Below are 230686 nucleotides of genomic sequence, written 5' to 3' on the forward strand. Positions count from 1 at the left end.
ATGACTAAAATAGCCACTACGGTTTGGGAGGAATGTCTGTCTTTTATTGAAGATAATATCAAACCGCAAGCATACAAAACTTGGTTCGAACCGATCAAGCCTATTCGAGTATCTGGAGAAGTTTTAACAGTGCAAGTACCTAGTAAGTTTTTTTATGAATGGTTAGAAGAACATTATATCAAATTACTTCGTGTGGCTCTTGTAAGAGAGTTAGGAAAAGATGCCAAGTTGGTGTATGAAGTAAAAATGGAAAATGCTTATAGCAGTAATAGTCCTCAAATTGTAAAAATCCCAAGTTCAAATAGAGCACCTTTAAAAGCACAAAATGTTGCTGTACCATTAGAGTTAAAAAAACGTGAACTAAGAAATCCATTTGTGATTCCTGGTTTGCAAAAAGTAAAAATAGAATCTCAATTAAATCCTAATTATAATTTTCAAAGTTTTGTAGAGGGAGATTCTAACCGTTTGGCAAGATCTGCGGGAATGGCTGTGGCTAATAAACCGGGAGGTACTTCGTTTAATCCTTTGTTGATTTACGGTGGAGTTGGATTAGGAAAAACACATTTAGCACATGCTATTGGTGTTCAGATAAAAGATAAATATGCAGATAAAACTGTCTTGTATATTTCTTCGGAGAAATTTACGCAACAATACATTGATTCTGTAAAAGGAAATACAAGAAATGATTTTATTCATTTCTACCAAATGATTGATGTTTTAATAATTGACGACGTTCAATTTTTATCAGGTAAAAAAGGAACACAAGATGTTTTTTTCCATATTTTCAATCATTTACATCAAAACGGAAAGCAGGTAATTCTAACTTCTGATAAAGCACCTGTCGATATGCAAGATATCGAACAACGTTTGTTGTCTCGTTTTAAATGGGGATTGTCTGCAGAATTGCAAACTCCAGATTTTGAGACTAGAATTTCGATACTTCAAAACAAACTGTTTAGAGATGGTGTTGAGATGCCAGACGAAATTGTTGAGTATGTAGCTAAAAATATCAAGTCGAATGTTAGAGAACTTGAAGGGGTATTGATTTCAATGATTGCGCAGGCTTCTTTTAATAAAAAGGAATTCACAATGACGTTGGTAAAACAGATTGTGGATAAGTTTGTTAAAAATACCAAACGCGAGGTTTCTATTGATTATATCCAAAAAGTGGTTTCTAAGTATTTTGATATGGATGTTGCAACATTACAATCAAAAACTAGAAAGCGCCATATAGTTCAGGCCAGACAATTAGCAATGTATTTTGCCAAAAGAATGACAAAATCATCTTTGGCAAGTATTGGTTCTCAAATAGGAAAGAGAGATCATGCTACAGTATTACATGCTTGCAAAACAGTTGATAATCTTACTGAGACTGATAAGCAGTTTAAAAAATATGTAGAAGATCTAACAAACAAATTAACTTTCTAAGAAATGCTTAAGGTCTTGATGGTGTGTTTGGGGAATATTTGTAGGTCTCCATTGGCTGAAGGTATTCTTAAGTCTAAAGTGGATGCCAATCATGTTTTTGTTGATTCTGCAGGAACAGGAGCGTATCATGTAGGGAATTTACCAGATCAACGATCTATAGAAGTAGCAAAGAAACATCACTTAGATATCACTGACCAAAGGGCGCGAGCTTTTTCTTCTGAAGATTTTGATCAATTTGATTATATTTATGTGATGGACGTTTCTAATTATAGAAATGTTCTAAAGCTTGCTACAAATGATTCTCAAAAATCAAAGGTACAGCTGATTTTGGATGTTCTGCATCCTAATGAAACAATGGAAGTACCAGATCCTTATTATGGTGGTGATGGTGGTTTTGAACATGTGTATCAATTGTTGGATGAGAGTTGCGTGATAATTGCAGAAAAACTAAAGAATTAATAACGAAATGATGGGAATAGGGAAGTTGTATTTAATACCTACCACGTTAGGTGAGAATGAACCGTTAGAAGTAATGCCAATTTCTGTAAAAAAAGTAGTGGAAGATTTGGACTACTTTATTGTAGAAAATGAAAAATCTGCACGTAGGTTTATCAAGAAATTAACTCCTAAAAAACCACAGCCAGACTTAAAGATTATGCTTGTTGATAAGTATGCTAGTGCTTTAGAAGTACAGCATTATTTAGATGTATGTAAGGAAGGTATCTCTGTTGGTTTGTTGTCGGAAGCTGGCGTTCCTGCTATAGCAGATCCTGGAGCTGATGTCGTAAAACTCGCACATCAACAAGGAGTACAAGTAGTTCCGTTGGTGGGGCCTTCTTCAATTTTGATGGCTATGATGAGTTCTGGTATGAACGGTCAAAATTTTGCTTTTAATGGCTATTTACCTATCGATAAAGGTGATAGAAAGCGTGAATTAAAGTTGTTAGAGAAAATTTCTAAAGAAAGAGGACAATCTCAGATTTTTATCGAAACGCCTTATAGAAATGGAAAAATGTTTGACGATTTAAAGGCTGCCTTACATCCAGAAACGAGAGTTTGTATTGCTGCAGATATTACCTTGAGTTCAGAGTATATCAAAACATACTCTATTAAAGAATGGTCAAGAGTAAAGCCAGATCTTCACAAAAGACCTGCGATTTTTATCATTCAGAGATAATCATTACTTAGCCTAAAGAAGGAAGCCTGTTTTTCTCAATGATAGAAGTGTCATATCCTCTAAAATTGTACATATACTGTTCAATAGTAGTTCCGAAACCGTCTTCAAAATGAAAATTTCCATTAGAGCGTAAAAACTTTTTGACGTTTCCAGCTCCTGCCAAATGTGCTGCTGCTAATATTCCAGATTCGGTAATCACAATTCCATTAATTTTCTTACCTACAGATCTTGAAATGTCCTTTCTAAGGATCCACTTGTTTACCTTGCAGTATGCAATAAACGCTTTTTCTTGTAACTCTGGGTTTTTTAGAAAAGCCTTTGTATCAGTTATTGCGAAACGGGCTAAAGTACCTTTTGCGAATTGATACTTTCCAAGATATCCGAAAGAATTTACGACTTGATATTTTCCACCAGATTCTTTAAAAGCCAAAGCTTCTTTAAAGTGATAAAAGCCATTTTTGTTATAAGGGCCTTTGAAATCATTTTCAAGGTGGGGGTCTTTTAATTTGAAAATTTCATTTTCATTAAAAGTGATTTTAGAATAGCTATCGTTGGTACTAAAGGTGAATACTACAATCGCTAAAACAAAACTTAAAAAAAACTTATTTTTGATAGATTCCATACGAAATATATTTTCTGTCTCAATTTGTTTTTTGAAGCGGCAAAGATACGTCTTTTAATTTGTATGTAAGTGAACTTAAATTTAAGAGAAAATCAGTAATAAATCCAATGACCTTTTATTTTTCCATTGCTAGTAAATTCAATAGCTGGAGCTGGTATTTTAATAAAATTCAAAGTAGTAAAAACCGTATTTAAAAATTTTGATTTGGTTTTTATTTTGGTAAGATCAAGGTCGAAAGATGCGTAAAACTGTCTGTAACGTGTAGAAGTTTCTAGTTCATGTCCTGGGTAACTTGTTAGCATTCCTTCTGCACCATATCCGAAGGCAATATTCAACCATTTCGGAAATTTGCTCTCTTTTGCAAACGACCATACATTTGCAGAAAGCCAATAGGTTTGTCCGTTATAATCTTTTAAAGCTTGTTCAAGAAAACTTTCACCCAAAATATCAGGATTGAGTTGTGCATACTCCGATTGATGAAACGAATATTTAAATGAAATTCGTTGTTCTTTCCAAGCTAATTCTTGTCCAATCAATAGAGCTGTACCTGAGGCATTAGCAATTAAATCACCTGTAGAAGCACCCCACTCACTTGAAAATCCATCTAAAACTTCTATGGCTGTTAGAAATACAAAACCAATGGGCGCACCATACAATAGCTGATCGCGTTTGCTTGCTCCGGCCCAATCCATTGCAGACATACTTAAGCGTCCTAGTTGATAGGCAGAAAAGGCATGCCCTACTTTATCCATTTGAAGCCAAGCTCCATTATCATTGATAAAATGAAATTTAGATCTAGGATAATCAGCATACCAAAGTTGATTTAAACCTATAATTGCTGTTGTTGCTAAAGCTGCTTCTGTGATGTAAACTCCTTTAAGTCTAGGTTTATTTAAAGTATCTGACTTTGTGAAAAAGGAATGCTTTTCTTGCGCTTTTCCTGAATTTAGAAAAACGAATAAGCAGGCAAAGAAAAGTAGATTCTTAGAATTCAAAAAAGCGCTTTTTGTAAAAATAAGAAAAACGAATAAGCAGGCAAAGAAAAGTAGATTCTTAGAATTCAAAAAAGCGCTTTTTGTAAAAATAAGAAATTATCTATCGGTTTACACCTTGTTTAGAAAGCCATTGTTGGTATTTTCTAGCATTTTTGTTGTGATCGCTTAAGGTTTTAGCAAAGGAATGTTTTCCAAAATCTTCAATGCTAGCACACATATAATAATAGTTATGCTTCTTAGGATTTAGGACTGCATCAATAGAAGAGATATCTGGCATTGCTATAGGACCCGGGGGAATTCCTTTGTACTTGTAGGTGTTGTAAGGAGAGTCAATACTTAGGTCTTTGGTGAGCACTCGCTTGACTTCAAAGTCTTGTCCATGTTTTTCTTTTAAAGCAAAGATTACCGTTGGGTCAGACTGCAAAGCCCATTTGTGGTGGTACCTATTTAAGTATAAACCGGCTACAGTTGGACGTTCAGGAATATGTGCCGTTTCTTTTTGAACGATAGCAGCTAGAGAACTAACTTGTATTGGAGTAAGGTTTTGTAATTGTGCTTTATGAAGTCGGTTGTTGTTATTCCAAAAACGTTTGTATTCTTTAAGCATTTTAGTTCTGAAAGCCTCTGCACTAGTATTCCAATAAACTTGATAGCTATTTGGAATATACATTGAAAGCGCAGTATTGGTGTTGAAGTTGTGTTGTTTTAAAAAAGTTTCGTCTTGAAAAGCTCTTAACAATGAAACTGAATCCGCTTCAATTTGTACTGCAATTCGTCCTGCTAGGTTTTCTAAACGATGTTGATTGTTAAAGCTTAGTTTTACCGGTGTTTGCTTTCCACTACGAAGTAGATTAACTAATTCATTATTATCAGTGCCCGCTTTGATTGAATATTGACCCGGTTTTATGTTGGAAGCATATTTTTTTTTCTTTGCAACCCATTCAAAATCCTCTACATCTTCTAGGAAAGGAGTTAGAATAATTTTTAAAGAATCGATTTGAGTGCCTGTTGGTATTTTTACTAAGGCAGTTTCTTTTACATTTTTACCATATATTTTAGAATAGTAATGAAATGAAATAATGATTAAAAAGGTGATCAAAAGGATCGCTCCTAGAAGTGTGGTTTTTTTATTCATGGTCTCCTGTTATGGAATGTATAAGTTGATATGTGGCTTCGTCATAGAATTGATGGTCATAATAAATCCAATCTGTTTTAATACCTACATTTTTAAATTTAAATTTTTCAAACAGACGTAAACTACTGTGGTTATCCGTAGTGATGTTTGCATATAACTGATGTAAGTTAAGGTAATGGAAACCGTAAGAAATAATCATTTGTAAAGCCTCAGAAGCAATTCCTAATTTTTGGAATTTTTCTATCACTAGAATTCCTATTCCAGCGCGTTTATTAAAGGCATCAAAATCAAATAAATCAATCATCCCAACAGGAATTTTTAATGATTTATCTTCAATAACAAAACGAGCTTGTTTGGCTTCATAAATGTCTTGATGCGCATTTGCAATGTAATTTTTTAGAATGTGCTTTGAAAAAGGAACTTGTGTGCCACTAACTTTCCAGTGAGATTCGTCATTTTCTGTGTCATACAAAAACTGAAGGTCCTCAGGTTCTAATGGGCGTAAGTTAATTTTATTACCTTTTAAGGTTTTCATTCTATGGATTTCAATTACAGCTCAAAGTTTCCTTTAAAAACAAATTTTGCAGGTCCTTTAAGAAACACATCATGGAAAGAATTTTCTTTTTTGTTAAAAGAAACTTCTAATTCTCCTCCTTCAACCAAAAGTTTAATTTGATTGCTTTTTGTAATGTTTTGTTCAAACATGGCAATGGCTACAGCAGTTACACCTGTACCACAAGCCAATGTTTCGTCTTCAACACCACGTTCATAGGTTCTTACTCTAAATGTAGTATCATCAATTGCTTCTGCAAAATTGACATTCGTTCCTTCTTGAAAATACGGAGCACCATTTCTGATAGTTTTCCCGTTGGTATAAACATCAAAAGCACCGATATTTTCAACCATTTGCACATGGTGTGGAGATCCGGTGTTTAAAAAAGCGTATTCCTCATTGATTTGAATATCTTCAACATCGATCATTTGCAAGTTTACCAAGCCGTTTTCAATAGAAGCATGGTGTAAGCCATCTACTGCGTCAAAGGTTGTTGTATTTCCAATCACTCCTAAGTCATGTGCAAAGGCAACTAAGCAACGTCCTCCATTACCACACATGGTACTTTCATTTCCATCAGCATTATAATATACCATAGTAAAATCATAAGTATCTGATGGGTTCAAAAGGATAAGTCCATCGGCTCCAACCCCAAAACGACGATCACAAAGTTTATTGATTAATGCTGTGTCATCTTGTTTGAAATGTAAATCTCTGTTATCGATCATTACAAAATCATTTCCGGTTCCTTGGTATTTATAAAATGGTAAATTCATTACTGTGTATTTTGCTAGGCAAAGTTACACAATAATATAAAAGTTCAAGAATTAGCTTGAGAATTTAAACAAGAAAGTAGTTAACTGTTTGATATGCTAATTTTACACTGTTCGGCACATTTTTCTCCATCAATAGCGGCAGAAATAATACCTCCGGCATAACCGGCACCTTCACCACAGGGGTACAAGCCTTTAATTTGTGGATGCTCTAAAGAATCATTATCTCTTGGTATTCTTACAGGAGATGAGGTACGAGATTCTGGGGCATGCACTACAGCTTCATTGGTTAGGTAACCTCTCATAGAGGAGTCAAATTGTTTGAATCCTTGTTGAAGGGTTTTGTGAATAAATGAAGGAAAAACTTCTGCTAACTCCACCGAAGTGGTTCCGGGTTGGTAGCTTGTTTTAGGAATATCATTTGATAATTTTCCTTTTGTAAAATCTGCCAAACGTTGCGCGGGAACTTTTTGAGTTTCTCCTCCTAAGTGCCATGCATGCTGTTCAATTTCCTTTTGAAATTCCATTGCTGCAAGTGGTCCGTATTTTTTAAATTCTTTGAAATCTTCTAATCTCAGTTCTACAGCAATTCCTGAATTGGAGGTAGGTTGATCTCTTTTGGAAGGAGACCACCCATTGGTTACAACTTCACCGGGACTTGTTGCGCAAGGAGCGATAATTCCACCTGGACACATACAAAATGAATAAACTCCTCTACCTTTTACTTGTTTTACGATGCTATATGGAGCAGGCGGTAAGTATTCACTTCTGATATCACATTTGTATTGTATGCTATCAATTAAACTCTGAGGATGTTCTACACGAACACCTAGAGCAAATGGTTTGGCTTCAATTAAGATGTTTTTTTTGTGTAATAATTCAAAAATATCTCTAGCTGAATGTCCGGTAGCCAAGATTAGCTTTTTTGCTTTGATGTTGGTTCCGTCTTGTAGCGAAACTCCATCAATTTCATTTTCTTTGATTAAAATATCAGAAACTCTAGCTTCAAATCGTACTTCTCCGCCGTTCGCAATGATTGCCTCTCTCATGCTAGCGATGATTTTGGGCAATTTGTTGGTACCAATATGTGGGTGCGCGTCGATCAATATATTTTTTGTGGCACCAAAGGCAACTAATAATTTAAGGATCGCATTAACGTCTCCTCTTTTTTTAGACCGTGTGTATAGTTTACCGTCAGAATAGGTACCTGCGCCACCTTCACCAAAACAATAGTTAGAGTCTTCATCAACTATATGTAATTTGTTAATAGCCGCAAGATCTCTTCTTCTAGCTCTTACGTCTTTTCCTCTTTCTAAAACAATTGGTTTTAAGCCTTTTTCTATAAGTTTCAAAGCAGCAAATAAACCTGCAGGGCCTGCTCCAACTACAAGAACTTCTTCTTTGTTACTGCAGTTTTGATAATCAGGTAGGCTAGGAAGTTGCTCAGAGAATTCTTCGTGTATATAAACAGCAACTTTTAAGTTTATTTTTACAGCCTTTTGTCTAGCGTCAATAGATCTTTTTAGAATTTCAACATGTTTGATATCATCTGTAGCTACCTTTAATTTGTAGGAAACCTCCTTTTTTAATAGCCATTCCGTGGCAGCTACTTTTGGTTTTACTTGAAGTTGTAGTTCTTTAGGCATATTGCAGTAAGATTTCAGGAAATTCTAGTATTTCTATTTGAAGAAATACCAAATAAAACCAAATTTGATTTTAAAGTCGGTATACGGTTTGCTTGGAGCAGCGTAGTAATAATTGTTTTTTGTTAATTGCATTAAGTTTTCAAAAGTGAAATACAATTTTGTTCGTCTGATTTGTGCATTTATAAAGGCATCAAAGATCGGTTTACCACCAATCAACTCTGTTGTCTGTAATGTAAATTCACCTAACAATGGGTTGAAATTATTAGCATTGTAAGCGTTGAAATATTTACCAGTAATTCCTGTTTGTAAAAACAATGATTTTTTCTCAAAGAAAACTTTAGAAAAATAGAAAGTACTTCGGATTACAGCATCAGGTAATTTGTAAACATTAGCTCCACTGGTAACTTGCTGATAGATTAGGTCAGTATCTAAACCAAAATATCCAAACTTTAAGTCGTTGTGTGCTCTAATTTTAAAATAATTTACAGTGCTATCATATTGTTTTGGTGCAGATTGAGCTTGTTCGTCAAAATAGGAATAGTTCTCAATTTGCGTGATGGCAGCTGAGGCTTGTACCCATTTGGTAGCAAAATCAAAGTGTAACGTTCGGATTTTTATATTTTTAAACTCGTTATACCAGTTGTAGTTTACAAAATTACTTTGGAAAAGTAAAAAGTTAGCATTTGGAGATTTTGAGTTTAATAAAAGTGAACTTGATAACTTAAAGTTTTTGGTGTTTCTAAAAGCGGCTTCCACAAATAGATTATTACCGTTAATACTTCCTATGATATTGGTAGAAGCACTTGCATTCAAATGGAATGCTTTGAAAGATGCTTTCCAGTCTGCTCCTAGAGATATGGCATCATTTTTAATTTGATTTGGGATAACACCAGTATCTGTGTTCACTACTTTTTTATATCCTTGGTAGTAATAATGGTAGCCGGCTAATACTCTAAACTTTCCTAGTAAATATGGACTCGTAAAATCAATATACGCTTTGTTATCCATAGATTTATAAGACGTAAGATCATTAGTTTCACTTGAGAAATAATCTCCAAAATATTCCGTACTTGTAGGTTTTAGGAAATTAAATTGTTTGGTTTCATAATTGAAAATATGTCCTAGTTTTACATTAGATATTTTTTTAGGAATGGTATCCTTAGTGGTAAACAGTTTAAAGTTATGGTCAATAAAATATCTTTTCCCTGTCAAAACACTTTCAGCATCTTCCATATTAACATCCAATCTACCACGGTCACTGTACTCAGAATTATTAGATTCAAAATCTGCTTTTCGTTCATCAACAATTCCACCATTTTCTTGATTTAAGGTTCTTTGATTGGTGTTGTGAAAACGAAATCTATATCGATCGTTTTTTGTTTTGTAGGAAACGGTTCCTGTAAAGTTTTTAAAACTACTCAAAGAGTTTCTGTAGGCACCCAAAGAACGCAATCCAACATAGCCTAAAGAAACGTTAAGATTTTCAGTAAGGTTGATCGCTATTTTAGAGTCTAGCACTTGCCCTTGTTCAATCCCGTTTCTGTACATAATTTCAGTAGTAGGTGTTGGAACTTGATAGTAAAGAACATCTTCAACTTGTTTGTAACCAATATTTCTTGGTGTTTGTCCCATGCTTGGAACGATATCTTGGTTATTGAAGTCGTTTGTCAATTCCGTAAACACTTGCCCTTGATTTTGAAAAGCATGTGTGCCAAACATATCCTTTCTCATGAAGTTCATTTTGTACTGACTGGCAATACTTAAAGTGGTATCCAAAACAACCGTGTCTTTTGCATGGTTGATAATTTTATACAATAAGTAATCTGCTTTTCCTGATTCTGGATCTACTTTTGCACCTTCATCATCCTCGTTTTTTCTTGCAGCTAACGGTCTAGCTTTTTTTTCGGTAAAGTCGTTTAAATTATAGATTTCAGGTTCTTTGATACTGTCTTTTTCCTGTGCGTAAAAGCATATTGAAAAAAATAAAGAAAATACAGTAAGTAAAAACTTTTTCATAGGTTTTGTAGGTGGTATTACCTGAAAAATAAATCTAAATATATAAAAAATGTCAGAGGCAAAGGTAATTTATTTATTCAGAAAGTATAGCTTTTATAAGTTTGAAAATTCTTCTTTTTTTTGGCTAAAAACATTAGATATATAGAGCGAAGCTAAATACGATGTATTATTTTTACCACGCATTAATTTTTAGAACTATGTCATTAAAATTAAAACATACAAAGTTTAAGTTAGAGGCTGGTACAGACGAGGCAGGTCGTGGGTGTTTAGCGGGGCCGGTGGTTGCAGCTGCGGTTATATTACCTGATGATTTTAGCCATCCTTTATTAAATGATTCTAAAAAGCTAACAGAAAAACAACGTCAGTTATTACGACCAATTATAGAAGAAAAAGCGATTTCTTTTGGCGTTGGAGTAGTGGATGAAAAAGAAATAGACCAAATAAATATTTTGCAAGCTTCTATTTTAGCGATGCATAAATCTATAAGTGCATTAGATTCCATTCCTGAATTTATTTCTGTTGATGGAAATAAATTCAATGCCTATAAAAAAATACCCCATGAAACGATAATCAAAGGGGATGGTAAATATTTAAATATTGCCGCAGCATCTGTTTTAGCGAAAACTTACAGAGATGATTTTATGGAAAAATTAGATGCTGAATTTCCTTGTTATAATTGGAAAAAAAATAAAGGTTATCCTACAAAGGAACATAGAAAAGGGATTTTAGAAAATGGAAATTGTAAATACCACAGAAAAACGTTTCGTTTATTGCCAAAAGAAGAATCCTAGTAAAATGGGTGTTTTTTATCTTTAAAAAGTGCTATTTGACGAATATGTTATGTTATTTGAGACATATGTACTCCTTTTCAAATCACAATCTCTTTACTTTTGTAGTATGTTTAATTTTTTTTGATTACTAATGTTGATTTTAGTATCAATTAGCTGAATACAATTTGGAGAGGTTGTACAAAGCAAAAACAAGATGCCCAATTTATTTGGGCATTTTTTTTTACAGAAAAAAAATTAAGATTCTTGCAGTAATTTATTTAGAGAAATAATTTGTTGTGCTTCCTTTACATCATGCACTCTTAAAATCTGACTCCCGTTTTGCAAAGCAATCGTGTTGGCATAAGTTGTAGCATTCAGCGCTTCTGATGCCGAAATTTCAAGAGGTTTGTATAGCATTGATTTTCTAGAAATTCCTGTTAGTATGGGACAATCTAATGAATGAAATAAATCTATATTTTTTAGTAATTCATAATTATGAGCTACAGTTTTTCCAAATCCAAACCCTAAATCAATGATGATATCGTTTAGTCCCATTTTTTTTAAGGAATTAGTCTTTTTAGAAAAATCCAAAATAATTTCTTCAGTAATATTCCCATATTGAGGGTTGTCTTGCATATTCTGCGGGGTTCCTTGCATATGCATCACGATATAGGGTACTTGCAGTTCTACTGCGGTTGCAAACATATTGGAATCAGCATTACCTCCAGAAATATCATTGATGATCGCTGCACCTGCCAGAATACATTTTTTAGCTACAGTACTCCTAAAGGTATCAATAGAAAGTAGAATGTCAGGAAAGGTTTTTACCAATAGTTTTACAATGGGTAGTATTCTTTGGAGTTCCTCATCTTCAGAAATATGAGTAGCACCAGGACGAGAAGAATACGCTCCTACATCAATAAATGTGGCCCCATCCGTAAGCATTTTTTCAACCTGTTTTAGAATGCTTTCTTCATCGTTATATTTTCCGCCATCAAAAAAAGAGTCAGGTGTTATGTTTAGAATTCCCATAATTTTTGGAGAATCTAAGTTGATCAGTTTTCCTTTGCAATTGATTGTAGTCATAATTTATTTTTGAAAATCAGGTTTGGAAGCTCGCATCAACTGTACTGTGAACTTTAAAAATGATTTATGAGGGATTTCTCTTAAAATTTTATAATTTCGTTTGCGATAAATATCGCTTCTGATGCTTTCAAAATTATGAGCGAAATTTACAATATTATTTTCAATCTTTCTTATGCAAAACACATCTAAACAATACGATGCTATCATAGCAACATGTAGTACTTTATTCGAAAATAAAATGACTGATTACGGAAGCGCTTGGCGTATTTTACGTCTATCCTCTTTAACGGATCAAATTTTTATCAAAGCGCAAAGAATTCGTCAATTGCAAGAAAACGAAGTGAGAAAAGTAGATGAAGGTGAAGTGTCTGAATTTATTGGAATTATAAATTATTCTATCATGGCTTTGATTCAGTTAGAAAAAGGAGTGGCGCAACAACCAGATTTAGATACAGAAGAAGCTGTAGCCCTTTACAAAAAACATATTGATATTACCAAAAGCTTGATGGAGAATAAAAATCATGATTATGGTGAAGCATGGAGAGATATGCGTGTTAGTTCTTTAACAGATTTGATTTTGCAAAAATTATTACGTGTGAAGCAAATAGAAGACAATAAAGGAAAAACCATTGTATCTGAAGGTTTGGATGCAAATTATCAAGATATGATCAATTATGCCATTTTTGCGATGATTCATTTAGGGCAAGCAAAATAATTTCAAATTATAAAAAATGAAAGGAATTCTAATATTTGTTGCAAGGATCTTAGTGTCCTTTACATTTTTATATTCAGGTTTTGTTAAATTGGTAGATCCGCTTGGGTCTTCTTATAAGTTTGAGGAGTACTTTGGTGCCGATGTACTGAACCTTGAATTTTTAATTCCGTTGGCCTTACCATTTTCCATTCTGTTGATTTTGGTTGAAATAATGCTAGGTGTTACCTTATTATTGGGTTACAAGCCTAAAGTTACTGTTTGGAGTCTATTAGGAATCAATACGTTGTTTTTATTTTTAACTTGGTATTCTGCCTATTACAATAAGGTAACAGATTGTGGGTGTTTTGGAGACGCTTTAAAATTGAGTCCATGGGATACCTTTTACAAAAATGTAATTTTGATGGTATTACTGTTGCCATTAGTTTTCAATAAAAATTTCATTCAGTCTATTTTTAGCGATAAAATCATGAGGAATATATCTCTATTTGCTCTAGGGATATTTATCTATATAACTTATTTTGTTTTAGCACATTTGCCTATTATTGATTTTAGGGCCTATGCCATTGGTAAAAACATACAAGCGGGGATGGAGTATATAGATGGTAGTGATGAATTGCCACCTGTGCATGATTTTTTCCTAGAGTCGGAAACGGATGACTTAACAGATCAAATATTACAAGCGGAAAAAGCGATGTTAATTGTAAGTTATGACATAGAATTAGCAAATGACAAAGGCTTTGAGGTAATAAGAGAAGTGGCGACACAGGCAATTGAAAAAGGCTACAAGGTTTATGGGGTGTCATCCTCTTCCTCAGGAGCTACTCGTGAGGTGATGAATCGCCATGAGCTGCCTTTTGAATTTTTATTTTGTGATGGAACTACGCTTAAAACCATTATTCGAGCAAACCCGGGAATTGTAACTTTAGAGAAAGGTACAGTGGTAGGGAAATGGAATTGGCGAGATGCCTCTACTGTTTTTGAATAGCAAACCACAATAGTGTTCATAACAAAAAAGCGATACCCAACGGTATCGCTTTTTTGTTATCAAGAAATATTTAAATTATTTTACAATAACTTTTATTTTCATGGTATTGGAGTGACCAGGAAAAGTACATACCAGCCAATATTGACCGCCATGTCTTGGAACTTCAAAAAATATTTTTTCTGAAGATTCTGGTCCCACAATTCCAGTATGGTTTAATACACTTGGAGAGTTCGGGACATAGTTGTATTTAGGAGCATCTAGTCCTAAGGCTAATGCAGCTTCCCCTAAAGCGTTTGGAACATCTGCACCTGGTTTTGCAAATACCACATTGTGTAACATATCATCACTGTTGATGAAATTCAATTCTATCTTCGCATTTCTTTCTAAAGTAATTTCTTTGATATCAAATTTCATTCCTGGTTTAGTACCAATGGTAATTTTTCTGTCCGGGCCATCCGTCCAAGTAAATGGCATTTCATTGGTTCTTTTCTTTTGTTTGATATTGTTGCTTTTCTTTGGCATCTCAGGCATCGCTGGCGAATTTAAAACACCTCCAGGAACTTCGTTTAGAGTGTAATAGGCAGCATTGTGCAATAGTTTTTCTCCAGAAGTAGCCTGTACGCCATGAGCCTTTAATTGGTGTATGAAACCTAAGCGCATACCATGTACCATTAGTTTAACCGTTTTGCCATCTTCAGAAACAGTGGCTTTATGAATCATTGCATTTTGGTTGTCTTCAATCGGACTTCCGTAGGTTCTGTGATATCTATAAGTAAAACTTTTCATATCGTAGTTAGCTACATCTTCTGCAATTTTTTTATCCACGGGTTTTGTGAATTCTAGTAAAAAACCATCGTTTAAGGCCTTCATCGTTTTGATTTCAAAAGGAGTCTTACCCGTCCACTCTAACCTTTGTAGTCCGTAAGGTTTTCTACCTCTTGAAGCCCATCCTCTGCTGGTCATACCAACAAACATGTTGTTCTCATTACCCCAAATCATTCGTAAAACACCTGAAGAAAAACCTTCTCTAAATGGGAAAGCTGCACCTTGGTAAACACCATTTACCTTTTCCATATAAACACGCATAATTTTAGAATGCCCTTGATCACCAACAAATAATTGGTTTTCAAAAGGTCCAAAGTTGACACCTTTTTTATGGTACAACATATCCGATGTAGAAATTCCTAAAACTGTATGAGGGAACCAAATAGCTGGAGCTTTTAATTCTGGAACTTTTTTGGAGTATTCAAATAAGGTCATTCCTGAAAACTCCTCGATATCTTCGATTTTTAATTTTAGCGGAGATTTTGGATCATCTGTCCATTTCAATCCAGAAACATGGCCTGCAAAATCACCAGATTCTAAGTGTGTTAATCTACCAGAACCAACCCAATCACCTTGGTTTTCTGTGAAAAATAAATCATCATTTGCATTGATTCCAAAACCAGCAGGCGACCTAAGTCCTGTTGCAATAGGGGTCATTTCACCTTCTGGAGTTATTTGTAACATCCAACCTCTCCATTTAGTTAGGGCAACTCCACCAACTCCATTCACCCAAGATAGGTTTAAAGTTACAATAAGGTCTCCATTGGATTTTATTTTGGGTCCATAAGAATATTCATGATAGTTTCCAGACAAAGGCCAAGAAAAGATACTTTTAAAAACATCCGCTTTTCCGTCGTTATTTTTGTCTTCCAAACGAGTCAATTCTCCTCTTTGTGAAAGGTAAAAACCATTATTTGTATAGGCCAATCCTAACGCTTCGTGCAAACCATTTGCATAGAGATTATAGGTTGCACTCTTGGACAATGGGTTGTCAATCAACCAAACTTCACCTTTTCTGGTGGACACCCCAAGTTTATTGTCATCCGTCATGGCCAATCCACCAACTTCTAAAACAACATCCTTAGGTATTGGTACGTCAATAATTTTATAGAATTCTGATTCCTTAATATCCGCGGCTGATTTTTTCTGAGCTATTGCCACCATCTGTAATAGAACCAAAAGGATGCTCGCTATTTTTGTATATGCTTTCATAATTTTATATTTTTTACCAGATGATTGTATATTCTAATGTTTGCTTTCCACTTGGAATTTTTACAAGTAGCTCTTCCTTGCCTTTTGATTTTCTAATAAAAGGTTTCAAATTAGAATCAGAAGGAAATTCAACATAATAACTGGTATTGTTAATGATGTAGCCTCCAGTCTTTAGTTGTTTGATAGAAACTCCTTCATTTATTTTATGGTATAACTCATTCGGCCCTTCAATTTTTATTTTTCTTGTAATTCCTCTCGTGGAATTGCTTGGGTTCATTTCATTAGTTATTTTAGTTGCTCCCATTTGATGTGTATAAACAGGTCTTCCTTTCGCGTTTAGAATATAGCTGTCAAACTTAATGTCTTCAATAGAGGTGTTCCACTCTTCATTTTCTGATTTCAGTTGTGTGAATTCTCTGTATCCAAACATTGGTACTGCAAAAGAACCGGTTCTACCAAATTGCTCTGTCCCTCTTGAACTCCACATTTGTGTGGCATCAAAAAATAAGTCACCACTCCATACGGATAATAGAGAAGCATGATCTAAGTCAAATGAATAATGAATACCTTCTGGAGTTCCGGCAGAAATGCAGTGCATTCTTTTTTCTCCGTGATGGTACATAAAACTACGTTGAGTATTTGGGTGTGCTGAGGCATGAACCGTATGTTTTGGATTTCTTTTTAAAGGTTTTTTACCTGTTGATAGATTTGGATCTAACGATTGAAGTTTTAGGTGCGGACCTTCAACATTCAAAACAACACTTCCCATCCAAGGACTTCCTTTGCTGGCCATTAATTCAAAAGGAACAGCTGTTCCCTTTTCTAAGTATATTTTAGTAGAGGTAATACGCTTTTTGTTTATTAATAACTGAGAAATTCCTCCAAGGGCAGTTTTGAAGTTAAATAAATAAGTTCCGGTTTCTGGCACGTTAATTTCACCAGAATAGTAAATGGTTTTAGCGTAGTTTCTACTTTTAAGCATTCCTAAAGTTACTTTAGTTACTTCCTCTGCTTTTATTTCTTGTACCATGTTTAAATCAGGTACTTTAGTTTTGTAGATTTTGTTATATTCTTTACAAAGTAAATTGTTGAACGTTATATTTTGAGGTGTATAGGTTTTATAAACAATATTTTTAATAGCTACAGGGCCGTGGTCCCCTTGTATCATAAGAGATGCTTTTGCAACTTCATCAGCAAAAGCTGCAGCGCGTGTAGGACCTGTTACCGAAACGTTTTCTTGTATTAATACACCATTCAGCCAAACTTCATGAAAAATAGCATTTTTCGTCTTTTTTCCTGCTTTGTTAAATCTAGGAGCACTGAATTTTATTTTTAGATGCTGCCATAATCCGGGTGCTTTAGCTGCGTTTACTTTAGGATTATGTCCTTCATATCCTTCTTTGCCTTTTTTCTTGCTTTTGTCCCAACGTTGGTAGATACCTCCAATATCTTTGTATTTAGGATGTTCCACGCCCCAACTATCAAAGAGTTGAACTTCATATCTACTTTGTAAATAAATACCTGAGTTAGAACCTTTCGGCATCATAACATCAAGCTCAATATCTATGTCCTCGTGCTCCAGAACCGTAAATAAATTTTGTTTTGCATTGTCTGTAGGATCATTCATTAATATGCCAGTCCCCTTAGTACCTGCAATTTTTCTCCATTGCGTTTTATCTGCAAATGCAGATCCAACAATTTTCCAATTGTCTGTTACTTTTTTAAATGATGATAAGTCGTTTAATTCAATTTCTGTATAAGGTAGAGTTGCTGTATGAACAGCTCCTTTCACAGCTTTTTTTTGAGGATCTGTTTTATTACAGGATAGTAATAATAAAAGAACCGACAAGCCTAAAAAATAATTTTTCATTCTGATGTTGTTTAAGTTTTTTTGAGCTTCTGTTACAGAGGCAGGTAAAAATAATTTTTTTCACTAGTTATTCTGTTTAATATTGTTCAGTGAAAAAAACTGAACAATATTTAAATCAGTAGGATAGGATTTACCTGTGACTTATGAAGTCAAATGATTTATAACAAAGAAAGAGAAATTGAAGTAATCTGAATATACTGATTGTCTAAATCAATAGCATATATGGTTTTGAGCAAAGAAAAAAAGTGTTTTTTTCTATTGTCTCAATGTCTGTATAATAAGGTTGTTTCTAGTAAGTTTAAAGATGAAATAGGGGGCTATTCAGTAAGTAATCCTTTTTTTACCCCTGCTTCGATGGCAATGTTTAGATGGTTTTCAGAAGGGGGAATTGGACAAGAATAATTGTGGTTGTAGGCGCAATACGGGTTGTACGCTTTGTTAAAATCAATAACGATAGTATTATTAATGATATTACTGATAAAAACATCTACATAACGACCACCTTCATAAGTTTCTGTTTCGTTGGTAGTATCTTTAAAAGGCAAGAATAAATAATCTTTATAGTCAAAACTAAATTTAGAATCTTGACTTTGGTATATTTTCAAAACCTGTTTTTGTCCGTTCAAGATAAAGGTAGCAATTGCATATTGCTGGTATAATGGAGTTCTGTTACTGGTGGTTTCCATTTTAAATAACGGAGCATCAGGTGTTCGTTTTACAGAGGCTACTACCACATAATTTTTATCCCAGTTATAAAAAGGTAAGCCTTTGAATGCTTTTATATCTTTTTTACTTAACGGAGAGTTGTCTTTGTTACCATATTGTAAGTTCAATTCTGCCTGAAAAGATTTCTGAGCAGACTCCGTTTGAGCTTGAGCTGTGAATAATGTTAGACAGAAAATAAAAGTAGTAAGATATTTCATTTTTATAGGATTGTAATTTTCGCAAGGTAATCAAAATGTTCGCCTTCTTGTAAAAGTTCACAATGCATTCCGTTATAGTTAGCGCAGCGTTGCAAAGTATTGTAATCTACATACAACCAAGGAAAAGAAGTAGCTTTTTCGTTTTTGTACGACATGTCAAAAGTAACTTCGCCATAGTAGGCTATATCGCTCGGAATCCAATGTTCACCTTCTTCATCTTCATACATATAAATGATATCTGATGAATCAATTAATATTTGACCTTTTGGTGTTAATAAAGATTTTAACTTGAGTAAAAAAGGGGCCAGATTATCTAGTGTTCCACATATTCCAGTGCCGTTCATTAAGGCTAAAATTGTATCAAAAGATCTGTTTTCTAAAGTCCAAATATCTTGAACAATGCTATCCATAATACCTCTTTTTTTACAAACTTCTATCGCTCCTTTAGAAATGTCTAAAGCAGTTGTTTTTTTGTTTTTCTCTTGAAGATAAAGCGAATGACTTCCTGCACCAGCGCCAAGATCTAAAATAGTTCCTTTACAATTTTTAAGAGCTATTTGTTCTAAAGTAGGCATTTCATCAAACGAACGAAATAAATAAGGTAAAGGCATAGTGTCTTCCTCTGCAATTGAAGAATTGGTAACCAGATCTTCGGTATAATCTCCGTTTTGGTAATCTAATAATGCAGTTCCGTAGATGTCTTTGGACATGTAGTTTTTTTGCAAATTTAGTAAAATAGCAGAGCAAAAAATAATTTTAAAAAGGATGCTTTTAAGAATTACACACTTTGCAGTCTTCTATGTTTTTGTGTTCCCCTATAAGATGACCATTTGCATCTAGTTTATAGTCACAGCAATCCATAAAACCTTTTTTTAGTAATTCTCTCCCTCGTTGAATTCTTGATTTTGCAGCAGGCAATCCTATGGATAAGGTATCTGCCGCTTTTTGTTGTTTGTACCCTTTGATATCTGTTAAAACAAGAATGTCTTTATATTTTTTAGGTAAGTTAAGGATCAGCGGTAGCACACAATCTTTGGCATGATGGTCATCTTTTGAACTTTCTTCGTTAGTATCATTGATCTCTGTAGGGAGCACATTGTCTTTTTTTCTAAAATAATCTATGGTAGCATTGTTAGCGATGGTAAAAAGCCAAGATTTTAATTGTTTCTTTTCTTTTAATTCGTGTTTGTGCAGATGAATTTTTATAAATACCTCTTGCAAGATATCTTCAGCAATAGATTCATTTTTGACCTTGCTAAAAATAAATTTTTTCAAGCCAGTTGCGAATTCAGACCAAATTTTTTCTGTATCCATAGTTCCATTATATTTCCTTCTCTTTAAAAATCAATTTTAAAGAGAAGGAAGATTAGTTAACAATTACAATTAGCGCAAGTACAAGATTCGCAAGTACAAGTGGCACATTGTCCATTTTTGCAAGATTCACAATTGCAAGTACAGTTTGTATTTTTCATAATGTTATCATTTAATAGTTAAAGTTACTTATAAGACGCAGGAATGTCAAAAAAGATGCAAAAAATACTGAAAAAATAGAATATTTTTTTTCCAACCAATGATAAGCCCTATTTTTGCTCGACTTTAAAAGAGGAAAATGGATTTACCAAAATTAGTAGAAGGAGATTTTTATTGGAATGAAGATGGTTATCGTGTTTTTACAGAACAATATCATCTAAAAAGAGGGTATTGCTGTAAAAGTGGATGCAAACATTGTCCGTATAATTACGATAAAAAAACAGATTCTTTTAAGTGATAACAGAACACATCAAAAGCTTGGCTTCCGAGAACGTATTTAGCTAGTTTGTGATGTCAGTTCGAGTAATCCATTTTTTAAGGATTGTATTGAGAACAATTGGTGTCTTACTTCTTGATACTAATTTCTTTATTTTATTCCTAAATTCACTTGAAGTGACAGGGTTTATATTCATTTTGTCTTGACACAAAACGAATCAAAAAGTCAAGACTTCAGCTATTTTCTTAAAATTCCTAATCCTCGAATCAAGACCAACTGAACTCGTCCTATGTCCTCAAACAGCAGTTGCTCAAAAAATGATTCTTGCGGTTGAAATTTCTACAGAAAATCACTTGAGGTCCGTTTTGAAAGTTTGTTCTTAGAGCCTTATTACTTTCAACTCTTGTATTTATTTACCAAGTTATGTCAGTTCGAGTAATCCATTTTTCATGGATTGTATCGAGAACAATAGGTGTCTTATTTCTCGATACTAATTTCTTCATTTCATTCCTAAATTCACTTGAAGTGACAATAAAATACTGGCACGCGAGAAATAATTTTATCTGATTCTAGAATTTTAAAAAAGTAGTTTAATAAGTTTGGAATCAGTGTGTTTACTAGAATTGATGTCTACTGCACAAAAGACCAAACCAAAATTCTGCTTACTTTAGCACCTTGTCCCATTGGGATTGTTTTAAATGTTGTAGCACCTAGTTTTTTTAGCAATACTTTTAGCGGACGAATATTTTCTTTTTTAGAAACAAGAGTAGTAAACCAAGTCACATTTTCTGCATGATGTTTACTCTGACGGATCATGTTTTTTAGGAATATAATTTCTCCTCCATCACACCAAAGTTCATTATGCTGTCCACCAAAATTTAGAGTTTCTGCCCCTTTAGATTTTAGATTTTTTAATTTTCTTTTGGTAGCTGCCATTGCTGCCGCTTCAGATTCATGGAAAGGAGGGTTGCAGATACTGATATCAAATTTTTCTCCTTCCTTAATTGCGCCTCTAAAAATATCTTTCTTATTTTCCTGTAAACGCAATGTGACTGCTTTTTGTATTTCAGGGTTTGATTTCAAAATTTGAGATGCTGAAGTAAGGGATTTTTCTTCAATATCCACCCCTACAAAAGACCATCCGTATTCTTGATGTCCTAGAATAGGATAAATACAATTGGCACCAACACCTATGTCTAAACATTTTATTTGGGGGCCTGTGGGAATCTTTCCTGTAGAATTTTCAGCTAATAAATCAGCGATGTAATGGATGTAATCCACACGTCCAGGTACAGGAGCACACAAAAAACCTTTAGGGATTCTCCAATCTTTAAGCTGGTAATAATGGAGCAATAGGGCTTTGTTCAATGCTTTTACCGCATTAGGATTAAAAAAATCTATTGAATAAGTGCCATATTCATTTTTAGAAACAAAAGGTTTTAATGCCGGTAATGTTTCAATGAGTACTTTGAAATTGTATTGACCTTGATGTTTATTTCTAGGATGCAATATGGGAGCAGTTGGTTTTGCCATTGGAAGTGTTTTTTTTCAAGCTAGAAAAACTAGTTGAGTGTAAATTAAATTGAATTAGAAAAACCTTTAAATTCTTTGTTCGCTAAGATTTCTGAAACTGCGGTTTGGTAACTTTTGATATTTTTAGCTTTTTTGATTTTTTTATACACCTTTTGTGGATTGTCAAAAGATTGTGCAAAATACTCCCAAAAGCCTAACATTTTCATTCTAATAGGAGTCGGACCTTGTAAAAAGGCATCATATTGTTCAAAAATAGTATCATGAAAAGCTCTAAAAATCTCCATACTATTTTCAGGATATTCTGTGGTATTCTCTTTGATCATTTTGGGCAAAAAAGGATCTGCTATCAAACCTCGGCCTATCATCCAGTGGTCTATTGCAGGAAAACGTTCTTGCACTGTTTTAAAGGAGGCTACACTAGTAATATCTCCATTATAATATAATTTGTGTTTGGTGTTGTCAATACATTTTTGGAACGAATCCCAATCAACGCCACCTTTGTACAACTGTTTCCCAATCCTAGCATGAATGGCAATATTTTTCAATGGATAATTGTCTAGAATTGGAAATACGTCTTGTATTTCTTCAGGAGTTTCATAGCCCATACGCATTTTCATAGAAACAGTAATATCCGTTTCGTTGTGTACACGTTTTAAAATATGGTCTATTTTTTCTGGTTGACAAATCAAACCAGACCCCATTCCTTTTTTAGTTACCATCGGATAGGGACAACCTAAATTCCAATTCAATTCTTTATAGCCCAATTCTTGAATGTATTTCACCACATATAAAAACTCTTCATCAGAGTTGGTCATAATTTGTGGAATAACCTCCAAGGTGTCATTATGTTCTAGGGCTAGGTCTCTTTTATAAGATGATTTGATTACTAATTTACCATTCATACGAATGTAAGGAGCATAAAAAGTATCAATACCACCAAAAAATTTGTGAAAAGCATTTCTAAAACGGAAATCCGTAAATCCTTGTAAAGGAGAAGAAAGTAAAGTAAGACTCATAAATCAAATATTCGATGCAAAGATACATTAGTTCTTTAGTATCTCATCTTATAGTTACTTGAATTTATTGGAATTATTGTACAACATTTAGAAAGGAAAATTTGAATTCATCACCTTTCAGATTTTACGAATATGAGTTTTATCAAATAATAAAAAAATGGCTACTTTAGAGCAAAATATAAAACAGCTATATGAAATATTACAATTATTATATGACCATGTTTTTAGCGGGAAGTTTAACATTTACCTCCTGTAACGAAAGCAAATCTGAGGAAAAGGAAAAAGTACCCGCGCCGACCATGAAAATGAGTACGGCCATTCCAGAAGGAATTGCAACACCCAATGCCCTTCAAACAGAAACCTTAGGAACTTTGGAGTTTTTTGATGGGGTGCCAACTCCAAAAACAGAGGATGAGGTTTATAATTATATAGATCTACACAATGCAGTTGATGCCTATGTAAAGGGAATTCAAATTGCCTCTATGGAAGCCATGAAGCAAGGATTACTTTCATTGGGACCTGCAAATACAACCGCTTTTTTATTTGAAGATTTAATGGATTCGAAGTCTTTATGGCTAACTCCAAATACCACTTCTGTTTATATGGCCTCTTGGTTAGAGTTAGGAGAAGAGCCTATGGTTATTGAAACACCACCTGATGTTTTAGGGATTATTGACGATCATTATTTTAAATATGTTGCGGACTTTGGTCGATTGGGGCCAGACAAAGCAAAAGGAGGTAAGTTTTTAATTGTTCCTCCTGGATATAAAGGAAAGGTGCCCAGTAAAGGATATCATGTATACCATACGAATACTTATGGTCATTGGGTGATTTGGAGAGGTTTTCAAAAAAATGGAAGTCCAAAACCTGCAGTAGATGCAACAAAAGCAACTTTTAAAATGTATCCATTATCCCAAAAAGACAATCCACCAGCAATGACTTTTGTGAATGTCTCTGGAGATGCTCACAATACCATTCATAGAATGGATGCTGAGATTTATAATGAGATTAATGCGGTTATTCAACACGAACCATTGATTGGTGAAAACCCGGAAATTTTAGGTTCGTTGGCTGCTATTGGAATTAAAAAGGGCCAAGAGTTTAAACCAGATGCTAGAATGCAAGCCATTTTAGAAGAAGCTGCAAAAATAGGAGCAGCGATTGTAAGAACACAAATGGCAAAACCACGTGCAGATTATTTGTATAAATTTCCTGGGACAAAATGGTTGAATCCATTGGCGTATAAAAGTTATTTGTTTGAGCATGAGGGGTCAAGGTTGTTAGACGCCCGAAGCGCTTTTCATTTTTATGCAACAGGGATTACACCCGCAATGTCAATGAAAATTATAGGGAAAGGATCTCAGTACGCTATTGCTTATTCTGATAAAGATGGAAATACTTTTGATGGAGGCAAAACGTATAAATTTCATATACCACCCAACCCACCAATGAAAGAATTTTGGTCGTTTACAATTTACGACAATCAAACTCGATCTATGTTACAAACAGATCAGCAATTTCCTGGAATTGACAATAATAAAAAAGGATTGTTGCAAAACGCAGATGGAAGTTGGGATATATATATCGGACCAAAAGCACCGAAAGGTTTGGAGAACAATTGGATTCAAACCGTGCCAGGAAAAGGATGGAATACAATTTTTAGATTGTATGCTCCTTTAGAACCTTGGTTTGAGGGAGAATGGTATCCTTCTGATGCGGAAGAAATAAATTTATAAACTAGTAAAAAAAGGATTCTTTGGAATCCTTTTTTTTGCTAATACCTAGTTTTATTGATAGCAAACAGCTAGGGTATGGATAGTATCTAAATCAAAATAAGCAAATGCCAGGAGAAACAAAATTATCAGAATTGATCAAAGGAATGACGCCCAAATTGAATGAGGGAGAGTATGTGTTTTCGACCGTAACTGATCTCAATAGTATTGACCGAAAAGATACTATTGCTGAGTTCAAAGAAAAGGAAGGAATAACGATTGTTTTAGATAAAATGAAAGCAGATCAATTGAAGGTAAGCTATGAATATATTGCTTGTTGGATTACACTTACAATTCATTCATCTCTGGATGCTGTTGGATTGACAGCAATATTCGCAACAGAATTGGCAAAAAATAATATCAGTTGTAATGTGATGGCAGGATATTACCACGATCATGTTTTTGTGGCTAAAAATCATGCCGACAAAGCGATGAGAGTTTTGCAAAAATTAGCAGAAAATTCCTAATAATATGTATTGCTTGAATCCTACAAAGGCGATTGAATTAAAAGGGAAAATACTAAACAGACTGCAAAATTTATTTGTATAAATTGCGGGCAACAGCGAAAAAATGTAAGACAAGTATTTTTAATATTTGTGTTTTTTGAACATGGGGAAATAAAACCTGTTTGTAATTTAAAAAAAAATAATATGAAAGGATATGTAGAGGCAAGTGCTGAATCTGGAAAGAAATTCTATCAAGATTTCCATAACAAAGGAAAAATAGTAATGCTAAATTTATTGAAGTTTAGAGAGCAAGCAAACTATGATAATTTAGAAGAAATAAAACCTAATAAAATTATCAGTGGAGAAGAAGCTTACCAACGTTATATGAAAAGCACTCTACCTGAATTAAAAAAAGCAGGAAGCAAAATCATTTATTATGGAAAAAGCAATTCTTTTTTAATTGGACCAGAGTCGGAACAATGGGATGCCATATTAGTTGTAGAGCATACCTCTGTTTTAAAATTTATGGAGTTTGCTAAAAATGAGGAGTACTTGAAAAATGCAGGACATAGAGCGGCGGCACTTATAGATTCTCGTTTGTTGCCATCTTCTGAAATTGAAAACTAAACCAAGGTGTTCTGTAATCATCTACCAACTACTATGAAAAAACTGTCCCTATTAATTTTACTAGTCTTTTCTCTTAAATCGTACTGTCAAAAAAATAGTATTCCAACTTTTTACATGGACTCCTTAGAAGTGGATATGGACTATACTTATATCAACCCGAAAAGTATAGAATCGATAGATATTGGTCGTAAAAGCGAAAATGGGGAAGTATATTTTTCTGCAAAAAAATCACTTGTGCTAAATTCAATTTCTGAGGTATTAAAAAAACAGACTTTAATTCCTGGTCTTAATAAAACAACAATTATTAAAATAAACGGAAAGAAAATAATAAATCCATCTGATCTGAAAATTGATGATTCCTACTTTTTTTATTTTAATTTAGAAACTTTTACTGATGTGGAGTATGTATCGAAAAAATTGAGAAAAATAAAAATTCTTAATATTGAACTTGAGAAGGAGGAAAGAAAACCTCAAATTATACGAGGAAAAGGCTCAAATAATGTTTTGCAAAATCTAGATCAGTAGCGAGCACCATGATGGAATCAAGGGGGAGATTTGTGCCTCAATCTAAATTTTTTATTTATTCATTTTCTTCATGGTGTAAATATCATTGGAGCATAATTTTTACAAAAAAAATCAAAGCGAGTATCTTTGAACAAAGGTTCGTTGATGGGTTGAAAGATTTTGATTTTGAAATAAACAACGACTCTTATAAAACTGGTAAAACATTAAAACAAAATAATGAGAAATACACTAATCATATTACTCTTAATAAGTTTAAAGGTAAATTGTCAAGAGAATGATGCTATTGGTGGTGAGCGTTGGAATATTATAAATGGAATCATTCAACCAAATGGAGGACTAAAGGATTCTAGTGCTTTCAAATATTGGAATTATTTAAATGAAAAATTACCCTCTGACTTGTTAAATAAATATGTTTCGAGTTTGCGTTTATTCACTGATGGTATGCAAGAAGAATTAGGAGGTATGTCGCCTTTAAATGATAGTAATTCAAAATGGGAAATTGATATTGATACTCTTGATTTTAATTTTAACAATAAAAGCGAATTGCATATTAGAGATTATACACATACAATAATTCATGAGTTTGGTCATTTATTAACGCTTAACCCTGAACAGGTTGAAGTTACCGATGATGAATTTCAGAATGACGAAAAAGGGTATCTGACGTTAGAAGGTTATGCGAATCAGAATAGTTATCTCGGGAAATTTGTAAATCGTTTTTGGAATGATAAGTTGTTGAAAAAGTGGGATAAAATAGAAAGAGTAAAAAACGAAAACAGAAAACTAAATTTGATATATGACTTTTATTTAGAATATGAAAATTCCTTTTTAACAGACTATGCAGCGGAAAGTCCGGAGGAGGATATTGCAGAATCTTGGACTTTTTTTATTTTGAGTGATAAACCAAGTGCAAATGAAATTAAGCATCATAAAGTACTGTTCTTTTACGAATTTCCTGAGCTAATCGCATACCGGAAAAGTATAAGAGAAAAGATAGAGGCAATTCCTGCTAATTATATTGAAAATTATAAACAGGTTTTTTAAGTCGGTGCCAAAACCATCATACTTTCAAGGTACAGTTTTGTGTTTCCCTTTAAATTTTTGATTTATTTGTAAAGTCTGCTTCAACTTATTTATCTATTTTTAGGTCGACAAAATAAAAACAATAAATAGGTATATGCTTGTGTTGGAGTTAGCAATTCACGAATTGTAAAACTCAAACTAATCTTGTATAAAACGTTGTATAAAATACAACCAAAAAAATAGCAACCATAAATATGACCGCTATACGCGTTGATCGTAAACATAAAAAAAATGCTTCTATTTGAATATATCATACTTATTTTAACCTATACCAGTTTCACTATTTCTTTGTTTCTGCAGCTACTTTGTTACAAAAGAAATTTAGAGAAAAGGGAAACCATTTGGTTAACAGTTTCATTATTAATGTTATTGATTTCATTTGGTATATCACCGTTGTTTCCAGAAGAAAAAACCACCACCTTGTCTACATTGCTCTGTATGGTTTTGGTATCCGTAACTACTTTTTTAGATACATTAGCGCAACAAAAACATTCCATCCATGTTGTAATCAAGAAAATTCACATCGGAATGTCAGTTGTTTTAGCTGTTTTTCTGATTTTCTCGAAAATCATGTGGAACATGGTTTTTGCACAATGGGCTGTAGTTGGTTTTTTAATAGTTTCTGTGGTTATGTCAATGCTGATCACAAGGCAAACAAAGCCTATTCAACAATTTCAGCACTTAGAAAAATCAAATAAGATTTTCGCTGTTACATTTTTAATCCTAACACCGATCTATCTGATTTTTCATTATGCTTTTGAAAAGCAGTATCAACAATTTCAAATGGGATTTTTACTGTATTTCGCTTTTACGGCCTTGGCGGTACGAAAAATTTATGATGATTTGCAAAGGCTCTCTCTTATTAAAAATGTGATGACACCCAACGAGCAGCAATTTAAAAATTATGCACTTACAGAGAGAGAACAAGAAATTGCCAGACTTCTTTTTGAAGGATTGACCTATCAGAAAATTGCTGATCAGCTATTTATTTCTTTACCAACCGTAAAAACCCATACCAGTAACATCTACAAAAAAATAGGGGTAAAAACCCGAAGTGAATTAGCCAGCTTACTTAGGTAATACTTAAAAGTGTAACTATTTGATTATTAGCGCTCATACTTTTGTATGATATTGATATCTTAGGGGTAATTCCTACTCTTGTCCGATTGTGATCTAGGTTTTTAGTCAATATTTTTGCTTCAAAAAATTATATGAAGTACAAATTATTTCTCATCGTATGTTTTACAATGTATGTCGTTCCTTCGAATGCTCAAAATTCAGAAGTGCCACTTTCAACAGGTAACAATACCGAAAAAGAAACTAACCAAAGTAAAAGGCCAAGATTTTTTATAGCCTATGATTTTGGAGAAGCAATATTTAACCAATTCCAATCTTTGGGAGGAGAGGTGGGCTTACGATTTAAAAACAATCACTTATTCAGACTTGCTTATACCCACCTCTATTTGTCAGAAAAACATTTGTCCTCTGATTTTGCAAAAGCTGTTGAGGGAGAAAATGTAAAAGGGAAACAAGTTGGTTTTGAAGTCTTTTATGACTTTCCTGTGATTGTGAAAGGTCTTTATGTGGCTCCTTCAATAGGATATTATAACAATGAATACACACATACCATTCTCAATGAAACCCTGGAAAAGTCTTCATTTACCATGGGAGCGGCTATTAGTTTTACTGAAACGGATGTATTTAGGTTAAAAGGCTTGTATTACAGAGTTTCTGTTCCTTTTAGAGTGAATTTTGATCCCATTGAGGAAACAAAATTGGGAGATACCACCATCAAAAGCAACCAGTTTGAAAACAATATTTGGCTTTTTATTGGTTATCAATTTTAGCAATGATGAAACAAATAATTTTAATAACAGTATTTGCTTTTGTGTTAAACGTTCAAGCTCAGGAAGGGAGCAATGCAAAACAACGATTAGATTTTGCCAGCATGTATCTAGAGGCTGGAGGAAACTTTTTCCCCTCCTTTGATGGAAAACAATTGGTACATGGGGAAGTAGTGCCGATAGAATTTTCGGCTACCTTGAACCCTTATATTACTTGGGGAGGATTTCATTTTTGGGGACATGCAGAATTCTATGTGACCTTCCCTCTAAATCAAATAAACCTAGAGGAGCATGAAGTACAACATAAGCTTTTGCACTCCGTAGCAACAGGTGCTAGGATTTATCCTTGGACTATGGAAAAAGGAAAATTACGACCTTATATTGGTTTCAATTGGGGAGGGGTAGCATTTCAACAGATTCAGGAACCTCACCAAAATCATCCCATACTCTATAAAGATTTCATGCTGAATTATGATATCGGACTATTGTATAGCTATAAAAAAACGGCCTTTAGACTAGGATTAAATTATTTCCCAAATAATGAATGGCAATACCCACTTAGCAAAACAGAAACAGAGGAAATACTTACTCCAAAATTCTCTTTTCAAATTGGAGTTTTGTATGCCTTTGATGTTACAAAAAATAATACTCAAGAAAATATTGATATTTGGAATAACTATCCAAAAGTCTCAAAACTCTCTTATGATGCTAAATCATTTGGAGATTTTTTTATTGGAGCGGGGCCTTCTCAGTCCTTTTCGCTTTCAAACTCTGATTACAACTCCATAGAACTTCCTTATTTACAACCAAGATTGAGTTCTTCCGCTTATTTTGACCTTTCACTGGGGTATCATTTTAATAAAGCAAATTTCTTTACCGCCTTATCTTTTCGAAACCCTACTTACAAAACAGAAGGGTTTGGAGCGAAGCAGACCATTCATAAAACTTCTTTGGCATTGGAAGTAAATAAATTTCTGACCGATTACTCTGGCTTTGCACCCTATATTGGGCTCAATATAGCTTACGATCATATACAATACACTGAAGACGTGAGTGGAGCTACACGTAACTTGAATTTTGAATTCTTTGAACCAGGGTTAACTTTTGGTTGGGATATCGTACCCGGAAAAACAAATGAAGCTCTTATTCTGAGAACCAATTTGAGATGGTATCCGTTTTCTGAATTTAAAATAGAGGGAGAAAATTTTAATTTTAGTCAACTGGAATATAATTTAATTCAAGTGGTGTTTTATCCTACAAGACTTAGAAACAGGAAATCAAGTCAGTAGCTGTAGGGTTAAAAAAAAGTCCCATTATGGAAGCATAGGTTTCTAGCAACAATCTTTCTTAACTGACCTCCAGAGATTTTCTGTAGAAATTTCAACCGTAAGAATCATTTTTTGAGCAACTGTTGTTTGAGGACGCAGGACGAGTTCAGTGGGTCATGATTCGAGGATTAGGAATTTTGAGAAAATAGCTGAAGTCTTGACTTTTTGATTCGTTTTGTGTCAAGACAAAATGAATATAAACCCTCAATAATTGAAAGTAATAAAGTTCTAGCAACAATCTTTCTTAACTGACCTCCAGAGATTTTCTTTAGAAATTACAACCGCAAGAATCATTTTTTTGAGCAACTGCTGTTTGAGGATGCAGGACGAGTTCAGTGGGTCATGATTCGAGGATTGGAAATTTTAAGAAAATAACTGAAGTCTTGACTTTTTGATTCGTTTTGTGTCAAGACAAAATGAATATAAACCTGTCACTTCGAGTGAATTTGTGAATGGAATGAAAAAATTAGTATCGAGAAGTAGCTTTACAATCGTTCTCGATACCATCCAAGAAAAATGAATGACTAGAACTAACATAGCTTCATAACTATTTACAATAGTTGAAAGTAATTAAGTTCTAGCAACAATCTTTCTTAACTGACCTCCAGAGATTTTCTGTAGAAATTACAACCGCAAGAATCATTTTTTGAGCAACTGCTGTTTGAGGACGCAGGACGAGTTCAGTGGGTCTTGATTCGAGGATTAGGAATTTTAAGAAAATAACTGAAGTCTTGACTTTTTGATTCGTTTTGTGTCAAGACAAAATGAATAAAACCCTGTCATTATAAACGTAATTAGAAATCAAACAAAAACTCTAAAAAAGCATATCCTCAATTGTTAGTAACTTTTCTAAAACTAATGATGCTTTTGTCTTTTATTAATTAGCTATGGCCTACTTTTAAAGAAAATTGAAAAACAACAACTTACTGGTTTGAAGCAAGCCTTTTTAACGAAAAGGTATTGTTATTCGGGAGTTATGCCCAATTAAAAATAAACTATGCTAATAGACGAAATACTATCAAAATTTGATTTTTCAGGACCAAGAGGCTTTTACTCTTTTGAGACGTTCATTTTGAATTTATTAAGTTATCATGTTGAAGAACAGGGCAAAAAATTTGAGACTATAAGTCAAAGAGCTGGTTTTGGCGATGCTCTAGCCCCATCAGGTTTTGATTCGTTTGAAGGAAGAACTTTAATTGAAATCAAAAATGATCTAAATAGGTTTCCATCAAGAATTCTCCATGAAAGAATTCTAAGAGCTCCGTTAGGCTTGAAGAATTCTAAAAAAATTGATAATCTAATTCTTATAACTGCTAGGCAAACGCATCCAAGAACTATTGAAAAAATTAAGGCATTTCAATCTGACCCTGATATAGATTTTAAAATCTTCTTTTTTGGTCCTGATGAGCTGAATAAAATCGTAAGCAAACATCGAAAAAAGGCAAATCAAATATCAAATAATTTATTCTCGCTTAGATTAGAATCAACAATAAGTAAAGAATCTAAAGACTGGAAAAAAGAAAGGGAAACTCAATTGGAAAAATTGAAATTAGAATACTCCCAAGGACAATTTAGTCTATTTTTAGGAGCTGGTGTTTCTAGTAGTGCAGGAATGCCTGATTGGAACAAATTGCTAAATTCTCTTTTTGTAAATTTTCTAGCAAAAGAATTTAATTCTGACACTAATATATCTGAAAATGATATTTCTGAAATTGTAGATAGATTAAATGCCATTGACGAGCCTACTTCACTGATGGCAGCTAGATACATCCGAAAAGGATTTTCAAAAGATGTAACCGAGTCTAAAGAATTCCATAAAGCAATCACAAAAAGCTTGTATAAATTAAGAGATTCTAAATATCCCTTGGAGTCTCCTTTAATAAAAGCTATAGGTTCGCTTTGCACACCTAAAATGACTGGATCTAAAGTGAAATCAGTAATAACTTACAATTTTGATGATTTAATAGAGCGAGAATTAAACAGACGGTCAATAGATTTTCACAGTATTTATAGCGAACAAGGGACTTTTAGTAATGATGAACTTCCTGTTTATCACGTACATGGATTTTTACCTGAAGAATCTAAAAATTATGATGGTTTAGACCAAAGCACATTAGTCTTTTCAGAGGAGGGATATCATCAGATCTATCTAGAATCTTATCACTGGTCAAACCTTGTTCAGCTTAATAACCTTAAGAACAACGTTTGTATTATGATTGGATTATCAATGTCAGACCCAAACCTTAGAAGATTATTGGAGATATCTTCTAGAAACACTGAAAGAACACAACATTTTGCTTTTATAAAAAGGATTTCAGACCATAATTTCTGCTACAAAAAAAGCGCTAAAATAAATCGAGATGTAAAGGCTATAAAGAATACTAAAGGTGCTCAAAAATTTCTTCAAACTCATCATTCACTTAATGAGGAAATAATGAAAGAACTCGGAGTTTCAATCATTTGGTATGAAGAACATGACGAATTACCAGGTCTTCTATCAAAAATTAAAGGATAAAAAAGGGCATAACAACGTGTATAGTGCATACCCTTCGGGATACGCACCATACACAAACCGTTCATATCTAAACCCCCTGAAAAATAAGCATAGCACAAAATGCTATCAATACTTAGATGTGCAGAAAGCGAAATATTTTTCGTGAAAACCTGATAGAAATAACCTTATAATAAGGGTTGCGTTTTTTCCGCTACAGTAGCACCCCATTTGGCAATAGATTGTATCAGCGGAATTAAAGTTTTTCCAAAATCTGTTAAAGAGTATTCTACTTTCAAAGGCGGTTTAGAGGTATACACCTTTCTTAGAATCAAACCGTCTTCTTCCAAAGCTTTCAGCTGCAAACTCAAAGTCCTTTCGGTAACTGTAGGCATGCGTTTTCTCAGTTCGTTATATCGTAAGGTATCCGCTAACAAATGGTATAAAATAACTGTTTTCCATTTTCCACCAATAATGCCCATGGTTAAACTTGCACAACAAGGGTATGTGTTTCCTCTAAAGCTATACTTATTTTCTGTTACTGTTTTCATAAAATTGCTACTATCCTTTTTGACCGTTATTGCAAATATACAATACTATACTTAATTTTGTTACTATAATTTTTATAGTTAATAAAAAATTGAGTAAAATGAAAACCATATTAATTACAGGTAGCACAGATGGAGTAGGTAAGTTAACCGCTTTAAAACTTGCAAGCAGCGGGCATCAACTCATTCTACATGGTAGAAACCCAGAGAAATTAAAAAACACCCTGGCAGCAATCAAAGCAGAAACAAATAATACCAACATCTATAGTATTGTAGCAGAATTATCAGATACAGAAAGCATTGATAACATGATTGCAGAGCTTAACAAAACAGTAACTTGTATTGATGTATTGATAAACAATGCAGGTGTTTTTATAAGTCCAAACCCAAAAAATAAAATGAATATTGACATGAGATTTGCGGTAAATTTTATAGCTCCCTATGTGCTCAGTAATGGATTATTGCCATTGCTTAAAAAGAGCAGTGCGCCAAGAATTATCAATCTAAGTTCTGCCGCGCAAGCAACGGTAGCGATAGAGGCATTAAAAGGAAATACACAAATTTCTAGCAACGAGGCTTATGCACAAAGTAAGTTGGCATTAACCATGTGGAGTTTTGATTTTGCAAACAAACATCCAGAGCTCACAAGCATTGCTGTAAATCCAGGGTCTTTATTAAATACAAACATGGTAAAAGAGGCTTATGGGCAATACTGGTCTTCTGCCACCAAAGGAGCGGATATTTTATATGAACTTGCCATATCAGAAAAGCATCAAACCGCAACAGGAAAATATTTTGACAATGATAAAGGTACTTTTGCCAATGCACATAGAGATGCCTACGACGAAAATAAAATTTCGCAATTGATTTTAGAAACAAACAAAATTTTAAAAAGATGAAACATAATAATAATGCACTCGTACAGGCACGTGAGTTAAGTTTACCTTCTCGCGAAGCCTCTTTAAAACGTGAACCTTCTGTGGCTGTTTTTTGGAACAGCAATAGAGAACTGCTTGAAAATGCATGGGCAGAATGGGAAATCGAAAACAAAGACAATTTATTAATTCCAGACGAAAGCTTATTAGATCCTCGTTTGAGAAAAGCTGTAAAAGAAGCCTGGGAACATCCAGAGAAAGAAAATGCCGTGGCAGATTTATGGGAAGAGATTATTCCAGGGGTTTATACCGCTCAGTTTTTTGATGTAGAGCGCTTGGCAGAATTTCGTGGGTATTTAGAGGCGGTGGCAAATGCACAAATTCCAAAACGTGCTCCTTACGGAATCCAGCTAAACCGTTATGGAATCATGCTAGATCCTCGCTCAGAAGGACATCTTGCAGCTCCTAATTTTCAGGCTTTTTATAACGATCTCATGGATCGTTTTATGAGACCCATTGCTCGTTTGCTAATAGGTACGTATGGCTATGATACCCAAACGTTTGGTTTTTCTATTCAGTACAACCCAGATAAGGATAAAGATTTACATGCGCATACAGATGCTTCTGCTGCCACCTTAAATATCAATATAAATTTACCTGACGAAGGGTTTACCGGTTCTGAAGTAGATTTTCATGACAGAGCTACAGGCAAAGTGGTACAGGCAGTGTTTGAATCCGGTAAAGCCATCATTCACAGTGGGGCAGTGCCACATGCAACACATCCCATTACCAGCGGCCAGCGTAGTAATTTAGTGGTTTGGCTTTATGGAGATCGCATGCAAATTCCAAGAGGAAATGCAAGTAGCTATGGTGCCGCGCCTACCGCCAGTACCAGTCCAGAGGTACGACAGAATGTTTCTGCAAAGGAGCGTTGGCAAATTCCAACGGAACCTAAGGATAGCATCGCACCGTTTTAAATAGTGATACGGACACAGCTACTAGTTAAATACAGTTTTCAAATAGCAGCGCAACATCTAACTTTTTGTGGGTGGTGGCGCTGCTATTTTTTTTGATTTTTTTTGAGGGGATCCCCTAAACTTGACGCTTTGCTAACTTTTAACTGGTTTCTATACCACCTCAAACCTCAATTCTTGCTGTTTTCTAAAGATAAATTTTCTGTTTCACAGGTTTTTAAATTCTCAAACAGAGGAATTAACTTTTTGAATGAGTTTAATAGTTAAATTTTCTGATTATTGGTGTTTTTAAAATTAATAACACTTTTATTCTAAAATTTGTAAGGTAAATAAACTACAAATCACCGCCATATGAAAACGATACAAATAGAAGCATCAAAAAGTAAGGAACAACACAGTATTGAAAATAGAGAAACCCCTCGTAAGAATGACTTTAACTTCACGCTTACGTCTATTGATTTTAATGAAAATTACATTCCTTCCAATAGTACCCGTACCACTACCAACTTTGCTAATTTGGCAAGAGGAGCGAGTCGTCAAGAAAATTTACGCAATACCATTGCTATGATTAACAATCGTTTCAATGCCTTGGCAAATTGGGATAATCCTAATAATGATCGTTATTCGGTTGAGTTAGAAATTATTTCTGTGGATTTAAATATAAAAAACAATGATGCTTCGTTTCCGCTAATTGAAATTTTAAAAACCCATATTGTAGATCATAAAACGGGCATTAAAACAGAAGGGATTGTTGGGAATAATTTTTCTTCTTATGTACGTGATTATGATTTTAGTGTTGCACTTTTAGAGCATAATAAAGAGAATGAACATTTTAGCATCCCAGAAAATTTTGGAGAACTGCACGGTAATTTATTTAAGTATTTTGTGCAGTCAGCAGCCTATAAAAATTATTTTTCAAAATCGCCTGTAATCTGCTTGAGTGTGTCAGATAATAAAATTTACCAGCGCACCGGAAACCAACATCCTATTTTAGGGTTTGAGTACCAAGCAAACACCTCATCTTTAACAGAACAATATTTTAAGAAAATGGGCTTACAGGTACGCTATTTTATGCCTTATAACAGCGTGGCTCCTTTTGCATTTTATTTCTTTGGCGATTTGTTAGCGGATTATACCAATATAGAGTTGATCAGTACCATTAGTACCATGGAAACTTTCCAAAAAATTTACAGACCAGAAATTTACAATGCCAACGCAATAGCAGGTCAGTGTTACAAACCGAGTCTAAAAAATCAAGATCATTCTTTAACAAAAATAGTTTACAACAGAGAAGAGCGTACGCAGTTGGGGATAGATCAAGGGAAATATGCCGAAAAACATTTTATGAAGCCGTTTAAAAATTTATTAGAACAATGGTCGGCTAGCGTTACGCTTTAAGCAACAAACATCAAAAATATTTGAATTATGAAAATAGTATTACCAACATCAACCGTTGGAAGTTTGCCAAAACCAGAATGGCTTGCTCCGCCAGAAAAACTTTGGTCACCTTGGAAATTAGAAGGGAATCAGTTACACGAAGGAAAACAAGATGCGCTGCGCATTGCCTTGCAAGAACAACAATTGGCGGGAGTTGATATCATTAGTGATGGCGAACAAACACGCCAACATTTTGTAACAACGTTTATAGAGAATTTAAGTGGTGTAGATTTTAAAAATCGTAAAACGGTAAAAATCCGTGATCGTTACGAGGCAAGTGTGCCAATGGTAGTAGGGCCGGTAGCTCGTAAAAAAGCAGTTTTTGTAGAGGATGCTAAGTTTTTACGCAAACAAACAAATAAACCTATAAAATGGGCATTGCCTGGTCCAATGACTATGGTAGATACCTTGTATGATAACCATTATAAAAGTCGCGAAAAATTGGCTTGGGAATTTGCCAAAGCGCTCAATGAAGAGGCTAGAGAATTGCAAGAGGCTGGGGTAGATATCATTCAGTTTGATGAGCCTGCTTTTAATGTTTTTTTTGATGAGGTAAACGATTGGGGAATGGCAACCTTAGAAAGAGCTATAGAAGGTCTAAATTGTGAAACGGCATTGCATATTTGTTATGGATATGGAATTAAAGCCAACAACGATTGGAAAAAAACCTTAGGTTCTGAATGGCGTCAATACGAAGAGATTTTCCCGAAAATTCAAAAATCTAAGATTGATGCGGTCTCATTAGAATGCCATAACTCAAGGGTACCTTTTGAGTTGATGGAATTGTTACGTGGTAAAAAGGTAATGGTAGGGGCAATTGATGTTGCGTCTAATGTGATTGAAACTCCAGAAGAGGTGGCAAATACGCTACGCAAAGCCTTAGAATTTGTAGCTCCAGAAAATCTTTATCCATGTACCAACTGCGGCATGGCTCCATTAACAAGAGAGGTGGCAAGAGGCAAGTTAAGTGCCTTGAGTGCCGGAGCAGCAATCATACGCAAAGAACTTTCAAACTAATTATTAGAAACAATCAATTTAGAGTTTTCTTTTCGGGCACTTTGTAAAATTCTTACTTTCGTCAAAGAGAACCTCATATAAAAAACAATAAAAATTTAATTTACTTATGGATATATTTATTCTTTACTATCTCGTTGCGGGTGCTTTTGCAGGGTTACTGGCTGGTTTGTTTGGAATTGGTGGCGGTATGATTATTGTACCCGCTTTAATTTACATTTTCACGGCCCAAGGCATTCCTGATGCAGCATTAACACACATTGGTATTGGTACTTCTTTAGCAACCATAATCGTTACTTCTATCAGTTCACTAAGAGCTCATAACAGCAGAGGTGCTGTAAACTGGAGTGTATGGAAGCGTATGGCACCAGGCTTGGTAATAGGTTCTTTGATGGGGGCTGGGGTTGCCTCCGTAATTCATGGGAATTCGTTGCAAGCAATCATTGGAGTAGGAGCCTTTTTGGTAGGATTGAAAATGATATTTATGAAAAATAAAGGCCTTGAGGAAAATGACTTTAGCAAATTGCCATCACCCATAGGGCAAACAGGTTTAGGGGCATTTATTGGGGTGGTTTCTGCCATTTTCGGAATTGGTGGTGGTACTTTAACCGTGCCAATCTTGAGCAACTTTGGTCTCAAAATTCAAAATGCAGTAGGTACTTCAGCAGCTTGTGGTTTACCGATTGCAAGTGCAGGGGCAATAGGCTTTTTTGTATTCGGACAGTTTTTAGATGACAGCGTAAAAGAATCTTTACCGAATGGAGTATTAGGCTTTGTGCATATGTATGCATTTGTATGTGTCAGTATAGCAAGTTTTTTTACGGCGCGTATCGGAGCAAAACTGGCTCATAAATTACCGGCAGCAACACTCAAAAAATCATTCGCAGTTTTATTGCTGATCGTAGGAGTGAGATTGATATTGGATGCGGAGGTTTTTTCTATATAACAAGCTAGCGAGTGCCATAACCTACCCCTAATAGACAATTCAAAAACAGTTGGTGTTTTTCAAACCGTGCGCTCATGTGGAACCTAGATCCTTTTTTAATAGATGTTATTAACTGCTCTTGCGTTGATAGTGTCCGGATTTCAACAATAGACACAGAAGAATCAGACACCGAATTAAATTCAAATAGGATACCATACAAGTGTCTAGATGTAAAATAGAGTTTTAAATAATTACAGTGACATTCTATCTGTAAATCGTAGGACTTTTTATTTATTCAAATACTGCATGCAGTTTATTTTAGGAGTGCTTTATAAAACAAGGCGTTGCTATAAAATAAATTGTATGCAGTCTTGTTTTTTAGAAATGTTAAACTTAAAATAAGAATCGCAAAAGAGCTTATAATTCATAATTGTTTATCTTTAGTTATATAAAACCGAATCGCTATTTTTCTTTTCATTGGAGTAAAGGCTTGTAATTAAAACAAGGCGTTGCTATAAAATAAATTGTATGCAGTCTTGTTTTTTAGAAATGTTAAACTTAAAATAAGAATCGCAAAAGAGCTTATAATTCATAATTGTTTATCTTTAGTTATATAAAACCGAATCGCTATTTTTCTTTTCATTGGAGTAAAGGCTTGTAATAATCTTATAAGCTATGGAAAGAATTCAAGGTAGAAGTGGTTTGTAAAACCTAACAAAAAATCATTATGAAAAGTAACACCAATGCGGTAATTGTTCTATTACTTTCTTTTTTATGTATCGCATGCAATCAACAAAAGGAAACAGAGATTTTAGAGAGTACCTCAAAGCAAGACGGTAGTGTTTTGCCATTTCCTAGAATAGCTTCAGAAAGTCAGACAGAAAAGACCTTAGCAGAAAGTAAATTAGCTCCTTGGCCAAATGCTAATCATTTACCTAAAGATGCCCCTAATATTTTAATTGTGTTAATTGATGATGTAGGCTTTGGTATTTCTGAAACTTTTGGAGGAGAAGTGCATACTCCAAATTTAACTAAGTTGGCAAAGCAAGGGATCATGTACAATCAGTTTCATACCACTTCTATTTGTTCTCCTACTAGAGCTTCTTTATTAACAGGGAGAAATCATACCAGAGTTAGCTCAGGAACAATAGCCGAGCGTGCCATAAATTTTGATGGTTATACGGGAATTATTCCAAAAACATCTGCTACCATTGCTGAAGTTTTAAAAGATTATGGCTACAATACGGCTGCTTTTGGGAAATGGCATAATTCACCTGCCAACCAAACTACGGCAATGGGACCAAAAGATTTTTGGCCTAATGGTTATGGCTTTGAATATTTTTATGGATTCTTAGCAGGAGAAACTTCACAATACGAACCACGATTATTTGAAAATTACAATGCCGTTGAGCCACCGCATAAATTTGCCAACGGAAAACCATATCACCTTACTGAAGACATGGCAGATAAAGGTTTAAAGTGGATCAAAGAGCACAAAGCATTTGCTCCAGATAAACCGTTTTTTATGTATTGGGCTCCAGGAGCAGTGCACGGGCCGCATCATGTTTTTAAAGAGTGGTCTGAAAAATACAAGGGTAAGTTTGATACCGGATGGGATGCCTATAGAGAACGTGTTTTTAAACGTCAAAAAAAAATGGGGATTATTCCTGAAAATACAATATTAACCCCACGAGATAGTACCATGGTTGCTTGGGAAAATATTCCAGAAAAGGAGAGAGCTTTTCAGCTAAGGTTGATGGAGATTTTTGCAGGTTTTGTAGAGCATACAGATGCACAAGTAGGGAAATTAATTGATGGCATGGATGCTATGGGATATAAAGAAAATACCATAGTGCTTTATATTTTTGGAGATAACGGTTCTAGTGCCGAAGGGCAAGGGGGAAGTATTAGTGAATTATTGGCTCAAAATCAAATTCCGAATACCATCGAGCAGCAAATTAAGGTTTTGGATAAAATTGGTGGATTGAATGCATTGGGGACCAATAAAGTAGAAAATATGTACCATGCCGGATGGGCCTGGGCAGGTAGTACTCCTTTTAAAAGTACCAAATTAATTGCAGCACATTTTGGAGGAACAAGAAATCCAATGGTAATTTCATGGCCTAAAAGTATCAAACATGATGGTGAAATGAGATCACAGTTTTTACATGTCAATGACATTGCACCGACCATTTATGATGTTTTAAATATTCCGCATCCAAAACTTGTCAATGGCTATGCTCAAGACCCTATTGACGGAAAAAGTTTTGCAGCTACGTTTACAAACCCCAAAGCTGAAAATTTAAAACATACCCAATTTTTTGATAATAACGGAAGTCGAGGTGTCTACCATAATGGATGGTTTGCTTCAACATTTGGACCTTTATATCCTTGGATTTCTGCTCAGAAGGGATTGGATCAGTGGGATTCAGAAAAAGATAAATGGCAATTATATGATTTGAGAAATGATTTTTCACAGGCGACAGATGTAGCGGCTAAATACCCTGAGAAATTAGCAGAGATGAAAAAGATATTTTTAGAAGAAGCTAAAGAAAATAAAGATTTCCCTATTGGTGCGGGTATATGGTTGCGTTTGCATCCTAAGGATGTTATTACCTCTCCTTACAAGGAATGGACCTTTGATCAAGATATTACAAGAATGCCAGAATTTGCTGCGCCAGGCCTCGGTAAAAAGAGTAATTCCGTAAAGGTTGATCTTACAATTGATGCCAATGCGAATGGAGTTTTATATGCACTTGGAGGCGCTGGTGGTGGATTGACATGTTATATGAAAAATGGAAAATTAGTGTATGAATACAATATGATGATTATCCATCAGTTTAAAGCAGAAAGTGCTCATAAAATTCCTGCAGGGAAACATACCTTTGAGATCATCACAAAAATTAAAGATAATAAACCAGGAGCACCAGCAGACATTACTTTGATTGTGGACGGTAAAACTGTTGGATCAGTACATACATTGGGTACTGTTCCCGTTGCATTTTCAGCGAGTGAAACGTTAGATGTGGGAATAGATTTGGGCTCACCAGTTTCTTTCGCATACTTTGAGAAAGCACCATTTAAATTCAATGGTAATATACAGGAATTGAAAATAAAATTATTGTAAACCAGAATCCATATAAAATGACAACAAATTTCGGGTTTGTTGTAATAGAGATCATGAAAAAAATAGTATTAATTCTACTTTTATTGATAGGGTTGCATGTGGTTCAAGCTCAGGGAGATGGAGCTCGGATGTTGCTATGGGGGCCAACTGGAGTTACAGGAGTGATTCCAAAATGGATGCATCTAAATCAAAATATAACTCCTGCAAATATTTTAGCAAAAGATGCCGATTTGCAAATTAACGCGTTTCCAATTACGGCAATTCACAATTTTAATTTAAAAGGACATTTTGCACAGGTAATGGTAAATGCGGTACCAGGTAATGTCAATGGATCTTTGGTTATCCCTGATACAGGAACGGCTATTCCTACAAATATTAGCGTAAGTTCAGGTGGTTTTTCAGACGGCTTTATTGGGTTTAAATTCGGTTTGATAAATCAACCAGCGTTAAAGATACAGGAATATGCAACGTATAAACATAAAACCTTTTCAATGACAAGTTATACGCGTATTTGGTATTCTGGTTCTTATGATAAAAATGAGGATTTGAATATGGGAAGTAACCGATGGACTTTTGAATTAGGGCTACCGATGAATATTTATCTAAGTAAAAATAATCCAAAGAGAAGTACTTGGCTAGAAGTGTACCCTGCAATTCATTTGTATACTGCAAATACAGATCCCACAGTGATTACAAGAGCTGATAAAACGGAGCAACTACCTTTGTTTAGCTTAGAAAATCATTTAAGTCATAATTTTACAAATAAACTTTGGGTAAGTATAGATGTACGTTATCAATATGGTGGTGCCTTAAAAGCAGATGGGGTAGAGCAAGATAATCAGATAAATGCCTTGGGCGCAGGTGCAACTGTAGGGTATCAAATCATCCCACCCTTAGCAATGCATTTGTCTTATGGGGAAGTGTTTAATAATGCTTCAAATGTTGAGGCAAATATGTTTAAAGTTACGTTACAGTTTAGTTATGTAAAAATTAAAAAAGGACTAGCAAATAATAAATAGAAAACTATGAAAAAAAATATAGGTACATCTCTTTTAGTGATCCTGCTTTTGATAGGAAATTCCTATGAGGTTTTGGCTCAAAAATTTGACAGATCAGTTAGAACATCAGATAATTTTGAGCCTACAATTCCCAACCCAAAACAAGAGAATTCTGTTTCTAAAAAACTAGCTAAGCTAGAAAAGAAAATGGGTAAAAAACCAAATATTGTTTGGTTAATTGTTGATGATATGGGGTACGGAGATCCTGGTTGTTATGGTGGTGGAGCAGCAATTGGTGCTGCAACTCCAAATATGGATAAATTTGCAGCACAAGGTTTAAAGTTAACCTCGGCTTACTCACAGCAAACCTGTACTTCTACTAGGTCTGCTATCCGTACCGGGCGATTACCTGTACGAACGGGATTGATACGCCCAATTTTGGCAGGGGATGTCTTAACGCAGAACCCATGGGAAACAGAGGTGAGTATTGCAACTTTGCTAAGTGATGCTGGCTATTATACCCTGTTAACAGGTAAATGGCATATCGGGGAGTCTGTAGGAATGCGACCACACGATGTGGGTTATGATGAGTTTTTAGGGTACTATCCAGCTCAAAAAGAAGTTTCTCAAGGGGTGGATCCAAGACGTTATCCAGATTTAGTATTGAATGCAGAAAGAATGACTGATTTTGAAGGGATAAAGCCTGATGATCATTTGCAACATGGCTGGAAAGGTGGTAAAACAGTAAAAGTGAGTCAAGTGAAAACAATTGAAGATATGGGGCGAGCAGATCAAGTTTTGACTGATTTTACAATATCTAAAATAAAAGAATTAGCAAAAGGAGAGCAGCCTTTTTTTATTGATCATAACTTTATGAAAGTGCATGCTGATAATCATGACAATCCAGATTACCCAGGGTTAAGCGCAGCCAAATATCAATATAAAAATGCTGTGGCAGAAGTAGATATGCATATAGGGAATATTGTGAAAGCATTAGAAGAAGCTGGAGTTTTAGAAAATACATTTATTTTTATCACCTCAGACAACGGTCCTCAAATGGATAGTTGGCCTGATGGTGGCTATACGCCTTTTAGAGGTGCTAAAGGAACTACTTTTGAAGGCGGTGTTCGTATTCCAGGCATTGCGTATTGGAAGGGAGTGATAAGTCCAGGTCGTCAAAGTGATCAAATATTTGACTTGATGGATTTGTTTGGTGTTAATTTAAGGTTGGCGGGTGTTTCAACGGATAAATTACCCAACAAAAACTATTATGATTTTATAGATCAATCTACTTTTTTGTTTCTTGATGATGGATTGACAAATAGAGAAGCGGTTTACTTTTGGTGGGGAAAAGAATTGATGGCTATTAGGATGAAAGAATACAAACAACATATTAAAGTTATTATTCCGCAGTCTACTCATATGTGGATAGATTACGCCACGATTCAAGATGTTGGCTTAGCTCCTTGGTTGTTTAATTTATATATTGATCCGAAAGAACAAATGCCTGTAGGGCATAGACGTAGTGCCTGGCTGGCAACGCTAGGTGCAAAATTAAAGGAACACGCGGGAACTTTTAAAAAGTACCCACCAAAAAATATTGGACTGTAAGCGGAAGGATTGGTTGAATATAAAACAAATCTACAGGAGTGAATTTATGAATGGACTGAGAAAATTAGTATCGAGAAGCAGCATCACAATCGTTCTCGATACCACCCAATAAAAATAGATTATTGGAACAGATAAAGCTTGATAAATATATTCAATAGTTGAAAGTACTAAGGTTTTTGAAACACATTTTCCTAACTGACCTCCAGAGATTTTCTGTAGAAATTTCAACCGCAAAAATCATTTTTTGAGCAACTGTTGTTTGAGGACGTAGGACGAGTTCAGTGGGTCATGATTCGAGGATTAGGAGTTTTAAGAAAATGGCTGAAGTCTTGACTTTTTGATTCGTTTTGTGTCAAGATAAAATGAATATAAACCCTGTCACTTCGAGTGAGGTTTTGAATGAAATGAGGAAATTAGTATCGAGAAGCAGCACCACAATCGTTCTCGATACCATTTAATAAAAATATATTATTGGAAATAACATAGCCTAGTAACTACTTACAATAATTAAAAGTAATAAGTTTCTAGCAACAATCTTTCCTAACTGACCTCCAGAGATTTTCTGTAGCAATTGCAACCGCAAAAATCATTTTTTGAGCAACTGTTGTTTGAGGACGTAGGACGAGTTCAGTGGGTCATGATTCGAGGATTAGGAATTTTAAGAAAATGGCTGAAGTCTTGACCTTTTGATTCGTTTTGTGTCAAGACAAAATGAATGACTAGAATTAATATAGCTTCATAAATACTTCCAATAATTGAAAGTAATTAAGTTCTAGCAACAATCTTTCCTAACTGACCTCCAGAGATTTTCTTTAGAAATTTCAACCGCAAGAATCATTTTTTGAGCAACTGTTGTTTGAGGACGTAGGACGAGTTCAGTGGGTCATGATTCGAGGATTAGGAATTTTAAGAAAATAGCTGAAGTCTTGACCTTTTGATTCGTTTTGTGTCAAGACAAAATGAATGACTAGAATTAATATAGCTTCATAAATACTTCCAATAATTGAAAGTAATTAAGTTCTAGCAACAATCTTTCCTAACTGACCTCCAGAGATTTTCTTTAGAAATTTCAACCGCAAGAATCATTTTTTGAGCAACTGTTGTTTGAGGACGTAGGACGAGTTCAGTGGGTCATCATTCGAGGATTAGGAATTTTAAGAAAATAGCTGAAGTCTTGACTTTTTGATTCGTTTTGTGTCAAGACAAAATGAATATAGGAGTTATGCCTTTAGGAATGAAATAATGAAATTAGTAGCGAGAAGTAGTATCAGGATCGTTCTTAATATGATCCAATAAAAATGGATAACTCCTGTTATCGAATTATATTTTTTGAAAAAAAAGTTATTGTCAAATTTGATATTCAAAAAAGATAGATATTTACAAAAAATAACAAATTGTAAAATGAAAATAATAGATCTATCAAAACCCATCCAATACAATAAATCCGATCCTTGGTTTATGAAAGTAAAAATAAAACACAAGGCTCATAAAAAAGCAGGTGCATTATTACGTTTCTTAGGTTTACCTAAAAAACTATTCCCTAAAAATTTTATCGGTTGGGCCGATGATACCATTCAAAAAATGGGTGTACATGCTACAACACATATTGACGCTCCTTGGCATTATGCTCCGATGGTAAATGGAAAGCGAGCTAAAACAATAGATGAAATTCCTTTGGATTGGTGTTATGGAGAAGGATTGGTTATTGATATGAAACACAAAGAAGATTTTGATGCGATTACCGTGGAAGATATCAAAGGGTTTTTAGAAAAAGAAAAACTAATCCTAAAAGAAGGAATGATAGTTTTGATCAAAACAGGAAGAGATATGTACAACGGTACCAAAGATTTTCCAGACAAAGGTACTGGAATGAGTGCTGAGGCAACGGAATGGTTGATAGACCAAGGAATCAAAGTTATGGGAATAGATTCTTGGGGTTGGGATTTACCATTAAAATATTTGATTAAAAAAGCAAAAGAAACAGGGAACTCAGAATTGTTTTGGGAAGCACATTTAGTAGGACAACGCAAAGAGTATTGCCATATGGAACAGTTGGTAAACTTAGATGCACTTCCTTATTCGGGTTTTAAAGTTGCTGTGTTTCCTTTGAAAATTGTAGGAGCCTCCGCCGCACCTGCAAGGGTGGTAGCATTATTCGATGAAACGCTTTGATAAAGCAGTGATTGGAAAAGAATTGTAATTGTTAAAACAGCATATTTTATGACAACTGATACACCAGAAGAAAAGAACAAACCAATGACTGAAGCTGTGTCTAAGGAGGTATTTAAAACTGTTACGAATGAAGAACTGAATGCAGCAGATCCTTCTAGAAAAAACAGAAAACAAGCAACGCCAGAGCAATTAAATAATCCGTTTCATGGTGTAAAATTGAAACAGGTTTTGGAGAGATTGGTAGCTTATTATGGTTGGGAGTATTTAGGGGATAGAGTAAATATTCGTTGTTTTAAATACAATCCAAACATGAAATCAAGTCTTGGTTTTTTAAGGAAAACCAGATGGGCAAGGGAGTTTGTTGAAGATGTTTATATAGAGATGCTAGAAGATATTGAAAAAAAAGAAAACTAAAGAAAGAACCCGGAGACTAGCCATAGTATCCGGGTTTTTATTTAATATAATAGATGATGACCTATTTCACCAAAACAGCAGCTTCACCATATTGAAAATGAATTGGATTCAATGATGGGTCGTTTTGAAAAGTGTACAGTTCATTACCAGATTTTTCAAATAACATAATAATATCAGATCCTCCAAATTTAAACTTTCCAAATTCTTGTCCTTTTACAACGTCTTTTCCTTGTAGGTCTGTGTACATATCTACACCAGAAACCTGACACATTCCAATAGGTAAGATGGCTACTTTTCCGAGGTCTGTTCCTGTATCCATAATTACCAAACCGCGGGCTTGAGTAAATTCATAACCATTTTCTCCACCATCGGGTGCATCAAATTGACCATCTTTTGTGGTGTTTACATTTAAATACACCTTACCTTCAACAGGGATGATTTCAAGAATTGTTCCACTTACGGGAGTGTGAAAACGATGGTAGTCAAAAGGACTTAGAAAATAGTGGATAAAAGTACCACCATAGAAGCTTTCTCCATATTTGCTAAATTCTAATAATTGGTCAATATTACCAATACGATGAGTTCCTTTCAGTGTTATCTCATTTACAGCACCGTTGTCTGCAATGGGATATTGTGCTTTAAAAGTACAATCTGCGGGTGCTACGATTGTATGGTTGTTATATGGGTCAGTTATCGGGCGTAAAGGTGAGATCCCAGTGATTGGATCGGCTTGATTAAATTCTCTGTAGAAAAATTCATTAAAAGTAGTCCAGCTTTTCTCATTGTCTTCATACAAAGGGAAATTATAAATACTATTTCCTGCAGCGTTTTTATCATTTTTGAAAGAAGCTAAAGAGGTTGGTGTTAAAGAGGCCGGGGTATCTAAAAAAGTACCCCATGAAGTTGCAAAACTAACCAGCCATGTTGCAAATTCAGGATAACTTTGCATGGTGTTGCCATCATTGTCTGTTTGGTCGATCAACCAATAGAACTGACAAAGTAAATCGTAGACTTTTTGGTTGTATCCATTTTTTGTTCCATCACTTTTCCAAGCGTTAGGATATTCAGGATCATTACTTTCGTTTGGAATGATACAAACATAGGCATCTAGATAGTCGTAATAAGCTTCAATCGTTTCGGGCCAACCATATCCATTGAGTTCGTTGTCTATGGCTTGGTATAAGCTACGGTTTAAAGGAGCAATCTGTTTTTCAGAGTTTCCGTTCTTTGATAAAGCTACCGCCGTTTTTAGTGAAGTTTCTAAACTTGTTTTCATAGCCTGGTTCTCTTCTAATAGAGTTTTAAGTTGTGCTACTACGGGTTGGTGTTTTTGTAAGGTTAATTGAGTTGTTTCCATGGTTGTTGTTTTTGTTATTGTAAGGTACTGTGTAGAATTTTTTACGCTGTTTTGCAGACGGTAAACCTTCACAGGATGTTAAAGTTCTGAAATAAAAGTCTTCCTATTTTTTCAATACCATAAGCATCGGAAATAGCACTATAAAACTTCAAATTTCAGGTATAAGTGCGAGGTGGGTAGCGTTAGAATCCATCAAAAAAAATGACTCTTGTTGATCTCTTTAAAATTTAATGAAGAAGGCTTTGTATATTTGAATGAAGAATAAAAAAAACGTTATGGGGCCAAAAGATAATCATATAAATTATATAGAATTCAAAGCAAAAGATCTACAACAAACGGAGCAGTTTTACAGCGAAGTTTTTGGTTGGGAATTCACCTCATATGGTCCTAATTATATTGCTTTTTCTTCTAGTGGTATTGAGGGGGGATTTGAAAAAACAGACGAACCGATAGTCAACGGAGCATTGATTGTTTTGGCACATGCTAATTTAGAAGAAGTTATAGCAAAAGTGTCAAATGCAGGGGGAAGTATTTCAAAAGAAATATTTTCTTTTCCCGGAGGAAAGCGTTTTGAGTTTTTAGATCCTTCAGGAAATGAATTAGCTGTTTGGACAGAAATTAAATAAATCAATTTTATAAAAGCATGTCTTTTTTATAAAGTTTCCTTTTTGGTGTTTTCATGAATCTGTTGTAACTTCCTTGGGCAATAATTGCATACAATATTAACATTGTTATCGTACAAACAAACATCAGATCATGAAAGAGGAAAAGAAAAAACTGACTTCGGTATCCGGACGTCCCATTGCAGAAAACCAGAATGTAAAAACCGCAGGGAACCGCGGCCCTTTATTAATGGAAGATTTTTGGTTTTTAGAAAAATTAGCACATTTTGATAGAGAAGTAATTCCTGAGCGTAGAATGCATGCCAAAGGATCAGGAGCTTTTGGAACTTTTACCGTAACTCATGATATTAGTAAATACACCAAAGCAAATATTTTTTCAGAGGTAGGAAAACAAACCGAAACATTTGTACGTTTTTCTACTGTTGCTGGGGAAAGAGGTGCTGCCGATGCAGAACGCGATATCCGTGGTTTTGCAGTCAAGTTTTACACAGAGGAAGGGAATTGGGATTTGGTAGGAAATAATACTCCCGTATTCTTTTTAAAGGACCCTTATAAATTTCCTGATTTAAATAAGGCGGTAAAACGTGATCCTAAAACAAATTTAAGAAGTGCCAACCATAATTGGGATTTTTGGACACTCTTACCCGAGGCATTGCATCAAATTACAATTACCATGAGTGATAGAGGTATTCCAAAAACCTATCGTCATATGAATGGTTATGGAAGTCATACTTTTAGTTTTATCAATGACAACCAAGAACGTTTTTGGGTCAAGTTTCATTTAAAATGCGCACAAGGAATTCAGAATTTAAGTGATGCTGAATCAGAGCAAATTATCGGAAAAGATAGAGAGAGTCATCAAAGAGATTTATTTGACGCAATTGAAAAAGGGGATTTCCCGAAATGGAATTTAAAGGTGCAAATCATGCCTGAAGCAGAAGCTGCTGATTATCGTTTCAATCCTTTTGATTTGACCAAAGTATGGCCTCATACGGATTATCCATTGATAGATGTAGGGGTGTTAGAATTGAATAGGAATCCGGAAAATTATTTTGCAGATGTAGAGCAATCTGCATTTAACCCTGCAAATGTAGTACCTGGAATTGGTTTTTCTCCTGATAAAATGTTACAAGGGCGATTGTTCTCATATGGAGACGCCCAAAGATATCGCTTGGGGGTAAATCATTATCAAATACCGGTAAACAAGCCCAAATGCCCATTTCATAATTCACATCGAGATGGTGCAATGCGTGTGGATGGTAACGAAGGAGGTTCTATACATTATGAACCAAATAGCTATGGACAATGGACAGAAAGTCCTGAACACAAAGAGCCACCCATGGAATTAGGTGGAGCAGCTTTTCATTACGATCATAGAGAAGATGAAGATTATTATACTCAGCCCGGAGAGTTGTTCTCAATAATGAGTGCAGAGCAACAACAAATACTCTTTGATAATACAGCTGCACAGATAGGTGGAGCAGAAAAATTTATTCAAGAAAGACATATTGTGAACTGTTACAAGGCAAATGAAGCCTATGGGCAAGGAGTTGCAAAAGCCTTAGGACTTGATATTAGTAAAATAGATCTTTCCTAAAAAAAATAATAAGTATTGAGAGCCAAATTACCTGAGGTAGTTTGGCTTTTTTTATGGAAATAAAAACTTTTTAAGTCTGATTTTTAGCCGTTTTTGATTTAGTTTAGCGAATAAAAGCAAATGAAAATAGTGAAAACTATATTACCAGAAAGTTCCTTGTTATCGAAGGAAAATTCACGGTATGATTATGTAGATAGTTTCCAAGCAGTTTTTACTGATAATAAGGGTGTTGTTAGCATGGAAAAAGTCGGAAAAGCCTTTTTTACAAGTGCACCAAAATGGGTGGGAAGCTTGATGTCCTTTAGAGATAGAATAGTTGCTTTTTTTGGATTGAAAACTTCGGGAACCCGCAGAGAAAGAGAAAAACAATTGGAGTTTTTTAACTGTGAGCCTGGAGAGCAATTGGGCTTGTTTAAGGTTTTTTCAAGAAGCAATCAAGAGGTGGTTTTGGGTGAGAATGATAGTCATTTGAGTTTCAGGATTTCTTTGTTTCTTGATTCGGATCAACTTAAACCTCATACTAGAAGTATAATTTTATCAACCTCAGTGGTGTTTCATAATAAATATGGACGTCTTTATTTTATTCCTGTGCGCCCTTTTCATAAACTCATTGTTCCCGTGATGTTAAAAGGCATCGTTAAGGAGTTAGAAAAAGAATAAATCCGGTTTTTCCTTCTTTACAAAACCAAAGCTTTTGACTATTTTCGCAGCTCTTAAATAGTTTAAATATGATTTCAGTAGATCAAATCGCAGTAGAGTTTAGTGGAGAGGCATTGTTTAGTGATGTTTCATTTGTAATAAATGAAAATGATAAAATTGCCCTTATGGGTAAGAATGGTGCAGGTAAGTCTACCATGATGAAAATTATTGCTGGGGTGCAAAAAGCAACCAGAGGGAATGTGCGCTGTCCTAAAGAAGCAGTCATTGCCTATTTACCACAGCATCTTTTAACGGAGGATGATTGTACTGTTTTTGAAGAGGCTGAAAAAGCGTTTGCGCATGTTTTTGAAATGCGTGATGAAATGGAACGTTTGAATAAAGAATTAGAAACTCGTACGGATTATGACTCTGATGATTACATGAAAATCATTGAAAAAGTATCTGATTTAGGAGAGAAATATTATGCACTTGAAGATGTAAATTATGATGCTGAGGTAGAAAAGGCCTTAGGAGGTTTAGGGTTTAAACGAGAAGATTTTACACGTCAGACTAATGAGTTTAGTGGAGGTTGGCGTATGCGTATCGAGTTGGCTAAGATACTTTTGCAAAAGCCAGACTTAATTTTATTAGATGAGCCTACCAACCACGTAGATATTGAATCTGTAATATGGTTAGAGGATTTTTTATTGAATAAAGCAAAAGCAGTAGTTGTTATTTCTCATGATAAGGCATTTATCGATACGATAACAAATAGGACTATCGAGGTAACTATGGGAAGAATTTACGATTACAAAGCTAATTACTCTCATTATCTTACCTTAAGAGAAGAGCGTAGAGAGCATCAAATAAAAGCCTATAAAGAACAGCAAAAATTTATAGCAGATACAAAAGCATTTATCGATAAGTTTAAAGGAACGTTCTCTAAAACGAATCAAGTGAGAGATAGAGAACGTATGTTAGAAAAATTGCAAATTATTGAAGTAGATGAGGTAGATAATTCAGCTTTAGCTTTAAAATTTCCACCAGCACCAAGATCGGGTGATTATCCGGTTCAGGCAGAAAGTTTGTCAAAGTCGTACGGAGAACATGTGGTGTTTAAAGATGCCAATATGTCTATTTCTAGAGGAGAAAAAGTTTCTTTTGTAGGAAGGAATGGAGAAGGTAAATCTACCATGATCAAAGCAATCATGGGAGAGATTGAGTTTGAAGGAACATGCGAACTTGGACATAATGCTAAAGTGGGATATTTTGCGCAAAATCAAGCTGCTTTATTGGATGAACAATTGACTGTTTTTCAAACGGTAGATCAAGTGGCGAAGGGAGATGTTAGAACTCAGATAAAAAATATATTAGGCCGCTTTATGTTTTCTGGGGATGCCATAGATAAAAAAGTAGGAATGCTTTCTGGAGGTGAAAAAACAAGATTGGCAATGGTAAAATTATTATTAGAACCTGTAAATGTTTTGATTTTGGATGAGCCTACCAATCACTTGGATATCAAATCAAAAGATGTATTAAAGGAAGCGTTGTTAAATTTTGATGGAACCTTAATTTTAGTATCTCACGACCGTGATTTTTTAACAGGTCTTTCGCAAAAAGTGTTCGAGTTTAAAGAGAAGCGAGTAATAGAGCATTTTGAAACGATTGATGCCTTTTTGGAGCGTAATAAAATTGAAACCTTAAAGCAAATCGATTTGTAATTGACGTTTCAAGAATAAAAGCAACTATCTTAGTTCTTAATTTGTCCTGTTGACGCTATAAAAAGAATAATTACCATAGGGAAGTTTTTCCTTTGCTGTACCAAACGTTGCGATACTGATGGGTCAGTATCACAAAAAAAATACATTTATGAAAACAATAAAATCAATATTGATCTTAGCATTGGTGCTTCTTACGATGAGCTCATGTAAAGAAACAAAACAAGAAAAAGCATCAACATCTCAAGAGACAACGAATTCGGAATCCCGAATTATTGTCACTCAAGATAATTTTCCGCAAGCTTATACCAATTTAAGATTGGCTGCCGTATTAAAGAAAACAGGGGGAGTTAACAAGTTTTTTACCATGCCGGTTCCAAGTAGTATTCCAGAGGAGCAGTTTGTGGTTCGTATGAATAGAGATACACCCTACTCGGTTTCGGTAATTGATATGTCAAGTGATGAGGTATATGTTACCATACCAGAAACAAAGGAATATGTCACACTGCAAATTGTAGATGAAAATCATGAGACACAACCGATGATTTACGGTTCAGGTAGACATAAGATTAGTGCCAAAACAGATCATGCTTTTGTGATTGTAAGAGCTTTAGAAGGAGAGATTCGAGATGGATTGAAAATTGAAGCTGGAAGTAGCAAGCCGTTTAAAGTAAAAAAATGGGATATGAAATCTTTTCAGGCAGTGGACAAAGCTGGTAATATTGATTTTTCTGATGGATATGATCAATCGAAAGCATTTGGTAATAAAGAGAGTGGACAGACTTCTTATATGAATTATGTTGGTGCTGCTGGAGGCTGGGGTGGAGCCATGGTTGAAGATAATATTTATCAGACTAGTGCCTACATGGATGCCAATGGAGGGTATGAAGTTACGTTTAAAGATCCAAAAGATGTTTATTTCTGGTCAGCTACCGTTTATAATGGTGATGGTAGAATGTTTAACGATGTTGCAAATATTTCAAGTGAAATGAATCCAATCATAAATAAAGATGGAACCATTACTTTGAGGTTTGGTTGTGATGGGCAGCCAAATAATATACCGATTAGAGAAGGGAATACAACGGGGAAATTTAACGTATTGTTACGTCACTATGGACCAAGTAAAAACGTAAGTGATGCTGTTGAGGGATATGATCCAACAAAATTTATTAAAAAGATTAAATAATTAATATTTAATAAAAAGAAGCGACACTCTGTGTCGCTTTTTTTGTAAACTTTGAATACTTTTCTTTTTCAACACAGATGGGTGTTTGATCTAAATAAAATGTTATTTTTAGAACGCAATTGGTCTGTTTCATAAAAAATCAAAAAGAATTGCATTCAATTTAGTGCTTTCTTTGATGTACAAATCGAAGTCTATAAATTTCTAAAAATATAAACTGTTTAAAACAACAATTATGAAAAATGGTAAATTAGTATTAATGGCATTGCTCTTGGCAGGTGTTATAAGTTCATGTAAGGATGTTCAAAAATCAGTAAAAAAAGATACAAATCCATCGTCAATTGTTGAATCGAAAATAATTGAAAGCGCCATTGAATATCAAAAAGCAGGAGGTAAAGCGGAGTTTGTGGAAGGGGAGCTGCTCCAAATTACTGATGAAAATTATGCACATGCGGAAACCGCTAAAAATTATCGAAATTGGATGGCAAAAGGGGCGAATGAAGGGATTGTTCATTTGCGTATTATGGCTCCGAGGGGTTCGAAAGCGCCTACGGTACAGATGAATCATGATTGTTTGTATTCTGTGGCAATTACCAAAGTAGTCAACGGTAAAATCTCTTTTGAAATACCGGATGATGTTTTAGTCTATACTTCGGTGCAAGTTGTGGATCAATATGGTCATGGCCAACATTATATTGTTACCAAAGGTAGACATACCCTTGCTGTAGATACAACAGATGGAACTACACATGCCTTTTTGATCTTTAGAAGTGGACTTGAGAAAGGAATTGAGGTAGCGAAAGAAAATCAAAATAAGCTAACCACATGGGGATTGGTTTCAGGAGATTATAAAGTTCCTAATTATGATTTTGCTGCAGTAGATGCTAAAACAAATGAATTGCGTAGCGAAGTCGTAGGAAAGGCATTTTACTATACTTTTCCAAGGAATGAAAAAGATGTTATAGATCGTCATCAATGGAATTTAGAATGTGCACTTGGTTGGGGTGGTGCATCTCCGATAGTGAACGAGTCTAATTTGTATAGCAATTCAAAAATGTACGATGGCAAAAAAAGTTACAGTACAACATTTATGAACCCAGAATCGGTGTATTTTTCTTCCATTACCGTGTATGATGCAAATCGTTATTTGTTTGAAGATAAAGATGTAAAAAATATCAATAGTAATTCATGGGAAGTAAATAGTGACAATACGATTACGATATCTTTTAATTGTGGAGAGGAAGCTAAAAATAATATTGACACTAAAGGACAAGATTTTACTTTTACATTACGTTATTATGGAGTTACGGATCAAGTGCTAAGAGCGAATAATAAAGATGCCGTTCCTAATAGATTAAATCCTATGTTTATGATGAAAGAGTTAACGAAAGAGTAACAAAAATCATTTTTCTACATAAAAAAAAGCGACACCGTGGGTCGCTTTTTTTTATGTAGAATTGTTTTTGAAATCTATTTACATATTATTCAAAATAGCTTCCATTTCAATCTGAAGTTCTGTTGCTTTTTCTTTGGCAATAGCTGCAAAATCTTCTCCTTGACCGGCATAAATAATTCCTCTGGAAGAATTGATCAATAAGCCACAATCTTTATTCAAACCGTATTTACAAACATCTTGTAAATTTCCTCCTTGAGCACCTACACCTGGCACGAGTAAAAAGTGATTCGGTACAATTTCTCTAATACCTTTAAAATACTCTGCTTTTGTTGCTCCAACAACATACATTAACTGCTCGTTATTGTCCCATGTCAAAGATTGCTTCAATACATTTTGGTATAGTTTTTCATCCTCAGCAACTTGCTGTGCCTGAAAATCCAATCCTCCTTTGTTAGAGGTTAAGGCAAGCATAATGGTAAACTTATCTTTAAAAGCTAAAAAAGGTTCTACAGAATCGCTACCCATATAAGGGGCAACAGTAACTGAATCAAAATTTAAATTTTCAAAAAATGCTTTGGCATACATCGTTGAAGTATTTCCAATATCTCCACGCTTAGCATCTGCAATGGTGAATATTTCAGGGTGATTCGTGTTGATATATGCAATTGTTTTTTCTAAAGATTTCCACCCTTCTAAACCATAACATTCGTAAAATGCAGTATTTGGTTTGTAGGCAACAGCTAAATGATGTGTAGCATCAATTATTTGTTTGTTGAATTCAAAAATAGGATCTTCCGTATCCAATAAATGCTTTGGGATTTTGTTGATATCTACATCTAAACCAATACATAAAAAAGATTTTTTAAGTTGGATTTGTTCTATAAGTTGTTGTTTTGTCATTGCCCTATATTTTGAAACGCAAAAATATACTTTTCAATGCTTTTGTGAAAGTTTTTAAGTGCAAAGCTTTTTACGGACTAAATTTAATAGAAAGGTTTGGTTAGATTGAAATTTTACACAGGTTTTGCTATCTTGCGTTAAATTAGAATAAATAGGCTATGAAAGTGATTCATCAGATTCGTCATTATTTTGAGAGACATGGTTTCGATGTTTCAACACGTTTTTCGGAACGTTTAGGGATTGGTGTGAAAAACATTCGGTTATTGTTTATCTATCTTTCCTTTGTGACGTTTGGGATTTCTTTTGCACTTTATTTGATCTTCGCTTTTTTCCTAAAATTAAAGGATATGGTGTATACTAAAAGAACTTCTGTGTTCGATTTATAAACAACTTAAAATATTGCTATTTGTCGTCTAAAATTTACAAAGCCGTAGTCCTTTTTTTAAGTGCTATTTTTATTGGTGTCTTAGGGTATACTTATTTGTTTGACTTTTCTTTTGTGGATGGTTTGTATATGACTATCATTACAATTACCACGGTTGGGTTTAGTGAAGTAAATCCATTAACGGAAGAAGGTAAACTATTTACCATATTTTTGATTCTTACAAGTATTAGTATTTATGGTTATGTGGTGACAGTAGTTTCGGAATTTTTGTCTAACAGTACTTTGATGGAAGAACTTAAAAAGAATAAAATGTTGAAAAAAATAAATGCACTTGAAAATCATACCATCGTATGTGGTTATGGGAGAAATGGTAGACAGGCAGTTTCAAAATTGAATAATTTTAAAAAGTCTTGTGTTGTTATAGAAAAATCTCCTGAGCTTTTAAGAGAAATAGAAGAAGAAGGATTGCTTTTTATTGAAGGAGATGCTACAGATGATGATTCATTGTTAGAAGCTGGGGTTAGAAATGCTGAAAATTTGATTACGGCGTTACCTTCAGATGCAGATAATTTATATGTAGTGCTATCTGCAAGACAGTTGAACAGCAATATGAATATTGTGAGTAGAGCGAATAATGAATCTTCTCAAAAGAAATTAAAAATTGCGGGTGCCGATAATGTAATCATGCCAGATAAACTTGGTGGAGACCATATGGCATCTTTGGTAGTAACTCCCGATTTGGTTGAATTTGTGAATCGAATTTCATTGGATGGAGAGAGTTATGCGAATCTTGAGGAAATTTCTGTGGAAGATCTACCAAATAAATATTTAAACAAGTCTATCAGAGAATTAGATTTAAGAAGAACAACAGGCTGTAGTGTAATTGGTTTTATTACAGGAAATGGTGAATACATCATAAATCCTTCTTCGGATATGATTCTAGAGCCGAAGTCCAATTTAATTTTGTTAGGGAGACCAGACCAAATAGCTAAAATCAAAACTTTATTTTAAAATAACATTTGTACAGACAGTATTTGTTTCTTCAATCAAAATTTGAATTCCATAAGAAGTCCCTATATTGCATCTAAAATTAACAAAGAACCTAAAACATTTATGAAACGTAACCTACTAACCAGCTTAGCTGTATTGATAATTCCTTTTTTCGGATTTGCGAAAGAGCTAACAATTGATGAAAAAATTGAAGAAGAATTTAAGCCTTTTGCCGATTGGATTGGCTCAATTGTTTTTTATCCCGTTTCTATTGTTGGAATTAGTGTTCCTATCGTACTTATTGTGTTGTTACTAGGTGCCTTGTTTTTTACCTTGTATTTTAAGTTTGCAAATGTTCGTTTATTAAAGGTTGCGATCAATGCAGCAAAAGGGAAATATGATGCAGTAGATCATCATGAGGTTGATGTTGTGGCGGGAGATCCAACTCCTGGAGGAGATGTAAAAGAAAGTCCGCAAAGAGAAGGTGTTGTTGGAGAGGTAACGCATTTTCAAGCGTTAACAGCTGCTTTATCGGCAACAGTAGGTCTAGGAAATATTGCGGGTGTTGCTGTGGCAATTGCAATTGGTGGACCGGGTGCAACCTTATGGATGATTTTAGCAGGGTTTTTAGGGATGTCCACTAAGTTGGTAGAAGCTACTTTAGGGGTTAAATATCGTGAAGTTGGAGAGGATGGAAAGATCTATGGAGGACCTATGTATTATTTAAAAAAGGGTCTGAAAGAAAGAAACATGGTTGGCCTAGGAAAAGTGCTAGCTGTTATATATGCGGTTTTTGTTGTTGGTGGTTCTTTCGGAGGAGGGAATATGTTTCAATCCAATCAAGCAGCAAATCAGCTTCAAGTTTTATTTGGAGTAGAAAATGGTTTTTGGTTTGGTTTGGCAATGGCGGTTTTAGTAGGAATTGTGATTATTGGTGGGATCAAAAGAATTGGTCAGGTAACAGAGAAAATAGTTCCTTTTATGGGGATTCTTTATATAGGGGCAGCAATTGTGATTATTGTTATGAATTTTGATGTAGTGCCTCAAGGTATAAGTGATATTTGGACAAGTGCTTTTGGAAATGATGCTGTGATTGGTGGAGTGATAGGAGTGATGATACAAGGATTTAGAAGAGCTGCCTTTTCAAATGAAGCTGGAGTTGGATCTGCATCGATTGCTCATGCTGCTGTAAAAACTAGGTTTCCAGCGAGTGAGGGAATTGTAGCTTCTATTGGACCTTTTGTGGATACCGTGATTATCTGTACTATGACAGCACTTGTGATAGTGGTAACAAATATTAAAAGTAATTTATTTACTTATGGTAATTTAGATGGAAGTAATGTGATCTTAAATAGTAGCGGCGCAAAAGTTGGTGGGGTAGACCTGACATCTGTTGCTTTTGATTCGGCAATTCCGAATTTTTCTATTATCTTAACTATAGCAGTAATACTATTTGCTTTTTCAACAATGTTGTCGTGGTCTTATTATGGTATCCAAGGATGGAAATATTTATTTGGAAAAGGACGTGTTGCTGATTTTACTTACAAGGCATTGTTTTTATTTGTGATTGTAATTGGAGCTTCTTCTAGTTTGAACTCTGTGGTAGAATTTTCGGATTCTATGATTTTTGCAATGGTATTCCCAAATGTTTTAGGACTACTAATTTTAGCACCTAAAGTAAAAGATGAACTGAAAAGGTATTTGAAGGCAATAAAAAGTTAAAACTTCTATGAGAAAACTAAGACCCCATTTCGTTTATAACAAAAGACAAAGAAATGGGGTTTTTTGTTTTATGTTGTTGCTGGTGTGTGTGCAAGTGGTTTATTTTTTAGTTTCTAATAGAACAGAAAATTTTACGGTTGATAGCGATGAATTTATTGCTCTATCTAAAAAGATAGACTCTTTGAAAGCGGTAAAGGGGAAAAACCAAAAGATATATAGATTCAATCCTAATTTTATAACAGATGAGAAAGGTTATGAATTAGGTATGTCCATCCAAGAAATAGATAGGCTACATTCTTTTAGAAATCAAAATAAATGGATATACTCGATAAAGGAATTTCAGGAAGTCACTAAAGTTTCTGATAGTTTGTTAGAAATTTGGTCAACTTACTTTACATTTCCTTTTAAAAACAAACCTAAAATTAAAAAAACTAGTAAGGTTAATGGGAATGTAAATATTGTAAAAAAAGATATTAATAAGGCTACAAAGCAAGAGCTTCAGTTGATTTATGGAATCGGGGATAAGTTATCGACACGTATTATAAAGTATAGAACGCTTTTACATGGGTTTTCTTATATGGATCAATTGCATGAAGTTTATGGATTGGATGCTAAAGTAATATTTCAGTTGAATAAGTATTACAAGGTGTTTTTAATCCCTGTTCAGGAAAAAATAAATATAAACACAGCCTCTTTTAAAGAAATTTTGGGCAATGTATATGTGGATTATGCTACAACAAAACTATTATGTAGGTACAGAGATTCTGTGGGAGAGTTGAATAACTTGGAAGAAATAAAAAAAATACCAGGTTTTCCCATTGAAAAATATCATAGAATAGCATTATATTTGCGAGCTGAATAAATAGGTCGTATTTTTGTTTAATAATTTAAGCAAAAGATTAAACAAAGTATTCTTCATGAATTTCGAATATACAGAAACACAAAAGATGATTGCCGAATCCGTAAGGGATTTCGCCCAACAGCATATCAAACCATTTGTAATGGAATGGGATGAAAGTCAAATTTTTCCAATTGATTTGTTCAAGAAGATCGGGGAAATGGGATTTATGGGGATTTTAGTACCTGAAGAGTATGGAGGATCGGGATTAGGATATCATGAATACATTTCAATTTTGGAAGAAATTTCAAAAGTGGATGGTTCTATTGGTTTGTCTGTAGCTGCACATAACTCTTTGTGTACTGGGCATATTTTACAATTTGGTAACGAAGCGCAAAAAAATAAATGGCTACCAAAGCTAGCTTCTGGCGAAAGTATAGGAGCTTGGGGGTTAACAGAGCATAATACGGGTTCTGATGCAGGAGGTATGAGTACTACTGCTGTAGAAGATGGAGATTATTATGTGTTAAATGGAGCCAAAAACTTTATTACCCATGCTATTAGTGGAGACATCGCCGTAGTAATTGTAAGAACTGGTGAAAAAGGGGATTCTCATGGAATGACGGCTTTTGTTATTGAAAAGGGAACACCAGGTTTTAGTTCTGGGAAAAAGGAAAATAAACTAGGAATGCGTGCCTCTGAAACGGCAGAGCTTATCTTTGACAACTGTCGGGTACCGAAAGAGAATATTTTAGGTGAAATCGGAGAAGGGTTTATTCAGTCTATGAAGATTTTAGATGGAGGAAGAATTTCTATTGGAGCTTTGTCTGTCGGGATTGCTAAAGGCGCCTATGAGGCAGCGTTGAAATATTCTAAAGAACGTGTGCAGTTTGGGAAGCCGATTTCTTCATTTCAAGGAGTTTCATTCAAATTAGCGGATATGGCAACAGAGATTGAAGCTTCGGAGTTATTAATTCATAAAGCTGCATATCTTAAGAATCATAAAAAGCCTATGACCAAGATTGGTGCAATGGCTAAGATGTATGCATCAGAAACTTGTGTGAAGGTTGCGAATGAAGCTGTTCAAGTGCATGGAGGTTATGGGTATACGAAAGATTTTCCGGTGGAGAAATTTTACAGAGACTCTAAATTATGTACTATAGGTGAGGGAACAACCGAAATTCAAAAGGTGGTTATCTCAAGAAATATATTAAAAGAGTAAAAAAAGGTTGTCAATCGGAAATAAATTGTATTTTTGCAATCCGAAAAAGTAAACTACAATTGAAATAAGTTTGTTTCAATTTAAACATATTAAAGAGAGTACGATGAGAGGAGGTGATACCCTATGTTAATTATACCTATAAAAGAAGGAGAAAATATCGATAGAGCGTTAAAACGTTTTAAGAGAAAATTCGATCGCACGAAAACGATGAGACAATTGAGAGAGCGTCAGCAGTTCACGAAGCCATCTGTGGCAAACCGTAAACAAAACATCAAAGCGAAATACATCCAAAGATTAAGAACAAACGAAGAGTTAAGTTAATCTAAGAGTATTAAAATATAAAACCTGTTTCATTTTATGAAGCAGGTTTTTTTATGGTCTTATATTTCGTAGTTTTGTTTGATAGCGTTAAATGTTAGGCATGATAGAAAGGTTTATTGAATATATAAGTTTGGAAAAAAAATATTCTCAGCACACGGTGAATGCTTATAGAAAGGATTTAGAGTCTTTTCAAACTTATAATAAGGCCAGCATTGGGGATGTTGATATTTCTAACGTTAGCTATGGTGAGATCCGTTCATGGATTGTTGCCTTAGTCAATTCAGGCTTGTCAAATAGGACAGTAAACCGTAAGGTAAGTTCTTTGAATAGCTTTTATAAATACTTACAAAGGATTGAAGAAATCCAAATCAATCCCTTAGCGAGTCATAAAGCTCTAAAAGTATCTCAACGATTACAGGTTCCGTTTTCTCAAAATGAAGTTGCCGCTGTGATTGATGGAATGGATTTTGAAAGTTTTCCAGGACTAAGAGATAAGCTCTTGGTAGAGTTGTTGTATTCGACAGGAATGAGAAGAGAGGAGTTGATTGGTTTAAAGGGGAATTCGGTGGATTTTCATAATGATACCTTAAAAGTGCTTGGAAAGCGGAATAAAGAACGTTATGTTCCCTTGCTTCAATCGGTTAAGGAGACTCTTAAGTTATACCTTAAAATAAAGGAAGAGGAATTCGGCCCGACCGAGTATCTTTTAGTCTCAAATAAGGGAAATAAATTATATGGAACGCTTGTTTATAGGATAATAAAATTATACTTTAGTAGGGAATCTACGAAGGTAAAGAAAAGTCCTCATGTGATTCGTCACTCTTTTGCGACGCATATGTTAAACGAGGGGGCAGATTTGAATTCGGTTAAGGAGTTACTAGGGCATTCCAGTTTAGCGTCAACTCAAATCTATACTCACACCAGCTTAGATTATTTAAAGGAAGTGTATAACCAAGCTCACCCTAGGAGTAAAAAATAATATTACATGAAAGTATTTGTACAGTCTGTAAATTTCAACGCAGATAAAAAGTTAGTTGATTTCGTAGAAAAGAAGGTGATGGGACTTGAGAAGTACCACGATAAAATAATTGATGTTGAAGTGTTTCTAAAAGTTCAAAAAACGAGCGAAAAAGAGAATAAAATCACCGAAGTAAAAATTAACATCCCTGGAAGTGAGTTGATTGTGAAAAAAGAGACGAAAACTTTTGAAGAGGGAGCTTCTGCTGCTGCGGATACAATGAAGCGCCAGTTGAAGAAATCGAAAGAAAAGGAAAGGGAATTACAACATTAAAAAAAAATAAAAATTACAGCAAAAAGTTTGTTGTGATGAAAAAAACTTTATACATTTGCAGTCCGTTAGAAATAATGGACTGTTTTTTTTGTGCAGGAATGCCGATGTAGCTCAGCTGGCTAGAGCAGCTGATTTGTAATCAGCAGGTCGTGGGTTCGAGTCCCTCCATCGGCTCTAAAGTAAGTTTAACTTACAGTGAAATACAAAAAAACAAATTGGAGTTTTGAAATGAGAATTTGAAAACTTTGTTCTTTGAATAATGGTGAGATACTCAAGTGGCCAACGAGGGCAGACTGTAAATCTGCTGCGCAAGCTTCGTAGGTTCGAATCCTACTCTCACCACAATGATTTTAACAGAAATGTTAAAAGGGAATTTGATAATTAGAATGCGAAAGTAGCTCAGTTGGTAGAGCGTCAGCCTTCCAAGCTGAATGTCGCCGGTTCGAACCCGGTCTTTCGCTCTAAGTCAAATCTTGGCCGGTGTAGCTCAGAGGTAGAGCGTTTCCTTGGTAAGGAAGAGGTCACGGGTTCAATTCCCGTCATTGGCTCAAAGAAAAAAATAAGAGTATAATAAAATAAGTATATAAACTAAGAATTAAAATTAATAATCATGGCTAAGGAAACTTTTGACCGCTCGAAACCACATTTGAACATTGGTACTATTGGGCACGTAGATCACGGTAAAACTACATTAACTGCTGCTATTACAACTGTATTAGCTGCTGCTGGACTTTCAGAAGTGAAAGATTTCGATCAAATTGATAATGCTCCGGAAGAAAAAGAAAGAGGTATTACAATTAACACATCTCACGTTGAGTATCAAACTGCTAATCGTCACTACGCTCACGTTGACTGTCCTGGTCACGCGGATTACGTAAAGAACATGGTTACTGGTGCTGCTCAAATGGATGGTGCGATTTTAGTTGTAGCTGCAACTGATGGACCAATGCCACAAACTAGAGAGCACATCTTGTTAGGAAAACAAGTAGGGATTCCTAGAATTGTTGTTTTCATGAATAAAGTGGATTTAGTTGATGATGAAGAGTTGTTAGAATTAGTTGAAATGGAAGTAAGAGAATTACTTTCTTTCTATGACTATGATGGTGATAATGGACCAGTAATCGCTGGATCTGCATTAGGTGGATTGAATGGTGATGCTAAATGGTCTGAGAAGATTATGGAATTAATGGCAGCTTGTGACGAGTGGATTCAAGAGCCATTAAGAGAGGTTGATAAAGATTTCTTAATGCCTATCGAGGATGTATTCTCTATTACAGGTCGTGGTACAGTAGCAACTGGACGTATCGAAACTGGTATCGCTAATACTGGAGATGCTGTTGATATCATTGGTATGGGTGCTGAGAAGTTAACTTCTACAATTACGGGTATTGAAATGTTCCGTCAAATCTTAGATAGAGGTGAGGCTGGAGATAACGCAGGGATCTTATTGAGAGGTATTGCTAAAGAAGATATCAAAAGAGGAATGGTAATCTGTAAGCCAGGTTCTGTAACTCCACACGCTAAGTTTAAAGCTGAGGTGTATGTATTGAAAAAAGAAGAAGGTGGACGTCATACTCCATTCCATAACAACTACCGTCCACAGTTCTACGTACGTACAACTGATGTAACAGGAACAATTAACTTGCCTGATGGAGTTGAAATGGTAATGCCAGGAGATAACTTGACAATTACTGTTGATTTACACCAACCAATTGCAATGAATGTTGGTTTACGTTTTGCAATCCGTGAAGGAGGTAGAACAGTAGGTGCAGGTCAGGTAACTGAAATCTTGTAAGAATTACAAAATAAGAATATTCGGAGTGTTTTACTTTGTGTAGGACACTCCGTTTTTACGGGCGTAGCTCAGTTGGTAGAGCACTGGTCTCCAAAACCAGGTGTCGTGAGTTCGAGTCTCTCCGCCCGTGCAATAAAAAAAATAATAGAATGAGTGTTATAAATTATATCAAAGAATCATTTGAAGAATTGAATACCAATATGACTTGGTTGCCAAAAGCTGAAGCTCAAAAATCTACTGTTGTAGTTGCGGTATTTACTATAATATTTGCATTGGCAGTGTTTGCAGTGGATTCAGTATTTCAAAATGGTTTGGATAAATTTTTTAACATGTTTAATTAAGACTAATGGCTGATTCTGTTAAAAAGTGGTACGTAGTTAGAGCTATTGGAGGACAAGAGAATAAAGTAAAGTCTTATATAGAAACAGAGATTTCTAGATTAGGACTTTCTGATTTTGTAGAACAAGTATTAGTTCCAACTGAAAAAGTAATCCAAATCCGTAATGGAAAGAAGATAAATAAAGAAAGAATTTATTTTCCGGGATATATTATGGTGGAGGCTAATTTAAGTGGTGAAGTTCCTCACGTTATAAAATCTGTAACGGGTGTTATTGGTTTCTTAGGAGAAACTAAAGGTGGTGAACCAGTTCCATTAAGAAAAAGTGAAATCAATAGAATGTTAGGTAGAGTTGATGAACTTGCTGTTCAGAACGAAAACGTGGCAATTCCTTATACAGTTGGTGAAACTGTAAAAGTGGTTGATGGACCTTTCAACGGTTTTGATGGTATCATTGAAAACGTTAATGAAGAGAAAAGAAAACTAGAAGTAATGGTGAAGATTTTTGGAAGAAAAACACCGTTAGAGTTAAGTTACATGCAAGTAGATAAAATCTCTTAATTGTAATAAAAAATATTATCTGTTACACATGGCTTCCACTATATGTAAATAAATAATTAGAAAATGGCAAAAGAAGTAAGTAAAGTAGTAAAATTACAAGTACGTGGGGGAGCGGCTAACCCGTCTCCACCAGTAGGTCCTGCTTTAGGTGCTGCCGGAGTAAACATCATGGAGTTCTGTAAGCAATTTAATGCTAGAACTCAAGATAAACAAGGAAAAGTTTTACCTGTTGCAATTACTGTATACCAGGATAAATCTTTTGATTTTGTAATCAAAACTCCTCCAGCAGCTGTTCAAATTTTAGAAGCAGCGAAAATTAAGAAAGGATCAGGTGAGCCGAACCGTAGTAAGGTTGCAAGCATCACTTGGGATCAAGCAAAAGCAATTGCAGAAGACAAAATGGCAGATTTAAATGCATTTACGATTGAGTCTGGAATGAAGATGATTGCTGGTACTGCTCGTTCTATGGGAATTACTATGAAAGGAGATGCTCCACAATAAACTTTAAGAAATGGCAAAATTAACAAAAAAGCAAAAAGAAGCTCAAGCTAAGGTAGACAGTTCTAAAGTATATTCTGTATCGGAAGCAGCTGCATTAGTGAAAGAGATTACAACAGTAAACTTTGACGCATCAGTAGATTTAGCAGTACGTTTAGGAGTTGATCCTAGAAAAGCTAATCAAATGGTTCGTGGAGTTGTTACTTTACCACATGGTACAGGTAAAGATGTTAAAGTACTTGCATTGGTTACTCCAGATAAAGAGGCAGAAGCAAAAGAAGCTGGAGCTGATTATGTAGGATTAGACGAGTACTTACAAAAAATAAAAGGTGGTTGGACAGATGTTGATGTAATTATCACGATGCCAAGCGTTATGGGTAAATTAGGACCATTAGGACGTGTATTAGGACCTAGAGGATTAATGCCAAACCCTAAAACAGGTACGGTAACTATGGATGTAGCAAAAGCTGTTACTGAAGTAAAAGCTGGTAAGATCGACTTTAAAGTTGATAAAACTGGAATCGTACACGCTGCAATTGGAAAAGTATCTTTCGATGCTGAGAAAATTGCTGATAACGCAAATGAATTAATTCAGACGCTTATTAAGATGAAACCTGTTGCTGCAAAAGGAACTTACATTAAAAGTTCTTACATGTCTAGTACAATGAGTACTGGATTAGCATTAGATATTAAATCAAATTAATAGGAAGTTAAATCGTAAATTATGACAAGAGAAGAAAAATCGCAAGTAATCGATGCTTTAACTGCCCAATTAACTGATAACAGTATCATTTATGTAGCTGATATCTCAGGTTTAAATGCAGAAGCTACTTCTAACTTAAGAAGAGCTTGTTTTAAAGCAGACGTAAAATTAGCTGTAGTTAAAAATACATTGCTTGCTAAAGCAATGGAAAATTCTTCAAAAGAGTTTGGAGAATTACCATCAGCATTAAAAGGAAATTCATCTATTTTATTATCAGAAACAGGAAATGCTCCTGCGAAGATTATAAAAGAGTTTAGAAAAAAATCTGACAAACCATTATTAAAAGGAGCTTACATAGAGGAAGCTGTTTACTTAGGAGACGATCAATTAGAGAACCTAGTGAACATCAAGTCTAAAGAAGAGTTACTTGGAGATATTATTGGATTGTTACAGTCACCTGCACAAAATGTTGTTTCAGCATTACAATCGGGAGGACAAACACTTTCAGGTATTGTTAAAACTTTATCAGAAAGATAGAATACGCGCACAAATAAATTATTATAACACACATTAAAATTACACAAAATGGCAGAATTAAAAGATTTCGCAGAGCAGTTAGTTAACTTAACAGTAAAAGAAGTAAACGAATTAGCTACAATATTAAAAGATGAGTATGGTATCGAGCCAGCTGCAGCAGCAGTAGCAGTAGCAGGACCAGCAGCAGGAGGAGCAGACGCAGCAGAAGAAAAATCTGAGTTTGACGTAATCTTGAAATCAGCAGGAGCTTCTAAATTAGCAGTTGTAAAATTAGTTAAAGAATTAACTGGTTTAGGATTGAAAGAAGCTAAAGGAATCGTTGATAGTGCACCAGCACCAATCAAAGAAGGAATCGCTAAAGATGAGGCAGAAGGTCTTGTAAAATCTTTAGAAGAAGCTGGAGCTGAAGTAGAGCTTAAATAAGCTTTTCACCCAACAATTAAATTACGGTTTAGGTCAGAAGGAGTCTCCTTTTGATCTAAACCATTTTTTGCATTTATATTTATTCTTTATTTAACACAGAATTTTAACTAAAATTTTTTCTCCTTTGGCAACGAAAAATAGTACTGAAAGAATAAACTTTGCATCGGCAAAATTAGCTACGGACTATCCTGATTTCTTGGATATCCAGATTAAATCTTTCCAAGATTTTTTCCAGTTAAAAACGAAAGCAGATTCGCGAAGTGATGAAGGTTTGTACAAAACTTTCATGGACAATTTCCCAATTACAGATACAAGAAACAACTTTGTATTAGAATTTTTAGACTACTTTGTAGATCCACCTAGATATTCTATCCAAGAATGTATCGAAAGAGGTTTAACACACAGTGTACCTTTAAAAGCACGTTTAAAATTATATTGTACTGATCCTGAGCATGAGGATTTTGAAACAATTGTACAAGATGTATATTTAGGAACAATTCCTTATATGACAGATTCAGGTACCTTTGTGATCAATGGTGCAGAGCGTGTAGTAGTATCTCAATTACACCGTTCTCCTGGTGTATTCTTTGGGCAATCATTCCATGCAAATGGAACCAAGTTATACTCAGCAAGAGTTATTCCTTTTAAAGGATCTTGGATAGAATTTGCAACTGATATCAATCAAGTAATGTATGCTTATATTGATAGAAAGAAAAAATTACCAGTTACTACTTTATTCCGTGCTATCGGATTTGAAAGAGATAAAGATATTTTAGAAATTTTTGACCTTGCAGAAGAGGTGAAAGTATCTAAAAGTGGTTTAAAGAAAATTTTGGGTCGTAAATTAGCGGCTCGTGTATTGAAATCTTGGCATGAAGATTTCGTTGATGAAGATACTGGAGAAGTGGTATCTATTGAAAGAAACGAAATTGTTTTAGATAGAGATATTATTCTTGAAAAAGAACATATCGAAGAGATTATTGATTCTGGAGCAAAAACAGTGTTGTTGCATAAAGAAGATAATGAGATGGCAGATTATGCTATTATTCACAATACGCTTCAAAAAGATCCAACGAACTCTGAGAAGGAAGCTGTTGAGCATATTTACCGTCAGTTGCGTAATGCTGAACCGCCTGATGAGGAAACTGCACGTGGAATTATTGACAAATTGTTCTTCTCAGAACAACGTTATAATTTAGGTGAAGTTGGTCGTTATAGAATGAACAAAAAGTTACAGCTTGATGAGTCGTTAGACGCAAAAGTTTTAACTAAAAATGATATTATTACGATAGTAAAATATTTGATTGAATTGATCAACTCTAAAGCAGAAGTTGATGATATTGATCACTTATCTAACCGTCGTGTAAGAACTGTTGGTGAGCAATTAGCAAGCCAGTTTGGAGTAGGTTTATCAAGAATGGCGCGTACAATTCGTGAGAGAATGAATGTTCGTGACAATGAAGTATTTACTCCTATTGATTTGATCAACGCGAAAACTTTATCTTCAGTGATAAATTCTTTCTTTGGAACAAATCAGTTATCTCAATTTATGGATCAAACGAATCCATTAGCAGAGATTACACATAAGCGTAGATTATCTGCCTTAGGACCAGGTGGTCTTTCAAGAGAAAGAGCTGGGTTTGAGGTGCGTGATGTACACTATACACATTATGGTCGTTTATGTCCTATTGAAACACCAGAGGGACCAAATATTGGTTTGATTTCATCTTTAGCAGTGTATGCGAAAGTGAATCACCTTGGTTTTATTGAAACTGCATATAGAGAAGTAAATGATGGTGTGGTAAACATCAAAGATGAGCCTATCTATTTAAGTGCTGAGGAAGAAGAAGGTCATAAATTTGCTCAATCTAACCTTCCGTTAGATGGAGAAGGAAACTTTGTTGCAGAGAAAATTATTTCTAGAGAAGAGGCTGATTATCCAGTTGTTTCTCCTACAGAAGTAAGCTATATGGATGTATCTCCAAATCAGATTGCATCTATTTCTGCATCTTTAATTCCTTTCTTGGAACATGATGATGCCAACCGTGCATTGATGGGATCGAATATGATGCGTCAAGCGGTACCATTATTACGTCCTGAAGCTCCTATTGTAGGAACTGGATTGGAAAGAAGAGTTGCTAAGGATTCTAGAATTTTGATCAACTCAGAAGGAGCTGGTGTGATTGAATATGTAGATTCTAATAAAATTACGATCAAGTATGATAGAACTGAAGAAGAGAGACTTGTAAGTTTCGATACTGATGAGAAATCTTATGACTTGATTAAGTTTAGAAAAACCAACCAAGGAACTAACATTAACTTAAAGCCTATTGTAAGAAAAGGTGATAGAGTAGAAGAAGGTCAAGTTCTTTGTGAGGGGTATGCTACACAAAAAGGTGAATTAGCACTTGGTAGAAATATGAAAGTAGCCTTTATGCCTTGGAAAGGGTATAACTTTGAGGATGCGATTGTAATTTCTGAAAGAGTAGTTAGAGAGGATATATTTACATCTATTCATATTGATGAATATTCATTAGACGTTAGAGATACGAAATTAGGAAACGAAGAGTTAACTAATGATATCCCGAATGTGTCTGAAGAGGCTACAAAAGATTTAGATGAAAATGGAATGATCCGTATCGGTGCGGAGGTGAAGCCAGGTGATATTTTAATTGGAAAAATTACGCCTAAAGGTGAATCTGATCCAACACCTGAGGAAAAATTATTACGTGCTATCTTTGGTGATAAAGCAGGTGATGTAAAAGATGCATCATTAAAAGCTTCTCCATCATTAAGAGGTGTTGTAATTGATAAAAAGTTATTCCAGAGAGCTGTTAAAGATAAGTCTAAGAGAACTAGAGATAAGGAAGAAATTGCAAAATTAGAGAATGAATTTGCAGTTCAATTTGAATCTTTAAAAGATTCATTGATTGAAAAACTTTTCAACCTTGTTACTGGAAAAACTTCTCAAGGTGTACAAAATGATTTAGGTGAAGATGTTTTCCCTAAAGGTAAAAAGTATACATTGAAGATGTTGAACTCTGTAAATGATTATACGCACTTAACAAAAGGTTCTTGGACAACGGATGAGGCTTTAAATGATATGATTGGTGAGTTAATTCACAATTATAAAATTAAAGTAAGTGATTTACAAGGTACCTTACGTCGTAGTAAATTTACTATTAGTGTAGGGGATGAGTTACCAGCAGGAATCTTAAAATTGGCTAAAATTTATGTTGCTAAGAAACGTAAGTTGAAAGTTGGTGATAAGATGGCGGGACGTCACGGAAATAAAGGTATTGTAGCTCGTATTGTAAGAGCAGAAGATATGCCATTCTTAGAAGACGGAACACCAGTTGATATCGTATTGAACCCATTAGGGGTACCATCTCGTATGAATATTGGTCAGATTTATGAAACAGTATTAGGATGGGCTGGACAAAAGTTAGGTCAGACTTATGCGACTCCGATTTTCGATGGTGCATCATTAGATGAAATCAACGGATTGACAGATGAGGCAGGAGTGCCAAGATTTGGACATACGTATCTTTATGATGGTGGAACTGGAATGCGTTTCGATCAACCAGCAACAGTTGGGGTTATTTATATGATCAAACTAGGGCATATGATTGAAGACAAAATGCACGCTCGTTCAATCGGACCTTACTCATTGATTACGCAACAACCACTTGGAGGTAAAGCTCAATTTGGAGGTCAACGTTTTGGAGAGATGGAAGTATGGGCATTAGAGGCATATGGTGCTTCTAGTATCTTGAGAGAAATCTTAACAGTTAAATCTGATGATGTAATGGGAAGAGCTAAAACTTACGAAGCAATCGTGAAAGGAGAGCAAATGCCAGAGCCAGGTTTACCTGAATCATTTAACGTATTAATGCATGAACTGAAAGGTTTAGGATTAGACGTTAGATTAGAGGACTAAATATTATAGGGTAGTAAAGAGTAATCTTTGCTACCCATTATATAGAGTCAGATCGGGAAAATAATATTTACATTTTAAATTCGAATCCATTTACCATGGCAAGAAAAGAAGATAAATACACTGTAAAAAAATTCAGTAAAATATCAATTGGTTTATCATCACCAGAATCTATCTTAGATGTCTCTAAGGGAGAGGTGTTAAAGCCAGAAACAATAAATTACCGTACACATAAGCCTGAAAGAGATGGTTTATTTTGTGAGCGTATTTTTGGTCCTATCAAGGATTTTGAATGTGCTTGTGGAAAATACAAAAGAATTCGTTACAAAGGAATCGTTTGTGACCGTTGTGGAGTAGAAGTTACGGAGAAAAAAGTACGTAGAGATAGAGTAGGACATATCAATTTAGTGGTGCCAATTGCTCATATTTGGTACTTTAGATCGTTACCTAACAAAATGGGATACCTTTTAGGATTGCCATCTAAGAAGTTAGATATGATCATTTACTACGAGCGTTATGTAGTAATTCAAGCAGGTGCTGCTTCTAATTTGGATGGAACACCATTGAATAAAATGGATTTCTTAACAGAAGAAGAGTATTTGGATATCTTGGAAACAATTCCAATGGAAAACAGATATCTTGACGATTCAGATCCAGAAAAGTTCATCGCTAAGATGGGAGCTGAATGTTTGATTGATTTATTAGATCGTATCGATTTAGATAGTTTGTCTTATGAGTTACGTCACAAAGCAAATACAGAAACATCTAAACAACGTAAGACAGAGGCATTAAAACGTTTGAATGTTGTTGAAGCGTTTAGAGATTCTGCAAAAAATAGAGAAAATAATCCAGCTTGGATGATTATGAAGGCGATTCCAGTAATACCGCCAGAATTACGTCCGTTGGTTCCTTTAGATGGTGGTCGTTTTGCGACTTCTGATTTAAATGATTTATACCGTAGAGTAATAATACGTAACAACCGTTTGAAGCGTTTGATGGAAATTCAAGCACCAGAGGTTATCTTACGTAATGAAAAACGTATGTTGCAAGAATCAGTTGATTCATTATTTGATAACACACGTAAAGCTTCTGCAGTAAAAACAGAGTCTAATAGACCTTTGAAATCTTTATCAGATTCATTAAAAGGTAAACAAGGTCGTTTCCGTCAAAACTTATTAGGAAAGCGTGTTGATTATTCTGCACGTTCTGTAATTGTTGTTGGACCAGAAATGAAATTGTCTGAATGTGGATTGCCAAAAGATATGGCAGCAGAACTATACAAGCCTTTCGTAATCCGTAAGTTGATTGAAAGAGGTATTGTTAAGACTGTAAAATCTGCAAAGAAAATTATAGATAAAAAAGAACCTGTAGTTTGGGATATTTTGGAGAATGTTTTAAAAGGACATCCAGTATTGCTAAACCGTGCACCTACGTTGCACCGTTTGGGAATCCAAGCATTCCAACCTAAATTGATTGAAGGTAAAGCGATTCAATTGCACCCATTAGCCTGTGCCGCCTTCAATGCGGATTTTGATGGGGATCAAATGGCGGTACACTTGCCATTAGGACCTGAAGCTATTTTAGAGGCTCAGATGTTATTATTGGCATCTCATAATATTTTGAATCCAGCCAATGGTGCTCCAGTAACAGTTCCTTCTCAGGATATGGTACTTGGTTTGTACTATATGACTAAGGAAAGAATTTCAACTCCTGAAGTACCAATTAAAGGGGAAGGTTTGACATTCTATTCTCCAGAAGAAGTTAATATTGCTTACAATGAAGGGCAAGTTAACTTGAATGCTGGAATTAGTGTAAGAACTCAGGATATTGATGAAAACGGAGATCAGGTAACAAAAATTATCAAAACTACTGTTGGTAGAGTATTGATTAATGAAGTTGTTCCTGCAAAGGCTGGTTATATCAATGAAGTATTGACTAAAAAGAATTTAAGAGATATTATTGGTGGTATTTTAAAAGCGACTGATATTCCTACAACGGGGAAATTCTTAGATGATATTAAAACAATGGGATTCACATTCGCATTCCAAGGTGGTTTATCATTTAGTTTAGGAGATATTATTATACCTGCTGAAAAACAAAGTATGATTGACGCTGCCAATGAAGAGGTAGAGGTGATCATGGCGAACTATAACATGGGTATGTTAACGAATAAAGAGCGTTACAACCAAGTTATTGATATTTGGGGATCTACTAACAACCGTTTGACAGAATTGTCAATGAAGCGTTTGAGAGAGGATCAACAAGGATTTAACTCGGTATACATGATGCTTGATTCTGGAGCCCGTGGATCGAAAGAGCAAATTCGTCAATTAACAGGAATGCGTGGATTGATGGCAAAGCCTAAAAAGTCTACAGCTTCTGGTGGAGAAATTATTGAAAATCCAATTCTTTCTAACTTTAAGGAAGGTTTATCAATTTTGGAATACTTTATATCAACACACGGTGCGCGTAAAGGTCTTGCCGATACTGCCTTAAAAACGGCGGATGCTGGTTACTTAACACGTCGTCTAGTTGATGTTTCTCAAGATGTAATTATCAATGAAGATGATTGTGGTACATTAAGAGGATTAGAAGTTGCTCCATTAAAGAAAAACGATGAAATCGTTGAATCATTAAGCGAAAGAATTGTTGGACGTTTTACATTGCATGATGTAGTTCACCCAGTAACTAAAGATGTAATTTTAGGAGCTTCAACATTAATTTCTGATGAAGTAGCTAAAGAAATTGAATTAGCAGGTGTTGATACGGTAGAAGTGAGATCTCCATTAACTTGTGAGGCAACTACTGGTATTTGTGCTAGTTGTTATGGTCAGAGTTTATCAACTCGTACAATGGTTCAAAGAGGAGAGTCTGTTGGTGTAATTGCAGCACAGTCTATTGGTGAACCTGGTACTCAGTTAACATTAAGAACATTCCACGTTGGTGGGGTTGCCGGAAATATTTCTGAGGACAATAAGTTGATTGCTAAGTTTGACGGTAAAGTTGAAATAGAAGATCTTAATACAATCAAAGGTGAAGATGGTCAAGGAAACATGGTTGATATCGTGATTTCTAGAACTTCTGAAATTAAGATTGTTGATGAAGTAACAGGATTGGTATTGAGTTCAAACAATATACCTTATGGTTCTCATGTTTTCGTAAAAGGAAAGAAGAAAATCAAAAAAGGAGAAGTTGTGTGTCAATGGGATGCATTTAACGGAACAATTGTTTCTGAATTCGGTGGAAAGATCGTCTTTGATAATGTTGAAAGAGGAATTAACTACACCGTAGAAGTTGATGAACAAACAGGATTCCAAGAAAAGGTAATTACTGAATCTAAGAATAAGAAAATTATTCCTGCATTGATTATTGAAGGAGAAAACGGTGAGGCATTACGTTCTTATAGTTTACCTTTAGGATCACACTTAATGGTGGATGATGGAGATGTTGTTGAGGCTGGTAAAGTCTTAGTGAAAATTCCTCGTAAATCTGGTAAAGCAGGGGATATTACAGGAGGTTTACCTCGTGTAACTGAATTATTTGAAGCACGTAACCCTTCTAACCCAGCTGTAGTTGCTGAGACTGATGGTGTTGTTTCATTCGGTAAAATTAAACGTGGTAACCGTGAGATTATCGTTGAATCTAAATTAGGAGATATTAAAAAGTATCTAGTGAAACTTTCTAATCAAATCCTAGTTCAAGAGAACGACTTTATCAAAGCAGGTATGCCGTTATCTGATGGGGCTACAACTCCAAATGATATTCTTAAAATTCAGGGACCAGCAAAAGTACAGGAGTACTTGGTAAATGAAATACAAGAAGTTTACCGTTTGCAAGGGGTAAAAATTAATGACAAGCATTTTGAAGTAGTTGTACGTCAAATGATGCGTAAAGTTAGAATTATTGATTCTGGTGATACATTGTTCTTAGAGAATGCTTTGGTTCATAAAAATGACTTTATCGAACAAAATGATGCTATCTACGGAATGCAAGTAGTTGAAGAAGTTGGAGGTTCTGAAGAATTGAAAGCTGGACAAATTATTTCTGCTCGTAAATTGAGAGATGAAAACTCTTTATTACGTCGTGAAGATAAAGATTTAGTAGTAGCTAGAGAGGCTAGACCTGCAACAGCAGAGCAAATCTTACAAGGTATTACAAGAGCGTCATTACAGACTAAATCATTCATCTCTGCAGCTTCTTTCCAGGAAACTACAAAAGTATTGAATGAGGCTGCTGTAAGCGGTAAAGTAGATAACTTAGAAGGATTGAAAGAGAATGTTATTGTTGGTAAACGAATTCCTGCTGGTACAGGTATGCGTTCTTATAATAACTTGATCGTAGGTCCTAAAGAGGAAATCGAAGAAAGTTTTAATTAAGATTAACCTGGTTAATTTATAATACATAAGGATTGGTTCACGAGAAATTGTGGACCAATCTTTTTTTTAAAACAGTTTATACATATCTTTAACCTATGAATGAAGAACAGAAAAAAGACGGACAATTAAATATTGAATTGGATGAGAAAATTGCAGAAGGAACGTACTCGAATCTTGCTATCATAAATCATTCGGTATCAGAATTTATAGTTGATTTTATCAATGTAATGCCAGGGACACCTAAGGCAAAAGTAAAATCTAGAATTATTTTAACACCTGAGCATGCAAAAAGGTTGACCAAGGCCTTAGCTGAGAATATCAAAAGATTTGAAGCTGCGAATGGAAAAATTAATGAACCTGAAGAAACTCCTATTCCAATGAATTTTGGTCCAACAGGGCAGGCATAAAAAATATATTTTATGAATTGAACCTAATGTATTTTGCGTTAGGTTTTTTTTATGTCTTTTTTAAATTGAAATGGAATTATTAATTTTGTGTTTGTAGCAATTATCATTGCATTTTCCGATATTTGTAAACCTTAATTCTTTACTCGGTTTGAAACAGCATGGGTTGATTTAATAGAAAAATAAATAAATAATTAGTAAAAAAACACACTATATGTCAGACGATAAGAAAGTCATTTTTTCCATGTCGGGTTTGAGTAAAACCTATCAAAGTACAGGAAAACAAGTTTTAAAAAATATTCATTTAAGTTTTTTCTATGGTGCCAAAATTGGTATTTTAGGTTTGAATGGATCGGGTAAGTCTTCCTTATTAAAAATTATTGCAGGAGTAGATAAGAATTATCAAGGAGATATTAATTTTCTGCCTGGATATTCTGTTGGGTTTTTAGAGCAAGAACCGATATTAGATGAATCTAAGACTGTATTGGATATTGTTAAAGAAGGAGTTGCGGAAACAGTAGCTGTGCTAGATGAGTATAATAAAATCAATGATCAGTTTGGTTTAGAAGAAGTATATTCTGATGCGGACAAGATGGAGCAATTGATGAACCGTCAGGCAGAATTACAAGATCAAATAGATGCTTCTGATGCTTGGGAATTAGATACGAAATTAGAAATAGCAATGGATGCATTGCGTACTCCAGAACCTGATAAATTAATTTCAGTTTTATCTGGAGGGGAGAGACGTCGAGTTGCTTTGTGTCGTTTGTTGTTGCAGCAACCAGATGTGCTGTTGTTGGATGAGCCTACCAATCACTTGGATGCTGAGTCTGTACATTGGTTAGAGCATCATTTAGCTCAATATAAAGGAACTGTGATAGCTGTAACGCATGATAGATATTTCTTAGACAATATCGCTGGTTGGATTTTAGAATTGGATAGAGGAGAAGGAATACCTTGGAAAGGAAACTATTCTTCTTGGTTAGATCAAAAATCACAGCGTATGGCACAGGAAGACAAAACGGCTTCTAAACGTCAGAAGACATTAGAGCGTGAGTTGGAATGGGTAAGACAAGGTGCTAAAGGACGTCAATCAAAATCTAAGGCTCGTTTGGCGAGTTATGATAAATTGATGAATGAAGACCAAAAAGTAAAAGAGGAAAAATTAGAGATCTACATTCCTAATGGACCTCGTCTAGGATCAAATGTTATTGATGCGAAAGGGGTTTCTAAAGCATTTGGTGATAAATTGCTTTATGACAATTTAGAATTCAGCTTACCACCGAATGGAATTGTTGGTATTATTGGTCCTAATGGTGCTGGTAAGACTACTATTTTTAGAATGATCATGGGTGAAGAAAAAGCAGATGGTGGTGAATTTACAGTTGGAGAAACAGCTAAGATTGCCTATGTAGACCAATCACATTCGGATATTGATCCTGAGCGTTCCATTTGGGCAAACTTTGCAGATGAGCAAGATTTGGTAATGATGGGTGGTAAAATGGTGAATTCACGTGCATACCTAAGCAGATTTAATTTTAGTGGATCAGAGCAGAATAAAAAAGTAAATACTTTATCCGGAGGGGAGCGAAATAGATTGCATTTAGCAATGACGCTGAAGGAAGAAGGAAATGTTTTGCTTTTGGATGAGCCAACAAATGACTTGGATGTAAATACATTGAGAGCTTTAGAAGAGGGATTAGAGAACTTTGCTGGATGTGCTGTAGTAATCTCGCATGATAGATGGTTCTTGGATAGAATATGTACACATATTTTAGCTTTTGAAGGGGATTCTCAGGTTTACTTTTTTGAAGGAAGTTTCTCGGAATATGAAGAGAATAAAAAGAAACGTTTGGGTGGAGATTTGATGCCAAAACGTATCAAGTATAAAAAGTTGATTAGATAATATCAAAAAAAAGCCGTTACATGATGTAACGGCTTTTTTATTATTTGCTATAAAGTTTTTTTCTAATTCTACTCAATTGGATTGGAGTGATACCTAATCTTGAAGCAATGTGATATTGATTGATTAAATTATCGATATTTGGGATTCTTTTTTGAAGAATCAAATAACGTTGTGTTGCATTTAATGTCAATAATTCATCGTTTGTTTTTTGTAAATGAGCATAGTGTAATTCAACTGTTCTTGTGTACCAGGCAGCAATTTCTTGGTTTTCCTTGCACTTTTGAACAAGCATATTATAATTAATTCTTAGAACGGTACAATCTGTTAAACATTGACACGCAATTTTACTAGGTTGTCTCGTTATTAGAGCTTCCGTAGCTGCCAAAATATTATAAGTACTGATAAGAGATCTTATGTATTCAACACCTTTCTCAGTTTCGCTATAGGACCTAGCTACACCTGTTTGTATAAAATATAAATGATCTGGAATAGTTCCAATTTCTGTTAATACGGTACCTGCTTTATATGTTTTCTCCTCACACATATCCATATATATCCGAAAAGAATCTTCAGATAATGGAGATATATTATTCATGAATTGATGTAATTCGTTCATTCGTAGATCTTTAGGGTTGTTTTCGATAACATTTGTTAATTTATAAATATATAGAAAATTTATAATATTTATTAATAAACAGAGCGTAGTTTTACAAAAGCTTAACCTACGGATTCATTTGGTTTATAGATTGTAGGTATTTGTAGGAAGCTGGTCCTTCCATAAATAATAAATCTAGAATACTCAAGTTTTGTTGAAATCCATGTTTGGCATCAAACATTTGGATATAGTTAGGGAAGTCCCAATTTACTTTTTGTTTGGCATGAGCTAAAAACCTATAGTCGTTGTTGTTCTCTAAAGAAAATTCATGGGTCCGTTCATAGGAGGTTTCTTCTTGAAGAGATTCTAAAATGAAATTATGAAAGCTAATATTTAAGTCAATGAGGTATTTGTTTTCTTTTTGAAAGATAGCAATGATATCTGACTCATAGAATTCGTAAAAAGGAGAGGATCTATAAGCGGCTTGAAGGGATTTGATATGATTGTCATACCATTTGGAACTGTCATAATCGATTTGAATCTTCTTTGTTTTTCTTGAAGAAGTACCGTGTTTGACCGGTATGTTTAGAAGCTGTTTTCCATTGGGTCCAGCAATATAACAGCGATTTCTATAAGTTTGCTTCTGATAATTATCTTCGAATTCAAAAGCAATATGCTTCTCCCCATAAATTGCCGCATATTGTGCAATTGGAGAGAAGTATGTTGGTTGAAAGAGTTTCATGCAGGGACTCTAATTTTTATGATTTTCTTTTTTTGTATTGACCATAGCCAATATAAAGGATCACTAAACCTAGGAAATAGTAGAAGTAAGATTTTAAAGGACCTTTACCGTGGACAGTTGTAAACAGTCTATCCCATCTAACTTTATTTAGTCCCTGACCATAGGTGTCCCAACTGAACCATACAAATACAGGTTTCCCTACTACATGGTCAAATGGTACATACCCCCAATATCTAGAATCTTCCGAGTTGTGACGATTGTCCCCCATCATCCAGTAATAATTCTGTTTGAAAGTGTAAGAAGTAACTTCTTGCCCGTTGATGAAAATTGAGTTTCCTTCAACTGTAAGTGTATTATGTTCGTATTCCGTAATTATCTTTTTATAGAATTCTAAAGATTTTAAATCTAAAGAGACTGTCTTACCTTCTTCAGGGATATAGATAGGTCCCATATTGTCTTTATTCCATTTCATGTCAACTGATGGGAATACAGCTTCTGCTTCACCCTTAGGTTGAATATTTCTTGTAACGCTTTTGATTTGTTTATTTTTTTTCAATTTAGCCGCATTTTTTTCGTCTAAATTCAACAAATACTTTCTGTTTTGAAGGTAATCCTTTCCGAACTTATTGTAAAGTTGTTTTTCATAAGCTAATGGAAGAACGTATTCCTTATAAGAGGTTCTAGCTTCGCCCGGGCGAACGTGATAGGTGTTGTAAATCATGTTATCACTCATGTTTTTACCATCGGTATCTACTGTATAATAGAATTGAGGTTTTGCACGTTCTGGTAAAATTGAACGTTCACCGTTGATGAAGATATGCCCATCTCTTATTTCTAAAGAGTCACCTGCGATTCCTACGCAACGTTTTACATAATTAGATTTTTTGTCAATTGGTTTTGCAAATTTTCGATCTTGCGTAAAAAATTGTCTAACAGTATCTGCTGGCCAGTTAAATACAACGATTTCATTTCGTTTTATATTCTGAAAGCCTGGTAATCTAAAGTAGGGTAACTGAAATTTGTTTAAAAATGAGTTTTTCTGATTAGGATCATCATTATAAACATAAGATTTTGATTTTATGAATGGTAATGTATCATGTACCATAGGAGCTGCAATCAATGATGTTGGTGTTTTTGCTCCATAATGAAACTTACTTACAAATAAAAAGTCTCCCACTAATAAAGACTTCTCTAAGGAAGAAGTAGGAATGGTGTAGGGTTGCATTACATAGGTGTGTACCAATGTAGCGGCTACTATGGCGAAAAGGATAGAGCTTGTCCATTCTCCAACTTCGGTTTTAGGAGTAAGACTTCTGTCTTCGATATAACTTACATCGGCTGCATAGTTTAAATAGTACGCATAAAACCCAAGACTGAAAATACTCAGAATCGTATCAATAGTAGTGTTTTTACCAAAACTTCTTGAGGTTTCAACCCAAACTACAGGAAACATAATCAAGTTAATCACAGGAATGAATAATAAAACCACCCACCATTTAGGTCGGTTAATTATTTGCATCAATACCACGCCGTTATATATGGGAACTATAGCTTCCCAAGGTTTGCGTCCCGCTTTTTGGTATAATTTCCATGTTCCTAAAAAGTGAATTCCTTGGATTACAAGGATTACCACTAGCCATGCCGTAAAAGTCATAAGTTGGTTTTTTTCAAAGGTGCTTAAATATTCGGAGTTAGATTGTTATGGGTTTGTTAAATTCCTAAAACATCTTTCATAGAAAAAACTCCTTTTTTACCAATAATCCATTCTGCTGCAACAACGGCTCCTAAAGCAAAACCTTGTCTGTTATGAGCAGTATGTTTGATGTCTATTTTATCTACTATAGAATCATAAGTAATTAAATGTGTTCCTGGAACCTCAGGACTTCTAATCGCTGAAATTGGGATACTGTTTTCTTGAGTTGCTTTATCTAATTCCCATTGCGTGTTTTTAGTGTGTTCTATCACTCCTTCCGCAAGGGTAATAGCAGTACCACTTGGTTCGTCTAATTTTTGTTTGTGATGTATCTCTTCCATAGAAACGTTGTACTGATCTAAGTTAGACATCATTCTTGCTAATTGCTTGTTCAGTTCAAAAAAGATATTAACTCCAAGGCTATAGTTTGAAGCATAGATAAAAGCACCTTCTTTTTCTGAGCATAAGGTTTTCATTTCATCAAAACTATCTAACCATCCAGTCGTTCCTGAGATAATCGGAACCTGATTGTTCAAGCAATTACTAATATTTGATACTGCAGAGTTAGGAATGCTAAAATCGATTGCAACATCAGCAACAGAAATATCATATTCTGGACTGTCTTTGTCAATGGTTAATACTATTTCATGTCCTCGGTCCAAAGCAATTTTCTCAATTGTTTGTCCCATTTTTCCGTATCCTAATAATGCTATTTTCATCTTAAAAATTATAATTAAAAGTAAGTCCAACAAATGGCTTGTTATCGTTGGGGTCACTATATATTTGTGGGTCAAATGATATTTTATCATTGACATTAAATTGTAAAAGATGCGCGCTAACACTCGCATCTACTATTTGTAAAACATAAAAACCAATAAATAATAGTAATGATGTTTCTCTATTTTGTTTTAACGTTTTTTGAGCGCTAATAAGACCTTCTCTCGAAATTCTTGTTGAACCGTCATCATTTGTAAACTCATCTTGATATCCAGCTTCTCTAATTTTAAAAGCCGTTCGATATCTTTTATAAGATTCATTATTGATTGTAAAATAATACATACTTGTCGCCATGGCACCATAAACAAAAGGAACTTTCCAAGCTTGTTTATTGTATACTTGCCCAAGACCAGGTAATATTGCCGAATAAAATGAAGCTCTAGCGGGTGTTAATGGGTTATAACCTTCCGATTTAATGATATCTTCACTTGTAATCTGCGGAGTACTATCCTGAGCTTTAAGAGTTCCAAAACTAGTGACAACTAATAAAACAACAATGTATGTGTATTTTGTAAACACTTATTCCAGTAGTTTTTTTATTCTATTGAAATCTTCTTCAGAATGGAAAGGAATTGAAATTTTACCTTTTCCTTTGGCATTTACAGAAACTGAAATTTTATGTCCGAAAAATTCACTGATGGTTGGTACACCTGATTTTACAAAAGACGGAACTGCTGTTTTGCTTGTCTTTTTAGTTTGCGAAACATTTTTAAGTTCTTTAACCAATTCTTCGGTTTGACGAACAGAAAGCTTGTCTTTTAAAATTTTTTCATAAATAACAAGTTGTTCATCAATAGATTCAACATTGATAAGGGCTCTACCATGTCCCATAGATAAAAAACCATCTCTCATTCCCGTTTGAATTATAGGATCTAGTTTTAATAATCTTAAGTAATTAGTAACAGTAGATCTTTTTTTACCAACGCGTGAACTCAATTCCTCCTGTGTAAGTTTTATTTCTTCAACCAGTCTTTGATAGGACAAAGCAACCTCGATAGGATCAAGGTTTTTTCTTTGGATATTTTCAACCAAAGCCATTTCCAACATTTCTTGATCGTTGGCAGTTCTGATATAAGCTGGTATCGTTTTGTTACCAATCAGTTTAGAAGCTCTAAAACGTCGCTCACCAGATACTAATTGAAAACTATTATTCTCTAGTTTTCTAACGGTGATGGGTTGTATAACTCCAAGTTCTTTGATGGAATTTGATAGTTCTGTTAATGCCTCTTCATTAAAATAGCTTCTAGGTTGAAAAGGATTGACTTCAATATTACTTAGCTCTAGCTCGATGATATTTCCAACAGACTTTTCTGTGGATTCAGTTGTAGTAGAGTTTTCATTTAACAGTGCAGATAGTCCTCGACCTAATGCCTGTTTTTTGGTTGCTTTTGCCATTACGAGTTCTTTTTTAATACTTCATTAGCCAAACTGATATAGTTCTCGGCACCTTTACTAGTGGCATCATATGCAATGATACTTTCACCGTAACTAGGCGCTTCTCCTAAACGAGTATTTCTTTGAATAATTGTATTAAAGACCATTTCATTAAAATGCTTCTTAACCTCTTCTACTACTTGGTTCGATAAACGTAACCTAGAATCAAACATAGTAAGTAATAGACCTTCAATATCTAAATCAGAATTGTGAATTTTTTGAACACTTTTAATTGTGTTTAACAATTTACCTAATCCTTCTAGAGCAAAATATTCACATTGAATAGGAATAATTACCGAGTCAGAAGCGGTTAAAGCATTTAAAGTAATCAATCCTAGAGATGGAGCACAGTCAATTAAAATATAGTCATAGTCGTCTTTTATTTCTTCCAAAGACTGCCTCAGCATGTACTCTCTATTTTGCTTATCAACAAGTTCAATTTCAATTGCAACAAGATCGATATGTGCAGGAATAATATCTACATTAGGAGAACTGGTAGCCTGTATTGCATCTTTGGCTGATACCGTATGTTCCAAAATTTGGTAAGTTCCTGCCGTGATCGTTTCAATATCAATACCCAATCCAGAAGAAGCATTCGCTTGAGGATCAGCATCAATAAGTAAAATTTTCTTTTCTAAAACACCAAGTGACGCCGCTAGATTAACTGTTGTAGTTGTTTTTCCAACACCTCCCTTTTGGTTAGCAATAGCAATGATTTTTCCCATTCAAATATGATATTATAAAAATCAAAAATACGATTAATTATGAGTTAATAAAAGGTAAGATGTTAACAAACTTGTAAAGTATTTTTTAAGAAAAAAAAACCGACCTATAAGGTCGGTTTTTGTAAAGTTATAGCCTGTTATTTTTTCGCTAATTCTTCTTTTTTCTTGTCAAATTCAGATTTCTCAGCTCTAGGCCAAAGGTTGTTTTCAACATTCACGTCTGCAGTTTCTAAATTTGGATCAATTTGTATACTAGTAATTGCCTTTTTAGACGCCACTACTTTATTGACTTCCTTGTCATTTTTACTCCAAATTTGAGCAGGATATGTTTTAGATTCTTTAGTTCCGTCTTCGTATGTGTATTCTACAATGATTGGCATTACTAAGCCTCCTGGTTTTTCAAAAGTAATTTCATAAAAATAACCTGGGATTTCAGCATCTGCTACATTTTCATAGTTTGTATCTATATAATCTTTCAGTATTTTGATATCCAAAGGACTTTTAGGTTCTCCTTCTGTTTCTGGATCTGTAGATAAATAAATTCCAGGTCTAATTTGTTCTACAGGGATACCATATTTTTTAGCCAACTTGATAATATCTTGTGTTGGTTTACTTGTAACTCTGTATTGACTTACAGATTTTACACCAATGTCTGTGAAATCTGTAGTGTAGAACCAACCTCTCCAAAACCAATCTAAATCAACGGCAGAAGCATCTTCCATAGTTCTGAAAAAATCCTCAGGAGTTGGGTGTTTAAACATCCATCTTTGAGCGTATGTTTTAAAGGCATAATCAAATAACTCATGTCCCATAATTGTTTCTCGCAATAAATAAAGCCCTGCTGCCGGTTTTGTATAAGCATTTGGTCCAAATTGGTGCACATTATCTCCTTGTGTCATGATTGGGGATATGTTGCTTTGATCTCCATCCATGTAAGGAATAATATCTTTTGGTAAATTACCCGTATTGAAATTTTCATCGAAGGATAGCTCAGTTAGTGTTTCAACGAACGAATTCAATCCTTCATCCATCCATGTCCATTGGCGTTCATCAGAATTTACAATCATAGGAAAAAAGTTATGACCTACCTCATGTGTAATGACACCAATCATGGCATCTCTCGTTCTGTCGTCATAAGTTCCATCCGGTCTTGGTCTACCATAATTCCAACAAATTTGAGGGTATTCCATTCCTTGGTTTTTAGAATGTACCGAAATAGCCTTGTGATATGGATAATCAAAAGTATATGAAGAGTATTCTTTTAAGGTATGTGCTACAACTTTAGTTGAATATTCTTCCCAAAGTGGATTTCCTTCCTTTGGGTAAAGCGAATAAGCCATAACTGTTTTACCGTTAATGTCAACAGCCATCCCATCCCAAATAAATTTTCTAGAAGATGCAAAAGCAAAATCTCTTACGTTTTTTGCATCAAAACTCCATGTTTTAGTCTCAGTACTATTTTTCTTTTCCGCTTCTATAGCTTCTTCCTGAGAAACAATAATCACTGGTTTGTCAAATGATTTTTTAGCTTGCTCTAGCCTTTCTAATTGGGTTTTTGTTAAAACTTTTTTAGGATTAGTTAAAACACCAGTTGCATTTAAAATATGATCTTTTGGAGTAGTAATGTTCACAAGGAAGTCTCCAAATTCTAAAGCAAATTCACTTCTTCCCCAAAATTGCATGTTTTGCCATCCCTCAACGTTATTGTAAACGGCTAGTCTAGGATAGAATTGTGCAATTACGTATAAATTGTTTCCATCTTTCTCAAAATGTTCGTAACCTGATCTATCTCTTTGTGGAACATGGTTATTGATATTATACCACCATTTTATTTGAAATTGAAATTTTTTACCTGAAGCCAAAGGTTTCGGCAATTCGATTCGCATCATTGTTTGGTTGATCTTGTAGGAAAGAGCATTGCCCTTTGCATCTTGTACATGGATGATATTGAAACCTCCATCAAATGGCTTGTCTATAAAGTCCGCAGCAAATTTTTCAGGACTGTATAGGATTTCCGGACCACCTCCTTTTATATCAGGAGATTTTGAATCAAGGGCTCTTTTGTTTTGATCTAGTTGTACCCATAAGTATCGTAATTCATCTGTCGAGTTGTTATGGTAGACGATAGACTCATGACCACTTAATTTTTGGTTTGCATCATCTAAAACAATATCCATTTTATAATCAACTTTCTGTTGGGTGTAATTAACACCTGGTGCTCCGGAAGCCGTATGTTGGCTATTAGGAGTTGCAAATTCATCTTTTAATTGTTTGAATTTATTTGTATTCGTGTGGCCAGTTTTTGTTTCCGTTTCTTGGGCAATTCCCGAAATACTCATTCCTAGTAGGAATAAGGTTACGATAGAATAGATTTTTTTCATTGGATTATTTTTGTGTAACAACAAATGTATTAATAATTAAGATAGGCTTCGTTAATAATTTATTAAAGCCACAGTTTGTTTTTTTGTTAGAATAAAACTTTTGTTTTTATCGTAAATATTTAATTTAACGATGTTTTCTTGCTGCGGGAGTGTTTTATATAAGATAGTGTTTTCTATTTTTAATTTGTGAATGTTTTTTACATTCAAAATTTCAAGATAAAAAACGGCCATATCATCTGTATATTCTTTCCCTATATAATCTAGATAGCATGGAGTTTCATTAATTTCAACTAAAAAATTGGTATTCAAATATGAGGTGTAGATACTATCTACATTTTTTGGTTCTCTTTTTGTCCCAAGTTCTATATCAGACTTGTTGGTTTCGTTTATTTCTTGTTGTAAATCATCAATGAATACTCTTAGGGTTAATTGAATAGATTCTTGATTTGGAACATATTTTACATGAGAAATACTCATATAATATTTGTGCATTGTAAAAGCGAAAAGTACAAATGTGAGACTGAAAAACAAGTATCGAAATACCCTCATAAAAGTTGAATTTAGCAGTAAAGATGCATTTTTCTTTGAAATATTTAATGACTAAATTTGAAAAATCCTTAAAAAATAAAAAATAATGAAAAATCTAATTTTGGCCAGTTCTTCTAGTATACACGGAAGCGGGTACTTAGAATATTTAGAGCCAGAATTAAAGAACTTATTTCAAGGGGTGACAGAGATAGTGTTTATTCCCTATGCAAGACCTTCTGGTTTGTCTTATAAAGATTATACTACTATTGCAGCAAATGGTTTTTCTAAGTTGGGTATAAAAGTAAAAGGGTTACATGAGTTTGCAAATCCTGTAAATGCTATAGAGAACGCTCAAGGGATTTTTGTAGGAGGAGGAAATACATTTGTTTTGGTTGCAAAATTGCAAGAATTGGATTTAATGTATCCACTAAAAAAATCTATTGATAGGGGAGTGCCTTATTTAGGAACGAGTGCTGGTTCAAATATTTGTGGAATCACCATGCAAACAACTAATGACATGCCAATTATGATGCCACAAAGTTTCGATACTTTAAAAGTGATACCCTTTAATATAAATGCACATTTTATAGAAGCGGATGCGAATTCAACTCATAAAGGCGAGACTAGAGAAACACGAATAAAAGAATATCATATATATAATGATACTCCAGTGATAGGATTGCAAGAGGGGAGTTGGTTAGAGGTAAGTGATTCTAAAATACTGTTACGTGGCCTGTTGAAAGCTTTTTTATTTCAAAAAGAAAGGGAAACTATCTTGATACAGCCACAAATGTCTTTTTAACCCAAATTTTTATTATAGTAGTAATTGGTAAAAAATGACATATCGTCTAAACTATAGAAGATATGTTCTAATCTTGCTAGTTGATTGATTTTCTATGCGTAAGGTTTTTATCTTTGGTTAGGTAATACCCTATGTAATATTTATCATTATGAGAAAATCACTATTTATATTATTTTTCTTGACACAAATTTTGTCATTTGCACAAGAGAGAAATTATTTTAAAAAACTTCAAACCCAAAGAGTAGAAAGTGACCCAACTGTGAAATGGACAGTGATTGGTCCTGGAACTTCAGGCTACAGTGAGGAATTAAATATTCACCCCTTCGATAGCAATACTATGTTTTTAAACTATGATATGGGAAATGGATATGGTACTTGGAATAAAGGGGATTCTTGGCAGACCTTAAATGATTTTGATGGGCTAGGGAGTAAGATTAAACCTTATAAAACAGCATTCTCTTCTTTGAACCATGATTTTGGGATTATGAAAGGTGCTTCAGGAACTATTTTTACCACGAATAATCGAGGTAGATCATGGACAGAAATAAAAGGGTTTCCTAGCAAAAAGAAATTTAATGCTATTGCCATAGATCCATTTGATGATCAGGTGTGGTATGTTGGTGCAGGACAAAGTTGGAGAGTGAAAGGGGTATACAGAAGTTTAAAAAATCCTCATAGTAATTCCTATAGAAATACAGAATATGGTTTTATTTATAAAACTACTGATGCAGGTAAAACTTGGACAAGAATAATGGAGGGCATTTCCGAGGAATTAGATGTAACGAGAATTATAGTTGATCCTAGAAATTCAAATAATTTGTACGTACTTACGAATTATGGGTTTTATACTTCTAATAATGCGGGGAAGAGTTGGAAGGAACGAAAAACGGGGTTACCTTTTAATGATGCGCGCGATATACAGATGTATTTCAATAAGAAAACGAATCAGTTTTATTTGTATTTGTTGCTACAAACTCATTATGAAGGTATCGAAGGTTCAGTAAAAACAACTGGAGGGATTTATAAAAGTACAGACAATGGTGTTACTTGGAATTCTATTACCGGAAATCTTGCGATTGATATGAGTCAGATTTCAGATTATCCGTCAAAGAATTATTATTATAGAACGGTAGCATTTTGGTTAGGGATTTCGATCAAAGAATTGAAACAGAAATACCCAAAGTTACCAAAATCAACTATGCCAGTATACAATAGATTAGTGGTAAATCCCTTAAATCCCAATGAAATTTATATTTCAAATAATATAAAGCATGATTTTAGTTTTTCTCCATCAGAATTAATGAAAACAGAAGACGGAGGTAAAACTTGGTTTGTTTGTGCTAGAGCGGGTAACTATTGGAAACATCAGGTTGATAAAGAGTACTGGGCAAGTAGAAATAATCCTTTAGGAGGGAATATGAATTTCTCTCATTTAGATGCTACAGCAAATTCAGAAGGAAGTTCTAAAGCTTTTAGGGATTTGCAGATTAATTCGAAAGGAGAAGTGTTTACAGTTTATGATCAGCAACTTTTTATCTCTAAAAATAATGGTAAAACTTGGGAACAAAGAGATGATATAGAAACTGAAAAAGGAAATGGGCATTGGGTAGGTCGTGGAAATAGTAATTTGCCAGGATTTGGATTGAATGTGGATACTCAAAGAAAAGGGGAGTATTTGTTTGCATCGGAAGAGCATGGAATATGGCAATCCACAACGGATGGTGATAAGGTTTATAAAGGTGCTGTTGCTATGAAACAAATAGAAGGACAAACTCAGGAAGTTTCTAAAGAAGAGAAAAGAGCAACGAGTGCACCAGAAATATCGATAGACCCAAATGACCCTGCTATATTTTATATATTACCAAATAGACAAAATCATGCAGGAACTCTAAGAAAATCAACAGATGCAGGTAAAACGTGGTTTAATGTTCCCGAGGAACCTATTGTAAAGTTCAATAAAGCTGGTGTTTTGTTTATGTTTAGTCATATTATTGATAAAAAAGATTCCAAAAGAATGTTGTTTACAATACCATCTCATACCCAGCGAGGCTGGCATACGGCCAAATGGATGGTCAATGGATATTTAAGGATGACGGATTTTAAAGATTTTGGAGCGTATTTAAGTGGGGATGGAGGGAAATCATGGAGTTTAAATAATGAAGGCTTACCTGAGCAGCCGAATGTAATGCAAATGACCTATGATGAGAAATATAAAAACATTTATGCAGGACTGGGAACAGGTTTTGGCAAAAAGCCGGGTGGTTTGTTTAAAAGCGTTAACGATGGTGAATCATGGAAACAAGTTAAAATTCCGAATAAAATTAAAACAGTTGGTTTTGTAGAGGTCGATAAGAAAGGTGTAATTTATATAGCTTGTGGTGAGGGTGAAGCCAAGCTGGGAGAAGGAGGTGTTTTTAAAAGTAAAAACAAAGGTAAATCTTGGGAGAAGATATTTGAGATGCCTCATATAAAGATGGTTAAAGTATCTCCTTTGGATTCGAAAATGATTGCAGTAATTGTTGCCCCTGGTAAAAGTGTTAAATTTTTAAATAGTGGAATTTACCTAACAAGAGATGGTGGTAAAAGTTGGTCTAAACATAATTATGGTTTGGGACAAGTAGATAAAATAACGGGGTTTGAATTTGATCCTTTTGATAAAGATGTTTTTTGGACATCATGTCATGGAAGTGGATTTGCAAAAGGTATTTATACGAAATAAAAAAAGCGATTGAATTTTATTCAATCGCTTTTTTTTATTTTTAAAAATAGGCTTAATAAGGTATTCTATCGGTAATTTTTAATCCGTAACCAGTCATTCCAACTCTCTTTTTAATCGTGTCAGAGTTAGATATTAATTTAATGTTATAGATGTCTAAATCATGTAGAATTTGAGCTCCAATACCAAAATCTTTATCATCCATACCTTTAGAACTTGGTTTAGAAGTAGATTGTGTATTCTTGTTTTTTAGATTCTGTAGCCTTTGTAAAAGGTTAAAAGATTGTACTTCTTGGTTGATAAAAACAACAGCACCCTTTCCTTCTTTTTCTATCAGTCCAAAAATACTTTGAAGCTTATCATCAATGTTATTCTGAAGTGTTCCTAAGATGTCATTTCCAAAAGAATTTGGAGTTACTTTAACCAACACTTCATCCGTTTTTTTCCAACTTCCTTTTGTAATGGCAATATGGATTTGATCATTTGTAGTTTGGCTGTAAGCTCTTAGTCTAAAATCTCCAAAACGAGTAGATACATCAAAGTCTTCTACTTTTTTAATTAAAGAATCATGTTGCATTCTATAAGAAACTAAATCTTCAATAGAGATCAGTTTAAGGTCAAATTCTTTTGCTACCTTTTTTAATTCAGGTAAACGGGCCATGGAACCATCTTCATTTAGTATTTCAACTAAAATACCAGAAGGATCTAAGCCTGCTAAACGCGCTAAATCTACCGCAGCCTCAGTATGTCCTGTACGTCTAAGTACTCCACCTTTTTTAGCTTTTAATGGGAAAATATGTCCAGGTCTACCAAGATCTATAGGACGTGTGTTTTTGTCCGTTAAAGCATAAATTGTTTTAGATCTATCATGGGTAGAAATTCCAGTTGTACATCCACTCCCAATTAAATCTACTGAAACTGTAAATTGAGTATTGTGTAAAACGGTATTGTCGTTCACCATCATGTTAAGACCTAATTCTTCACAGCGCTCTTCAATTAGAGGTGCACAAATCAACCCTCTACCATATTTGGCCATAAAGTTGATCATTTCTGGAGTTACTTTTTCTGCAGCTGCAATGAAATCTCCCTCATTCTCTCTGTCTTCATCATCTACTACAATTACTACTTTTCCAGCACGTATATCTGCAATAGCTTCTTGAATTGTATTCAATTTCATGTCATCTGTTTGTTTGTCGTCTTGTGTCATAACCTTTCCGGTTCTTTTTGTTTTTTAAAACGTTTGATAATTGCCTTTATAGCAAGTGATAGTGCATCGAAGTTAAACGATGCAGTTCCTTTACTAGCTCTTCTTGTAAGGTATATTCCAATAGGGAATATTATCATACTAGAAAGCCATCCGCCAATAGTAGATGAAATAGAGCTTTCTTCGGCTATATTTTTAGCCATTGAATTGATAAAGAAATAGATTACAAAAATAAGGATAGCCATAACCATAGGCAAACCAAAACCACCTTTTCTTATTAAAAATCCTAAAGGTGCTCCAATAAAGAATAATAGGATACATGATAATGAGAAGGCAAACCTAAAATGGTATTCGTAATCAAATAGGTTTAATATTTTTCGTTTTCCTTTGTAGCTTTCTTTGAAAACTTGAATGGTTCTCAAAGGTTTTTTTAGGCTGTTGAGAGCGTTTTGAGTAATTGAAACTTTACCTGTGTTTTTAAAATTTTCAAGTAAGTCTTGACTTAAATCAGATCGGATCAGACTGTCTGGTCTTTTGTATAATTTATCACCATAGTTTCTTATATAAAATGAAGAAGCTTTGGCATTGATGTAGGTGTCATAAGACATTTTTAAACTATCAGATTGAGAATACAATTGTTTTACATTTAACATCATGTAATGTTTCTTGTATTTTTCTAAATCTAAATCATTACTACTCAAAGATGAGATGTCTATGTTTACTTTGTAAGTTTCAAATTTTGCTGAAGAGGCAGGCATTTTATCTCTGTCAGTTTTCTTCTTTTTTGACTGAGAATGATCTTCAAAATAATAACCATCCGTTAAGTGCAAGGTCATGTACTTACTTCCTGATTCGGTGGTTATTTCTCCTTTTTTAGCTGTGATACAGACATCATTTTTTTTACCTCCTTTTAAGTCGTAAATCCTAACATTTTTCAATAGGTTTTCTTCTGGGCCGTATTTTTTTTCAAAATAAATACTATATCCAGGAATCTCCGTATTAAAACTTCCTTCTAACAAAGCAAGCGCAGGTTTCTGTTTTCGCATGTTAAAAAGTAAGTTTCTTTGTTTTAAAGAGGCATACGGATATATATTATTTAAAAATAAGAAGTTGATAGAACTAATAAACAGCGTTAGAATAATTAAAGGACGCATGATTCTTAGCAAAGGGATCCCAGCTGATTTGATGGCAGCCATTTCATAATTTTCGGAGAGATTCCCCAAGGCCATGATGGAAGATAATAATACTCCAATAGGTAATGCTGTTGGGGTTACATTAAGGCATGTATACCACAAAAATTTTAAAATATAAGCTATATCAATACCTTTACCCGCAATTTCATCAAAGGCATACCATAAAAATTGCATCACCAATACAAACATTACAATAAAGAATGTCGCAAAAAAAGGTTTTAAAAAACTCTTTATGATGTACTGGTCAAGAATTCTCAAGGAAATAGCTTGTTTTATTTGTTGATTGTAAAGTTCTGTTCAGCGTATTTTGATTCGTCAAAAATAAACAGATTTTTCGAGATATCTTGATTTGCCTTGAATTCTTCTATACGAAATACAGTAACGGTGCCGTTGTTGCCAAATTCCTTTATACTATGAATAATTTTTGTTGTGTTATTAATTCCTAAGATAAAGTATGAAGCTTCGGATTCGCTATCAATAGGAGTTAATTTTATATGTTGAATTTTGGCCCCATCGATAGTTTTTAAATCTTGCCATTCATAGGTGAATCCTTCTTTGTAAAAGAATAATAATTTTGAAGGGTTTAGCATGTCCTCATCAGAGTTACCGTCAATGACATTGATTTCTTCATCTTCCGTTAAAATAACATAAGTATTGTTGTTGTCGTATAGAAAAATATTGTCCATAAATTCTAGGTGGTATTTTTCTCCTTCTGTGTATACGGTCCCAAAAGCTTCTTGAATCATATCAACTTCTTTGTTTTCGAGAACGTAGCTGAATTTTATGTACATGTTTTTAAAGCTCGACATTTTTGAAGATACTTCGTTCAGTAATTGTTCTGATTTGCTTTGCGCATTTACATGGTTAGTAAATAATAAAAGACATAGGGTGCATATGGATATTGTCAGGTTTTTCATGTATTTCTGAGTTTTACGGAACTATTTTTTTTCGTTCGCTAATAATTCGTCTAAAGAAGGTAAATCAGGGACTGTTACTTGTCTGGCTTTACTTCCTTCAAAAGGTCCCACAATTCCAGCTGCTTCTAATTGATCAATTAATCTACCAGCTCTATTGTAACCTAATTTTAATTTTCTTTGTAATAAAGAAGCTGAACCTTGTTGTGCAATTACAATAAGTTTAGCCGCTTCTTCAAATAATTTATCTCGATCGTCAATATCTATGTCAAGATTCGTGCCACCATCTTCTCCAACATATTCTGGAAGGATATGAGCTTCTGGATATGCACGCTGGGATCCAATAAAATCTGTGATTTTTTCAACTTCAGGGGTGTCAACAAAAGCACATTGAATCCTTATGCTTTCATTACCTCCTGTATATAGCATGTCTCCACGTCCAATCAACTGATTGGCCCCAGATGCGTCCAAAATAGTTTTAGAATCTATCGCAGACATTACCCTAAAGGCAATTCTAGCAGGGAAATTGGCTTTAATCATACCTGTAATTACGTTAACAGAAGGACGTTGAGTAGCTACAATTAAGTGAATTCCGATGGCTCTAGCTAACTGTGCCAAACGAGCAATTGGAGTCTCTACCTCTTTACCTGCAGTCATAATTAAATCTGCAAACTCATCGATAACCAAAACGATATACGGTAAATATTTATGACCGTTTTCAGGGTTTAATTTTCTGGACTTAAATTTTTCGTTGTATTCTTTTATGTTTCTTACCATGGCGGTTTTCAACAAGTCATAACGCTCGTCCATTTCAATACAAAGAGAATTCACGGTATTAACAACCTTGGTAGTATCGGTTATAATGGCTTCAGCCTCATCAGGTAATTTGGCTAAATAATGACGCTCTATTTTGTTAAATAAAGTAAGTTCTACTTTTTTAGGATCTACTAAAACAAATTTAACTTCTGCAGGATGCTTTTTATAAAGTAAAGAAGTTAGAATACAATTCAATCCAACGGATTTTCCTTGTCCAGTAGCACCCGCCATCAAAAGGTGAGGGGTTTTGGCTAAATCTATAACAACAGTTTCATTAGAGATATTTTTACCTAATGCGATAGGTAATTCCATTTTAGACTCTTGAAATTTAGTAGAAGCAATCACAGAGCGCATAGAAACAATACTAGGCTTATTGTTCGGTACCTCTATACCAATTGTTCCTTTACCAGGAATCGGTGCAATAATACGAATTCCAAGTGCCGCTAAGGACAGGGCAATATCATCCTCTAAATTTTTAATTTTAGAAATCCTGATACCAGCTTCAGGTACAATTTCATATAGTGTTACAGTCGGCCCAACGGTCGCTTTTATTTGGGCGATACCAATTTTATAATTTTTTAAAGTCTCAACAATTTTATTTTTGTTCAATTCAAGCTCTTCCGCATCTACGGCAATGCTTTCATTGTATTCTTTTAGTAAATTTAGAGTAGGGAAGGTGAAGCTTCCTAATTCTAATGTAGGATCAAATTCACCAAACTTTTCTACCAAATTATTGGCTAGGTTTTCTTCAACTTTTTCCTCCTTTGCCGTTTCTTCAATGGCAATTGACACATCTTCTTTGGCAGTTTCTTCCTCAGGAATAATGACTTCTAAAGTAGAAGCTGGTTCTTCTTTTATTTCTTCTTTGTCTATTGAAGAATGATTTTTTATGGTTGGCTGTAAGTTTTCAACCGATAATTCAAATTCTGATTTTTTTTGTTCTACACTAACGGATTCCTTTTCTTCTATTGGATCGTTAATTTCTAGGTCTTCTTTTTTAGCAACTTCCTTAATTTCTTCTTCTGCTGCTGCCTCTTCGGGAAGTACATTTTCAACAACCACGTCTTCTGATTCTTCAGTTGATGCTTTAGGAGAAGTTTTTGTTGTTTTCTCAGGGAACCAAGATTTAATTTTTTCAGGCGTAATTTTAAAACGAATCACGGCATAACAGCTGTACCCAAAAATTAAAATGATAGCAAGACCTGTGTTTCCTAGATAAGTAGTTAAGTATTCGTTTAATTCAATTCCAATGGTTCCTGCTACAATGCTATATTTTTTACTTAAAAAAGCGAAAGAGGTTGAAACCCAAATCATTCCTAAAATAGCCCAATTAAGCGATTTGAATATTTTTCTAAGATTGATCATTAGAAGCATATAAGCTCCAGCAAACATGGTAAGGATGGGAATGATAAAGGAGGCAATACCGAAACCATCATAAATAAAAAAGTGGCTGATACTTGCTCCAATTTTTCCAAGTAAATTTTTGGATTCTATGGATTTATCTGCAAATTCAGATAATAAACTTTGATCTTCTTGCCAAGTAAAGAGAAATGATAAGAAAGAGATAAATAAAAATAAACCGAAGAGAACGGTAAAAACACCAGCAACAGTTTGTACCTGTCTGTTTTTGAAAAATTCTTTAGTTTTTACAAAACGTTCTTTTTTTTCTTTGACTTCTTTTTCTTTCTTAGGTTTTTTCATTCAAAAAATAGCTGAGGTTAGAAGATTGATCTGAATAATATTTATAGAGCAATAATTTTTGGGATGTAAATAAGTCCACCAATAATTATAGCCGTAAGAGCAGTAAAGCCAACAGCTCCTGCTGCAACATCTTTTATTACCCCGATTTTTTTATGATAATCGGGGTGAATAAAATTTGCTATTTTTTCTACTGCAGTGTTTAACGATTCTGCTGTAAGGACAGCACCTGTACATAGAATTTGAATCGCCCATTCTGTAATAGAAATTTTAAAGACAAAACCACAAACGATCATTATTAGGCTAATAAACAATTGTGCTTTGATACTGTTTTCGGATTTTATTAGAATTGAGATTCCTTTGAATACAAAAGAAAAACTTTTAATCCTATTTACAATAAAATTGTCTTTTTTTGTCATTATTTCAAAGCGTTGATTGCAGCTTCGTAGTTTGGTTCATCTACAGTTTCAGGAACTTGCTCTGTATAGATTACATTAGCATTTTCATCAAGTACAACAATAGAGCGAGAACATAAGCCTTCAAGTGGTCCTTCTGTAATTTTTAAACCGTAATCAGCAGCAAAATCTCCAGAAATATCAGAAGCACTTACTACATTTTCAATTCCTTCTGCACCACAAAAACGAGCAAAAGCAAATGGTAAATCTCTAGAAATACAGATTACTTTGGTGTTTTCTAAGTCACTTGCAGTTTTATTAAAGGTTCTTACAGAGGTAGCACACGTACCTGTGTCAACACTTGGAAAAATGTTTAAGATAACTTTACTTCCAGCAAAGTCTGCTAATGAAATATTGTTTAATTCTACTGTTCTCAATGAAAAATTTGGTGCTTCGGTTCCTGTCTTAGGTAATTCACCAATAGTTTGAAAAGGATTTCCCTTAAGTGTAATAGTTGCCATAGTTTATTTTTATAATTTGAATTCAAAAATACATTAAAAAGAAAAACTCTCGAAGTTATTCGAGAGTTTTATTAATTATTTAAGATAAAGTTTCAGTACGCGATATGCGTATGAAATTATCATTAAATTTTAGTTTTCTGCTAAATAGCTAGCTACACCTTCATGAGTAGTAGTTAATCCTTTTTTGTCAGAGTTCCAGTTTGCTGGACATGCCTCACCATGTTCTTCGTTGAATTGTAATGCATCAACCATTCTAATAGCTTCATCAACGTTTCTACCTAGTGGTAAATCGTTTACTATTTGGTGACGTACGACACCTTCTTTATCAATTAAGAATAATCCTCTGTATGCGATTAATTCTCCTTGCGCTTGTAATTGCTCGTTATCGTCATAGAAATAATCTCCAGCTAAAACATCATAGTTTTTAGAGATAGTTTTATTTGTATCAGCAATAATTGGGTATGTTACACCTTGAATTCCTCCTTGGTCTTTAGGTACTTGCAACCATCCCCAGTGAGATTGTTCTGTATCTGTAGATGCAGCAATTACTTGTACATTTCTTTTTTCGAATTCAGCTAATTTCTCTTGGAATGCATGCAATTCTGTTGGACATACAAAAGTAAAATCTTTTGGGTAGAAAAATAATAATACATATTTCTCTCCTTGAAATTGTTCTAGTGTAAAGTTTTCTGCAAACTCACCACCATTAACTACTGCTTGTACATTAAATTGAGGAGCTTTTTTTCCTACTAATACTGCCATAATATATATGTTTTAAATGATTTAATTTTTCGATTACAAATATACCTTTTATTAGGTTTCTCTGCTGTTTTGTTCAATTTTTATAATTGATTTTTATATAGATTTTTTTTATGACGAGTTTTTATAAAAGAAAATGCCTGAGGCTACATAAATAGCATCAGGCATTTTTTTATTATTAGAAATAAGTTTTACAATTCTAAAACACTATTTTCAGAATTTGCAAAATCATTCCATGCGAAAGAATCTGCTTTTTCTTCATTGATATATTCTCCATCAATGATGTATTTGAATTCATATGAATTACCAGATTTGAATGGAAAAACAGCTTTGAAATTACCGTTTTTTAATTTTTTTAAAGGAGAAGCTTCAGAGTCCCATGCATTAAAATCACCTACAACAGAAACAGATTTAGATTCTTTTGCCGGTACTTCAAATGTTACTTTACAAACTGGTTTACTTTTTAAATATTGTTTTTTGATAGCCATGATTAAATGTTTTATTTTTTATACAAATTTAAAGATAAACCTAATTTAAAAAAAATTATAATAGGACGATGCAAAAGAAATAACATTATGATAATTATTTAGATACATAAATAAATATCTTATTAAATTTAAATAATTTTTCGTTGATTTATTAATCTGTCAAGAGGCTTGTTATCAATGTGATAATTGGAAATTATCTATATAGAATCTATTAAATGGTTTATGTTAGAAAATTGTATGATATTTAGTAGTTTTTGCTTTTAAGAATTCTAGTTTTTACTGATTCTTGACGTTTAGTTTAGCAAAGTTATAAGAGAATCCTATTCCTAAAAGCGTAGAGTTTAAATTGCCATAAGGAGCAATCATTTTACCTATACTAGAGGTAATATAAAATTTGGGGTTTAGAACATAGTTCATTCCTATTTTTGGTTTTACAGCAATTCCAGCGCCTGTATCAATTCTAGCACCGCCAGCTACCCCCACTAGCGCTTCTATATTGAATTCAATTTTTTTGTATAGTACTTTTGGAGTGTAGTACCCAAAACCTACCATACCGTCAGCATAACCGCCAGCTTCACCTTCATAAGTAAATGCTGCTTGGCCTGTTATGTAGAAGTGTTGTGAAAGGTCTCTGTTGATTTGAACAACAATTAGTTGTAAATCATAAGGTTTTACTTCTGTACTTGCAGCTCGGAAGTACGTTTGGTTTTGAAGTATTAAACGAATCCCATTTGTTTTTGCAATGACATTTTCGTTTAACTCCTTATGCTGAATCCCACTTGAAAAAGTGTTGTATTTTATTCCGTAACCAAAGGTATATGCTTCAAAATTTCCGAAAGGAGCCAAGACATAGCCACCATGAAATTCTAAAGAAAGATTTTTATATAGCTTATGTTCTAATGATAAGCTAGGGTAAATGGTGAATCCGCCTTCGCGTTCAACTCTACCACCTGATGCTCCAGCACCAAATTTGGTTGATATTTTAAACGACTTCGTTTGAATGGCTTCATAACCAATACCTAAAAATAAATCCATAAATCCAGATTCTAAACCTTTGTAGATGGCATCAAGTTGAAGATATGCATAGGTTTTATAGTTTAGATAATGATCGTATTCAAAGCCCATTAAATAGAGCGTATTCGTGAGTGGGTCTCCATATTGATCTTTGGTGTCACCTGTAGGTAGAAAATGATCAAATCTTAAGGTTAACCCATTTTTATTCGCTGGCCTATTCCAAAAATATTTTTCTTGAAACGAGTGGGGTTTGTATGTGTTATTCGCGTTTTCGTAATCAGTAAAAATTAAAGAAGTAGGGATGCTGGCAAAAACTGAGAAACTTGAACTTTCAATATATCCGTTATAAAAATTAAAATAACTGTATTGTAAACCGAGTGCAGCTTTATCGGTTTGGTATTTGAACCCAACGTTGTAGTTAATATAGGCACCATCTTTTACAAGGTATCGATATCCGCCACCGCCACCGAAATGTAAATCAGTGTCTAAGAAAAAATTGCCAATAATTTGCTCCTGAAAACCGACTTCAGCTCCTAAAGTGAATAGTCCTCCTTGATCTCCTTCTACTGCTGCAAACATACCAATACCAGCATAGAAATTTTTATTTAGCGTAAAGTCATAATGCAATCCTAATACTCCCATGGGGATTTCATCACGACCTGATTCACCTGCTTGTACATCTACAGGAATATAATTTAATTTAATGCTATTTGTAGTCTTGTATCCTTTGAGCTCAGAAAGATCATATTCTTTTTGCTGCCCAGTTAGAATGTGGACAGAGAGGAGAAATAAAAAGGAAAATAGCTTTTTCAAATTGTTATGACCTATTCAAATTCACTTGTGAAATGAAGTTTTACAGATGGGTATTTGTCTTGAGTCATTTGAATTGTAAAAGCCGAATCAGCTAAAAACACCAATTGGCCTCTTTTGTCTTTTGCTAAATACCTTTGTTTAACTCTTTTGAACTCTTTAAACTCTTCATTGTTTTCGGTAGGATCTACCCAACATACTTTGTGCATCGGTAGGTTTTCGTACGTACATTTTGCTCCATACTCATGCTCCAATCTGTATTGGATAACTTCATATTGTAGTGCACCTACGGTACCAATTACTTTTCTACCATTTAATTCTAATGTAAATAATTGAGCTACTCCCTCGTCCATCAATTGATCTAAACCTTTGTAAAGTTGCTTTGCCTTTAAAGGATCAGCATTGTTCACGTAACGAAAATGCTCAGGTGAAAAACTAGGAATTCCTTTGAAGTTTATTTTTTCTCCTTCAGTTAAAGTGTCTCCAATTTTAAAATTACCCGTATCATGAAGTCCAACAATGTCACCAGGGTAAGAGATGTCAACAATTTCTTTCTTTTCGGCAAAGAAGGTGTTTGGGCTAGAGAATTTTACCTTTTTATTATTTCTTACATGTAAATAAGGTTGGTTTCTTTTGAAAGTACCAGACACGATTTTGATAAAAGCCAGCCTGTCTCTATGTTTAGGATCCATATTGGCATGTATTTTAAATACAAAACCAGTAAGTTTATCTTCTTTTGAGTCAATCAAGCGAGTATCACACATTTTTGGTTGTGGCGTAGGAGCGATGTCAACAAAACAATCTAAAAGCTCTTTTACTCCAAAATTGTTTAATGCAGAACCAAAAAATACAGGTTGCAAATCTCCGCTTAAATATTCCTCTTGGTTAAAAGGAGGATACACTCCTTCAACCATTTCAAGTTCTTCACGTAAAGTATTGGCAGAATTTTCTCCAACAATTTCATCTAGTTCAGGGCTTTCAATATCTGTAAATTCAATACCTTCAGCAACGGTTGTTTTCTGGTCGTTTGAGAAGAGATTGATTTTTTTCTCATATAAATTGTAAATTCCCTTAAAATCGTAACCCATTCCGATAGGAAAACTCATAGGGGTAACTGTCAATCCTAGCTTTTGTTCCACTTCGTCAAGCAGATCAAACGCATCTTTACCTTCCCTATCAAGTTTATTGATAAATACAATAATTGGAATTTTACGCATTCTACAAACTTCAACTAACTTTTCAGTTTGAGCTTCTACTCCCTTTGCAACGTCAATCACAACAATAACACTGTCAACGGCTGTAAGAGTTCTAAAGGTGTCTTCTGCAAAATCCTTGTGTCCAGGTGTGTCAAGAATGTTTATTTTTTTGTCACGGTAGATAAAGGCAAGTACCGATGTAGCAACAGAAATTCCACGCTGACGTTCAATTTCCATAAAATCAGAAGTTGCTCCTTTTTTTATTTTATTATTTTTTACGGCACCGGCTTCTTGGATTGCTCCACCAAATAACAATAGCTTTTCTGTAAGTGTTGTTTTTCCAGCATCTGGATGTGAAATAATTCCAAAAGTACGTCTACGTTGTATTTCTTCTAAAAAGGACATGGTTGATCTTGTGTTTTAAGGAAAACTACTTGTTTGTTTTCGAAACGCAAAGATACATTTTAGAATTTGTTCCTAAAATAATTCGGAGCAAAATAAAACCTTGAAATGACAGCTTTCAGTTTCATTTATTTTTGCCTAAAACGCAATTGACTCCAGGATATGAAAAAGAGTAGGGATTGTCACAACTACTGTGCAAATAAACAAAGCATTTTTGAACATGTTAGGTGCAAAACTTTTGCTTTTTTTGATAAAAAATTCTAACACACAAAAGCTAGAGTAGATAATGTTGTATCCAATAATAAATAAAATCAATTCTCTTTTTGTGAAAAGATCGGCAGTAGCATGCGTTGCTATTTTTTGTATTTCAAAACAAGTATAACACAGTGCTAAAACAATAATATTAAATGGTATTCTCTTTCTTTCCCACCACAGAAAAACATCCATGAGTGTTCTTTTAGATTTTTTGATTGCTAAATATTGGTTGAAAAGATTGTTAACTTTTAACGGCTTTAACGAAGCCTTCGAGGTATTGGTGTTGTATTGTGCCATAGTACTAACAAGGGGGTAATATTAGTTTATAGATTACTTGATAAAGTTCAAATATAAGAAAAGAAGTTTAGGAAATCAAGTTAATTGTACATGGATTGCAAAAAATTAGGATCCAATAAATGCAATCCCCATTCCTAAAAGGATTGCAATAAATTTTGAGTAATTGAATTTATGGTCTTTTGAACTTTCAAAAAGAATAATGGTTGATATGTGTAAAAATATACCAATGGTAATACTCGTAATTTCTTTATGGTAATGAATAAAAAAATAAAATCTTTCAGAAGCGAGTAATCCAAGCGGACTCATCAATGCAAATAGAAGAATAAAAAGATAACTATAGGTTTTTGAAATGCTAGAATTTAATAGAAAAGTTGCTAAAACAATACTAATTGGAATTTTATGAACGATGATAGCCCAAAGTAATTCTGAGTCTTCTTGGTATCCAATTGGAATTCCCTCTGAAAAAGAATGCAAACTTAGGCTAACAAAAAGCAGCCATGGAAACTCAGTTGAATGGGAGTGATGATGTATATGTCCGTGTTCCGCTCCTTTGGAAAATGATTCTAAAATCGATTGAATTAAAATTCCTATCAAAATAAATGAGCCTACTGTTTTTGCACTTACAGCATCGTGCACATGTCCTACATGCGCAGGTCCAAATACTTCAGGTAATAAATGTAGAATTGTAATGGCTAATAAATACGCACCACTAAAAGAAAGTAGTAATCGAACAGCATTTTGTTTAGGTTTGAAAATGCTAACTAAAAGCGCTCCAATTAATACAGATGTTATTAATAATATATAAATCATTCTTCTATAATTAGAATTAATCTGTTGGAGTTTTCTCGATCAAAGTCATGCAAATTGTAATCACCAAATGTGTTTTTTATTTTCAATCCTGCTGAGGTGATAATTTTTTCAAAACGCTCCAAAGTAAGACATTTAACACGTTCAAAGTAACTATGATATTTCCCATCCACAGTAAATTCGATTTTTTTGATGATAAAATCGTTTTTTACTTCCTTGCTGATTTGAAATTCGATATCGTCAAGAAAAATGGTTTCACTAGCGGTCAAATTCTCAATTGTTCTAACAACGTTTAGGTAATCAATAACGGCAACTCCATTCTTGTTTAAGGAGTTTTTTATGTTTTCAATAACACGAATGTCCTCTGTGTCATCAGCAAAATAACCAAAACTTGTGAATAAATTAAACACAGCATCTACCTTTAAAGGAAAGGGTAGTCGCATGTCCTGAACTATAAAATCTAAAGTTTTATTTTTAGATTCACTCGCGTGTTTAATACTGTTTATTGATAGATCGGCTCCCGTAACTTTATAATCTAGAGAGTTTAAAAAGATAGAATGTCTTCCCTTACCGCAAGCTAGGTCTAAAATAGAACTTCCTTTAGGGATTTCAAGATAATTTACAAGATTTGTCATAAAAACTTGTGCTTCATAATCATCTCGATGCTGATATAATATATGGTAGTACTTGGTGTTGAACCAATCGGTAAACCAATCTTTTTTTGAGGACATTTTTGAAATTTGTCACAAAAATAGTAATTAATAGTATATATAGCTTAAAAATGTTTTCACAACGTTTATTCCTTAAGATATCATTGTATATTGTAATGCTGTTTATAAAGAAAAATTGATTTTTAGAGAAATGAAAAAGTACAATTGGGGAATAATAGGTTGCGGCGATGTAACCGAAAAAAAAAGTGGTCCTGCGTATCAACAAGTAGAGAGCTTCAAAGTACTAGCTGTAATGAGAAGAGATCTTGAGAAGGCAGAGGATTATGCAAAAAGACATAATGTTCCTTTATTTTATTCGGATGCCGATGCGTTGATACAGAACCCAGATATTGATGCCGTATATATTGCTACTCCACCAGATACGCATAAGTTTTATGCCTTAAAAGTTGCAGCAGCAGGTAAACCATGTTGTATTGAAAAGCCAATGGCACCTTCTCATAGTGAATGTGTTGAAATAACCAATACTTTTAAAAGACGCTCTTTACCATTGTTTGTAGCTTATTACAGAAGATCTTTACCTAGGTTCTTGAAAATTAAGGAATGGTTAGATACTGGCGAGATAGGGGAGATTCGTCATATAAACTATAGATATACTCGAACAGCCAGTGAGCTTGATAGGTCTGATGTTTATAATTGGAGAACCGACAAAGCAATTGCCTATGGTGGGTACTTTGACGACTTGGCAAGTCATGCTCTTGATTTGTTTATGTATTTATTAGGAGATATTGTTTCTGTGAATGGTTTGTCAACGAATCAACAAGGGATCTATTCAGCGATGGATTCGGTAGTAGGTTGTTGGAAGCATAGTAATGGAATTACAGGTTCAGGTTCTTGGAATTTTGGCGCAAGTGAGCGGATTGACAAGGTTGAAGTCCTGGGGAGTAGAGGTGTGATTCGTTTTTCTGTTTTTAATGAGGAAGAGATTTTTTTACAAACCAAAGACAAAGAGGAATCTTTGTTTATAGAAAATCCGGATCCTATACAATTGCATCATGTAGAGAATATAGAGAAACAATTAAGGTGTGGAATTAATCATCCATCTTCTGGTAGTACCGCAGAAAAAACCACTTGGGTGATGGAGCAAATCTTGAATAAAGAGTTTTAAAAACATTTAATGATGGTGACAGAGTTTAGAAGGGTTCGGTTGGATGAAATTGGTGCTGTGTGGAATATTTTAAAATCAGCAATAGCCAAAAGGAAGGATGAAGGAAGCTCTCAGTGGCAGGATGGCTACCCGAATTTGAAAGTGATTGAAAATGATGTTTTGAACCAAACAGGGTTTGTGTTGCTAGTTGATAATATAATTGTAGGTTATGTTGCTTTGATGGTAAATAATGAACCCGCGTATGAAAAATTGAAAGGCAACTGGAAGTTTAATGGAGATTATATTGTATTTCATCGTTTAGCAATTTCAAAGGAATATGTGGGTAAAGGTTTTTCTAGTCTTATTTTAGAGGAGGTTGAGTTGTTTGCTTCAAATAAAAACATAAAATGTCTACGTGCTGATACGAATTATGATAATGACACGATGTTGTATCTTTTTGAAAAGTTCAATTATAACTATAGAGGGTTGGTGGAAATGAGAAATAGTCCTAGAAAAGCATTTGAAAAAAATCTAGGGTAATTATTGCTTATTCTTTTGAAGAGACGAGACTCTCTTTTTAGTAAATGTTTATGGGGCTTTTTTAATTTTAATAAAAAAAAGATGGAATTAGATTTGAATATTGATTTTGAATTTGAAAATATTGACATTGAAAATCAAGACGATGGAGTACTTTGCGCGACATTTATTAAGTCAAAAAAGAATAAAAACTCAAACAGGGCTGTTTTATATTTACATGGATATATAGATTATTTTTTTCATCCTCATGTAGCGGAAAAATTTTATGATTTTGGTTTTGATTTTTATGCCTTAGACCTAAGGAGGTATGGTAGGTCCTTACGAAAAGGTAATAGATCAAATTATTGTAGTAGTATAAGCGAGTATTATGAAGAGATTGATATTGCGATAGAAAAAATTAAGGAAAACAGTCAAAATGTTTATTTATTAGGACATTCAACGGGAGGGTTGATAGCAACCTGCTATATGAGTCAAGGTAAAAACAAGAGTTTTATTACAGGATTGGTCTTAAATTCACCATTTTTTGATATGAATCAATCGCGATTACTAACAAGTTGTATGTATAGAGTAGTAAAACTTCTAACATATGTTTCTCCAAAGGGGTATAGTAATAAAGGATTGTCACCAATCTATGCAGAAAGTCTTCATGAAAACTTCAAAGGGGAATGGAATTTTAATTTGGCATGGAAGCCTATCAAAGGATTTCCTGTTTACTTTAAGTGGTTTGTTGCTATTATTGAGGCTCAAAGAAGTCTTGCGGATTCTAGTATTGAAATTCCTATTCTTTTAATGCATTCGGAGAAGTCATTAAAACCTAAAAAACATATTAAGGAGGTTTCTGTTAAGGATACAGTCTTGAATGTAGAAGATATGAAAAGGATCGGTCCGTTGTTGGGACCTAATATAAAGTTCGCGTCTATTGAGAATGGTCTTCATGATTTGTTTTTGTCATCAATAGAGGTAAGGGATAGGGCATTTAACGAAATGTTTACATGGTTTGAGCTATATAAGTAACATAATTTCTATAACTACTGCTTGTTTTTTTTGATTTTTATTTTTAACTTACTGATTGTAAGTGTTTTTTTGTTGTGATCACTTATCTAGGAAAAGTTAAATTAAAAATTGTACGCTATGAGACCAAATGAAAATGTATTGCCGAATATTAGTTTGGCAAAATCGAAAGGAGTTAATTTTATTGATTTAGAAAAATCAGGACGACTCAAGTTGTTTAAAAAGCAAATGAAAAAAATGGGAACTAAAGTGTTTCCAGCAACTTCCAATCAAGATGTGATGAGTCAAGTAGAAGAGTTGTTTCCTAAGGCAATCACAAGGTATTCTAATTTAAGAGGGACTCCTTATTTTAATACAGTTTCTGATAAAGATATCAATGCATTGAATAATGTTGATGTTTTAGTTTTGAATTGTGAAAATTCAAAAACTGGTAAAGCAGGTGTTTGGATACAGGATAATCTAGTTTCAATAAAAGAAGTTTTAAGAAAAAGCCAACATTTGGTTTTGGTTGTTAAAAAATCAGATCTAACCCAGGATTTGGAAAGAGTAGTAAGTAGATTAACACGTTTTTTTCAAAATAGTATATTTCAAGATGAAAATAAATTGAATGAAATCTCTTATGCTACGCTGTCTAAAAAATATAAAAATCTTAAAATTACCACCTTTGTCGTTTAGATATAGATAATACTATTCAGAAAAGCCTCTTTTATATAATAATAGAGGCTTTTCTGTTTTTAGGTTTTCTGTAAATATATTTCTTCAAGTTTCATGTTTGCGTTTTTTTGCGTTTACATGCTGATACTATTTGTTGAATCGGTTATAAGTTCGGGTATTGTTTCTGTTTATATAAAAAAGATTTTGTTTTAAAACGCATGTTTTAAGGCGGGTAGGTTTTGGGAATAAAATAATTTCAAAAAAAGCGATTTTTTTCATTGTTGTAACGATAAAAAGATCTAGTTTTGCATCCGCTAAGGAAAACAGCTATTGTTGTTTTGGAAGGCGAAGAGTTCTTTAAAATGCTGGTAAAATTTAGGATTAAGAGTTTTAAAAAATAAATTAAATTTTATTTTTTTATAACGAAAAAAGGTTTTAGATTTGCAGCCGCTAACACGCCAAGCGTTGTTAGTAAAAAAAGAAACAAACCAGATCTGTGATCTGACGTTCATTGAAAATATTGAAATTGACAGCGTAAAATTAAAGATTAAATTACGTGTTTTTAGTAACACGAATTCTGATTAGAGTAAGCTAGTATTGTATAAAAATAAGTCACTTCGGTGACTAAAAAAAATAACGATGAAGAGTTTGATCCTGGCTCAGGATGAACGCTAGCGGCAGGCTTAACACATGCAAGTCGAGGGGTAACAGGGAGAAGCTTGCTTTTCTGCTGACGACCGGCGCACGGGTGCGTAACGCGTATAGAATCTACCTTGTACAGAGGGATAGCCCAGAGAAATTTGGATTAATACCTCATAGTATAATTGAACGGCATCGTTTAGTTATTAAACATTTATGGGTACAAGATGACTATGCGTCCTATTAGTTAGTTGGTAAGGTAACGGCTTACCAAGACATCGATAGGTAGGGGTCCTGAGAGGGAGATCCCCCACACTGGTACTGAGACACGGACCAGACTCCTACGGGAGGCAGCAGTGAGGAATATTGGACAATGGAGGCAACTCTGATCCAGCCATGCCGCGTGAAGGAAGACTGCCCTATGGGTTGTAAACTTCTTTTATATAGGAAGAAACACTCTTACGTGTAAGAGCTTGACGGTACTATATGAATAAGGACCGGCTAACTCCGTGCCAGCAGCCGCGGTAATACGGAGGGTCCGAGCGTTATCCGGAATCATTGGGTTTAAAGGGTCCGTAGGTGGACTAATAAGTCAGAGGTGAAATCCCATAGCTCAACTATGGAACTGCCTTTGATACTGTTAGTCTTGAGTTACTTGGAAGTAGATAGAATGTGTAGTGTAGCGGTGAAATGCATAGATATTACACAGAATACCGATTGCGAAGGCAGTCTACTACGAGTATACTGACACTGATGGACGAAAGCGTGGGGAGCGAACGGGATTAGATACCCCGGTAGTCCACGCCGTAAACGATGGACACTAGTTGTTGGGATTTATCTCAGTGACTAAGCGAAAGTGATAAGTGTCCCACCTGGGGAGTACGGTCGCAAGATTGAAACTCAAAGGAATTGACGGGGGCCCGCACAAGCGGTGGAGCATGTGGTTTAATTCGATGATACGCGAGGAACCTTACCAGGGCTTAAATGTAGGATGCATTAGGTAGAGATACTTATTTCTTCGGACTTCTTACAAGGTGCTGCATGGTTGTCGTCAGCTCGTGCCGTGAGGTGTCAGGTTAAGTCCTATAACGAGCGCAACCCCTATTTTTAGTTGCTAACAGGTTAAGCTGAGGACTCTAAAGAGACTGCCGGTGCAAACCGTGAGGAAGGTGGGGATGACGTCAAATCATCACGGCCCTTACGTCCTGGGCTACACACGTGCTACAATGGTATGGACAGAGAGCAGCCACCTGGCGACAGGGAGCGAATCTACAAACCATATCACAGTTCGGATCGGAGTCTGCAACTCGACTCCGTGAAGCTGGAATCGCTAGTAATCGCATATCAGCCATGATGCGGTGAATACGTTCCCGGGCCTTGTACACACCGCCCGTCAAGCCATGGAAGCTGGGAGTGCCTGAAGTCGGTCACCGCAAGGAGCCGCCTAGGGTAAAACTGGTAACTAGGGCTAAGTCGTAACAAGGTAGCCGTACCGGAAGGTGCGGCTGGAACACCTCCTTTCTAGAGAAAGAGATGTTAGGTTATGAAAATTAAGAATTGTTTAATTCTTTAATTGCTGTTCAATTTTATATTATATACAAGACTAAAAGAAACAGAGTCTCGTAGCTCAGCTGGTTAGAGCGCTACACTGATAATGTAGAGGTCGGCAGTTCGAGTCTGCCCGAGACTACTTTTTTAAAAAAGAGTTAGGTATATAACATATAGGAAATTTTAGAAGTTGAGTATTCGTTAGAAGTCTAACGACTAACTACCCAATACTAGCTACTAGTAATTTTGGGGGATTAGCTCAGCTGGCTAGAGCGCCTGCCTTGCACGCAGGAGGTCATCGGTTCGACTCCGATATTCTCCACAAAAGTCAATTGACAATTATCAGTTGACAATTAGCAATTTTATAATTGTTATTTGTTATTTGAGAATTGTTTATTGCAAAGAGTTCATTGACATATTGAAATACTGATATCGTATGATATTAGAAGTTATATTTTAGAAAAACTAAAATTAATAACGAGCTATAATACAAATAGAGGCATGCATAGCATGCAAACCGTAGAAGGTATTTAGTTTGGGATAAGTATTAATACTTATTTCCTGCTACTAATTACATGATACAAATAATAGAATAAAAGAGCAAAAAGTACAAAAAGCTAAGTAAGGGCGTATGGCGGATGCCTAGGCTCTCAGAGGCGATGAAGGACGCGATAAGCTGCGATAAGCTTCGGGGATTTGCACATAAGAATTGATCCGAAGATTTCCGAATGGGACAACCCAGCATGTTGAAGACATGTTACTCCGCAAGGAGGGCGAACCCGGTGAACTGAAACATCTAAGTAACCGGAGGAAGAGAAAACAATAGTGATTCCGTTAGTAGTGGCGAGCGAACGCGGATTAGCCCAAACCAATCTTGTTTCGGCAAGTTTGGGGTTGTAGGACCACGACATTTGATGTTAATTGAATCAGAACAAACTGGAAAGTTTGGCCATAGAGGGTGATAGCCCCGTACGGGTAAGATTAATTATTGATAGTGGTATCCTGAGTAGTGCGGGACACGAGTAATCCTGTATGAATCCACCGGGACCATCCGGTAAGGCTAAATACTCCTGAGAGACCGATAGTGAACTAGTACCGTGAGGGAAAGGTGAAAAGAACCCTAAGTAAGGGAGTGAAAGAGATCCTGAAACCGTACGCCTACAAGCGGTCGAAGCACATTTACTGTGTGACGGCGTGCCTTTTGCATAATGAGCCTACGAGTTACTGTTTCTAGCAAGGTTAAGTGATTCAGTCACGCAGCCGTAGCGAAAGCGAGTCTGAATAGGGCGTATAGTTAGTAGTAGTAGACGCGAAACCTGGTGATCTACCCATGGGCAGGTTGAAGCTGTAGTAACATACAGTGGAGGACCGAACCCGTTGACGTTGAAAAGTCTTGGGATGACCTGTGGGTAGGGGTGAAAGGCCAATCAAACCAGGAAATAGCTCGTACTCCCCGAAATGCATTTAGGTGCAGCGTTGTGGTTTAGTTTATTAGAGGTAGAGCTACTGATTGGATGCGGGGGCTTCACCGCCTACCAATTCCTGACAAACTCCGAATGCTAATAAATATACACAGCAGTGAGGGCATGGGTGCTAAGGTCCATGTCCGAGAGGGAAAGAACCCAGACCATCAGCTAAGGTCCCCAAATATATACTAAGTTGAACTAACGAGGTTCGATTGCATAGACAGCTAGGATGTTGGCTTGGAAGCAGCCATTCATTTAAAGAGTGCGTAACAGCTCACTAGTCGAGCGATCGAGCATGGATAATAATCGGGCATAAGTATATTACCGAAGCTATGGATTTATGATTTATCATAAGTGGTAGGGGAGCATTCTAGTTGCGTTGAAGGTGTTCTGTAAGGAATGCTGGAGCGTCTAGAAAAGAAAATGTAGGCATAAGTAACGATAAGGCGGGTGAGAAACCCGCCCACCGAAAGACCAAGGTTTCCTCAGCGATGCTAATCAGCTGAGGGTTAGTCGGGACCTAAGGCGAACCCGAAAGGGGTAGTCGATGGACAACTGGTTAATATTCCAGTACCTGCTCACGTTAAAAGTGACGGATTCGTATAGTTGTTGCGTACTGACAGAATAGTACGTTGAAGGGAGTGGTAACACCCCGATAGTACACTGAGACTTCGGTCAAGGTGATAATACAGCGAAGCGAGTTCCAAGAAAAGCGAGTGAAGCAGCCCGTACCCTAAACCGACACAGGTGGTTGGGAAGAGAATTCTAAGGTGCTCGAGTGATTCATGGCTAAGGAACTAGGCAAAATCGCCCCGTAACTTCGGGAGAAGGGGCGCCCATCTATGATGGGCCGCAGTGAATAGGTCCAGGCGACTGTTTATCAAAAACACAGGGCTCTGCTAAAACGAAAGTTGATGTATAGGGCCTGACACCTGCCCGGTGCTGGAAGGTTAAGTGGAGGAGTTAGCTTCGGCGAAGCTCTCAAATGAAGCCCCAGTAAACGGCGGCCGTAACTATAACGGTCCTAAGGTAGCGAAATTCCTTGTCGGGTAAGTTCCGACCTGCACGAATGGTGCAACGATCTGGACACTGTCTCAGCCATGAGCTCGGTGAAATTGTAGTATCGGTGAAGATGCCGATTACCCGCTACGGGACGAAAAGACCCCGTGAACCTTTACTATAGCTTAGTATTGACTTTGGATAAGTAATGTGTAGGATAGGTGGGAGACATCGATCATGCGTCGCCAGGCGTATGTTAGTCGTCCTTGAAATACCACCCTTTGCTTGTCTAGAGCCTAACCCTGCGAAGGGGACAGTGCTTGGTGGGTAGTTTGACTGGGGTGGTCGCCTCCAAAAGAGTAACGGAGGCTTCTAAAGGTACCCTCAGCACGCTTGGTAACCGTGCGTAGAGTGCAATGGCATAAGGGTGCTTGACTGCGAGACTAACAAGTCGATCAGGTTGGAAACAAGAGCATAGTGATCCGGTGGTTCCGCATGGAAGGGCCATCGCTCAAAGGATAAAAGGTACTCCGGGGATAACAGGCTGATCTCCCCCAAGAGCTCACATCGACGGGGGGGTTTGGCACCTCGATGTCGGCTCGTCACATCCTGGGGCTGGAGAAGGTCCCAAGGGTTGGGCTGTTCGCCCATTAAAGTGGCACGCGAGCTGGGTTCAGAACGTCGTGAGACAGTTCGGTCTCTATCTGTAGCGGGCGTTAGAAATTTGCGTGGATCTGACTCTAGTACGAGAGGACCGAGTTGGACTAACCTCTGGTGTATCTGTTGTTCTGCTAAGGGCATTGCAGAGTAGCTACGTTGGGAAGGGATAAGCGCTGAAAGCATATAAGCGCGAAACCCACCACAAGATGAGATTTCTTTAAAGGGTCGTGGAAGATTACCACGTTGATAGGCTATAGGTGTAAAGGCAGTAATGTCATAGCCAAGTAGTACTAATAACCCATAGGCTTTTGTACAAAGAACTTCCGCTAGGCAACTAGCGGGAGGGAAACTCTTTATACATTCTATTACTCCAAATATTATAGCACTTCTAATTTGAATATTATATTTATGGCATCTGTGATGCATTTCAATATGTTAATTATTAAATACTGGTTTAAGAAATTAGACTAGCAAAGACCTTAAGGTGGTTATTGCGATAGGGCTCACCTCTTCCCATTCCGAACAGAGAAGTTAAACCTATCAGCGCAGATGGTACTGCCTAACCGGTGGGAGAGTATGTCACCGCCTTTTTTTGAAACCTCAATCAGTAAAATGATTGAGGTTTTTTTTTGTGATAAACTTAAAATACTTTTTACTGCATCGATACTATTGAACAATGTATACACGAAAGCTGATATTGAAACAATACAATCCTATAAAAAAATCCCTCTTATTATCTAATAAGAGGGATTTAATGAATTATAAATGACTAAAGCTTAATGTTCTTTTAGGATGATAACTGTAATTTAATTTAAGAGTTAAACAGAATATTAGTTATTTTTATGATTGATGATTAGTTTTAGAACATATTGGATTGAATTATTAATGTGATGACACAATAAAATGTAATGTTAACTGTTATTAATGTATGTTAATAGTATTAGATAATACTGTGATTATCATGAAAAAAAATATCATTTTTTAAGTTTCTTTGAAGAATAATTTTATTTTTGTCAAGATGCTTGTATTTGTGTCAATAATAACTAACCTAATAAATAGAATGTCTGACTTGTTGAAGAAAATTGTAATGTTGTTTTTGTTACTTACAACAACCGTTACTTTTAGTCAAGCTGAAAAAAGCAATAAATTTAAAGAAGATTATAATACATGGTCTGTAGGAGCTGGTTTTAGTATATTAGCCTTACATGGTGATTTACGATCTTTTGATACTAAAAGTGGTGATACCTATGCAAACCTAGGAGGTTATATTTATGTCGATAAGATGTTTAACCCTGTATTGGGTGTTGAAGCAAGGTTAAATGTTTCTCAAATTGCAGGAGAGGTTCAGACCCTTGGTACGTCAGGTGGTTTATCTGAATCAGCATATTATAGAATATTATATGCGGAAGATTATGGTGATAGAGTATTGACGGTTGAAGGAAATAATTTTGGTTTTGAGACAAGTCTTATTGTTGACCTAGATAATCTTTGGAAAAGAAATAGTGAAAAATGGAATTGGGCAGGGTACGTTGGTATTGGTTATCAGAAGTATAATCCTCGTTTGGTAATAAAGGATTTTAATAGAGATGATGAGAACTATGATCCTAATGATCCAGAAGATCCATATCATCCAAATCATGTTGGGGATGATGGGACAATAAATGATACTGATTTTGGTACCAATCAAAATAGAGACTTTAAAACGAATGCTGGTTCTTTGTATTTAAACGCTGCTTTATCTGTTAAATATCGCTTGAATAATAAATTCGACATTGAAGCGAGGGGTGTTTTAAATTTAAATAATGAAGATCATTTAGATGCTGCTATTTCTCAAAAACAAACGTATGAATCTTTCTTTACGGGAAATATTGGTGTTGTATATAAGTTTGGTAAAAAGGAAAAGCATGCTATATGGGTACAAGATAAAGTTGTAGACCCATTTGTTTTGAAGGATTCCGATAATGACGGTGTTGTTGATGAATTGGATATAGAAAAATCAACTCCGAAGAATGCTGAAGTGTATGGAAACGGAGTTGCTATTGATTCCGATAAAGATGGATTAAAGGATTATGAAGATAATTGTCCGTTATTACAAGGGCCAAAGGAAAACAATGGGTGCCCTGTACAAGTGCCTATCGCATATAGTGAGCCAATTGTTGAGGAAGTTGTTGCTGAACCAGTAGTTGAGTTTAATGATGATGAGAAGAATGATATTATGGCTAAAATAAATCTTTTATCTAAGAGTATTTATTTTAAATCTGCTAGTGACCAATTAAAACCAGAATCGTTTGAACCATTGGATGAAATAGCATCGGTTATGACGGATTATCCTGATTCTCGATTTAAAATTGAAGGACATACTGATAACCGAGGAAATGATAATTACAACCTTGAGTTATCGAAAAAGAGATCAAAATCTGTGTTGAAGTATTTGACAAATCAGGGAGTTGATAAAGGTAGATTGTCATCAAGGGGTTATGGAGAGACTAGACCTATAGATACGAACGAATCTGAACAAGGTCGACAAAATAATAGACGTGTAGAAATTAATTTTATAGATCCAGAATCTGAAGAAGGTAAACTTGCCTATCCACAAGGAACGATGATTAGAAAAAGTAGTAGCCAAACAGCTTCTACAAATTATTCAAGTGGTTTTGGTAGTGGTGTGGACTCTGATGGAGATGGTGTTCCTGATATTTACGATAAAGAACCTAATACACCTAAAGAATCAAGAGTTTATGGTGATGGAGTTTCTGTTGATTCTGATATGGATGGTATTCCGGATTATAAAGACTATTGTCCTTTTGCTAAAGGAACAAAGGAGAATAAAGGTTGTCCGATTCAAAATGAGGAAGCAAGTTCTTCAAATGGTTTGAGTACAGAAGTTGCTAGAGGACGTGCGTTGAAAGAAGATAAAATCTCTAATGATGTTATAGGTGATCCGGCTATGGTTGGTAGTGTTGAAAGTGAGTTAAAATCTTTAGCGAGTCAGATTCATTTTTCAAGATCAGAGGGGCATGTGTTAAAACAGCATAATATAAGTATCTTGGATAAAATGGCAATTATATTGAATAAATATAACCAAGCATCTGTTAGAATAGAGGTACATACCAACAATAAGCCAAACTTAAAATATAATTTGGATCTTTCTAAAAGAAGAAGTTTTGCAATAAAAAAACACTTAACCAAAATAAGAGGTATCGATAGTTCTCGATTAGATGTAGTTGGATTAGGTGGAACACAGCCGAAATATGATACAGATATAAAAGAAGAAAACTTTAAGAATAACAGAGTTGAAATATTTGTAGAATAATATTTCTCTAGAAACAAAAAGGCCAATCTAAAGGATTGGCCTTTTTTGTTTTTTATCAGAATGATTGATAAACTTAGAACTACCAAGTTCTAATACTCCAAAATATAAAATTTATGTTCATAGTTTTGATTTAAATCAAAGTTTGTAAAAAAATAAATGATAGCTATATTGTTTTTAAAATAAAAATAACTAGTGGATGACATTATTTAGAAGGTTTGTATTTTGATTTAGAAAGTATATGCTGTGCATCTAATTTTAGTAAGTTTTTTAAGGAAATATTATTATTTTGCACATAGGAGGAAACAATTTTATAGCCAATATAGGTTCCTATTTTTCCAGGAGAATCTTTGTCTGATTCTAAATAAAATTTTGAAAAAGGGGCATTGTCTATAAATCTTTTATTTAAACTTCGATCGGTGCTAAATAGCATGTCGTGAGAAATGAAATATTTCCATATTTCAGCTTCATTTTCTTCTGCCCAATTAAATTTTTCTTTTGTAACCCCCTGAATTAAGTAAAATTCTTTATTCGGTAAAAAAAGATTTTTAAGATAAAGTCTTTTACCAAAGTATACCATTGATTCTAAAAAGCTCCTTTTTCTAATAATGTTGAATTGCTGATCAATTATTTTGTCAGAAATATCTATAGTGATTCTCTCTTTAGAAAAATTTTGGGAGATATAATTAGGAAAAGAATTGTATACTTCTGAATCATTACCAAGATACATATCTAAAGATATAAACATTAAAGTATCTGCGTATATAACGGCATTTTTATAATCAATATTATTTATTAATGTGATTGTTTTCGGGGCCTTAAAATTAGGCTCATAATATTTGACATGTTTGTATAAGTTCAAAATTTCAGTGTTGAGTGTTGTTAGGTTAGAGAAAACACTATCAACGAGCTGGAATAATAATTTTTCTTCAGAATTATTGATTTTTTTTAACCATACACTATCGGGTACCGATTTAGGAAACAGATAGGGGAATTGGTTTTTTAAATCCGTTAGTTTGTTAGGTTCACAGTTGAAAAATTTATGATGGAATGGAACAAAGTCAAATGTTATTTTTGAGTTTGAAATGCGTCTTTCTTGTTCGCTTTTATGATGACAACTAAATAACGATAGTATTATGAGAACAGAGAAAAGATAAGTTTTTAACATCGAATTTTATATAAAGAGATAAAAGAGAAGTAAAACTGCCATTTATAAGGGTTTTCTCTCTATATTATTGTTTACTTTTGTGCTATCAAAAATACTAAAAATAGAAATACTATGAATTCTGAAAAAGTTGCAAATCATATTATTAATTGGTTAAAGGATTACGCAGTAAAAGCGGGAGTTAAAGGTTATGTTGTAGGTGTTTCAGGAGGAATTGATTCGGCGGTAACCTCTACTTTATGTGCCAAAACCGGATTGCCATTAGTATGTGTTGAAATGCCAATTCATCAAGACATCAGTCAGGTAACAAGAGCGGAAGAGCATATAAATAATTTAAAACAAAAATTCACAAATGTGACTAGTGTTAAAACTGATTTGACAGAATCATTTGAAACATTTCAATTGGCGATGCCAGCTTCAGATGATGGTCCATTGAAAGATTTGACTTTAGCGAATACGCGAGCACGTTTACGAATGACTTCGTTGTATTATATAGCAGGAATTAATTCTGCGTTAGTTGCTGGTACAGGTAATAAAGTAGAAGATTTCGGAGTTGGTTTTTATACAAAGTATGGAGATGGAGGAGTTGATGTTAGTCCTATTGCGGATTTAGTGAAATCTGAGGTATTTGCCTTAGGAGCATATTTAGAAGTTCCTGGGGCAATTCAAAATGCAGCTCCAACTGATGGTTTGTTTGGTGATAGTAGAACAGATGAAGATCAATTAGGGGCTTCTTATGACGAGTTAGAACACGCAATGGAACAACGGGAAAACGGAATTAGTTTAGACGAATTAAAAGGAAGAGAGAAAGAGGTATTTGCTATTTATTCTAAGTTAAATAGGAATAATCAACATAAAATGAATCCGATTCCTGTGTGTGAAATAGGAGAGGAGTTAAAGAAGTGATGTCATTGATTCTCTTTTTAAAGGGTGTCGTTTTTAATTACTATTTTTACAAAAAAGCAACTGATTGGATTTTATAGACTTTACTTTTCTAGATTTTTTAGATATTACATTGGTAGGAGTCCTATTGTATTACGTATACAAACTTTTAAAAGGGACTGTAGCGATAAATATATTTATAGGAATCACAATAGTGTTTCTGATTTATAAGGTAACACAGGCCTTAAAAATGGAAATGTTAAGTAGTATTTTGGAAGTTTTAGTTGGTGGTGGTGCTATTGCAATGCTTATAATATTTCATCCAGAATTAAGAAAGTTTTTACTGATGTTGGGCTCTGCGAACATTGGGTCAAAAAGAAGTTTTATAAATCAATTAAAATTTTTAAAAACTGAAATCAGTTCAGAGGTAGATGTGGAGGCAATAGTGGCGGCATGTCGTAAGATGTCGAAATCAAAAACGGGGGCACTCATTGTGATAGAGAGAAATAACAGTTTGGATTTTGTTAAGGAACGAGGTGATTATATGAACGCTGAAATAAATGTTCCTTTGTTAGAGAGTATTTTCTATAAAAATAGTCCACTTCATGATGGTGCAACAATTATCAATGAGAATTTTGTAGTGGCAACAAGAGTTGTTTTGCCTTTATCGGATAAAAGTATTCCAAGTAGGTTTGGATTGCGTCATAGAGCTGCAATCGGGATCACGGAACGAACCGATTGTATCTGTATCGCAGTGTCAGAGGAAACAGGAAAAATATCCTTGATAAAGGATGGTGAATTTGAGCTTTTTGAATCTAAAGAAGAGTTGATTGATAAAATTAAACAACACTTAGATTAGACTAATTGCTCGTGACTTCTTGATTAGAATCACTAAATTGTTTTTCGAATAAATTTCGATAATATCCTTCGCTATTTTTTAGTAATTCCTTGTGGCTCCCGATTTCTACAATGTTACCTTTGTCCATTACAATTATTTTATCAGCTTTCTGAATCGTTGCTAATCTATGGGCAATTATAATAGAAGTTCTGTCCTTTGTAATTTTATCAGTGGCAAATTGAATCATTTTTTCTGAGTGAGAATCAACAGAAGATGTTGCTTCATCAAGAATTAGGACGGATGGATTACTGACATAAGCACGTAAAAAAGAAATCAATTGACGTTGACCAGAGGATAACATATTTCCCCTTTCTTTTACATTAAATTCATAGCCATTTGGTAAACTCTCAATAAAATCATTGATTCCTATTTGTTTGGCAGCCTCAGTTACTTGTGACATAGAAATTTCTTTGTTTTCTAACGTAATATTATTTAGGATTGTATCAGAAAATAAAAAGACATCTTGTAAAACTATGGCAACATGGTCTCTAAGACTTTTAAGTTTGAAATCTTTAATGTTTATAGAATCTATGCAAATAGTACCGGAATCAATTTCGTAAAATCTGTTTAATAAGTTGATAATGGTTGATTTTCCGGCACCGGTAGCCCCTACAATGGCAATGGTTTCTCCTGCCTCTACAGTCATAGAAATTCCTTTAAGAACTTCTTCACCTTTTACATAACTAAATCGAACTTCTTTGAATTCAATTTTACCATCTAGTTTTTCAATTTCAATTTTTCCTTCTTTAGAAACAGACTCTTGCGTATCCATGATTTCAAAAACACGATTACCAGCAACCATTCCCATCTGTAGTGTCGTAAATTTATCAGCAATTTGTCTTAAAGGTCTGTATAGCATTTCTACCATCATGATGAAACCCATGATTTCACCAAGGGTAACACTACCATCTAACGCTAAATTCAAACCACCATACCAAACGAGCAAACCTACCGCAACTGAAGAAAGAATTTCTGCAATTGGGAAAAAGATAGAAAAGTACCAAACTGTTTTTACATGCGCTTTTTTATGGGCTTCATTTATTTCTTTGAATTTGTCGTATTCAATTTTTTCTCGACTGAAAAGTTGAACGATTTGCATTCCTGTGACTCTTTCTTGAACGAATCCGTTAAGATTTGCGACTTGGGTTCTTACTTGTTGAAATGCTACTTTTATAGCAGCCTGAAAAACTTTTGTAGCGTATATAATAATGGGAAGAACCGCAAAAGAAATCAAAGCCAACTGATAGTTTTTATAAAGCATAAAACCGGCGATGACTATCATTTTTAACAAATCACTAATAATCATGAACAAACCTTGACCAAAAAATTGAGCAATCGTTTCTACATCAGAAACCACTCTAGTAACCATTTGTCCAACAGAAGATTTATCAAAATAGGACATTTTAAATTTCAGGACATGTTCAAAAAGTTTTACACGAATGTCCTTGATAATATGTTGTCCAAGCCAGTTTGCAATATAAATAAATGTAAGATGAAGTAATACCTCAGTGATTAAAACCGAAAGTATAATCAAAGCGTAATTTAGCAAGCCTTGTGGATCTTTACCTTTAATATAAGTATCTACAGTTTCAATGATTAAATAAGGCCTAAGCGCTGCAATCAGGGCAAGGGAAATAGCGGTGATACATGAGATCACAAAATGAACCCTATATTTTTTAGCAAAGCCCATAAGACGGTAAAAAATATTGAAATCAAAAACGTTATTTTTTTTGTTTTTATCCATGTTTGATGTCGTGTGGGTAAGTTATTTGAGTAAGTGATAATCCTTGAGCAGGAGCGCTAGTTCCAGCTTTAGATCGATCTTCACTTTCAATAATTTCTTTTATGGCTGCTACTTTAATTTTACCCTGTCCGATAGCAACTAATGTTCCTACGATGGCACGAACCATATTTCTTAAAAATCGATCTGCTGATATATAAAAAACAAGGGATTTTCCATCTTGAATCCATTTCGCATGAGAGATACTACAATTATACGTTTGCACATCTGTTTTTGATTTAGAAAAACACTTGAAATTAGTATAATTCTTTAATATCTCTGCCGCTTCGTTCATTTTTGAAACATCAAGCTCAGATCTGAAAAACTGCCATGTGGTATCTAATAAAAAAGGATCTCTACCCAAATGAATTTTATATTCATAACTGCGTTGTGTAGCGTGGAATCGGGTATGTGCCTCTTCTTTTACTTGGAAAATGTTATGAATAACTATATCATCTGGTAATATAGCGTTTAATTTATAGAGATGTTTGGTGTTTGAGAGTTGTGTTTCACAATCTAAATGCACGAACATTTGCGAGGCATGCACACCTGTATCTGTTCTACCAGCACCCATTACTTGAATTGGGGTTCCAAGTATCGTAGAAAAAGCAAAATTCACTTTTTCTTGCACTGTAATTACATTGGGTTGAATTTGCCAACCATGGTAATTTTTTCCTAAATAAGAAAGCTCAACGAAATACCTCAAGTTTAAATAATTTTGAAAGGCAAATATAAGGATTCCATTCATGAATATAGGGAATTTAGAAGCCTAAGAAATGACGGATTAAAATATTTTATTGTTAAATAACTTTAAATCTGATAGTTGTAAAAAAGCTTGGTTTTTTCTTGAAAAAACGTTGCAGAAAATGAAAATTGAACGTATTTTTGCAGCGGCAAGTCCTACACAACTAGCTCCTTTGGAATCCCCCAGGGTGGGAACACAGCAAGGGTACAAGGTTGTAGCAGTGTGATGTAGGTAGCTTGCCATTTTTTGTGCTCTAAACTTTCTTTTTCTGGAGCTACAGCTATTGAAATATTATGGCCAAATTATCATTAAATTTATCTTTTTATTGCAAATTCTATTTGGATTTATACTAAATTTGATCACAGTATTAATTAATACAGAGTAAATATGAAATTTTTTATAGATACAGCTAATTTAGAACAAATTAAAGAAGCTGAAGCCTTAGGGGTTTTAGATGGAGTTACTACAAATCCATCCTTAATGGCGAAAGAAGGGATTACTGGACAAGAGAATCAATTGCAACATTATTTAGATATTTGTGAAGCAGTTGAAGGAGATGTCTCTGCAGAAGTTATTTCTACGGATTTTGACGGAATGGTAAAAGAAGGTGAAGCATTAGCCGCATTACATCCTCAAATTGTAGTGAAACTACCTATGATTAAGGATGGAGTTAAGGCATGTAAATATTTTTCTTCAAAAGGTATTAGAACGAATGTCACCTTAGTTTTTTCTGCGGGGCAAGCTTTGTTGGCAGCAAAAGCTGGAGCTACTTATGTGTCTCCTTTTATTGGGCGTTTGGATGATATATCAACTGATGGTATGGGGTTGATTGAAGAAATTCGTCATATCTACGACAACTATGGTTTTAAAACGGAAATACTTGCAGCTTCTGTAAGGCATACGATGCACATTATGAATTGTGCAAAAATAGGAGCTGATGTAATGACAGGACCATTAAGTGCCATTGAAGGATTGTTAAAACACCCTTTAACGGATAGTGGATTGGCAAAATTTTTAGAAGATTACGCGAAAGGTAATTAAGCTTGCAAGAGTAAAATAAAGTAAAGGCGTACCAAGTTGCTATTAGTTTGCCTTTATTTGTAAAACTAAAAAACCTCAAACGTTAGTTTGAGGTTTTTCTATATAAGTAAGAGATTAAATAATTTATTTTACTTTATCAACGATAGCCTTAAAAGCTTCTGGGTTGTTCATCGCTAAATCAGCTAAAACCTTACGGTTTAAGTCGATGTTGTTAGCTTTAACTTTTCCCATAAACTGAGAGTAAGACATTCCGTGTTGACGAGCTCCAGCGTTGATACGTTGAATCCACAATGAACGGAAATTTCTTTTGTTATTTTTACGGTCACGGTAAGCATAGCTCATCGCTTTTTCTACCGCATTCTTTGCTACTGTATAAACGTTTTTACGACGTCCGAAGTAACCTTTTGCTGCCTTCAAGATTTTTTTTCTTCTTTTTCTTGAGGCTACTGAATTTACTGATCTTGGCATAATTTCAATGTTTTTTTGTAGTAAGGCGGCAACGAGTTGCTCTTAAATTAGCCCACTCCAAGGTTAATAATAATTACCTATTGACTTAAAAAATTATTTTAAGTTCAATTGTTGTTTAATGTTAGCTTCATCAGATTTGTGTACCAAACCATCATGAGTTAACTTTAATTTACGCTTTTTAGATTTTTTTGTCAAAATGTGACTCTTAAAAGCATGCTTTCTTTTTAATTTTCCAGTTCCAGTTACTTTGAATCTCTTCTTAGCACTAGATTTAGTTTTCATCTTAGGCATATCTCCTTAGTTTTATATATTCTTACTTATATATATTGTTTGATTTGTTTATTTCTTTTTTGGAGCAATAAACATAATCATTCTCTTTCCTTCTAATCTTGGCATTTGTTCTACTTTTCCGTACTCTTCTAATTCTTGAGCAAGTCTTAAAAGTAAAATCTGACCTTGGTCTTTAAAGATGATTGAACGTCCTTTAAAGAATACAAACGTTTTTAATTTAGCTCCCTCTTTAAGGAATTTAATCGCATGTTTCTTTTTGAACTCATAATCATGTTCATCCGTTTGAGGACCAAACCTTATTTCTTTCACAACTACTTTTGTTGCTTTAGATTTAAGTGCTTTTTCTCTCTTTTTTTGTTCGTACAAGAATTTCTTATAATCAATAATTTTACAAACAGGAGGAACTGCTTTTGGTGAAATCTCCACCAAATCTAATTCTTGCTCACGAGCAAGATCTAATGCCTTTCTAATTGGGTAAACACCAACTTCGATGTTTTCACCTACCAAACGTACTTCTTCAACATCTCTAATACGGCTGTTGATTCTGTGTTGGTCTTCGTTTTGAACTCTCCATGGTTTTCTAGGAGATCTGTTTCTACGTATTGCTATAACTTTATAATTTTAGCCTGATTGCTCAGGGGTTAATTAAAATTGTACTAATGTACTATTTACTTCTTTTTGTATTAATTCTATAAAATCATCGATAGCAAAGGTTCCTAAATCCCCTTCACCATGTTTTCTTACAGAAACCGTTCCTTCATTTTCTTCTTTTTCACCTACGATAATCATGTAAGGTACCTTACTGATTTCTGCATCTCTAATTTTTCTTCCCGTTTTTTCACTTCGAGAATCAATTAGGGCGCGAATTTCGGAATTTTCTAGCAGTTCTGAAACCTTTTTCGCATATTTTTGATATTTATCACTGATTGGCAGAATCATAACTTGCTCTGGCATTAACCAAAGTGGGAAGTTTCCTCCTGTGTGTTCTAGTAAAACAGCGATAAAACGCTCCATAGATCCGAATGGTGCTCTATGAATCATTACAGGTCTATGTGATTCGTTATCAGATCCTTTATATGATAATTCAAAACGCTCTGGTAAGTTGTAATCTACTTGAATGGTACCAAGTTGCCAACTTCTACCTAAAGCATCTTTCACCATAAAGTCTAATTTTGGACCATAAAAGGCAGCTTCACCATATTCTACTACAGTGCTTAATCCTTTTTCATTCGCAGCATTGATGATCGCCTGTTCTGCTTTTTCCCAGTTTTCGTCAGATCCAATATATTTTTCAGTGTTTTCTTTATCTCTTAAAGAAACTTGAGCAGTAAAATCCTCAAAACCAAGAGCTTTAAACACATATAAAACTAAGTCAATTACATCTTTAAACTCTTGATCTAATTGATCTGGAGTACAAAAAATATGTGCATCATCTTGCGTAAAACAACGAACACGGGTCATACCATGCAATTCACCACTTTGTTCATATCTATAAACAGTTCCAAATTCGGCAAATCTTTTTGGTAAATCTTTGTAAGAATAAGGTTTGTAGTTATACACTTCACAGTGATGTGGACAGTTCATTGGTTTTAATAAAAACTCTTCGTCCATTTTTGGTGTTTTGATAGGTTGAAAGCTATCTTCACCGTATTTTTCATAGTGACCAGAAGTCACGTATAATTCTTTTTGTCCGATATGTGGTGTCATCACCATTTCATATCCTGCTTTTTGTTGTGCTTTTTTTAAGAAGTCTTCTAAGCGAGTTCTTAATGCTGCTCCTTTAGGTAACCATAAGGGTAAACCTTGTCCAACTTTCTGAGAAAAAGTAAATAATTCTAATTCTTTACCTAATTTCCTGTGATCACGTTGCTTCGCTAGTTCTAAAACCTCCAAATATTCTGTAAGTAATTTGGCTTTAGGAAAAGAGATTCCATAGATACGTGTTAACTGAGGGTTTTTTTCATCACCTCTCCAATAGGCACCAGCAGCACTCATTACTTTTACAGCTTTGATAATTCCTGTGTTAGGAATATGTCCACCACGGCAAAGATCTGTAAAGTCGTCATGGTCGCAGAAGGTAATATCTCCATCTGTCAAATTCTCAATAAGTTCTATTTTAAAAGGATTTCCTTCTTCTTTATATTTTGCTAAGGCGTCTGATTTAGAAACTTCACGCAATGTAAATTCATGTTTTCCTCTAGCAAGTTCAATAAATTTTTTCTCGATTTTAGGGAAATCATTTTCAGATACTTTATGATCACCAAAGTCAATATCATAATAGAATCCATTGTCAATAGCAGGACCAATGGTCAGTTTTACACCTGGATATAATTTTTGAATTGCCTGTGCCAATACATGGGCAGAGGAATGCCAAAATGCTTTTTTCCCTTCAGGCTGATCAAAAGTGAATAATGTTAAATTACCGTCGGTGGTTAATGGGGTTTTGGTTTCAACGGTGGTTCCATTAAAACTTGCAGAAATTACATTTCTAGCCAAACCATGGCTTATGCTCATAGCAACATCCATTGCTGTGCTATTTTTTGCGTATTCTCTTACGCTCCCATCAGGTAAAGTAATATTAATCATGAATTGTATTTTAAGTGTGCAAAGATATTAGAAAACTATGTCATGACAAATTAAATTTCATTATTAATATATGGGAGGAAGTGCATTGTTTTTTTAGTAAAATCGGAGTGAAATCTTAGAGCAATTATCCATAATAAATTATCTTTACGGCTTATAAAAATAAATAATGGGGTTAGTATTAAAAAAACCGATTGTCTTTTTTGATTTGGAGACAACTGGAATCAATATAGCAAAGGATAGAATTGTAGAAATTTCTATTTTAAAAGTATTTCCTAATGGAACTAAAGAGAGTAAAACATGGTTAGTGAATCCAGAAATGGAAATACCAAAAGAGACTTCTGAAATTCATGGGATTACTAATGAGAAAGTTGCTAATGAGCCTACATTTAAACAATTAGCTAAGGATGTTGAGAAGATGATTAAGGGCTGTGATCTTGCAGGTTTTAATTCTAATAGATTTGATATTCCATTGTTAGCAGAAGAAATGTTAAGAGTTGGAATAGATTTTGATATGAACAACAGGGTGGCAATTGATGTACAAGTTATCTTTCATAAAAAAGAACAAAGAACTTTGAGTGCAGGCTATCAATTTTACTGTGATAAAGAGTTAGAAAATGCGCATTCTGCAGAGGCAGATACTTTAGCAACGTATGAAATATTATTGGCTCAAATAGAGAAATATGAAGATATTGGAAATGACGTAAAAAGTTTAAGCGAATATTCTTCTCATAATAAAAGAGCGGATTTTGCTGGTTTTTTAATGTTTGACAAAGAAGGATTAGAGACATTTTCATTCGGAAAATACAAGGGGAGGAGAGTGTTAGAGGTGTTTGAAGAGAACCCAGGATATTATGCATGGATTCAGAATGCAGATTTTCCGCTTTACACTAAGAAAGTGTTGACACAGATTAAATTAAGAAGTTTGAATACAAAAAGATAAAAAATATGTTTGTAGCGTATAATACATTACCCGATTCTGCAAGAGTATGGGTCTATCAGTCAGATAGAAAATTTAAACAGAATGAATTAGAAATTATAGAAAATGAAGCTGTTGCTTTTATTGAGAATTGGACGCGTCACGGGGATCAATTGAAAGGAAGTTTTACAGTGCTCTATGATCAGTTTTTAGTATTGGCAATAGATGAATCATATGCAAATGCTTCAGGTTGTTCTATTGATTCTTCAGTTCGTTTTGTAAAGGATATTGAAAGTCAATTGTCTGTAGATTTGATGAATAAATTGAATATTTCTTTTAAAGATGGTGAAAATATCAATATCGTAAGCTTATCAGATTTTCAGGATTATGCTAAAGAAAATAAGATAACCGAAGAAACAATAGTTTTTAATAATATGGTGCAAACAAAAGCTGAGATCTCAAATAAATGGGAGGTTTTTGCAAAAGATAGTTGGCATCAAAGATTTTTAAATTAAACATATTCAATACAGGACTGTTTTATATGAAGCTAAGATTTATTTTTTTTTACTGTTGTGGACTTTTTTTAAGTTACGCACAACAGCTTGATCCGTTATTGACAAAAGATTCTGAAGCACAGCGTATATGGGTGGAGAAAAAGATGAACTCTATGTCTTTAGATGAAAAAATTGGCCAATTATTCATGATTCAAGCCTATTCTAATAAAGATCTAAAACATAGAAAATTTATTGAGTCGGAGATAAAAAAATATCATATTGGTGGTTTAATTTTTATGCAAGGAACACCTGAAAAACAGGCAGAACTAAATAATTATTATCAAGGGAAATCTAAAATACCTTTATTAATTGGGTTTGATGGGGAATGGGGATTGGATATGCGTTTGAAAAAGACATTTCGTTATCCTTGGAACATGACTTTGGGTGCTATTCAAAATGATCAATTGATTGAGCAGTTTGGTGAACGATTAGGAGTTCATTGTAAACGATTAGGAATTCATATTAATTTTGCTCCTGTTGTTGATATCAATACAAATCCAGAAAATCCTATTATTGGAAATCGTTCTTTTGGAGAAGATAAATACAATGTAACAAGAAAAGCTTCCGCTTTTATAAAAGGGATGCAAGGCGAACGTGTATTGGCAAATGCGAAACATTTTCCTGGACATGGAGATACGGCTTCAGATTCTCATAAAACGTTGCCTCAATTACTTTTTGATATAAATAGATTAGAATCCGTAGAGTTATATCCGTATACTAAAATTTTTGACACAGGATTATCTAGTGTCATGGTAGCACATTTAAGCGTACCTGCATTAGAACCGAATCCTGAGATTCCAACTTCTATTTCATATAAGGTTATTACAAATTTATTGAAAGAAAAGATGGGGTTTAATGGGTTGATTTTTACAGATGCTTTGAATATGAAAGGTGCCGCTAATTATGCCAAACCTGGAGATATTGATTTGGCTGCATTTATGGCTGGAAATGACATGTTATTGATTCCAGAAAATGTTGGAGCAGCAGTAAAGAAAATTAAAAGAGCCCTAAATACAGGGCAGATTACTATTCAAAGGCTGGATTTTTCTGTAAAAAAGATATTGAAAGCAAAATATTGGGCAGGTTTAAATGAATACAAACCGGTAGCTTTAGAAAATTTAAATGAAGATTTAAATACTGTTCAAGATTCTTTGTTGCATGCTAAGTTGGTTGAAAATTCTATAACTTTACTGAAAAACGAAAAAGGAATTTTTCCGATAAAGGATTTAGAAAGCGCTGAGATAGCTTATGTCAAGTTGGGAGATGGACCCAATGAGCATTTTATTAAAATGCTTAAAAAGTACACCCATATTACAGAAGTGAAGTATGATGAACCAGGAACTTATTTAGAAGAATTAAAAAAATATTCAAGGGTAATTGTTGGGTATCATAAATCAAATAGCAATCCTTGGAAAAGCTTTAAATTTTCGAATAAAGAATTAGTTGAACTAGATAAGATAGCAGCGCAAAATGAGATCTTGTTGAGTGTGTTCTCAAGTCCTTACGCACTGCTGGATGTTTATTCTTTTGAAAATATAGAATCTGTTCTTGTAGGATATCAAAATAGTATTTATGCTCAAGAAATAGCAGCTCAAATGATATTTGGTGCCTTGGAAACTCGTGGAAAGTTACCTGTGTCTATTGGGAGTGTTTTTAAAGTAGGTTCAGGGAGAAAATCTACTGACCTGATGAGATTGACTTATGGAAAACCTGAGTCTGTGGGTATGCATGGTCCTTCGTTTTCTAAAGTTGATAGTTTGATTCAGTATGCAATTGATGAAAAAATGACTCCAGGTGCACAAATTTTAGTTGCAAGATATGGAAAAGTGATTTACCAGAAGAGTTACGGTTATCATACCTATGAGAAACGTAATCCCGTATTGAATACTGATATCTATGATTTAGCCTCTTTGACTAAAATTCTAGGAGGAGTACCACTCATCATGAAAGGAGAAGAAGACGGAATGTTTGGTTTAGAGGATCAATTGGGTGATATATTACCTGAATACGCAGAAAGTAATAAGGATACTTTGACAGTAAAGGAAATGTTTTCACATACAGCAAGGTTGAAAGCATGGATTCCATTTTACCTAGAAACGTTAGATAGTGTAACGAATACACCTTTGCCGAAATATTATAGTAGTAGTCCAAATGGGGATTATTCTATTAAAGTTGCGGAAAACCTTTATTTAAGAACAGATTTCAAGGATAGCATATATGCGAATATTGTATCTGTAGAGCAACGTGAAAAACCAGGGTATAAATACAGTGGATTGCCATTTTATATTTTTAAAAAATATATGGAGGAAGAACTTGGTTTAGGGATGGATGAACTTTTGACAAAGGAGTTTTATGCACCCTTAGGGGCAGAGACTCTTAGGTTTAACGTACTTAATGAATTTGATAAAAATAGAATTATTCCTTCTGAGATAGATACTTATTTTAGGCATCAGGTATTGCAAGGAACGGTACATGATATGGGAGCAGCCATGATGGGAGGCGTGTCAGGAAATGCTGGTTTATTTGCAAATGCGAATGATGTGGCAAAAATGATGCAATTATTTTTGCAAAAAGGATATTATGGTGGACATCGATATTTCAAGTCGAAAACGATGGAGAAATTTAATACGAGGTATTATGAGCAAGATTCAGTTAGACGCGGATTAGGTTTTGATAAACCTCAATTGAATCCAGAAGTAAAAAACACCTGCGGTTGCGTGTCTGCTAATAGTTTTGGACATAGTGGCTTTACGGGAACCTATGCTTGGGCAGATCCTGATACAGGGTTGCTATATATTTTTCTTTCCAATAGAACTTTTCCAACTATGGAAAACAATAAGCTTGGTGAAGAGGATATTAGAACGAAAATTCAGCAATTTGTTGTAGATGCTATAATTGATTAGTGAGCTCTTATTCATTTACAAACGCAACCGAGTGACATGCTACTAATGCGGCAGTTTCAGTTCTGAGACGGCTGTTTCCTAAAGTAACAGGAGTATAATTGTTGTTTAGTGCAGTTTCTATTTCGGAAGGATCGAAGTCCCCTTCAGGTCCAATTAAAATAGTAATATCTGTGTTTGGAGTGATTTCAGTTTTAAAAGATTTTTTCTCCTGTTCTTCGCAATGCGCTATAAATAAATCTCCTGTTGGCTTAGTTGCAATAAATTGTTTGAAAGTGACTGCTTCATTTATTTTGGGTAAATGAAATTTTAAAGATTGTTTCATCCCAGATAAAACTATTTTTTCAAGTCTTTCTTTTTTTACAACTTTTCTTTCAGAGTGTTTGCAAATGATAGGTGTAATTTCATCAATTCCAATTTCCGTTGCCTTTTCTAAAAACCATTCTATGCGATCATTCAATTTGGTAGGAGCAATTGCTATATGTAAATTATAATTCCATGCTTTCTCTTTTAGATCATAATTCAAAATGTTGACAACACATTTTTTATCGCTGGCAACAGAGATCTCACCGGTAAAAAGAATTCCTTTTCCATTTGTAATTTGAACTTTATCTCCTTCTGTTTTTCGAAGTACACGGATGATATGTCTACTTTCTGCTTTGTCAAAAGTGAATTGTTCTGAGGTGTCGTTCAAGTTTTCGTTGTAAAATAATTGCATAATTAAAAGCCTGATTGCGCGTCAATTCTACGCATTAATTCTTGTTGTTTTTCCTGTTTTTCTTTTAATAAGCGGGCTGCTTCTTTTTCTTTTTTCTCGAGTTTCTTTCTCTCTTTTTCAGCCTTTTTTAATGCTTTTTGTTTTTCTTTTTCGGCTTTTTCCAAAGCTTTTCTTTCTTTCTCAGCCTTCTTCTCCGCGGCAATTCTTTCTTTCTCTGCTTTCTCTTCTTCCAAACGTTTTTCTTCCGCGATTCTTTCTTCTTCAGCCTTCTTCTCCGCAGCAATTCTTTCTTTCTCTGCTTTCTCTTCTGCCAAACGTTTTTCTTCTGCGATTCTTTCTTCTTCAGCTTTGTTCTCCGCAGCAACTCTTTCTTCCTCAGTCTTCTTCTCTGCAGCAATTCTTTCTTTCTCTGCTTTCTCTTTTGCCAAACGTTTTTCTTCTGCGATTCTTTCTTCCTCAGCTTTTTTCTCCGCAGCAATTCTTTCTTTCTCTGCTTTTTCCTCAGCTAAACGTTTTTCTTCCGCGATTCTTTCTTCTTCAGCCTTCTTCTCCGCTGCAATTTTTTCTTTCTCTGCTTTCTCTTCTGCCAAACGTTTCTCTTCCGCGATTCTTTCTTCTTCAGCCTTCTTCTCCGCAGCAATTCTTTCTTTCTCTGCTTTCTCTTCTGCCAAACGTTTTTCTTCTGCAATTCTTTCTTTCTCTGCTTTTTCCTCAGCTAAACGTTTCTCTTCCGCGATTCTTTCTTCTTCAGCCTTCTTCTCCGCAGCAATTCTTTCTTTCTCTGCTTTTTCCTCAGCTAAACGCTTTTCTTCCGCGATTCTTTTTTCTTCAGCTTTGTTCTGCGCAGCAACTCTTTCTTTCTCTGCTTTTTCCTCAGCTAAACGTTTCTCTTCCGCGATTCTTTCTTCTTCAGCTTTGTTCTCCGCAGCAATTCTTTCTTTCTCTGCTTTTTCCTCAGCTAAACGTTTTTCTTCCGCGATTCTTTCTTCTTCAGCTTTGTTCTCCGCAGCAATTCTTTCTTTCTCTGCTTTCTCTTCTGCCAAACGTTTTTCTTCCGCGATTCTTTCTTCTTCAGCTTTGTTCTGCGCAGCAACTCTTTCTTTCTCTGCTTTTTCCTCAGCTAAACGTTTCTCTTCTGCGATTCTTTCTTCTTCAGCTTTGTTCTCCGCAGCAACTCTTTCTTTTTCTGCTTTCTCTTCTTCTAAACGTTTTTCTTCCGCGATTCTTTCTTCTTCAGCTTTGTTCTCCGCAGCAACTCTTTCTTTCTCTGCTTTCTCTTCTGCCAAACGTTTTTCTTCCGCGATTCTTTCTTCTTCAGCCTTTTTCTCCGCAGCAATTCTTTCTTTCTCCGCTTTTTCTTCAGCTAAACGTTTTTCTTCTGCAATCTTCGCGTCTTCAGTTTTTTCGTTATCTAGAGCAATTGCTGCCGCTGCTGCCTTTTCTTTTGCAAGTCTTTTTTCTTCTTCTTTTAGAGCCTGCGCCTCTGCCTTAAGATAAGCTTTTTCTTCTTTTTCCATTTCTTTAAGGTCTCGCTGTTCGGCCTTAAGTCTTTCCTTTTCAGCTTTTTCTTTTGCTTTTCGAACTTTCTCCTCCGCTGCTAGACGGTCTTTTTCAGCTTTTTCTCTGGCTTTATTTTCTTTTGCCAATAATTTCTCTTGTTTTTTTCTCTCTTCTTCAAAAGTTTTCCCTGATTTAAAGTCTTCTATTTCCCGATTTAGTAACCTTCCTCGTTTAGGTTTTTTAGGTTCGGGTACTGGTTCTTCTTCTTTAGGTTGGATTGCTTTCTCTTTTTTGGCTGTTCTTTCTCTTTTTTCTAGATGATTTTCTTTGGAAAGGAAAAGGTTTTGCGTGAAAATGCTAATGTCTGTTCCAACATTACTAAAGAAAGTGCCAATTGAGATTCCTGCAACAATAAAAAACTCCTTAGTGCTTTGCCCTGCACGTTTTATAAAACTTGGACCTTGTATGGTGTCTTTTGTAGCCTTTTTTATTTTTCTTGGTTTATCAATATGTTCATCTAATCTCCAAGAAAATCCAACCGAAGCCCCAGAACTGTTAAAATTGTTCCCAATATTACCATTTATAGAGGCATCAATTTGTAGATTTTTATTGACTAAGTAAACTACTCCCGATCTTAGGTCGAAGTTGTTTTGATAAATATTAAAAACATTTTTGCTTTCAGCAAAGAACGACCAATCTTTATTAGGGCTATAAGTCCCTGCAACAATTATATTATAGATGTTAGTATCGTTAAAATCATTAAAAAATCTTCTTTCATAGGAGAAATTACTGGCGATAACCCAAGAGTTTTTTATATGATTCTGTAAGAGCAGGCCAACTTTAAAGTTACCACTAGGGTTTAAGGATGCTTTAATTGTATTGATATCTAAAAGAGATAGAGGATCGTCTAAAGTGATATTCGCATTTTCTGTAAAACGCGGATTCATACCCGCGTTAGCAGAAGCATTGATTGCAATGGAAGGTACAACCATCGACCAATGAAATCCGGTTCTTTTTTTCCAACTGCGTATTTCATGGTCACGGTTTTTTACTTTGGCATCTAAAATTAAATATTTGACACCACCGCCAAAAGTGGCACCTAAGTTGCTGCCATAACCGTTGGTGCTTTTTGAAATAAGTTTATCTATCTCTTGTGTAAATTGAATATTGAATTCTAATCTTTCAGATAGAACACCAAAACGTAATGTTTGATTAAAAATGTTTGATTTAAGAATAGTGTTTTGAGAAAAAACATCAGAGGATCCGTATTGATACCCTGCTTCTAACTGAGTAACACCTGTACCTATAGCGTAAGGAGTTTCGGCAAAACCTGGACGACTAGAGTTTATGACATCAGTATATTGGGAAAATGCCGTATAAGAGCATAAAAGCAATAAAAAGAGCCAGGCATTCTTAGTCATTATTAGGTTGAAAATTTTTGTCAAATATAAGATTTTATGAATAGCAACGGTTCAGTTCCTCTTAAATTGTTATTTTTGAAAGAAATTATAGTTTTAATGATACAAGAAGCAGGTTTTATTACCTTTTTAAGAACCATAGCAATCATATTGTTAGTGATTTATGCTATGAAGTTTATAGCCAAATATGTGTTGCCTATCGTATTGAAAAAAGCGGTTGATAAGGCTCAAGAAAGAGCGCAACAGAGAAGTTCAGGTTTTACGAACGCACAGTCAGATGTGAAAGTAGGTGAAACTATTATTGATAAGAAGCCTCAAGCTAACCGTACCAATCAATCTAAAGATGTAGGAGATTATGTTGATTATGAAGAAGTTGAGTAGTTGTTTTTTGTTTTTTTAAATGAGAAAAACTTTATTTGTCAATCTTTAGTATATTTGCCACACAAAAAAAATTAAAAAACATTCAATTTTATATTTATGTATAATTTATTAAAAGGAAAAAGAGGTATTATTTTTGGAGCATTAGATTCAAATTCAATTGCTTGGAAGGTTGCTGAGAGAGCTCATGAAGAAGGAGCGACATTTGTTTTGACCAATGCACCGATTGCAATGAGAATGGGAACAATTAATGAGTTGGCTGAGAAAACAGGTTCTCAAGTGATTCCTGCTGATGCAACTTCAATGGAAGACCTTGAAAATTTGGTAGAGAAATCTGTTGAAATACTTGGAGGTAAAATTGATTTTGTTTTGCATTCTATTGGAATGTCTTTGAACGTAAGAAAAGGAAAGCACTATACGGAATCAAATTATGATTTTACGCATAAAGGTTTTGATATTTCTGCACTTTCTTTCCATAGAGTTATGAATGTTCTTTACAAAAAAGAAGCAATGAGTGAGTGGGGGTCTATAGTTGCCTTGACTTATATGGCTGCACAAAGAGTTTTTCCTGATTACAATGATATGGCTGATAATAAAGCATATTTAGAGTCTATTGCTCGTAGTTTTGGTTATTTCTTTGGAAGAGATCATAAAGTGAGAGTTAATACAGTTTCTCAGTCTCCTACGATGACTACTGCAGGTAGCGGTGTGAAAGGATTTGACGGATTTATCAATTATGCTGAAAAAATGTCTCCTTTAGGAAATGCAACTGCATTGGAATGTGCTGACTATACGATTTCATTATTTTCTGATTTGACTAAAAAAGTAACTTTACAAAACTTATTCCATGATGGAGGATTCTCTAACATGGGGGTGAGTACAGCTGTAATGTCTGAGTTTACAGAAGAAAACTAAGATTTTCAAGATTCAAATATTAAAATGCAAGCGCTTTCGCTTGCATTTTTTTTGTTCCAAAAGTAATTTCTAAAGAGATGATTTTCTTTAGTATATTTGGCTTCCATATTTTATAAAATGAATTTACAATACTCTATTATTATTCCTGTTTACAATCGTCCTGATGAGGTACAAGAGTTGTTGGAAAGTTTGACCAAGATGAAAGGAGATTTTTCTTTTGAAGTGGTGATCGTAGAAGATGGTTCTCCAAATACCTGTGAGAGTATTGTATCGCATGTTAAACAATATTTGAACATTCAGTATTTTTTAACGGAGAATCAGGGTGCTGGAAAAAGTAGAAATTATGGGATGCAAAAAGCCAAGGGGAATTATTTTATAATTTTTGATTCCGATTGTTTGATTCCCGATGGGTATTTAAACGCAGTCGATACTCAATTACGTTTAAAGTTTACAGATGCTTTTGGCGGACCTGATGCGGCACATGAGAGTTTTTCTGATATTCAGAAAGCAATAAATTACTCAATGACCTCGTTAATGACTACGGGAGGAATTCGTGGAAAGAAAAAAGGAGTAGGGAAGTTTCAACCGAGAAGTTTTAATTTAGGAATCTCCAAAGCTGCTTTTGAAAAAACTCAAGGTTTTTCGGATTTAAAGATTGGAGAGGATATAGATCTTACTTTTAGATTATGGAAAGAGGGTTTTGAAACACAGTTGATCGATACTGCTTTTGTTTATCATAAACGAAGGGTTGATTTTTCTCAATTTTACAAGCAAACAAATGCCTTTGGGAAAGCAAGGCCTTTTTTAAACAAGCGTTTTCCTGGAACGGCAAAAATCACGTATTGGTTCCCAAGTCTTTTTTTTATCGGGTTTATGATTTCTATGCTTGGAGCAGCCTTTAATTTAAGTTTGGGTTTGCTACTTTATATAGGGTATTTTATAATCTTAGCAATTCATGCAATGATAGTTGAAGGGAGCTTGAAAGTAGGTTTGTTAGCGGTTGTGGCTACAAGTGTTCAGTTTTATGGTTACGGGACTGGTTTTTTAAAATCATACTTTCAAAAAAAATAAAACCCTGACAATCTTCCGAATATCAAGGTTTGTGAAATATACATTCTAAAAGAATTAGATTAATTTATAATCTATCAAGAGTTCACCTTCTAATGAACCTTGTAAATGATCACCTTTTACATTTTTACCAGCTCCAGTGGCAGGAGTTCCTGTGAAAATTAGATCTCCAGGCTCTAAAGTCATAAATTTAGAGACATAGGCAATAATTTCTTTGAAATTGTAAATCATTTTGGATGTGTTTCCAATTTGTTTTTGCTCTCCGTTGATTTTTAGATCAAAATTGATGTTTGACAAATCCTCAAATTTTTCAATAGGATAGAATTTTGAAATAGGAGCAGCTCCATCAAAACCTTTAGCTAAATCCCATGGGCCTTTAACATCTCTATAAGTCGTTAAAATGTCTTTTGCGGTATAATCAATTCCTAAACCTATTTCAGAAATGTATGATTCTGCATCCGCTTCAGCAATGTTTTTTCCTTCTTTTCCAATTTTTACAACTAATTCTAGTTCATAAATTAATTGATCTGTAAAGGAAGGATATTCAACATCGTTGTTGTCTAATACTAAACTAGATTCTGGTTTAGAGAAAATAATTTGAGTTCCGTTTTTAAGAGCATCTATCTCTTCAAGATTGTTTACGTAGTTTTTACCAATACCAAGTATTTTCATTTTTTCTTTATTTAATTGTGTCAAACTCTATAAGGTATAAAGTTTCATCTTCTTTTTTTATTCTGTAAATTTCTCTGGCATACTTTTCTAATTGTTCTGGGTCGTTCAAGGCCTCAATCATTTTTTTGTTATGCTCAATTTCTTTTTTATAAAACTCTATTGAGTTTTTTAATTCTTCTATTTCTTGATTGTATTCTCTGTGATTTAAATATGAGTTTTCGTCAAAAAAAAGCATCCATGTACAGAAAACTATTAAAATCAAAACATAGCTATTCGTTAAGATTTTTAAAGTTTTATTTTGCTGTATCTTTTTTATTAGTTTCATGAAATTACGCTAGTCTTTTTTTTATTATCTCAGTCAGTTCCTCTAAATTATTCGTGCTTATTTCTGTATTATTAAAAATTAAATCAGCATGTTTTTTATTCGGTTCAATGTACAGATTATGCATTGGTTTTAAAGTCGATCGATATCTATGAATAACTTCTTGGGTATCTCTTCCTCTTTCTTTATTATCTCTAAGGATTCTTCGCATCAGTCTTTCATCCGCATCTGCATCAATAAAAATTTTTAAATCAAACAAATCTAATAATCTTTTATCGTTAAATATCAAAATACCTTCAACTATTACAATTTTTTTTGGCAGAAAACTTTTGCATTCTTTCATTCTGTTGTGAGTGTGGAAAGAATAAACTGGTTGTTGAATAGGAATGTTGTTTTTTAAGGAAATGAGTTGCTCAACCAATAAATCAAAATCAATGGCATCTGGATGGTCAAAGTTAATTGCGATTCTTTGTTCGTGTGTCAGTGCATCAGTTGATTTGTAATAAGAATCCTGAGAAATAACTCCAATATCATTTTTATTAAAATGGGAGACTGCTTTTTCAACTAGAGTAGATTTTCCACTTGCAGTACCTCCGGTGATTCCGATAATAAACATCTTTGTTTTTTTACAAATTTAGAAAAATCTTAGAAATAAAAAGCGCCTCTAAAACTGAATTTAGAGGCGCTTGATGTTCTATGTAATTTCGGTTTTTATAATCCGAAAGCTTCTTTTACTTTTTCAGTGTAATCAAGTTTTTCCCAAGTGAAAGTTTCAATTTCTTTCTCAATAACTTCACCATTTGGAGATTCATATCTTACGGTTTTAACTTCAGGAGTTCTTCCCATATGTCCATAAGCTGCAGTTTCCAAATAAATAGGATTTCTTAGTTTTAATCTTTTTTCAATAGCAATCGGTCTCATGTCAAAAATCGTACTCAATTTTGCTGCTATTTCTCCATCAGATAAAGAAACTTTAGAGGTTCCATATGTTTCAACAAAAATCCCCATCGGCTCTACCACCCCAATTGCATAAGAAACTTGTACTAAAATTTCATCAGCAACTCCAGCTGCAACTAGATTTTTAGCAATATGTCTTGTAGCATATGCCGCAGATCTATCCACTTTACTCGGATCTTTTCCAGAGAAAGCTCCTCCACCGTGGGCTCCTTTTCCTCCGTAGGTATCTACAATAATTTTTCTACCAGTTAAACCAGTATCTCCATGTGGTCCACCGATAACAAATTTTCCGGTTGGATTGATATGATATTTGATATCATCTCCGAATAAGGCTTGAATCTCTGGTTTTAGTTTAGAAAGAACTCTAGGAACCAAAATATTGATGATGTCAGATTTAATTTTTGCCAACATCTTTGCGTCATCAGCATCAAAATCATCATGTTGAGTTGATACTACAATAGCCTCAATTCTTTCTGGTTTGTTTTCATCAGAATATTGAATTGTAACCTGGCTTTTTGCATCTGGACGTAAGTAAGGAATCTCATTTCCTTCTCTTCTCAAAGCAGCTAGTTCTATCAACAACCTATGAGATAATTCCAAAGCCAAAGGCATGTAATTATCGGTTTCATTGGTTGCATAACCAAACATCATTCCTTGATCTCCTGCTCCTTGTTCTTCTTTAACCTCTCTGTCAATACCACGATTGATATCATCAGATTGCTCATGAATCGCAGATAAAACACCACAAGAATTACCGTCAAATTGATATTCTCCTTTTGTGTATCCTATTTTATTGATAGTTTGTCTAGCAATTTTTTGAACATCTAAATAAGTTTTAGATTTTACTTCACCAGCCAAAAATACTTGTCCAGTAGTAACCATAGTCTCACATGCTACTTTAGATTCTGGATCAAAAGCCATAAAGTTATCAATTAAAGCATCTGAAATTTGATCAGCAACTTTGTCAGGGTGTCCTTCCGAAACAGATTCGGACGTAAATAAATATGCCATTATTTTTTAATTTTTCTATGAGTCGAGAAAAACAGAAATAATTACCAGCACCGCTAAAGAAATAGATTGAGAATCCTGCTTTAGCTCTTTTTTAACGAGGTGGCAATCAGTCAAATCTTTCCTCTTTACTTTTAATACTGCAAAATTACATAAAAAGAAATGAATATTTGCTTTTTAAATAAAAGTTTCTACATTTGTTGTAACAAAAATAGAAGAAATGAATTTTACATTAAATATGTGTTCTAAAATGATGTGCGGATCTCGGTCTGTAGGGGATGCTATTGTGTAAAATTAAAATAATGCATAAATTCAAGACCTCTATAGATTTTCTATAGAGGTTTTTTTTGTTCTAGAAATTAATACAAACTATTAAAAATTATCAACATGAGTACACACAAATTTGAAACAAATGCGTTGCATGCAGGACATGACACAACATTAACTCAAGGAACAAGAGCAGTTCCAATTTATCAATCCTCATCTTATGTGTTTAACGACACTGAACATGCGGCAAATTTATTTTCATTAGGAGAATTAGGTTTTATTTACACACGTCTAAACAATCCTACGAATCAAATTTTACAAGATCGTTTGGCGGCTATTGAAGGAGGAATAGGAGCTGTTGTGTTTGCTTCTGGGACTTCTGCAATAGCAACTGGCTTAATGACTTTGTTAAGAGCAGGAGATCATATTGTAGCTTCAAGTAGTTTGTATGGTGGTACATTTACTTTGTTAAATGTTACGTTGCCACGATTGGGGATTACAACAACTTTTGTAGATGCTTCCAATCCGGATAGTTTCAAAGAAGCAGTACAAGACAATACTAGAGCGTTTTTTGTGGAGTCTTTAGGAAACCCAAAGTTAGACGTGCTTGATTTAGAAGGGATATCTAAACATTCAAAAGAAGCAGGAGTTCCTTTTATTGTTGATAATACAGTAGCAACACCTGGATTGTTAAATCCCATTAAGCATGGAGCTAACTTGGTGATTCATTCATTGACAAAATATATTGGAGGGCAAGGAAATTCTCTTGGAGGAGCTATTATTGATGCTGGTACTTTTGATTGGACAAATGGAAAATTCCCTGAATTCACTGAGCCTTCAGCAGGTTACCATGGGTTGGTTTATAGTGAGGCTTTGGGAGCTGCTGCTTTTACATTTAAATTGATCTTAGAAGGTTTACGTGATTTTGGAGGAGCTTTGAGTCCTTTCAATGCGTTTCAAATCATTCAAGGTTTAGAAACGTTACCGGTAAGAATAAAGCAACATAGTGAAAATGCTTTAGAACTTGCAACCTGGTTAGAGTCTAGAGAAGAAGTTGCATGGGTAAACTATCCAGGACTTGCCTCAAGTAAATACAATGATTTAGCAAAAAAATACTTACCAAAAGGACAAAGTGGTTTGGTAACTTTTGGAGTAAAAGGTGGTTTTGAATCAGCTAAAAAAGTAACGGATGCCACCAAGGTATTTTCATTGTTGGCAAATATTGGAGATACGAAATCTTTAATTATTCATCCGGCAAGTACTACACATCAACAATTAAGTGAAGAGCAACAGCTTGGAGCTGGTGTTTCTCAAGATTTGATTCGTTTATCTGTTGGATTAGAGTCTGTTGAAGATTTGAAAGCGGACTTGGAAAATGCATTTAAGTCTTTGTAAATTAATTGAATTCCTTAAATTTACCAAGGGCAAAATTATTTGTCTTTGGTAAATTATATAAAAATGAAGATTGTGAAAACTGAAAATGAAAAATACTGCCATGAGTGTGGAGAGCCTATTAATAGAAAAGCAGAGATATGCCCAAAATGTGGTGTAAGACAAGAAGTAATTTATGGTAGGTCTTCTGCTAGTCAAGAACAAGAAAAAAGATGGATCGTTTCTTTAGTATTATGTTGGTTTTTAGGAGTTTTTGGAGCACATAGGTTTTATACTGGGCACACGGCGATTGGTGTTGTTCAACTGTTAACTTTAGGAGGTTGTGGTATTTGGGTTTTGATTGATTTTATTATTTTATTGACGGGTAGTTTTAAGGATGCAGACGGTGTTCCGGTTAAATATTAAAAAAAGGTTTTTCAATTATGTGAAAAATCGTAAAGTTGTGATGCTGTGTTTTGGGTATTATGCTGTTTCAATTTTATTGTATCTTTTTACAAAAATTGATGTTTTGCCAGCTTGTTTGATTAAAAGTGTCTTTGGTGTTTCTTGTTTAGGATGTGGCATGACTAGGGCTGTTATACAATTATTTTACCTAAATTTTTTGGGAGCCTATCAAACAAATCCTATGGTGTTTGTTGTAATCCCTTTATTATTTTATATAGTTTATCAAGATTTTAAAAAGGTAGATGCGATGCAGTTGACAGATTGAACTTTGTTCGCATAAGAGAACTATAGATTTACTAAAGAAACGTTGCAGTTTGGTAAATAATTCATATTTTTGCAACGTAGTTCATATATTTTTTGAAATGTTATCAAGAAAGGCAGAGGGATTAGACCCGGTGAAGCCTTAGCAACCCTTTATTCTTTTAAAGAAGGTGCTAAATTCTACCTTGGCAATATGCTTGGATAGATAACCAAAGACTAAGTAAAGTCCTTTAATTTTTTTATAACATTTCCGAAACGCTTTTGAAATTTCATTAGTAAGTGAATTTGTTATTAATAAAAAGGAAATACTTTGAATAGTAGTTTAAAATATCATTCTATTGTCGATTTTACTACCGAGACAGGTGTAGTCTATGATGAACTAGAACTTTCTTATGAAATTTTTGGTCAAGAATTACATAGTGCTCCCATTGTGTTAGTAAATCATGCTCTTACGGGAAATTCTGATGTGGCAAGTCCTCATTCGGGTTGGTGGAAAGGAATTATTTCTGAAGGGAATCTAATAGATACAAATAAGTATACTATCATATCATTTAATATTCCAGGAAATGGTTTCGATAAGAAACCTGATAATTTGATTGAAAATTATAAGGATTTCACTGCTAGAGATGTTGCTCAATTATTTGGGTTGGCTTTGCAACAGTTAGAGGTGAAAAAGTTACATGCTCTGATAGGAGGTTCATTAGGAGGAGGAATTTCTTGGGAAATGGCAGTGTTATTTCCCTTGTTGGCGGATAACTTAATTGTGGTGGCGTCGGATTGGAAAGCTTCTGATTGGATTTTAGCTCATAATAAAGTTCAAGAACAAATTCTATTAAACTCCAAGAAACCGGTTCATGATGCTAGAATGATGGCAATGATGTTTTATAGAACGGCAGGTTCGTTTAAAGAAAAATTCAATAGAACAGTAAATGAAAATTTAGGGATTCCTAATGTAGAAAGTTGGTTGTTACACCATGGTTTTCAGTTAGAAAACAGATTTCACTTACAATCTTATAAAATGGTGAATCACTTATTATCTACTTTGGATATTGTTAGAGATAGAGGTAGTTTTAAAGAAGTAGCGCCATTGATCAAAGCAAAAATAATTCAGATTGGGATAGATTCTGATTTCTTTTTTGTTCCTCAAGAGAATATTGAAACTAAAAATATTTTGGACGAATTAGGGATTGATAGTGTTTATAAAGAAATAACATCATTACACGGACATGATGGTTTTTTGGTTGAGGATGCTCAGCTGAAAAAACTATTGAAAGATGTTTTTTAAATTAATAAAGTAAGAATTCACTTTGATAAGTGACATACATATAAGCCATGAAAGTAATTAAATTCGGAGGTAAATCTTTAGCAAACGGGCAAGGTCTTCAGAGTGTTTTGGATATCATTAGCTCAAAGATAAAAAAGAAAGAAAAAAGTATCGTGGTACTTTCAGCAAGAGGTACTTCTACGAACGATTTAGAAAAGCTTTTAGAAAAATCTAAAAAAAGTACTTCTTATAAAGAGGCTTTTGAAAATTTCAAAAAGTATCAGATAGAGCCAAACCCTAAGGCAGATTTTTCTGAAGAATTTTCTTTTCTTGAGAAGATTTTTGAAGGAGTAAATCTTTTGGGTGATTATAGTCCTAAAATAAAAGATTTAGTGTTGGCTTATGGAGAGTTATTGTCTGCTAAAATGGTAGTTTCTCTTTTAAATAAAAACGGGATCAAGGCAAATTTTGTGGATTCTAGAGAGTTGTTAAAAACAGATGCCACTTTTGGAGAAGCTGAGTTGCTTGAGGATGTTTCGAAGTATAATGTGGTTGATTTTTTTAAGAATTGTAATGCTTCTGAAATTCAGATCGTAACAGGGTTTATTGCATCTAATACAGAAAATGAAACAACAACCTTAGGACGGAATGGTAGTAATTACTCTGCAGCTTTATTGGCAAACTATTTAGGTGCGGATGAATTAGAAAATTATACCCATGTAGATGGTATTTATACGGCAAATCCTGATTTGGTACCAAATGCAAGAAAAATTGAAAATTTATCTTTCAAGGAAGCAAATGAATTGGCAAACTTTGGTGCTTATATTTTAAATGCAAAGGCAATGATTCCTTTAACAGAAAGGGGAATTCCATTAAGAATTTTAAATACGTTTGATGCCTCTAGTAAAGGAACATTAATCACTAACGATCATGCCTCAAAAGATGGGATTAAAGCCATTTCGGTATTAGAAAACATGGCCTTGATTAATCTTGAAGGTAAGGGGCTTTTGGGTAAAGTAGGGGTTGATGCTAGGGTGTTTACTGCGTTGCAAAAAGATAATATCAGTGTAAGTATTATTTCACAAGGATCTTCTGAAAGAGGGATTAGTTTTGTTGTAGATGCAACTCAAGCTCGTAAGGCAAGAGAGGCTTTGGCGAATGAATTCAATCTTGATTTTTTAAGTAAAGATGTTACTAAAATTGGCGTTGAAAAGGATGTTGCAATAATTTCAACATTGGGAAAAACACTAGCTTCTTTCAATAGTTCTTACAGTGCTTTGATACGAAATAGTATAGAGCCAATTTTGATGAATAATACAGTTGCAGGTAGGAATGTTTGTTTGGTTGTGAAAAACAAGAATTTGCATAAGGCGGTGAATGTAATTCATGGGGAGATTTTTGGAGTTGCTAAAAAAATTAATATCGCTATTTTTGGAGTTGGTTTAGTAGGGGGGACGCTGGTCGATCAAATACTAGAAAGTAAAGCAAAAATCTTGAAACGCCGTGGTGTTGATTTAAACGTTTTTGCTGTAGCGAATTCTAAAAAAGTGGTTTTAAATGAAACTGGGATCACTAACGATTGGAGAAAAGAATTAGAAAATAATGGAATTGCGAGATCTGTAGATGAGGTTGCTGCATTTGCAAATGAATATCATTTAGAAAATTTGATAGCTGTTGATAATACAGCCAATGCTCAATTTGTTGAAAATTATATTCCATTGGTTCAAAAAGGCTTTAATTTAGTTTCTTCAAATAAGATAGGAAATACAATTTCTTACGAGTTTTACGAAGGATTAAGAGAGGAGTTAAAGCGTAATAAAAAAACATACTTGTACGAAACAAATGTTGGTGCTGGTTTGCCTTTGATTGATACCATTCGAATGTTGCACCATTCGGGTGAAAATATTACGAGAATTAAAGGGGTGTTTTCTGGCACGTTGAGCTATTTGTTTAATAATTTCTCTGCGAATGACGAGAAATTTAGTACAGTGTTACAAGGAGCAAAGGACCAGGGGTTTACAGAGCCAGACCCAAGAGAGGATTTGAATGGAAATGATGTTGGGAGAAAATTATTGATTTTGGCACGTGAATTGGATTTGAAAAATGAATTTTCTGATGTTCAGATTCATAATTTAATTCCAGAAACTTTAAGAGAAGGAGATACAGAAACTTTTTTAAGTAATTTAGATCAGTTTGATGCTGTTTATCAAGAGGTGAAGGAAAAACAAGAACCTGGAAATGTGTTGAGGTATATTGGTGATTTACACGGTGATTTGTCACAAGATAAGGGGAGTTTAGAGGTGAAACTGATTTCTGTATCGGCAGATTCTGCTTTAGGGCAAGTAAAAGGAGCTGATTCTATTTTTGAGATTTATACAGAATCTTATGGGGAAAGGCCAATTGTAATTCAAGGAGCAGGAGCAGGAGCGCATGTTACGGCAAGAGGTGTTTTTGGTGATATCTTAAGGCTTTCTGAAGGAGGGTTGTAAATAAAAATAAAATATTGATCTGTTGGGTTGTTTTTAATATGACCCAGTAATTAAAAAGAATACAATGAGTAAAAGACATTTTGAAACGGAAGCGGTGAGAACCCAATCTGAAAGAACTCAGTTTAAAGAACATTCAACACCTTTGTATTTAACATCGGGGTTTGTATTTGATGATGCCGAGGAAATGCGTGCTTCTTTTGCGGAAGAAAAAGAGCGTGATTTATATAGTAGATATAGCAATCCTAATACTTCTGAATTTATAGAAAAAATATGTAAAATGGAAGGAGCTGAAGATGGTTTTGCTTTTGCTTCAGGGATGGCAGCTATCTATTCAACTTTTGCTGCTTTGTTGAGTTCTGGTGATCATATTGTATCAGCAAGGTCTGTATTTGGAGCAACACATGGTTTGTTTACAAAATACTTTCCAAAATGGGGGATTGAAACCTCATATTTTGGGGTGACAGAGGTAGAGAAAGTAGAAAGTTTGATTCAGCCAAATACTAAATTTATTTATGCAGAAACTCCAACGAACCCAGGAGTTGATGTGCTAGATTTAGAAGAGTTGAGTCGTATTGCGAAAAAACATAGTGTTTTACTGATTATTGATAATTGTTTTGCAACTCCTTATTTGCAACAGCCAATTAAATTTGGGGCGGACTTGGTAATTCATTCTGCAACAAAATTAATCGATGGACAGGGAAGAGTTTTAGGCGGGATTACCGTTGGTTCTAAAGAGTTGATTCGTGAAATTTATTTGTTTTCACGTTTAACAGGACCTTCTTTATCGCCTTTCAATGCATGGGTATTGTCTAAAAGCTTAGAAACACTATCAGTGAGATGTGAGAAGCAATGTGATAATGCATTGAAATTAGCAGAGTTTTTAGAGGCGCATCCAAAAGTAAAATGGGTGAAATATCCTTTTTTAAAGTCTCATCCTCAATATGAAGTTGCCATCAAGCAAATGAAACTAGGAGGTACGATTGTTGCTTTTGAAGTGGAAAATGGTGTTCAAGGAGGGAAAACTTTCTTTGATAGTATAGAAATGTGTTCGTTGTCTGCTAACTTAGGCGATACTAGAACGATTGTAACGCATCCAGCTTCTACAACACATGCCAAATTAGCGAAAGAAGATAAAGAAGCTGTCGGTATTTTAGATGGTACCGTTCGTTGTTCTTTAGGTCTAGAGCATATTGATGATATTATTGCCGATATACAACAAGCATTAGAGAAAATATAAGCATTGTAAATGCCTTTTGGTATGTATGAGCTGAGGTTTTAGAGGTGTACTCTTATGTCTCATGTCTGATAAGTTTTTTGTAGGTGATATCTTGAGATTCTCCAAAGGGGCTGTTTGAAATTTTAAAAAACCCAACACATTTGTGTTGGGTTTTTCATTTCTTTTTTATGAATAAAAAATGCAGTTACATTTTTTATTTACTTCCTTTCAATATCACTGATATGTTTTTTATTAGTGAAACGCTAAGGTTTTTGGGAAGATTGACGAGTTTAGTATTTCCTTGTTTTCTGGGGTTTTATGGCGTTTGTAAATTAATTTACTTTGCAGTTAAAATGAAAAAAAATGTGTTTTATGAAAAAAAATAAATTAAGTTTTATCACTCTTTTAGTAATGTTAATTTTTATGGCATGTGAGGATAAAATGGAATTGAACGATGATTCCAAAAATATGATTGAAGGAGGCCGAGTTTCAAAAGGAGTACAATCTCACAAATTATATTATGACCGAATAGGTGATATTATTGGTGATGGTTTTGTTGGACATGGCTATAAAACTGAAACTGGATCAATAAGACCAACGGCTCTACAAAGTATTGAAACGGATATTCGACCTTCGAATGTTATTGATGAAACAAATTTCAGGTTAATTGAGAGAAGTTCTGATTTGGAGCGGTTTTATTCGAATAATTTAGAATTACAATTAAGTGCTAGTTCTCTGTTTAGTAGTTTTTCATTAGATGCTCAGTTTAAATCTCGTATTGAAGGTTTTGTAACAGAACAAGATAGCTCTGTTTATGCTTGTGGAGAGGTGATTTTTACCACTGGATCTGTTTTTCTTAAAGATGTACCTAAGTTATCTGATTCAGCTACAGAAGCATTGGATGAAAATTTTGGGTTATTTGAAACGAATTATTCAGATATGTTTATTGATGAATCCACTTTTGGGGTAAAAGCGTGTTATCTTTACCGATATAGTTATAGCGGTTCAACAACTTATACTAAAGAACAAATTCGCGCAGCGGTTAAATTAAAAATTAGTGCAGTTGGAGATGCCAGTGCGGAAGCTGAAATAGATGATACATCGAAAAGTATCATTAACTCTCTTAGTGTTCAAAACACTTTAGTTGCAAATATTGGTACTGATGATTTTGAAGTTAGAGAAGTGAATGATTACGACAGTTTTCTCCTTGATTTGGAAAGATTAAAGCAATATGTAAGAGAAAACGCTCATAAAATAAAAGCAATAGAACGTAAGTTGCGACCATATAATGAAGCTCTTCAGAATAATGATTTGATAACGAAATATAGTATTTATGAGGATTGTTCTGTTGATTATAATCTTTGGTCTGAGCTCAAAGAAAATATTGATGAATTCAAGGGTAAAGAATTGAGTGTTGATTTGAAGCTAGAGTTAGAAGAAGCAACTGAATTTATTAGAGTTAACATGACTAAATCTTTATATTGTGACGAGTCTATTAGTCCAGACATGACAATGTTTAATGATTTAATTGAAAGAGCGAATAATTATATATTAAGTAGTAATGTTATTACAACTTGGATAAGTTCATTTACTCAAGGTTGGAATAATACTAGTCATGTTAGAACATTGGCAGATGTAAATGGAGATGGAAAAGAAGATATTGTTGGATTTCATGATAGCAATGTTTATGTTTCATTTTCAAATGGTTCAGGATTTGATCCTTCTAAACCTAAGACAAGTTCATTCACACAAAGCTGGTACAATTCAAAACATGTTAGAACAATGGCTGATGTAAATGGAGATGGAAAAGATGATATTATAGGTTTTCATGATAATGAGGTTTATGTAGCTATGTCAGCAGGGAGTAGTTTTAGTAGTGGTGTTTCTTGGTTGTCCCAAGGTTTTGCTTATAACGATGGCTGGAGAACTAATAAACATGAGCGTTTGTTAGGTGATGTAAATGGAGATGGAAAGGCTGATATAGTTGGTTTTCATGATAATGAGATTTATGTAGCTACATCAACAGGAGGTAGTTTTAATAGTGGTGTTTCTTGGCTGTCCCAAGGTTTTGCTTATAATGATGGATGGAATAATTTAAATCATGTAAGAGTCCTTGCAGATGTAAATGGAGACGGAAAGGCTGATATAGTTGGTTTTCATGACAATGAGGTTTATGTAGCTATATCAACAGGGAAAAGTTTTAATAGTGGTGTTTCTTGGCTGTCTCAAGGTTTTGCTAACAATGATAGTTGGAGAAAAGATCGACATTTACGCACAGTATCCGATGTGAATGGAGATGGAAAGGCTGATATAGTTGGTTTTCATGACAATGAGGTTTATGTAGCTATTTCTGATGGAAATAGTTTTATTAATAATTCAATAGTAATTAGTGATGGATTTGGGTATTATGACGGTTGGAATATTGAAAATCATATAAGAATTTTGGGGGATGTAGATGGAAATGGAAAAGCAGATATTGTTGGGTTTGGCGATGATAGTGTTAAGGTTTTGAAAAGTAGTTTGAGGTAAGAGTATTCCCATATATGAATTATGAAAACTCATCCAAATTATTTTGTTTGGATGAGTTTTTAGTTTGCGGTGTTTTTAAATTATTTGTTCATCTTAATAAGATTAACAATTTTAAAATTAATTTCACCTCCTTCTTCCCCCCGAATAGGTCATTGCTTCCCCTTTACCAAATCCATAGCTTATTCCAAGAGTAAAAAAGCGACCACGACTTCTTTCACTGTATCTTTCAAAGGTTGGTTGAATCACAGATTGTGAATAAATTCTTGAATTGAATAGATCTCTGATTCCAATATTGACGATTGCTTTTCCTTTTAAGATTTTTTTGCGAAGTCCAGCATCCATAAACGCATATGCATCATTCGTTCCTTGCAGGGTTTGGTAATCTGATCTATAATTACCAGTTAATTCGAGATCGATATCTTTTGGGAATCGAATTTTTGTTCCGAGCCTAGCAGACCATTGTCGTCCTACGAAGTCAAAAGATTGATCTTCATATGACCCGTTTCTTTCGAAATAGTTATAATTAAAATCACCATTAAAACTTAGCCAATTGTTAGCATTGAATTTCCCATTCGTTTCAAAACCTATGGAGTTTTTTGTTCCAATATTTTGAGGAGTAGCGATGGTAATATTGTCAACAAAAGTATATACGGTTTCAATAACATCTGTTGTGTAGCGATAATATAAACTAGAGTTTAGTGATGCTTTTCCTAAACTAAAAATACTGGTTAATTCGTAAGAGTTTGTGAATTCTGGTTGTAATTCAGGGTTACCAGTTCTTACATTAAAGTTATCTCGAATGCTCACAAATGGATTCAGGTTTCTTAAGCGAGGTCTGAAAATTCTTTTGGAATAGCCTGCTTGAATTGAAAAATCACTTGCTATTTTATACGAAGTATGTAGGGTAGGAAATAGATTCGTATAATTTTGCTTGTTTGATTCATTTGTATCTGTAAGGTAGGTTCTTAAATCTGTGTTTTCAACTCTAAGCCCTGCTTTTGCTCCCCATTTTTCTTTTTCGTAGGCAAATGTTCCATAAACACCTAATACGTTTTGGCTGTATTCAAAATTATTAGAGAGAGAATCATTGATTACATAGTCATCTTCAATCCATTCTCTAACTTCGTAATCATTAATGACGCTATTAACAACATATTGGGTTCCCGTTTCTAGAGTGAATATGTCGTTGATAGGGTTAACATAGTCAGCTTTAAAAGTGTAGTCCGAGTATTTGTAATCTGTATCGACTTGTTGTTTTTCGTTATTTTCAGAGCCTGATATAGTAGTATCTAAAAACTCAGAAGAAAGGTCTTTGGCAAAATACCTTCCGAGAGAACTTACAATTAAGGAATGTTCTTCATTATTTTTAAACTCTTTTTTATAATTTAATTCGTATTGAAATTTCGGATTTGTTGCTTCGGTTGTTTCCGTTCTTACCCAATTAGAAATAAGAAGGTCATTTGCATCAAAAGCAGTATAAGTAGTTTCTGAAGGTTGGTCTTCGATTTCGTAGGCAAAACTTCCTGAAAGCGTTAAAATATTACGTTCGTTGATATGGTAATCTGTACCGAGTGTTGCGTTAAAAAAGGTTTCGTTTCTGTATTCTGTTCCTTCATTAAAAAGAGTTTCGCCACTGTTGAGGTTTTTGTTGCTCCCGTTTTTGTATTGTGGTAACGATCGATATCCGGCTCCGAGTTGTGTAAATAAATTAAAATTTTCCGTTCTTCTATTTAAACTCAAACCTAAGCTATGGTTATCGGGTGTTCCTGTATTTGCTGAGATGGAACCATTCCAACCTTCTTTTTGTTCTTTTTTTAAGATGATATTTAAAATACCAGAGGTACCAGAGGCTTCGTATTTAGCGGAAGGGTTTGTAATTACTTCGATACTTTCAATCATATCGGCAGAGATGGTTCCCAAAGCGTTGCTAGATTGATCGGCGAGTACGGATGGTTTTCCGTTTACTAAGATTTGAACACTTGTACTACCGCGAAGACTTATTTCGCCTTCAATATTAACATTAACAGAAGGAACGTTATTGAGGGCTTCTAGGGCGCTTGCTCCTGAACTACTAATATCTTTACCTACATTAAAAACTCTTTTATCTAATTTGAATACAGTTTTTGAAACTTCCGCTCTAACAATTACCTCGTCAAGTTTTTTGTTTTCGGGATGTATTTCAATACTACCAAGATTTAACACTCTATTTGAATTTTTTAATTTTGAAATAGTTTTGGTTTGGTATCCCATAATACTAACTTCTAATTCAAAGTTAGAATAGGTGGTGTTGATGCTAAAAGCACCATTCATATCCGTAGTTGTTCCAGATTTTTCATTTGTGTCTAGATTGTAGAGTACGATACTTGCGTAGGGTATGGCAAGCCTATTGTCTTTTTCTATAATTGTTCCATGAATCTCAGTTTTCTTGTATTGTGCTTGCGAAAAACTAGCCGAGAGTAGTAGTGTTGCCATCAAAATAATCTTAATCTTCATTCGGAACCATTTTTGTTAATATAAAATATGGGTTAGATTGTGTTGAAACAAATTAAACCATAAGATCTGTATCGCAAAAGTTTTTTTTGGCAAACGACCAAAGTTTTAGGTTAAACAGCAAATTGTCGTTTAGCTCTGTAAATTAGTAGTTTAAGGTGTGTGTGTTGTTGATTAACTATTCAAATGCTTGTGTGAGTGATATTTTGTTTAATTTTAAATCATGAAGATTATAAAACACTTTTCTCACTCAAGGTTTAAAGAATTGATTTTTCAATTGTTTTTGCATGTTATGGTTTTTGTGTTTTTTGCGTATGACAAAAGAATCGAGGGTATTGATTTTAAGCAGTTTTACTTTTATTTGAATTTGGTTTTTGCGGCATTTGTAATCAACTATGTGTTTCTGCCTAAGTTTCTTTATAAAAACAAGTATTGGGAGTTGGTCATTGCTGTAGTCTCGGTTTTGATAATCGTAATTTTGGTTGAGGAGTTTGTTTTAGAAAAGATTTTTTATCCAGAGACACGAGGTAGGAAATTTTCTAAGATTTTTTATACGTTGTTAGGAGTTTTACCAACAATTTCTATTCTGGTAGGTTTTAAATTTGCATGGGATGCTTTGGTAAAACAACGTGAGGTTTTGGAGTTGAAAAACTCTGTGAAAGAAAGTGAATTGTTGTATTTGAAGTCGCAAATAAATCCACATTTTTTGTTTAATAATATAAACAACTTGTATTCTTATGCAGTAATGGAATCGCCCAAAACACCAGAGAGAATTTTAGAGCTTTCATCTGTTTTACGATATATGTTGTATGAGTGTAAAGAACGATTTGTTCCTTTAGAGAAAGAGATTCATCATTTAGAACATTATGTGAATCTGAGTAAACTTCAAATAGAAGGGAGAGGAGAAGTAAGTTTGAGAGTGAAAGAAGAAATGGGAAGTTTTGTTATTTCGCCATTGATATTGACTGTGTTCGTTGAAAATGCATTCAAGCATAGCTCATCAAGTCAAACGAATGCTATCGAAATTGATATAGATTTGAAAATAGATGAAAAAGGAGTACTTAATTTCAAGTGTAAAAACACCTTTTTAGATGTTAGTAACACTCATGATTTAGGTAGTGGAATTGGTTTGTTGAATGTTAAGAAACGTTTAGAATTGGTGTATCCAAATCGTCATAGTTTGAATATTGAATCGGATAATCAGGGTTATTCGGTAGATTTAACAATTGAATTGAAAGATTAGTTGAAATATGAATTGTATCATCATTGAAGATCAGTTACCGGCTCAAAGAATATTGAAGAAATATATTTCGGATATAGGTTCGATGACCTTGATAGGTTGTCATGCTGATGCTATGGAGTCATTAGAAGTAATCAATTCCGGTAAGGTAGATGTGGTGTTTTTAGATATTCATTTGCCGAAGTTGTCTGGTATGGATTTCTTAAAAAGCCTAACCACTTCTCCCCAAATTATTATTACTACAGCTTTTCAAGATTATGCTATTGAGAGTTATGAATATAATGTGATTGATTATTTATTGAAACCTTTTTCTTTTCAAAGGTTTGTAAAAGCAGTGTCTAAAGCCACTAAGAAAAGTGGAGCGTTAAGTTTGAATTCTTCGAGTTCTTTTACACGTAATTCTGATGAATTAACAGAGGTGTTTGTAAAAGTAGGTTATGATTATATTCGAGTTAAGTTTGACGAAATTCATTACATTTTAACAGACTCAGATTATACGGAGTTGTATTTAAATGACAGGAAGATTCTTTCATCTGAAACATTAAAATATTGGCAAGAATTACTTGGCAGTAAATATTTTATGAGGGTTCATAAATCTTATTTGATAAATATATCTAAGATTGTAAAAATATCTGGGAATCAGGTTTTTTTGGAAGGGGAGATTTCCATTCCGTTGGGTAGAGTGTTTAAAAGTGATTTTATCAAACGGTTTAACGAGCGCAGGTAATCTACTAAGTTTATAGGCTATATAGAATTAAATTTCTATCTTCGTTTTATGCTTTCAAAAAAGACAAAATACGGATTAAAGGCATTGACTTTCTTGGCGAATAGACAGGAAAATTGCCCTGTACAAATATCAGAAATTGCGAAAAGTGAAAATATTTCTCATAAATTTTTGGAAAGTATCTTGCTTACTTTGCGAAAGGCGAGTCTTTTAGGTTCCAAAAAAGGTAAAGGAGGTGGTTACTATCTTTTAAAAGAACCAGCCGATATTTTAATGACAGAAGTAATTCGTTCCTTGGAAGGTCCGATCGCAATGGTTCCATGCGTAAGTTTAAATTTTTATGAAAAATGCGACGATTGTCCTGATGAAAATGCTTGTAGTGTTCATAAATTGATGATACAGGTACGGGATAGTACACTTCAGGTTTTTAGAAACACTACATTGGCAGATCTTACAGGTAAACTATAAAAGAGGTATTGAAATAGCAAAGTGAACCCCTCTTAAGCCATTGCTTCTATCAATTAATTTTACCGTCCCTTTTAATCTATCAATACATGTCTTTACCGTGGTAAGGCCTATACCAGCACTATTATCGTTTTTCGCACCAATTGTTTCAAAGAGTAAAAAAACTTTTTCTCGGTATTCTTTGTTGATTCCTGGACCATTGTCTTCATAACTAATTTTTAGATTTTTTTCAGTTTTGAGAAAGCTAATTTTTATAAGCCCAAGTTCCTGGTCAGAATACTTTATGGAATTTGATATTAGGTTTTGAAAAATAGTTAAGAATATAATTTCTGAATGAGTTACTTTGAAATTGGCATTTATAAATTCGTATTTGAAATGGTTGGCATCGAAATTTTCACTGATACTATGTAATAAACTGCTCATGTCAAAATTTGTGATTTTTATTTTGTCAGTTGTTTTTTGCGAAAAATCAAGCATGCCGGTTGATAATGTATCCATATAACTAACACGTGAAAGTATCAAATCAATCCAATCATTAGCTTGTTGGTCTAATGCATGTTGGTAGTCTGATTTTAGCCATGAGGCTATGGTTTGAATCCCTCTTATCGGGGTTTTTATATCATGGGTTAGGCTATGAGCAAATGAATTAAGTTGTTTGTTTAGCGTTTCGGTTTCTTTGTTTTTTTCTTCGAGAAGACTAATACTTCTCCTTAGTTGGAATTGACTAACAACTTGCTGTGATAAAGCCTCAAGAGCTTCTAGTTGAGATTTGTTAAGTTGTTTAGGTTCGTGGTCAATAACGCAGAGTGTACCGAGGGAAAAACCATCAGGAGTGTTTAATGGAGCCCCTGCGTAAAATACTACATTGGGAGCTTCATGCACCAAGGGGTTGTCATGGAACCTTGGGTCTACTCTAGAATCAGGTACCATCAAGATTTCATTCGGTGAGTTGATTGCATGAGCGCAAAAAGCGATGTCTCTTGGTGTTTCGGTTGCATCTAGTCCATGGTGTGATTTAAACCATTGTTTGTCTTTTGAGACTAAAGAAATTAAAGCTATTGGGCTAAGGCAAATTTCAGATGCAATTCTTGTGATGTTATCGTATTCTTTTTCTGGTAATGTGTCTAGAATTTGAAAACTTGTAAGAGATTTTAATCTTCCAAGTTCATTTTTGGGAGTGGTTGGGTAAATCATAGCGTTTTATTTAATGTTTTCTTTTTCAGTAGATTATAACAATTTAATCATTTTATTTTGATTTTTGAAAAAATAATTATTTTTTAAAACCTACTGTTTTTGTAGGGTAAATGCTGCGTTACTGTAGTTACTGAAGAAATTGAAGATTAATTTATACAGAAAAACTTGTGAGGTTGTAATGAAGTTCTTATTTTTGCGACATAATCTACCAATCCGATAGGGTAATAGGTTTTAAAATATTTGAAATAAAAAATAAATGATACTAGATAGGTTACAAAACAACAAAGAGAATCAGAGCTACCAACAAGCTGTAGTTTCTGATAAGCCCATTCGTAGTTTATTGAAGGCGATTAGCTGGAGAGTTGTGGGGACTGTAGATACTTTGATTGTGTCTTTGTTTATTACGGGAGAAGTTTCAACTGCTTCTGCGATTGCTGGAGTTGATTTTGTGACAAAAATGATTTTATACTTCTTTCATGAAAGAGTGTGGAATACAATAAAATGGGGAAGATAATGAGTACAATTTACACAGAAGCACAGCTTCAAGAAATTAACGATTCTTTGAAAGGTAAGACACCTCAAGAAATCGTAGCATGGGGATTAGAAACAGCAAAGAAACCATTGATAACTACAAATTTCAGACCTTATGAAGGTTCTATCTTGCATTTAACAACGAGTCAGAAGCAAGATTTAAAGGTGGTTTGGTGTGATACAGGATATAATACTCCTAATACTTATAGACATGCAGAGGCTTTAAAGGAACAGTTGAGTTTGAATATTCATTTGTATGTACCGCAGCAAACGTCTTCTCATAGAGATGTTGTGATGGGAATTCCTCAGATTGAAGATCCGATGCATAAGGTATTTACAGAACAAGTAAAGTTAGAGCCTTTTAAAAGAGCAATGGCTGAGCATCAACCTGATTTATGGTTTACCAACTTGAGAAAAGGTCAAACTGCATTTAGAGATAGTATAGATATTGTTTCTCAGGGTGCGGATGGTGTTATCAAAGTAAGTCCTTTTTACGATTGGTCTGATGAACAATTAGATGCATACAACGAGGAAAACGGAATTCCAAATGAGCATAAATACTTTGATCCGACAAAAGTATTGGGGAATAGAGAGTGTGGATTACACGCTTAATTCTTTTTAAAATTTAGTTACACGAAATAAAATAAATATAATGAGTACAATATTAAATTCTAACGCTTTAGAAAACGAAGCTATCTACATCATGAGAGAGGTAGCGGCACAGTTTGAGAAACCTGTGTTGTTGTTTTCAGGAGGTAAAGATTCGATTACTTTGGTAAGGTTGGCACAGAAGGCCTTCTATCCAGCAAAAATACCATTCCCATTCTTGCATGTTGACACAGGGCATAATTTTCAGGAAACTATTGATTTTCGAGATAAGTTATGTAAAGATTTAGGGGTAGAGCTTATTGTGCGCAATGTGCAAGATAATATTGATTCAGGAAAAGTTCAGGAAGAGTCTGGAAAGTATGCAAGTAGAAATATGTTGCAAACAGAAACTTTATTAGATGCCTTAGAAGAGTTTGGTTTTGATGCCGCTATTGGTGGTGCTCGTAGAGATGAGGAAAAAGCAAGAGCCAAAGAACGTATCTTTTCTGTAAGAGATGATTTTGGTGGATGGGATGAAAGAAACCAACGACCAGAGTTGTTTGATATTTTAAATGGGAAAATTGATTTAGGACAAAATGTTCGTGTATTTCCTATTTCAAACTGGACAGAATTAGATGTTTGGTCTTATATAGAAAAGGAAGAAATTGAGATCCCTTCTATTTATTTTGCTCATAAACGTAAAACTTTTGTGAGAGATGGAATGATTTGGACAGCAGATGATGCCGTTGTGTATAGAGAAGAAGATGAGGAAGTTGTTGAAAGAATGGTTCGTTTTAGAACTGTAGGAGATATGAGTTGTACGGCAGCTGTTTTGTCTGATGCTGTAGACATTGCAAAAGTTGTTGAGGAAATTAGAGATTCTTCTATTTCAGAAAGAGGAGCGCGTATTGATGATAAGCGATCTGAAGCTGCTATGGAGAAACGTAAACAACAAGGATATTTCTAGAATTCGTAATACTACATTAGTATCTAGATTCTAATGTAACGAAGATTCGGTTAATAAATAAATTAAAAATTTTAGGAAATGGTCTAGCTACTAGATACCAACTACCAGATACGAAATTAAAATGGAAGTTTTAAAAATAGCAACAGCGGGAAGTGTAGATGATGGGAAAAGTACCCTTATCGGTCGTATTCTATATGATACGAAATCATTGACTGATGATAAATTAGAAGCAATTGAGCGAAGTAGTAAGCAAAAAGGATTTGATTATTTAGATTTTTCTTTGGCTACTGATGGATTGGTTGCTGAGAGAGAACAAGGAATTACAATTGATGTAGCTCATATTTATTTTTCAACAGCGAAAAAGAGTTATATCATCGCAGATACTCCTGGACATGTTGAGTATACAAGAAACATGGTAACAGGTGCATCTACATCGCAAGCGGCAATTATTTTAGTTGATGCGCGTAAAGGAGCAATTGAACAAACATACCGTCATTTCTTTATCAATAACTTATTAAAAGTTAAGGATATCGTTGTGGCTGTAAATAAAATGGATTTGGTAGATTTTTCTGAGGAAAAATTTAATGCCATCAAGGCAGAGATTTCTTCTTTGGCAGAAAAGGCAGATTACAAAGGACAGAACATTACGTTTATTCCAGTAAGTGCTTTAAAAGGAGATAATGTGGTGAATAAATCAGATCAAACTCCTTGGTATGATGGTGAAACTATGTTGGAGCACTTGGAAGCTTTAGATGCTCAGGATGTTTATGAAGTTTCACAAGCACGTTTGCCTATTCAAACTGTGATTCGTCCTAAAACTGAAGAATTTCATGACTTTAGAGGGTATGCAGGTAAATTGTATGGAGGTTCTTTAAGTGTTGGTGATGAGGTAACAGTTTTACCATCAAAAACATCTTCTAAAATTAAAGAAATTTACCATTTCGATAAGACTTTTGATAAAGCAGAAAGAGGTTCTTCTGTAAATATTACTTTAGAAAATGATATCAATATTTCGAGAGGAGATTTATTAGTGAAATCTTCTGAGTTGCCAAAAGAAGCAAAACAAATTGAAGCAAAAATCTGTTGGATGGATGCTAAAAATTTGGTGCCAGGAACGAAGTATTTAATTCAACATGGTGCCAATAGAGTAGTTGCAAAGATTGGAGACGTTAAATCTGTGATCAAAACTGATTTTACAGGAAAAGATGATTCTGCATCAAAATTAGCAATTAATGAAATAGGAGAGGTATCTATAAAATTAGCCAAACCTTTATTTTATGATGCATATGCTGATAATAAAGCAAATGGGTCATTCATTTTAATAGATGCACAAACTAACAATACCTCAGGAGTAGGTTTTATCCAATAAATATAACACGAGATGCAAAGTTTTAGATCAGAAATAGAAAATCCTATCGTTGAGAAAGATATCATCGATTTGGCAGATAAAATTCAATTGTTTCATGAAGGAAGAATTGATGAAGAAAAATTTAGAAGTTTACGTTTGGCTCGTGGAGTATACGGACAACGTCAGTTTGGTGTTCAAATGATACGTATCAAATTACCTTATGGTAAAGTTACAAGTGATCAATTGCACAGGATTTCTGATGTATCTGATGAGTATTCAAGAGGTCGTTTACATATTACAACACGTCAAGATATTCAAATTCATTACGTAAGTTTGGATAGAACTCCAGAGTTATGGGCTGAATTAGAAAAGAGTGATATTACTTTACGTGAGGCTTGTGGAAATGCAGTAAGAAACGTTACAGCTTCTGAAACTGCAGGAATTGACAAAAATGAGCCTTTTGATGTTTCTCCATATGCACATGCTGTATTCCAATTCTTTTTAAGAAATCCTATTTGTCAAGAGTTAGGACGTAAATTCAAAGTTTCTTTCTCTGGAACGGATGATGATACTGCTTTAAGTTTTATGCATGATATAGGTTTTATCGCAAAAACGAAAGTAATCAACGGTGAAGAAGTAAGAGGATTTAAAGTAATGTTAGGTGGAGGATTAGGTTCTCAGCCTCGTTTTGCTGATGTAGCTTTTGATTTCTTAGAAACAAACAAAATTATTCCTTACATGGAGTCTATTTTGCGTGTTTTTGATAGATACGGAGAGCGTTCTAAAAGAGCAAAAGCTCGTTTGAAATTCTTCATCAAAGATGTTGGATTGGAAAAATTTAATGAAATAGTAGCATTAGAGACAAAAGCATTGTCTAATCAAACTGTAGAAATTTCTGCAGAAGGATTTGATACACCAGATGTTTCAGGAATTGTAGCTCCAGAAGTTACCGTAGACCAAGCAGCATTTAATGCATGGAAAGCTTCTAACGTAATTGAGCAAAAACAAGAAGGATTATTTGCAATTGGAGTAAAAGTAAATATTGGAGATTTTTATACGAAAGAAGCTAGAATTTTAGCTGATTTGATTAAGAATTACGCAGGAGACGAATTGCGTTTCTCATTACGTCAAAATATATTAATTCGTCACGTACGTGAAGATTTATTACCATTCTTTTTCCAAGAATTAGGGAAATTAGGAATGGTAGATTTAGGATACGAATCTATTCAAGATGTTACGGCTTGTCCAGGAACGGATACATGTAACTTAGGTATTGCTTCTTCAACAGGTATTGCTGATGAACTAGGGAAAGTATTACGAGCAGAATACCCACAATTTGCAGATGACAAAGATTTAATGATCAAAATTTCTGGTTGTATGAATGCTTGTGGTCAACACAATATGGCAAACATTGGTTACCAAGGAATGTCTGTGAAGTCTGGGAAATTAGTTGCTCCTGCTTTACAAATTTTATTAGGAGGAGGAATCTTAAAAGATGGAAAAGGACGTATTTCTGATAAAGTAATTAAAATACCTTCTAAAAGAGGTCCAGAATCATTGCGTTTGATCTTAAATGATTTTATTGCGAATGCTGATGGAAAAGACTTTATCAACTATTACCTGAAACAAGGAGAAAAGTATTTTTATGATTTCTTAAAGCCATTATCTGATGTTTCTAATTTAGAAGAGTCTGATTTTATTGACTGGGGTAATGAAGAGAAGTATGAGAAAGCCGTAGGTATTGGAGAATGTGCTGGTGTTGTTATTGATTTGATTGCAACTTTATTGTTCGACAGTAAAGAAAAAATTGATAATGCTAAGGCATCTTTAGCAGAAGGAAAATTATCTGATGGTATTTATTATGCATATAGTTCAATTGTGAATACAGCGAAAGCTTTATTAACAGCAGAAGGAAAGAAAACAAATACGCACAATAAAATTATTTCTGATTTCAACGAAGTTTTCGTTGCAACAGGTAAAATTAAATTGGATACTGATTTTGAGACTTTTATTTATCAAATAAACCAAAATGAAGCTTCAGTTGAGTTTGCTGCTAAATATTTAGCAGATGCTGAAAAGTTTTACACTTTGGTAGATCAATACAGAGAACAAGAATTAGTTGAAGCATAATAGCTATTTTGAATTAGGAGTTGTTATTTTTGCAGCTCCTAATTTTTAAAATAAAAAGAATGAATAAGCAACCAAAATTAACATTAGTAGGAGCAGGCCCTGGAGATCCAGAGCTAATTACTTTAAAAGGAGTAAGAGCTTTGCGTGAAGCAGATGTAGTTTTATACGATGCTTTGGCTAATGAAAAGTTATTGGATTATGCTGAAAATGCAGAGAAAATTTTTGTTGGAAAACGAAAAGGAATGCATAAGTTTATTCAAGAAAAAATACAAGAATTAATTGTTGAACATGCTTTGAAAGGAAAGCATGTGGTAAGATTAAAAGGAGGAGATCCTTTTATTTTTGGACGTGGTTCTGAGGAATTGAAATTTGTAATTCAACACGGAATAGAAATAGATATTGTTTCAGGAGTAACTTCAGCAATTGCAGCACCAGCTAGTTTTGGAATTTCTTTAACACAGAGAGGTGTAAATGAAAGTTTTCGTGTGATTACAGGTACACGCTCTGATTTAAAGTTAAGTGAAGACATTGAGGCAGCTGCTAATTCTAATACAACCATCGTTATATTGATGGGGATGAGTAAGCTTGAAAATATAGTGAACATGTTCAAGGCAAAAGGGAAAAATACAATTCCTGTTGCTATTATTGAAAATGGAACCAAATCGCAAGAACGTTTGGCAGTGGGTACCATTGATACAATTTTGAATATTGTAAATGAAAAAGGTTTATCCAATCCATCTATAATTGTTGTAGGGGAGACCGTAAAAGAAAGTGAAGTTTTATATAGTCAATTGTTAAATCAAAAAGGAAAATCATTGTAATGCAAAATCAATTATATCCTGTTTTTTTAAAAGTTACCGAGCTTAATACTTTAATAGTTGGTGGTGGTAATGTGGCTTTAGAGAAGTTAACTTTTTTATTGAAGTCTAGTCCAGATGCGAAAGTTCAAATGGTTTCACCTATGTTTCGAGAAGAAACAATTGCTTTGGCAAATAAGCATGGGATTGAAATGTTTGAGCAACCTTATGATGTGCGTTTTTTAGAAAACAAACATATTGTAATTGCAACAACAGATTTAGAAGAAGTAAACAAACAAGTACATTCAGATTGTAAGCAAAGAAATATTCTTGTAAATCTGGCGGATAATCCTCCATTTTGTGATTTTTATATGGGAGGAATTGTAACGAAAGGAAACGTAAAAATTGCAATTTCAACAAATGGTAAGTCACCAACAATGGCGAAGCGTTTGAGACAATTTTTTGAAGAAGTGATTCCTGCTGATATTAATGAATTGGCAGAGAATTTAAATGAATACAGAAAAACTATCAAAGGAGATTTTGAAGAAAAAGTGGAAGCTTTGAACGAATTTACCAAAGGATTGGTAGCGAAGAAGAAATAATTGAATTAGTATAAGGCGAAATAGTATTTTATTACGATTTTTGCAAAACCAAATAAATTAAAATAATTACAAGATGATCGAAACAGATATATTAATAATTGGGGCCGGGCCAGTTGGAATGTTCGCCGTATTTGAAGCGGGATTATTAAAATTACGTTGTCATTTAATTGATGCTCTAGCTGAACCAGGTGGTCAGTGTACAGAAATTTATCCAAAGAAACCTATATATGATATTCCTGCTTATCCAGAAATTTTAGCGGGTGATTTGGTAAAAAACTTAGCAGAGCAAATTGCTCCATTTGAGCCAACTTATACATTAGGTGAACGAGCGGATACTATTGAGAAGTTAGACGATGGAACATTTGTTGTAACTACAAACAAAGGAACAAAACATCATGCACCAACAGTGTTTATCGCTGGTGGATTGGGATCTTTTGAGCCTAGAAAGCCGCCTATCAAAGAAATCGTAAACTACGAAGATAAAGGTGTTGAATACATTATTAAAGATCCTGAAATTTATAGAGGTAAACGAGTTGTAATTTCAGGTGGTGGAGATTCTGCCTTGGATTGGGCTATTTTCTTAGCGGATGTAGCTTCTGAAGTTTCATTGGTACACAGAAGAAAAGATTTCCGTGGTGCTTTGGATTCAGTAGAGAAAGTTGCTGAATTGTCTAAGGAAGGAAAAATAAACTTGATTACTGATGCTGAGGTGAAAGAAATTCACGGAGCAGACAAAGTTGAATCAGTTATGATTAAGCACAAAACAGAAGGTGAAAGTGTTAAAGAATGTGATCACTTTATACCTTTATTTGGATTGTCTCCAAAATTAGGACCTATTGCTGATTGGGGATTAGAAATTGAGAAAAATGCGATTGTTGTAAATAATGCATTGGATTATGGAACAAACATCCCAGGAATTTTTGCTATTGGAGATGTGAATACATACCCAGGAAAATTGAAATTGATTTTGAGTGGTTTCCATGAGGCTACAATTGCAGTTCAATTTGCTTATAACATTATCAACCCAGGAAAGAGATATGTAATGAAGTATACTACCGTAAATGGAGTTACAGGATTTGATGGGGAAAAGAAAGAAGCTAAAAAAGCAGTTGTTAAAACTATAGAATAACAAAATGTCAGATATTAAAGTAAAAATTACGGATAGAGAAGGTGTAGTTCATGAATTAGATGCTCCAACAGATATGGGGATGAATATCATGGAATTGTGTAAAGCATATGAGTTACCTGTAGAAGGTACTTGTGGTGGTATGGCCATGTGTGCTTCTTGTCAATGCTATGTAAAGTCTGAACATGAATTACCTGAAATGGGAGATGCTGAAGAAGATATGTTGGATCAAGCATTTTACGTAGAAGACAACAGTCGTTTGGGATGTCAATTACATATTACTCCTGAAATGGATGGTTTGGAAATTGAATTAGCACCGGAAAGCGAAGTGTAAGTTTTACTGAAATAAGCATAATAAAAGTCTCTAATCGAAAGGTTAGAGATTTTTTTTGTTTTTTATTTTGTAGGAATAGATTTTAGTCTATATTTGTAACTAAATATAAAGTATATTAAGTATGTCTTATTCGTTGTCTTTTTCTAAAGCTGTTTTGGTTGTAATTTTTATTGCGGATAAAATTCGACAAGGTCAGTTTGAGTTTCTTTCAACGAAATCTATTTCAGAAATATTAAATATTCCTAGACCAACATTGGTTAAAATAATGCAAAGCTTGACCTTAGCAGGTATCATTGAAACAAAAGAAGGTAAAAGCGGTGGAGTAAGGCTATTAAAAGATCCAAAGTCGATAACGGTATTAGATATCCTGGAAGCAACAGAAGGAGGTAAAACGCTATTTCAAACATCTTATAATATCTTGGCAGAGGGTAAGAGACCAGACAAAGCTCAAAAGTCAATTACAGGAGTTTTACAGCAAGCTGAAAAGCAAATGAAACTCAGTTTAGGTGCGAAATCAATAGCGGAAGTATTGCAAGATATGTCGTAAAAATTTTTACCCCAAACTAAATATAATAAATATATAGTATAATTAAAAATAAATTAAAATGAAAACTATTAAATTAACGGTACTACTAGCAATATTTTTCTTAGTTGGTACTAAAGCTGTAAAAGCTCAGAATCAGAATACAAAAAAAACTAAAATTAGCATAGAGGTGGATCCTGCTACCTTTTTATTTAATGGTTATAGTTTTCATCTCAGATTACAACCTAAAAATAGCGAACATCATTTATTTGGAGCAGGAGTCTATGCGATGGATTTACCAGATGTATTTGTTGATTTAAATGAGATGAATAAAGGTAAAGGATGGAAGGCTCGAATAAATTTAGGATATGGACTATTTGAAGAATATTATTTTTCAGAGGTTCATAAAAAATGGTTTATTGGTGGACAATTAAGTATTCAAGAATTTAGATTGGAAAACGATCATTATATGGAGACCTCTAATTTTTCTAATGTATTAGTGATGCCTTATGTAGGGTATTCGTTTATGCCATTTAATAACAATTTTTATATAAAACCATGGGGAGGTGTTGGTTATACTGCAAAAATAGCTGGTGATAATACAATTGAAGGAGAAAGTTATGACATTGCACCGCTTACCATGTTTTTAACAGTACACTTAGGTTATACTTTTTAAAGGTATAAAAACAGTCAGCTGAAGGGCTTCTTACAGTTGGCTGTTTTTTTCTTTTATCTAAGTGATGAAGTTGGATGCAATAGCTTTAGAATTCCGTACTTTTGCAATTCAATAGTACAAAATGGAGAATAATTTTAAAATGGTTGCTACAACCATGTTTGGTTTAGAGGAAGTATTGGCAAAGGAATTGAAAGATCTTGGTGCACAAGATGTTGAAATAGCCAATAGAAGTGTTAGTTTTAGAGGAGATAAAGGTTTTATGTATAAGGCTAATATTGCTTTACGAACTGCCATACGAATCTTAAAACCCATTAGAAAATTTAGAGTTAGAAATGAAGATGACCTTTATAAAAGTCTTCAAAAAATTGAATGGGAAAAATATTTGTCAGTAGAAGGTACTTTTTCTATTGGTGCAGTTGTGAATTCAAGAAATTTTACCACAAACTCGCATTATATTTCTTTAAAGTCTAAAGATGCCATAGCAGATTACTACCGTCATAAATATAGTAAAAGACCAAATGTAGATTTAAAATACCCGAATCTAAAAATTCATGTACATATAAAGAATGACCTATGTACTGTTTCTCTTGATAGTTCTGGAGATTCATTACATAAAAGAGGGTATAGAAGCTCAACCAATATTGCTCCTATTAATGAGGTATTAGCAGCAGGATTGGTTTTGTTATCCGGATATACAGGAGAAGAAAATTTTATTGATCCTATGTGTGGATCTGGTACTATTTTGATTGAGGCTACGATGATAGCTTGTAGAATTCCTGCCAATATAAACAGGAAACATTTTGCTTTTGAAAATTGGTTGGATTATGATGAAGACTTGTATTTTATTATCCAGGATTCCTTATTGAAAAAAATTAGTAGTCCACATTATAAAATAATGGGATTTGATAAGGCGCCTTCAGCGGTAAGGAAGGCAAATGAAAATATTGAAAATGCGAATTTAGCTGATTTTGCAGCAGTGCATCATGTGAACTTTTTTAACTCAAAAAAAGAAGTTTTTGGAAAGACGACTATAATGTTCAATCCACCTTACGGAGAACGTTTGGAATTAGCCGATTTAGAAGGCTTTTATAAAAATATTGGAGATACATTGAAATTTGGATATCCAGGTTCAACAGCATGGTTTATTACTTCTGATTTACAAGCATTGAAACATGTTGGTTTGCGAACATCGAAAAGAATTCCATTAAAAAATGGAGATTTGGATTGTCGTTTTGTAAGATACGATATGTACGAAGGCTCAAGAAAGCCTCAGAAAACAGAGTGGGGTACTACGGAAGAGTAGTTTGTAATAAACTCTCTTTTCTGTATTGATTTGGGGAAAGTCCGGTATTTCTTTTAAAGGCATGTGAAAAATGTGCGCTTTGTTGGTAGCCGACTTTCTCTGCTATGGTAGCGATGCTATGCGTCGATTTTTTCAAGAGTTTTTTCGCATATTTGATTCGTTTCTTTTGAGAATATTCAAAAATGGTGATCCCGTAAGCTTCTTTAAAATATTTTTTTAGATATGACGTATTTAAACCCGCCGTTTTAGATAGGGTTTCAATCGAAAATTGAATTTCTAAATTATTTTTTATTTGCTTGGTAACCTTTTCCAATTGCAAATGATACGGATGCTTTTTATTTTCTTTCTTTTGAACAGATGAAAAGTTGATTACAGACGCTAAAAATTCAAATATTTTATTATTCAAGCTCATCAACTGACACAAGCCAAGAGAATTTTGGTCGAAAATTTCTTTGAGTATTGCTTCTTTTTTAGCGTCAACGTTAAAAGTGAATCTGTCTTGAGAATTTAGAGTAGAGGTAATGTGATGTTGAAGACTTTCATTAAATATACTCTGTTTGAAATAGGCTTCTTTTAACTCAAAAATAATAATCTTAGTCTCTGTTAGTGTAGTACCTATTCTAAATGACTTTAACGGATTGTTTATGAATATTCCAGTTTTTTGAGAGAGTTCTTGGGCTTGATTTTCAACAGTCCATGTAAGAGCGGTAGAATTAGATACATTTAGAATAAAATATTTATGCTTTTTATTCAAAACCAATGCTGTATCTAAATTTTTAATTTCTTCAAGCGTGTGTCGTTGAATTCTCCATGTATTGAATTCGATGCTCTTGAAAAGACCTTTAATGTTGTTGTGCACATAGATATACGCTTCCTTTTTTAAACCAAATTCTTCTTTTGAATTATTTAGTCTAGAGGAAGTTTCAGTGGCTAAAAAAAAATCTAAATCATTACTCATCATAAGTCACGGCAAAAGTATTAATTTAAACTAATTAAAAATAAGAGTTTGAGTTATTTTTCCGAATTGGTAAAAATAATTTCCGTATTCGAAAGTTTGAAAGTCCTGTATTCATGTATTTTTGCATCTAAATATTATTTAGACTTAATAAAAATAAATAAAAATGAATACGATTAAAAAGATTTTAATGCTGTTGTTTCTTGGAACTACAGTTGTCACAAATGCACAGTCAAAAAAGAAAAAGGATCAGAATGCGATTAAGGAAATGTGTGGGTGTTTTGAAGTAACTTTTAATTTTACTGAAACTTTTGAATACAGCGAAGATTCTTTATATCATGCATCTGAGGATAAGGTGGCAACAGCTATTGAATGGGCAGGTTTAGTTACAGATGAAAAAAATAAAATTTCTATTCAACATCTTTTGCAAGTAGGAAATCCATCAGATCCTCATATAGTTAAACATTGGAGGCAAGATTGGTTGTATGAGAACAATGATTTATACAGTTTCAATGGAGATAATACTTGGCTTTTTGAACAAAAATCAAACAAGGATGTATCCAAACAATGGACTCAAAAAGTTTATCAAGTTGATGATAGTCCAAGATATGAAGGTACGGCAACATGGGTTCATGTAGATGGGAAAAGTTATTGGGAGAATACTACATCTGCACCCTTACCACGAAGAGAATACACCAAAAGAAGTGACTATAATGTAACAATGCGTGGGAATCGTCATGAAATTACGGAATATGGTTGGTTACATGATCAAGATAACTCAAAGTTGATTAGAGCTAAAGGAAAAGAGGATGTCGTATTAGCAAAAGAGAAGGGCTATAATACCTATGTAAGAATTGACGATAGTAGATGTGAGGCTGCTGCCAAATGGTGGAAAGAAAATACTTCTAAATGGGGAATAGTAAGAGCAAAATGGAACGAAGTTTACGCTAGAAATAGAGATTTGAACTTAAGAAGCAAAGTTGATAACAAGGCTTTGTATAAACATCTATTCAAAGAAGAAGTAAGTAGCGAAGAAGAAATCAATCAAATTATCGAATCATTTGTAAAATAATTCTTCATGAAGCTCTTGAAAATTTTCACGGTTCTTTTTGTCTTGTTTTTCACGGTGGTTAGTTTTAACGCTTTAAATGAAACGACTCCTGTAAAATGCATGATTCAGATGAATAAATATGAAGGAGAGCCAGCCTACATAGTGATTTCATTGTTGGATAATGAAAATAATTATGTAAAAACTCTTTATGTCCAGGGAGATGATAACGAGTGGTTTTCAGAGATTCCATCTTGGTGGCAATTTTATGGAAAGTACCGACCAAATATTGATGCAATCTCTGGGGCAACGGTGGGGTCAGGAAAACGCGTTGTTACGAATATTAAGATTCCTAAAGATGCTTTTGAAAAAGGTTTCAAGTTACGGTTTGAAACAGTTGTTGAGGACAATGATTATTTCGAAAAAGATATTCAAATAGAATTGACAACTAGTCAAGAATTGAATCAAAAAATTGAAGGTATTGGTTACATCAGTTATGTAAGAATGTTAGCTCAATAGAGGAGCAGAGTTCAAAAAATATTGAATAAAAATACAGGTAAATGAAAATTAAGATAACAGTTTTGCTTTTATGGGCATACACTTTGAGTTTAAGTTCACAAAATAATAATGTTTTTTTGGATAGATCTTTTTGGTCGCCAGAAACTACAATTTCAGCGGTAAAACAAGCGATTAAGAAAGGAAATGATATAACTGAATTTGATGAAAATAATTTCGATGCAGTTGTTAAGTCAATTTTTGGGAATGCACCCTTAGAAACTATAGAATATCTGCTCTCTTTTGATGGGAATGGAATTGATAAAAGAACGCATGACAAAAGAACTTATATTTTTTGGGCGGCTTATTCCGGAAATGTTGCATTGATTGAAAACTTGATAGAAAAGAAGGCATCTGTGAACGTAAAGGATTCTCATCAATTTTCTCCTTTGACCTTTGCCGCTTCTGCTGGTCAAACTAATATTGAGGTTTACAAATTATTGGTTGATGCAGGAATAGATATCAAAACCGATAAAGATGGCCATGGCGCAAATGGACTTTTATTAGCTTTTACAAGCGTTAAAGATTTTTCTCTTGTAGCATATTTTATTTCTGAGGGAGCCTTACTAACTGATACAGATGATCTAGGAAATGGAGCTTTTAATTATGCAGCAAAAGGAGGAAATCAACAAGTGTTACAAGAGTTAATTTCTCGAGGTTTACCTTATAACAAACCGAACAAAAACGGAGGGAATGCCATGCTTTTCGCAACAATGGGTTCAAGAAAAGGATACCAATCCTTAGAGAAATTTAAGTTTTTAGAATCACTTGGTGTTGAGGCAAATATTACCAATAATGATGGTATAAATGCCATTCATAATCTTTCATCAGGAAATAAAGACATTGCTTCTTTTGAGTTTTTTAAATCAAAAGGGGTATCTGTAGATCAAGTGGATTCTAAAGGAAATAATCCATTGATAAAGGCTGCGGAACGAAACTCTCTTAAGGTAGTTACTTGGTTGGAGGAAAATACCAAATCTATCAATCATAAAAATAACGAGGGAGAGACATGTTTGACCAAATCTATGGGAAATAATCCCAAAGTAATCCAATATCTATTGGATCAAAAGGCAGATATCAATGTAATTGATGCCAAAGGCAATAATATAGTTTATCATTTATTTAGGACTTTGAATAGGAGAAATTCAAAGGATTTCAAAATAAAATTAGACCTACTTAAAAATAATGGTTTTGATATTGCAGCAGCGCAAAAGAATGGGAATACTTTATATCACTTGGCAGCGGAAAAAAATAACGAAAAGTTATTAAAAACTGTAAGCAATTTAGGAGTTGATATCAATGTAAAAAATACAGATGGACTAACAGCTTTGCATATTGCAGTGATGAGTGCTACCAATATGAAAACCATTGATTATTTGCTGTCTCTTGGAGCTGATAAATCTATCCGAACAGATTTTGATGAAACCGGATATCAGTTAGCAAAAGAAAATGAGCAGCTGAATTCAAAAGAAATTAAAATTTTAAAATAAAAGGAATGAAAAAAACAGTTTTAATACTCTTTACATTAATCTCTATTCTAGCTTTTTCTACGAAAAAAACGAGTCTTTACAAATGTATGATTCAAATGAAGAATTATTCAGGAGAAGGGGCCTACATTGTTATTTCATTAATAAACCCAGATGGTTCTTATGCCAAAACGTTACAAGTATTTGGAGATGATAAAGAATGGTATCCAGAAGTAGATCACTGGTGGGCTTTTCAAAAATCTAAAAATGAAGAAATCGATGCAATCACAGGGGCAACCTTGTCAGGAGGGAAAAGACAAGTAGTTTCTTTTTCACTTGAAGATGCCGTTATCAATGCGGGGTATAAAATACGCATCGAAACATCGGTAGAGGATGATGAATACTACATGGATGATGTATCCTATGAACTGACAACAGAAACGATTCAATCAAAAATGGAAGGAAATGGTTTTATCCGATATGTTCGTATGATGCCAAAATAAATTTTCCTTGAATATTGAAAACGCACTAATTACAACCTGATAGCATAACGGCAATTAGATGAATTATTATTACTACATATTATTTTTCTTGATTTCAGCGATAAGTTCAGCTCAGAATGCGACACTTACTGGGGTTGTGAATTTCAAGAATGGAAAGCCAGTTCAACTAGCCTCTGTTTTCGTTTCAAAATCTCCTGTGTATTCGTATACCGATGATGAGGGGAAGTTTAAATTGACAGGCTTAAAACAGGGTTCTAACATAGTGTATTTTCAATATTACGGTAAAGATCCAGAAAAGGTAAATGTTGAGGTAGGAAAAGACCCTATTATTTTAGACCATACTTTTGGGTTCAATGAAGAAAATGAACTCACTGAGGTTTTAGTTATTGGTAAGTCTAAGGAAGCACAAATTGAAAGTAGAGGATATGCTGTAAATGCGATCAGTACAAAATCGGCTGAGTTACAGTCTATTCAGACTTCAGATGTATTGGATAGATCTTCAGGAGTTAGAGTTCGTCAAAGTGGAGGTATAGGATCAAGAATGAATTTTAATATCAATGGGTTATCAGGAAATGCTATTCGAGTTTTTATTGATGGCACACCCATAGAATCCTTTGGACCTTCTTTTTCACTAGCCAGTATTCCTACAAATTTAATTGAACGTATTGAGGTATATAAGGGAGTTGTATCTATTGAACTTTCTGGTGATGCGCTTGGGGGAGCTATCAATGTTGTGTTGAAAAAAACAGGAAGTAAAAATAAATTATTTACATCTTACTCCGCTGGATCTTTTAATACACATCAATTTAGTATTGCTGGAAATTATCATAATCCGAAAACGGGTTTTGTTTTTAGAGGATCAAGTTTTTACAATTACTCAGATAATAATTATAAAGTATGGGGGAATCAAGTATATACTACTACCCCTACTACGGGTGATATTACATATTTAAAAGCAACAAGATTTCATGATGCTTACTTGTCCTATGGAGTGAAAGCTGAGGCAGGTATTGTAGATAAATCATGGGCTGATGAATTTTTGATTGGATTTATATATTCAGAATTGGATAAAGAAATTCAACATGGCGCAACGATGGAGTCGGTTTACGGAAATAGAAATTATAATCAAGATACCAAGTTAGTAAGTCTTTCGTATAAAGATCAAACCTTCTTAGGCGCAAAAAAACTGAAAGCAGATATGTTTTCTTCCTACTCTAGGTTAACAAGAAACATAGTAGATACCATTCCCTATATATATGATTGGGATGGCAAAAAGAAAGTTAAATACGATAAGGATGGAAAACCCAATGGATATTATGAATACGCTTCTGGTGCAGAGGCTGGAAATCCTACCCTGCAAACTAGTAATGAAGAGATTCTTTTAGCTAGAGTAAATCTTTCTTATGCATTCGATTTACAAAATAAATTGGCAACCAATCATATGTACAATCGATTTGAAAGGGACTCAAAAGATCCATTACGCCATGTGGATATTAGAGATAAAGAGGATATTCGATTTACTAAAAAAAATATTTTAGGAGTTGGGTATACCAATACCTCTTTTCAAAATAAATTAACTAGTTCTGTTTTTTACAAAAGGTTTCATCAAAATATTGAAATTATTGAATATAAAAAAGAAGGGAACGATCCAGTAGTATATAATCAAACCGATAGATCTGTTGATGCCAATGGTTATGGTTTTACAGTAGCATATAAAATCTCACCAAAAATATTAATACAAACTTCAGCGGAGAATACATTTCGAATGCCAGTAGCAGGGGAGCTTTTTGGGAATTTAGCAGAAAGTTTAGAACCCAATTATAATTTAAAACCAGAACAAAGTTTGAACATCAATCTGGGATGTACCTTAGGAGTTTATTCGTTGGGCGTTCATGATTTTAGTATAAAACTAAACACATTTTTAAGAGACACCAAGGATAAAATAAAATTGAATGTTCGTGAAGATAGTACAGATGAAACCACTGAGTTTATTAATGATGACAATTATATCAGTCAAGGTTTTGATTTGGACCTTTTTTACTCCTTTAAAAGGAAAATAGATTTTAATGGAAATGTATCCTTATTTAACTCACGATTTAACACCCAGTTTGATGAGAATGGTTTGCCTTTCGCCTGGTATGGAGACAGAGAAAGAAACGCGCCTTTTTTTACAGCGAATGGAAATATTAGGTACAGAGGTGAAAATATGTTCCAGAAAAACTCTAAAACGAATATTACGGCAAATTTAGCTTATGTGCATTGGTTTTATAGAGATTGGGAGTCTTTGGGAGGAGCGGGTAAAGATATTATACCGACCCAATTGGTTCTAGATTTGGGATTGACACATCTATTTCCTGGTAATAAAACCAGTGTTTCTTTTGATATAAGGAACCTTTTGGACAAACAAGTATTTGACAATTATGCACTACAAAAGCCTGGAAGAGCATTTTACTTTAAAATAAATTATACAATTTTTTAAATATATTATTATGAAAAACCTACAAATTAATATTTCAACAATTCAAAAAGCAGTACTCGCTTGTATGCTTTTAGGAATTACGGCTGCATCTTGTGATGATAGCGACCAACTAGGGAATGAATCTGTTGTGGATCCATCGGAGGGAAGAACTCACTTTACTTTAGCGTTGTCCGCGAGTCCAACAGGTGAAACTAAAGTGTATACACAGGCGCATGAAAATGTTGGCAGTGATGTTACTGTTGATTATTCGGGAGTTGGATTTGAAATGCCATCAACAAGAACAGCAAGAATTTTTTCTTCAGCGGATGGTAAATACGTTTATAACTTAGATTATGGTGGTGGAAGAATTTATAAATTTTCTGTGGATGGTCTTCAAACATATACTCAAAAATTTGAAAAAAATGTGGAGTTTGCCATGGGAACAGCTTATCCAAGGTGGACCAAAGCAAGTGAAAGCTCAGCTTCTATACATTATGCAGACGGTTCAAACGCTGTTCGTGTTTTTGATGAAAATGATCCTACAAAATTCATCAGATCAGATGTGCAATTGAATGTGATGAGCGTTGATTTAGAAAACCTTTCTTTTGGAGCAATTGAGAATATTACAATTCCAGTAAGTGATCATGATTTAGCTCCTTATACAATCAATGTTGATGGGACGGATTACGATCATTATAATTATATAAGTAGAGTAGATGCTCCGGTAATAGCTGGTGATAAAATTTATTATGGACTAGGTAAGGGAGCATATAGCCCTGAAAATCCTTGTACTGGTAGAGGTTGCCCAGGAGCAGTTTATACAAATGTAGAAACATTAGTATTGGATTATCCTTCTTTAACAAATCCAAAAATTATAGCAACGGATATTGCTCAAGGTTCCACGAATGGCTACAGAACACCAGTTGCTTACACTGATGAGCTTGGTGATGTGTATCAAATTATTTCAGTGCCTGATAACACATATGAAACACACATTTTAAAAATTAGCAATGGTGAATATGATACCTCTTACGATTATAATTTATCAGATTTGTTAGGATTTAATGTAGCTTCTAATGGATGGTTTTATGTGGGAAATGGAATAGGGTATGTTCCTTATGCAAATACAGATTTAAGTTCTAGTTGGTTTAGTGATTCTGTATGGAGTGTTGCAAGAGTTGATTTGTACAACAAAACAGTTGTGAATCTTAATGTACCAAAGGATTTATGGTTGACTCAGTATCAAAATGCTGTTATTAAAGATGGTAAATTTTATATGTCTATTACACCAACGGGAGTAGATGGGAATGTTTACATTTTTGATATTAATTCAGAAAGTCCTGATGCCTTTACCAAAGGAGCAACTTTGAAAAATTTAGCAGAAGGTACTTTTATCGGTATTTACTAAAAATAAATAGTAATGATTATTTCTTTTTGGAGGTACAGCCATTTTACTTTGGCTGTATCTTCTTCTTTGTTTTTATTAATAGCAACTCTAACAGGGATTGTATTGGCTATTGAACCCATTGATTATCAAATTTCAAATGATTATTCCATGGATTTAAAGGGACTTTCCATAAAAGAGGTGTTGCAAAGTACAAAGTTGAAACATCAAGATATAATTTCCATAGAACTTACTTCAAGTGATGAAGTTATTGTATCTGCAATAAATCAAGAAGGAAACCTTGAGGATACTTATGTAAATCCAATTTCAGGAGAAAAATTAGGAATCCCTATAGCAAGAGCACCAATTTACCAATTTGCAACTTCCTTACATCGTTCTCTTTTTCTTAAAAAAATAGGAAGGTTTTTTGTTGGACTGACTTCGTTTCTACTACTTCTTATTAGTGTTTCAGGAATTTTACTTATTCTGAAAAGACAAGGAGGAATCCGTAAGTTTTTTTCTAAGATAAAAGATCAAAAAACATATCAATATTTACATGTTTTTTGGGGTAGAATATTCCTTGTACCCATTATGATTGTAACCTTGACAGGAGTTTACTTGTCTCTTGAAAAATTTGATTTAATACCTGAATTTGAAAATAACAAATCTACGCTAGAAACAAGTAAAGAGAGAAATAGTAAAAATACTTCCTCCTTGTCTTTTTTTGAGACAACAAGCTTTGATCGAGTAAAAACTATTGAGTTTCCTTTTTCGGACGATGATGAGGATTATTATACGGTTTTCTTAATAGATGCTGAGGTACATATCAACCAAAAAACTGAAACTATTGTAAATCAAAAAATATATCCATTTACAACCTTGGTTTCTTATTATAGTCTGATTTTACATACTGGTCAAGGCAGTTTTGTATGGAGTTTAATATTGTTGTTGTGTTGTTTTTCAATTTTATATTTTTTCTATTCAGGATTTAAAATTTCTTTTCAACGTAGAAAAGCATCTCAAAAAGTACAAAATAAATACAATAAAGATCAGGCAGAATTTATCATCTTTTATGGCTCAGAAAATGGTTCTACATATGCCTATGCTAAAGAATTTTACTTGGGACTTTTAAAATTAAATAAAAAAGTATTTTTAGATCAATTGAACCATTATTCTTCCTATGAAAAAGCGAACAGTATCATTGTATTTACAGCAACGTATGGAGAAGGGGAGTCACCGACTAACGCCAGAAAATTTGAAAGTATTTTGAATACCATAAAACAGAAAACTGAGATTCAGTATTCTGTGGTTGGTTTTGGATCTAAAGAATATCCAAAATATTGCCAATTTGCTTATGAAGTAAATGATGTTTTTCAAAATTTAGTTGGATTTGTTGAAAACACTCCTTTATGTAAAATAAACAATCAATGCTATGATACTTTTTCTAAATGGTTGGATTTATGGAATACTAACAACAATTTAGATGTAAAGATTAAGCCCCCCTTGATCACCTCCAAAATAAAAAAGTCACAAGTTAAAGTAGTTGCCAAAACTCAGTTGAATGTAGATGCCACTTTTCTGATCCAATTAAAAACTCCCAAATACTTGCAATTTTCGTCAGGAGATTTATTAGGCATTTTACCAGGGAATAGTAAAAGGGTTCGCTATTATTCAATTTCAAAATACAGAGGAAATATTTTACTAGCTGTTAAAAAGCATGAGTTTGGAGTAGTTTCTAACTTTTTGTACAATCAAGATATTGGCTCAAATCTTGAAATACAATTGCAAAGAAAATCGGATTTTTACTTTCCTAAAAAATCTCAGAATGTTATATTAATCGGGAACGGTACGGGGATAGCTCCTTTTATTGGTATGCTTTCAGAAATAAAGAAAGAACAAGCTGTGTATTTGTATTTAGGTATGCGTACAAAGAAATCTTTTGAGGTGTACAATAACTATGTGCAAGGATCCAATCTTAAAAAAATATCCTTTGCGTATTCCCAAGAAAAGATTAAATCTTATGTACAAGATGCTTTGTTTCAGGATAAGCTTTTGATAAAAGATTTAATTTTAAAAGATACTACAATGCTCATATGTGGCTCTTTGGCTATGCAGAATGAAGTACTCAAAACCCTTGATGAAATCTGCACAATGTATTTTAATTTTGATGTCAATTATTTGATAGATAATCAGAAGATTAAGATGGATTGTTATTAGTTTTTGTTGGCAATTCAATAAATATTTCCTTATTCGATATTAGTTTTTCTTTATTCGATATTTGGTTTCGAAGTATGCTTCTATTTTTGTATTGAGTTTATTTAGACTTGTTAAAAATAAAACAATGAAGCAAATAATTTTTTCTTTTTTAGTCCTTCTCTTTTCCAACTCATGGGGACAGCAGGTGATAGAATTGAAAGTAGTGGATAAATTTGAAAATATACCAATGGTTGGGGCTCATTTATGCTTGGTCTCCAAGACGGTGCTTCCCAAATATTTTTCTACAAATAGCAATGGAATAGCCAACATTAATTTTGCTGAAGATGCAGTATTAACCATATCCTATATGGGTTATATTACTCAAACGGTTGCATTAAAAAGGACTAAGTCTGTTACAGTTTTTTTAGAGGAGGATTTGCTAAATATTGAGCAAGTTGTTGTTACTGCAACCATTGAACCCCAAAAAGTGGATCAATCCATTTATAAAGTGCAAGTTATTTCTTCAAAGGAGATGGAAAAGCAAGGCGTACAAAATATTAGGGATGCGTTACGGTTTCAGCCAAATATAAATTTAATAGAGGATGGAGTATTAGGTTCTCAGATAATTATGCAAGGACTGGAAGGTCAGCATGTTAAATTTTTAATAGATGGGATGCCAATTATTGGTAGACAAGATGGGAATATTGATCTGTCTCAAATAGATATGACTCAAGTAGATCATATAGAGGTAATTGAAGGTCCGATGTCTGTTGTTTATGGATCAAATGCCTTGGCGGGAACGATTAATATTATTTCTAAAAAGAACAAATATTATACATTATCAGGGAATGCTACTGCTTATGCAGAATCCGTAGGACAATATAATGCCAGTATGAACCTTCAAGGGAACATTGGTAACTCTAATTATGGAATCTCTAGTGGTTATCGTTTTTTTGATGGTTACGATTTAAATTCATCGACCAGAGCTTTAGATTGGAATCCAAAATATCAATTAAATTCCGAAGGTTTTTACGGTATAAAGTTGGGAGGGTTTGATACCAAAGTTGGGGTGCGTTTTAGCAATGAAGATTTAACCTATAAAGGGGAGTACCGAGAAGGACCAAGAGCAATTGATACGCAATTTTTAACAGATAGGATTACCTATTATGGCCAGTTTACCAAAACGCTAAATCCTGAAGAAACCTTAGTGGGTTTGGTATCCTATAATACCTATAAACGAACAGCTCAAGATTATGTAGTTGATGATTTGCAAAACACAGGAATAAAAAAAGGAGCATCAGCCGAAGATTCTTTTGAAACTTTAAACGCACGTTTTTCTTATGGAAATATTATTTCTAAAGGACTTAATTGGCAAATCGGGTACGAATTAACAGATGAAAAAGGTAAAGGCGAAAAAGTAGTAGCGAATAATGGATTGACAGAAAATGCCTTATGGACAGATGTGAAAATGGAGATATCAGAGAAATTGATTTTTCAACCTGGATTGAGGTATTTACATCATAACGTTTTTAAGGCTCCGTTAATATATTCAGCGCATTTAAAATGGAATCCAAACAAATCTTGGCAATCAAGAATTTCTTATGCAAAAGGCTTTAGAGCTCCTAGCATGAAGGAGTTGTATATGGATTTTGTTGATACCAATCATATGATATTTGGTAATGAAAATTTAGTGCCTGAAACCTCTCATAATGTTACAGCAAACATTAATAAGACACTTAATTTTTCCAATGCGGCAATCTTAAGATTCAATCTTTCTGGTTTTTATAATTACTTAACCGACGTGATTGAATTAACCACAAGTGAAGGAGATAACCAAGCTTATTTTTATAGAAACATTTCGGAAAAGAAAACGCAAGGTGGGAACCTCTCTGTTGATTATGGTGTACAAAATTTTAAGATAAGTACAGGAGTTGTGGTAACAGGAATAGGTTATGATTTTAGAGACACGAACAATTTTAATTTTAGTTACGCTACCGATGTAACAGCCATGATAGGTTATTCTTTTAGAAAGCAAGATGTATCTATGAGAATAGATTATAAATACACTGGAGAAAGAGTTCAATTATTTTTAGATGCTAACGACGCTATTGCAGAAGGTTTCATTGAAGATTATCAAATGTTAAATTTCTCAATTACTAAAAACTTTTTTGATAAAAAGTTCAGTCTAACCGCAGGAGCAAAAAATATTTTGGATGTAAAAGCAGTATCAAACTCAACTTCGGGTGGTGCTCATTCGTCAGGTAATGGACGTCTAATAGCATGGGGACGCAGCTTTTTTATCTCAATAAAATACAACCTAAATAAAATTTAATAACAATCAATTAATTACTAAATATCAAAAAATGAAAAATTCAATTATTACAAGTATACTGTGTTCTTTTTTATTATTAGCCTGCGGAGAAGAAAATAGTCCTATTATTCCAGAAGATGTTAGTTTAGATGGTTCAACATTTAGTCTTCAAGTTTCTTTGCATAGTAGTCCAGAGGTTTTTGTAGAAGGATTCAATCACCACACTCAACAAGTAGAGCAAATTCAATTAGATTATAACCGTCAGGTATTTGTTGACCTTGATGCCGCTTCAGAAACTTCCAACGCTGATGTTTTTGGAGTGCATTATAATAATGACGATTTTGTAAAATTAGACGTTTGGGACCCAAACAAAGATCATGCTCAAGGTATAGATGGTTGGGATCTGGTACTAGCAAATTACAATGGAAGAACTGACAATGGTTCTGGTGTGTTGGTGCCATACAGTTTAACCGGTGCTCTTATCAATAAAGGAAAAACTTCAGCCATCCGTTTGAATAAACAAGAACTAGCGGCAGCGGATGAAACTTATATTTCATTTGAAGATATTACATATGCTGATGCCTTAAAAATTTCGCTAAGTGAAGAGGTGGATGCTATTGGTAGTGATTGGAAAAAATTAGACTTTGCTACTTTTAGTTTCAATATTGTAGAAGATCAATATTATATAATTAAGTCTACGGAAGGCGTATTTTTTAAATTGGCTTTTACCAGTTTTTATGATGAAAATTTAGACAAAGGAAACCCTAAATTTCTTTTTCAAAGAATATTGGAAGAGTAAAACTTGAAAATAATTAGAAATAAAAAAAACTGTAGTCAATATAATTGGGTACAGTTTTTTATTTTAGACCTATGTTAAAAGAGAAATTGTATCCTATGAAAAAAATGTTTTTTTATACTTTTATTTTTACAATTATTATTGGAGCGAATGCTCAAGATATTTTACAACCCTATCAAATATTTGATAAAAAGGAAGCGCCTATTTCTTTTGAAAAAATGGCTGATTCTTTAGTGAAGTATGATGTTGTGTTTTTTGGGGAATTGCACAATAATCCTATAGCTCATTGGTTACAGTTTGAATTAACAAGTAAACTTACAGCTTTAAAAAACAATGAAATTATCCTCGGTGCAGAAATGTTTGAAAAAGACAATCAATTACTAATTGATGAATACCTTTCAGGACTGATTATAGAGAAAACATTGATAAAAGATGGTAAAGCATGGGATAATTATAATACAGATTATGCGCCTTTGGTAAACTTCGCCAAAGACAATTCTTTACCTTTTATTGCTACAAATGTACCTAGAAGGTATGCCAGTTTGGTTTCTAAAAAAGGATTAGATTCGTTAAGGTTACTGTCTAAAGAAGCAAGAAAAAAATATATAGCGCCGCTCCCAATTAAGGTACCTTATGATAACGAATCCTATAAGGAAATGGAACAAATGATGTCCGGACACGGAATGCATGGAGCTGCTAAAAATTTTATTGATGCCCAAGCGTTAAAGGATGCAACGATGGGGTATAGTATAGTGGCTTCGTTAAAGAAAAAAAACAAGAACAAATTATTCTTGCATTTCAATGGCAATTTTCATTCAAAAAATCATGAAGGTACTGCTTGGTATGTACATGAGTATCATAAAAAATTAAAAATTGCAGTGATCTCTTTTGTTTCCCAAAAACAGGTAACAAGTATAGAGCAATCCAATAAAGGAAATAATGAGTTTACTATTGTCTGCAAAACTACCATGACTAAAACATTTTAGTAAAAAAAAATGGGCACCAAGGAAGGATGGTGCCCATCTAAAATTAATTGACCAAATTAATTTTGCTAACTTAACTCACTATTTTAAGTGTTTTAAAATTTTATTACTTTTTGGAGAGGTGGTTGAGTAGAAAAAATCTACAAAGTATCCTTCTTTATTGATAAGGTATTTTTGAAAATTCCAACGAACCTTAGAACTAGTATTACCGTTTAAACTCTCTTCGGTTAACCATTTGTACAGGGGATGCTTTTGGTTTCCTTTGACATCTACTTTCTCAGTAATAGGAAAACTAACGCCATAATTCAGTTGACAAAAATTAGAAATTTCTTCATGGTTACCAGGTTCTTGGTTGCCAAATTGGTTGCAGGGAACTCCAATGATAATCAGATTATCTTTATGTGATTGATACAGTTCTTCAAGTTCTTTGTACTGCGGGGTAAATCCACATTTAGATGCCACATTGACAAACAAAATATTTTTTCCTTGGTAAGACTTAAGATCTATGGGAGTTCCATTAACAGCATTAATTTGTAACTCATATAGAGACTGTTTCGATGGGACAATTTTATTGGATGATAAAAAATCTAACATAATTATATTCTAATTTTGGGTTTGAGTCTTGCTTCAAATTTTCGCTTGATCAGCGTCAGTCTTTTCATAATTTCCATAATTTTATCGTCTTTAGAATTTTTATAAAATTCATTCAATGATAAAATTAATTCCTTGGCTTTCAGTGAGGCCCAAATTTTTTGATCTCGACTTTTGTAGGTCTTAATATTTTCTTCGAATTCTAATGCTTCTTGTATAGTTTCCATAAAATATCATTTTTAGATATTCAAATATACAAAATGTTTATTAAAATATAATTTTTGTTAAACAAAAATACCACAATATAGTTTGTGTGTTTTTTTTATCATTAATTCCGTGGAAAATATTTTTTTTAAAAAGCTATCTTTGTGTCATAATTTCAAAAAATAAAAATTGCCACAGCTTCCGTTTAAGAATTTTTTCGTCAATGTAATTTTACCAATTCCTTTGCAAAGATTGTTCACGTATAGGATAACCGAAGCAGAGGCGACGTTCTTGAAAAAGGGAATGCGTATTGCAGTTCCGTTTGGTAAGAAAAAAATATATACTGCCTTAGTGTATAAAATTCATGAGGAAGAACCTGCTGCATATGAAGCCAAACCGATTCATCAAATATTGGATGAGGTACCTGTAGTGAATGAATTACAGTTACAACATTGGGAATGGATTTCTGAGTATTATATGTGTTCATTAGGCGAGGTTTATAGGGCTGCACTGCCATCTGCATTTTTGTTGGAAAGTGAGACAATCGTTCTTAAGAATCCAAGTTTTACAGATGAGAATGTTTTAACAGATTCAGAATTTTTAGTTTTTGAGGCTTTGGGACAACAAAGTCAATTATCCGTTTTAGAGATCAGCAGTATACTTTCAAGGAAAAATATATTTCCGCTTTTGAAAACAATGCTAGCTAAAAATGCCATTCTATTAAAAGAGGAGATATATGAGTCCTATAAGCCGAAATTGGTTAAATACATAAAATTGAATGAGGCTCATAAAGGGGATGCGGCACTATCTTCATTATTAGATTCTGTACAAAGAGCCAAACAGCAATATAATGCCTTATTGACGTACTTTTCATTAGAGGCTCAAACTCAAAAACCTATCAAAGCAAAAGATTTGCAAGAAAAAGCAAATGTGTCTGCGGCTGTTTTAAAGGGACTTGTGGATAAGGAAATTTTAGAATTTTATCATATCCAGGTAGATAGAGTTAGCTTTAGAGAAGGAGATGGGAACTTAAAAAATTTGAATGAGTTTCAAGAAAAGGCTTGTACGGAAATAAATAAGTCTTTTGAAACGAAGGCTGTAACTCTTTTACATGGGGTTACTAGCAGTGGAAAAACGGAAGTATATGCCCAATTAATTCAAAAACAAATTGAGCTCGGAAAGCAAGTCTTGTTTTTATTACCAGAAATTGCGCTAACCACACAACTTATAGGTAGATTGAAACAATATTTTGGTGGAAAAATATCTGTATTTCATTCTAAATACTCAATGAATGAACGTGTTGAAGTTTACAATAACGTTTTAAATGGCAAGGGAAAGGCCCAAATAGTTCTAGGTGCAAGGTCTTCTTTGTTTTTACCGTTTTCTAATTTAGGCTTGTTGATCATTGATGAAGAGCATGAGACTTCCTATAAACAGTTTGACCCTTCGCCTAGATACCATGCCAGAGATGCTGCAATATTATTGGCGCACATGCACCAAGCGAAAACTCTATTAGGGTCAGCAACACCAAGTTTAGAAAGTTATTACAATGCTACCAATAATAAGTATGGACTTGTTAATCTGACCAAAAGGTTTGGTGAAGTTCAATTGCCAGCCATTGAATTGGTCGATATAAAAGAGAAACACAGGAAAAAAAGGATGAACGGTCATTTTTCAGATCGTTTGATTTTAGAAATTGAAGAGGCCCTAAAGAATAAGGAACAAGTAATTTTGTTTCAAAATAGAAGAGGGTTCTCTCCCGTTGTTGAATGTGAGACTTGTGGAGTCTCTCCTGAATGTCCTAATTGTGATGTTTCTCTTACGTTTCACAAATACAGAAAAGAGTTGCGATGCCATTATTGTAACTACAGACAAGCAATGCCTTTAAATTGTGGTGCTTGTGGTTCTACAAAATTAAGTACCATCGGTTTTGGAACAGAACAGATTGAACTAGAGTTAAATGAATTATTTCCTGATGTAAATATAGGTCGTATGGATCTCGATACTACAAGAGGTAAATATGGGTACCAGAAAATTATTGGAGCTTTTCAGGCTCAAGAAATAGATATTCTGGTGGGAACTCAAATGTTATCAAAAGGGCTTGATTTTGGAAAGGTGAGTTTGGTTGGGGTTATGAATGCTGATAATATGTTGAATTTTCCAGACTTTAGAGCGCATGAAAGAACTTTTCAAATGATGGTTCAGGTAGCGGGAAGGTCTGGAAGATCCAAGAAAAGAGGAAAAGTGATAATACAAACATTTAATCCTTATCATCAAATATTACAACAGGTTTCTACCAATGATTATTCTGCCATGTATAAGGAACAATTAGAAGATCGTTGGCAGTTTCATTACCCACCTTTTTACAGAGTACTGAGGATAACTTTACGACACCGTGATTTAATGACCTTAGATAATGCTGCGGATTGGTTTGGAACTTCCTTGAAAAATGCTTTTAAAGACAATGTTCTCGGACCAACAGCTCCTAACGTTTCTAGGGTTAGAAATCTTTATATAAAACACATAACGCTAAAGATTCCACCCAAACAATCGTTAAAAGCAACTAAAAAGCATATTGAAAAAATTCAGAATACTTTTACTGCTATTGGAGCTTATAGATCTGTGAGATTAGGAATAGATATTGATTCTTATTAAGAAGGATCTTTTCCGTAAATATTGTTGTACAAGTCTTTATGAATTTCTTTAATAATCTTACGTTTCATTTTTAAGGTAGGAGTTAGGTGTCCACTTTCAATACTCCACTCCATGGGAGTCAATTCAAATTTTTTAATTTGTTCCCATTTCCCAAAGTTGGTATTGCATTTATCAACTTCTTTTTGAATCCGCTTGATAATTCTTTCATTAGAGCAAATATCCTTCGGTTCAGAACCACAAGTGATTTCTTTTCTCTTGATCCACTCTTTGATAAAAGTGAAATTTGGTTGAATGAAAGCGGCAGGCATTTTTTCACCTTCCCCAATAACCATTATCTGCTCTATAAAACGAGATTGTTTCAATTCATTTTCAAGAAGTGCCGGAGCCACGTATTTACCTCCAGAAGTTTTAAACATTTCTTTTTTACGATCAGTGATTGTAAGAAAGTTGTCATCAGATAATACACCAATATCACCTGTATGAAAATAATCACCGGTCATAACGCTGGCTGTTTTTTCTGGATCCTTGTAATAGCCTAACATAACATTCGGACCTTTGGCTAAAATTTCACCATCTTCTGCAATTTTAACTTCTACATTGTCAATAATTCTTCCAACAGTACCAATTCTTATCCCATTGTTGTAAGGGCAATTGACAGAAATTACTGGAGAAGTTTCCGTTAATCCATATCCTTCTAAAATAGGCATTCCAGCAGCTGAAAATACTCTGATTAATCTTGATTGTAAAGGAGCAGACCCAGAAACAAGTGTATTCATTTTTCCACCTAAGGCTTCTTTCCATTTAGAAAAAATTAATTTTCTCGCTAATTTTAGTTGTGTTTCATACCACCAACCATTCACTCCATAAGGTTCAAACCTTAACCCAAGGTTCAGTGCCCAAAAAAATAGACCCTTTTTAATTCCTGTTAAGTTGGTTCCCTTTTCAACAATTGCATCGTATATTTTTTCATATAACCTCGGTACGGCCGTCATAATGTCTGGCTGAACTTCTTTTAAATTATCACTGATTGTTTCTTGAGATTGCGCAAAATAAATCTCAATACCGCAATAGATGTATAAATAATGAATAATACGTTCAAATACATGACAAACAGGTAAAAAGCTCAAAGCTTTTGCCTCTCCATGTACTAAAGGAACTCTTGGGGTACTATCTAGCGTATTTGAAACCAAGTTTCGATGTGATAACATGACACCTTTTGGTTTACCTGTAGTCCCAGAAGTATAGATAATAGTGGCTAAATCATCTGGTTTAACCGTTTTTTTAATGGCTTCCACCTCAGGTTGTGTTTCTGTATTTTGTCCAAGTTCTAGTACTTCTTTCCAGTTTTTTTCTCCGGCAATGTCATCAAAAGTATAAATAGCTTTAAGATGTGTATCCTCCTTAATTTGATTAAGTTTTTCAATAATACTGACATCAGATACAAAACAGTAAGTTGCTTCAGAATGATTCAATACGTATTGATAATCTTCTTTACTTATGGTAGGGTAGATTGGGATGGTTTGCGCTCCAACTTGCAACACTCCCATATCCATAATATTCCATTCTGTTCTATTGGTACTAGAGATCAAGGCAATTTTATCATTTGGATTTACACCAAGTTTTAATAAACCTCTACTTATTTTATTTAATTCATCAATATATTCCTGTGAGGATAGACTTACCCAGGTATCTCCATATTTAGTAGAGAATGCTTTTTTCAAATTGAATTTTTCAAGTTGATATTGTGGGAAATCAAATAGTAAGGAAATATCTTTCATAATTTTATTTAAGTTTTAATCCAGTAAATTAACAGATGTTAATGCAAAATAGGAAATTTAATAAAAGCATCCAATTAAGAATACGTTAATTCTATGAGTTGTAACTCTGCAGTATTAGTTTTTGATAACTCTTAATGAAATAGGTTTATCCGTTTCTAAGATACGTAGAATATATAAACCATGTGGCAATTCTGAAATATCGATTCGTTTTCCGTTAGCTTTTCCTTTTTTAACGGTTTGATTGTTATGTGTAACTACTTCATAAACAAAATTATCAAAGTCAAAGTTTCTAAGTTCTATGATGTCAGACGCTGGATTTGGAAATACAAAAGGGAGTTCCTCTTTTTCTTTCTCCTCAATAAACACCTCTTTGTTACAAGCGAGATCGATATATTCTTGTAAATCTTTTTTTCTATGTTTGCTCTCGTAAAATAAATCCTTTGACTTTTGAAGAAGTTCACAGGCCTCTTCATAGTTCTCTGTTTCATATAAGACAACTCCAAGGTTTCTCATAGCAAATGAATTATTTTTATTGATATCCAAAGCCTCTTCTAAATCATGAATTCCTTTTTCAGTGTCTCCTAATTTATGGTAGAGTAAACCACGTATTGTCCGTAAATCACGTTCGGGATTACCGATACCAAACTTATATAGACTATTTTCATTTTTAAATGAAATTTGTACATGCTCCATTGCTTTTTCATATTGTCCAAGATCTGTGTAGGTTGCTGCTAATACCCAATGAGCAAATGAGTGATTGGGAACCATTTCGATAGCTTGGTTTAAATAATTTATACCTAAATCGTACGATTTTATTTCAATCAAGTACGAACCTAGATTATGATAGAGTCTACTTTGTTCAGGCGAAGCTCTTAAAGCTTTGTATTTGTATTGAATGGCATAATTTTCCAATTCATAACTATTGTAAATACTACCTAAATAATCATATACAGCAGCAATAAGTCTGTGGTATTTCGCTTGTTTTTCAACGGAGAACTTTTCAATGTGTCTTTCTAGTTTTTTTAGATCGTTCATTGCAAGAGTATAATTACCCAAGCGAAAACGTAAACTTGCCCTTTTATAAGTAGCGTAAAATGAAGTATTTGTTTTTTTTAATTTTGTATTAAGAGCGTTCAAAGACAAGTATAGTTTCTTTGTTCTTTCTTCAGTCTTTTTTGTGAATACCATTTTTTTGTCAATTCGTTCAACGAGTTTCCCGTTTTCAAATTCCCATATGGTTTTTACCTCACCTAGCGTTGTATATTGATAAAAGGTTCCATGGTATTTTCCATTTTTAAAATAGAGTTCTTCATTTAATTTACCTGATTTGTAATAAGTTTTTAAACTGTCAATTTTTTTATCGTAACCATACCATCTTATTTTAACAGGTACTCCATCATTGTAAAAGTCTTTTTTTATCAAAGGCGGAGTTTCGTAGATTTCCGTTTGGGCATTAGAAATCAGAAAACTAAAAATAATAAAGAACAGAGAAATTATTTTTGACATGGCATATTTTTACGTTCAAGTTACTGATTTTTTTATTCAACTAAAAAAGTCAATAAGGCTACTTACTTTCGATATCACTTATATGCTGTTCTAAAGCTTTTACTGAGATTTGAATTTCCAGGATGAGAACCGATAGAGAAATGATCAATAGGTATTTCGAAATAGCAAAACTGTTGCAATTTAAAGTTATTTCTTAGGTGTTTTATTCTCTAACACTAACTACTATATCATTTCTGATGTAATTATTTTTTTATATAATTACTAAATACATTTATATCGTTTGCTTCTATTATTTGTCCTAAAAAATTTATTGTCATTCGAATATCCTCTTTAGAAATAAGGTAGGTGTTAAATTCTTTATGATAATTGAAATATACAACAAGGTCCATTTTTTTTACTTTGAAGATTTTAATTTTCAAATCTTTTAGGTTGATAAATTCGGCTTTTTCTAATGTTTTCGTTTTTTTGTTGAAAAAAGCCAAACCTTTACAATCACCCAGATAACGGAATCGTTTAGGTAAAGATTTACTATCATATTGAAAAGAGATGATAATTTCGTCTTCAGAATCTTTTTCTATTTTCCATGAATTATCGTCTATTGTTCCGTTGACCTCGTCTTTATTGTTGTGCGTTTTATCAAAAGTATGTTTTTGTTTTTTTGTTGGTTCTTCTCCGTTTTCTTTTAAAAGTATCCAGCGTTTACCATTTTCCTTGGTTGCATCAAACTTTGCAATTTGAATGGTTGTTTTATCTGCTATAACGTTTGTGGTATTTATATCAAATGAATATTGTGCATCGGAATTTTTTAAGTTCTCTAATAGAAATTTTTCATCAAAATGGTAGTTTTTCAGTCTTTTTAAAACTTCTGACTTTTGTGCTGATGCTATAGTCGTAACAAGTGTCAATACAACAAGGAATAATTTTTTCATCTGGATTTAATTTTTATAGGAAAGATAACAAAAAGCTTAGACTTTAAAATTCTAATAAATATTGTCTCAATATCAGTAAGTTAAGCTACTTGCTTTCAATATCACTAATATGATGTTCTAAAGCTTTTACTGAGATTTGAATTTCCAAGATGAGGACCGATAGAGAAATGATCAATAGCAATAAAGCAAGACCAAAAACCCATATAGCCAAAGTATTGAATTCAATATAAATTAAAAACATAGAGATTACACAGAGTAGTAAACTTGAGATGCCAAAAATTTGCATGGCCCTAGTTAAATACAATCGTTGTTTGATATTTTTAATTTGTTTTATTAAAACAGCATCTTTGTTCTTTAGATAGGTGTCATGCAGACTTCTAACCACGGTTGCATAGGCCAAAAAACGATTTGTATAGGCAAGCATGATTAAGGATATTGCAGAAAATAATAGTGCAGGAGTTGTAAGCGTTAGTTCTTTCATAATCTATGATAAAGTTGCACTAAGTTAAGCAATTAATATCAGTAAAAAATAAATTCAGGCTGCTCTCTACTGCAGTGGCCAGACCACATACTTAATGTATTTGAACCTATGTTGAAAATAAAAAAAGTATCTCCTTCTTGTATTTTAGGGAACTGTAAGTCTTTAAAAAGAATATCACCAGCAAAGCATAAAGGACCAACAATATGATACGATTTTAGTGGTACATTTTCTTTCGGTTTATCTTTGTGTAAAATGGAGCAGGGGTAATCTGCATTTAAATTAGAATATACTTTTCTAACAAAAAGATCAGCACCTACATGCACATAAACAATCTCAGGCAAAGTCTCGTCGTTTGATAGTACATATTCTATGTTAGAGGTCACAAAACTGTTGTGTTTGTGTACAAAGTTTCCATATTCAGTTACGAGATTGAAATCTGAAATGTTTGGGATTTGATTCATTTCTGTTACAAATTCCGTCATTGTTTTTTTGTCAAATTCAATTCCTCCGCCGATATCTAGCGTCTTGATTTTGGTTTCAATGCCTTTTTCAATTCTTAGGGCATTTATTTCTTGTGCTAATTCTACCATTATAGAAATAGCTTTTAAATTTGGAGATAAATCAGTAAGACTTGAACCTATGTGAAAATGTAAAGCGTCAATTGAAGAATATTCAATACAACTTTTGATGATCTCATTTCTTTTGGTAATGGGAACTCCAAATTTAGAATTAGAAGTAGCTACATTAAAAAATGCGCCACCTGCATTTTCAACCAGAGGGTTAATTCTTAAGCCAATATGTCCGTTGAAATTTTCTGGATAGCGCTGTAATTCTTCCAACGAGTTAGCATTGAGGAGCATTCCAGGAAGATCGTGATGGCATTTATTTATTTCTGAAATTGTTTTTACAGGAGAGTCAAATACAATTTGATCGTTTTTGGCACCTGCCTTTTTTGCTAGCATTACCTCTTCAAACGAGGCGGCCTCTAATCCAAATCCTCTTTTTATTATGTGTGCCAAAACATCTTTTTGGTTACAGGTTTTGATAGCGATCGCATGCTTCGTATTCGCAGGGAAAATGGTTCTTAGCAAATCAAGCTGATTGTCTAAAGCATTTTTAGAGTAAAATATAGTTGCCTTTTCAGAGGAACATAATTTTTCTGTTACGGCTTTTAAATATTGTTCTTCGGCTTCTTGTTTAGAGATCATTATAATGTTCCTTTAGGTTGGCGATCAAAATGGCAACGATTTTGTTGTCTAATTCAAATTCTGTTTCGTTATTAGTAACAAATTCTCTAATGTTTTTAGAACCAATAGCCAAACGAAGAAAAGATTTATCGCTAAAATAAGTCACGGGTTGTCCAATAAATACCATAGATTTTCCGGCTGACAGATCTTCGTAGTTTTTAGTAACCGTTAAGTAATGTAATTTTCTTAATTGTTTTTCATTCAGGTACGAACCTTGGTATTTTATTCTAAAGGAAATAATAGTTTTGTTCGTATCCTCTTGATAAGGCATCAACTCAAATTCTGGATAGCTATTTATAAATTTTATAACATGCGTTCTCCAAGAATTAATTTTTTCTTGAACTTGATCAGCAGGAATTAAATTAAAATTTAAGATTTCTTGTATGGTATACTTCCATTTGATGATCCTAGCAGGATTTAATTGATCTCTTAAGCCCAACTTAGGTCTTAGAGAGGGAGGCAAATCATAGGTAGAAAAAATAGCACTAAATTCTTCAATTGAATTCGCATTGGCTTTTTTAGAAATTTTATTCAGAATGGTTTTAGGGATCAATACTGCAGCACAAAAAGGTGGACATTGATAAAATTTAGAACCGGTAATCATCACAGTAGAATTTTTTCGGATCAGTTTTTTTATTATTTCCTTTGAATGTCTAAATTGGCATAAGTCTGTATTCCATAAAACATTTTCAGCATCAATCTTATCTATCAATTCCAGGTTGTCTTCAATTCCAGATTTGCTACCATAAACTAAATTAATAATTATGGTATGCTCTGGATGGTTTTTTACAACCTCTATTATTTCTTCTTGGTTGTTAATAATCTCCCCTTTTTCACAACGGGCTTTACAAAAATAAGTTTCAATATTATTGTTTTCTAAAATGCTATCTCCTTGAGGTACCGTTTCTCCAAATTGATTGTAGTTTGAATAATACTTTCCATTAGATGCCAATCTTGTTCCAGATCCGAGCTCTTCTATACAAGTGGTGATATTTAATATTTTTCTGTTTGGGGCAATTAATTTTGAAAGAATCAGAGGGACGTATACAAGATCAGTTCCTGAGGGAGCCAAGAATAATTCAAAATCATCTTCGTTTTTATCGTTGATAAAATCTTTTACTTTATCAAAAATCTGATCATTTTCTTGTATCCATTCAGTATTGGTTTTTACAGATTGATACATGTTTTTGATTCGCTCAATGCTGTCGTCAGTAACAACACTACAAGTACAGGAACCACGATTTATAACTTTTGCGTTGGTAGCACTTACTCCGTAACGGGTAAGACCTTTTTCATTGGTAAATATTCTTTCATCAGCTCCTTGCGACAGTAATTCTTTAATGTTTCTTTCTTCTTTTAACTCAATCATGTATTGGTATACGTATCTTAATTTGTGTTCAATTTAGAATTTAAATCTTACAAAGCAAATGCAAAGTATTATTTTATCCAAACTGAAATATAAAATATTAATCTTGATGGTTGCTTTTTTAGCAAAAACTATTTTATTCTAATGCTACAGAAGCTATCAATAATTTGAAATTTTCAGCGTTTTTGTTTGCAATTAAAAATGTTATTTGCTCCATAGTCCCGGTAGAATAATTTTCTAAATCTAATTTTTTACCTCTAAAGCCAGGGTACATTTCTTTTAATGGAATCTCAATTTCTTGCCATTTTCCATTGGTGTCAAAATGGAAAATGTAGGAATAATAATCCTGAATGGATGATTTAATTCTAAATTGATATTTTTTTTGATCTCCTTTTATTTTTAAAACAATCTTTGAATGTTGGGAGGTCTTCATAGTTGGAAATTGATATCTTACAGAAGAGAAACCTCCATTATTTTCTAAAGATACATTTCCTTCAAAAACACCAAAGTGTTCTTCGTTAAGACCAAAATTTCCTGAAGATTTTCCACCCATGACTACGTCATCCGTCACTACCCAATCCTCTATATTGGTGGTTTTGTTAAAATCAATTATTGTTTGTGCTCCCATAGCTATTGGCATAAGTATCAAAAATAGTAATTTCATCTTTTATTTGGACTTAAATTAGGGTCTTTCTTTTAGATTGTAGTTACTTCCTCTAGGGGTGTCAGATTCTTTTAGAACAACGTCAGAATGCAAATATAAGGCCGCATTTGCAGATCCTTTTACTTTTGAAGCACTCCTAGAAATCATTTCTTTTTCAAAATCTAATAAAACTGAATTTCTAATGCCTTTTTCACACCATTGAGAGCCTTCACCACAAAGCTTTGTTATTTTTCTTGCCAAAGCTATAGCATCTAATAAAGCTTGGTTGGCACCTTGGCCTTTGAAGGGACTCATGGGATGCGCCGCATCACCAATTAGAGTTGTTTTATCTGCGTTTAAAAAAGCTTTTTCAGAAATTAAATCTCTATCATAAACAGGATATCCAGAAACATTCTGTTCTGGAGTAGCCTGAATAATTTGTGGTATGGGGTTGTGCCAATCAGTTCTGCTAATGGCTTCTTTTTTTAATGATTTAGCACCCTTTTTACTCAGTGTTAAAGCTTCGTTTTCAGATAAAGGGAAACTTAGTTGCCACATAACAGATTCCTTATCAAAGGGCATGATATATATTCTTTCGTTTCCATTAGCTGTTTGAAATACCGTTTTTCCGTCCAGTAATTCATTATTAACTTCATTCAAAGTTTCTAGAGAACAGATTCCTAAAATTACGATACAGTTTAGATAACGTAGTGGGTTGTCTTTTTCCTGAATGATACTTTTTCTAACAGTACTTCTTATTCCATCGGCACCAACAATAATATCTGCGTCAGCAAAAACTTGTTTTCCATCAACATCAAATGTCAAGTCATGATTTTTATTTTTGTTTATTTCGAGGAGTTGATGGCTCCATTGGATACAGTTTTTAGAGCTCAATTGTTCTAAAAGTTCTTTGCGCAATTCTTGTCTAGCAATATGAATATTGGTTCTTTTATTTGTGGTATTTGAGTTTGTATCAATCCATTTTCGCATTCCCCATTCTCCAATTTTGGTTCCATCTGTTTTAAATACCATATGCTTGTTGGAGACAATTCCGTTTTTAAGTGTAACCAAACCTAAACCTTCTATGGCTCTACTTGCTTGTTGCAGGGTTAATCCATAACCTTGTGATCGCTCATTAAAACTTGCGTCTCTTTCATAAATGGTAAACGGAATACCTCTATGCAGACAAGCAACACCAAGGGCAATTCCTCCAATGCCACCACCAATAATGGCGACTTTCGGATATTTTTTTAAGATGGGTGGTGTGGCTGATTGAACGATACCTTTTCCGTTACAATTTAGGCAAGGTGTAAGTATTCGCTTTGGTCGTTTTGGCTCTGGAAAAGATTGCGGGTTTTTATGATGTTCTTCTAGTTGTTTTTGATATAATACACGAAGTTTTTTCTTAGGTTTTCTGCTTTTTTGACCCTGTCCTTGACATGCATCACATTCTATATAATAAATGTCTTTGTTTGAGTCCATCGCAGTTTTCAATGTTAGGTGTTATTCGCTGGGGAAATTACTGCTTTTTAAGATTTTATTGAAATGAATTGATAGATTGTATGATTATCAGGCGAATCAAAAAAAATCATGAAGCGGTAAAAATTAATCTTGTTTGTGCGTATAAGGTTTCCAATCGTTTAACAAATAAGAAAAAGTTTCCTGCAATACTTCTTTAGAATTTTTCGGATTGAAATTTAATTCTTCTTTAGAAGCTTCAATGTTATAATCTTGAGGCAATCCATAAAACATATCAAGATATTGTTTTTGTAATAAGGGTTCTTTACCTGTTATTTTACTTGCGGCTTCCATAAGAAAAGCAACTATGTATAATAAAAATCTAGGCGCTTTTAAGGGCGTTTTTATCTTTAGTTCTGGAAAAAAGTCAGCTGCAATTTTAACACTTTCTTGAATGGATGTGTGTTTTTCGTTAGCTAAGATATATCTTGATTTATTTTCACCTTGCTTCATCGCCATTATGGTTCCTTTTGCCACATCTTTTACATCTACCCAATTGATTGTAATATTTGTATCTACAGGAACCTTCCCTTGAATTATTTGAAGTGCAAGGTTGTTAGAGTAACTTAATTTAAACGCATTTTGACCAATCATAGCCGATGGTAAAACCAATACCGTTCTGATATTATATTTTTCGGCTAATTTAATAGCAAGTTTGTCTGAATCATTTTTTGAATTAAAATACCAATTTCTTCTGTCTTGATTATATCCATTTTTAGGGTCGGCAGGGAGTTTTGTAAAATCTAAACTAGCCACAGAACTTATGTAGACAATGTTTTTAACACCGCATTCATGTGCCATGTCAAAAAGGTTTTGAGTTCCTTGTAGGTTGTTATCGTAAATTTCTTCTTTTGGATTTTTAGCCCACATACTAAAATTAGCTGCGACAGCGTATAGATTAGTAACGTTTTTTAGAGCAGATTTTAAAGAATCTCTATCTCTAAGATCAGCAAAAACAACTTCACAGTCCAACCCTTCAAAAGGTGCCTTTTGTTCAATATTCCTAACGGTTGTTCTTACAGGTATGTTTTCTTTAAGAAGAAGTCGTATAATATTGTTTCCCAAATGTCCGTTACCACCTGTAACTAATGAAATTTCTTTGCTCATAATTATTGTTTTTTTATTGGGTGAATTTCCGTTAGATTTTACGTTATTAAAATAACAAATGTTAGAAAGTAAGTTGACTTCTGATTCTACTTAACGATTGAGGTTGCATTCCTAAATAAGAAGCAATTGTTTCAACAGAAACATGCAGTGCTAGCTCTTGATCATTTACTACAAATTTTTCATAACGTTGTTTGGCAGTCAAAACTTGAAAATCGGTAACACGTTCTAATTTGCATTGCAGATGTTCATCAGTAATCTGTTTTACCAAAGGTGCCCAAAAGGTTGTATTCTCATTTAAGAAGTCAAAATTTGTTTTTGAAATTTTTGATACACTACATTCTGTAATACTTTCGTAAAAATCTTTTGATGGAGTTTGTTCAGTAAAGCTTTCAAAAGATGTAAAAAAGGTATTGCTTGAAATTAAGTGTTGCACTACCATTTTACCGTCAATATTTTGGTAGCCTTTTACAATTCCTTTGTTTAAAAAGTATACATATTTTTCTGTCATTCCTTCTTTTAGAAATAGGGCGTTTTTCGGAATGATTTCGGTAGTGAACAATGAGTTTAAAAGGAGGCGGTCGTCATGAGAAAGTTTTATTTTTTTTAAAATAGTATAAATAAGTTCCTGCATTGTATTAGTATTTGTTGAAAGTCAAAATAACATATTTTTTTGTGGTATAGGAGTATGTATGACTTTGTTTTGGTAGCGAAATAAGTTATTATTTCAAATAAAATATTTCGCGTTAATATTTTTTAGCGATGTAAAATCCATAACTAAAATACTCTTGATATTTATGGTATTGCTGAATTTCTGCTTTATGATCCATAACTACTTTTTGTGCCAATTCTGAATTGTTATGACGTTTTAGAAATGAATCAAAAGAGGCTTCTAGTGGCTTAAAGTAGTGTGTTGTCCAACTTGTTGTAGGTAAATAAAAATACCCGAGTAGTGAAAATCCATTTTCTTCTAATTGATTTATTTTTTTAGAAGCTGTAGATACTTCAGGATATGCTGAATTCCAAAAATTAGTTATTTCAGAGGGGCGGTTTTGCGTAATCCAAGTAAGTTCGCTTATGGCAAGATAACCTTTCGGCTTTAAAAAATATTTCCATTTTTTTATTCCATTTTCAAAGCCAATATTGTAGATCGCGCCTTCAGACCAAATGATATCAAATTGCTCTTTTTGAAAGGGTAAGTTATCCATTGATGCTTCTATCGGATTAATATATCTAGCAGTTTCAGTTTGTTGCGCGTTTGTTTTTAGTGCTGCAAGGAACTCTGGAAATAGGTCTACTGCAGCAATATTTGCTTTTAATAATTTAGCCAATGCTACTGTTGGTCCACCTGTACCACAACCTATGTCAGCAATATCTAAAACCTTGTTTTTAGGAAGGTTCATAAAGCTGAGTGCTTTGATTAAATCTTTTTCACTTCCAGGACCTTGTCTTGGATTGTTTTTATGGAGGTCTATTATCAAATCCAATTCAGTCATATCCTTTTTATTTGTAGCTAGTTAAAATTATAATTTTGTGACTTTATTTTTGATGGATTGATACCAATTCTCATTTTCAATAAAATTAGGGTCAAAAAAACGTTTTATTATATTTTGTACCCTGCTATTGTTTAAAAAAAATGCATGCCAGTCATTTTGAATCAACTTTGAGTCAATTCGTTTTTCAAACCATGTTGTATCAATTTGATAGGTGTCTATCACGTTTTTGAATGCTGCTGAACTTATTATTGGGACAGTACCATCACCGCTATTTTTTTGTTCTCCGAATTTTTCAAAATCAAACAAAAATCGAAAGCCATCTTCGTTTTCCTCAATCTTTAGTTTTGTTTTTGTATCCTCACCACCTCCCGCTAGTACAATCATTTTACTTCTTAAAGAGGGGGATAAGGTATTAAAGTCGTAAATGAAATTATTTTGATTTCTAACGTTTTTCAGATGATTTAAACGGTTCTTAATTACGGAGTTTTCTTTAGAATTTTGCTGGTTTTCTTTATGTTGCCAATACGTATCAAAGTTATAGAAATTTTCCACTTTGGGAGAATAAGCTTCTTTGTACACAGGAAGTAATTCATAAATACCAGGAAATGTTCTACCTACCTTTCTAAAATCATCACTAGAATTAAATAAACGAGATTTTCCTATTACCAAATTAAAAACGGCTTCAAGTGAACCTAAAAAAGGAGGGGTAGTGAATATTACTTTATTTGTGAATTGGTCAATTTTTGAAGGAGATAGGGTTTTAAAATAACTGGATAAAACAAGTGCCCCCATACTGTGTGTAAGGAAATTGAAATCTGTTCTATCAAGTTTCTTTTGTAACTTGGTTATATAGTTACTCAGGTCTTCTGCGATATAATTGTTTGATTTCCTCCAATCATAACCAAAAATATAAACAGAATAACCTAGATCTCGTAAATAGTTTACTATTTCAGAGTAGGCTAGATTTTCAATATCTGCCCTTTCAATAATAACTTGTTTTTTTGCGTCGCTCTCTCCATCAGGCTTAAGGGCTAATTTATGAATATCTGCAAAGAATTTTTTGACACCAGACCAAAGTACTTTAAAATCCGTTTCATTAGAATTGTTTAATCTCGTTCCTTGAATTCCTGGGATTAAAATAATTGGAAGTTTTTTTTTAACAGTCATATTTAATCTTTTTCATTTTCATGAAAAAGATACCAAATTTGAATTTTATAAACAATTTGAAGAGAATAAATAGGTTGAAAAACGACGATGCTGCTTTTTTAGCAGAAAAAAAGCAGCATCTTTGAATTGTAAGATGTAAGTTTTACGAGGCTACAAGAAAAACAATAATTCCGATAATAGCTGAAAAACCATAAAGAACAACACCGATTGCTGCCATAACTCCAAAAAACTTAAAAAATGATTTTTGGTTTCCTAAGGCTTCTTCTAAATTCTGACTGTTTTTGGAGTTAAGTGCTAACTTCAATTTTTGAGAATATTTAAAAAGGTAATACGCAGGAAAAAAATACAAAAGTCCTAGAGCAATGTAAAGTATACCAAACAAAGCTCCAAAGCCACTTGGTATTTCATTCAATTCATTGGAAGGTAGCATTGTCATTATGCTTCCAAAGGAAAGTCCCATAATAATTATTAAACTAGAAAAAATGAAGCCAATAATGGATAAGAATTTTGTCCATTTCGCTATTTCGGTTAAAAAACCTTCAGAAGATTGAGTAATTGATAATTGGTTTGTACTGTTTGTGTCTGATTGTGTGATAGTTTCCATAGTAATTTTTTTTCGAATAGATAATTTGTCCATCTATCGATGGCGAATTTAATTAAAGTTAAAGAATGTTCCATATTTACTTGAAAAATATAAGACTCATTTTTTTATTACATTCCTAATAGGAGTGAATCTCGATTTAAAATAGGATTCAAGTTATACAATCAAAAACTAAGTTGTCAGAATTTTTATTTTAAGATTTAGGGTTGTCTTTGTTCGAATTTAAATGATAGATTTTGATAAAATAATAAATAAAGAATGCACAAAAAATAAAGTCTCCTGCAATAATGATAAGTACGTATGAAGTTGCAAGGTTGTTTAGGTATAATTTTAATTCAGCAAAAGCAAACGCGAATTTTCCAATAGCGCCAATTATTGCTATCCCAACGTGTTTTACTGGATCTATTGCTACCATAATATAACCAACAAAAAACAGGAGAGTTGTACCCCAGGCACCCTTATAAATTTCAAATAATAGAGGGTCAGTTAATTCTCTATTAAATAGTGCTTGAAAGGTGTATTCGGTATTAAAATAACCGAATCCAGCTCCAATAGCATTCCATAAGGATGCAAGTAAAAATAAGGTTGTGAAAATAGAATGATTCGTAGTTTTCATAATTTCTAATTTTGAGTTTTTAGTAGAAGTCAAAATTAGAGTCTAAGAAAAAGACTTGCATTTACATAGGTAAATTTTATTTTGAAGAAGTGGCTAATTTATTGCGTATCCTACTTAATTGAGTTGCACTGATGCCTAAGTAAGAAGCAATATGATACTGGGGTATTAATTGTTCTGCGGTTGGGAATTCTTTTTTGAAAATCAAATATCTTTCTTCCGCTTGCAGTAGCGCCATTTCTAGTTCTCTTTTTTCTTTGAGAACAAAAAAATGCTCTGCCACTTTTCTGCGTAGTCTTTCTATTTCAATATGGTTTTTGGAGAGTTTTTCTATTTCTGCTAGGGGGATTTTTGTAATAGTACAGTCTGTAAGTGCTTGTTGGGGTAATTTATTGGGTTTTCCTGTTATTATCGAAACATAAGAGCCAATTATATTTGGTGCAGCAAATAGTGTTTTATTGTATTCTTTGCCATCATCGGTTACATAAAATGATCGAACGAGTCCGTCTGTAAGGATTCCAATTTCTTGCGAAACTTCATTGAACTTTACAAAATAATCATGTTTTTTTAAAGTTGTTTGAACTGCGGTTTTAGAGAGTTGTTCCCATGTTTTATTGGATATTTCACTGATGCTGCTTAAAAATTGAAATATAGGGTCAGTGTGATGCGTTTTTAAATTGTCTTGTAGAGATTCCAATATTCTAAAGGTAAAGATATTATTTCACAGAAGAGGTATAAAAACCTCCAGAAGATTGAGTAATTGATAATTGGTTTGTACCGTTTGTGTCTGATTGTGTGATAGTTTCCATAGTATTTTTTATCTCCGTAAACGAGGTGCTTTTTGCAAACATAATCAAAATATTAATATATGTTTTTCTGCTAACTATAGATAGTAGAATCGGATGAACTTACTTTAATTTTGATTTTCGCCCAAAGCATAAATTTTTTGAATCCACTTTTTTCTAAACGTAGCTGAAGAACCTTTTATGGATGAAATATATGTTGTTTTGACAGGGTTTATGCCGCATAACTTAAGGGTTCCATTTTTTAATTGATTCTCTGCAGGACTTCTCATGAAAAGGATATTATACCATCTAGGTGTGTTAGATGTTATAATTATTCTAGCTGTTTTACCCTTGAAAAGTTTTTTTAGGACAGCTTTTCCCTCGATTGATTCAAATGCTATCCCAGGTAAAAATGTTCTGTCAATAAAGCCTTTCATAATGGCTGGGTAACCAAACCACCACATAGGAAACACCCACACTAAATGGTCTGATTTTTTAATTTTTTCGATTGCATTCAGAAGGTCAGGTTCAAGTTCTGTTCTTTTACGATATCCAAACTCAAGGTTGGGATTAAAATTTAGTTTGTTGATGTTGATTTTAGTGATTTTGGCATTTGTTGTCTGTGCTCCATTATGGTAAGCATTGGATAAAGCAAAATTAAAACTTTCACTGTCTGGGTGACCGTTGATGATAACTATTTTTTTCATTCTTTTTTGTTTTAGACAAAGAACGATAGTATCCATTTTTAGAAAAAGGACATTTGTCTAATTCTAAATGTTTTTTCTAATTCTGCTGAGGTGCCTTTGCGTGATCCCTAAATAGGATGCTAAATAGGTAAGAGGGACTTGTTGAAGAAAATCGGGGTTGTTGATGATTAAGTCTTGGTAACGTTTTTCTGCAGACTCCTTCTGTAACAAGAAAATTCGTTTTTCCATCTTAATATATTCCTGCTCAGCGATATATTTGAAGAAACGTAGCCAATTGGTGCTTGAGCTTTCTAGTTTTAGAATTTCTTTTCTATCAAGCGTTAAAATAGTTGCATCAGTAAGTGCTTGAATATTTTCTTGTGTAGGAGTTTGTGATAAAAATGAAGAATACGCACTGACAAAATAATTTGAAAATGTAAAACAATAGGTTATTTCTTCTTCTGTTGAAGAGTGATAAAAAGATCTAAAAGAGCCGGAAGTTACAAAAGCAACTTCATTCGAAGTTTGACCGGCTTTTATGAAAAAGTCGCCTTTTTTTAGTTTTTTTGATGTGAGTAGCGACGCTACACTATCGATTTCTTCGGAAGTTAGAATACCAAATTGGTTCAGGTAGTCTTTCATAAAAAAAGAATTGCTTAGAAATATCTGTAGTTTTTGAAAAAAAGCATTTTTAGAATTTATTTTACAGCAGAGGTATAAAAACCTTCCATGATCATAGTTTTTCCTTGGAACTCAAGTTCTGGTTCAGGAATTATTTCAGTAGTGATATTTTTAAAGCCAGTAATTTTTAATAAATCTTCCACTTCGTTCTGCGAATATTTCTCAAAGTTATGTTTTGTGAAGGAAATTTTATTCATCATTTCTTTGTTTCGAAATCCAATAAGTACTTTTCCATCGGGTTTTAAAACTCGTAAAAGTTCCTTTGCATTGGCAACAGGGTTTGGCCAAAAATAAATTGTATTTGTTGTAGTAATATAATCGATACTTTGGTCTTCAAATGGAAGCTTTTCTATGGAGCCATTTATTAGCGTAACTTGTTTTTTATCTATCAATTTTTTATTGAGTATGGTTGCTTCTTCAATCATTGTTTGCGAAAAATCCAACCCATAATACTGTAAATTTTTATTGAGAGTCAACAAGTCTTTTATGAAATAACCATTTCCCATGCCAATTTCAAGTATCAAGCTGTTAGCTTCCGGAGCCAAACACTTATATGAATTCAGGCATATATGCTTATTTCCTTTATTCATTTGCTTGCCAACTTCTTTTCCTTGCGCTCCGGTGGGTTTATAAAGTTGACTCGCTAGTTCTTTGTCAGGAAGCTGAGTGCTATTAAATTCTTGGGCCATAGTAAGTTTTTCTTTTTTTCGTGAAAGTAGAGATAAAAATTAAAAAAAGAAAAGGAGTGTGGGGTTAATCGAAAATTTTCCATAATCTAGCACCAACCCTTATAATTGGGGAGATTTCAAAAGTAGGAATGTTGTAGGTGTCAGCGTTAGAAAATTGTATTTCTTTGGCTGCTCTAAAATAGCTATGTATCCCGGGTTGTATATAAAATGTACGACCGATAAAAAATTGATAACTCATTCCAATTCCTACATCATTCGAAGGGATTTGAAGTGTTTCTCCCGTGGAAATTTGTTCTATATCAAAATTATGGTTCTCATAATAACCATAGATTTCCAAATTTCTCCAAACATTGTATCCAAAGAAAATTCCAGGAGAAGTAGTATAGTATCTATTGTAGTTTTCATCAGTTGCTCCAATTGCCTGTTGGTCTGCGTTATAAGTACCACCATTAATCACACTTACCCTAAGTCTAAATTTTTTATATCGATATCCAATTCCAACATGAAAACCACCGGTAAAAAACATAGGGAATAAACTTTCAACTTCAACGGCTTGTTCAACTTCATAGTTTGGTGGAGAAGGATGCCAGAAATTTGATTTTTCATTTTGGGATTGGGTTGTGAGGCAAACGAATAGGATGCTTATTGCAAGGAGTTTTTTTATAGTTTTCATAGCTTTATTTTTTTGTCAAAAATAAAATAGCACTACTTAAATCTTCTTGAATTAATTCAATAAATTATTTTTTTGATCTTAGTTTTGATAACCATTCTGCAGAAATTCCCAAAAAGGAGGCTATCTTATATTGAGGAATTTCTTGAATCCATTCTGGTTTGTCTTCTACTAATTTGTGATATCGTTGTTCTGGAGGTAAAAAGTTATCTCTAATTCTTTTAGCAAATTCGGTAAAAAATTGTTCGGTAATCACTCGTCCTAACTTAGAAAAATTGATACTACTATCAAATAAAGCATCAAGTTCTATTTTTTCAATAATATAAATTTCCGTTTTTTTCAGGGCACGAATGTTCATTTCACTAGGAGTATTATTTAGATAGGAAACATAATCAGTAGCAAAACTTTGAGCAAAAATAAAATCTAGGGTGCGTTCGTTTCCTAATGCATCTATCGTAAACATTTCTAAGCTCCCTGATGCCACAAGTGCGATCTGATTTACTGTTGTTCCTTGCTTTAAAAATACTTCCCCTTTTTTTAAAGTGAGCGGTTGTAACGCATTCTGTAATTGTTTGTTTTCATTATCCGATAGGGAAACAATTGAATTGATTGTTTTTAATAAATCTTTCAAGATATAATTGGAGGTTTGATTATTTATTATTTTTAATGATTTTTAAAATTCTATTATAAAATATTTCAGCAAGATTCCATTGGTAGCCATTAAAATCTGTGGTGTTATTAAATTGAATAACAACAGTATCTATATCTTTATGGAATTTAGCAATACTCTGGTATCCAGCTGCTAGTCCTGTATGTTCATACTTATACAAAGTATTGTAAATATCTTGCTCACCAGTATCAAAGATGCTTCCATTGTTAAGGGCTCTTATAAAAACGGCAACATCATGTGCAGTAGCAAACATCCCTTGGTTTTTATGTTTTTGATCCTTTTCAATTCCAACATAATAACCGCTCATTATTCGTTCTGGGTCTATGTTTTTATTGGAGTTAAAAGTATTTTTTAATGCAAGTGGAAGTAGTATTTTTTCTTTGATGTAAAAAAAACGATCCTTACCAGTTATTTTCTCAATGAGTTTAGAGAGTAACAAGTAGTTCGTATTGCTGTATCCATAGGATGCATTTGGTTTAAATTTTGCAGGTTTGTCTAAAACCATTGCGATAGTACTCTCACTGTCTTTTGGTGGGTTTTGCCAAAATTCATTAAAATCTGTGAAATTAGGAATTCCACTGCGATGCTGTACTAACATGGCAATCGAAATGTCATCAATATACTCAATACGATTTTTGTATTCTGGAAAATAATAGGCTAGACTTTTTTGCAGGTCAATTTTGTTTTCCTTGGCTAGTTTGGTAATCGCAACAGCAACATATAACTTACTTATGCTAGCAATACAAAAAATAGCATCTGTTTTAGCGGGTGTTTTAGTCTCTTTATTATGCCATCCGACTGCAAATTTTTGAGGTTCCTTTCCTTGTTCATCCACATAAACAATCATCCCATCAAAGCCAAATTCCAAACTTTGTTCAAGTTGTTCTTCAATCGAATTAGGTAAAGGAAGTATCCACGCCTTAATCAATATCCATGGAACAAAAAACAAAGAAACGATCGTTCCTGAAAAGAGGAGTGTTCTAAAAATATAGATGCTGTTTTTTTTCTTCATATTGAATTAGTTGATTTTCAAGCGGTTTTGGTGATTGGGCTTCAGGTAAAAATAGTAATATCTTTTGTGATAATCCTTTTGTTCCTCAGGTGTTTGTGTTTAAAAGTTAAACTAATTAAACTCCATGTATGTTTTTATAAAAAGTCAAAATTATTGGTAATGATGGTATCATGCAGCGAAAGTATAAAAAGCAATAAATATTGCTGGATGAGTTATCCTAATTCAAAAGTGGTGATGCCAAATACTTTATCAATCGGTATGTTGGGCGCATTACCATGATACATTCTTGCACATTCGAAAATAAAAGTAGCTTTAAAATTTTCAACAAGTTTGACCGCATTAGGATTTGACATCGGAATATCTAAATAAACCGCTTCATCCTTAGCGGCATTCATTCGAGTCTTCGAAAAAAAAATGCGTTAGGTTAAGCAACCTAACGCATTTGATAATTGTCTCAATTTTTTTAAAAAATTATTTAGCGAAATGTTCTGAAATTTTTTCAGCTACTTGATTGCAAATTTGAACATTTGATAATAATAATTCATCGTCATTTGCAACTTTATTTGAAGATTGTCTTACAATAACAATCTTTTTGTTAGGGTTGATAAAGATTCCTTGACCGTATACCCCAACTGCAGAAAAAGCACCATCATCATTATTTGTCATCCAAAACTGATTGTGATATGACCATTCTTCTCTGCCTGGATCTCCTCCAGATTTACCATCTTTAAAGCTTTGTCTCATTTCTTGATTGTCAGCGTTACTTACCAATCCATGAAATACAGATTTGTTCATGATGGTTTCATCTGAAATAGAAATTCCGTTGTTTAAAATCATTTGGCCAAATTTGGCAGCTGCACTTAAAGTCATATTTAATCCACCTCCGGCTGCCTCAATTCCTGAAGCATCTAATGTCCAAAATGCGTCCTCCATAGCACCGATTTTACTATAAATTTCATCACTAAAAAGAGTACTAATATTTTTTTCAGTTGCGCGTGATGCAATCCAGCCTAATACATCAGTATTTGGTGTACAATATTGAAATGATTTTTCAATTCCAACTCCTTGCTTTAATGTAGGTAGGTACTCGTAAATATTTCGTGGTGCGGTTGAAGTAGAGTCTCTATGAGCAAACCCCATGGCAGGTGCATATTTCCATACCGCAGCTTCAGGATTGGCATAATCTTCAGAATATTCAATGTTCAATTGCATATCTAAAACTTCTTGTACAGTTTTCTCATCATACACACTACCCAGCAATTCAGGAATGAACTTTGTAACTTTGTCACTTCCTTTTATTTTTTGTTTATATGGGTAGTCTGAGTTTTTTGAATCGTCCATTAACTTCATTATGAGTGTACCAATGATGGATTTTGAAACTGACATCATTATATGGAGTGTATCCTTAGTATTACCATTATAATGTTGTTCAAATATTTTTTTTCCTTCATGTAAAATAATGATCCCGTCGCATGCAGTAAGTCCAAGAAATTCTTGAAAATCTAATTTTTTACAATAGACGTCCTTAACAGTGAAATTATTAATGAGTTCGTTCGTTTCTTTTGATGTGCAGTCCTCTAAAATGGTGTTTTTTTCAGCACCTTTTATAGTGCGTGTTGGAAGAATTTCTCTTACATGAGAATAACTATATCGATTGTAAGGGGCGTCCATCCAATTATAAATATTTACTTGATTACATAATGGAGGAGGAAAACCTTCCATCAACTTTAAGTCTTTGTACGTCGGTTCATCTCTTCTTAATCTCTTTGCAGGTTGAATCCAAAACGTGTTTTTTTCATCAAGCTCGCATTCTTTTTCTAAGTTGTCTTTCATCACTTTTTTTTTGTTTATTATTTTATGATTCTATGTCTCTGAATTTGAAATGGACTATTTGATTAGTACTTAAACGAATAATCCATATTTTTTTATGAGCATAAAAATTGATAGCATTACAAAAATGAAGAGAAAAGAAGTGCTTTATATAATAAAATCATGAGTGCTGAAAGATTTGTAATAAATGTTTCCGTATTCAGAATAACTGCAGCAACAAGATCAAAATTTAAGACCAAAATTGATTTGTAGAGCCCCGAACTTCCAATAATCATCACCAATGTCAGTAACTTCAACTCGAGTGGAATACATTTGATAATTTCCTTCGAAAAATATTGAAGTATGTTTGTTTGAAAATGGTGTCAATTCATAACCTAAACCTAATCCAAGTTCATTACCAATACCAAATTGATGAAAATAATCCTGTTCATTTTTTTCATTAAGAAACCTGTTTTTAGTTAGAACAGCTCCCATAGCTATTTCTCCTCTGAGATAGAAGTTAAAAGACTCAATGGGATAATATTTTGTTAAAAGCCCAAAACTTAAGAAATTAAAATAGTAAGCTTCATTTTCACCACCAACAGTTGGAGAGCTACCTGTTTGTCCATTAGTCACAACAGCTCCTAACCACAAACCTTTGATATTTTTAATTCTTTTTTGAAATCCTAAAGTAATTACAAAACCTGTATTTGAAGGGTAGATTCCAACGTTCTTACGAGAACCATCTAGGTTTTGAAAATAACTTAATCCTTGGTTTCTTAATTCTTTTGAACGAAGTAGTTCTATCCCTGAATTTAGTTGTGGCGTTGTATAGCCAACGGATAGAAATACAAATGTGTCTTTGTTTGTTGAGTTTTGTGCCTTAATCTGAATTGATAGGGCAAAACAAATAAGTCCAATGATTAGCTGCTTCACTTTGTTAGTTTTAATGTTAAAAAAAACAAACTTCAGTGTTATTTGAGTAAAAATCGCTTTAAGTTATAAGTTGAGACCTATTTAATCAGGTTTTTATGTAGTTTCTTTTCTCTTAAACTCGCTGGGACTCATTCCTGTATTTTTTTTAAAAATTCGATTCATGGAGGCTTTAGAATTAAATCCACTTTCCAGTCCTAATGCTAGAATAGTTAGCTTCTCATTTTCTGGGTTCAGTAAAAGTTGTTTCAAATGACTTACTCTATGTTGATTAATTAAATCATAAAAAGAACGGTTTGGTTTCAGATTAATAATTTTAGAAACCAAATGTGTACTTTGGTTTAGTGTAACTGCCACATCTTTTAAACTTATTTTTGGATTTAAGTATAAGTTTTGATCTTTTAGAGCAGTCAGCATCTGAGCTTCAATGATTTTTTCATTTTTCGTCAACTCTTTTCTGGTGGGAAGGGCAATTTTGTTTTGAACAGCATGATTGTTTAATTCCACTAAACTTGTTTTAGGGATTACTTGATCAAGTGTGTAGTGTTGAATACCATGATACGTCATATAGAAGATTCCAAAAATTAAAATAGAATAGATAATAGAGTATACTTGAGTTACACTAAAGGACAACAAACCTAAATTTTGGAATGCAAATAAAACAAAAGAAATGGAGAGAGCATAAAGATAGATTCTAGTAAAGTTAACTAACCATTTTGCTTCTATTTCTTCTGTATTGGAATAACCATCTTTTAAACTGTAGTTATAGGATTTTAGTTCTTTAAGAAGATAGTATAGAATAATAATAAATAACATTTGAGAGCCCTTAAACAAAATTTGATAAATTAATGAAGGATTGTTAAACTGCAATATTAATTGACTTTTGTTGTAGTTATGATAAACAAAATGATCAATTATACTTATTGCTAACATTAAAATGAGTGGTAAAAATAAACTATACCAAACTAAGGTGATTTTTCTATGACTATGGGTATATTGTAAAGCAAAGAATATAAAAATAGGAAGCAGCAATAAAGGTATACTGTTCTGTAATATTAATGTAATGGAATTAAGGTCCCATCTTACCAATACGTCAGATAGTAAAAATAAACCAAGTGTTAGGTTTAAGGCAATCAATAGGTAATCTGCAATCGCTCTTTCTTTTTTACGCAAGATCAGCAGGATAAAAACTAAGATGAGACCACCAATAGCGGAATAAATATAATTCATGAAATATACTCTTATAGTTTAAAGATAAGGCTATGCGAATATAGGATTTCTATATGATACACTTTGGTTTTGTCTTTTAAGTTTGAATGTTGTTGATCTAGATCTTCTGATTATCAAATAGATAATATAGTTGATAAATAATCTGTAGAAGAGAAATAAATACAAAGGAATATAATTTAGGAATGCTATCAAAATAGGAAACAAAAAAGTCCTTCAAGGTAGCTTGAAGGACTTTCTAAATTGGAAAAATTAAGTTTGGTTATATTTTATCTCCTAAAAAGGCTTGGATTTTTTTAGGATTTCCAGCATCATCTCCCGTTAGCAAATAATAAATCATTCCAGCGTCAGAAATATCTGCTCTTTTCTCGCTATGTTTTTTCATGCATACCCAAATCCATGCAATATCGGGATCTTCATGGTTTTTTAACCAATCCCAGACACTCCAGTCGTGATTAGAACTCAAACCTACATGAGGGTTGTTTTTCATATTCTGATCTTTGATTCGCTCAAAATGAAGTTGTCCTTCACTTAAAGCAAGTACTTGGTCTATGGTGTGATGTTCTGGCCGTCTTAAATGATTATCATTGTAATAGCTGTGAGAAATAATATAAACGGATTTTAAGGATTCTTTTTTCGCACTTTTCATCACGATTGCTACAGATTGATATAGAAATTCAGAAGGCCCCATGTTTACAAAAAACAAGGGGTTTTCTGGAGTAGATTTTTCAATCTCTTTTGCCAGATGCAGAATGGCTTTCTCTTTATCAAAACCTACATCAAAGAATACATTTTTGTTAAAGTTCCACCTTTCAATAGAACCATCAACACCTTCTTTCATGTAGTTTCGTACCGTAGTATGCGGTGGTGATGGCATAAAATTATTGTAAGAGAAATGTACCAATTGATCTTGTAAATCTTTTTTAGCAAGGAAGGCTAGGGCAGCGGGTGTTGCACCCCAATCATCAGGATCTGCATAATTGTATTTGCCTTTGTGTTCCAAGTCAGGTTGTGCATTTCCATCTGCACTACAGGCAATGCGATAATTGTTGTATTTCAATCCTTGAGCCTGTAAGTTAAAGAATACAGTGCCGAAAAAAATAAGAAATGATAGTTTGTTTTTCATAGTAAAAAACTCTAAAATGATTATTCACAAATGATGGTCTCTGTTACATCTTTAGATTGTACCATCGCTTCATCGTTTGTAATTCCAGAGGAAAGTACCATTTTATCCAATTGGAAAAATTCAGACCGTGCACATATTTTTAAGGTATATTCACCAGGTTCAGGAAACTTAACTGTAAACCAAGAACTAGATTTGGGATTGTGTAAATCTAAAGCTCCTCCATATGTAAATTCACCTTTTCCTCTACTTACAAATTTTTCATAATGCTCCAATGCTACAGATTGTTGATTTACCCAAGCATAACCTATGTTTCCTGGGAAGTATATCCACGCATCGTTGGATTTGTCTCCTTCGGCATGATCGGGTTGTCTCATAAACCATTTTACAAGGTAGCCTTTGGCTTCTGGGATGTTAAAGGTGATCGAGATTTCGTGGTCTAGGTTTTGCGCATTGTAGCTGTTGTATCCATAATATTCAATGTATTTTCCGCCAGAGGCTTTTGTATCTTCCACGATTCTCCATTTTCCCTTTAAATCAAAATTTTCTGCTTCTAAAATTAAAAGGCCATCTTTAGGGTTGATGCTACATTTTTTTTCTGGTTCTATCGGAGTTTCTTCTTCGGGAATGGTCTCATCAATAGGAGCTTCTTCATTTTCTAATGATTCGGTTTTATCTTCATTACAAGAAATATTCACAAAGGAAAAAAGACAGAAAATAAATAGAATGAAGGTTGCTTTAATTTTGTTTAAATCAGTTTTTATCATGTTTAAAATAGTTTTTATAGCCTTAAATCCTTTTAAATTTGTAGACTATGGTTTAGTTGGGTTTAAAAAATATTTTGTTGTTTCAAAATTAGTATAACATCTATCATCCCTGTGTAAATAGGACTTTACAATAACTTTACTGTTTGGTTTTGTTGCTGAAATTAACTTTACTATTAGTTTATCAATCATAATTATTAACTACATTGGTCGCCATGAATAAAAAAAATAGAATTGCCATTTTGTCTATTTGCTATCTAACTTTTTGTGCGCTAAGCAGTATTTTGTTTGCTCAAACAAATGGAGAGTTAGAATTAGAACAAGGTTTAAAGAAAAGAAATTCTATCCTTGTTAAAGAAAAAGATACGGTTGCTTTAATTGATTTGTTTTTGGAGTTTGCAAACGAAGAAAAAAATAATGGACATTATACAGAGGCTTATGATCATTTGTGGAATGCAATGTTGTTGGCTGATGCTGCACATATTGATTCAAAACAGGCTTTGATTCATGATGAACTAGGAGTTTTATACGGGATTTATGGACAAGAGAAAGAGGCAATCCGTCATAAAAATATTGCACTTGATTTTGTGAAAAAAAATATTGAATTTAAAGAGGCTCGCAACTCTAGTTTAGGAAAGGCCTATTTTAGTTTGGCTGTCCAATACAGAAAGGCGCAAAAATTAGACAAAGCACTTGTATATTTGGATAGTTGCGACATGTATGATGGAAAGAAGTATGAGTTTACCGAAGAGAACCCTTATATAAATGCTGAAAAAGGGGTGATTTATTATTTGCAAAATGACTTTGATACTGCTGAAGGATATTTATTAAAGGCAAAGCAATTATTAGAAAAAGAAAAAAAGCATTTTACAATTATAGTGTATGCTTCTTTGGGAGATTTGTATGTCAAAAAAAAATCTTTTCAAAAGGCAATTTATTATTATCAAAAAAGTCTTGATGATATGGGGTTATATAAATCACATACAGACTTTAAGGCAGATGTGTTACGGAAATTAGCAAGGCTTCATAAAACAATGAATCAGGATCAAATTGCTTATGCATATTTAAATGCTTCCATAAAAATAGCAGATAGTTTGTTTAGTATCCGTAGTAGTAATAATAGCAAAATGTTTCAAGTGAAAAACAAATATCAAGAAACGATTGCTATAAAAAATAAAGAAATTTTAAAACAAGAACTGGATCTAGCAAAAAAAGATAAAATTCAATTTCGTTTGATCCTTATTTTGTGTTCGATCATTGTTCTAATACTATTACTTTCTCTAATTTTATCTCATAAATCAAAAATTAAGCGCTTAAAATTTGAAAAACAACAAGTATTAATTCAAGAGAAACACAATAAAGAAAAGTATGATCTGATGGCAGAAACCAAGAGTAAAGAACTTACGGTATCTGCATTGCAATTGATAGAAAAAGATAAAAAAATAGAATCTTTATTGAGTTTGATTAAAGATGAATCTCCTGAGAAGTATGGTAAGGTGAAGCAAAAAATTGTAAATGAGAATAAAGATTTATGGCAAAGTTTTAACCTGAGATTTACAGAGGTCAATGTAGATTTTTACAAACGTTTGAGGTTGAAACATGATACTTTGACGCCAACCGAAGAAAAACATTGTGCCTTAATTAAATTGAAATTTGATAGCAAAGAAATGGCTCGTTTGTTAAATATTTCTGTGAGTAGTGTTCATATTTCAAGGCATCGAATTCGAAAAAAAATGGGACTAGAGAGAGGAGATGATTTGAGTAATTATATTGGCTCGATTTAGCAATTGGTAGGTGGATAGATTTCTAGTTGTTTATGTTAACGGTTTATCTAAATTGGTGGTTTTGGGAAATTTAGGGCGACCACAACGTCAGATTACTCAATTGGTATTTTAGTAGGTAACTTGATGAATACTTGTATTTAGAAATAGGCGTTCATCAGTATATTGTAAATCAGTGATTTATTTTTATACTAATTATATACATCAGGCCTACGATGGTTTTGAGGTACGTTTCATAAGTCTTTAAAGACTAGTTTTAAGGCAACTAACCAAAACCAATAAAAATGAAATTTAAATCAAAAAGAACTGTTCAAATACAGTTCCTAGTACTGTTGTGCTTAATTTTTAGCTTAACATGTACAGCCAAAGAAATTCATGTAGCTAAATCAGGAGTTAATGCACCAACTGGCAGAGGCTCTTTAAATGCGCCCTATTTAACCATAAGTTATTTATTTAATACTAAATTAGTACAACCTGGTGATATTATTTTAATGCATCAAGGTGTTTACAGAGAAACAGTTGTTGTAAATGTAAATGATGTAACCATCAAACCATATAACAATGCTATTGTAACTGTATCTGGTGCTAATTGGTATGGAGATAGTAATTGGACAAGAGATCCTAATAGGACGGGTGTTTTTAAAATGACTTTAAACCAAAATCAAGTCGAAACCGAATTCACACAATTTTTTGTCAATGGACAGCACAAACAAATAGCGAGGTTCCCGAACAATACTTCTCCGTACATAAGTTACATCAAAGGAAGTAATAGAGAAATGATGAACCCCAGGGATCAGAAAACAGGATTTGCTGTATTGTTAAATGCAAGCAAACCTGCAGGTAACAATCAAACAGGACAAGTTACATTCTCTTGGCATGGAGGAACACAAAAGTTGCCAAATGTAACTTTTTCGGACGAAGCAATTGTCAGAGGGTTTATTGGGAAATTGAGAAATAATATTTTTTCTTATTCGGGTGATGGTGGACAAGTAACCAAAGCTGGAGATAGATTAGTGAAATTTAAATCTTATAATACTCAAGGTAATATTTGGGGAACTGATGTAGCGGTAACACAACCAGAAGGGTTTGGATACATTATGGATTTATCAGTTTTAGATTATGAAGGGGAGTGGTTTTACAAAAAAAAGCAAAATACGATTTACTACAAACCAGTAGGTGGAACCATAGCAGGAAAAAACTTTGAAATTCAAAGAAGAAAATTCACACTGAAAGTTCATGCAAATAATGTAAAAATCCAAAATATAGATTTTAAAGTGGGAGAAGTCGAGTTAAAAAATGCCAACGCAACTACTTTGTCTAATTGTACATTTACATATCTGTCTCCTTTTCAGTATAGACGAACATATGGATCCTTTAGACAAGGAATTCTATTAAATAATGCGGATAATACAACTTTTGAAAGTTGCTATATCGGACATACGTGGGGAAGTGGAATTATTATTTTAAAAGGTTCAGATAATTCCAAAATTAACAATAGTTATATTGAAGATATTGGTTGGATGGGACAGTTTACTATAGCTGTGGAAAACAATGGGAATAATACAAAGATTACGAAAAACACATTCAATAAAGCTTCCCGATTTCATATTAGAACAACAGAGTCAGTGTATGCCAAAATTACAGATAATGATTTTTCTGGTGCCATGTCTTTAGGAGAGGATGCTGGTTCTATTATGTTTACAAGTACAGGAAAAGCAGAAGGATTGGATATGAAAGGCACAGAAATAGCTTGGAATAAAATTCATGATCAAAAAGGGATTCCTGCCTATGACCCTCAAGATTGGAGTAATAAAAAGTTTATTGTTGCCTTGTATTTAGAAGATACCGATAATTACACAGTACATCATAATTTAATTTATGGTTTGGATGATGAATATACAAGTGTTCGTTTAAAAAGTAATGGAGAACCTGAAACTACAAAAAACAATAATATTATTGCATACCTAGGTCCTAGAACTAAAAACATGGCAAATAAAATGAATTATTACAATAATACTTTTTGGGGGTATAATCATTTAATTAGCTTCTGGCACTTAGAGGGAGGAAAAGTAAATAATATGGAGGTTAAAAATAATTTAATGATGAATGGAAAGACAAATTATTTAAGTGCTGGAAATAATAGCGTTACAGAAACTAACTTTTTTAATTTTACTCAAGAAATTGCAAAGCCTCCTTTGAATTATAATATTATTTCTGGTAGAAACAAATCTGTTGTAAATGCTTCTGACCATTTTATAGATGCAGGGAATGGTAATTTTAGGTTGAAAACGAGTTCAACTTATAATACCGGAGGGTTGAAAATTTCCGGTGTTACAAAAGCTTCTGATCCTGCTATTGGTGCTTGGGAAGGAAGTACTACTTGGTGGAAAGACCGTGTTATTAATGCAGGTTCATCATTGAGTTCTGTTTTGTTAAAGGACGTGAAAGGGAAAGCAAACGTTAAGAATATAAACGAAGAACAAGGCGATGTTTTTAAAAGCTTAGTAATATATCCTAATCCTTTTAATGAAACTATTCATGTGGTATTGGACACTCAATTAAATCAAACGAATGAAATAAAAATAAAAATTATAAATAGCATAGGAATGTTAGTGATCGCTGAGTCAATTGATGCTAGAGTGGATAAAGAAATAGTAATTCCTACAAGTAAATTGGCAAATGGTATCTATTTTATTGAGGTAGTACAGGGAGAGAGTAGCATTGTGAGAAAACTTGTTAAATAAATGTATATACCCAAAAAGCAAAAACCAGTGATAGTAGTCACTGGTTTTTTTATAAAAAAATGTTTTTAGATCATTTAACAATCAATTTTTGTGTTTTTACAGTTTCCTCGGTGGAAATTGTAATATAATAGACTCCAGAACTGAGTTGTTGTATGTTTGTTTCAGAATCATCATTGGCTGACTTGTCAAATGAAAGCTCTAGGCCACCATTTATGTTAAAGATTTTAATACTGCTTTGTTGTTGACATAAAACGGTAATAAATCCATTTTTACTTGGGTTTGGGTATACTATAGGACTATTTTTACCTTCATTATTTAATTGGATACTCTCCTTGGTGCTAATTTCCTTAGAAGAAAGGTTAGTATAGTTTTTTACATATATTTTTAGTTTTACGGGAGTGATATTTCCTGAAACTCGATTGGAAATATATTCTATGAAATTAAAATATTTTTTAGAACCTTCATTTTTGATGCCACCATGATTGTTGATGTAGCTTTGCGCAGCTGATTTAGAATTGAATTTATAAGTTCTTTTCATAGAAGGGGCATTTTTAGGAGTCAAGTTTGCAAAGTTTACTGTTCCTGCTTTATCTGTAATATTACCTTTGATGTTGAATTCCAGACTTCCATTCAAATTAATTTCATCATCCATATCATTGTGTTTTACAAATGAAACATCAAATACTTCATTAGGATTAAAGTTTGTTGTTTTTATTTGAACTTTTTCATTAGGGTCAGGATATGGGTCTTTATGATTTAATCTATGAATACCGTTTTCTCCAGAGTTATTTAACCAAAACACTTTGTTAAATATAAATTTTGCCGCAGGGTTGTTTTGACTGAACCCTTCCTTAGCTTCAACTTCCGCGCCATCTGTGGTGAAATTGTGAAATCTTACGTAATTAAGGTTGATATTATCATTGTCTTTTTGAATAAGTATCCCACTTGCCGTATTGGTTAGGTTACTATCCGATTGATGAATGATTGAATTTTTTATTAAGTAACCAAAATTAGATGAGATGTAGATCCCGAAACGACTAGCATTAATTACAGTCAATTGGTCAACGATAGATAGAACCCTATGAGAAGAACCTGATAACCTATTTTGTGATTTAAATCCATCAGAACATCCTATAGATTTATTACCTTTAAATTGTATGAGTGGTACCGCGGTCCTAACAATTTCTAAGTCTAAAGGAAATGGGTTGATCATTCCTTCTTTTTCAAAAATACTGGTATCAACTTTGTCTGCAACTATAGAGTTTTCTCCGCTTCCTTGGTAATGAAAAGCAACACCTGAAGTTGTTGCGATATTGTTAAGCATTTTCACGGCTCTACCTTGCATACCATAAGCTGCCCCTCCTTTAAAATCATCATCCAGATCTACTCTTAAAGTTCTTCTAATCGGGCTTGTCATGGGTTCATTATTTGGTAAAAAAGGAGAGGTGGCATCATAGCGAATATTAACCACTAAATTTTTTCTCCAGATTCCTGTCTCAGAACCACTTTCAGCAATCATACCACCACCTTCAATATCAAAAACCACATTGTCTGAAAAATCTGCATGACTATCGTGGTGAACCATTCCCCAGCCGGGTGATCCCCAGACCACATTTCCTCTGGCGATGATTAATTTTTCAGAATTCAAGCCTCTTAGTGATTTGTGAAAATGAAAACTATATCTACCTCTTTGGTTTTCTATATTTTGGATGGCATCAAATTCGTCTAGGTTTGCGTTGTTGAATTCTATGTCTCTTGCATTTCCTGTTCCTGTAATTGTAGGGACTCCTAATTTTAAATCATCTACAATATTACTTTTGTCAGTTCTACCAAGATCTTTAAAAAGTGTGTTTATTATTTGGATGTCGCCGTTTAACATAAACATGGTATGCCCTCTTTTGGTGATGTTTGTTTGTGTTTCGGTAAACGTTGAGTGAATTTTGATGTTTCTGGTTAAATTAGCAACATATGGAAAATAGCTTTTATCTTTTATGGTAACACCTTTATGTTCTCTTTTTGTTGGAGAGTCTATGGATATTTTAGTGCCGTTGATGTTGGTAATAGTAAATACTTCATCTGCATCTCTCCCTATTAATTTTGTGCCTGTCACGACTATTTTGTCACCTACTTTCCAGTTTTTTGGTACTGATTTAATAAAAATTGTTTTTGAATTCAGAGGTACATTTCCTGATAATTCTGAAAAGTCCAATTTATCAGTCCCTTTGATTCTTACGATTCCCATAGTCATAAGGCATAGACTTACTTGGTTTTTATCCCATTTATATCTACCATATACTCCAGAACCGTCCGAAGGAATTTTTTTTCCAAAATGATCATAAACGGGTTGGTTTTCACCGTTCGTAAAATAATTCAACGTATTGTTACTCCAAGGAATACCGCCATAATTATTATTGTTGTTTACTTTTTTTAAAATATCATAAGGCCGTATTTCAATGTCTATGTCCGATGCGCTATCGGAGGTAGCTGTAATATTTAGCTTAGAAGTGGGAGTGTTATAAAAGGTATCGACAATAAGTTTTCTCTTACTTGTATTTCCGTAAACGTTAAATTCTCCCTCATTTTTTATTACAAAAATATGTGCACTTGTGCTGACCACATTATAATTTACTTTTTTGCCATTAGGAATACGTACAATTGCTCCTGTCGATGGTATGGTTCCAGTATTCCAGGTAGATTTTGAGTTCCAGTTTCCGTTTTTAATGGCAATATGTGTAAATACATTGTTCGGGATAATAATTTGAGAATACCCTTTGAACATAATTAATCCGTACAGCAATATGCTGTAGATAGTCTTTTTTAACATGATTTTTTGGTTTAAGTTTGGTTGGTCAAAAAATCCTATTTATAAATTATTAATTTGTGGCTATCAGTAAATTAATTGTAGTATAATTAGTTTTGTTAAAGAATTTGTTACCAGCAATCAGTCGGTATAGATAATTGCATATTGGTATGTAGTGTTTTTTTAGATAAATAGAATCATAATTTACTAAGAACGACATCAATGGAATTAAAAATAAGCTTTTGTGTTTGGAATATAGGGAGTTATCCTTTGATGCGTGTTAGATAAAACTATGGCAAAGGATAATTGGTTAGATTACATAATTAACGAAGTTGATTGTGTAATGAGAAAAGATAAAAAGCGCTCATAAAAAATCCCTCAAGAATTTCTTGAGGGATTTTTAGTTTTAATGAAATAAGTTAACGATTATTTTGTCAACCAATTTTTAGCATTTGTAAAAGCTTCTAACCAAGGAGAAACTTCATCTTTTCTGTCTACTGGATAGTTAGCCCAGTTCCATTGAAATATAGAACGTTCAATATGAGGCATCATTACCAAGTGACGTCCATCATTAGATGTCATCATGGCTGTATTAAAATCAGAACCATTAGGATTTGCTGGATAACCATCATAACCATATTTCGCTACGATGTTGTATTTTTCTTCGTTGTAAGGTAAATTGAATTTTCCTTCACCATGAGAAATCCATACTCCTAAAGTGCTTCCTGCCAGTGTGTTTAACATAACAGAATTGTTTTCTTGAATAGCCACAGAAGTAAACCCACTTTCGTGTTTGAAAGAATCATTATGACCCATTTTTGGTTTTTCTTCATGATCTGGATTGATCAATCCTAGTTCTACAAATAACTGACAACCGTTGCAAATTCCGATAGACAAAGTGTCTTCTCTTTTAAAGAAATTGTCTAAAGCTGTTTTTGCTTTTTCATTGTACAAAAATGCTCCAGCCCAACCTTTAGCAGATCCTAAAACATCAGAGTTAGAGAATCCTCCAACGGCTCCAATAAACTGAACATCTTCTAGGTTTTCGCGCCCTGATATTAAGTCTGTCATATGTACATCCTTTACATCAAAACCAGCTAAATACATAGCATTTGCCATTTCTCTTTCTGAGTTAGATCCTTTTTCACGGATAATGGCTGCTTTTGGTCTTGGTTTGCTAGCATCTAGTTCCGGTAATTTTCCAGTAAAGTTTGATGGGAAATCAAATTGCAAAGGTTGTTCTTTGTAATTATTGAAACGAGTTGTAGCCAATCCATTTGCTGTTTGTTTGTCGTCTAATAAATAAGACGTTCCAAACCAAATATCACGTAGGTAGGCAACATTAAATATTTCCGTAACATCTCCATTTTTGATGGTAACTTCACTACTTCTAATAGCGTTACCTAAAACAGTAAATGCAACTCCGTTTGCATTCAAGATATTTTCAATTTCTGCATCATCAGATTGAATAATCACTCCACTATTTTCAGCAAATAAAGCTTTTATTGTGTCAGCTTCTCCTAGTGCTGTAATATCAATATTAGCACCCACCATAGTTTGAGAGAAACACATTTCTAAAATAGTAGTTAACATACCACCTGCAGAAATATCATGTCCTGCTAAAATACGTCCTTCTTTGATTAATTGTTGAACCGTATTAAACGCAGTTTTAAACTTCTCTGAATCATTGATATTAGGACTTTCGTTACCAATACCTGCTACCGCTTGAGCAAAAGAAGAACCTCCTAACTTAAAACTATCATTAGAAAAGTCAATATGATAAATTTTATTTTGAGCTTTTTTCTTGAATACTGGCTCAACAACCTTGTTGATATCATTACAATGTCCCGCCGCAGAAATAATCACTGTTCCTGGAGAGATCACATCCTCGTTCGGGTATTTTTGCTTCATTGATAAAGAATCTTTTCCTGTAGGGATGTTGATTCCTAATTCAATAGCAAAGTTAGAAACTGCTTCTACTGCATTGTATAAACGAGCATCTTCACCTTCATTTTTACAAGGCCACATCCAGTTTGCAGATAAGGATACAGATTTTAAATCCTCTTCAAGCGGAGCCCAAACTATGTTTGTTAATGACTCTGCGATTGCATTTCTAGATCCAGCAACTTCATCAATTAAACTTGCAATTGGAGCATGTCCAATACTTGTAGCAATTCCTTCTTTACCTTTAAAGTCTAATGCCATAACAGCTACGTCATTCAATGGTAATTGTAATGGTCCGGCAGTTTGTTGTTTTGCAACTTTACCACCTACACAACGATCTACTTTGTTAGTTAGCCAATCTTTACAAGCTACGGCTTCTAATTGAAGAACGTTTTCAAGGTATTCATGTATGTGTTCTGCTTCGTATGATAAAGCATCGTATTTTCTTTGAATTGATTTATCGTTCATGATTGTTTTTGGAGAACTTCCAAACATATCATTCATAGATAAGTCCATTGGTTTTTCACCTGTAGTAGCAGATTCAAAGGTAAATTGATCATCATTGGTGACATCACCAACAGTGTACATAGGAGAACGTTCTCTGTCTGCAACACGTTTTAAATAATCAACATCTTTTTCATTGATAACCAATCCCATTCTTTCTTGAGACTCGTTTCCTATTTTTTCTTTAGCAGAAAGGGTAGGGTCTCCTACGGGTAATTTATCAAGATCAATTTTACCTCCTGTATCTTCTACAAGTTCAGATAAACAATTTAAATGTCCACCTGCACCATGATCATGAATAGAAACAATAGGATTTATATCACTTTCTACCATTCCACGAACTGCATTTGCAGCTCTTTTTTGCATTTCAGGATTAGAACGTTGTACCGCGTTTAATTCAAGTTGACTGTCCATTCCACCGGTATCAGCTGAAGAAACTGCAGCTCCACCCATACCAATTCTGTAGTTGTCACCTCCTAAAATTACAATTTTATCTCCTTCGTTAGGAGTATCTTTTAACGCTTGCTCGTTTTTACCGTATCCAATTCCTCCGGCTTGCATGATTACTTTGTCAAATCCTAATTTTCTTAGAGAATCAGAACTTGTTGTAGTTTCATCAGCTTCAAAAGTCAATAATGAACCAGAAATTAATGGTTGACCGAATTTATTTCCAAAGTCAGAAGCTCCATTAGAAGCTTTGATCAAGATATCCATAGGAGTTTGGTATAGCCAATCTCTTTCTTGCATGGTTTCCCATGGTCTGTTTTCAGATAAACGAGAATAAGATGTCATGTAAACGGCAGTACCTGCCAACGGTAAAGATCCTTTACCTCCAGCTAATCTATCTCTAATTTCTCCTCCAGACCCTGTTGCAGCACCGTTAAAAGGCTCAACTGTTGTTGGGAAATTGTGTGTTTCTGCTTTTAATGAAATTACAGAATCAAAATCTTTAGTTTCATAAAAATCAGGTTTGTCCGCAGATTTTGGAGCAAATTGCTCTACTTTAGGCCCTTTTACAAAAGCAACATTGTCTTTGTAAGCAGATACAATCCCATTTGGATTTTGTTCTGATGTTTTACGAATCATTTTGAATAAAGAAATATCTTTTTCTTCACCATCAATTACAAATGTTCCGTTAAATATTTTATGTCTACAGTGTTCTGAGTTGATTTGTGAAAAACCAAATACTTCTGAATCAGTTAATTTTCTTCCGATTTTTTGAGACATTCCCTCTAAGTAAGCAACTTCGTCATCACTTAAAGAAAGTCCTTCTTGCTGGTTAAATGCTTCAATATCTTCAATATCTAAAACAGCTTGCGGTTGTACGTTTATTGTAAACAACTCTTGATCCAGATTAGTATATAATACTTGTAGCATAGGATCAATGGCCGCATCTTTTGAATCTACTTTTGTAAATTCTTCAATTCTGATAATTCCTTCAATACTCATGTTTTGAGTAATCTCTACGGCATTGGTACTCCAAGGAGTAATCATTTCTTTTCTTGGCCCTACAAAGTAACCATCAATTGCTGATGCTTCTGCTTGTGTAGCGTTTCCAAAAAGCCAAACTAATTTTTGAATGTTTTCTTGTGATAGTTCTTTGGTTTGAACTGCAAATACTGTTGTATCGCGTTGAAAGAATAGAATCATTGAGTCTTAAATGTTAAAAGCTTTATTGCTTAGATTTTTAAAAGCACAAAAGTACAAAAAATGTTACAAAATCTGATGAAAGAATTCTACCTAAAAACCAAAGATTTTTTTTGAAAAAATGAACGGATAATATGTTTTTAATTAGTTGTTTGTCATGTTTTTAATCGTATTTTTTTGAAATCAGCTTTGAGATAGTAAAAACATGATTTAAATGGATTTTAGTCTGAGTATTAAAAAAGACGCAATAAAATATTGCGTCTTTTAAAATTTAATAAGTGTAAGTGTTAATTAACAACAAATGTTTCTCGTATAGAGTTGTTTATGATTAAATAATAATTTCCTTTTTGTAGCGGTTTAATATTTAATTCAATTAAACTATCGTTACTTATGAATGTAGTTTTTGTAATTCCTTGACTGTTTATGATTTTGATATTGAAATTTTGGCATTTTGGATTTTTTATTCTCATCCAATTTTGTGCTGGATTAGGGTAAAATTCAATTCTCTCGTGTTCAGAGGTTTTGGAGCCTAAGAAATATGCAAAACTATGGCCTTGATAAACTGAAAAATTTTCTGCTTTTTCAGGGAAGGCTTTATCAAACTCATGTTTGAAATAAAACACCTTATTATTTGGGGTTGCTGTAGAGCTATAAATATGGTGTCCATCTCTATTGTAAAGTGTCATTATCCAATACTTTCCCGGAATTAACACTTGATCAGGTATGGACATAGTAGTAATGCCATCATCAATGCTTTTTGATTCTGACATTGCAATAAGTTGATATGGCGCATTGTTACTATCAGAGTAGATTGCCGTTTTCACTTGGGCTCCAGATTGATTTCCTATTAAATTAATAGTATTTATAGTGCTTGTTTCTAAATTAGAAAATTGGGTTCCAGTAATAAAGTCTCCCAGTGAATTTATTGTGGTAGTCATTCCTTTCTTAGAATTCAAGCCGATTATGTTTTTCGATTGAGAGTGTAATTGGAAACATATAAAAAATGCAATTGTATAAATATGTAGTTTTCTCATAGTGTTATTATTTGTTTATTAAATCAGTATTAGGAGTACTATCAACAAGGTTAATAGCTTCGTTTCTGTAGACCACTTTTTTGCCTTCAAAGAAGCCTGATGTTTTTATTTCAGCTTCATTTGGAATTGAAATTTTGTATCTACCTTGATTTAGGTTTCCAGTTGAGGTTTTAGAGAATGCAGAGGTCATAATTACTGCAGCAATTGGGTAAGTCGTCCATCTTTGTAGACTGGCATCTTTTTCGACTAAAGTTAAAATAGGAGGTTTAGGTGAGGTATTATTTCTTTTATTTTGTAGGAGTGTTCGGTACGTAGGAAGCGCAAAACTTAGACCTTCTAAACCTGTGTCAGCTAAATAAACGCCCTCTTGATTTTTTTTGTCTTGTTTGAAAGAAATGTTTTTAATGGAGGTGTTTTTAAAATTTCCCCTTCTGCTTTTGGGTGTAAGTGTGGCTGCTGCAACATATAAGGAGGAAAGACTGTTTTTTGCACGAATATTAATAGCAGTCACGTTTTCGCACAATTTAGCATGTGGTTTTAGGAATAATGAAGTGAAACCATCATTATTTGAAATGTTAACAAGTCTTATGTTGGCAATATTTCCTGTTCTTCGATTTGTTACTTTGTTTAGGTCATCATTTCCTTTTCCGCTTCCTGGCTCAAGGCGTACAGTAATTCCTTTTTTTCCAAAAAGTTTTTCTAACATGATGTTTCTACCACTGAATAATTGAACTAAGGCATAGCCTGTTGCAATATTTGTTGCTTTGGCAGATTTTACGACTCCAAATTCGGGGATTCGTCCAAAGGTATTTAGGTCATACCCCTCAGATGCACTTATGTATTTACTATCCGCCACCATAAATACAGAAGGGATGTTGGTGAAGTTGTCTTTTACAAAAAAACGTGATAAGGCAAAGTTTTTTACGTAGCCAACTTTAAAAGGGGCTGCTTTTTCTAGGATTCCAAAATTTCGAACATCGATGGTAAACCATTGGTTTTGTTTTTCTCCTGCACCAACAATTTCAATGTTTTCAATTTTTGCTTGATTGGTTCTTGTGTTTCTTCCCAAATTGAATAAAGTATGATTGTTTCCGCTTTTGTCAATTTTGAAAATAACATTGTCTTCTACTTCAATTCGGATATTCGATTTTAATTTTATCTCACCAAGTGTGTAGGTTGTGTTCGTAGCATTCGGAGCTGTAAATCTTAAAACACCGCCTCCAAGATTAGATATTCTTGTGATTTCGGAATTGATAAATGATGTTGTAGCATTACTAGGAGTAAGGACTCGAGTAGCATTAACGATTATTTTATTTTTAAAAAAAGTAATGTTTGTTCCTTCTACATTTCCTGATTGGGTTCCTATAGAGCCAATATTTTGTGCTGAGAGAGTGGTGACACAGAATAATAAAAGTGTTTGAGCACTTCGTTTTACAATGGAGGTGTTTTTTTGAAACACATCAAATTTCTTGTTGAAAAAAGAATGTTTTTTCTTCATGGATTTAAGTTTAGTTAATTAATAATTCAATTGGTTGTATTGAATTATTAAAACTAAGCCTTAAACAAAATGAGGATTAATACTATTTTATCTATTCCTGTAGTTGTTTATTCTCTAGAGCATGGTAAATGCAAGTTTATTGTTCTTATTTTATTCGAAGGAAATAGCGTAATTAAAAAAGGAATGCCGGTAAGCATTCCTTTTTTTAATTTCTTTTTTTTCTAATTTTCATATTCAATGCCTCTACACCTAAAGAGAAGGCAATTGCAAAATATAGATACCCTTTTGGAATGGCTCCAATTTCTTGGTCAAAAACAGTTGTATGAGCAAGATGGGCACCTTCCGTAATCAACATAAAACCAATTAAAATTAAAAATGATAATGCAAGCATTTGTATCGTAGGGTGTGCATTTACAAATTTTCCAACTGGATTTGCAAAAAGCATCATGATGGCCATTGATACAACGACTGCTGTAATCATAATATACAAAGCCCCGTTGGTACCGTTGGTCATGCCTACAGCAGTTAACACAGAATCGAAAGAAAATACTATATCAATCAAAACAATTTGTAGTATGGTCTTGGACATGGTTGAGGTTGGCTTGTGTTCGTTGTTTTGAGTTTCTTCAGCTCCTTCAACTTTATGTCTGATTTCACTGGTGCTTTTGTATAATAAAAAGAGTCCTCCAAGAAATAAAATAATACTTTGACCAGAAACATGTGTGTTTAACCAGGAAGTTTCAATTGTGATAATCGGGTCTTTCATGGCAATCAAGTAAGAGACTCCTAGTAAAAGAATAACTCTGAAAACCATTGCTAATAGCAGACCTATATTGGTTGCTTTTTTTTGTTGGTGTTTTGGTAATTTTCCTGTTGCAATAGAAATAAAAATTATATTATCGATTCCTAATACGATTTCTAAAAATGTTAAAGTTAGTAAAGCTACCCAGGTGTCTACTTGTGAAAAAATTTCCATGAAGTTAAGTTGTTGTTAGTTTGAAAGTTTATTGAGATATTTTTATGGTGCTACCTTTTTGCTTGAAATTATTGTTTTCGTAGCCGGCTTCAAAATCGTAGGCATTGTTTTTTATTTTGGTGATTTTCACCACAAAATTAGAACTGTCTAGTTTTGATTTTGGGTTTACTTTTTTCAAATGGAATTCAAACTTATTTTTCCATGTGATATTAAAAGTGTCTATTTTGTTTTTGTAGGTTTCAATTTGTAGGTTGTCTACCCTGTAAAAACTTGAACTATCTCTCTTATTCTCTAGGTAAGATTTAAAATGACCTGATTCAAAAGAATAAGAGTTTTTGTTTTGTTTGTGACTGCAGGCAATGACAATCCCAACAATCATAATACTAATAGCAATTTTTTGTAACATGCTTTAAAATTAAATAAAAAAAGTACCCGTCAGCTAGTTCAGGGTACTTTTTTGTAGGTATTGTTTTTTTAGCTTTATTATGAGGATTACATAATAAAATAAATATTTAGATCCCAGTATAATTACTTGGAGTGATAACTTTTAATTCATCTTTAATAGCATCGGAAACTTCTAAAGTGTCAATAAAGTCTGCAATTGACTTTTGATTAATAACAGAATTGGTTCTAGTCAAACCTTTTAATGCTTCGTATGGGTTTGGATACGCCTCTCTTCTTAAAATTGTTTGGATAGCCTCAGCAACTACGGCCCAATTATTCTCTAGGTCTTGTTCGAAAGCTTCTTTATTTAATAATAATTTGTTTAAACCTTTTAAGGTAGAAGCAAAAGCAATTAAAGTATGTCCAAAAGGAACTCCAACATTTCTAAGAACTGTTGAGTCTGTTAAGTCACGTTGCAAACGAGAAACAGGCAATTTAGCAGCTAGGTGCTCAAATAAAGCATTTGCAATTCCTATATTTCCTTCTGAATTTTCAAAGTCAATAGGATTTACTTTATGTGGCATTGCAGAGGAACCAACTTCTCCTTTTTTGATTTTTTGTTTGAAGTAATTACTAGAAATATAAGTCCAAATATCCCTGTCTAAATCCATAATAACATTATTGATACGTTTCATTGCATCAAAAACACCTGCCATATGGTCATAGTGTTCAATTTGAGTTGTTGGGAATGAGTGATGTAGTCCTAAAATGTCTTCTACAAAATGTGTTCCAAAAGCTTTCCAATCAATATCAGGGTAGGCTACTTTATGTGCATTGTAGTTTCCTGTAGCACCACCAAATTTAGCAGCATGAGGTGTGTGTTGTAAATGCAATACTTGTTGGTTTACACGCTCAACGAATACAAACAATTCTTTACCTAGTCTAGTAGGAGAAGCAGGTTGTCCGTGTGTACGTGCCAACATAGGAATATCTTCCCACTCTTCAGATAAATCCGCTAATTTAGCTGTCAATTCATCTAATGAAGGATAATAAACTTCCTCTAAAGAATCTTTGATTGATAAGGGAATAGCAGTGTTGTTTATGTCCTGAGAAGTCAATCCAAAATGGATAAACTCTTTAAAAGCTTGAAGATTTAAAGCATCAAATTTTTCTTTGATGAAATATTCTACAGCTTTTACATCATGATTGGTAATACTTTCAATTTCTTTAATTTTCAATGCGTCATCACTGCTAAAAGAAGTATAGATTTCTCTTAATGCAGGAAATACTGATGTATCAAAGTTTTCTAATTGTGGTAAAGGAATTTCACAAAGAGCAATAAAATATTCAATTTCAACTTTAACTCTATATTTAATCAAAGCTTCCTCCGAATAATATCCTGCTAATGATTCTACTTTTCCTCTATATCTACCGTCAATTGGTGAAATAGCATTTAAACTTGATAACGACATTTTTGTATATTGAAAATTAAGCGCCAAAAATACACAATTTAATAGAAATATAAGAAACTATGTATGGAAAATTAAATAGGGTTTATGACATCTTGATTTGTTCGAATAAAGGTTTGAGAAATAATGAACAGCTTGGTGTTTGGAATTTCATAATATCGATTTCTTGTTTCAATGACTGAATAATAAAAATCTTAAATATGAAAACATTTGTTGCAAAAGTTGTGTGCTTGGTCTTTATTTTTTGTGTATATTCTATTCAGGCTCAAAAGGAAGGGGTTATTGATAAGCAAAAAGGACCTTCCGTTTTGGTAAAGTCCAAAGATTGGACGTCTCTTCTGGATAAAGATTTGAGCCTTTGGGAGGTGTGGACCGGGGTGCCACATAAGTCTGTTCTTGACTTGCCTAGTACTTATAAAACACCTGAGAGCGGGATTCCTGTAGAGCCAATAGGTTTAGATAATTCCCTAGAGGTTTTTAAAGTTGTTGAGGATGCAAATGGAGAGCTGATATTACAGATTTCGGGTTTGGTATATGCAGGACTAACTTCAAAACAAGTTTATCAGAACTATCATTTAACAATGCTTTTTAAATGGGGAGATAAAAAATATGCTCCAAGAATAAATAAAAAACGAGACAACGGATTGTTGTACCATTGCTACGGTGCACATGGTGCTTTTTGGAATGTTTGGAAGCGTTGTTTAGAGTCTCAAATTCAAGAAGGGGATTTTGGTGATTTGTATACTTTGGCAGGGACCAAAGCAAAAGTACATGTAAATAAGTATAACCGTTGGGATCCGAATGCTGATCTTGTTAAAAGTGGAGGAAAAAGAATGTATGATACCGAAAGTGTGCATGGAGCTTGGACGAGAATTGACTTGTATGTTATTGAAGATAGTGCGGTTCATGTAACAAATGGTACCGTAACGTTTGCGCTTACAGGAGCTTTGACTCACGATAATAAAAAGTTAGATAAAGGAGAATTGCAAATTCAATCCGAAGGAGCAGAGGCTTATGTAAAGGGGATTCAAATTCGGCCAATAAAAAAGTTTCCTAAACGAATTAAAAAAGCAGCAGGTTTTTAGAGGTGGGTTATTTAGATTAATGAATGAAATTTAGTCGTTTAAAAACTTGTTCATAATTATTTTTATTCTTCTTTTTATTTTTAGGCTAAATCTCTATTTTAGCAAGGTTCACAACGTACCAACTGTTTTTTAACAGTAAAATGGAATCAACTTAGTATCACGGAGATAATTATGGCAGAAACTACTTATACAGAAGATAATATACGATCACTTGACTGGAAGGAGCATATTAGAATGCGACCTGGTATGTATATCGGTAAATTGGGTGATGGTACTTCGCAAGATGATGGTATTTATATTTTGATCAAGGAAGTTTTAGACAACTCAATTGATGAATTTGTTATGAATGCCGGTAAGACGATTGAGATTTCGGTCAGAAACACCAATGTTACTGTGAGAGATTATGGTAGGGGAATTCCTTTAGGGAAGGTAGTTGATGTGGTCTCTAAAATGAATACTGGTGGTAAATATGATTCAAAAGCGTTTAAAAAATCTGTAGGATTGAATGGTGTTGGTACCAAGGCTGTGAATGCGTTATCTTCAAATTTTAGAGTTCAGTCAATTAGAGATGGACAAACAGTATTTGCTGAGTTTGAAAAAGGAGAGTTGATTACAAAAGGAGAACCTGAGAGTTCAAGCCAAAGAAAAGGAACACGTGTTTCTTTTACGCCTGATCCGAGTATTTTTGCAAATTATAAATTTAGAAATGAGTATGTGATAAAAATGATCAAAAACTATGTGTATTTAAACACTGGTTTAACGATTATTTTTAATGGAGAAAAATATTTTTCTGAAAACGGTTTGAAAGATTTGTTGGAAGAGAATATGAACTCTGAAGATATGGCGTACCCTGTAATCCATCTGAAAGGAGCTGATATTGAGGTAGCAATGACTCATAGTAAAACTCAATATTCAGAGGAGTACCATTCCTTTGTAAATGGACAGCATACAACACAAGGAGGTACGCATCAAGTTGCTTTTAGAGAAGCCGTGGTGAAAACAGTTCGTGAATTTTTTGGTAAAAGTTTTGAAGCTTCAGATGTTAGGAAGTCTATTGTTTCTGGAATAAGTATCAAAGTAATGGAGCCTGTTTTTGAAAGTCAAACAAAAACGAAATTAGGGTCTACAGAAATGGGAGGTGGCTTACCAACCGTTAGAACATTTATCAATGACTTTGTTAAAACACAGTTAGATAATTACCTGCATAAGAATCCTGAAACTGCAGATCAAATTCAACGAAAGATTCTTCAAGCGGAGAGAGAGCGTAAAGAATTGTCTGGCGTTCGTAAACTAGCAAGAGAAAGAGCGAAAAAGGCCAATCTTCATAATAAAAAATTAAGAGATTGCAGAGTTCATTTAGGAGATCTTAAAAAAGACAATAGATTAGATACTACCTTATTTATTACTGAGGGAGATTCAGCGAGTGGTTCCATTACTAAATCTAGAAATGTGAACACTCAAGCAGTATTTAGTCTGAAAGGAAAGCCTTTGAATTCTTATGGGATGAGTAAAAAGGTAGTGTATGAAAATGAGGAGTTCAACTTATTGCAAGCTGCATTAAATATTGAAGAAGGCTTAGATGATTTGAGATATAACAATATTGTAATCGCAACGGATGCCGATGTAGATGGTATGCACATTCGTTTGTTGTTGATTACGTTTTTCTTACAATTTTTTCCGGAAGTGATCAGAGAGGGGCATTTGTTTATTTTGGAAACTCCTTTGTTTAGGGTTAGAAATAAAAAAGAGACTATTTATTGTTACTCGGAAGAGGAAAGAAGAAACGCAATAGATAAATTATCTGGGAAACCTGAAATCACACGATTTAAAGGACTGGGTGAGATTTCTCCGAATGAATTTGTTCACTTTATTGGAGAAAATATTCGTTTGGATCCAGTGATGTTAGATAAGGAAATGCCGATAGAAAAAATGCTTGAATTTTATATGGGTAAAAACACTCCTGATAGGCAGAAATTCATTATTGAAAATCTGAAAGTTGAATTAGATGTTGTAGAGGAGTAGACTTATTCCAAAGAGAGTAAAAGTATAATCAAAGTTTTTAAGAGAGACAAAGATCTGATCATTTGTTGAATAATAGAATATAAATAGATGCAAGAAGAAAACGAAGAGCAATTAAATGAATCACAAGAAAATCAGAGTCAAGAAACGATTACTAAGGTAACCGGGATGTATAAGGAGTGGTTTTTGGATTATGCTTCTTATGTTATTTTGGAGAGAGCCGTTCCTGCGCTTGATGATGGTTTTAAGCCGGTACAACGTAGGATTATGCAGTCTATGAAAGACTTGGATGATGGGCGTTATAATAAGGTAGCAAACTTAGTAGGGCATACTATGCAGTACCATCCCCACGGAGATGCTTCTATTGCAGATGCTATGGTTCAACTTGGTCAAAAAGAATTGCTGATAGATATGCAAG

General features: G+C 33.8%; 197 protein-coding genes, 7 tRNA genes, 3 rRNA genes, 1 other RNA gene and 1 riboswitch (1 of these 209 cut by a window edge). Of the genes, 116 read left to right on the forward strand and 92 right to left on the reverse strand.

What is annotated here, in order from left to right; translation table 11 throughout:
* From dnaA to AC2DGP_RS00015, 3 genes are read left to right on the forward strand one after another with little or no spacing between them, the layout of a single operon-like run.
* A complete protein-coding gene (dnaA, locus tag AC2DGP_RS00005) occupies positions 1–1428 on the forward strand; it encodes a chromosomal replication initiator protein DnaA (protein WP_300326300.1) in 1428 nt (475 codons plus the stop codon).
* Between the two features lie 3 nt (positions 1429–1431).
* Entirely contained in the window at positions 1432–1887 is a 456-nt protein-coding gene (locus AC2DGP_RS00010; RefSeq protein ID WP_484490985.1) for a low molecular weight protein-tyrosine-phosphatase, read from the forward strand.
* Positions 1888–1897: 10 nt separating this feature from the next.
* Positions 1898–2605 carry an SAM-dependent methyltransferase gene (locus AC2DGP_RS00015; protein ID WP_484490986.1) on the forward strand — a complete coding sequence of 236 codons (708 nt, stop codon included), beginning with the start codon at positions 1898–1900 and terminating at the stop codon, positions 2603–2605.
* Between the two features lie 7 nt (positions 2606–2612).
* Here the strand turns inward: AC2DGP_RS00015 and AC2DGP_RS00020 are convergent, their stop codons facing one another.
* From AC2DGP_RS00020 to AC2DGP_RS00050, 7 genes are all read right to left on the reverse strand, one after another.
* Positions 2613–3227: a lysozyme family protein gene (locus AC2DGP_RS00020; RefSeq protein ID WP_484490987.1), complete on the reverse strand. Its 615-nt coding sequence runs from the start codon at positions 3225–3227 to the stop codon at positions 2613–2615.
* Between the two features lie 92 nt (positions 3228–3319).
* Complete coding sequence (locus tag AC2DGP_RS00025; protein ID WP_484490988.1) at positions 3320–4222, reverse strand: DUF2279 domain-containing protein; 903 nt, start codon at positions 4220–4222, stop codon at positions 3320–3322.
* Between the two features lie 100 nt (positions 4223–4322).
* Positions 4323–5357: an endolytic transglycosylase MltG gene (gene mltG / locus AC2DGP_RS00030; RefSeq protein WP_484490989.1), complete on the reverse strand. Its 1035-nt coding sequence runs from the start codon at positions 5355–5357 to the stop codon at positions 4323–4325.
* The gene (locus tag AC2DGP_RS00035; protein ID WP_484490990.1) at positions 5350–5892 is read right to left on the reverse strand and encodes a GNAT family N-acetyltransferase; all 543 of its coding nucleotides are present in this window, start codon (positions 5890–5892) and stop codon (positions 5350–5352) included. Before AC2DGP_RS00035 ends, mltG begins: the two co-directional genes overlap by 8 nt.
* A 14-nt stretch (positions 5893–5906) precedes the next feature.
* Positions 5907–6686 (reverse strand): diaminopimelate epimerase, encoded by a 780-nt coding sequence (gene dapF, locus AC2DGP_RS00040; protein ID WP_484490991.1) that lies wholly within the window; start codon positions 6684–6686, stop codon positions 5907–5909.
* Positions 6687–6766: 80 nt separating this feature from the next.
* Entirely contained in the window at positions 6767–8329 is a 1563-nt protein-coding gene (locus AC2DGP_RS00045) for an NAD(P)/FAD-dependent oxidoreductase (protein ID WP_484490992.1), read from the reverse strand.
* A gap of 33 nt (positions 8330–8362) precedes the next feature.
* Positions 8363–10345 (reverse strand): putative porin, encoded by a 1983-nt coding sequence (locus AC2DGP_RS00050; protein ID WP_484490993.1) that lies wholly within the window; start codon positions 10343–10345, stop codon positions 8363–8365.
* 197 nt (positions 10346–10542) lie between these two features.
* Between AC2DGP_RS00050 and AC2DGP_RS00055 the strand changes: the two genes are divergently transcribed.
* Positions 10543–11136: a ribonuclease HII gene (locus AC2DGP_RS00055; protein WP_484490994.1), complete on the forward strand. Its 594-nt coding sequence runs from the start codon at positions 10543–10545 to the stop codon at positions 11134–11136.
* A gap of 234 nt (positions 11137–11370) precedes the next feature.
* Here AC2DGP_RS00055 and folP read toward each other — a convergent pair whose 3' ends face one another.
* Positions 11371–12201, reverse strand: coding sequence for a dihydropteroate synthase (gene folP, locus AC2DGP_RS00060; RefSeq protein WP_484490995.1), 831 nt, complete (start codon positions 12199–12201; stop codon positions 11371–11373).
* Positions 12202–12373: 172 nt separating this feature from the next.
* On the opposite strand from folP, the gene AC2DGP_RS00065 reads away from it, so the two are divergent.
* Entirely contained in the window at positions 12374–12916 is a 543-nt protein-coding gene (locus AC2DGP_RS00065) for a DUF1599 domain-containing protein (RefSeq protein ID WP_484490996.1), read from the forward strand.
* Between the two features lie 16 nt (positions 12917–12932).
* Positions 12933–13901: a DoxX family protein gene (locus tag AC2DGP_RS00070; RefSeq protein WP_484490997.1), complete on the forward strand. Its 969-nt coding sequence runs from the start codon at positions 12933–12935 to the stop codon at positions 13899–13901.
* A 75-nt stretch (positions 13902–13976) separates the two neighbouring features.
* On the opposite strand, the gene AC2DGP_RS00075 is transcribed toward AC2DGP_RS00070, so the two are convergent.
* From AC2DGP_RS00075 to sigZ, 5 genes are all read right to left on the reverse strand, one after another.
* Positions 13977–15938 (reverse strand): plastocyanin/azurin family copper-binding protein, encoded by a 1962-nt coding sequence (locus AC2DGP_RS00075; protein ID WP_484490998.1) that lies wholly within the window; start codon positions 15936–15938, stop codon positions 13977–13979.
* A 13-nt stretch (positions 15939–15951) separates the two neighbouring features.
* Positions 15952–17808, reverse strand: a complete 1857-nt coding sequence (locus AC2DGP_RS00080; RefSeq protein WP_484490999.1) for a 3-keto-disaccharide hydrolase — start codon at positions 17806–17808, stop codon at positions 15952–15954.
* A 317-nt stretch (positions 17809–18125) separates the two neighbouring features.
* Positions 18126–18731: a DUF1684 domain-containing protein gene (locus AC2DGP_RS00085; protein WP_484491000.1), complete on the reverse strand. Its 606-nt coding sequence runs from the start codon at positions 18729–18731 to the stop codon at positions 18126–18128.
* Between the two features lie 2 nt (positions 18732–18733).
* The gene (locus AC2DGP_RS00090; RefSeq protein ID WP_484491001.1) at positions 18734–19441 is read right to left on the reverse strand and encodes a class I SAM-dependent methyltransferase; all 708 of its coding nucleotides are present in this window, start codon (positions 19439–19441) and stop codon (positions 18734–18736) included.
* A 61-nt stretch (positions 19442–19502) separates the two neighbouring features.
* On the reverse strand, positions 19503–20045 hold the full coding sequence (sigZ, locus tag AC2DGP_RS00095) for an RNA polymerase sigma factor SigZ (RefSeq protein WP_484491002.1): 543 nt from the start codon (positions 20043–20045) through the stop codon (positions 19503–19505).
* A gap of 295 nt (positions 20046–20340) precedes the next feature.
* Here sigZ and AC2DGP_RS00100 point away from each other — a divergent pair, with 295 nt between their 5' ends.
* The gene (locus AC2DGP_RS00100) at positions 20341–20499 is read left to right on the forward strand and encodes a C1orf53 family protein (RefSeq protein ID WP_484491003.1); all 159 of its coding nucleotides are present in this window, start codon (positions 20341–20343) and stop codon (positions 20497–20499) included.
* Between the two features lie 609 nt (positions 20500–21108).
* Here the strand turns inward: AC2DGP_RS00100 and rlmF are convergent.
* Both rlmF and AC2DGP_RS00110 read right to left on the reverse strand, forming a co-directional pair.
* The gene (gene rlmF / locus AC2DGP_RS00105; RefSeq protein ID WP_484491004.1) at positions 21109–22011 is read right to left on the reverse strand and encodes a 23S rRNA (adenine(1618)-N(6))-methyltransferase RlmF; all 903 of its coding nucleotides are present in this window, start codon (positions 22009–22011) and stop codon (positions 21109–21111) included.
* 44 nt (positions 22012–22055) lie between these two features.
* Positions 22056–23027 carry a tRNA dihydrouridine synthase gene (locus tag AC2DGP_RS00110; protein WP_484491005.1) on the reverse strand — a complete coding sequence of 324 codons (972 nt, stop codon included), beginning with the start codon at positions 23025–23027 and terminating at the stop codon, positions 22056–22058.
* A gap of 191 nt (positions 23028–23218) precedes the next feature.
* On the opposite strand from AC2DGP_RS00110, the gene AC2DGP_RS00115 reads away from it, so the two are divergent.
* From AC2DGP_RS00115 to AC2DGP_RS00155, 9 genes are all read left to right on the forward strand, one after another.
* Positions 23219–24763, forward strand: coding sequence for a DUF1254 domain-containing protein (locus AC2DGP_RS00115; protein WP_484491006.1), 1545 nt, complete (start codon positions 23219–23221; stop codon positions 24761–24763).
* A 104-nt stretch (positions 24764–24867) separates the two neighbouring features.
* The gene (locus AC2DGP_RS00120) at positions 24868–25266 is read left to right on the forward strand and encodes an ACT domain-containing protein (RefSeq protein ID WP_484491007.1); all 399 of its coding nucleotides are present in this window, start codon (positions 24868–24870) and stop codon (positions 25264–25266) included.
* Between the two features lie 183 nt (positions 25267–25449).
* Positions 25450–25872, forward strand: coding sequence for a DUF1330 domain-containing protein (locus AC2DGP_RS00125; protein WP_484491008.1), 423 nt, complete (start codon positions 25450–25452; stop codon positions 25870–25872).
* A 114-nt stretch (positions 25873–25986) separates the two neighbouring features.
* Positions 25987–26397 (forward strand): hypothetical protein, encoded by a 411-nt coding sequence (locus tag AC2DGP_RS00130; protein WP_484491009.1) that lies wholly within the window; start codon positions 25987–25989, stop codon positions 26395–26397.
* Between the two features lie 216 nt (positions 26398–26613).
* Entirely contained in the window at positions 26614–27441 is an 828-nt protein-coding gene (locus AC2DGP_RS00135) for a putative zinc-binding metallopeptidase (protein WP_484491010.1), read from the forward strand.
* 432 nt (positions 27442–27873) lie between these two features.
* Positions 27874–28560: a helix-turn-helix domain-containing protein gene (locus AC2DGP_RS00140; RefSeq protein ID WP_484491011.1), complete on the forward strand. Its 687-nt coding sequence runs from the start codon at positions 27874–27876 to the stop codon at positions 28558–28560.
* 131 nt (positions 28561–28691) lie between these two features.
* Positions 28692–29327: a hypothetical protein gene (locus AC2DGP_RS00145; protein WP_484491012.1), complete on the forward strand. Its 636-nt coding sequence runs from the start codon at positions 28692–28694 to the stop codon at positions 29325–29327.
* A gap of 5 nt (positions 29328–29332) precedes the next feature.
* Complete coding sequence (locus tag AC2DGP_RS00150) at positions 29333–30613, forward strand: hypothetical protein (protein WP_484491013.1); 1281 nt, start codon at positions 29333–29335, stop codon at positions 30611–30613.
* A 1036-nt stretch (positions 30614–31649) separates the two neighbouring features.
* Entirely contained in the window at positions 31650–33167 is a 1518-nt protein-coding gene (locus AC2DGP_RS00155; protein ID WP_484491014.1) for an SIR2 family protein, read from the forward strand.
* Positions 33168–33331: 164 nt separating this feature from the next.
* Here AC2DGP_RS00155 and AC2DGP_RS00160 read toward each other — a convergent pair whose 3' ends face one another.
* Positions 33332–33694, reverse strand: a complete 363-nt coding sequence (locus AC2DGP_RS00160) for a winged helix-turn-helix transcriptional regulator (protein WP_484491015.1) — start codon at positions 33692–33694, stop codon at positions 33332–33334.
* Between the two features lie 98 nt (positions 33695–33792).
* Between AC2DGP_RS00160 and AC2DGP_RS00165 the strand changes: the two genes are divergently transcribed.
* The 10 genes from AC2DGP_RS00165 (at position 33793) to AC2DGP_RS00210 (ending at position 47238) form a co-directional block, all read left to right on the forward strand.
* On the forward strand, positions 33793–34590 hold the full coding sequence (locus tag AC2DGP_RS00165) for an SDR family NAD(P)-dependent oxidoreductase (protein WP_484491016.1): 798 nt from the start codon (positions 33793–33795) through the stop codon (positions 34588–34590).
* Between the two features lie 80 nt (positions 34591–34670).
* Positions 34671–35543: a 2OG-Fe(II) oxygenase gene (locus tag AC2DGP_RS00170; RefSeq protein WP_484491017.1), complete on the forward strand. Its 873-nt coding sequence runs from the start codon at positions 34671–34673 to the stop codon at positions 35541–35543.
* A gap of 348 nt (positions 35544–35891) precedes the next feature.
* Complete coding sequence (locus AC2DGP_RS00175; protein WP_484491018.1) at positions 35892–36938, forward strand: DUF1852 domain-containing protein; 1047 nt, start codon at positions 35892–35894, stop codon at positions 36936–36938.
* A 27-nt stretch (positions 36939–36965) separates the two neighbouring features.
* Positions 36966–37994 carry a methionine synthase gene (locus AC2DGP_RS00180; protein ID WP_484491019.1) on the forward strand — a complete coding sequence of 343 codons (1029 nt, stop codon included), beginning with the start codon at positions 36966–36968 and terminating at the stop codon, positions 37992–37994.
* Between the two features lie 106 nt (positions 37995–38100).
* Entirely contained in the window at positions 38101–38937 is an 837-nt protein-coding gene (locus AC2DGP_RS00185) for a sulfite exporter TauE/SafE family protein (protein WP_484491020.1), read from the forward strand.
* Between the two features lie 706 nt (positions 38938–39643).
* Positions 39644–42043: an arylsulfatase gene (locus AC2DGP_RS00190; RefSeq protein ID WP_484491021.1), complete on the forward strand. Its 2400-nt coding sequence runs from the start codon at positions 39644–39646 to the stop codon at positions 42041–42043.
* Between the two features lie 17 nt (positions 42044–42060).
* Entirely contained in the window at positions 42061–43062 is a 1002-nt protein-coding gene (locus AC2DGP_RS00195; protein ID WP_484491022.1) for a transporter, read from the forward strand.
* Positions 43063–43068: 6 nt separating this feature from the next.
* A complete protein-coding gene (locus AC2DGP_RS00200; protein ID WP_484491023.1) occupies positions 43069–44652 on the forward strand; it encodes an arylsulfatase in 1584 nt (527 codons plus the stop codon).
* A gap of 1401 nt (positions 44653–46053) precedes the next feature.
* The gene (locus tag AC2DGP_RS00205; protein ID WP_484491024.1) at positions 46054–46824 is read left to right on the forward strand and encodes a cyclase family protein; all 771 of its coding nucleotides are present in this window, start codon (positions 46054–46056) and stop codon (positions 46822–46824) included.
* 48 nt (positions 46825–46872) lie between these two features.
* Positions 46873–47238 (forward strand): VF530 family protein, encoded by a 366-nt coding sequence (locus AC2DGP_RS00210; RefSeq protein WP_484491025.1) that lies wholly within the window; start codon positions 46873–46875, stop codon positions 47236–47238.
* A 61-nt stretch (positions 47239–47299) separates the two neighbouring features.
* Here AC2DGP_RS00210 and AC2DGP_RS00215 read toward each other — a convergent pair whose 3' ends face one another.
* Entirely contained in the window at positions 47300–48595 is a 1296-nt protein-coding gene (locus AC2DGP_RS00215) for a phosphatidylserine decarboxylase (protein WP_484491026.1), read from the reverse strand.
* Positions 48596–48870: 275 nt separating this feature from the next.
* On the opposite strand from AC2DGP_RS00215, the gene AC2DGP_RS00220 reads away from it, so the two are divergent.
* The 6 genes from AC2DGP_RS00220 to AC2DGP_RS00245 all read left to right on the forward strand — a co-directional run bounded on the left by AC2DGP_RS00220 (position 48871) and on the right by AC2DGP_RS00245 (position 55751).
* On the forward strand, positions 48871–49221 hold the full coding sequence (locus AC2DGP_RS00220) for a VOC family protein (protein WP_484491027.1): 351 nt from the start codon (positions 48871–48873) through the stop codon (positions 49219–49221).
* A 130-nt stretch (positions 49222–49351) separates the two neighbouring features.
* On the forward strand, positions 49352–50815 hold the full coding sequence (locus tag AC2DGP_RS00225) for a catalase (protein WP_484491028.1): 1464 nt from the start codon (positions 49352–49354) through the stop codon (positions 50813–50815).
* A 120-nt stretch (positions 50816–50935) separates the two neighbouring features.
* On the forward strand, positions 50936–51475 hold the full coding sequence (locus AC2DGP_RS00230) for a DUF2867 domain-containing protein (protein ID WP_484491029.1): 540 nt from the start codon (positions 50936–50938) through the stop codon (positions 51473–51475).
* A gap of 68 nt (positions 51476–51543) precedes the next feature.
* Positions 51544–53175 (forward strand): ABC-F family ATP-binding cassette domain-containing protein, encoded by a 1632-nt coding sequence (locus AC2DGP_RS00235; protein ID WP_484491030.1) that lies wholly within the window; start codon positions 51544–51546, stop codon positions 53173–53175.
* Positions 53176–53323: 148 nt separating this feature from the next.
* The gene (locus AC2DGP_RS00240) at positions 53324–54358 is read left to right on the forward strand and encodes a DUF1254 domain-containing protein (RefSeq protein ID WP_484491031.1); all 1035 of its coding nucleotides are present in this window, start codon (positions 53324–53326) and stop codon (positions 54356–54358) included.
* Positions 54359–54590: 232 nt separating this feature from the next.
* Positions 54591–55751: a DUF1214 domain-containing protein gene (locus tag AC2DGP_RS00245; RefSeq protein WP_484491032.1), complete on the forward strand. Its 1161-nt coding sequence runs from the start codon at positions 54591–54593 to the stop codon at positions 55749–55751.
* A gap of 78 nt (positions 55752–55829) precedes the next feature.
* Here the strand turns inward: AC2DGP_RS00245 and pyrF are convergent, their stop codons facing one another.
* A complete protein-coding gene (gene pyrF, locus AC2DGP_RS00250) occupies positions 55830–56651 on the reverse strand; it encodes an orotidine-5'-phosphate decarboxylase (RefSeq protein WP_484491033.1) in 822 nt (273 codons plus the stop codon).
* A gap of 158 nt (positions 56652–56809) precedes the next feature.
* On the opposite strand from pyrF, the gene AC2DGP_RS00255 reads away from it, so the two are divergent.
* From AC2DGP_RS00255 to ettA, 24 genes are all read left to right on the forward strand, one after another.
* Positions 56810–57037: a PspC domain-containing protein gene (locus tag AC2DGP_RS00255; protein WP_484491034.1), complete on the forward strand. Its 228-nt coding sequence runs from the start codon at positions 56810–56812 to the stop codon at positions 57035–57037.
* 20 nt (positions 57038–57057) lie between these two features.
* Positions 57058–58047, forward strand: coding sequence for a potassium channel family protein (locus tag AC2DGP_RS00260; protein ID WP_484491035.1), 990 nt, complete (start codon positions 57058–57060; stop codon positions 58045–58047).
* 102 nt (positions 58048–58149) lie between these two features.
* On the forward strand, positions 58150–59748 hold the full coding sequence (locus AC2DGP_RS00265; protein ID WP_484491036.1) for an alanine/glycine:cation symporter family protein: 1599 nt from the start codon (positions 58150–58152) through the stop codon (positions 59746–59748).
* 7 nt (positions 59749–59755) lie between these two features.
* Complete coding sequence (locus tag AC2DGP_RS00270; RefSeq protein ID WP_484491037.1) at positions 59756–60610, forward strand: helix-hairpin-helix domain-containing protein; 855 nt, start codon at positions 59756–59758, stop codon at positions 60608–60610.
* Between the two features lie 55 nt (positions 60611–60665).
* Positions 60666–61808, forward strand: coding sequence for an acyl-CoA dehydrogenase family protein (locus AC2DGP_RS00275; protein ID WP_484491038.1), 1143 nt, complete (start codon positions 60666–60668; stop codon positions 61806–61808).
* Between the two features lie 123 nt (positions 61809–61931).
* The gene (gene rpsU, locus AC2DGP_RS00280; protein WP_300321031.1) at positions 61932–62129 is read left to right on the forward strand and encodes a 30S ribosomal protein S21; all 198 of its coding nucleotides are present in this window, start codon (positions 61932–61934) and stop codon (positions 62127–62129) included.
* 100 nt (positions 62130–62229) lie between these two features.
* Positions 62230–63108: a tyrosine-type recombinase/integrase gene (locus AC2DGP_RS00285; RefSeq protein WP_484491039.1), complete on the forward strand. Its 879-nt coding sequence runs from the start codon at positions 62230–62232 to the stop codon at positions 63106–63108.
* Positions 63109–63114: 6 nt separating this feature from the next.
* The gene (gene hpf, locus AC2DGP_RS00290; RefSeq protein ID WP_484491040.1) at positions 63115–63420 is read left to right on the forward strand and encodes a ribosome hibernation-promoting factor, HPF/YfiA family; all 306 of its coding nucleotides are present in this window, start codon (positions 63115–63117) and stop codon (positions 63418–63420) included.
* Positions 63421–63520: 100 nt separating this feature from the next.
* Positions 63521–63594 (forward strand) — tRNA-Thr (locus AC2DGP_RS00295).
* Between the two features lie 87 nt (positions 63595–63681).
* A tRNA-Tyr gene (locus AC2DGP_RS00300) sits at positions 63682–63762 on the forward strand.
* Between the two features lie 46 nt (positions 63763–63808).
* Positions 63809–63881, forward strand: a tRNA-Gly gene (locus tag AC2DGP_RS00305).
* A 15-nt stretch (positions 63882–63896) separates the two neighbouring features.
* Positions 63897–63968, forward strand: a tRNA-Thr gene (locus AC2DGP_RS00310).
* Between the two features lie 62 nt (positions 63969–64030).
* Positions 64031–65215 (forward strand): elongation factor Tu, encoded by a 1185-nt coding sequence (gene tuf, locus AC2DGP_RS00315; protein ID WP_484491041.1) that lies wholly within the window; start codon positions 64031–64033, stop codon positions 65213–65215.
* Between the two features lie 57 nt (positions 65216–65272).
* Positions 65273–65345: transfer RNA gene (locus AC2DGP_RS00320), tRNA-Trp, on the forward strand.
* Positions 65346–65364: 19 nt separating this feature from the next.
* On the forward strand, positions 65365–65556 hold the full coding sequence (gene secE, locus AC2DGP_RS00325; RefSeq protein WP_484491042.1) for a preprotein translocase subunit SecE: 192 nt from the start codon (positions 65365–65367) through the stop codon (positions 65554–65556).
* 5 nt (positions 65557–65561) lie between these two features.
* Positions 65562–66113: a transcription termination/antitermination protein NusG gene (nusG, locus tag AC2DGP_RS00330; protein WP_484491043.1), complete on the forward strand. Its 552-nt coding sequence runs from the start codon at positions 65562–65564 to the stop codon at positions 66111–66113.
* A 63-nt stretch (positions 66114–66176) separates the two neighbouring features.
* Entirely contained in the window at positions 66177–66614 is a 438-nt protein-coding gene (gene rplK, locus AC2DGP_RS00335) for a 50S ribosomal protein L11 (protein ID WP_484491044.1), read from the forward strand.
* 10 nt (positions 66615–66624) lie between these two features.
* Positions 66625–67314, forward strand: a complete 690-nt coding sequence (gene rplA / locus AC2DGP_RS00340) for a 50S ribosomal protein L1 (RefSeq protein ID WP_484491045.1) — start codon at positions 66625–66627, stop codon at positions 67312–67314.
* 21 nt (positions 67315–67335) lie between these two features.
* Positions 67336–67851: a 50S ribosomal protein L10 gene (gene rplJ, locus AC2DGP_RS00345; RefSeq protein WP_484491046.1), complete on the forward strand. Its 516-nt coding sequence runs from the start codon at positions 67336–67338 to the stop codon at positions 67849–67851.
* 48 nt (positions 67852–67899) lie between these two features.
* The gene (gene rplL / locus AC2DGP_RS00350; RefSeq protein WP_484491047.1) at positions 67900–68274 is read left to right on the forward strand and encodes a 50S ribosomal protein L7/L12; all 375 of its coding nucleotides are present in this window, start codon (positions 67900–67902) and stop codon (positions 68272–68274) included.
* Positions 68275–68398: 124 nt separating this feature from the next.
* The gene (rpoB, locus tag AC2DGP_RS00355) at positions 68399–72214 is read left to right on the forward strand and encodes a DNA-directed RNA polymerase subunit beta (RefSeq protein ID WP_484491048.1); all 3816 of its coding nucleotides are present in this window, start codon (positions 68399–68401) and stop codon (positions 72212–72214) included.
* 95 nt (positions 72215–72309) lie between these two features.
* Positions 72310–76587, forward strand: a complete 4278-nt coding sequence (gene rpoC, locus AC2DGP_RS00360) for a DNA-directed RNA polymerase subunit beta' (RefSeq protein ID WP_484491049.1) — start codon at positions 72310–72312, stop codon at positions 76585–76587.
* A gap of 95 nt (positions 76588–76682) precedes the next feature.
* Positions 76683–76994 (forward strand): DUF3467 domain-containing protein, encoded by a 312-nt coding sequence (locus tag AC2DGP_RS00365; RefSeq protein WP_484491050.1) that lies wholly within the window; start codon positions 76683–76685, stop codon positions 76992–76994.
* Between the two features lie 211 nt (positions 76995–77205).
* On the forward strand, positions 77206–78897 hold the full coding sequence (gene ettA / locus AC2DGP_RS00370; protein WP_484491051.1) for an energy-dependent translational throttle protein EttA: 1692 nt from the start codon (positions 77206–77208) through the stop codon (positions 78895–78897).
* A 40-nt stretch (positions 78898–78937) separates the two neighbouring features.
* On the opposite strand, the gene AC2DGP_RS00375 is transcribed toward ettA, so the two are convergent.
* The 9 genes from AC2DGP_RS00375 to AC2DGP_RS00415 form a co-directional block, all read right to left on the reverse strand.
* Complete coding sequence (locus AC2DGP_RS00375) at positions 78938–79513, reverse strand: Crp/Fnr family transcriptional regulator (protein ID WP_484491052.1); 576 nt, start codon at positions 79511–79513, stop codon at positions 78938–78940.
* 106 nt (positions 79514–79619) lie between these two features.
* Positions 79620–80234: a WbqC family protein gene (locus AC2DGP_RS00380; protein WP_484491053.1), complete on the reverse strand. Its 615-nt coding sequence runs from the start codon at positions 80232–80234 to the stop codon at positions 79620–79622.
* A 16-nt stretch (positions 80235–80250) separates the two neighbouring features.
* Complete coding sequence (lepB, locus tag AC2DGP_RS00385; RefSeq protein WP_484491054.1) at positions 80251–81888, reverse strand: signal peptidase I; 1638 nt, start codon at positions 81886–81888, stop codon at positions 80251–80253.
* A 56-nt stretch (positions 81889–81944) separates the two neighbouring features.
* On the reverse strand, positions 81945–82646 hold the full coding sequence (gene dapB, locus AC2DGP_RS00390) for a 4-hydroxy-tetrahydrodipicolinate reductase (protein ID WP_484491055.1): 702 nt from the start codon (positions 82644–82646) through the stop codon (positions 81945–81947).
* A gap of 1 nt (position 82647) precedes the next feature.
* On the reverse strand, positions 82648–83223 hold the full coding sequence (locus tag AC2DGP_RS00395; RefSeq protein WP_484491056.1) for a DUF5683 domain-containing protein: 576 nt from the start codon (positions 83221–83223) through the stop codon (positions 82648–82650).
* Entirely contained in the window at positions 83224–84099 is an 876-nt protein-coding gene (locus AC2DGP_RS00400) for a ParB/RepB/Spo0J family partition protein (RefSeq protein ID WP_484491057.1), read from the reverse strand.
* Positions 84099–84863 carry a ParA family protein gene (locus AC2DGP_RS00405; RefSeq protein ID WP_484491058.1) on the reverse strand — a complete coding sequence of 255 codons (765 nt, stop codon included), beginning with the start codon at positions 84861–84863 and terminating at the stop codon, positions 84099–84101. The genes AC2DGP_RS00400 and AC2DGP_RS00405 overlap by 1 nt, the downstream gene beginning before the upstream one ends.
* Positions 84864–85000: 137 nt before the next feature.
* Complete coding sequence (locus AC2DGP_RS00410) at positions 85001–87244, reverse strand: M1 family metallopeptidase (RefSeq protein ID WP_484491059.1); 2244 nt, start codon at positions 87242–87244, stop codon at positions 85001–85003.
* A 51-nt stretch (positions 87245–87295) separates the two neighbouring features.
* Positions 87296–87793, reverse strand: coding sequence for a DUF6702 family protein (locus tag AC2DGP_RS00415; protein WP_484491060.1), 498 nt, complete (start codon positions 87791–87793; stop codon positions 87296–87298).
* An 85-nt stretch (positions 87794–87878) separates the two neighbouring features.
* Between AC2DGP_RS00415 and pepE the strand changes: the two genes are divergently transcribed.
* Both pepE and AC2DGP_RS00425 read left to right on the forward strand, forming a co-directional pair.
* A complete protein-coding gene (gene pepE / locus AC2DGP_RS00420; RefSeq protein WP_484491061.1) occupies positions 87879–88574 on the forward strand; it encodes a dipeptidase PepE in 696 nt (231 codons plus the stop codon).
* A 148-nt stretch (positions 88575–88722) separates the two neighbouring features.
* Complete coding sequence (locus AC2DGP_RS00425; protein ID WP_484491062.1) at positions 88723–91293, forward strand: VPS10 domain-containing protein; 2571 nt, start codon at positions 88723–88725, stop codon at positions 91291–91293.
* Positions 91294–91345: 52 nt separating this feature from the next.
* On the opposite strand, the gene ribB is transcribed toward AC2DGP_RS00425, so the two are convergent.
* The 13 genes from ribB to AC2DGP_RS00490 form a co-directional block, all read right to left on the reverse strand.
* A complete protein-coding gene (ribB, locus tag AC2DGP_RS00430) occupies positions 91346–92497 on the reverse strand; it encodes a 3,4-dihydroxy-2-butanone-4-phosphate synthase (RefSeq protein WP_484491063.1) in 1152 nt (383 codons plus the stop codon).
* The gene (locus AC2DGP_RS00435) at positions 92494–93945 is read right to left on the reverse strand and encodes an LptF/LptG family permease (RefSeq protein WP_484491064.1); all 1452 of its coding nucleotides are present in this window, start codon (positions 93943–93945) and stop codon (positions 92494–92496) included. Before AC2DGP_RS00435 ends, ribB begins: the two co-directional genes overlap by 4 nt.
* Before the next feature lie 14 nt (positions 93946–93959).
* Positions 93960–94604, reverse strand: coding sequence for an outer membrane lipoprotein periplasmic chaperone LolA1 (gene lolA1 / locus AC2DGP_RS00440; protein ID WP_484491065.1), 645 nt, complete (start codon positions 94602–94604; stop codon positions 93960–93962).
* Positions 94605–94625: 21 nt separating this feature from the next.
* A complete protein-coding gene (locus AC2DGP_RS00445; protein ID WP_484491066.1) occupies positions 94626–97118 on the reverse strand; it encodes an FtsK/SpoIIIE family DNA translocase in 2493 nt (830 codons plus the stop codon).
* A gap of 41 nt (positions 97119–97159) precedes the next feature.
* Positions 97160–97534, reverse strand: coding sequence for a diacylglycerol kinase family protein (locus AC2DGP_RS00450; RefSeq protein ID WP_484491067.1), 375 nt, complete (start codon positions 97532–97534; stop codon positions 97160–97162).
* Positions 97534–98031 (reverse strand): thiol peroxidase, encoded by a 498-nt coding sequence (tpx, locus tag AC2DGP_RS00455; protein WP_484491068.1) that lies wholly within the window; start codon positions 98029–98031, stop codon positions 97534–97536. The genes AC2DGP_RS00450 and tpx overlap by 1 nt, the downstream gene beginning before the upstream one ends.
* Before the next feature lie 129 nt (positions 98032–98160).
* The gene (locus AC2DGP_RS00460; RefSeq protein WP_484491069.1) at positions 98161–98793 is read right to left on the reverse strand and encodes a peroxiredoxin; all 633 of its coding nucleotides are present in this window, start codon (positions 98791–98793) and stop codon (positions 98161–98163) included.
* Between the two features lie 188 nt (positions 98794–98981).
* A complete protein-coding gene (locus AC2DGP_RS00465) occupies positions 98982–99278 on the reverse strand; it encodes an isoamylase early set domain-containing protein (protein WP_484491070.1) in 297 nt (98 codons plus the stop codon).
* 276 nt (positions 99279–99554) lie between these two features.
* Positions 99555–101105 (reverse strand): hypothetical protein, encoded by a 1551-nt coding sequence (locus AC2DGP_RS00470; protein ID WP_484491071.1) that lies wholly within the window; start codon positions 101103–101105, stop codon positions 99555–99557.
* A gap of 11 nt (positions 101106–101116) precedes the next feature.
* Entirely contained in the window at positions 101117–102703 is a 1587-nt protein-coding gene (locus AC2DGP_RS00475; RefSeq protein ID WP_484491072.1) for a peptide chain release factor 3, read from the reverse strand.
* 135 nt (positions 102704–102838) lie between these two features.
* Positions 102839–103252 carry a hypothetical protein gene (locus AC2DGP_RS00480; RefSeq protein WP_484491073.1) on the reverse strand — a complete coding sequence of 138 codons (414 nt, stop codon included), beginning with the start codon at positions 103250–103252 and terminating at the stop codon, positions 102839–102841.
* A 105-nt stretch (positions 103253–103357) separates the two neighbouring features.
* Positions 103358–104062, reverse strand: coding sequence for a ZIP family metal transporter (locus AC2DGP_RS00485; RefSeq protein ID WP_484491074.1), 705 nt, complete (start codon positions 104060–104062; stop codon positions 103358–103360).
* Positions 104059–104790 (reverse strand): class I SAM-dependent methyltransferase, encoded by a 732-nt coding sequence (locus tag AC2DGP_RS00490; protein WP_484491075.1) that lies wholly within the window; start codon positions 104788–104790, stop codon positions 104059–104061. Before AC2DGP_RS00490 ends, AC2DGP_RS00485 begins: the two co-directional genes overlap by 4 nt.
* 130 nt (positions 104791–104920) lie before the next feature.
* On the opposite strand from AC2DGP_RS00490, the gene AC2DGP_RS00495 reads away from it, so the two are divergent.
* The 10 genes from AC2DGP_RS00495 (at position 104921) to AC2DGP_RS00540 (ending at position 116701) form a co-directional block, all read left to right on the forward strand.
* Positions 104921–105895: a Gfo/Idh/MocA family protein gene (locus AC2DGP_RS00495; RefSeq protein WP_484491076.1), complete on the forward strand. Its 975-nt coding sequence runs from the start codon at positions 104921–104923 to the stop codon at positions 105893–105895.
* Positions 105896–105904: 9 nt separating this feature from the next.
* Positions 105905–106414: a GNAT family N-acetyltransferase gene (locus AC2DGP_RS00500; RefSeq protein WP_484491077.1), complete on the forward strand. Its 510-nt coding sequence runs from the start codon at positions 105905–105907 to the stop codon at positions 106412–106414.
* An 81-nt stretch (positions 106415–106495) separates the two neighbouring features.
* Positions 106496–107425, forward strand: a complete 930-nt coding sequence (locus tag AC2DGP_RS00505) for an alpha/beta hydrolase (RefSeq protein WP_484491078.1) — start codon at positions 106496–106498, stop codon at positions 107423–107425.
* A 117-nt stretch (positions 107426–107542) separates the two neighbouring features.
* Positions 107543–108097 carry a hypothetical protein gene (locus AC2DGP_RS00510; protein WP_484491079.1) on the forward strand — a complete coding sequence of 185 codons (555 nt, stop codon included), beginning with the start codon at positions 107543–107545 and terminating at the stop codon, positions 108095–108097.
* Positions 108098–108712: 615 nt separating this feature from the next.
* A 16S ribosomal RNA gene (locus AC2DGP_RS00515) occupies positions 108713–110236 on the forward strand.
* 95 nt (positions 110237–110331) lie between these two features.
* A tRNA-Ile gene (locus AC2DGP_RS00520) sits at positions 110332–110405 on the forward strand.
* Between the two features lie 106 nt (positions 110406–110511).
* Positions 110512–110585 (forward strand) — tRNA-Ala (locus AC2DGP_RS00525).
* 287 nt (positions 110586–110872) lie between these two features.
* Positions 110873–113702 (forward strand): 23S ribosomal RNA (locus AC2DGP_RS00530).
* Between the two features lie 166 nt (positions 113703–113868).
* Positions 113869–113979: ribosomal RNA gene (gene rrf, locus AC2DGP_RS00535) — 5S ribosomal RNA — on the forward strand.
* The 16S, 23S and 5S rRNA genes sit together here with 2 tRNA genes alongside, the layout of an rRNA operon.
* Before the next feature lie 469 nt (positions 113980–114448).
* Positions 114449–116701 carry an OmpA family protein gene (locus tag AC2DGP_RS00540; protein WP_484491080.1) on the forward strand — a complete coding sequence of 751 codons (2253 nt, stop codon included), beginning with the start codon at positions 114449–114451 and terminating at the stop codon, positions 116699–116701.
* Between the two features lie 202 nt (positions 116702–116903).
* Here the strand turns inward: AC2DGP_RS00540 and gldB are convergent, their stop codons facing one another.
* On the reverse strand, positions 116904–117866 hold the full coding sequence (gene gldB / locus AC2DGP_RS00545) for a gliding motility lipoprotein GldB (protein ID WP_484491081.1): 963 nt from the start codon (positions 117864–117866) through the stop codon (positions 116904–116906).
* Positions 117867–117977: 111 nt separating this feature from the next.
* Here gldB and nadE point away from each other — a divergent pair, with 111 nt between their 5' ends.
* Entirely contained in the window at positions 117978–118769 is a 792-nt protein-coding gene (gene nadE, locus AC2DGP_RS00550; protein WP_484491082.1) for an NAD(+) synthase, read from the forward strand.
* A gap of 64 nt (positions 118770–118833) precedes the next feature.
* Positions 118834–119604, forward strand: a complete 771-nt coding sequence (cdaA, locus tag AC2DGP_RS00555) for a diadenylate cyclase CdaA (RefSeq protein WP_484491083.1) — start codon at positions 118834–118836, stop codon at positions 119602–119604.
* Between the two features lies 1 nt (position 119605).
* On the opposite strand, the gene AC2DGP_RS00560 is transcribed toward cdaA, so the two are convergent.
* Complete coding sequence (locus tag AC2DGP_RS00560; protein WP_484491084.1) at positions 119606–121387, reverse strand: ABC transporter ATP-binding protein; 1782 nt, start codon at positions 121385–121387, stop codon at positions 119606–119608.
* On the reverse strand, positions 121380–122129 hold the full coding sequence (gene truA / locus AC2DGP_RS00565; protein ID WP_484491085.1) for a tRNA pseudouridine(38-40) synthase TruA: 750 nt from the start codon (positions 122127–122129) through the stop codon (positions 121380–121382). The genes AC2DGP_RS00560 and truA overlap by 8 nt, the downstream gene beginning before the upstream one ends.
* Before the next feature lie 185 nt (positions 122130–122314).
* On the opposite strand from truA, the gene ffs reads away from it, so the two are divergent.
* An RNA gene (gene ffs, locus AC2DGP_RS00570) (signal recognition particle sRNA small type) lies at positions 122315–122413 on the forward strand.
* A 142-nt stretch (positions 122414–122555) separates the two neighbouring features.
* Positions 122556–123209, forward strand: coding sequence for a fructose-6-phosphate aldolase (gene fsa / locus AC2DGP_RS00575; RefSeq protein ID WP_484491086.1), 654 nt, complete (start codon positions 122556–122558; stop codon positions 123207–123209).
* A 123-nt stretch (positions 123210–123332) separates the two neighbouring features.
* Here the strand turns inward: fsa and rplT are convergent, their stop codons facing one another.
* The 4 genes from rplT to thrS form a co-directional block, all read right to left on the reverse strand.
* Positions 123333–123677, reverse strand: a complete 345-nt coding sequence (gene rplT / locus AC2DGP_RS00580) for a 50S ribosomal protein L20 (RefSeq protein ID WP_152286330.1) — start codon at positions 123675–123677, stop codon at positions 123333–123335.
* Positions 123678–123770: 93 nt separating this feature from the next.
* The gene (rpmI, locus tag AC2DGP_RS00585) at positions 123771–123968 is read right to left on the reverse strand and encodes a 50S ribosomal protein L35 (protein ID WP_249983077.1); all 198 of its coding nucleotides are present in this window, start codon (positions 123966–123968) and stop codon (positions 123771–123773) included.
* Positions 123969–124016: 48 nt separating this feature from the next.
* Entirely contained in the window at positions 124017–124571 is a 555-nt protein-coding gene (gene infC, locus AC2DGP_RS00590) for a translation initiation factor IF-3 (protein WP_484492473.1), read from the reverse strand.
* 42 nt (positions 124572–124613) lie between these two features.
* Positions 124614–126554, reverse strand: a complete 1941-nt coding sequence (gene thrS / locus AC2DGP_RS00595) for a threonine--tRNA ligase (RefSeq protein WP_484491087.1) — start codon at positions 126552–126554, stop codon at positions 124614–124616.
* A gap of 166 nt (positions 126555–126720) precedes the next feature.
* On the opposite strand from thrS, the gene AC2DGP_RS00600 reads away from it, so the two are divergent.
* The 3 genes from AC2DGP_RS00600 to AC2DGP_RS00610 are packed head-to-tail and all read left to right on the forward strand — an operon-like array spanning position 126721 to position 130927.
* Complete coding sequence (locus AC2DGP_RS00600) at positions 126721–127494, forward strand: exonuclease domain-containing protein (protein ID WP_484491088.1); 774 nt, start codon at positions 126721–126723, stop codon at positions 127492–127494.
* Positions 127495–127499: 5 nt separating this feature from the next.
* On the forward strand, positions 127500–127985 hold the full coding sequence (locus AC2DGP_RS00605; RefSeq protein WP_484491089.1) for an ABC transporter ATPase: 486 nt from the start codon (positions 127500–127502) through the stop codon (positions 127983–127985).
* A 26-nt stretch (positions 127986–128011) separates the two neighbouring features.
* A complete protein-coding gene (locus AC2DGP_RS00610; protein ID WP_484491090.1) occupies positions 128012–130927 on the forward strand; it encodes a serine hydrolase domain-containing protein in 2916 nt (971 codons plus the stop codon).
* 7 nt (positions 130928–130934) lie between these two features.
* Here AC2DGP_RS00610 and AC2DGP_RS00615 read toward each other — a convergent pair whose 3' ends face one another.
* Together AC2DGP_RS00615 and AC2DGP_RS00620 are read right to left on the reverse strand one after the other, a co-directional pair.
* Positions 130935–131642, reverse strand: coding sequence for a 16S rRNA (uracil(1498)-N(3))-methyltransferase (locus AC2DGP_RS00615; RefSeq protein WP_484491091.1), 708 nt, complete (start codon positions 131640–131642; stop codon positions 130935–130937).
* Between the two features lie 2 nt (positions 131643–131644).
* On the reverse strand, positions 131645–134563 hold the full coding sequence (locus tag AC2DGP_RS00620) for a transporter (RefSeq protein ID WP_484491092.1): 2919 nt from the start codon (positions 134561–134563) through the stop codon (positions 131645–131647).
* Positions 134564–134638: 75 nt separating this feature from the next.
* Here AC2DGP_RS00620 and AC2DGP_RS00625 point away from each other — a divergent pair, with 75 nt between their 5' ends.
* From AC2DGP_RS00625 to AC2DGP_RS00635, 3 genes are all read left to right on the forward strand, one after another.
* The gene (locus AC2DGP_RS00625; protein WP_484491093.1) at positions 134639–134941 is read left to right on the forward strand and encodes a DUF4834 family protein; all 303 of its coding nucleotides are present in this window, start codon (positions 134639–134641) and stop codon (positions 134939–134941) included.
* A 96-nt stretch (positions 134942–135037) separates the two neighbouring features.
* The gene (locus AC2DGP_RS00630; protein WP_484491094.1) at positions 135038–135853 is read left to right on the forward strand and encodes an enoyl-ACP reductase FabI; all 816 of its coding nucleotides are present in this window, start codon (positions 135038–135040) and stop codon (positions 135851–135853) included.
* A 117-nt stretch (positions 135854–135970) separates the two neighbouring features.
* Entirely contained in the window at positions 135971–136924 is a 954-nt protein-coding gene (locus AC2DGP_RS00635) for a glycosyltransferase family 2 protein (protein WP_484491095.1), read from the forward strand.
* A 54-nt stretch (positions 136925–136978) separates the two neighbouring features.
* Here AC2DGP_RS00635 and AC2DGP_RS00640 read toward each other — a convergent pair whose 3' ends face one another.
* The 4 genes from AC2DGP_RS00640 to metK form a co-directional block, all read right to left on the reverse strand.
* The gene (locus AC2DGP_RS00640; RefSeq protein ID WP_484491096.1) at positions 136979–137593 is read right to left on the reverse strand and encodes a fumarylacetoacetate hydrolase family protein; all 615 of its coding nucleotides are present in this window, start codon (positions 137591–137593) and stop codon (positions 136979–136981) included.
* A 7-nt stretch (positions 137594–137600) separates the two neighbouring features.
* Entirely contained in the window at positions 137601–137918 is a 318-nt protein-coding gene (locus AC2DGP_RS00645) for an FtsB family cell division protein (protein WP_484491097.1), read from the reverse strand.
* 4 nt (positions 137919–137922) lie between these two features.
* A complete protein-coding gene (gene udk, locus AC2DGP_RS00650) occupies positions 137923–138531 on the reverse strand; it encodes a uridine kinase (RefSeq protein WP_484491098.1) in 609 nt (202 codons plus the stop codon).
* 95 nt (positions 138532–138626) lie between these two features.
* Positions 138627–139883: a methionine adenosyltransferase gene (metK, locus tag AC2DGP_RS00655; RefSeq protein WP_484491099.1), complete on the reverse strand. Its 1257-nt coding sequence runs from the start codon at positions 139881–139883 to the stop codon at positions 138627–138629.
* Positions 139884–140267: 384 nt separating this feature from the next.
* On the opposite strand from metK, the gene AC2DGP_RS00660 reads away from it, so the two are divergent.
* The 7 genes from AC2DGP_RS00660 to AC2DGP_RS00690 all read left to right on the forward strand — a co-directional run bounded on the left by AC2DGP_RS00660 (position 140268) and on the right by AC2DGP_RS00690 (position 149742).
* The gene (locus tag AC2DGP_RS00660; protein WP_484491100.1) at positions 140268–141542 is read left to right on the forward strand and encodes an O-acetylhomoserine aminocarboxypropyltransferase/cysteine synthase family protein; all 1275 of its coding nucleotides are present in this window, start codon (positions 140268–140270) and stop codon (positions 141540–141542) included.
* 63 nt (positions 141543–141605) lie between these two features.
* Positions 141606–141944: a TM2 domain-containing protein gene (locus AC2DGP_RS00665; RefSeq protein ID WP_484491101.1), complete on the forward strand. Its 339-nt coding sequence runs from the start codon at positions 141606–141608 to the stop codon at positions 141942–141944.
* Positions 141945–141963: 19 nt separating this feature from the next.
* Positions 141964–142248, forward strand: coding sequence for a DUF2752 domain-containing protein (locus tag AC2DGP_RS00670; protein WP_484491102.1), 285 nt, complete (start codon positions 141964–141966; stop codon positions 142246–142248).
* A 97-nt stretch (positions 142249–142345) separates the two neighbouring features.
* Positions 142346–142456: riboswitch (SAM riboswitch) on the forward strand.
* Between the two features lie 98 nt (positions 142457–142554).
* On the forward strand, positions 142555–143529 hold the full coding sequence (locus AC2DGP_RS00675; protein ID WP_484491103.1) for an alpha/beta fold hydrolase: 975 nt from the start codon (positions 142555–142557) through the stop codon (positions 143527–143529).
* A 47-nt stretch (positions 143530–143576) separates the two neighbouring features.
* Positions 143577–145997: a bifunctional aspartate kinase/homoserine dehydrogenase I gene (gene thrA / locus AC2DGP_RS00680; RefSeq protein WP_484491104.1), complete on the forward strand. Its 2421-nt coding sequence runs from the start codon at positions 143577–143579 to the stop codon at positions 145995–145997.
* 64 nt (positions 145998–146061) lie between these two features.
* Positions 146062–147234, forward strand: coding sequence for a trans-sulfuration enzyme family protein (locus tag AC2DGP_RS00685; protein WP_484491105.1), 1173 nt, complete (start codon positions 146062–146064; stop codon positions 147232–147234).
* Positions 147235–147585: 351 nt separating this feature from the next.
* Positions 147586–149742, forward strand: coding sequence for an FG-GAP repeat domain-containing protein (locus tag AC2DGP_RS00690; RefSeq protein WP_484491106.1), 2157 nt, complete (start codon positions 147586–147588; stop codon positions 149740–149742).
* Between the two features lie 123 nt (positions 149743–149865).
* On the opposite strand, the gene AC2DGP_RS00695 is transcribed toward AC2DGP_RS00690, so the two are convergent.
* Complete coding sequence (locus AC2DGP_RS00695) at positions 149866–152235, reverse strand: TonB-dependent receptor (RefSeq protein ID WP_484491107.1); 2370 nt, start codon at positions 152233–152235, stop codon at positions 149866–149868.
* Positions 152236–152455: 220 nt separating this feature from the next.
* Between AC2DGP_RS00695 and AC2DGP_RS00700 the strand changes: the two genes are divergently transcribed.
* The 3 genes from AC2DGP_RS00700 to AC2DGP_RS00710 are packed head-to-tail and all read left to right on the forward strand — an operon-like array spanning position 152456 to position 154664.
* Positions 152456–153475: a sensor histidine kinase gene (locus AC2DGP_RS00700; protein WP_484491108.1), complete on the forward strand. Its 1020-nt coding sequence runs from the start codon at positions 152456–152458 to the stop codon at positions 153473–153475.
* 7 nt (positions 153476–153482) lie between these two features.
* Positions 153483–154199 (forward strand): LytR/AlgR family response regulator transcription factor, encoded by a 717-nt coding sequence (locus tag AC2DGP_RS00705; protein ID WP_484491109.1) that lies wholly within the window; start codon positions 153483–153485, stop codon positions 154197–154199.
* A gap of 48 nt (positions 154200–154247) precedes the next feature.
* Positions 154248–154664, forward strand: coding sequence for an RrF2 family transcriptional regulator (locus AC2DGP_RS00710; RefSeq protein WP_484491110.1), 417 nt, complete (start codon positions 154248–154250; stop codon positions 154662–154664).
* Here AC2DGP_RS00710 and AC2DGP_RS00715 read toward each other — a convergent pair.
* Complete coding sequence (locus tag AC2DGP_RS00715) at positions 154659–155855, reverse strand: GAF domain-containing sensor histidine kinase (RefSeq protein ID WP_484491111.1); 1197 nt, start codon at positions 155853–155855, stop codon at positions 154659–154661. The genes AC2DGP_RS00710 and AC2DGP_RS00715 overlap by 6 nt on opposite strands.
* A gap of 256 nt (positions 155856–156111) precedes the next feature.
* Between AC2DGP_RS00715 and AC2DGP_RS00720 the strand changes: the two genes are divergently transcribed.
* From AC2DGP_RS00720 to AC2DGP_RS00775, 12 genes are all read left to right on the forward strand, one after another.
* Positions 156112–156369 carry a DUF2061 domain-containing protein gene (locus AC2DGP_RS00720; protein ID WP_484491112.1) on the forward strand — a complete coding sequence of 86 codons (258 nt, stop codon included), beginning with the start codon at positions 156112–156114 and terminating at the stop codon, positions 156367–156369.
* Positions 156369–156998: a phosphoadenosine phosphosulfate reductase domain-containing protein gene (locus AC2DGP_RS00725; RefSeq protein ID WP_484491113.1), complete on the forward strand. Its 630-nt coding sequence runs from the start codon at positions 156369–156371 to the stop codon at positions 156996–156998. Before AC2DGP_RS00720 ends, AC2DGP_RS00725 begins: the two co-directional genes overlap by 1 nt.
* A 40-nt stretch (positions 156999–157038) precedes the next feature.
* Positions 157039–157941, forward strand: a complete 903-nt coding sequence (gene cysD, locus AC2DGP_RS00730; protein WP_484491114.1) for a sulfate adenylyltransferase subunit CysD — start codon at positions 157039–157041, stop codon at positions 157939–157941.
* A gap of 121 nt (positions 157942–158062) precedes the next feature.
* Complete coding sequence (locus tag AC2DGP_RS00735) at positions 158063–159310, forward strand: sulfate adenylyltransferase subunit 1 (protein ID WP_484491115.1); 1248 nt, start codon at positions 158063–158065, stop codon at positions 159308–159310.
* A 12-nt stretch (positions 159311–159322) separates the two neighbouring features.
* Positions 159323–161419 (forward strand): nitrite reductase, encoded by a 2097-nt coding sequence (locus tag AC2DGP_RS00740; protein WP_484491116.1) that lies wholly within the window; start codon positions 159323–159325, stop codon positions 161417–161419.
* Between the two features lie 59 nt (positions 161420–161478).
* Positions 161479–162240: a uroporphyrinogen-III C-methyltransferase gene (gene cobA / locus AC2DGP_RS00745; RefSeq protein ID WP_484491117.1), complete on the forward strand. Its 762-nt coding sequence runs from the start codon at positions 161479–161481 to the stop codon at positions 162238–162240.
* On the forward strand, positions 162240–162818 hold the full coding sequence (locus AC2DGP_RS00750; protein ID WP_484491118.1) for a precorrin-2 dehydrogenase/sirohydrochlorin ferrochelatase family protein: 579 nt from the start codon (positions 162240–162242) through the stop codon (positions 162816–162818). The genes cobA and AC2DGP_RS00750 overlap by 1 nt, the downstream gene beginning before the upstream one ends.
* A gap of 73 nt (positions 162819–162891) precedes the next feature.
* The gene (locus tag AC2DGP_RS00755; RefSeq protein ID WP_484491119.1) at positions 162892–163947 is read left to right on the forward strand and encodes an NAD(P)/FAD-dependent oxidoreductase; all 1056 of its coding nucleotides are present in this window, start codon (positions 162892–162894) and stop codon (positions 163945–163947) included.
* Positions 163948–163951: 4 nt separating this feature from the next.
* Positions 163952–164278 (forward strand): 2Fe-2S iron-sulfur cluster-binding protein, encoded by a 327-nt coding sequence (locus tag AC2DGP_RS00760; protein WP_484491120.1) that lies wholly within the window; start codon positions 163952–163954, stop codon positions 164276–164278.
* 121 nt (positions 164279–164399) lie between these two features.
* Positions 164400–164825, forward strand: coding sequence for an RrF2 family transcriptional regulator (locus AC2DGP_RS00765; protein WP_484491121.1), 426 nt, complete (start codon positions 164400–164402; stop codon positions 164823–164825).
* A gap of 58 nt (positions 164826–164883) precedes the next feature.
* Positions 164884–165477 carry a hypothetical protein gene (locus tag AC2DGP_RS00770; RefSeq protein ID WP_484491122.1) on the forward strand — a complete coding sequence of 198 codons (594 nt, stop codon included), beginning with the start codon at positions 164884–164886 and terminating at the stop codon, positions 165475–165477.
* 121 nt (positions 165478–165598) lie between these two features.
* Positions 165599–166780 carry a THUMP domain-containing class I SAM-dependent RNA methyltransferase gene (locus tag AC2DGP_RS00775; protein WP_484491123.1) on the forward strand — a complete coding sequence of 394 codons (1182 nt, stop codon included), beginning with the start codon at positions 165599–165601 and terminating at the stop codon, positions 166778–166780.
* Here the strand turns inward: AC2DGP_RS00775 and AC2DGP_RS00780 are convergent.
* Positions 166767–167741 (reverse strand): helix-turn-helix domain-containing protein, encoded by a 975-nt coding sequence (locus tag AC2DGP_RS00780; RefSeq protein WP_484491124.1) that lies wholly within the window; start codon positions 167739–167741, stop codon positions 166767–166769. The two genes, AC2DGP_RS00775 and AC2DGP_RS00780, sit on opposite strands and share 14 nt — an antisense overlap.
* A 160-nt stretch (positions 167742–167901) precedes the next feature.
* Here AC2DGP_RS00780 and AC2DGP_RS00785 point away from each other — a divergent pair, with 160 nt between their 5' ends.
* The 10 genes from AC2DGP_RS00785 to AC2DGP_RS00830 all read left to right on the forward strand — a co-directional run bounded on the left by AC2DGP_RS00785 (position 167902) and on the right by AC2DGP_RS00830 (position 181438).
* A complete protein-coding gene (locus AC2DGP_RS00785) occupies positions 167902–168807 on the forward strand; it encodes a DUF6607 family protein (RefSeq protein WP_484491125.1) in 906 nt (301 codons plus the stop codon).
* 6 nt (positions 168808–168813) lie between these two features.
* Entirely contained in the window at positions 168814–169302 is a 489-nt protein-coding gene (locus tag AC2DGP_RS00790; RefSeq protein ID WP_484491126.1) for a DUF2271 domain-containing protein, read from the forward strand.
* A gap of 41 nt (positions 169303–169343) precedes the next feature.
* On the forward strand, positions 169344–170828 hold the full coding sequence (locus tag AC2DGP_RS00795) for an ankyrin repeat domain-containing protein (RefSeq protein ID WP_484491127.1): 1485 nt from the start codon (positions 169344–169346) through the stop codon (positions 170826–170828).
* A gap of 5 nt (positions 170829–170833) precedes the next feature.
* On the forward strand, positions 170834–171307 hold the full coding sequence (locus AC2DGP_RS00800; RefSeq protein ID WP_484491128.1) for a DUF2271 domain-containing protein: 474 nt from the start codon (positions 170834–170836) through the stop codon (positions 171305–171307).
* Between the two features lie 58 nt (positions 171308–171365).
* Positions 171366–173786, forward strand: a complete 2421-nt coding sequence (locus AC2DGP_RS00805; RefSeq protein ID WP_484491129.1) for a TonB-dependent receptor plug domain-containing protein — start codon at positions 171366–171368, stop codon at positions 173784–173786.
* A 10-nt stretch (positions 173787–173796) separates the two neighbouring features.
* On the forward strand, positions 173797–175173 hold the full coding sequence (locus AC2DGP_RS00810; protein WP_484491130.1) for a hypothetical protein: 1377 nt from the start codon (positions 173797–173799) through the stop codon (positions 175171–175173).
* Positions 175174–175185: 12 nt separating this feature from the next.
* The gene (locus AC2DGP_RS00815) at positions 175186–177366 is read left to right on the forward strand and encodes a PepSY domain-containing protein (RefSeq protein WP_484491131.1); all 2181 of its coding nucleotides are present in this window, start codon (positions 175186–175188) and stop codon (positions 177364–177366) included.
* A gap of 124 nt (positions 177367–177490) precedes the next feature.
* Complete coding sequence (locus tag AC2DGP_RS00820) at positions 177491–179677, forward strand: TonB-dependent receptor (RefSeq protein ID WP_484491132.1); 2187 nt, start codon at positions 177491–177493, stop codon at positions 179675–179677.
* 31 nt (positions 179678–179708) lie between these two features.
* Entirely contained in the window at positions 179709–180455 is a 747-nt protein-coding gene (locus tag AC2DGP_RS00825; protein ID WP_484491133.1) for an HmuY family protein, read from the forward strand.
* Between the two features lie 95 nt (positions 180456–180550).
* A complete protein-coding gene (locus AC2DGP_RS00830) occupies positions 180551–181438 on the forward strand; it encodes a ChaN family lipoprotein (protein WP_484491134.1) in 888 nt (295 codons plus the stop codon).
* 78 nt (positions 181439–181516) lie between these two features.
* On the opposite strand, the gene AC2DGP_RS00835 is transcribed toward AC2DGP_RS00830, so the two are convergent.
* Positions 181517–182029: a glutathione peroxidase gene (locus AC2DGP_RS00835; protein WP_484491135.1), complete on the reverse strand. Its 513-nt coding sequence runs from the start codon at positions 182027–182029 to the stop codon at positions 181517–181519.
* Positions 182030–182031: 2 nt separating this feature from the next.
* A complete protein-coding gene (locus AC2DGP_RS00840; RefSeq protein WP_484491136.1) occupies positions 182032–182253 on the reverse strand; it encodes a hypothetical protein in 222 nt (73 codons plus the stop codon).
* A gap of 166 nt (positions 182254–182419) precedes the next feature.
* Between AC2DGP_RS00840 and priA the strand changes: the two genes are divergently transcribed.
* The gene (priA, locus tag AC2DGP_RS00845) at positions 182420–184885 is read left to right on the forward strand and encodes a replication restart helicase PriA (RefSeq protein WP_484491137.1); all 2466 of its coding nucleotides are present in this window, start codon (positions 182420–182422) and stop codon (positions 184883–184885) included.
* On the opposite strand, the gene AC2DGP_RS00850 is transcribed toward priA, so the two are convergent.
* The 27 genes from AC2DGP_RS00850 to AC2DGP_RS00980 form a co-directional block, all read right to left on the reverse strand.
* Positions 184882–186663: an AMP-dependent synthetase/ligase gene (locus tag AC2DGP_RS00850; RefSeq protein ID WP_484491138.1), complete on the reverse strand. Its 1782-nt coding sequence runs from the start codon at positions 186661–186663 to the stop codon at positions 184882–184884. The genes priA and AC2DGP_RS00850 overlap by 4 nt on opposite strands.
* Before the next feature lie 114 nt (positions 186664–186777).
* Positions 186778–188169, reverse strand: a complete 1392-nt coding sequence (locus AC2DGP_RS00855) for a tetratricopeptide repeat protein (protein ID WP_484491139.1) — start codon at positions 188167–188169, stop codon at positions 186778–186780.
* A gap of 242 nt (positions 188170–188411) precedes the next feature.
* Complete coding sequence (locus AC2DGP_RS00860; protein ID WP_484491140.1) at positions 188412–189098, reverse strand: hypothetical protein; 687 nt, start codon at positions 189096–189098, stop codon at positions 188412–188414.
* 85 nt (positions 189099–189183) lie between these two features.
* Positions 189184–189579 carry a DUF2721 domain-containing protein gene (locus AC2DGP_RS00865; protein ID WP_484491141.1) on the reverse strand — a complete coding sequence of 132 codons (396 nt, stop codon included), beginning with the start codon at positions 189577–189579 and terminating at the stop codon, positions 189184–189186.
* A 38-nt stretch (positions 189580–189617) separates the two neighbouring features.
* Positions 189618–190787: a type III PLP-dependent enzyme domain-containing protein gene (locus AC2DGP_RS00870; protein WP_484491142.1), complete on the reverse strand. Its 1170-nt coding sequence runs from the start codon at positions 190785–190787 to the stop codon at positions 189618–189620.
* Positions 190777–192195, reverse strand: coding sequence for a hypothetical protein (locus AC2DGP_RS00875; protein ID WP_484491143.1), 1419 nt, complete (start codon positions 192193–192195; stop codon positions 190777–190779). The genes AC2DGP_RS00870 and AC2DGP_RS00875 overlap by 11 nt, the downstream gene beginning before the upstream one ends.
* A gap of 133 nt (positions 192196–192328) precedes the next feature.
* Positions 192329–192856 carry a CIA30 family protein gene (locus AC2DGP_RS00880; protein ID WP_484491144.1) on the reverse strand — a complete coding sequence of 176 codons (528 nt, stop codon included), beginning with the start codon at positions 192854–192856 and terminating at the stop codon, positions 192329–192331.
* 18 nt (positions 192857–192874) lie between these two features.
* Entirely contained in the window at positions 192875–194317 is a 1443-nt protein-coding gene (locus AC2DGP_RS00885) for an FAD-dependent oxidoreductase (RefSeq protein ID WP_484491145.1), read from the reverse strand.
* Positions 194318–194440: 123 nt separating this feature from the next.
* The gene (locus AC2DGP_RS00890; RefSeq protein ID WP_484491146.1) at positions 194441–195460 is read right to left on the reverse strand and encodes an NAD-dependent epimerase/dehydratase family protein; all 1020 of its coding nucleotides are present in this window, start codon (positions 195458–195460) and stop codon (positions 194441–194443) included.
* Between the two features lie 61 nt (positions 195461–195521).
* Positions 195522–196091, reverse strand: a complete 570-nt coding sequence (locus AC2DGP_RS00895) for a Crp/Fnr family transcriptional regulator (protein ID WP_484491147.1) — start codon at positions 196089–196091, stop codon at positions 195522–195524.
* Positions 196092–196203: 112 nt separating this feature from the next.
* A complete protein-coding gene (locus AC2DGP_RS00900; RefSeq protein WP_484491148.1) occupies positions 196204–196953 on the reverse strand; it encodes a class I SAM-dependent methyltransferase in 750 nt (249 codons plus the stop codon).
* A gap of 27 nt (positions 196954–196980) precedes the next feature.
* A complete protein-coding gene (locus tag AC2DGP_RS00905) occupies positions 196981–198120 on the reverse strand; it encodes an alpha/beta hydrolase (protein ID WP_484491149.1) in 1140 nt (379 codons plus the stop codon).
* 142 nt (positions 198121–198262) lie between these two features.
* A complete protein-coding gene (locus tag AC2DGP_RS00910; protein ID WP_484491150.1) occupies positions 198263–198724 on the reverse strand; it encodes a DUF5362 family protein in 462 nt (153 codons plus the stop codon).
* Positions 198725–198914: 190 nt separating this feature from the next.
* Positions 198915–199337: a hypothetical protein gene (locus AC2DGP_RS00915; protein ID WP_484491151.1), complete on the reverse strand. Its 423-nt coding sequence runs from the start codon at positions 199335–199337 to the stop codon at positions 198915–198917.
* 76 nt (positions 199338–199413) lie between these two features.
* A complete protein-coding gene (locus AC2DGP_RS00920; RefSeq protein WP_484491152.1) occupies positions 199414–200031 on the reverse strand; it encodes a Crp/Fnr family transcriptional regulator in 618 nt (205 codons plus the stop codon).
* Between the two features lie 216 nt (positions 200032–200247).
* Positions 200248–200826 carry an NAD(P)H-dependent oxidoreductase gene (locus AC2DGP_RS00925; protein WP_484491153.1) on the reverse strand — a complete coding sequence of 193 codons (579 nt, stop codon included), beginning with the start codon at positions 200824–200826 and terminating at the stop codon, positions 200248–200250.
* A gap of 63 nt (positions 200827–200889) precedes the next feature.
* Entirely contained in the window at positions 200890–201447 is a 558-nt protein-coding gene (locus AC2DGP_RS00930) for a Crp/Fnr family transcriptional regulator (protein WP_484491154.1), read from the reverse strand.
* Between the two features lie 56 nt (positions 201448–201503).
* Positions 201504–202175: a class I SAM-dependent methyltransferase gene (locus AC2DGP_RS00935; RefSeq protein ID WP_484491155.1), complete on the reverse strand. Its 672-nt coding sequence runs from the start codon at positions 202173–202175 to the stop codon at positions 201504–201506.
* 64 nt (positions 202176–202239) lie between these two features.
* The gene (locus tag AC2DGP_RS00940) at positions 202240–202848 is read right to left on the reverse strand and encodes a hypothetical protein (protein ID WP_484491156.1); all 609 of its coding nucleotides are present in this window, start codon (positions 202846–202848) and stop codon (positions 202240–202242) included.
* 64 nt (positions 202849–202912) lie between these two features.
* Entirely contained in the window at positions 202913–203476 is a 564-nt protein-coding gene (locus AC2DGP_RS00945; protein ID WP_484491157.1) for a Crp/Fnr family transcriptional regulator, read from the reverse strand.
* A gap of 19 nt (positions 203477–203495) precedes the next feature.
* On the reverse strand, positions 203496–204527 hold the full coding sequence (locus AC2DGP_RS00950) for a serine hydrolase domain-containing protein (RefSeq protein ID WP_484491158.1): 1032 nt from the start codon (positions 204525–204527) through the stop codon (positions 203496–203498).
* Between the two features lie 212 nt (positions 204528–204739).
* Positions 204740–204922: a GNAT family N-acetyltransferase gene (locus AC2DGP_RS00955; protein WP_484491159.1), complete on the reverse strand. Its 183-nt coding sequence runs from the start codon at positions 204920–204922 to the stop codon at positions 204740–204742.
* Between the two features lie 76 nt (positions 204923–204998).
* Positions 204999–206360: a serine hydrolase domain-containing protein gene (locus AC2DGP_RS00960; RefSeq protein WP_484491160.1), complete on the reverse strand. Its 1362-nt coding sequence runs from the start codon at positions 206358–206360 to the stop codon at positions 204999–205001.
* A gap of 219 nt (positions 206361–206579) precedes the next feature.
* The gene (locus AC2DGP_RS00965; protein ID WP_484491161.1) at positions 206580–207272 is read right to left on the reverse strand and encodes a hypothetical protein; all 693 of its coding nucleotides are present in this window, start codon (positions 207270–207272) and stop codon (positions 206580–206582) included.
* Positions 207273–207365: 93 nt separating this feature from the next.
* Positions 207366–208499 carry a helix-turn-helix domain-containing protein gene (locus AC2DGP_RS00970; RefSeq protein WP_484491162.1) on the reverse strand — a complete coding sequence of 378 codons (1134 nt, stop codon included), beginning with the start codon at positions 208497–208499 and terminating at the stop codon, positions 207366–207368.
* Positions 208500–208758: 259 nt separating this feature from the next.
* Positions 208759–209622, reverse strand: coding sequence for a hypothetical protein (locus tag AC2DGP_RS00975; RefSeq protein WP_484491163.1), 864 nt, complete (start codon positions 209620–209622; stop codon positions 208759–208761).
* A gap of 20 nt (positions 209623–209642) precedes the next feature.
* The gene (locus AC2DGP_RS00980) at positions 209643–210386 is read right to left on the reverse strand and encodes a hypothetical protein (RefSeq protein WP_484491164.1); all 744 of its coding nucleotides are present in this window, start codon (positions 210384–210386) and stop codon (positions 209643–209645) included.
* A 212-nt stretch (positions 210387–210598) separates the two neighbouring features.
* Here AC2DGP_RS00980 and AC2DGP_RS00985 point away from each other — a divergent pair, with 212 nt between their 5' ends.
* Entirely contained in the window at positions 210599–212167 is a 1569-nt protein-coding gene (locus tag AC2DGP_RS00985; RefSeq protein WP_484491165.1) for a tetratricopeptide repeat protein, read from the forward strand.
* A gap of 281 nt (positions 212168–212448) precedes the next feature.
* On the forward strand, positions 212449–214908 hold the full coding sequence (locus AC2DGP_RS00990) for a T9SS type A sorting domain-containing protein (protein WP_484491166.1): 2460 nt from the start codon (positions 212449–212451) through the stop codon (positions 214906–214908).
* A 70-nt stretch (positions 214909–214978) separates the two neighbouring features.
* Here the strand turns inward: AC2DGP_RS00990 and AC2DGP_RS00995 are convergent, their stop codons facing one another.
* The 7 genes from AC2DGP_RS00995 to purB all read right to left on the reverse strand — a co-directional run bounded on the left by AC2DGP_RS00995 (position 214979) and on the right by purB (position 227167).
* Positions 214979–217732 (reverse strand): T9SS type A sorting domain-containing protein, encoded by a 2754-nt coding sequence (locus AC2DGP_RS00995; RefSeq protein ID WP_484491167.1) that lies wholly within the window; start codon positions 217730–217732, stop codon positions 214979–214981.
* A gap of 402 nt (positions 217733–218134) precedes the next feature.
* Positions 218135–221806: a phosphoribosylformylglycinamidine synthase gene (gene purL / locus AC2DGP_RS01000; RefSeq protein ID WP_484491168.1), complete on the reverse strand. Its 3672-nt coding sequence runs from the start codon at positions 221804–221806 to the stop codon at positions 218135–218137.
* 284 nt (positions 221807–222090) lie between these two features.
* Positions 222091–222837 carry a T9SS type A sorting domain-containing protein gene (locus AC2DGP_RS01005; protein WP_484491169.1) on the reverse strand — a complete coding sequence of 249 codons (747 nt, stop codon included), beginning with the start codon at positions 222835–222837 and terminating at the stop codon, positions 222091–222093.
* 7 nt (positions 222838–222844) lie between these two features.
* Entirely contained in the window at positions 222845–224335 is a 1491-nt protein-coding gene (locus tag AC2DGP_RS01010; RefSeq protein WP_484491170.1) for a hypothetical protein, read from the reverse strand.
* A gap of 205 nt (positions 224336–224540) precedes the next feature.
* Positions 224541–225311 (reverse strand): TerC family protein, encoded by a 771-nt coding sequence (locus tag AC2DGP_RS01015; protein WP_484491171.1) that lies wholly within the window; start codon positions 225309–225311, stop codon positions 224541–224543.
* A gap of 28 nt (positions 225312–225339) precedes the next feature.
* Entirely contained in the window at positions 225340–225717 is a 378-nt protein-coding gene (locus AC2DGP_RS01020) for a hypothetical protein (RefSeq protein ID WP_484491172.1), read from the reverse strand.
* Between the two features lie 106 nt (positions 225718–225823).
* On the reverse strand, positions 225824–227167 hold the full coding sequence (purB, locus tag AC2DGP_RS01025) for an adenylosuccinate lyase (protein WP_484491173.1): 1344 nt from the start codon (positions 227165–227167) through the stop codon (positions 225824–225826).
* A gap of 197 nt (positions 227168–227364) precedes the next feature.
* On the opposite strand from purB, the gene AC2DGP_RS01030 reads away from it, so the two are divergent.
* The 3 genes from AC2DGP_RS01030 to AC2DGP_RS01040 form a co-directional block, all read left to right on the forward strand.
* Positions 227365–228249, forward strand: a complete 885-nt coding sequence (locus tag AC2DGP_RS01030) for a 3-keto-disaccharide hydrolase (RefSeq protein WP_484491174.1) — start codon at positions 227365–227367, stop codon at positions 228247–228249.
* Positions 228250–228420: 171 nt separating this feature from the next.
* The gene (locus tag AC2DGP_RS01035; RefSeq protein WP_484491175.1) at positions 228421–230271 is read left to right on the forward strand and encodes a DNA topoisomerase IV subunit B; all 1851 of its coding nucleotides are present in this window, start codon (positions 228421–228423) and stop codon (positions 230269–230271) included.
* An 87-nt stretch (positions 230272–230358) separates the two neighbouring features.
* Positions 230359–230686 carry the 5' portion of a DNA gyrase/topoisomerase IV subunit A gene (locus AC2DGP_RS01040; RefSeq protein WP_484491176.1) on the forward strand. 2246 nt of this gene lie beyond the right edge of the window, so the window shows 328 of its 2574 coding nt (coding positions 1–328); the start codon lies at positions 230359–230361; its stop codon lies beyond the right edge, outside the window.

The sequence above is a fragment of the Flavicella sp. IMCC45537 genome (assembly GCF_057197705.1).

Coding starts and splice junctions, on each gene's coding strand:
- rplK (WP_484491044.1), top strand. CDS start 66,177: ATGGCAAAAGAAGTAAGTAAAGTAGTAAAATTACAAGTACGTGGGGGA.
- AC2DGP_RS00935 (WP_484491155.1), bottom strand. CDS start 202,175: ATGGCCCAAGAATTTAATAGCACTCAGCTTCCTGACAAAGAACTAGCG.
- AC2DGP_RS00045 (WP_484490992.1), bottom strand. CDS start 8,329: ATGCCTAAAGAACTACAACTTCAAGTAAAACCAAAAGTAGCTGCCACG.
- udk (WP_484491098.1), bottom strand. CDS start 138,531: ATGTTTATTATCGGAATCACCGGAGGTACTGCAAGTGGAAAATCTACT.
- AC2DGP_RS00810 (WP_484491130.1), top strand. CDS start 173,797: ATGAAAAACCTACAAATTAATATTTCAACAATTCAAAAAGCAGTACTC.
- AC2DGP_RS00235 (WP_484491030.1), top strand. CDS start 51,544: ATGATTTCAGTAGATCAAATCGCAGTAGAGTTTAGTGGAGAGGCATTG.
- AC2DGP_RS00410 (WP_484491059.1), bottom strand. CDS start 87,244: ATGAAAAAAATCTATTCTATCGTAACCTTATTCCTACTAGGAATGAGT.
- fsa (WP_484491086.1), top strand. CDS start 122,556: ATGAAATTTTTTATAGATACAGCTAATTTAGAACAAATTAAAGAAGCT.
- AC2DGP_RS00075 (WP_484490998.1), bottom strand. CDS start 15,938: ATGAAAGCATATACAAAAATAGCGAGCATCCTTTTGGTTCTATTACAG.
- AC2DGP_RS00840 (WP_484491136.1), bottom strand. CDS start 182,253: ATGGAAACTATACAAGAAGCATTAGAATTCGAAGAAAATATTAAGACC.
- AC2DGP_RS00175 (WP_484491018.1), top strand. CDS start 35,892: ATGAAAACGATACAAATAGAAGCATCAAAAAGTAAGGAACAACACAGT.
- rplJ (WP_484491046.1), top strand. CDS start 67,336: ATGACAAGAGAAGAAAAATCGCAAGTAATCGATGCTTTAACTGCCCAA.
- gldB (WP_484491081.1), bottom strand. CDS start 117,866: ATGTTAAAAACTTATCTTTTCTCTGTTCTCATAATACTATCGTTATTT.
- AC2DGP_RS00275 (WP_484491038.1), top strand. CDS start 60,666: ATGAATTTCGAATATACAGAAACACAAAAGATGATTGCCGAATCCGTA.
- nadE (WP_484491082.1), top strand. CDS start 117,978: ATGAATTCTGAAAAAGTTGCAAATCATATTATTAATTGGTTAAAGGAT.
- rplA (WP_484491045.1), top strand. CDS start 66,625: ATGGCAAAATTAACAAAAAAGCAAAAAGAAGCTCAAGCTAAGGTAGAC.
- AC2DGP_RS00970 (WP_484491162.1), bottom strand. CDS start 208,499: ATGAATTATATTTATTCCGCTATTGGTGGTCTCATCTTAGTTTTTATC.
- cobA (WP_484491117.1), top strand. CDS start 161,479: ATGAATAAGCAACCAAAATTAACATTAGTAGGAGCAGGCCCTGGAGAT.
- AC2DGP_RS00460 (WP_484491069.1), bottom strand. CDS start 98,793: ATGGCAGTATTAGTAGGAAAAAAAGCTCCTCAATTTAATGTACAAGCA.
- AC2DGP_RS00015 (WP_484490986.1), top strand. CDS start 1,898: ATGGGAATAGGGAAGTTGTATTTAATACCTACCACGTTAGGTGAGAAT.
- AC2DGP_RS00450 (WP_484491067.1), bottom strand. CDS start 97,534: ATGACAAAAAAAGACAATTTTATTGTAAATAGGATTAAAAGTTTTTCT.
- hpf (WP_484491040.1), top strand. CDS start 63,115: ATGAAAGTATTTGTACAGTCTGTAAATTTCAACGCAGATAAAAAGTTA.
- AC2DGP_RS00790 (WP_484491126.1), top strand. CDS start 168,814: ATGAAGCTCTTGAAAATTTTCACGGTTCTTTTTGTCTTGTTTTTCACG.
- AC2DGP_RS00070 (WP_484490997.1), top strand. CDS start 12,933: ATGAAAGGAATTCTAATATTTGTTGCAAGGATCTTAGTGTCCTTTACA.
- AC2DGP_RS00825 (WP_484491133.1), top strand. CDS start 179,709: ATGAAAAATTCAATTATTACAAGTATACTGTGTTCTTTTTTATTATTA.
- dapB (WP_484491055.1), bottom strand. CDS start 82,646: ATGAAAATAGCATTATTAGGATACGGAAAAATGGGACAAACAATTGAG.
- AC2DGP_RS00960 (WP_484491160.1), bottom strand. CDS start 206,360: ATGAAAGACAACTTAGAAAAAGAATGCGAGCTTGATGAAAAAAACACG.
- AC2DGP_RS00540 (WP_484491080.1), top strand. CDS start 114,449: ATGTCTGACTTGTTGAAGAAAATTGTAATGTTGTTTTTGTTACTTACA.
- AC2DGP_RS00620 (WP_484491092.1), bottom strand. CDS start 134,563: ATGACTAAGAATGCCTGGCTCTTTTTATTGCTTTTATGCTCTTATACG.
- AC2DGP_RS00445 (WP_484491066.1), bottom strand. CDS start 97,118: ATGAAAAAACCTAAGAAAGAAAAAGAAGTCAAAGAAAAAAAAGAACGT.
- AC2DGP_RS00705 (WP_484491109.1), top strand. CDS start 153,483: ATGAATTGTATCATCATTGAAGATCAGTTACCGGCTCAAAGAATATTG.
- AC2DGP_RS00645 (WP_484491097.1), bottom strand. CDS start 137,918: ATGAAACTAATAAAAAAGATACAGCAAAATAAAACTTTAAAAATCTTA.
- AC2DGP_RS00365 (WP_484491050.1), top strand. CDS start 76,683: ATGAATGAAGAACAGAAAAAAGACGGACAATTAAATATTGAATTGGAT.
- AC2DGP_RS00190 (WP_484491021.1), top strand. CDS start 39,644: ATGAAAAGTAACACCAATGCGGTAATTGTTCTATTACTTTCTTTTTTA.
- secE (WP_484491042.1), top strand. CDS start 65,365: ATGAGTGTTATAAATTATATCAAAGAATCATTTGAAGAATTGAATACC.
- AC2DGP_RS00775 (WP_484491123.1), top strand. CDS start 165,599: ATGGAGAATAATTTTAAAATGGTTGCTACAACCATGTTTGGTTTAGAG.
- AC2DGP_RS00955 (WP_484491159.1), bottom strand. CDS start 204,922: ATGAATGCCGCTAAGGATGAAGCGGTTTATTTAGATATTCCGATGTCA.
- AC2DGP_RS01020 (WP_484491172.1), bottom strand. CDS start 225,717: ATGTTACAAAAAATTGCTATTAGTATTATGATTGTTGGGATTGTCATT.
- AC2DGP_RS00200 (WP_484491023.1), top strand. CDS start 43,069: ATGAAAAAAAATATAGGTACATCTCTTTTAGTGATCCTGCTTTTGATA.
- AC2DGP_RS00900 (WP_484491148.1), bottom strand. CDS start 196,953: ATGACTGAATTGGATTTGATAATAGACCTCCATAAAAACAATCCAAGA.
- AC2DGP_RS00985 (WP_484491165.1), top strand. CDS start 210,599: ATGAATAAAAAAAATAGAATTGCCATTTTGTCTATTTGCTATCTAACT.
- AC2DGP_RS00665 (WP_484491101.1), top strand. CDS start 141,606: ATGAAGATTGTGAAAACTGAAAATGAAAAATACTGCCATGAGTGTGGA.
- AC2DGP_RS00815 (WP_484491131.1), top strand. CDS start 175,186: ATGATTATTTCTTTTTGGAGGTACAGCCATTTTACTTTGGCTGTATCT.
- AC2DGP_RS00685 (WP_484491105.1), top strand. CDS start 146,062: ATGAGTAAAAGACATTTTGAAACGGAAGCGGTGAGAACCCAATCTGAA.
- AC2DGP_RS00600 (WP_484491088.1), top strand. CDS start 126,721: ATGGGGTTAGTATTAAAAAAACCGATTGTCTTTTTTGATTTGGAGACA.
- AC2DGP_RS00265 (WP_484491036.1), top strand. CDS start 58,150: ATGAAACGTAACCTACTAACCAGCTTAGCTGTATTGATAATTCCTTTT.
- AC2DGP_RS00630 (WP_484491094.1), top strand. CDS start 135,038: ATGTATAATTTATTAAAAGGAAAAAGAGGTATTATTTTTGGAGCATTA.
- AC2DGP_RS00830 (WP_484491134.1), top strand. CDS start 180,551: ATGAAAAAAATGTTTTTTTATACTTTTATTTTTACAATTATTATTGGA.
- AC2DGP_RS00860 (WP_484491140.1), bottom strand. CDS start 189,098: ATGAAAAAATTATTCCTTGTTGTATTGACACTTGTTACGACTATAGCA.
- AC2DGP_RS00195 (WP_484491022.1), top strand. CDS start 42,061: ATGACAACAAATTTCGGGTTTGTTGTAATAGAGATCATGAAAAAAATA.
- tuf (WP_484491041.1), top strand. CDS start 64,031: ATGGCTAAGGAAACTTTTGACCGCTCGAAACCACATTTGAACATTGGT.
- AC2DGP_RS00560 (WP_484491084.1), bottom strand. CDS start 121,387: ATGGATAAAAACAAAAAAAATAACGTTTTTGATTTCAATATTTTTTAC.
- AC2DGP_RS00870 (WP_484491142.1), bottom strand. CDS start 190,787: ATGATCTCTAAACAAGAAGCCGAAGAACAATATTTAAAAGCCGTAACA.
- AC2DGP_RS00765 (WP_484491121.1), top strand. CDS start 164,400: ATGTCTTATTCGTTGTCTTTTTCTAAAGCTGTTTTGGTTGTAATTTTT.
- AC2DGP_RS00975 (WP_484491163.1), bottom strand. CDS start 209,622: ATGAAAAACAAACTATCATTTCTTATTTTTTTCGGCACTGTATTCTTT.
- AC2DGP_RS00880 (WP_484491144.1), bottom strand. CDS start 192,856: ATGAAATTACTATTTTTGATACTTATGCCAATAGCTATGGGAGCACAA.
- AC2DGP_RS00905 (WP_484491149.1), bottom strand. CDS start 198,120: ATGACTGTTAAAAAAAAACTTCCAATTATTTTAATCCCAGGAATTCAA.
- AC2DGP_RS00615 (WP_484491091.1), bottom strand. CDS start 131,642: ATGCAATTATTTTACAACGAAAACTTGAACGACACCTCAGAACAATTC.
- AC2DGP_RS01015 (WP_484491171.1), bottom strand. CDS start 225,311: ATGGAAATTTTTTCACAAGTAGACACCTGGGTAGCTTTACTAACTTTA.
- AC2DGP_RS00750 (WP_484491118.1), top strand. CDS start 162,240: ATGCAAAATCAATTATATCCTGTTTTTTTAAAAGTTACCGAGCTTAAT.
- AC2DGP_RS01005 (WP_484491169.1), bottom strand. CDS start 222,837: ATGAGAAAACTACATATTTATACAATTGCATTTTTTATATGTTTCCAA.
- sigZ (WP_484491002.1), bottom strand. CDS start 20,045: ATGGATACAGAAAAAATTTGGTCTGAATTCGCAACTGGCTTGAAAAAA.
- nusG (WP_484491043.1), top strand. CDS start 65,562: ATGGCTGATTCTGTTAAAAAGTGGTACGTAGTTAGAGCTATTGGAGGA.
- AC2DGP_RS00245 (WP_484491032.1), top strand. CDS start 54,591: ATGAAAAATGGTAAATTAGTATTAATGGCATTGCTCTTGGCAGGTGTT.
- AC2DGP_RS00405 (WP_484491058.1), bottom strand. CDS start 84,863: ATGGGAAAAATCATTGCTATTGCTAACCAAAAGGGAGGTGTTGGAAAA.
- AC2DGP_RS00205 (WP_484491024.1), top strand. CDS start 46,054: ATGAAAATAATAGATCTATCAAAACCCATCCAATACAATAAATCCGAT.
- AC2DGP_RS00400 (WP_484491057.1), bottom strand. CDS start 84,099: ATGGCAAAAGCAACCAAAAAACAGGCATTAGGTCGAGGACTATCTGCA.
- AC2DGP_RS00240 (WP_484491031.1), top strand. CDS start 53,324: ATGAAAACAATAAAATCAATATTGATCTTAGCATTGGTGCTTCTTACG.
- rplT (WP_152286330.1), bottom strand. CDS start 123,677: ATGCCAAGATCAGTAAATTCAGTAGCCTCAAGAAAAAGAAGAAAAAAA.
- AC2DGP_RS00115 (WP_484491006.1), top strand. CDS start 23,219: ATGAAATATTACAATTATTATATGACCATGTTTTTAGCGGGAAGTTTA.
- AC2DGP_RS00495 (WP_484491076.1), top strand. CDS start 104,921: ATGAAAAAGTACAATTGGGGAATAATAGGTTGCGGCGATGTAACCGAA.
- AC2DGP_RS00940 (WP_484491156.1), bottom strand. CDS start 202,848: ATGAAAACTATAAAAAAACTCCTTGCAATAAGCATCCTATTCGTTTGC.
- purL (WP_484491168.1), bottom strand. CDS start 221,806: ATGATTCTATTCTTTCAACGCGATACAACAGTATTTGCAGTTCAAACC.
- AC2DGP_RS00690 (WP_484491106.1), top strand. CDS start 147,586: ATGAAAAAAAATAAATTAAGTTTTATCACTCTTTTAGTAATGTTAATT.
- AC2DGP_RS00215 (WP_484491026.1), bottom strand. CDS start 48,595: ATGGAAACAACTCAATTAACCTTACAAAAACACCAACCCGTAGTAGCA.
- lolA1 (WP_484491065.1), bottom strand. CDS start 94,604: ATGAAAAACCTGACAATATCCATATGCACCCTATGTCTTTTATTATTT.
- folP (WP_484490995.1), bottom strand. CDS start 12,201: ATGACTACAATCAATTGCAAAGGAAAACTGATCAACTTAGATTCTCCA.
- AC2DGP_RS00220 (WP_484491027.1), top strand. CDS start 48,871: ATGGGGCCAAAAGATAATCATATAAATTATATAGAATTCAAAGCAAAA.
- AC2DGP_RS00065 (WP_484490996.1), top strand. CDS start 12,374: ATGCAAAACACATCTAAACAATACGATGCTATCATAGCAACATGTAGT.
- AC2DGP_RS00640 (WP_484491096.1), bottom strand. CDS start 137,593: ATGAAAATACTTGGTATTGGTAAAAACTACGTAAACAATCTTGAAGAG.
- AC2DGP_RS00480 (WP_484491073.1), bottom strand. CDS start 103,252: ATGGCACAATACAACACCAATACCTCGAAGGCTTCGTTAAAGCCGTTA.
- AC2DGP_RS00090 (WP_484491001.1), bottom strand. CDS start 19,441: ATGTCCAAAGACATCTACGGAACTGCATTATTAGATTACCAAAACGGA.
- thrA (WP_484491104.1), top strand. CDS start 143,577: ATGAAAGTAATTAAATTCGGAGGTAAATCTTTAGCAAACGGGCAAGGT.
- AC2DGP_RS00950 (WP_484491158.1), bottom strand. CDS start 204,527: ATGAAGAAAAAAAACAGCATCTATATTTTTAGAACACTCCTCTTTTCA.
- AC2DGP_RS00890 (WP_484491146.1), bottom strand. CDS start 195,460: ATGAGCAAAGAAATTTCATTAGTTACAGGTGGTAACGGACATTTGGGA.
- AC2DGP_RS00725 (WP_484491113.1), top strand. CDS start 156,369: ATGAGTACAATTTACACAGAAGCACAGCTTCAAGAAATTAACGATTCT.
- ettA (WP_484491051.1), top strand. CDS start 77,206: ATGTCAGACGATAAGAAAGTCATTTTTTCCATGTCGGGTTTGAGTAAA.
- AC2DGP_RS00820 (WP_484491132.1), top strand. CDS start 177,491: ATGAAGCAAATAATTTTTTCTTTTTTAGTCCTTCTCTTTTCCAACTCA.
- rpmI (WP_249983077.1), bottom strand. CDS start 123,968: ATGCCTAAGATGAAAACTAAATCTAGTGCTAAGAAGAGATTCAAAGTA.
- AC2DGP_RS00100 (WP_484491003.1), top strand. CDS start 20,341: ATGGATTTACCAAAATTAGTAGAAGGAGATTTTTATTGGAATGAAGAT.
- lepB (WP_484491054.1), bottom strand. CDS start 81,888: ATGACTTTTACGGCATGGCTAGTGGTAATCCTTGTAATCCAAGGAATT.
- dapF (WP_484490991.1), bottom strand. CDS start 6,686: ATGAATTTACCATTTTATAAATACCAAGGAACCGGAAATGATTTTGTA.
- AC2DGP_RS00915 (WP_484491151.1), bottom strand. CDS start 199,337: ATGAAAACTACGAATCATTCTATTTTCACAACCTTATTTTTACTTGCA.
- AC2DGP_RS00490 (WP_484491075.1), bottom strand. CDS start 104,790: ATGTCCTCAAAAAAAGATTGGTTTACCGATTGGTTCAACACCAAGTAC.
- AC2DGP_RS00500 (WP_484491077.1), top strand. CDS start 105,905: ATGATGGTGACAGAGTTTAGAAGGGTTCGGTTGGATGAAATTGGTGCT.
- AC2DGP_RS00380 (WP_484491053.1), bottom strand. CDS start 80,234: ATGAAACTCTTTCAACCAACATACTTCTCTCCAATTGCACAATATGCG.
- AC2DGP_RS00995 (WP_484491167.1), bottom strand. CDS start 217,732: ATGTTAAAAAAGACTATCTACAGCATATTGCTGTACGGATTAATTATG.
- AC2DGP_RS00225 (WP_484491028.1), top strand. CDS start 49,352: ATGAAAGAGGAAAAGAAAAAACTGACTTCGGTATCCGGACGTCCCATT.
- AC2DGP_RS00910 (WP_484491150.1), bottom strand. CDS start 198,724: ATGGAAACTATCACACAATCAGACACAAACAGTACAAACCAATTATCA.
- AC2DGP_RS00660 (WP_484491100.1), top strand. CDS start 140,268: ATGAGTACACACAAATTTGAAACAAATGCGTTGCATGCAGGACATGAC.
- AC2DGP_RS00285 (WP_484491039.1), top strand. CDS start 62,230: ATGATAGAAAGGTTTATTGAATATATAAGTTTGGAAAAAAAATATTCT.
- AC2DGP_RS00780 (WP_484491124.1), bottom strand. CDS start 167,741: ATGATGAGTAATGATTTAGATTTTTTTTTAGCCACTGAAACTTCCTCT.
- AC2DGP_RS00160 (WP_484491015.1), bottom strand. CDS start 33,694: ATGAAAACAGTAACAGAAAATAAGTATAGCTTTAGAGGAAACACATAC.
- pyrF (WP_484491033.1), bottom strand. CDS start 56,651: ATGACAAAACAACAACTTATAGAACAAATCCAACTTAAAAAATCTTTT.
- AC2DGP_RS00050 (WP_484490993.1), bottom strand. CDS start 10,345: ATGAAAAAGTTTTTACTTACTGTATTTTCTTTATTTTTTTCAATATGC.
- AC2DGP_RS00755 (WP_484491119.1), top strand. CDS start 162,892: ATGATCGAAACAGATATATTAATAATTGGGGCCGGGCCAGTTGGAATG.
- AC2DGP_RS00210 (WP_484491025.1), top strand. CDS start 46,873: ATGACAACTGATACACCAGAAGAAAAGAACAAACCAATGACTGAAGCT.
- AC2DGP_RS00855 (WP_484491139.1), bottom strand. CDS start 188,169: ATGTCAAAAATAATTTCTCTGTTCTTTATTATTTTTAGTTTTCTGATT.
- rlmF (WP_484491004.1), bottom strand. CDS start 22,011: ATGGCAAAACCAACTGCTCCCATATTGCATCCTAGAAATAAACATCAA.
- AC2DGP_RS00145 (WP_484491012.1), top strand. CDS start 28,692: ATGAAGTACAAATTATTTCTCATCGTATGTTTTACAATGTATGTCGTT.
- AC2DGP_RS00735 (WP_484491115.1), top strand. CDS start 158,063: ATGGAAGTTTTAAAAATAGCAACAGCGGGAAGTGTAGATGATGGGAAA.
- dnaA (WP_300326300.1), top strand. CDS start 1: ATGACTAAAATAGCCACTACGGTTTGGGAGGAATGTCTGTCTTTTATT.
- AC2DGP_RS00255 (WP_484491034.1), top strand. CDS start 56,810: ATGAAAGTGATTCATCAGATTCGTCATTATTTTGAGAGACATGGTTTC.
- AC2DGP_RS00635 (WP_484491095.1), top strand. CDS start 135,971: ATGAATTTACAATACTCTATTATTATTCCTGTTTACAATCGTCCTGAT.
- AC2DGP_RS00425 (WP_484491062.1), top strand. CDS start 88,723: ATGAGAAAATCACTATTTATATTATTTTTCTTGACACAAATTTTGTCA.
- AC2DGP_RS00130 (WP_484491009.1), top strand. CDS start 25,987: ATGGACTCCTTAGAAGTGGATATGGACTATACTTATATCAACCCGAAA.
- AC2DGP_RS00895 (WP_484491147.1), bottom strand. CDS start 196,091: ATGCAGGAACTTATTTATACTATTTTAAAAAAAATAAAACTTTCTCAT.
- AC2DGP_RS00185 (WP_484491020.1), top strand. CDS start 38,101: ATGGATATATTTATTCTTTACTATCTCGTTGCGGGTGCTTTTGCAGGG.
- AC2DGP_RS00375 (WP_484491052.1), bottom strand. CDS start 79,513: ATGAACGAATTACATCAATTCATGAATAATATATCTCCATTATCTGAA.
- AC2DGP_RS00055 (WP_484490994.1), top strand. CDS start 10,543: ATGTCATTAAAATTAAAACATACAAAGTTTAAGTTAGAGGCTGGTACA.
- thrS (WP_484491087.1), bottom strand. CDS start 126,554: ATGATTAATATTACTTTACCTGATGGGAGCGTAAGAGAATACGCAAAA.
- AC2DGP_RS00835 (WP_484491135.1), bottom strand. CDS start 182,029: ATGTTAGATTTTTTATCATCCAATAAAATTGTCCCATCGAAACAGTCT.
- AC2DGP_RS00805 (WP_484491129.1), top strand. CDS start 171,366: ATGAATTATTATTACTACATATTATTTTTCTTGATTTCAGCGATAAGT.
- AC2DGP_RS01035 (WP_484491175.1), top strand. CDS start 228,421: ATGGCAGAAACTACTTATACAGAAGATAATATACGATCACTTGACTGG.
- AC2DGP_RS00990 (WP_484491166.1), top strand. CDS start 212,449: ATGAAATTTAAATCAAAAAGAACTGTTCAAATACAGTTCCTAGTACTG.
- AC2DGP_RS00125 (WP_484491008.1), top strand. CDS start 25,450: ATGAAAGGATATGTAGAGGCAAGTGCTGAATCTGGAAAGAAATTCTAT.
- AC2DGP_RS00135 (WP_484491010.1), top strand. CDS start 26,614: ATGAGAAATACACTAATCATATTACTCTTAATAAGTTTAAAGGTAAAT.
- AC2DGP_RS00795 (WP_484491127.1), top strand. CDS start 169,344: ATGAAAATTAAGATAACAGTTTTGCTTTTATGGGCATACACTTTGAGT.
- AC2DGP_RS00110 (WP_484491005.1), bottom strand. CDS start 23,027: ATGAGTCTTACTTTACTTTCTTCTCCTTTACAAGGATTTACGGATTTC.
- AC2DGP_RS00165 (WP_484491016.1), top strand. CDS start 33,793: ATGAAAACCATATTAATTACAGGTAGCACAGATGGAGTAGGTAAGTTA.
- AC2DGP_RS00085 (WP_484491000.1), bottom strand. CDS start 18,731: ATGAAATATCTTACTACTTTTATTTTCTGTCTAACATTATTCACAGCT.
- AC2DGP_RS00475 (WP_484491072.1), bottom strand. CDS start 102,703: ATGTCCTTTTTAGAAGAAATACAACGTAGACGTACTTTTGGAATTATT.
- AC2DGP_RS00020 (WP_484490987.1), bottom strand. CDS start 3,227: ATGGAATCTATCAAAAATAAGTTTTTTTTAAGTTTTGTTTTAGCGATT.
- AC2DGP_RS00270 (WP_484491037.1), top strand. CDS start 59,756: ATGAGAAAACTAAGACCCCATTTCGTTTATAACAAAAGACAAAGAAAT.
- cysD (WP_484491114.1), top strand. CDS start 157,039: ATGAGTACAATATTAAATTCTAACGCTTTAGAAAACGAAGCTATCTAC.
- rplL (WP_484491047.1), top strand. CDS start 67,900: ATGGCAGAATTAAAAGATTTCGCAGAGCAGTTAGTTAACTTAACAGTA.
- rpsU (WP_300321031.1), top strand. CDS start 61,932: ATGTTAATTATACCTATAAAAGAAGGAGAAAATATCGATAGAGCGTTA.
- AC2DGP_RS00760 (WP_484491120.1), top strand. CDS start 163,952: ATGTCAGATATTAAAGTAAAAATTACGGATAGAGAAGGTGTAGTTCAT.
- AC2DGP_RS00930 (WP_484491154.1), bottom strand. CDS start 201,447: ATGAAAGACTACCTGAACCAATTTGGTATTCTAACTTCCGAAGAAATC.
- AC2DGP_RS00785 (WP_484491125.1), top strand. CDS start 167,902: ATGAATACGATTAAAAAGATTTTAATGCTGTTGTTTCTTGGAACTACA.
- AC2DGP_RS00720 (WP_484491112.1), top strand. CDS start 156,112: ATGATACTAGATAGGTTACAAAACAACAAAGAGAATCAGAGCTACCAA.
- metK (WP_484491099.1), bottom strand. CDS start 139,883: ATGGCATATTTATTTACGTCCGAATCTGTTTCGGAAGGACACCCTGAC.
- AC2DGP_RS00120 (WP_484491007.1), top strand. CDS start 24,868: ATGCCAGGAGAAACAAAATTATCAGAATTGATCAAAGGAATGACGCCC.
- AC2DGP_RS01010 (WP_484491170.1), bottom strand. CDS start 224,335: ATGAAGAAAAAACATTCTTTTTTCAACAAGAAATTTGATGTGTTTCAA.
- AC2DGP_RS00465 (WP_484491070.1), bottom strand. CDS start 99,278: ATGGCTATCAAAAAACAATATTTAAAAAGTAAACCAGTTTGTAAAGTA.
- AC2DGP_RS00510 (WP_484491079.1), top strand. CDS start 107,543: ATGAGACCAAATGAAAATGTATTGCCGAATATTAGTTTGGCAAAATCG.
- mltG (WP_484490989.1), bottom strand. CDS start 5,357: ATGAATAAAAAAACCACACTTCTAGGAGCGATCCTTTTGATCACCTTT.
- AC2DGP_RS00875 (WP_484491143.1), bottom strand. CDS start 192,195: ATGATTGAGTTAAAAGAAGAAAGAAACATTAAAGAATTACTGTCGCAA.
- AC2DGP_RS00155 (WP_484491014.1), top strand. CDS start 31,650: ATGCTAATAGACGAAATACTATCAAAATTTGATTTTTCAGGACCAAGA.
- AC2DGP_RS00695 (WP_484491107.1), bottom strand. CDS start 152,235: ATGAAGATTAAGATTATTTTGATGGCAACACTACTACTCTCGGCTAGT.
- AC2DGP_RS00850 (WP_484491138.1), bottom strand. CDS start 186,663: ATGAAAGATATTTCCTTACTATTTGATTTCCCACAATATCAACTTGAA.
- AC2DGP_RS00035 (WP_484490990.1), bottom strand. CDS start 5,892: ATGAAAACCTTAAAAGGTAATAAAATTAACTTACGCCCATTAGAACCT.
- AC2DGP_RS00180 (WP_484491019.1), top strand. CDS start 36,966: ATGAAAATAGTATTACCAACATCAACCGTTGGAAGTTTGCCAAAACCA.
- AC2DGP_RS00485 (WP_484491074.1), bottom strand. CDS start 104,062: ATGATTTATATATTATTAATAACATCTGTATTAATTGGAGCGCTTTTA.
- AC2DGP_RS00740 (WP_484491116.1), top strand. CDS start 159,323: ATGCAAAGTTTTAGATCAGAAATAGAAAATCCTATCGTTGAGAAAGAT.
- AC2DGP_RS00230 (WP_484491029.1), top strand. CDS start 50,936: ATGAAAATAGTGAAAACTATATTACCAGAAAGTTCCTTGTTATCGAAG.
- ribB (WP_484491063.1), bottom strand. CDS start 92,497: ATGACACAAGACGACAAACAAACAGATGACATGAAATTGAATACAATT.
- AC2DGP_RS00605 (WP_484491089.1), top strand. CDS start 127,500: ATGTTTGTAGCGTATAATACATTACCCGATTCTGCAAGAGTATGGGTC.
- AC2DGP_RS00865 (WP_484491141.1), bottom strand. CDS start 189,579: ATGAAAGAACTAACGCTTACAACTCCTGCACTATTATTTTCTGCAATA.
- tpx (WP_484491068.1), bottom strand. CDS start 98,031: ATGGCAACTATTACACTTAAGGGAAATCCTTTTCAAACTATTGGTGAA.
- pepE (WP_484491061.1), top strand. CDS start 87,879: ATGAAAAATCTAATTTTGGCCAGTTCTTCTAGTATACACGGAAGCGGG.
- AC2DGP_RS00800 (WP_484491128.1), top strand. CDS start 170,834: ATGAAAAAAACAGTTTTAATACTCTTTACATTAATCTCTATTCTAGCT.
- AC2DGP_RS00080 (WP_484490999.1), bottom strand. CDS start 17,808: ATGAAAAATTATTTTTTAGGCTTGTCGGTTCTTTTATTATTACTATCC.
- AC2DGP_RS00150 (WP_484491013.1), top strand. CDS start 29,333: ATGAAACAAATAATTTTAATAACAGTATTTGCTTTTGTGTTAAACGTT.
- rpoC (WP_484491049.1), top strand. CDS start 72,310: ATGGCAAGAAAAGAAGATAAATACACTGTAAAAAAATTCAGTAAAATA.
- AC2DGP_RS00415 (WP_484491060.1), bottom strand. CDS start 87,793: ATGAGGGTATTTCGATACTTGTTTTTCAGTCTCACATTTGTACTTTTC.
- AC2DGP_RS00700 (WP_484491108.1), top strand. CDS start 152,456: ATGAAGATTATAAAACACTTTTCTCACTCAAGGTTTAAAGAATTGATT.
- AC2DGP_RS00710 (WP_484491110.1), top strand. CDS start 154,248: ATGCTTTCAAAAAAGACAAAATACGGATTAAAGGCATTGACTTTCTTG.
- AC2DGP_RS01030 (WP_484491174.1), top strand. CDS start 227,365: ATGAAAACATTTGTTGCAAAAGTTGTGTGCTTGGTCTTTATTTTTTGT.
- AC2DGP_RS00770 (WP_484491122.1), top strand. CDS start 164,884: ATGAAAACTATTAAATTAACGGTACTACTAGCAATATTTTTCTTAGTT.
- AC2DGP_RS00010 (WP_484490985.1), top strand. CDS start 1,432: ATGCTTAAGGTCTTGATGGTGTGTTTGGGGAATATTTGTAGGTCTCCA.
- AC2DGP_RS00610 (WP_484491090.1), top strand. CDS start 128,012: ATGAAGCTAAGATTTATTTTTTTTTACTGTTGTGGACTTTTTTTAAGT.
- AC2DGP_RS00885 (WP_484491145.1), bottom strand. CDS start 194,317: ATGGACTCAAACAAAGACATTTATTATATAGAATGTGATGCATGTCAA.
- purB (WP_484491173.1), bottom strand. CDS start 227,167: ATGTCGTTATCAAGTTTAAATGCTATTTCACCAATTGACGGTAGATAT.
- AC2DGP_RS00980 (WP_484491164.1), bottom strand. CDS start 210,386: ATGATAAAAACTGATTTAAACAAAATTAAAGCAACCTTCATTCTATTT.
- AC2DGP_RS00925 (WP_484491153.1), bottom strand. CDS start 200,826: ATGAAAAAAATAGTTATCATCAACGGTCACCCAGACAGTGAAAGTTTT.
- AC2DGP_RS00715 (WP_484491111.1), bottom strand. CDS start 155,855: ATGATTTACCCAACCACTCCCAAAAATGAACTTGGAAGATTAAAATCT.
- AC2DGP_RS00505 (WP_484491078.1), top strand. CDS start 106,496: ATGGAATTAGATTTGAATATTGATTTTGAATTTGAAAATATTGACATT.